The sequence below is a fragment of the Salinicoccus sp. Bachu38 genome, assembly GCF_038561955.2.
GTDB classification, from domain to species: domain Bacteria; phylum Bacillota; class Bacilli; order Staphylococcales; family Salinicoccaceae; genus Salinicoccus; species Salinicoccus bachuensis.
The window spans coordinates 287,116-517,801 of record NZ_CP138333.2 but is presented as its reverse complement, the minus strand read 5'-3'; the positions used below and the strand labels follow the sequence as shown (position 1 = coordinate 517,801).

At 49.9% G+C, this 230,686-nt stretch carries 239 protein-coding genes, 1 tRNA gene, 1 other RNA gene and 3 riboswitches (2 of these 244 running past the window's edge); of the genes, 55 read left to right on the top strand and 186 right to left on the bottom strand.

Annotated elements, in window-relative coordinates; translation table 11 throughout:
- Positions 1-212, bottom strand: partial view of a TetR/AcrR family transcriptional regulator gene (locus tag RQP18_RS02710; RefSeq protein WP_342388626.1) — the 5' portion only. Its footprint begins 376 nt before the window's first position; the window shows 212 of its 588 coding nt (coding positions 1-212); it begins with the start codon at positions 210-212; its stop codon lies beyond the left edge, outside the window.
- A gap of 134 nt (positions 213-346) precedes the next feature.
- Between RQP18_RS02710 and RQP18_RS02705 the strand changes: the two genes are divergently transcribed.
- Positions 347-3,655 carry an efflux RND transporter permease subunit gene (locus RQP18_RS02705; protein ID WP_342388625.1) on the top strand — a complete coding sequence of 1,103 codons (3,309 nt, stop codon included), beginning with the start codon at positions 347-349 and terminating at the stop codon, positions 3,653-3,655.
- 136 nt (positions 3,656-3,791) lie between these two features.
- Here RQP18_RS02705 and RQP18_RS02700 read toward each other — a convergent pair whose 3' ends face one another.
- From RQP18_RS02700 to RQP18_RS02665, 8 genes are all read right to left on the bottom strand, one after another.
- Complete coding sequence (locus RQP18_RS02700; RefSeq protein WP_342388624.1) at positions 3,792-5,036, bottom strand: Glu/Leu/Phe/Val family dehydrogenase; 1,245 nt, start codon at positions 5,034-5,036, stop codon at positions 3,792-3,794.
- Positions 5,037-5,289: 253 nt separating this feature from the next.
- The gene (locus RQP18_RS02695; protein ID WP_342388623.1) at positions 5,290-6,534 is read right to left on the bottom strand and encodes a Glu/Leu/Phe/Val family dehydrogenase; all 1,245 of its coding nucleotides are present in this window, start codon (positions 6,532-6,534) and stop codon (positions 5,290-5,292) included.
- A gap of 69 nt (positions 6,535-6,603) precedes the next feature.
- Positions 6,604-7,797: an ornithine--oxo-acid transaminase gene (locus tag RQP18_RS02690; RefSeq protein WP_342388622.1), complete on the bottom strand. Its 1,194-nt coding sequence runs from the start codon at positions 7,795-7,797 to the stop codon at positions 6,604-6,606.
- Between the two features lie 72 nt (positions 7,798-7,869).
- Positions 7,870-9,411 (bottom strand): L-glutamate gamma-semialdehyde dehydrogenase, encoded by a 1,542-nt coding sequence (gene pruA, locus RQP18_RS02685; RefSeq protein ID WP_342388621.1) that lies wholly within the window; start codon positions 9,409-9,411, stop codon positions 7,870-7,872.
- Between the two features lie 299 nt (positions 9,412-9,710).
- A complete protein-coding gene (gene ygs / locus RQP18_RS02680) occupies positions 9,711-10,091 on the bottom strand; it encodes a S1 domain-containing post-transcriptional regulator Ygs (RefSeq protein ID WP_031547377.1) in 381 nt (126 codons plus the stop codon).
- 128 nt (positions 10,092-10,219) lie between these two features.
- The gene (locus RQP18_RS02675) at positions 10,220-10,480 is read right to left on the bottom strand and encodes a DUF1871 family protein (RefSeq protein WP_342388620.1); all 261 of its coding nucleotides are present in this window, start codon (positions 10,478-10,480) and stop codon (positions 10,220-10,222) included.
- Positions 10,464-10,667, bottom strand: a complete 204-nt coding sequence (locus RQP18_RS02670; RefSeq protein ID WP_342388619.1) for a hypothetical protein — start codon at positions 10,665-10,667, stop codon at positions 10,464-10,466. Before RQP18_RS02670 ends, RQP18_RS02675 begins: the two co-directional genes overlap by 17 nt.
- 132 nt (positions 10,668-10,799) lie before the next feature.
- On the bottom strand, positions 10,800-11,390 hold the full coding sequence (locus tag RQP18_RS02665) for a peptidylprolyl isomerase (protein ID WP_342388618.1): 591 nt from the start codon (positions 11,388-11,390) through the stop codon (positions 10,800-10,802).
- Positions 11,391-11,579: 189 nt separating this feature from the next.
- Between RQP18_RS02665 and RQP18_RS02660 the strand changes: the two genes are divergently transcribed.
- The 7 genes from RQP18_RS02660 to mnhG are packed head-to-tail and all read left to right on the top strand — an operon-like array spanning position 11,580 to position 17,406.
- The gene (locus tag RQP18_RS02660) at positions 11,580-13,994 is read left to right on the top strand and encodes a Na+/H+ antiporter subunit A (protein ID WP_342388617.1); all 2,415 of its coding nucleotides are present in this window, start codon (positions 11,580-11,582) and stop codon (positions 13,992-13,994) included.
- The gene (locus RQP18_RS02655) at positions 13,963-14,430 is read left to right on the top strand and encodes a Na(+)/H(+) antiporter subunit B (RefSeq protein ID WP_342388616.1); all 468 of its coding nucleotides are present in this window, start codon (positions 13,963-13,965) and stop codon (positions 14,428-14,430) included. Before RQP18_RS02660 ends, RQP18_RS02655 begins: the two co-directional genes overlap by 32 nt.
- The gene (locus RQP18_RS02650) at positions 14,430-14,771 is read left to right on the top strand and encodes a Na(+)/H(+) antiporter subunit C (protein ID WP_342388615.1); all 342 of its coding nucleotides are present in this window, start codon (positions 14,430-14,432) and stop codon (positions 14,769-14,771) included. The genes RQP18_RS02655 and RQP18_RS02650 overlap by 1 nt, the downstream gene beginning before the upstream one ends.
- Positions 14,761-16,254, top strand: a complete 1,494-nt coding sequence (locus tag RQP18_RS02645) for a Na+/H+ antiporter subunit D (protein ID WP_342388614.1) — start codon at positions 14,761-14,763, stop codon at positions 16,252-16,254. The genes RQP18_RS02650 and RQP18_RS02645 overlap by 11 nt, the downstream gene beginning before the upstream one ends.
- Positions 16,255-16,734 carry a Na+/H+ antiporter subunit E gene (locus RQP18_RS02640; RefSeq protein WP_342388613.1) on the top strand — a complete coding sequence of 160 codons (480 nt, stop codon included), beginning with the start codon at positions 16,255-16,257 and terminating at the stop codon, positions 16,732-16,734.
- On the top strand, positions 16,731-17,030 hold the full coding sequence (locus RQP18_RS02635; RefSeq protein WP_239414758.1) for a Na(+)/H(+) antiporter subunit F1: 300 nt from the start codon (positions 16,731-16,733) through the stop codon (positions 17,028-17,030). Before RQP18_RS02640 ends, RQP18_RS02635 begins: the two co-directional genes overlap by 4 nt.
- Complete coding sequence (mnhG, locus tag RQP18_RS02630) at positions 17,008-17,406, top strand: monovalent cation/H(+) antiporter subunit G (RefSeq protein ID WP_342388612.1); 399 nt, start codon at positions 17,008-17,010, stop codon at positions 17,404-17,406. Before RQP18_RS02635 ends, mnhG begins: the two co-directional genes overlap by 23 nt.
- 43 nt (positions 17,407-17,449) lie before the next feature.
- On the opposite strand, the gene RQP18_RS02625 is transcribed toward mnhG, so the two are convergent.
- The 6 genes from RQP18_RS02625 to RQP18_RS02600 all read right to left on the bottom strand — a co-directional run bounded on the left by RQP18_RS02625 (position 17,450) and on the right by RQP18_RS02600 (position 21,719).
- On the bottom strand, positions 17,450-17,827 hold the full coding sequence (locus RQP18_RS02625; protein WP_342388611.1) for a PaaI family thioesterase: 378 nt from the start codon (positions 17,825-17,827) through the stop codon (positions 17,450-17,452).
- The gene (locus RQP18_RS02620) at positions 17,820-19,310 is read right to left on the bottom strand and encodes a leucyl aminopeptidase family protein (RefSeq protein WP_373446110.1); all 1,491 of its coding nucleotides are present in this window, start codon (positions 19,308-19,310) and stop codon (positions 17,820-17,822) included. Before RQP18_RS02620 ends, RQP18_RS02625 begins: the two co-directional genes overlap by 8 nt.
- A gap of 8 nt (positions 19,311-19,318) precedes the next feature.
- On the bottom strand, positions 19,319-19,636 hold the full coding sequence (locus tag RQP18_RS02615; RefSeq protein ID WP_342388609.1) for a YuiB family protein: 318 nt from the start codon (positions 19,634-19,636) through the stop codon (positions 19,319-19,321).
- Between the two features lie 72 nt (positions 19,637-19,708).
- Positions 19,709-20,914: an NAD(P)/FAD-dependent oxidoreductase gene (locus RQP18_RS02610; protein ID WP_342388608.1), complete on the bottom strand. Its 1,206-nt coding sequence runs from the start codon at positions 20,912-20,914 to the stop codon at positions 19,709-19,711.
- Positions 20,915-21,042: 128 nt separating this feature from the next.
- Positions 21,043-21,402, bottom strand: a complete 360-nt coding sequence (locus RQP18_RS02605) for a HesB/IscA family protein (RefSeq protein WP_342388607.1) — start codon at positions 21,400-21,402, stop codon at positions 21,043-21,045.
- Between the two features lie 53 nt (positions 21,403-21,455).
- Positions 21,456-21,719 (bottom strand): YuzB family protein, encoded by a 264-nt coding sequence (locus tag RQP18_RS02600; RefSeq protein WP_342388606.1) that lies wholly within the window; start codon positions 21,717-21,719, stop codon positions 21,456-21,458.
- 104 nt (positions 21,720-21,823) lie between these two features.
- On the opposite strand from RQP18_RS02600, the gene RQP18_RS02595 reads away from it, so the two are divergent.
- Positions 21,824-22,885, top strand: coding sequence for an NAD(P)/FAD-dependent oxidoreductase (locus RQP18_RS02595; protein WP_342388605.1), 1,062 nt, complete (start codon positions 21,824-21,826; stop codon positions 22,883-22,885).
- Positions 22,886-22,926: 41 nt separating this feature from the next.
- On the opposite strand, the gene RQP18_RS02590 is transcribed toward RQP18_RS02595, so the two are convergent.
- Positions 22,927-23,169, bottom strand: coding sequence for a NifU family protein (locus tag RQP18_RS02590; RefSeq protein WP_031547410.1), 243 nt, complete (start codon positions 23,167-23,169; stop codon positions 22,927-22,929).
- Between the two features lie 56 nt (positions 23,170-23,225).
- Between RQP18_RS02590 and RQP18_RS02585 the strand changes: the two genes are divergently transcribed.
- Positions 23,226-23,576, top strand: a complete 351-nt coding sequence (locus RQP18_RS02585) for a YuzD family protein (protein WP_373446109.1) — start codon at positions 23,226-23,228, stop codon at positions 23,574-23,576.
- A gap of 39 nt (positions 23,577-23,615) precedes the next feature.
- Here the strand turns inward: RQP18_RS02585 and RQP18_RS02580 are convergent, their stop codons facing one another.
- From RQP18_RS02580 to RQP18_RS02565, 4 genes are all read right to left on the bottom strand, one after another.
- Complete coding sequence (locus tag RQP18_RS02580; RefSeq protein WP_342388603.1) at positions 23,616-24,158, bottom strand: biotin transporter BioY; 543 nt, start codon at positions 24,156-24,158, stop codon at positions 23,616-23,618.
- A 116-nt stretch (positions 24,159-24,274) separates the two neighbouring features.
- Positions 24,275-25,231 (bottom strand): 2-hydroxyacid dehydrogenase, encoded by a 957-nt coding sequence (locus RQP18_RS02575; RefSeq protein ID WP_342388602.1) that lies wholly within the window; start codon positions 25,229-25,231, stop codon positions 24,275-24,277.
- Positions 25,232-25,996, bottom strand: coding sequence for a TIGR01457 family HAD-type hydrolase (locus RQP18_RS02570; protein ID WP_342388601.1), 765 nt, complete (start codon positions 25,994-25,996; stop codon positions 25,232-25,234).
- Positions 25,986-26,417: a DUF86 domain-containing protein gene (locus RQP18_RS02565; RefSeq protein WP_342388600.1), complete on the bottom strand. Its 432-nt coding sequence runs from the start codon at positions 26,415-26,417 to the stop codon at positions 25,986-25,988. Before RQP18_RS02565 ends, RQP18_RS02570 begins: the two co-directional genes overlap by 11 nt.
- An 88-nt stretch (positions 26,418-26,505) precedes the next feature.
- On the opposite strand from RQP18_RS02565, the gene RQP18_RS02560 reads away from it, so the two are divergent.
- The gene (locus RQP18_RS02560) at positions 26,506-26,772 is read left to right on the top strand and encodes a DUF3055 domain-containing protein (protein WP_342388599.1); all 267 of its coding nucleotides are present in this window, start codon (positions 26,506-26,508) and stop codon (positions 26,770-26,772) included.
- 60 nt (positions 26,773-26,832) lie between these two features.
- Here the strand turns inward: RQP18_RS02560 and RQP18_RS02555 are convergent, their stop codons facing one another.
- The 6 genes from RQP18_RS02555 to RQP18_RS02530 all read right to left on the bottom strand — a co-directional run bounded on the left by RQP18_RS02555 (position 26,833) and on the right by RQP18_RS02530 (position 33,265).
- Positions 26,833-27,240, bottom strand: coding sequence for a YutD family protein (locus RQP18_RS02555; protein ID WP_342388598.1), 408 nt, complete (start codon positions 27,238-27,240; stop codon positions 26,833-26,835).
- Between the two features lie 4 nt (positions 27,241-27,244).
- Positions 27,245-28,165, bottom strand: a complete 921-nt coding sequence (gene lipA / locus RQP18_RS02550) for a lipoyl synthase (protein ID WP_342388597.1) — start codon at positions 28,163-28,165, stop codon at positions 27,245-27,247.
- A gap of 143 nt (positions 28,166-28,308) precedes the next feature.
- Positions 28,309-29,901 (bottom strand): Na+/H+ antiporter NhaC family protein, encoded by a 1,593-nt coding sequence (locus RQP18_RS02545; RefSeq protein ID WP_342388596.1) that lies wholly within the window; start codon positions 29,899-29,901, stop codon positions 28,309-28,311.
- A gap of 81 nt (positions 29,902-29,982) precedes the next feature.
- Positions 29,983-30,145: riboswitch (Lysine riboswitch) on the bottom strand.
- A gap of 47 nt (positions 30,146-30,192) precedes the next feature.
- The gene (locus RQP18_RS02540) at positions 30,193-31,509 is read right to left on the bottom strand and encodes a bifunctional metallophosphatase/5'-nucleotidase (protein WP_342388595.1); all 1,317 of its coding nucleotides are present in this window, start codon (positions 31,507-31,509) and stop codon (positions 30,193-30,195) included.
- A 10-nt stretch (positions 31,510-31,519) separates the two neighbouring features.
- A complete protein-coding gene (locus RQP18_RS02535; protein WP_342388594.1) occupies positions 31,520-32,341 on the bottom strand; it encodes a sulfite exporter TauE/SafE family protein in 822 nt (273 codons plus the stop codon).
- 75 nt (positions 32,342-32,416) lie between these two features.
- Positions 32,417-33,265, bottom strand: coding sequence for a DUF72 domain-containing protein (locus RQP18_RS02530; protein WP_342388593.1), 849 nt, complete (start codon positions 33,263-33,265; stop codon positions 32,417-32,419).
- Between the two features lie 299 nt (positions 33,266-33,564).
- Here RQP18_RS02530 and RQP18_RS02525 point away from each other — a divergent pair, with 299 nt between their 5' ends.
- Complete coding sequence (locus RQP18_RS02525; RefSeq protein ID WP_342388592.1) at positions 33,565-34,269, top strand: ABC transporter ATP-binding protein; 705 nt, start codon at positions 33,565-33,567, stop codon at positions 34,267-34,269.
- Positions 34,266-35,030, top strand: a complete 765-nt coding sequence (locus RQP18_RS02520) for an ABC transporter permease (RefSeq protein WP_342388591.1) — start codon at positions 34,266-34,268, stop codon at positions 35,028-35,030. The genes RQP18_RS02525 and RQP18_RS02520 overlap by 4 nt, the downstream gene beginning before the upstream one ends.
- A 137-nt stretch (positions 35,031-35,167) precedes the next feature.
- On the opposite strand, the gene RQP18_RS02515 is transcribed toward RQP18_RS02520, so the two are convergent.
- Entirely contained in the window at positions 35,168-35,308 is a 141-nt protein-coding gene (locus tag RQP18_RS02515; RefSeq protein ID WP_342388590.1) for a hypothetical protein, read from the bottom strand.
- A gap of 22 nt (positions 35,309-35,330) precedes the next feature.
- Complete coding sequence (locus tag RQP18_RS02510) at positions 35,331-35,888, bottom strand: thioredoxin family protein (protein ID WP_342388589.1); 558 nt, start codon at positions 35,886-35,888, stop codon at positions 35,331-35,333.
- Between the two features lie 129 nt (positions 35,889-36,017).
- Here RQP18_RS02510 and RQP18_RS02505 point away from each other — a divergent pair, with 129 nt between their 5' ends.
- On the top strand, positions 36,018-36,932 hold the full coding sequence (locus tag RQP18_RS02505) for an EamA family transporter (protein ID WP_342388588.1): 915 nt from the start codon (positions 36,018-36,020) through the stop codon (positions 36,930-36,932).
- A 22-nt stretch (positions 36,933-36,954) separates the two neighbouring features.
- On the opposite strand, the gene RQP18_RS02500 is transcribed toward RQP18_RS02505, so the two are convergent.
- The 4 genes from RQP18_RS02500 to RQP18_RS02485 form a co-directional block, all read right to left on the bottom strand.
- Positions 36,955-37,887 carry a prenyltransferase gene (locus RQP18_RS02500; RefSeq protein ID WP_342388587.1) on the bottom strand — a complete coding sequence of 311 codons (933 nt, stop codon included), beginning with the start codon at positions 37,885-37,887 and terminating at the stop codon, positions 36,955-36,957.
- A 21-nt stretch (positions 37,888-37,908) separates the two neighbouring features.
- Positions 37,909-38,235, bottom strand: coding sequence for a hypothetical protein (locus tag RQP18_RS02495; protein ID WP_342388586.1), 327 nt, complete (start codon positions 38,233-38,235; stop codon positions 37,909-37,911).
- On the bottom strand, positions 38,232-39,773 hold the full coding sequence (locus tag RQP18_RS02490) for an NAD(P)H-hydrate dehydratase (protein ID WP_342388585.1): 1,542 nt from the start codon (positions 39,771-39,773) through the stop codon (positions 38,232-38,234). The genes RQP18_RS02495 and RQP18_RS02490 overlap by 4 nt, the downstream gene beginning before the upstream one ends.
- A 345-nt stretch (positions 39,774-40,118) precedes the next feature.
- Complete coding sequence (locus tag RQP18_RS02485) at positions 40,119-41,225, bottom strand: alanine racemase (protein WP_342388584.1); 1,107 nt, start codon at positions 41,223-41,225, stop codon at positions 40,119-40,121.
- Between the two features lie 223 nt (positions 41,226-41,448).
- Here RQP18_RS02485 and RQP18_RS02480 point away from each other — a divergent pair, with 223 nt between their 5' ends.
- Together RQP18_RS02480 and RQP18_RS02475 are read left to right on the top strand one after the other, a co-directional pair.
- Positions 41,449-42,024, top strand: a complete 576-nt coding sequence (locus RQP18_RS02480; RefSeq protein WP_342388583.1) for a M15 family metallopeptidase — start codon at positions 41,449-41,451, stop codon at positions 42,022-42,024.
- A 235-nt stretch (positions 42,025-42,259) separates the two neighbouring features.
- Positions 42,260-42,814 carry a M15 family metallopeptidase gene (locus RQP18_RS02475; RefSeq protein ID WP_342388582.1) on the top strand — a complete coding sequence of 185 codons (555 nt, stop codon included), beginning with the start codon at positions 42,260-42,262 and terminating at the stop codon, positions 42,812-42,814.
- An 85-nt stretch (positions 42,815-42,899) separates the two neighbouring features.
- Here the strand turns inward: RQP18_RS02475 and RQP18_RS02470 are convergent, their stop codons facing one another.
- Entirely contained in the window at positions 42,900-43,688 is a 789-nt protein-coding gene (locus tag RQP18_RS02470; RefSeq protein WP_342388581.1) for a VLRF1 family aeRF1-type release factor, read from the bottom strand.
- 111 nt (positions 43,689-43,799) lie between these two features.
- Positions 43,800-44,993, bottom strand: a complete 1,194-nt coding sequence (locus RQP18_RS02465) for an MFS transporter (RefSeq protein ID WP_342388580.1) — start codon at positions 44,991-44,993, stop codon at positions 43,800-43,802.
- Positions 44,994-45,252: 259 nt separating this feature from the next.
- Between RQP18_RS02465 and cyoE the strand changes: the two genes are divergently transcribed.
- The gene (gene cyoE / locus RQP18_RS02460; RefSeq protein ID WP_342388579.1) at positions 45,253-46,140 is read left to right on the top strand and encodes a heme o synthase; all 888 of its coding nucleotides are present in this window, start codon (positions 45,253-45,255) and stop codon (positions 46,138-46,140) included.
- Positions 46,141-46,209: 69 nt separating this feature from the next.
- Here cyoE and sufB read toward each other — a convergent pair whose 3' ends face one another.
- From sufB to RQP18_RS02395, 13 genes are all read right to left on the bottom strand, one after another.
- Positions 46,210-47,607, bottom strand: coding sequence for a Fe-S cluster assembly protein SufB (sufB, locus tag RQP18_RS02455; RefSeq protein ID WP_040105062.1), 1,398 nt, complete (start codon positions 47,605-47,607; stop codon positions 46,210-46,212).
- Positions 47,608-47,624: 17 nt separating this feature from the next.
- A complete protein-coding gene (gene sufU / locus RQP18_RS02450; RefSeq protein WP_031547463.1) occupies positions 47,625-48,062 on the bottom strand; it encodes a Fe-S cluster assembly sulfur transfer protein SufU in 438 nt (145 codons plus the stop codon).
- The gene (locus tag RQP18_RS02445) at positions 48,052-49,272 is read right to left on the bottom strand and encodes a cysteine desulfurase (RefSeq protein ID WP_342388578.1); all 1,221 of its coding nucleotides are present in this window, start codon (positions 49,270-49,272) and stop codon (positions 48,052-48,054) included. The genes sufU and RQP18_RS02445 overlap by 11 nt, the downstream gene beginning before the upstream one ends.
- 21 nt (positions 49,273-49,293) lie before the next feature.
- Positions 49,294-50,610, bottom strand: coding sequence for a Fe-S cluster assembly protein SufD (gene sufD, locus RQP18_RS02440; RefSeq protein ID WP_342388577.1), 1,317 nt, complete (start codon positions 50,608-50,610; stop codon positions 49,294-49,296).
- A 15-nt stretch (positions 50,611-50,625) separates the two neighbouring features.
- Positions 50,626-51,411, bottom strand: coding sequence for a Fe-S cluster assembly ATPase SufC (sufC, locus tag RQP18_RS02435; RefSeq protein WP_342388576.1), 786 nt, complete (start codon positions 51,409-51,411; stop codon positions 50,626-50,628).
- A gap of 214 nt (positions 51,412-51,625) precedes the next feature.
- On the bottom strand, positions 51,626-51,961 hold the full coding sequence (locus tag RQP18_RS02430) for a DUF4870 domain-containing protein (RefSeq protein ID WP_342388575.1): 336 nt from the start codon (positions 51,959-51,961) through the stop codon (positions 51,626-51,628).
- Positions 51,962-52,132: 171 nt separating this feature from the next.
- Complete coding sequence (locus RQP18_RS02425) at positions 52,133-53,017, bottom strand: MetQ/NlpA family ABC transporter substrate-binding protein (protein WP_342388574.1); 885 nt, start codon at positions 53,015-53,017, stop codon at positions 52,133-52,135.
- 39 nt (positions 53,018-53,056) lie between these two features.
- Entirely contained in the window at positions 53,057-53,749 is a 693-nt protein-coding gene (locus RQP18_RS02420; protein ID WP_342388573.1) for a methionine ABC transporter permease, read from the bottom strand.
- On the bottom strand, positions 53,746-54,765 hold the full coding sequence (locus RQP18_RS02415; protein WP_342388572.1) for a methionine ABC transporter ATP-binding protein: 1,020 nt from the start codon (positions 54,763-54,765) through the stop codon (positions 53,746-53,748). The genes RQP18_RS02420 and RQP18_RS02415 overlap by 4 nt, the downstream gene beginning before the upstream one ends.
- Positions 54,766-54,868: 103 nt before the next feature.
- A riboswitch (SAM riboswitch) is annotated at positions 54,869-54,967 on the bottom strand.
- Between the two features lie 40 nt (positions 54,968-55,007).
- Positions 55,008-55,325 (bottom strand): thioredoxin family protein, encoded by a 318-nt coding sequence (locus RQP18_RS02410; RefSeq protein ID WP_342388571.1) that lies wholly within the window; start codon positions 55,323-55,325, stop codon positions 55,008-55,010.
- A complete protein-coding gene (locus RQP18_RS02405; protein ID WP_342388570.1) occupies positions 55,276-55,689 on the bottom strand; it encodes a toprim domain-containing protein in 414 nt (137 codons plus the stop codon). The genes RQP18_RS02410 and RQP18_RS02405 overlap by 50 nt, the downstream gene beginning before the upstream one ends.
- A gap of 55 nt (positions 55,690-55,744) precedes the next feature.
- Positions 55,745-56,125, bottom strand: a complete 381-nt coding sequence (gene gcvH, locus RQP18_RS02400) for a glycine cleavage system protein GcvH (RefSeq protein WP_342388569.1) — start codon at positions 56,123-56,125, stop codon at positions 55,745-55,747.
- A gap of 63 nt (positions 56,126-56,188) precedes the next feature.
- Positions 56,189-56,551 carry a Spx/MgsR family RNA polymerase-binding regulatory protein gene (locus RQP18_RS02395; RefSeq protein ID WP_342388568.1) on the bottom strand — a complete coding sequence of 121 codons (363 nt, stop codon included), beginning with the start codon at positions 56,549-56,551 and terminating at the stop codon, positions 56,189-56,191.
- A gap of 141 nt (positions 56,552-56,692) precedes the next feature.
- Here RQP18_RS02395 and RQP18_RS02390 point away from each other — a divergent pair, with 141 nt between their 5' ends.
- Complete coding sequence (locus tag RQP18_RS02390) at positions 56,693-57,010, top strand: thioredoxin family protein (RefSeq protein ID WP_342388567.1); 318 nt, start codon at positions 56,693-56,695, stop codon at positions 57,008-57,010.
- A 45-nt stretch (positions 57,011-57,055) separates the two neighbouring features.
- Here the strand turns inward: RQP18_RS02390 and aroD are convergent, their stop codons facing one another.
- Positions 57,056-57,799 carry a type I 3-dehydroquinate dehydratase gene (aroD, locus tag RQP18_RS02385; RefSeq protein ID WP_342388566.1) on the bottom strand — a complete coding sequence of 248 codons (744 nt, stop codon included), beginning with the start codon at positions 57,797-57,799 and terminating at the stop codon, positions 57,056-57,058.
- Between the two features lie 308 nt (positions 57,800-58,107).
- Here aroD and RQP18_RS02380 point away from each other — a divergent pair, with 308 nt between their 5' ends.
- A complete protein-coding gene (locus tag RQP18_RS02380; RefSeq protein WP_342388565.1) occupies positions 58,108-58,428 on the top strand; it encodes a DUF3243 domain-containing protein in 321 nt (106 codons plus the stop codon).
- Between the two features lie 59 nt (positions 58,429-58,487).
- Here RQP18_RS02380 and RQP18_RS02375 read toward each other — a convergent pair whose 3' ends face one another.
- From RQP18_RS02375 to pgaC, 6 genes are all read right to left on the bottom strand, one after another.
- Positions 58,488-59,948: a Mur ligase family protein gene (locus tag RQP18_RS02375; RefSeq protein WP_342388564.1), complete on the bottom strand. Its 1,461-nt coding sequence runs from the start codon at positions 59,946-59,948 to the stop codon at positions 58,488-58,490.
- A gap of 104 nt (positions 59,949-60,052) precedes the next feature.
- On the bottom strand, positions 60,053-60,430 hold the full coding sequence (locus RQP18_RS02370; RefSeq protein ID WP_342388563.1) for a YbgA family protein: 378 nt from the start codon (positions 60,428-60,430) through the stop codon (positions 60,053-60,055).
- Positions 60,431-60,538: 108 nt separating this feature from the next.
- Positions 60,539-61,576: an acyltransferase family protein gene (locus tag RQP18_RS02365; protein WP_342388562.1), complete on the bottom strand. Its 1,038-nt coding sequence runs from the start codon at positions 61,574-61,576 to the stop codon at positions 60,539-60,541.
- Entirely contained in the window at positions 61,577-62,434 is an 858-nt protein-coding gene (icaB, locus tag RQP18_RS02360; protein WP_342388561.1) for an intercellular adhesin biosynthesis polysaccharide N-deacetylase, read from the bottom strand.
- A complete protein-coding gene (locus RQP18_RS02355) occupies positions 62,431-62,637 on the bottom strand; it encodes a hypothetical protein (RefSeq protein WP_342388560.1) in 207 nt (68 codons plus the stop codon). Before RQP18_RS02355 ends, icaB begins: the two co-directional genes overlap by 4 nt.
- Before the next feature lie 47 nt (positions 62,638-62,684).
- On the bottom strand, positions 62,685-63,926 hold the full coding sequence (pgaC, locus tag RQP18_RS02350) for a poly-beta-1,6-N-acetyl-D-glucosamine synthase (protein WP_342388559.1): 1,242 nt from the start codon (positions 63,924-63,926) through the stop codon (positions 62,685-62,687).
- A gap of 333 nt (positions 63,927-64,259) precedes the next feature.
- On the opposite strand from pgaC, the gene RQP18_RS02345 reads away from it, so the two are divergent.
- Positions 64,260-65,912 carry an ABC transporter substrate-binding protein gene (locus RQP18_RS02345; RefSeq protein WP_373446108.1) on the top strand — a complete coding sequence of 551 codons (1,653 nt, stop codon included), beginning with the start codon at positions 64,260-64,262 and terminating at the stop codon, positions 65,910-65,912.
- 415 nt (positions 65,913-66,327) lie between these two features.
- Positions 66,328-67,710, top strand: a complete 1,383-nt coding sequence (locus tag RQP18_RS02340; protein ID WP_342388557.1) for an ABC transporter substrate-binding protein — start codon at positions 66,328-66,330, stop codon at positions 67,708-67,710.
- A gap of 143 nt (positions 67,711-67,853) precedes the next feature.
- Here RQP18_RS02340 and RQP18_RS02335 read toward each other — a convergent pair whose 3' ends face one another.
- From RQP18_RS02335 to RQP18_RS02250, 18 genes are all read right to left on the bottom strand, one after another.
- A complete protein-coding gene (locus RQP18_RS02335) occupies positions 67,854-68,867 on the bottom strand; it encodes a phosphoribosyltransferase-like protein (protein WP_342388556.1) in 1,014 nt (337 codons plus the stop codon).
- A gap of 267 nt (positions 68,868-69,134) precedes the next feature.
- Complete coding sequence (locus tag RQP18_RS02330) at positions 69,135-69,557, bottom strand: universal stress protein (protein ID WP_342388555.1); 423 nt, start codon at positions 69,555-69,557, stop codon at positions 69,135-69,137.
- 300 nt (positions 69,558-69,857) lie between these two features.
- Positions 69,858-70,223: a transfer-messenger RNA gene (ssrA, locus tag RQP18_RS02325) on the bottom strand.
- 75 nt (positions 70,224-70,298) lie between these two features.
- The gene (gene smpB / locus RQP18_RS02320; protein ID WP_342388554.1) at positions 70,299-70,763 is read right to left on the bottom strand and encodes an SsrA-binding protein SmpB; all 465 of its coding nucleotides are present in this window, start codon (positions 70,761-70,763) and stop codon (positions 70,299-70,301) included.
- Positions 70,764-70,765: 2 nt separating this feature from the next.
- Positions 70,766-73,075 carry a ribonuclease R gene (gene rnr / locus RQP18_RS02315; RefSeq protein WP_342388553.1) on the bottom strand — a complete coding sequence of 770 codons (2,310 nt, stop codon included), beginning with the start codon at positions 73,073-73,075 and terminating at the stop codon, positions 70,766-70,768.
- Positions 73,076-73,086: 11 nt separating this feature from the next.
- Complete coding sequence (locus RQP18_RS02310; RefSeq protein WP_342388552.1) at positions 73,087-73,836, bottom strand: alpha/beta hydrolase; 750 nt, start codon at positions 73,834-73,836, stop codon at positions 73,087-73,089.
- A 96-nt stretch (positions 73,837-73,932) separates the two neighbouring features.
- On the bottom strand, positions 73,933-74,163 hold the full coding sequence (secG, locus tag RQP18_RS02305) for a preprotein translocase subunit SecG (protein ID WP_031547522.1): 231 nt from the start codon (positions 74,161-74,163) through the stop codon (positions 73,933-73,935).
- A 95-nt stretch (positions 74,164-74,258) separates the two neighbouring features.
- Positions 74,259-75,230, bottom strand: a complete 972-nt coding sequence (locus tag RQP18_RS02300; RefSeq protein WP_342388551.1) for a carbohydrate kinase family protein — start codon at positions 75,228-75,230, stop codon at positions 74,259-74,261.
- 104 nt (positions 75,231-75,334) lie between these two features.
- The gene (eno, locus tag RQP18_RS02295; RefSeq protein ID WP_342388550.1) at positions 75,335-76,636 is read right to left on the bottom strand and encodes a phosphopyruvate hydratase; all 1,302 of its coding nucleotides are present in this window, start codon (positions 76,634-76,636) and stop codon (positions 75,335-75,337) included.
- 65 nt (positions 76,637-76,701) lie between these two features.
- The gene (gpmI, locus tag RQP18_RS02290; RefSeq protein ID WP_342388549.1) at positions 76,702-78,228 is read right to left on the bottom strand and encodes a 2,3-bisphosphoglycerate-independent phosphoglycerate mutase; all 1,527 of its coding nucleotides are present in this window, start codon (positions 78,226-78,228) and stop codon (positions 76,702-76,704) included.
- Positions 78,225-78,977, bottom strand: a complete 753-nt coding sequence (gene tpiA, locus RQP18_RS02285) for a triose-phosphate isomerase (RefSeq protein ID WP_342388548.1) — start codon at positions 78,975-78,977, stop codon at positions 78,225-78,227. The genes gpmI and tpiA overlap by 4 nt, the downstream gene beginning before the upstream one ends.
- A 36-nt stretch (positions 78,978-79,013) precedes the next feature.
- The gene (locus RQP18_RS02280; RefSeq protein ID WP_342388547.1) at positions 79,014-80,201 is read right to left on the bottom strand and encodes a phosphoglycerate kinase; all 1,188 of its coding nucleotides are present in this window, start codon (positions 80,199-80,201) and stop codon (positions 79,014-79,016) included.
- 100 nt (positions 80,202-80,301) lie between these two features.
- Positions 80,302-81,309 (bottom strand): type I glyceraldehyde-3-phosphate dehydrogenase, encoded by a 1,008-nt coding sequence (gene gap / locus RQP18_RS02275; protein WP_342389358.1) that lies wholly within the window; start codon positions 81,307-81,309, stop codon positions 80,302-80,304.
- Positions 81,310-81,345: 36 nt separating this feature from the next.
- Positions 81,346-82,365 carry a sugar-binding transcriptional regulator gene (locus tag RQP18_RS02270; protein WP_342388546.1) on the bottom strand — a complete coding sequence of 340 codons (1,020 nt, stop codon included), beginning with the start codon at positions 82,363-82,365 and terminating at the stop codon, positions 81,346-81,348.
- A gap of 121 nt (positions 82,366-82,486) precedes the next feature.
- Positions 82,487-82,744, bottom strand: coding sequence for a glutaredoxin family protein (locus RQP18_RS02265; RefSeq protein WP_342388545.1), 258 nt, complete (start codon positions 82,742-82,744; stop codon positions 82,487-82,489).
- A gap of 2 nt (positions 82,745-82,746) precedes the next feature.
- Positions 82,747-83,178 (bottom strand): threonine/serine exporter family protein, encoded by a 432-nt coding sequence (locus RQP18_RS02260; protein WP_373446107.1) that lies wholly within the window; start codon positions 83,176-83,178, stop codon positions 82,747-82,749.
- Between the two features lie 32 nt (positions 83,179-83,210).
- A complete protein-coding gene (locus RQP18_RS02255) occupies positions 83,211-83,996 on the bottom strand; it encodes a threonine/serine exporter family protein (RefSeq protein WP_342388543.1) in 786 nt (261 codons plus the stop codon).
- Between the two features lie 18 nt (positions 83,997-84,014).
- Positions 84,015-84,086, bottom strand: a tRNA-Arg gene (locus RQP18_RS02250).
- 179 nt (positions 84,087-84,265) lie between these two features.
- Between RQP18_RS02250 and clpP the strand changes: the two genes are divergently transcribed.
- From clpP to RQP18_RS02235, 3 genes are all read left to right on the top strand, one after another.
- Entirely contained in the window at positions 84,266-84,859 is a 594-nt protein-coding gene (gene clpP / locus RQP18_RS02245) for an ATP-dependent Clp endopeptidase proteolytic subunit ClpP (protein WP_342388542.1), read from the top strand.
- Positions 84,860-84,972: 113 nt separating this feature from the next.
- Positions 84,973-85,911: a TIGR01777 family oxidoreductase gene (locus tag RQP18_RS02240; RefSeq protein WP_342388541.1), complete on the top strand. Its 939-nt coding sequence runs from the start codon at positions 84,973-84,975 to the stop codon at positions 85,909-85,911.
- A 71-nt stretch (positions 85,912-85,982) separates the two neighbouring features.
- The gene (locus tag RQP18_RS02235; RefSeq protein WP_342388540.1) at positions 85,983-86,231 is read left to right on the top strand and encodes a PspC domain-containing protein; all 249 of its coding nucleotides are present in this window, start codon (positions 85,983-85,985) and stop codon (positions 86,229-86,231) included.
- 43 nt (positions 86,232-86,274) lie between these two features.
- Here the strand turns inward: RQP18_RS02235 and whiA are convergent, their stop codons facing one another.
- The 22 genes from whiA to RQP18_RS02125 form a co-directional block, all read right to left on the bottom strand.
- Positions 86,275-87,222, bottom strand: a complete 948-nt coding sequence (gene whiA / locus RQP18_RS02230) for a DNA-binding protein WhiA (protein WP_342388539.1) — start codon at positions 87,220-87,222, stop codon at positions 86,275-86,277.
- Positions 87,223-87,241: 19 nt separating this feature from the next.
- On the bottom strand, positions 87,242-88,222 hold the full coding sequence (locus RQP18_RS02225) for a gluconeogenesis factor YvcK family protein (protein WP_342388538.1): 981 nt from the start codon (positions 88,220-88,222) through the stop codon (positions 87,242-87,244).
- Positions 88,209-89,093: an RNase adapter RapZ gene (gene rapZ / locus RQP18_RS02220; protein WP_342388537.1), complete on the bottom strand. Its 885-nt coding sequence runs from the start codon at positions 89,091-89,093 to the stop codon at positions 88,209-88,211. The genes RQP18_RS02225 and rapZ overlap by 14 nt, the downstream gene beginning before the upstream one ends.
- Before the next feature lie 151 nt (positions 89,094-89,244).
- On the bottom strand, positions 89,245-90,189 hold the full coding sequence (trxB, locus tag RQP18_RS02215; protein ID WP_342388536.1) for a thioredoxin-disulfide reductase: 945 nt from the start codon (positions 90,187-90,189) through the stop codon (positions 89,245-89,247).
- A gap of 66 nt (positions 90,190-90,255) precedes the next feature.
- The gene (locus RQP18_RS02210) at positions 90,256-91,674 is read right to left on the bottom strand and encodes a tetratricopeptide repeat protein (RefSeq protein WP_342388535.1); all 1,419 of its coding nucleotides are present in this window, start codon (positions 91,672-91,674) and stop codon (positions 90,256-90,258) included.
- The gene (locus RQP18_RS02205; RefSeq protein ID WP_342388534.1) at positions 91,667-92,155 is read right to left on the bottom strand and encodes an acyltransferase; all 489 of its coding nucleotides are present in this window, start codon (positions 92,153-92,155) and stop codon (positions 91,667-91,669) included. The genes RQP18_RS02210 and RQP18_RS02205 overlap by 8 nt, the downstream gene beginning before the upstream one ends.
- 3 nt (positions 92,156-92,158) lie before the next feature.
- A complete protein-coding gene (gene lgt, locus RQP18_RS02200) occupies positions 92,159-92,983 on the bottom strand; it encodes a prolipoprotein diacylglyceryl transferase (protein WP_342388533.1) in 825 nt (274 codons plus the stop codon).
- Positions 92,973-93,911 (bottom strand): HPr(Ser) kinase/phosphatase, encoded by a 939-nt coding sequence (hprK, locus tag RQP18_RS02195; RefSeq protein ID WP_342388532.1) that lies wholly within the window; start codon positions 93,909-93,911, stop codon positions 92,973-92,975. The genes lgt and hprK overlap by 11 nt, the downstream gene beginning before the upstream one ends.
- A 197-nt stretch (positions 93,912-94,108) precedes the next feature.
- On the bottom strand, positions 94,109-95,263 hold the full coding sequence (locus tag RQP18_RS02190; RefSeq protein ID WP_342388531.1) for a DUF4097 family beta strand repeat-containing protein: 1,155 nt from the start codon (positions 95,261-95,263) through the stop codon (positions 94,109-94,111).
- Position 95,264: 1 nt separating this feature from the next.
- On the bottom strand, positions 95,265-98,105 hold the full coding sequence (gene uvrA / locus RQP18_RS02185; protein ID WP_342388530.1) for an excinuclease ABC subunit UvrA: 2,841 nt from the start codon (positions 98,103-98,105) through the stop codon (positions 95,265-95,267).
- A 6-nt stretch (positions 98,106-98,111) separates the two neighbouring features.
- Positions 98,112-100,091 carry an excinuclease ABC subunit UvrB gene (gene uvrB / locus RQP18_RS02180; RefSeq protein ID WP_342388529.1) on the bottom strand — a complete coding sequence of 660 codons (1,980 nt, stop codon included), beginning with the start codon at positions 100,089-100,091 and terminating at the stop codon, positions 98,112-98,114.
- Between the two features lie 79 nt (positions 100,092-100,170).
- Entirely contained in the window at positions 100,171-100,407 is a 237-nt protein-coding gene (locus RQP18_RS02175) for a DUF2198 family protein (protein WP_342388528.1), read from the bottom strand.
- Between the two features lie 3 nt (positions 100,408-100,410).
- Entirely contained in the window at positions 100,411-101,049 is a 639-nt protein-coding gene (locus RQP18_RS02170) for a YfbR-like 5'-deoxynucleotidase (protein ID WP_342388527.1), read from the bottom strand.
- Positions 101,049-101,630, bottom strand: a complete 582-nt coding sequence (locus RQP18_RS02165; RefSeq protein ID WP_342388526.1) for a redoxin family protein — start codon at positions 101,628-101,630, stop codon at positions 101,049-101,051. The genes RQP18_RS02170 and RQP18_RS02165 overlap by 1 nt, the downstream gene beginning before the upstream one ends.
- Before the next feature lie 125 nt (positions 101,631-101,755).
- Positions 101,756-102,871 carry a LysM peptidoglycan-binding domain-containing protein gene (locus RQP18_RS02160; protein WP_342388525.1) on the bottom strand — a complete coding sequence of 372 codons (1,116 nt, stop codon included), beginning with the start codon at positions 102,869-102,871 and terminating at the stop codon, positions 101,756-101,758.
- 333 nt (positions 102,872-103,204) lie between these two features.
- Positions 103,205-103,633, bottom strand: a complete 429-nt coding sequence (locus RQP18_RS02155) for a c-type cytochrome (protein ID WP_342388524.1) — start codon at positions 103,631-103,633, stop codon at positions 103,205-103,207.
- A gap of 275 nt (positions 103,634-103,908) precedes the next feature.
- Positions 103,909-105,019, bottom strand: a protein-coding gene (gene prfB / locus RQP18_RS02150) for a peptide chain release factor 2 (protein WP_342388523.1) whose coding sequence is annotated in 2 segments (ribosomal slippage) — positions 103,909-104,946 and positions 104,948-105,019 — 1,110 coding nt in all. Because the reading frame shifts where the segments join, the coding sequence is not laid out codon by codon here.
- Between the two features lie 17 nt (positions 105,020-105,036).
- Positions 105,037-107,559 carry a preprotein translocase subunit SecA gene (secA, locus tag RQP18_RS02145; RefSeq protein ID WP_342388522.1) on the bottom strand — a complete coding sequence of 841 codons (2,523 nt, stop codon included), beginning with the start codon at positions 107,557-107,559 and terminating at the stop codon, positions 105,037-105,039.
- Between the two features lie 147 nt (positions 107,560-107,706).
- Positions 107,707-108,276, bottom strand: coding sequence for a ribosome hibernation-promoting factor, HPF/YfiA family (hpf, locus tag RQP18_RS02140; protein WP_342388521.1), 570 nt, complete (start codon positions 108,274-108,276; stop codon positions 107,707-107,709).
- 55 nt (positions 108,277-108,331) lie between these two features.
- Positions 108,332-109,000, bottom strand: coding sequence for a ComF family protein (locus RQP18_RS02135; RefSeq protein WP_342388520.1), 669 nt, complete (start codon positions 108,998-109,000; stop codon positions 108,332-108,334).
- Positions 108,997-110,247: a helicase-related protein gene (locus RQP18_RS02130; RefSeq protein ID WP_342388519.1), complete on the bottom strand. Its 1,251-nt coding sequence runs from the start codon at positions 110,245-110,247 to the stop codon at positions 108,997-108,999. Before RQP18_RS02130 ends, RQP18_RS02135 begins: the two co-directional genes overlap by 4 nt.
- A gap of 67 nt (positions 110,248-110,314) precedes the next feature.
- Complete coding sequence (locus tag RQP18_RS02125; protein ID WP_342388518.1) at positions 110,315-111,187, bottom strand: DegV family protein; 873 nt, start codon at positions 111,185-111,187, stop codon at positions 110,315-110,317.
- A gap of 116 nt (positions 111,188-111,303) precedes the next feature.
- Here RQP18_RS02125 and RQP18_RS02120 point away from each other — a divergent pair, with 116 nt between their 5' ends.
- Positions 111,304-111,936: a YigZ family protein gene (locus RQP18_RS02120; protein WP_342388517.1), complete on the top strand. Its 633-nt coding sequence runs from the start codon at positions 111,304-111,306 to the stop codon at positions 111,934-111,936.
- Here RQP18_RS02120 and RQP18_RS02115 read toward each other — a convergent pair whose 3' ends face one another.
- On the bottom strand, positions 111,937-112,989 hold the full coding sequence (locus RQP18_RS02115; protein ID WP_342388516.1) for a glycosyltransferase family 4 protein: 1,053 nt from the start codon (positions 112,987-112,989) through the stop codon (positions 111,937-111,939).
- A gap of 144 nt (positions 112,990-113,133) precedes the next feature.
- Between RQP18_RS02115 and RQP18_RS02110 the strand changes: the two genes are divergently transcribed.
- Together RQP18_RS02110 and gdpS are read left to right on the top strand one after the other, a co-directional pair.
- The gene (locus RQP18_RS02110) at positions 113,134-114,090 is read left to right on the top strand and encodes an LCP family protein (RefSeq protein WP_342388515.1); all 957 of its coding nucleotides are present in this window, start codon (positions 113,134-113,136) and stop codon (positions 114,088-114,090) included.
- A gap of 25 nt (positions 114,091-114,115) precedes the next feature.
- Positions 114,116-115,162, top strand: coding sequence for a GGDEF domain-containing protein GdpS (gene gdpS / locus RQP18_RS02105; protein WP_342388514.1), 1,047 nt, complete (start codon positions 114,116-114,118; stop codon positions 115,160-115,162).
- A gap of 31 nt (positions 115,163-115,193) precedes the next feature.
- Here gdpS and ytxJ read toward each other — a convergent pair whose 3' ends face one another.
- Complete coding sequence (gene ytxJ / locus RQP18_RS02100) at positions 115,194-115,514, bottom strand: bacillithiol system redox-active protein YtxJ (protein ID WP_342388513.1); 321 nt, start codon at positions 115,512-115,514, stop codon at positions 115,194-115,196.
- A gap of 103 nt (positions 115,515-115,617) precedes the next feature.
- Between ytxJ and RQP18_RS02095 the strand changes: the two genes are divergently transcribed.
- Positions 115,618-115,860, top strand: a complete 243-nt coding sequence (locus RQP18_RS02095; protein WP_031547308.1) for a hypothetical protein — start codon at positions 115,618-115,620, stop codon at positions 115,858-115,860.
- Between the two features lie 8 nt (positions 115,861-115,868).
- On the opposite strand, the gene RQP18_RS02090 is transcribed toward RQP18_RS02095, so the two are convergent.
- The gene (locus RQP18_RS02090; RefSeq protein WP_342388512.1) at positions 115,869-116,768 is read right to left on the bottom strand and encodes an EMYY motif lipoprotein; all 900 of its coding nucleotides are present in this window, start codon (positions 116,766-116,768) and stop codon (positions 115,869-115,871) included.
- 168 nt (positions 116,769-116,936) lie between these two features.
- Here RQP18_RS02090 and murB point away from each other — a divergent pair, with 168 nt between their 5' ends.
- The gene (gene murB, locus RQP18_RS02085; protein ID WP_342388511.1) at positions 116,937-117,878 is read left to right on the top strand and encodes a UDP-N-acetylmuramate dehydrogenase; all 942 of its coding nucleotides are present in this window, start codon (positions 116,937-116,939) and stop codon (positions 117,876-117,878) included.
- Positions 117,879-117,928: 50 nt separating this feature from the next.
- Here the strand turns inward: murB and RQP18_RS02080 are convergent, their stop codons facing one another.
- From RQP18_RS02080 to nrdI, 13 genes are all read right to left on the bottom strand, one after another.
- A complete protein-coding gene (locus RQP18_RS02080) occupies positions 117,929-118,975 on the bottom strand; it encodes a siderophore ABC transporter substrate-binding protein (RefSeq protein WP_342388510.1) in 1,047 nt (348 codons plus the stop codon).
- Between the two features lie 101 nt (positions 118,976-119,076).
- The gene (locus RQP18_RS02075; protein ID WP_342388509.1) at positions 119,077-119,886 is read right to left on the bottom strand and encodes an ABC transporter ATP-binding protein; all 810 of its coding nucleotides are present in this window, start codon (positions 119,884-119,886) and stop codon (positions 119,077-119,079) included.
- Positions 119,883-120,842: an iron chelate uptake ABC transporter family permease subunit gene (locus RQP18_RS02070; protein ID WP_342388508.1), complete on the bottom strand. Its 960-nt coding sequence runs from the start codon at positions 120,840-120,842 to the stop codon at positions 119,883-119,885. Before RQP18_RS02070 ends, RQP18_RS02075 begins: the two co-directional genes overlap by 4 nt.
- Positions 120,835-121,803, bottom strand: a complete 969-nt coding sequence (locus tag RQP18_RS02065; protein ID WP_342388507.1) for an ABC transporter permease — start codon at positions 121,801-121,803, stop codon at positions 120,835-120,837. Before RQP18_RS02065 ends, RQP18_RS02070 begins: the two co-directional genes overlap by 8 nt.
- A gap of 142 nt (positions 121,804-121,945) precedes the next feature.
- On the bottom strand, positions 121,946-122,623 hold the full coding sequence (locus tag RQP18_RS02060; RefSeq protein WP_342388506.1) for an SDR family oxidoreductase: 678 nt from the start codon (positions 122,621-122,623) through the stop codon (positions 121,946-121,948).
- A 93-nt stretch (positions 122,624-122,716) separates the two neighbouring features.
- Positions 122,717-123,127, bottom strand: a complete 411-nt coding sequence (locus tag RQP18_RS02055; protein ID WP_342388505.1) for a FixH family protein — start codon at positions 123,125-123,127, stop codon at positions 122,717-122,719.
- Between the two features lie 125 nt (positions 123,128-123,252).
- On the bottom strand, positions 123,253-123,717 hold the full coding sequence (gene ribE / locus RQP18_RS02050; RefSeq protein WP_342388504.1) for a 6,7-dimethyl-8-ribityllumazine synthase: 465 nt from the start codon (positions 123,715-123,717) through the stop codon (positions 123,253-123,255).
- A 13-nt stretch (positions 123,718-123,730) separates the two neighbouring features.
- Complete coding sequence (gene ribB / locus RQP18_RS02045; RefSeq protein WP_342388503.1) at positions 123,731-124,903, bottom strand: 3,4-dihydroxy-2-butanone-4-phosphate synthase; 1,173 nt, start codon at positions 124,901-124,903, stop codon at positions 123,731-123,733.
- The gene (locus RQP18_RS02040) at positions 124,896-125,537 is read right to left on the bottom strand and encodes a riboflavin synthase (protein WP_342388502.1); all 642 of its coding nucleotides are present in this window, start codon (positions 125,535-125,537) and stop codon (positions 124,896-124,898) included. The genes ribB and RQP18_RS02040 overlap by 8 nt, the downstream gene beginning before the upstream one ends.
- 5 nt (positions 125,538-125,542) lie before the next feature.
- The gene (gene ribD, locus RQP18_RS02035; RefSeq protein WP_342388501.1) at positions 125,543-126,577 is read right to left on the bottom strand and encodes a bifunctional diaminohydroxyphosphoribosylaminopyrimidine deaminase/5-amino-6-(5-phosphoribosylamino)uracil reductase RibD; all 1,035 of its coding nucleotides are present in this window, start codon (positions 126,575-126,577) and stop codon (positions 125,543-125,545) included.
- A 151-nt stretch (positions 126,578-126,728) separates the two neighbouring features.
- Positions 126,729-126,869, bottom strand: a riboswitch (FMN riboswitch).
- Between the two features lie 126 nt (positions 126,870-126,995).
- A complete protein-coding gene (nrdF, locus tag RQP18_RS02030; protein WP_342388500.1) occupies positions 126,996-127,970 on the bottom strand; it encodes a class 1b ribonucleoside-diphosphate reductase subunit beta in 975 nt (324 codons plus the stop codon).
- 32 nt (positions 127,971-128,002) lie between these two features.
- Complete coding sequence (nrdE, locus tag RQP18_RS02025; protein WP_342388499.1) at positions 128,003-130,108, bottom strand: class 1b ribonucleoside-diphosphate reductase subunit alpha; 2,106 nt, start codon at positions 130,106-130,108, stop codon at positions 128,003-128,005.
- Positions 130,071-130,478 (bottom strand): class Ib ribonucleoside-diphosphate reductase assembly flavoprotein NrdI, encoded by a 408-nt coding sequence (nrdI, locus tag RQP18_RS02020; RefSeq protein ID WP_342388498.1) that lies wholly within the window; start codon positions 130,476-130,478, stop codon positions 130,071-130,073. Before nrdI ends, nrdE begins: the two co-directional genes overlap by 38 nt.
- Positions 130,479-130,849: 371 nt before the next feature.
- Between nrdI and RQP18_RS02015 the strand changes: the two genes are divergently transcribed.
- A complete protein-coding gene (locus RQP18_RS02015) occupies positions 130,850-131,713 on the top strand; it encodes a DMT family transporter (RefSeq protein WP_342388497.1) in 864 nt (287 codons plus the stop codon).
- A gap of 30 nt (positions 131,714-131,743) precedes the next feature.
- Here RQP18_RS02015 and recQ read toward each other — a convergent pair whose 3' ends face one another.
- The 6 genes from recQ to RQP18_RS01985 form a co-directional block, all read right to left on the bottom strand.
- A complete protein-coding gene (recQ, locus tag RQP18_RS02010; RefSeq protein ID WP_342388496.1) occupies positions 131,744-133,534 on the bottom strand; it encodes a DNA helicase RecQ in 1,791 nt (596 codons plus the stop codon).
- A 156-nt stretch (positions 133,535-133,690) separates the two neighbouring features.
- A complete protein-coding gene (locus RQP18_RS02005; RefSeq protein ID WP_342388495.1) occupies positions 133,691-134,632 on the bottom strand; it encodes a hypothetical protein in 942 nt (313 codons plus the stop codon).
- Positions 134,629-134,886 (bottom strand): hypothetical protein, encoded by a 258-nt coding sequence (locus RQP18_RS02000; RefSeq protein WP_342388494.1) that lies wholly within the window; start codon positions 134,884-134,886, stop codon positions 134,629-134,631. The genes RQP18_RS02005 and RQP18_RS02000 overlap by 4 nt, the downstream gene beginning before the upstream one ends.
- A 25-nt stretch (positions 134,887-134,911) precedes the next feature.
- Positions 134,912-135,097 (bottom strand): hypothetical protein, encoded by a 186-nt coding sequence (locus tag RQP18_RS01995; RefSeq protein ID WP_373446157.1) that lies wholly within the window; start codon positions 135,095-135,097, stop codon positions 134,912-134,914.
- Positions 135,098-135,128: 31 nt separating this feature from the next.
- Positions 135,129-136,832: a bifunctional anthranilate synthase component I family protein/class IV aminotransferase gene (locus tag RQP18_RS01990; RefSeq protein ID WP_342388493.1), complete on the bottom strand. Its 1,704-nt coding sequence runs from the start codon at positions 136,830-136,832 to the stop codon at positions 135,129-135,131.
- Positions 136,810-137,415, bottom strand: coding sequence for an anthranilate synthase component II (locus RQP18_RS01985; RefSeq protein ID WP_342388492.1), 606 nt, complete (start codon positions 137,413-137,415; stop codon positions 136,810-136,812). Before RQP18_RS01985 ends, RQP18_RS01990 begins: the two co-directional genes overlap by 23 nt.
- 195 nt (positions 137,416-137,610) lie before the next feature.
- On the opposite strand from RQP18_RS01985, the gene RQP18_RS01980 reads away from it, so the two are divergent.
- Both RQP18_RS01980 and RQP18_RS01975 read left to right on the top strand, forming a co-directional pair.
- On the top strand, positions 137,611-138,813 hold the full coding sequence (locus RQP18_RS01980; RefSeq protein ID WP_342388491.1) for an MFS transporter: 1,203 nt from the start codon (positions 137,611-137,613) through the stop codon (positions 138,811-138,813).
- Between the two features lie 100 nt (positions 138,814-138,913).
- The gene (locus tag RQP18_RS01975) at positions 138,914-139,171 is read left to right on the top strand and encodes a GlsB/YeaQ/YmgE family stress response membrane protein (RefSeq protein ID WP_031547271.1); all 258 of its coding nucleotides are present in this window, start codon (positions 138,914-138,916) and stop codon (positions 139,169-139,171) included.
- A gap of 26 nt (positions 139,172-139,197) precedes the next feature.
- On the opposite strand, the gene RQP18_RS01970 is transcribed toward RQP18_RS01975, so the two are convergent.
- Positions 139,198-139,500 (bottom strand): hypothetical protein, encoded by a 303-nt coding sequence (locus RQP18_RS01970; RefSeq protein WP_342388490.1) that lies wholly within the window; start codon positions 139,498-139,500, stop codon positions 139,198-139,200.
- Between the two features lie 134 nt (positions 139,501-139,634).
- Between RQP18_RS01970 and RQP18_RS01965 the strand changes: the two genes are divergently transcribed.
- Complete coding sequence (locus RQP18_RS01965; protein WP_342388489.1) at positions 139,635-142,514, top strand: DEAD/DEAH box helicase; 2,880 nt, start codon at positions 139,635-139,637, stop codon at positions 142,512-142,514.
- A gap of 30 nt (positions 142,515-142,544) precedes the next feature.
- Here the strand turns inward: RQP18_RS01965 and RQP18_RS01960 are convergent, their stop codons facing one another.
- The 10 genes from RQP18_RS01960 to glp form a co-directional block, all read right to left on the bottom strand.
- Complete coding sequence (locus RQP18_RS01960) at positions 142,545-143,876, bottom strand: hemolysin family protein (RefSeq protein ID WP_342388488.1); 1,332 nt, start codon at positions 143,874-143,876, stop codon at positions 142,545-142,547.
- 327 nt (positions 143,877-144,203) lie between these two features.
- Positions 144,204-145,055, bottom strand: coding sequence for a DegV family protein (locus RQP18_RS01955; protein WP_342388487.1), 852 nt, complete (start codon positions 145,053-145,055; stop codon positions 144,204-144,206).
- 63 nt (positions 145,056-145,118) lie between these two features.
- Positions 145,119-146,738: an ATP-binding cassette domain-containing protein gene (locus tag RQP18_RS01950; protein ID WP_373446106.1), complete on the bottom strand. Its 1,620-nt coding sequence runs from the start codon at positions 146,736-146,738 to the stop codon at positions 145,119-145,121.
- Positions 146,735-148,306 (bottom strand): ATP-binding cassette domain-containing protein, encoded by a 1,572-nt coding sequence (locus RQP18_RS01945; protein ID WP_342388485.1) that lies wholly within the window; start codon positions 148,304-148,306, stop codon positions 146,735-146,737. The genes RQP18_RS01950 and RQP18_RS01945 overlap by 4 nt, the downstream gene beginning before the upstream one ends.
- A gap of 50 nt (positions 148,307-148,356) precedes the next feature.
- Positions 148,357-149,379, bottom strand: a complete 1,023-nt coding sequence (moaA, locus tag RQP18_RS01940; protein WP_342388484.1) for a GTP 3',8-cyclase MoaA — start codon at positions 149,377-149,379, stop codon at positions 148,357-148,359.
- A gap of 12 nt (positions 149,380-149,391) precedes the next feature.
- Positions 149,392-149,970 carry a molybdenum cofactor guanylyltransferase gene (mobA, locus tag RQP18_RS01935; protein ID WP_342388483.1) on the bottom strand — a complete coding sequence of 193 codons (579 nt, stop codon included), beginning with the start codon at positions 149,968-149,970 and terminating at the stop codon, positions 149,392-149,394.
- Positions 149,967-150,200: a molybdopterin converting factor subunit 1 gene (moaD, locus tag RQP18_RS01930; protein WP_342388482.1), complete on the bottom strand. Its 234-nt coding sequence runs from the start codon at positions 150,198-150,200 to the stop codon at positions 149,967-149,969. The genes mobA and moaD overlap by 4 nt, the downstream gene beginning before the upstream one ends.
- A 1-nt stretch (position 150,201) precedes the next feature.
- Positions 150,202-150,645, bottom strand: a complete 444-nt coding sequence (locus RQP18_RS01925; protein ID WP_342388481.1) for a molybdenum cofactor biosynthesis protein MoaE — start codon at positions 150,643-150,645, stop codon at positions 150,202-150,204.
- Entirely contained in the window at positions 150,632-151,099 is a 468-nt protein-coding gene (gene mobB, locus RQP18_RS01920; protein ID WP_342388480.1) for a molybdopterin-guanine dinucleotide biosynthesis protein B, read from the bottom strand. Before mobB ends, RQP18_RS01925 begins: the two co-directional genes overlap by 14 nt.
- On the bottom strand, positions 151,096-152,352 hold the full coding sequence (glp, locus tag RQP18_RS01915) for a gephyrin-like molybdotransferase Glp (RefSeq protein ID WP_342388479.1): 1,257 nt from the start codon (positions 152,350-152,352) through the stop codon (positions 151,096-151,098). Before glp ends, mobB begins: the two co-directional genes overlap by 4 nt.
- A 62-nt stretch (positions 152,353-152,414) precedes the next feature.
- Between glp and moaC the strand changes: the two genes are divergently transcribed.
- Positions 152,415-152,897 (top strand): cyclic pyranopterin monophosphate synthase MoaC, encoded by a 483-nt coding sequence (gene moaC / locus RQP18_RS01910; RefSeq protein ID WP_342388478.1) that lies wholly within the window; start codon positions 152,415-152,417, stop codon positions 152,895-152,897.
- A gap of 22 nt (positions 152,898-152,919) precedes the next feature.
- On the opposite strand, the gene RQP18_RS01905 is transcribed toward moaC, so the two are convergent.
- From RQP18_RS01905 to RQP18_RS01855, 11 genes are all read right to left on the bottom strand, one after another.
- Positions 152,920-153,420: a MogA/MoaB family molybdenum cofactor biosynthesis protein gene (locus RQP18_RS01905; RefSeq protein ID WP_342388477.1), complete on the bottom strand. Its 501-nt coding sequence runs from the start codon at positions 153,418-153,420 to the stop codon at positions 152,920-152,922.
- 10 nt (positions 153,421-153,430) lie between these two features.
- Positions 153,431-154,456: a ThiF family adenylyltransferase gene (locus RQP18_RS01900; RefSeq protein WP_373446105.1), complete on the bottom strand. Its 1,026-nt coding sequence runs from the start codon at positions 154,454-154,456 to the stop codon at positions 153,431-153,433.
- On the bottom strand, positions 154,443-155,621 hold the full coding sequence (locus RQP18_RS01895; protein ID WP_342388475.1) for a nitrate/nitrite transporter: 1,179 nt from the start codon (positions 155,619-155,621) through the stop codon (positions 154,443-154,445). The genes RQP18_RS01900 and RQP18_RS01895 overlap by 14 nt, the downstream gene beginning before the upstream one ends.
- Before the next feature lie 113 nt (positions 155,622-155,734).
- Positions 155,735-156,268, bottom strand: a complete 534-nt coding sequence (locus RQP18_RS01890; RefSeq protein ID WP_342388474.1) for a hemerythrin domain-containing protein — start codon at positions 156,266-156,268, stop codon at positions 155,735-155,737.
- Between the two features lie 15 nt (positions 156,269-156,283).
- A complete protein-coding gene (locus RQP18_RS01885) occupies positions 156,284-156,934 on the bottom strand; it encodes a response regulator transcription factor (RefSeq protein WP_342388473.1) in 651 nt (216 codons plus the stop codon).
- Between the two features lie 11 nt (positions 156,935-156,945).
- Complete coding sequence (locus RQP18_RS01880) at positions 156,946-157,977, bottom strand: sensor histidine kinase (RefSeq protein WP_342388472.1); 1,032 nt, start codon at positions 157,975-157,977, stop codon at positions 156,946-156,948.
- A complete protein-coding gene (locus tag RQP18_RS01875) occupies positions 157,970-158,431 on the bottom strand; it encodes a GAF domain-containing protein (protein WP_342388471.1) in 462 nt (153 codons plus the stop codon). Before RQP18_RS01875 ends, RQP18_RS01880 begins: the two co-directional genes overlap by 8 nt.
- A 31-nt stretch (positions 158,432-158,462) precedes the next feature.
- Positions 158,463-159,137, bottom strand: coding sequence for a respiratory nitrate reductase subunit gamma (narI, locus tag RQP18_RS01870; protein WP_342388470.1), 675 nt, complete (start codon positions 159,135-159,137; stop codon positions 158,463-158,465).
- On the bottom strand, positions 159,130-159,708 hold the full coding sequence (gene narJ / locus RQP18_RS01865) for a nitrate reductase molybdenum cofactor assembly chaperone (RefSeq protein WP_228311026.1): 579 nt from the start codon (positions 159,706-159,708) through the stop codon (positions 159,130-159,132). Before narJ ends, narI begins: the two co-directional genes overlap by 8 nt.
- Positions 159,701-161,254 carry a nitrate reductase subunit beta gene (gene narH / locus RQP18_RS01860; protein ID WP_031547239.1) on the bottom strand — a complete coding sequence of 518 codons (1,554 nt, stop codon included), beginning with the start codon at positions 161,252-161,254 and terminating at the stop codon, positions 159,701-159,703. Before narH ends, narJ begins: the two co-directional genes overlap by 8 nt.
- Positions 161,244-164,915 (bottom strand): nitrate reductase subunit alpha, encoded by a 3,672-nt coding sequence (locus RQP18_RS01855; RefSeq protein WP_342388469.1) that lies wholly within the window; start codon positions 164,913-164,915, stop codon positions 161,244-161,246. The genes narH and RQP18_RS01855 overlap by 11 nt, the downstream gene beginning before the upstream one ends.
- A gap of 223 nt (positions 164,916-165,138) precedes the next feature.
- Between RQP18_RS01855 and RQP18_RS01850 the strand changes: the two genes are divergently transcribed.
- Positions 165,139-165,837, top strand: coding sequence for a response regulator transcription factor (locus RQP18_RS01850; protein ID WP_342388468.1), 699 nt, complete (start codon positions 165,139-165,141; stop codon positions 165,835-165,837).
- Entirely contained in the window at positions 165,834-167,615 is a 1,782-nt protein-coding gene (gene pnpS, locus RQP18_RS01845) for a two-component system histidine kinase PnpS (RefSeq protein ID WP_342388467.1), read from the top strand. The genes RQP18_RS01850 and pnpS overlap by 4 nt, the downstream gene beginning before the upstream one ends.
- A 122-nt stretch (positions 167,616-167,737) precedes the next feature.
- Here pnpS and RQP18_RS01840 read toward each other — a convergent pair whose 3' ends face one another.
- Complete coding sequence (locus RQP18_RS01840; protein ID WP_342388466.1) at positions 167,738-168,427, bottom strand: DUF542 domain-containing protein; 690 nt, start codon at positions 168,425-168,427, stop codon at positions 167,738-167,740.
- 130 nt (positions 168,428-168,557) lie between these two features.
- On the opposite strand from RQP18_RS01840, the gene RQP18_RS01835 reads away from it, so the two are divergent.
- Complete coding sequence (locus tag RQP18_RS01835) at positions 168,558-169,529, top strand: hypothetical protein (protein ID WP_342388465.1); 972 nt, start codon at positions 168,558-168,560, stop codon at positions 169,527-169,529.
- A 43-nt stretch (positions 169,530-169,572) separates the two neighbouring features.
- Positions 169,573-170,163 (top strand): TIGR00730 family Rossman fold protein, encoded by a 591-nt coding sequence (locus RQP18_RS01830; protein ID WP_342388464.1) that lies wholly within the window; start codon positions 169,573-169,575, stop codon positions 170,161-170,163.
- Positions 170,164-170,175: 12 nt separating this feature from the next.
- On the opposite strand, the gene RQP18_RS01825 is transcribed toward RQP18_RS01830, so the two are convergent.
- The 6 genes from RQP18_RS01825 to RQP18_RS01800 form a co-directional block, all read right to left on the bottom strand.
- On the bottom strand, positions 170,176-170,715 hold the full coding sequence (locus tag RQP18_RS01825) for a GNAT family N-acetyltransferase (RefSeq protein ID WP_342388463.1): 540 nt from the start codon (positions 170,713-170,715) through the stop codon (positions 170,176-170,178).
- 92 nt (positions 170,716-170,807) lie between these two features.
- Complete coding sequence (locus tag RQP18_RS01820) at positions 170,808-171,149, bottom strand: hypothetical protein (RefSeq protein WP_342388462.1); 342 nt, start codon at positions 171,147-171,149, stop codon at positions 170,808-170,810.
- A 66-nt stretch (positions 171,150-171,215) separates the two neighbouring features.
- Complete coding sequence (locus RQP18_RS01815) at positions 171,216-171,476, bottom strand: hypothetical protein (RefSeq protein WP_342388461.1); 261 nt, start codon at positions 171,474-171,476, stop codon at positions 171,216-171,218.
- 99 nt (positions 171,477-171,575) lie between these two features.
- A complete protein-coding gene (locus RQP18_RS01810) occupies positions 171,576-173,291 on the bottom strand; it encodes a glutathione ABC transporter substrate-binding protein (RefSeq protein ID WP_342388460.1) in 1,716 nt (571 codons plus the stop codon).
- Between the two features lie 180 nt (positions 173,292-173,471).
- A complete protein-coding gene (locus RQP18_RS01805; protein ID WP_342388459.1) occupies positions 173,472-175,151 on the bottom strand; it encodes a glutathione ABC transporter substrate-binding protein in 1,680 nt (559 codons plus the stop codon).
- 264 nt (positions 175,152-175,415) lie between these two features.
- A complete protein-coding gene (locus RQP18_RS01800) occupies positions 175,416-177,086 on the bottom strand; it encodes a glutathione ABC transporter substrate-binding protein (RefSeq protein ID WP_342388458.1) in 1,671 nt (556 codons plus the stop codon).
- Positions 177,087-177,552: 466 nt separating this feature from the next.
- On the opposite strand from RQP18_RS01800, the gene RQP18_RS01795 reads away from it, so the two are divergent.
- From RQP18_RS01795 to RQP18_RS01780, 4 genes are read left to right on the top strand one after another with little or no spacing between them, the layout of a single operon-like run.
- On the top strand, positions 177,553-178,461 hold the full coding sequence (locus RQP18_RS01795) for an ABC transporter permease (protein WP_342388457.1): 909 nt from the start codon (positions 177,553-177,555) through the stop codon (positions 178,459-178,461).
- A gap of 10 nt (positions 178,462-178,471) precedes the next feature.
- Positions 178,472-179,392 carry an ABC transporter permease gene (locus RQP18_RS01790; protein WP_342388456.1) on the top strand — a complete coding sequence of 307 codons (921 nt, stop codon included), beginning with the start codon at positions 178,472-178,474 and terminating at the stop codon, positions 179,390-179,392.
- A 16-nt stretch (positions 179,393-179,408) separates the two neighbouring features.
- Entirely contained in the window at positions 179,409-180,425 is a 1,017-nt protein-coding gene (locus RQP18_RS01785; protein WP_342388455.1) for an ABC transporter ATP-binding protein, read from the top strand.
- Positions 180,403-181,503: an ABC transporter ATP-binding protein gene (locus RQP18_RS01780; RefSeq protein WP_342388454.1), complete on the top strand. Its 1,101-nt coding sequence runs from the start codon at positions 180,403-180,405 to the stop codon at positions 181,501-181,503. The genes RQP18_RS01785 and RQP18_RS01780 overlap by 23 nt, the downstream gene beginning before the upstream one ends.
- Positions 181,504-181,540: 37 nt before the next feature.
- Here the strand turns inward: RQP18_RS01780 and RQP18_RS01775 are convergent, their stop codons facing one another.
- From RQP18_RS01775 to RQP18_RS01765, 3 genes are read right to left on the bottom strand one after another with little or no spacing between them, the layout of a single operon-like run.
- Entirely contained in the window at positions 181,541-182,026 is a 486-nt protein-coding gene (locus tag RQP18_RS01775) for a DUF456 domain-containing protein (RefSeq protein WP_342388453.1), read from the bottom strand.
- Entirely contained in the window at positions 182,026-183,231 is a 1,206-nt protein-coding gene (locus RQP18_RS01770) for an MFS transporter (RefSeq protein ID WP_342388452.1), read from the bottom strand. Before RQP18_RS01770 ends, RQP18_RS01775 begins: the two co-directional genes overlap by 1 nt.
- 34 nt (positions 183,232-183,265) lie before the next feature.
- Entirely contained in the window at positions 183,266-184,123 is an 858-nt protein-coding gene (locus RQP18_RS01765; RefSeq protein ID WP_342388451.1) for a LysR family transcriptional regulator, read from the bottom strand.
- Positions 184,124-184,265: 142 nt separating this feature from the next.
- Here RQP18_RS01765 and RQP18_RS01760 point away from each other — a divergent pair, with 142 nt between their 5' ends.
- The gene (locus tag RQP18_RS01760) at positions 184,266-185,144 is read left to right on the top strand and encodes an SDR family oxidoreductase (RefSeq protein ID WP_342388450.1); all 879 of its coding nucleotides are present in this window, start codon (positions 184,266-184,268) and stop codon (positions 185,142-185,144) included.
- A gap of 40 nt (positions 185,145-185,184) precedes the next feature.
- On the opposite strand, the gene RQP18_RS01755 is transcribed toward RQP18_RS01760, so the two are convergent.
- The 8 genes from RQP18_RS01755 to RQP18_RS01715 form a co-directional block, all read right to left on the bottom strand.
- A complete protein-coding gene (locus tag RQP18_RS01755; RefSeq protein WP_342388449.1) occupies positions 185,185-185,715 on the bottom strand; it encodes a DUF402 domain-containing protein in 531 nt (176 codons plus the stop codon).
- 77 nt (positions 185,716-185,792) lie between these two features.
- Entirely contained in the window at positions 185,793-187,796 is a 2,004-nt protein-coding gene (locus RQP18_RS01750; RefSeq protein WP_342388448.1) for a hypothetical protein, read from the bottom strand.
- A complete protein-coding gene (locus RQP18_RS01745) occupies positions 187,768-188,673 on the bottom strand; it encodes an ABC transporter ATP-binding protein (protein WP_342388447.1) in 906 nt (301 codons plus the stop codon). The genes RQP18_RS01750 and RQP18_RS01745 overlap by 29 nt, the downstream gene beginning before the upstream one ends.
- A complete protein-coding gene (locus RQP18_RS01740) occupies positions 188,657-189,049 on the bottom strand; it encodes a GntR family transcriptional regulator (RefSeq protein WP_342388446.1) in 393 nt (130 codons plus the stop codon). The genes RQP18_RS01745 and RQP18_RS01740 overlap by 17 nt, the downstream gene beginning before the upstream one ends.
- A gap of 91 nt (positions 189,050-189,140) precedes the next feature.
- A complete protein-coding gene (locus RQP18_RS01735; protein WP_342388445.1) occupies positions 189,141-189,914 on the bottom strand; it encodes an SDR family NAD(P)-dependent oxidoreductase in 774 nt (257 codons plus the stop codon).
- 19 nt (positions 189,915-189,933) lie between these two features.
- Positions 189,934-190,653 carry a YebC/PmpR family DNA-binding transcriptional regulator gene (locus RQP18_RS01730; RefSeq protein ID WP_342388444.1) on the bottom strand — a complete coding sequence of 240 codons (720 nt, stop codon included), beginning with the start codon at positions 190,651-190,653 and terminating at the stop codon, positions 189,934-189,936.
- 55 nt (positions 190,654-190,708) lie between these two features.
- Positions 190,709-191,323, bottom strand: a complete 615-nt coding sequence (locus RQP18_RS01725) for a Bax inhibitor-1/YccA family protein (RefSeq protein ID WP_342388443.1) — start codon at positions 191,321-191,323, stop codon at positions 190,709-190,711.
- Positions 191,324-191,764: 441 nt separating this feature from the next.
- On the bottom strand, positions 191,765-191,920 hold the full coding sequence (locus tag RQP18_RS01715) for a hypothetical protein (RefSeq protein ID WP_373446172.1): 156 nt from the start codon (positions 191,918-191,920) through the stop codon (positions 191,765-191,767).
- 19 nt (positions 191,921-191,939) lie between these two features.
- Between RQP18_RS01715 and RQP18_RS01710 the strand changes: the two genes are divergently transcribed.
- On the top strand, positions 191,940-192,749 hold the full coding sequence (locus RQP18_RS01710) for a LysM peptidoglycan-binding domain-containing protein (protein WP_373446156.1): 810 nt from the start codon (positions 191,940-191,942) through the stop codon (positions 192,747-192,749).
- 56 nt (positions 192,750-192,805) lie between these two features.
- Here the strand turns inward: RQP18_RS01710 and RQP18_RS01705 are convergent, their stop codons facing one another.
- Both RQP18_RS01705 and RQP18_RS01700 read right to left on the bottom strand, forming a co-directional pair.
- The gene (locus tag RQP18_RS01705; RefSeq protein ID WP_342388441.1) at positions 192,806-193,720 is read right to left on the bottom strand and encodes a hypothetical protein; all 915 of its coding nucleotides are present in this window, start codon (positions 193,718-193,720) and stop codon (positions 192,806-192,808) included.
- Between the two features lie 30 nt (positions 193,721-193,750).
- The gene (locus tag RQP18_RS01700) at positions 193,751-194,899 is read right to left on the bottom strand and encodes an MFS transporter (protein ID WP_342388440.1); all 1,149 of its coding nucleotides are present in this window, start codon (positions 194,897-194,899) and stop codon (positions 193,751-193,753) included.
- A gap of 68 nt (positions 194,900-194,967) precedes the next feature.
- On the opposite strand from RQP18_RS01700, the gene RQP18_RS01695 reads away from it, so the two are divergent.
- The gene (locus RQP18_RS01695; protein ID WP_342388439.1) at positions 194,968-195,375 is read left to right on the top strand and encodes a potassium channel family protein; all 408 of its coding nucleotides are present in this window, start codon (positions 194,968-194,970) and stop codon (positions 195,373-195,375) included.
- A 14-nt stretch (positions 195,376-195,389) separates the two neighbouring features.
- Here the strand turns inward: RQP18_RS01695 and RQP18_RS01690 are convergent, their stop codons facing one another.
- Together RQP18_RS01690 and RQP18_RS01685 are read right to left on the bottom strand one after the other, a co-directional pair.
- Positions 195,390-196,574, bottom strand: coding sequence for a dicarboxylate/amino acid:cation symporter (locus tag RQP18_RS01690; RefSeq protein ID WP_342388438.1), 1,185 nt, complete (start codon positions 196,572-196,574; stop codon positions 195,390-195,392).
- Between the two features lie 84 nt (positions 196,575-196,658).
- The gene (locus tag RQP18_RS01685) at positions 196,659-197,174 is read right to left on the bottom strand and encodes a GNAT family N-acetyltransferase (RefSeq protein ID WP_342388437.1); all 516 of its coding nucleotides are present in this window, start codon (positions 197,172-197,174) and stop codon (positions 196,659-196,661) included.
- A gap of 104 nt (positions 197,175-197,278) precedes the next feature.
- Between RQP18_RS01685 and RQP18_RS01680 the strand changes: the two genes are divergently transcribed.
- The gene (locus RQP18_RS01680) at positions 197,279-197,563 is read left to right on the top strand and encodes a hypothetical protein (RefSeq protein ID WP_342388436.1); all 285 of its coding nucleotides are present in this window, start codon (positions 197,279-197,281) and stop codon (positions 197,561-197,563) included.
- Positions 197,564-197,602: 39 nt separating this feature from the next.
- Here RQP18_RS01680 and queF read toward each other — a convergent pair whose 3' ends face one another.
- The 5 genes from queF to queC form a co-directional block, all read right to left on the bottom strand.
- Positions 197,603-198,091, bottom strand: a complete 489-nt coding sequence (gene queF, locus RQP18_RS01675) for a preQ(1) synthase (RefSeq protein ID WP_342388435.1) — start codon at positions 198,089-198,091, stop codon at positions 197,603-197,605.
- 115 nt (positions 198,092-198,206) lie between these two features.
- Positions 198,207-198,902 (bottom strand): DsbA family oxidoreductase, encoded by a 696-nt coding sequence (locus RQP18_RS01670; RefSeq protein ID WP_342388434.1) that lies wholly within the window; start codon positions 198,900-198,902, stop codon positions 198,207-198,209.
- Positions 198,903-198,984: 82 nt separating this feature from the next.
- Complete coding sequence (gene queE, locus RQP18_RS01665; protein WP_342388433.1) at positions 198,985-199,701, bottom strand: 7-carboxy-7-deazaguanine synthase QueE; 717 nt, start codon at positions 199,699-199,701, stop codon at positions 198,985-198,987.
- A complete protein-coding gene (gene queD, locus RQP18_RS01660) occupies positions 199,701-200,123 on the bottom strand; it encodes a 6-carboxytetrahydropterin synthase QueD (protein ID WP_373446104.1) in 423 nt (140 codons plus the stop codon). Before queD ends, queE begins: the two co-directional genes overlap by 1 nt.
- Positions 200,120-200,773 carry a 7-cyano-7-deazaguanine synthase QueC gene (gene queC / locus RQP18_RS01655; protein ID WP_342388431.1) on the bottom strand — a complete coding sequence of 218 codons (654 nt, stop codon included), beginning with the start codon at positions 200,771-200,773 and terminating at the stop codon, positions 200,120-200,122. Before queC ends, queD begins: the two co-directional genes overlap by 4 nt.
- 182 nt (positions 200,774-200,955) lie before the next feature.
- On the opposite strand from queC, the gene ggt reads away from it, so the two are divergent.
- Both ggt and RQP18_RS01645 read left to right on the top strand, forming a co-directional pair.
- Positions 200,956-202,668 (top strand): gamma-glutamyltransferase, encoded by a 1,713-nt coding sequence (gene ggt / locus RQP18_RS01650; RefSeq protein ID WP_342388430.1) that lies wholly within the window; start codon positions 200,956-200,958, stop codon positions 202,666-202,668.
- Between the two features lie 150 nt (positions 202,669-202,818).
- Positions 202,819-203,775 carry a rhodanese-related sulfurtransferase gene (locus RQP18_RS01645; protein WP_342388429.1) on the top strand — a complete coding sequence of 319 codons (957 nt, stop codon included), beginning with the start codon at positions 202,819-202,821 and terminating at the stop codon, positions 203,773-203,775.
- A gap of 43 nt (positions 203,776-203,818) precedes the next feature.
- On the opposite strand, the gene RQP18_RS01640 is transcribed toward RQP18_RS01645, so the two are convergent.
- The 4 genes from RQP18_RS01640 to RQP18_RS01625 form a co-directional block, all read right to left on the bottom strand.
- Positions 203,819-204,808 (bottom strand): acryloyl-CoA reductase, encoded by a 990-nt coding sequence (locus tag RQP18_RS01640; RefSeq protein ID WP_342388428.1) that lies wholly within the window; start codon positions 204,806-204,808, stop codon positions 203,819-203,821.
- Positions 204,809-204,926: 118 nt separating this feature from the next.
- The gene (locus RQP18_RS01635) at positions 204,927-205,871 is read right to left on the bottom strand and encodes a bile acid:sodium symporter family protein (RefSeq protein ID WP_342388427.1); all 945 of its coding nucleotides are present in this window, start codon (positions 205,869-205,871) and stop codon (positions 204,927-204,929) included.
- 136 nt (positions 205,872-206,007) lie between these two features.
- Positions 206,008-206,646, bottom strand: coding sequence for an O-methyltransferase (locus RQP18_RS01630; RefSeq protein ID WP_342388426.1), 639 nt, complete (start codon positions 206,644-206,646; stop codon positions 206,008-206,010).
- A gap of 125 nt (positions 206,647-206,771) precedes the next feature.
- Positions 206,772-206,933 carry a hypothetical protein gene (locus tag RQP18_RS01625; RefSeq protein WP_342388425.1) on the bottom strand — a complete coding sequence of 54 codons (162 nt, stop codon included), beginning with the start codon at positions 206,931-206,933 and terminating at the stop codon, positions 206,772-206,774.
- Between the two features lie 113 nt (positions 206,934-207,046).
- Here RQP18_RS01625 and RQP18_RS01620 point away from each other — a divergent pair, with 113 nt between their 5' ends.
- Positions 207,047-208,522, top strand: a complete 1,476-nt coding sequence (locus RQP18_RS01620) for an MDR family MFS transporter (protein WP_342388424.1) — start codon at positions 207,047-207,049, stop codon at positions 208,520-208,522.
- Positions 208,523-208,568: 46 nt separating this feature from the next.
- Here RQP18_RS01620 and RQP18_RS01615 read toward each other — a convergent pair whose 3' ends face one another.
- Together RQP18_RS01615 and RQP18_RS01610 are read right to left on the bottom strand one after the other, a co-directional pair.
- Entirely contained in the window at positions 208,569-208,763 is a 195-nt protein-coding gene (locus tag RQP18_RS01615; protein WP_342388423.1) for a YwbE family protein, read from the bottom strand.
- Positions 208,764-208,791: 28 nt separating this feature from the next.
- Positions 208,792-209,556 (bottom strand): SDR family NAD(P)-dependent oxidoreductase, encoded by a 765-nt coding sequence (locus RQP18_RS01610; RefSeq protein ID WP_342388422.1) that lies wholly within the window; start codon positions 209,554-209,556, stop codon positions 208,792-208,794.
- Positions 209,557-209,779: 223 nt separating this feature from the next.
- Here RQP18_RS01610 and RQP18_RS01605 point away from each other — a divergent pair, with 223 nt between their 5' ends.
- The gene (locus tag RQP18_RS01605) at positions 209,780-210,265 is read left to right on the top strand and encodes a metal-dependent hydrolase (RefSeq protein WP_342388421.1); all 486 of its coding nucleotides are present in this window, start codon (positions 209,780-209,782) and stop codon (positions 210,263-210,265) included.
- Positions 210,266-210,343: 78 nt separating this feature from the next.
- Here the strand turns inward: RQP18_RS01605 and RQP18_RS01600 are convergent, their stop codons facing one another.
- From RQP18_RS01600 to RQP18_RS01570, 7 genes are all read right to left on the bottom strand, one after another.
- Positions 210,344-211,555 (bottom strand): threonine synthase, encoded by a 1,212-nt coding sequence (locus tag RQP18_RS01600; RefSeq protein WP_342388420.1) that lies wholly within the window; start codon positions 211,553-211,555, stop codon positions 210,344-210,346.
- A gap of 126 nt (positions 211,556-211,681) precedes the next feature.
- Positions 211,682-212,281, bottom strand: coding sequence for a response regulator transcription factor (locus tag RQP18_RS01595; RefSeq protein ID WP_342388419.1), 600 nt, complete (start codon positions 212,279-212,281; stop codon positions 211,682-211,684).
- Between the two features lie 2 nt (positions 212,282-212,283).
- Positions 212,284-213,405 carry a sensor histidine kinase gene (locus tag RQP18_RS01590; RefSeq protein ID WP_342388418.1) on the bottom strand — a complete coding sequence of 374 codons (1,122 nt, stop codon included), beginning with the start codon at positions 213,403-213,405 and terminating at the stop codon, positions 212,284-212,286.
- Between the two features lie 112 nt (positions 213,406-213,517).
- Positions 213,518-214,540 carry a fatty acid desaturase gene (locus RQP18_RS01585; protein ID WP_031547153.1) on the bottom strand — a complete coding sequence of 341 codons (1,023 nt, stop codon included), beginning with the start codon at positions 214,538-214,540 and terminating at the stop codon, positions 213,518-213,520.
- A gap of 110 nt (positions 214,541-214,650) precedes the next feature.
- A complete protein-coding gene (locus RQP18_RS01580) occupies positions 214,651-215,214 on the bottom strand; it encodes a DUF4256 domain-containing protein (protein WP_031547151.1) in 564 nt (187 codons plus the stop codon).
- A 117-nt stretch (positions 215,215-215,331) separates the two neighbouring features.
- The gene (locus RQP18_RS01575; protein WP_031547150.1) at positions 215,332-215,742 is read right to left on the bottom strand and encodes a GlcG/HbpS family heme-binding protein; all 411 of its coding nucleotides are present in this window, start codon (positions 215,740-215,742) and stop codon (positions 215,332-215,334) included.
- 156 nt (positions 215,743-215,898) lie between these two features.
- Positions 215,899-216,825, bottom strand: a complete 927-nt coding sequence (locus RQP18_RS01570) for a cation diffusion facilitator family transporter (RefSeq protein WP_342388417.1) — start codon at positions 216,823-216,825, stop codon at positions 215,899-215,901.
- Between the two features lie 168 nt (positions 216,826-216,993).
- Here RQP18_RS01570 and RQP18_RS01565 point away from each other — a divergent pair, with 168 nt between their 5' ends.
- The 3 genes from RQP18_RS01565 to RQP18_RS01555 all read left to right on the top strand — a co-directional run bounded on the left by RQP18_RS01565 (position 216,994) and on the right by RQP18_RS01555 (position 219,167).
- Positions 216,994-217,461, top strand: coding sequence for a DUF1801 domain-containing protein (locus RQP18_RS01565; protein WP_373446103.1), 468 nt, complete (start codon positions 216,994-216,996; stop codon positions 217,459-217,461).
- 33 nt (positions 217,462-217,494) lie between these two features.
- A complete protein-coding gene (locus tag RQP18_RS01560) occupies positions 217,495-218,031 on the top strand; it encodes a D-glycero-alpha-D-manno-heptose-1,7-bisphosphate 7-phosphatase (RefSeq protein WP_342388415.1) in 537 nt (178 codons plus the stop codon).
- A 68-nt stretch (positions 218,032-218,099) separates the two neighbouring features.
- Entirely contained in the window at positions 218,100-219,167 is a 1,068-nt protein-coding gene (locus tag RQP18_RS01555; protein WP_342388414.1) for an aldo/keto reductase, read from the top strand.
- 153 nt (positions 219,168-219,320) lie between these two features.
- On the opposite strand, the gene RQP18_RS01550 is transcribed toward RQP18_RS01555, so the two are convergent.
- From RQP18_RS01550 to RQP18_RS01525, 6 genes are all read right to left on the bottom strand, one after another.
- On the bottom strand, positions 219,321-219,926 hold the full coding sequence (locus tag RQP18_RS01550; RefSeq protein ID WP_342388413.1) for a superoxide dismutase family protein: 606 nt from the start codon (positions 219,924-219,926) through the stop codon (positions 219,321-219,323).
- A 146-nt stretch (positions 219,927-220,072) separates the two neighbouring features.
- A complete protein-coding gene (locus tag RQP18_RS01545) occupies positions 220,073-220,237 on the bottom strand; it encodes a hypothetical protein (RefSeq protein ID WP_342388412.1) in 165 nt (54 codons plus the stop codon).
- Positions 220,238-220,334: 97 nt separating this feature from the next.
- The gene (locus RQP18_RS01540; RefSeq protein WP_342388411.1) at positions 220,335-220,934 is read right to left on the bottom strand and encodes a class I SAM-dependent methyltransferase; all 600 of its coding nucleotides are present in this window, start codon (positions 220,932-220,934) and stop codon (positions 220,335-220,337) included.
- A 213-nt stretch (positions 220,935-221,147) separates the two neighbouring features.
- Positions 221,148-222,599: an aldehyde dehydrogenase gene (aldA, locus tag RQP18_RS01535; RefSeq protein ID WP_342388410.1), complete on the bottom strand. Its 1,452-nt coding sequence runs from the start codon at positions 222,597-222,599 to the stop codon at positions 221,148-221,150.
- Positions 222,600-222,730: 131 nt separating this feature from the next.
- Entirely contained in the window at positions 222,731-224,866 is a 2,136-nt protein-coding gene (locus RQP18_RS01530) for an ATP-dependent Clp protease ATP-binding subunit (RefSeq protein WP_342388409.1), read from the bottom strand.
- Positions 224,867-225,131: 265 nt separating this feature from the next.
- The gene (locus RQP18_RS01525; protein WP_342388408.1) at positions 225,132-225,500 is read right to left on the bottom strand and encodes an iron chaperone; all 369 of its coding nucleotides are present in this window, start codon (positions 225,498-225,500) and stop codon (positions 225,132-225,134) included.
- Positions 225,501-225,637: 137 nt separating this feature from the next.
- Here RQP18_RS01525 and RQP18_RS01520 point away from each other — a divergent pair, with 137 nt between their 5' ends.
- Positions 225,638-226,837 carry a cystathionine gamma-synthase family protein gene (locus RQP18_RS01520; RefSeq protein ID WP_342388407.1) on the top strand — a complete coding sequence of 400 codons (1,200 nt, stop codon included), beginning with the start codon at positions 225,638-225,640 and terminating at the stop codon, positions 226,835-226,837.
- A gap of 52 nt (positions 226,838-226,889) precedes the next feature.
- A complete protein-coding gene (locus RQP18_RS01515; RefSeq protein WP_342388406.1) occupies positions 226,890-228,062 on the top strand; it encodes a M24 family metallopeptidase in 1,173 nt (390 codons plus the stop codon).
- Between the two features lie 56 nt (positions 228,063-228,118).
- On the opposite strand, the gene RQP18_RS01510 is transcribed toward RQP18_RS01515, so the two are convergent.
- Both RQP18_RS01510 and RQP18_RS01505 read right to left on the bottom strand, forming a co-directional pair.
- Complete coding sequence (locus RQP18_RS01510) at positions 228,119-228,931, bottom strand: SurA N-terminal domain-containing protein (protein WP_342388405.1); 813 nt, start codon at positions 228,929-228,931, stop codon at positions 228,119-228,121.
- 260 nt (positions 228,932-229,191) lie between these two features.
- Positions 229,192-230,686, bottom strand: the 3' portion of a protein-coding gene (locus RQP18_RS01505) for an aryl-sulfate sulfotransferase (protein ID WP_342388404.1). 188 nt of this gene lie beyond the right edge of the window; 1,495 of the gene's 1,683 nt are visible here — the last part of the coding sequence; the start codon falls outside the window, past its right edge; the stop codon is at positions 229,192-229,194.

Below are 230,686 nucleotides of genomic sequence, written 5' to 3'. Positions count from 1 at the left end.
ATCATGTCCTCTGTCGGCATCACTGTGGCCTTCTGTATTTCCAGCACTTCGTAGACATCAGAAAAATATGTATAGAAAGTACCTCTGTTATAGCCCGCAAGGTCCGTAATCTCCTTGACGGTGATCTTTTCCAATGGCTTCTCGATGTAGAGCGACCAGAATGCTTCGAGAAGATTTTTCCTCGTCGCCTCTTTCCGACTTAATTTCGACATATTCATACTCCTTTTCAACACTTCGCAGTGGATTGTATATTGAATCACATCTATAATTTAACTATTATTGAGTATTGTACAACATGTTGTTGGATTTAAACATTCTTTTTCAAACTAAATAGGAGTGAAAATATTTGAAGCTAGCGGATTTTTCAATAAAGAGACCCAAGTTCACCATCGTAGTAATGATCATACTGATCCTGCTGGGGGCCGTTTCGCTGACCCGCCTCCCGCTCCAGCTTCTGCCGAATGTACAGCCGCCGATCGCTGCGGTGGCAACCACATATCAGGGCGCCGGACCTGAAGAGGTGATGGAGGATGTCACCGAACCGCTTGAAGCGGAGCTGTCGACCCTCAGCGGCCTGTCGAACATCTCCTCCCAGTCACAGGAGAGTTCGTCCATCATCCTGCTCGAATTCGGCTATGACATGACCATAGACGAAGTCGAAAATGAAATCACACGGACAATCGAGAATGTGAACCTGCCGGACCAGGCCGGGGACCCTTCCTTCCTTGAATTCGACATCACGATGTTCCCAAGCATGACGCTTGCCGTCACATCGGAAAATGAAAGTGTCAGCGAATTCCAGGGACAGGTCGATGACCTCATCGGGGAACTCGAAAACATCAATGGTGTCGCCTCCATCAGTGAAACCGGGAACATCACCGAAGAGATCGCCGTCACCCTGGATACGGAGGCGCTCGAGGAGTATCAGATGGGCCAGAGTGATGTTGCCGGAATCATCGAAGCCAACAACATCTCCATTCCTAACGCGACCATCGTCAATGAAGAATCCCAGGAGGCCATATCGACACGTACGGTGAGCAGCATCGACGGCGTGGAAGCCCTCCAGGAACTCGTGCTGATCGATCTCCCTGAAGACGCCGGCACCGTCACACTTGATGACGTGGCCGATGTTGCAATAAATGAACAGGACAACAACGTCATCACACGCCTGAACCAGGACGATGCGATGCAGATTGAAATGAGCCTGTCCTCCGATGCGAACGCATCGACGGTCAACAGTGAGTTCCGTTCCGTCCTTGAGGAACAGCTTGATACGGAAGAGTTTGAAAACCTGACGGTGGAGACACTGTACGATGAAGGTGAATACATTGATGTCGCCGTCAACAGCGTCTACCTGTCACTGATCAGCGGGGCCATCCTTGCGATGGTCGTACTGTTCGCCTTCCTGCGCAACCTGAAATCCCCACTGATCATCGGAATCGCAATTCCGTTTTCCGTGATTACGACATTTGCACTGCTGTACTTCACCGACATCAGCATCAACATGATGACGCTCGGCGGACTGGCGCTCGGAATCGGGATGCTTGTCGACAACGCAGTCGTCGTCATTGAAAACATATACCGCCATCTGTCCATGGGCAAAACACCGAGACAGGCGGCAAGCGATGGCGCCAAGGAAGTTGCAGCGGCCATCACCGCCTCTTCCATGACGACAGCCGCTGTGTTCCTGCCGGTCGTATTCGTCAGCGGACTGGTCGGACAGCTGTTCACACCATTTGCCATCACAGTGGTATCCAGTCTGCTCGCCTCCCTTTTCGTGGCACTGACTGTCGTACCGATGATCGCCAGCCGAATCCTCAAGGCGCCGGACGAAAACGAAGAGAGGAAGCGCCAGAACAGATCTTATATGAGAGGGCTCAGGAAGCTCTCCCGATGGACACTCGCCCACCGCATGCTCGTTCTGCTCCTGACAGCACTCATACTGGTCATCGGTGCCATCGGCATCTATATCCAGGGTATCGACCTGCTGCCGGAGAGTGACGAAGGTACATTGATGGTTGAAGTCGAAATGCCACAGGACGCCATCCTCTCCGATACTGAAGAGACGGTCGGACTGATAGAGGATAAGCTCGAGGAATACTCCGAAGTCGATATCTACATGAGCACCATCGGTTCATCGTCCACGATGAGTCCAGTCGATGAAAGCAATGTCGGAAACGTCATGGCTACCCTCGTCGACGCAGGTGAACGCAATGTAACGACCAATGAGTTCATCCGCGAAATCGAAAGCGAAATCGAAAACGTCGACCAGTCTGCAGACATCAGCGTCAATCCGATGTCACAGGCGGGTACCGGATCGAATCCGAACACATTGACCCTGAATGTGGCGGATGAGAACTCCGACCGCCTGAAGGAGTCCGAGGACATCATCATCGAAGCACTGGAAGACGACGGTGAGATTGAAGACGTCACATCCAGCCGTGAAACCATGATTGAGGAACTCCAAGTCCGCGTCGACCGTGCGGCTGCACGTGAGAACGGTCTGCAGCCAGCCGAGATCGGAACATCGATCTACGAAGCGACAAACGGTGTTTCCGCCTCCACTGTGGACGAAGGCGACGACTACCTCACGATCAACGTCAAATATCCGGAAAGCGTCCTCTCCAGTGTGGATGCCTTTCAGAATATCCAGATTGCCAACAGCCAGGGGGAATATGTCTCCGTCGGAGATGTGGCTGAACTTGAAGAAGCGGAAATGCTGCCGCTCATCAACCGTGATGACCAGCGCGAAACGAGCGAGCTTACGGTCAGCTATTCTTCTGACATGAGCCTGAACGAAGCAGGCAGCCACGTTGAATCCATCGTTGATGATGCAGACTTCAGCGATGAAACCGAGACTTCAATCGGCGGCGACCTTGAAATGCTGACGGATGCGATGCCTCAGCTCGTCCTTGCCATCGCACTCGGGATCATATTCATCTATCTCGTGATGGTGGCACAGTTCGAATCATTCAAGCACCCATTCGTCGTCATCTTCACACTGCCGCTCAGCATCATCGGTGTGATGTTCTCACTGCTCATCACAAACAACCCGCTCAGTCTCATTGCCTTTGTTGGCATCATCCTGCTGCTCGGTATCGTGGTCAACAACTCGATACTGCTCGTCGACTACATCAACCAGCAGAAGGAAAAAGGCATGCCGGTGCTGGAAGCAATCGAGAAGAGTGTCCAGGACCGTTTCCGTCCGATCGTCATTACCGCACTGACGACTGCACTCGGCATGCTGCCGCTCGCCATCGGCATCGGAGAAGGTGCAGAGCTCATCGCGCCGATGGGCATCGTCGTCATCGGCGGTCTCGTCAGCAGTACGTTCCTGACACTGTTCATCATTCCGATCATCTACAGCTACTTCGACAGTGAAACACGCAAGATGAACAAGAAGTACATGACTCCGGAAGGTGAAATCATCACCCAGAAGGAGATCGATGCACAGAAGCGTGAAGAGGAAGCGGCACAGCCCGAAAACGAATACGACTATAATTCAGACGTGACAAAATCGGAAGCGCCAGATTACGATGCGCCAAAAGTGTATGAAGATACATCCTCCGCGGAGTCCCGCGATACAGAAAGGGACTACATCGAAGAGATGGAACGCCTGATCGACAAGATGAAGAATGACAGAAGAAAAGAATAGGTTTCAAAATGAAGAGCCTGTTCTCCAAAAAACTGGAGAACAGGCTCTTTTTATTGTCTGCTGTGTGATGGGGGGCGAGGATCATGCACCCTCCCGCCTTCGTTCTGTGGGCGAGTGGAGTCTGCCGGATCCAGTACTATGCCCACCCTCTGAATCTGACGGCTTCCGAAGTCCGCTTGATGCCTACAGTGTAGGCGGCAAGCCGCATATCCATATTACGTGCTTCATGCAGGCGGTATATGGCATCGAATGCATTTTTCATTTTCTTCTCAAGCAGTTCCTGTATTTCCTCTTCTTCCCAATAGAAACCCTGCTTGTTCTGGACCCATTCAAAGTAGGAAACTGTCACCCCACCAGCGGAAGCGAGAACGTCGGGGATGATGAGTGTGCCCTTTTCAGTAAGGATACGTGTCGCCTCTTCCGTCGTCGGTCCGTTGGCTGCTTCACAGATGGTATCCGCCTTGACGCGTTCGGCATTCAGTCCGGTAATCTGGTTGGCGATCGCTGCCGGGATGAGGACGTCACAATCGACCTCAAGCAGTTCCTCATTTGTGAGGACGCTGACTGACATATGATCTGCAAGATCGACTTTTTCACGATTATTGATTACGTAATCTATATCAATCCCTTCCGGATTGTACAGGGCACGGGAAGATCTCGAGATGCCGACGATCTTTGCACCTTTGTCATAGAGCATCTTGGATATGTAGCTGCCTGCATTCCCGAATCCCTGCACGACGATGCGTGCCTCTTCGATCGGTATGCCCCTTTTTTCCATCGCCTGCTCCACACATATGACCGCTCCCATTGCGGTAGCTGTTTCACGGCCTTTCGACCCGCCTACAGCAAGCGGCTTTCCTGTAATGAACTCGAATGGATCGTCCGAATTCTTGACGCTGTATTCATCCATCATCCACGCCATCACCTGGGCATTCGTATAGACGTCAGGTGCAGGGATGTCCTTTGTCGGCCCTACAATCTGGGAGACAGCCCGTACATAGCCCCGGGCCACTCCTTCGAGCTCCCTCGTACTCATCACTCTAGGATCACAGACGACGCCGCCCTTGCCGCCTCCGTAGGGGATGTCCACAATTCCGGCTTTCAAAGTCATCCACATGGACAATGCGACCACTTCATCTTCTGTGACGTCAGGGTGGAATCTGATGCCACCCTTTGTCGGTCCTGCAGCATCATTATGTTGGGCACGGTATCCTGTGAACACTTCGATGGAACCATCATCCATTTCTACAGGTATGCGGACTTTCAATACTCTGAGCGGTTCCTTGATGAGGTCGTACATCCCTTCGTCATATCCGAGATTATCCAGTGCCTGATGGATGATGCTTTGCGTGGATGTGATAAGATTAGATTTTTCTGTCATGCTTCCCTCTCCTTTTCAGGCATCATTGCTGTCCATTGAACTGAATCTTTTATGTATATTTATACTAATATGATGTTCGATTGCCAACCATCAGATAGTATAAAGGGATTCCAATGATGCTATGATTATTATAAATTTTCAATATATTTAAACATTTATAATAATACATTAAATCTAATAAATCAATAGGATAGTGGATAAGCATACAAAAAGGACCGGACAGATGCTCTGTCCGGTCCTTGCCCAATTTATGCTACGCCCAGCCTCTGTAGCGCGCAGCTTCTGCGGTACGTTTGATGCCGATGATATAAGCCGCAAGACGCATATCGATATGTCGCTTCTCATGGAGGTCATAGATTTCATTGAATGCTTTTTTAAGCTTGATCTCAAGCTTTTCATTCACTTCTTCTTCATCCCAGTAGTAGCCCTGGTTGTTCTGGACCCATTCGAAGTAGGAAACAGTGACTCCGCCTGCGGATGCAAGAACATCCGGTACGATGAGTACACCTTTATCCGTCAGTATCCGGGTCGCTTCTTTCGTCGTCGGACCATTGGCGGCTTCACAGATGATATCGGCCTTGATGTTGTCTGCATTCTTTTCGGTGATCTGGTTGGCGATCGCTGCCGGAATCAGTACATCGCAGTCAATATCGAAGAGTTCGTCGCCTGCAAGTACATCATCGAAAAGGTTGGTCACCATGCCAAAGCTATCACGACGGTCAAGAAGATAATCGATATCGAGTCCATCCGGATCATGGAGGGCGCCGTTTGCATCTGAGATGCCGACGATCTTCGCTCCTTTATCGGACAGGATCTTGGCCAGGAAGCTTCCTGCGTTCCCGAATCCCTGGATGACTACGCGTATATCGTCCATCTTCTTATCGCGCTTTTCGAGTGCCTGTTCAAGACAAAGGATGACACCCATCGCTGTGGCACGATCCCGGCCCTGGGACCCCCCAAGAACGAGCGGTTTCCCTGTAATGAAGCCTGGGGAATTGAATTCATCAATCATGCTGTACTCATCCATCATCCATGCCATGATCTGGGAGTTGGTAAAGACATCCGGTGCCGGAATGTCCTTTGTCGGTCCAACGATCTGGGAGATTGCCCGTACATAGCCGCGGCTCAGACGCTCGACTTCAGCAATGCTCATTTCCCGTGGATCACACACGATACCACCTTTACCACCGCCATACGGCAGGTCTACAATGCCTGATTTCAAAGTCATCCACATGGATAGTGCGACAACTTCTTCTTCATTGACATCAGGGTGGAAACGCACACCACCCTTTGTCGGCCCAACAGCATCATTGTGCTGCGCACGATAGCCGGTAAACACTTTAACGGAACCGTCATCCATACGCACCGGAATGCGTACTTTTAAAAGACGCATCGGCTCTTTGATCAGTTCATACATTCCCTCATCAAACCCGAGTTTGTCCAAAGCTTCATGAATGATTGCTTGTGTGGAAGTGATAAGATTTGATTTCTCTGACATTTTATATCCGCCTCTTTTATGGAACTGTTTTCACTGTTATTGTAACATATTAATTACTATTTGAAAGCGTTATTTGGACAGTACCTGCTTCACTCTCTCAAGCGCCCAATCCAAATCTTCCTTCGAAATGACAAGAGGTGGTGCAAAGCGGATGACCGTGTCATGCGTCTCCTTGCAAAGGATGCCAAGCTCTTTCAGCTCCTCGCAATATGGACGGGCCGACTCTGTCAGATCGACTCCAATGAACAGGCCACGGCCTCTGATCTCCTTGATCAGGGGCGTATCGATCTTTTCGAGCTCGGATTTGAAGTATTCTCCAAGTTCATTTGAACGCTCCACAAGGTTTTCATCTAGGAGTACATCCAGCGCTGCTTCAGAAACTGCACAGGCAAGCGGGTTCCCTCCGAATGTGGACCCGTGGGAGCCCGGGTTGAACACGCTCAGGACCTCCGTGTCCGCAAGTATGCAGGAAATCGGGAATACTCCGCCCCCGAGCGCCTTGCCCAGAATGTACATATCCGGTTTCACATCGTCCCAGTCTGTTGCGAACATTTTACCGGAACGCCCAAGCCCAGCCTGGATTTCATCGGCAATGAAGAGGATGTTGTGTTCGTCACACAATTCCCTCACTTCCTTAAGGAATCCTTCAGGTGGAATATTGATGCCCGCTTCCCCCTGTATCGGTTCGAGCAGTATCGCTGCAGTATTTTCAGAAACGGCTTCCTTGATCTGGTCTATATCACCAAAGTCGACGAGTCTGATGCCGTCGAGCAGTGGACCATAGCCACGGCGGTATTCCGCTTCTGATGAGAGGGATACGGCAGCCAGTGTACGGCCATGGAAGTTCTGGTTCATGGCGATGATTTCAGCCTTGTCGTCCTCTACGCCCTTCACATCGTAAGCCCAGCGGCGTGCTGCTTTTATCGCCGTCTCCACAGCTTCTGCTCCTGTGTTCATCGGCAGTGCCATTTCCTTGCCGGAAAGCTTGCACACCTTTTCGTACCATGGACCCAGCCTGTCCGAGTGGAAGGCACGGGATGTCAGGGTGAGCTTATCCGCCTGATCCTTGAGTGCCTGAATGACCTTCGGGTGCCTGTGCCCCTGGTTGACTGCAGAATATGCACTGAGCATATCCATGTATTTGTTGCCTTCCGGGTCCTTGACCCATACACCCTCTGCCTCCGAGATAACAATCGGTAAAGGATTGTAGTTTGGCGCGCCATACTGTTCTGTCTGCTTGATAATTTCTTGTGATTTTGTCATTTTACATTCCTTTCTAAAAAACAGCGGGTGGATTCCCGCTGTTTTATTTGTGCTTTTTGTTTGGGGTGGAGATTAAAGCTGCTCGGAGCTTGTTTTACCTTGCATGTGGAGTGCCAGGTAATCCGGTCCACCCGCTTTGGAGTCTGTACCGGACATCTTGAATCCGCCGAATGGCTGATAGCCGACGATTGCTGCTGTACAGCCACGGTTGAAGTACAGGTTGCCGACATGGAAGTCGCGGCGTGCCTGTTCGATATGGTGACGGTTCTGTGTAATGACAGCACCTGTCAGACCGTAGTCTGTGGCATTCGCATACTCGATGGCCTGATCGAAGTCCTTCGCTGTTGCAAAGCCGACGACAGGTCCGAAGATTTCCTCCTGCATCACTACATCATCATGCTTCAGTCCCGAGAATACGGTAGGGTACACGAAGTGGCCCGTTTCATTCTCGGTATTTCCACCTACTTCAAGTTTACCTTCTTCTTTTCCAATTTCAATATACTTTTTGATTTTTTCCAATGAAGAATCATCAATGACCGGTCCGACATCAACGTTGGATTCCGGATTGCCGACTTTGAGATCTTTCGTTTTTTCAACGACTTTTTCAAGCAGTTCGTCATGGATGTCCTCAAGTGCGATGACACGGGAACAGGCTGAACATTTCTGGCCGCTGAAGCCGAATGCAGAGTAGACGATCGCCTCTGCTGCAAGTTCAAGATCCGCATCGGAATCGACGACGATTGTATCCTTGCCGCCCATTTCCGCGATGACGCGCTTCAGATGTGTCTGGCCTTCCTGGACCACCGCAGCCTTTTCAAAGATTTTCGTGCCGACATCACGGGAGCCTGTGAATGAGATGAAGCGTGTATCCTTGTGTTCGACAAGGTAGTCGCCGATATCACGGGAAGAACCTGGAATGAAGTTTACGACGCCTTTCGGCATTCCCGCTTCTTCAAGCACTTCAACAAATTTGTACGCAATGACGGATGTGCGTGAAGATGGCTTGAGTAATACCGTATTGCCCGTGACCATGGAAGCGGCTGTTGTACCTGCCATGATTGCGAATGCAAAGTTCCAGGGGGAGATGACGAGACCTACACCGAGTGGGATGTAGTGGAACTGGTTGTATTCGCCCGCACGGGATTCCACATGTTCACCATCTCTGAGCTTGAGGTGATTGCGTCCGTAGTACTCGAGGAAATCTATTGCTTCTGCTGTATCCGCATCCGCCTCTTTCCATGGCTTGCCGCCTTCTTTCACAAGCAGGGCAGTGAATTCGAATTTGCGCTTGCGGATGATCGCTGCTGCTTTGAACAGTACATCAGAACGGAATTCGAAAGGATACTTCCTCCATGACTCGAATGTCTCGAGTGCCACATCCATTGCCTTTTGGGCGTGCTCCTGATTCGCCTGGGACAGGTTGCCGATTGTTTCCTGTTTATTTGCAGGGTTGTAGGATTCCTTCTTGTCATCCGTCATGACATGCTCTCCACCGATGATCAGTGGATAATCCTGACCAAGATACCCTTTTACTGTATTCAGACCTTCTTCCAGCTTCTTACGGTTTTCCTCTTTCGAAAAATCCGTAAATGGTTCATGTTTGTACGGTATCATTCAGTAAACCTCCTTAAAATATTAAATCTCTATACATAATAATGGACTTTTTATCAGACTTTTTCAAGCTTTTTGATAAAGGCGTCAGAAGCGCTTTCATGCGGTCTGCAAACGTATTCAAACCAACGGATAACTATACGCTCATGAGTATATAAATGCCATTGGTGGCAACGTTTTCAGTTTGCTCAAATGAAAGCTGTATACAGTATACTGGCGAGGATTTTTGGAAACAAAAAATCTGCAGGAGTCCTCTCCTGCAGATCTACTTATTTCTGGCTGTGCTTCCGTAGTCTGGCCAGCTATTTTTCTTTCATGCGTCGTTTCGCCGTCTCTATCCATTCCGGCATCTTTTGTCTAAGGGACTCGAATCCATATTTTTCCGTATCTCTGATCTGATCCAGGACTGAACGCCTGTCCCGTTTTCTCTCCTCATTTTTGAAGTATTCGTTATCCTTCAAGGTGAGATTCAGTTTTCCATTCTTGTCCACGCTGAGCACTTTCGCTTTTACAATCTGCCCTTTGGATAAAAATTGATTGACGTCGTGGACATAATCGTTCATCACTTCTGAAATATGAATGAGTCCTTCTTGATTATCAGGGGTTTTGACAAAAGCACCATACGGCTGGATACCAGTTACTTTGACCTTCACAAACTGGCCTGTCCGATATTTTTTTGCCACTTGGATTACCCCACTAACTTTCAGTAGTTCATACGCATTGATTATTTTATCATAATAGGAAGTGATTATCTAATCATAGGCAGGATCGAAGAAAAAAACCGCATGGAAAGCCTTGGCTCCCCCTGCGGTCATGGTGCTTTATATAATTCCACGATTTCAAGTCCCTTTTCGGCTACCGGACGGATTTTTTCAAGCGGTATCTCCATTTCGAACGAGTGAAGGAAAATCTGCTGTATTTCCCGGCCCGCCTGTTCAGCGTCCCCGGTTCTGTGCAGGACTTCCATGCTGTCATAGATCTCGGCATCATAGTCGAAGTCCTCCGCTTCCAGTCCGAGCGGGTCCCATTCCTTGAGCAACCGATAGAGTTCGATATTACCTTCCGGATTCATGGTGCTGTTCCTGTTCAATTCTTTCCATCACCTGCTGCTCGAAACGCTTCATCTTCTCTTCCTGCTTTTCTGAATGCCTCTTTACGAACCGATAGGCGAGATAGGCAAGCAGTATGCACAGGGCGAGCATGAGGAACGCAGGGATGTACTCCGTCTTATCCTCAGGGAAATATAGAAACGGCATCATAATTAATCACTCCCCTTTACTCCATACAGTATAACAAACACCATATATGCATGAATCCTTTATTAATGACTATTTTGTGAGCATTTCTTCATATAGAAAGAGGGCACCCGGGGTGCCCTCTTCTTCTTACAGCTATTCCACGACTTCGATCGTCTCGATCTTGACATCCTCAACCGGACGGTCCTGTGCACCGGTTTTGACGTCGGCAATCTTCTCGACGACATCCATACCATCGATGACATGGCCGAATACGGTGTGGCGCTGGTCGAGCCAAGGTGTGCCGCCCTGCTTTTCGTACGCCTCTATGATTTCAGCAGGATAACCTGCGCCTTCCAGCTGGCTGAGCATCTGGGAAGGGACTTCTTTGGCCTGGACGATGAAGAACTGGCTGCCATTTGTGCCGGGCCCTGCATTCGCCATGGACAGGGCACCATACAGATTGAATGCCTCCGTGGAGAACTCATCCTCGAAGCTTCCGCCATAGATGCTTTCGCCGCCCATGCCTGTACCGGTCGGATCGCCTCCCTGGACCATGAAATCCTTGATGATGCGGTGGAAGATCTGACCATCATAGTAGCCGTTCTTTGCATGTGTCGTGAAGTTCTCGACCGTCTTTGGTGCGATGTCCTTCAACAGTTTCACCTTCACATCTCCATGGTTCGTATGGATTACGGCCTGTACTTCGTTGCTACCTACTTCTTTAGTTAACTGTGGGTAAGTCATGTTATGCCTCCTGATTTCATTTATTGCAGATTCAGTGCGTAAAATGTGAAAAATATGTGACATAAAACTGCTTTTTTCCTATTTATACTATACAGATATTTTCACTTTTTTCAAACCCTATACGTTTATTTACCCTATTGGTTACTGTATAATTGCTATATATATTGTGCAAATAAAGGAGGATACACTTTGGCACTGATACATTTAGCGATTTTACTACCTCTGATCGCCGCCATAGCAATCGGCGTCATCTACAGGTATTATAAACGCCTTCATCTGGGCTGGTTTGTTCTGCCGGTCCCACTCATTATTGTAATCTACCTGCTCACGCTCGTGCCCAGGGTGAGCAATAACCAGTTGATTTATGAATCATTGGCGATAATGCCTAGAATCGGCATGAATTTCGATGTGTACATAGATGGTCTTGGGCTTTTATTTGCCATACTTATTTCCGGTATCGGAGCACTTGTCGTCCTTTACTCCATTGGTTACCTGTCACACAAGGAAGACCTTGGAAGTTTCTATGTCTATCTTCTCATGTTCATGAGCGCCATGCTTGGTGTGGTACTGAACGATAACGTCCTCATGCTCTATCTTTTCTGGGAGCTGACGTCCATTTCCAGCTTCCTGCTCATCGCCTTCTGGTTCATGAAGGAACGGTCATTGTATGGTGCACAGAAATCCATGCTGATCACCATGGGTGGCGGATTCCTGATGCTCGGCGGATTCATACTGCTCTATATAATGACGGGCACCTTCAGCATCAGGGAAATGATCAGCCAGGTTTCAGCCATCCAGGAAAGTCCGCTGGCGCCCCTGGCTGTCGTACTCATTCTCTTTGGTGCCTTCACCAAATCCGCACAGTTCCCGTTCTACATCTGGCTGCCGGATGCGATGGAAGCGCCTACGCCGGTAAGCGCCTATCTGCACTCGGCAACCATGGTCAAGGCGGGCATCTATCTTGTGGCAAGACTGACACCCCTGTTCGCCTTCTCGGAACTGTGGGTGTGGATCATACTGCTCGGCGGGCTGATCACAATGACCTGGGCATCCTTCAATGCAATACGCAAGGATGACCTGAAGGCGGTCCTCGCCTTCTCGACGGTATCCCAGCTCGGGCTGATCATGTCACTGCTCGGCCTTGGGGCATTGAGTGTGGTGACCGGCGCAAACGAGGAATATTTCTCGATTGCCGTCGTTGCGGCCGTATTCCATCTGATCAACCATGCAACCTTCAAGGGCGCACTCTTCATGGTCACGGGCATCGTGGATCATGAAGCAGGAACAAGAAGCCTGAAGAAGCTCGGCGGTCTTCTGACGGTCATGCCGATCTCCTTCACTCTGACACTGATCACTGCGCTGTCCATGGCGGGACTGCCGCCATTCAACGGTTTCCTGTCGAAGGAGCTGTTCCTGGAAGCCATGATTGATGTCCGTGAAGCAAACTTCGGGGCACTGGCGGATGTTTCGCTCATCTTCCCGCTGCTCGCAATTCTGGGAAGCATATTCACGTTCGTCTATTCCATACTGATCGTCTACGGCATCTTCTTCGGCAAACGGACATATGATACGCCGAAAGAGCCGCACGAAGCGCCTGTACTGATGCTCATCTCCCCGGCGATACTGACTGTACTGGTCCTTGTATTCGGCTTCTTCCCTAACATACTGTCAGGGACGATCATCGACCCGGCTGCAATGAGCATCATGGCGTCCGACACACCGCTCGGCACCCATCTGTACATGTGGCATGGGTTCGCCAACCCGGCGCTATGGGCAACGATTTTCATAGTGATTACGGGAGTACTCCTATTCTACTTCAGGGACAAATGGATGTTCATCTATGACTACCATAAGGAACGCTTCACCCTGAACTACCTGTATGATCAGGGATTGATCTACAGCCGCTTTGGTTCACGGAAAATCACAGACGGGTATATGAGCGGCTTCATCCGCTCATATCTGGTATATATATTCCTGTTCTTCATCGTGATGGGCATCCTTACGCTGTTGAATACAGGCATACGCATCAGCTTCGATGATATGGCGCCGGTCCGTATACACGAAATGGCCGTCGTACTCATCATACTGGTTTCCATCGGGGTCATTCTGGCCACGAAATCACGCATGGTTTCCATCATCATGCTCGGTGCCATCGGCTTTTCCATGTCCCTGTTCTTTGTATTCTTCAGGGCAGCTGACCTGGCATTGACCCAACTCGCCATCGAAACGGTGACGACAGCACTCTTCCTGGTATGTTTCTATCATCTTCCGAAGAAGAGCAGGCACCAGGAGCGTATGCGATTTAAACTGACGAACTTCCTCGTTTCTCTCGGGGTGGCACTCATCGTCATCATCATCGGGCTTACAGCCTACTCGAACCGTCTGTTCGACCGCATCAGCGAGTTCCATATCGAGAATGTATATGAGCTTGCAGCGGGCGGCAATATGGTCAACGTCATACTTGTCGACTTCCGTGGTTTCGATACACTCTTCGAAACACTCGTATTCGGTATCGCAGGGATTGGCATATACAGCCTGATGAAACTCAGATTGAACAGAAAGGATGAGAATAGTGAAGAACACGCTGAAGAAAGCCGGATATAATAAAGTTCAGAAACAGATGAACGACGTGTTCCTGCAATTCACTGCGAAATTGGTCTTCTTCATCATCATCATGTTCTCCTTCAACCTGTTCTTTGCAGGGCACTATACGCCTGGAGGCGGATTTGTCGGCGGCCTGCTTGCCGCAGCGGCACTGATACTCCTGGTGATCGCTTATGACAGGAAGACGCTCGAGAATATGGTGCCGATCGATTTCCGGCTGGTCATCACAATCGGCCTGCTGTTTGCAGCAGGCATACCGACCCTGTCATTCCTGTTCGGCACACCGTTCTTTACACATCAGCACACATATGTGGAGATTCCAGTGTTCGGGGAAGTGGCACTCCACTCCGCCGTCCTCTTTGACATCGGCGTCTTCCTGACCGTCGCTGCCACCGCCCTGCTCATCATCGTACTTGTAGGGGAGGCGGATGAATAATGGAACTGATAACAATCATATTGAGCGGTATCCTCATCGGATCAGCCGTCTACATGATGCTGTCGAAAAGTGTGATAAGGATCATCATCGGTACCGCACTGCTCAGTCATGGGGTCCACCTGATGCTCCTTACCATGGGACAGCTGAAGCGCGGGAACATTCCCGTACTCGATGAAGAAGTATCCAACTACTCTGACCCGTTGCCCCAGGCGCTCATCCTGACCGCAATCGTCATTGCGTTTGCACTGACTGCCTATATACTGGTACTTGCCCTGAGAAGCTACAGGGAACTCGGTACAGACGACGTTGAACAGATGAAAGGAGTTCCACATGACGACTAACATATTGCCTCTATTGCCAATAATGATTCCGTTTTTCGCAGGAATCATCATGTTATTTATAGGGCGACGGCCATTGGCACATAGGGTGATTGCGACAATAAGCAGTCTGCTCATCATCATCTCTGCCGTTTGGCTGGTCGTCCTTGTCTATCAAAATGGCACGATTGCGACATTCCTTGGAAACTGGGCACCGCCTTTCGGCATCAGTGTCGTCATAGACATGGCGGCGGCACTCCTGCTTCTTACAACCGCAATCATCACACTGTTTACTGTAATCTATTCATTCCAGTCCATCGGCATCGAACGTGAGAAGTTCTACTACTATGTCATGGTAATGTTCATGATTTCAGGTGTGAACGGCGCGTTCTCCACCGGGGATATATTCAACATGTTTGTATTCTTCGAAGTCTTCCTGCTTGCTTCCTATGTGCTGATCACTTTGGGCGGCACGAAGATCCAGCTCCAGGAAGGGTTCAAATATATACTCGTCAACATGATCTCCTCGAACTTCTTCGTTCTTGGCCTTGCCTATCTCTATTCGGTGACAGGTTCACTCAATATGGCGGATATCCATGCCAAGCTTGAAGGATTTGAGGGGAACTACAGCATCATGACACTCGTCGCTGTCGTCTTCCTGTTCGTATTTGCGACGAAGGCAGGGGTATTCCCCCTCTACTTCTGGCTGCCGGGTTCCTATTATGCACCGCCGATGCCTGCACTCGTACTGTTCGGCGCACTGCTTACCAAAGTCGGCATCTATGCCATTGCGAGGACGTACAGCCTGTTCTTCATAGATAACGTCGAATTCACACATCAGATGCTGCTTCTGCTGGCTTTGGCCACCATCATCATGGGATCCATCGGTGCACTCAGCTATGCGGACATGAAACGCATCATCATCTATAACATACTGATCGCCGTCGGCATCATCCTGGTCGGTGTATCAATGATGGATGAAGCCGGAATGCTCGGTGCATTCTACTATCTGATCCATGACATGATCATCAAAGCGGCACTGTTCATGCTTGTCGGCTTTCTCATCTACCGTACAGGAGAGACGAATGCCGAAAGGCTTGGCGGCCTGATCAAGATCCATCCGGTCACCGGCTGGATGTTCTTCATTGCCACGCTGTCGCTCGCAGGAGTGCCGCCATTTCCGGGCTTCTACGGCAAGCTGTTCATCGTCCAGTCGACGTTCACGAATGACAACTACATCGCCGGCATCATCGTACTCGTTTCGAGCCTGGTCGTACTGTACTCGGTCGTCCGGATATTCATCAGTGCATTCTGGGGCGAGGATATGGATTTCAGCAGGCTGAAGCCCGTCAAAAGCGATAAGCTGATCTTCGCCTCCTTTGCGATGGTGATCGTTTCCATCGCCTTCGGCCTGGCTGCAGATGCACTCTATCCGTTGTTCGAGATGGCAGCACAATCCTTCTACGATCCTGCCTCTTACTCTAATTATCTGCCGGAGGTGGAATAGATGGCATTACAAATATTGATCAACCTGGGCCTTGCGGCCCTATGGATGTTCCTGTCCTCGAATTTCACTGTGGCTTCATTCACCGCAGGCTACCTGCTTGGAATGCTCGCTGTCTATATGCTCAGGAATTTCCTCCCGGGGTCCTTCTACTTGAGAAGGGTCAAAGCGATTATCATTCTCGTCTTCATTTTCATCTGGCAGATGATATTGGCCAACATCGATGTCGTAAGGATTGTTCTGAGACCAAAGATAGATATACGTCCCGGATTTTTTGCATACCCATGCGACCTTGAAGACGAATGGGCTGTCAGTCTGCTGTCCGCCCTGATTACATTGACTCCGGGGACCGTCGTGGTGGCCATATCCGATGACCACTCCACGCTGTATGTCCATGGACTCGACGTTGAAGATTCGGAAACGGAGATCGCCTCGATCAAGGACAGTTTTGAACAGGCGATCAAAGAGGTGAAGAAACCATGAATACTTTCCTTGATATCGTCATTATATTGAGCATCATCATTCTGGCATTCTCGATGGTCGGCATGGTGTACCGTATGGTAAAAGGTCCTTCGCTCCACGACAAGGTCATGGCCCTTGATGCCTTCGGTGTCATGCTGATGGCGATGATTGCTCTGATTGCCATGACGCTGCACACGACCTATCTGCTTGTGGTCATCCTGCTCATCGGCATACTGGCCTATATCGCCACCATCGCATTTGCCAAATATCTGGAGAAAGGCGTGATTTTTGAAAATGATAGAGATCATAGCGAGTAGCATCATCGCCTTCTTCATCCTTGCCGGAGCCTTCTTTACAGCTGTCAGTGCCATCGGGGTCATCAGGCTGCCTGATGTCTATTCCCGGATGCATGCAGCTTCGAAGAGCTCCACCCTCGGGGTGATGATGATGATGATCGGCACCTTCCTCTACTTCTGGTATATGGACGGATACATGGACAGCAAGCTTTTCCTGGCCATCCTGTTCATCTTCATCACTGCCCCGGTATCTGCCCACATGCTTTCACGCAGTGCGTTCCATACCGGCGTCACGCCGTACAAGCTCACTGTACTGAATGAACTCAGACGGGACGAGATGGGCGAATCCGACAATCCGGATGCCCACCCGATCACAATCAAGAACTATAAGAAATAAATGAAAAAATGCGATGAATCCATTAAGGATCCATCGCATTTTTTCATCTCTTCTTTTTTACCGCCATCGTGCACCGGGACAGGCAGACGAGTGCGTCTGCCTCATCCATGATCTCGATTTCCCATATCTGGGTACTCCTGCCCTGATGCCGGCATCTTGCTGTGGCCGTCAGCCTGCCCGTCTGCTTCGTCTTTATATGGTTGGCGTTGATCTCCATGCCGAAGGTGATTTCATCGTCTGCAATCAACCCTGCTGCCCCCCGGCTTGCTGCGGTTTCCGCCAGCACGACGTTCGCCCCGCCATGAAGAAAACCGTAGGGCTGCAGCACCTTCTCCGTGACCGGCATGTCCATGACCATCAGTCCAGGTTCATCACGCACGACCTCGATTTCCAGCAGTTCAATCAGGCCTCCGCTATTCATGGACGTTCCCTGTTTCGAACAATTTTACAATTGTGCGGATCATAACACCGGTGGCCCCTTTTGGACCGTATGGCGTTTCTTTATCCGATGTGCCTGTACCTGCAATATCAAAATGGATCCATGGTGTGCCATTGGCGAACTGCTTGATGAAACAGGCCGCGAATGACGCACGGCCAGGCTTTTCCACATGATTCGTCAGGTCGGCCACTTGTGATTGGCGCACATTCTTCTCTTCAATATCGGAGATAGGCAGATGCCACACCTCTTCGCCTGTATACTTCGTCATTTCGACAAGCGGGGTGAGGAATGCCGCATCCTTGTTTGTAAACACACCTGTGCGCTCTGTTCCGAGTGCTGCCACAACAGCACCTGTCAACGTTGCAAAATCCATGATCAGGCTCGGTGCGTACTGGGAAGCGTGGAAAACCGCGTCTCCAAGGACCAGGCGCCCTTCTGCGTCCGTGTTCTTTATTTCCACCGACTGGCCACTGTGGGAAACATAGACATCATCCGGACGCATGGCATTTCCATCAACCATATTTTCTGCAAGGGCTACAACACCAATCACGTGGACGGGCAGCCCCATTTCCGAAATGGCGTGGATCATGCCGACGACATTCGCTGCCCCACTCATATCATACTTCATTTCAGGCATGCCGGTCTTCGTCTTGATCGAATAGCCGCCTGTATCAAACGTGATTCCCTTGCCTACCAGGGCAATCGGCCTGTAGCCTTTCGCTTCCGGGTGCCGGTATTCGATGGTGACGAGCCGGGGCTTCGACTGGGATGCCTTGCCGACTGCAGTGATCAGTCCATAGCCCTCTTCTTCCAGTACTTCGTCATTCTTCACTTCTCCGGTGACATGGGGATGGGACCGGAATACCGCCGCAATCTTGTCCGCCATATGTTCGGGTGTCATGATGTTCGGCGGCGTCTCACTGAAATTCCTCGCCATGACGATGCCCTCGCCTACTTTTCTATACCGTGACATCCTGTCTTCGATATCCGTCCTGCTGGTGATCGAGAACACCGCCTCCTCACTGAACAGGGGCGGCTGGTTTGTCTTATATGTATTGAATTCATACACACTGACTTCCGCCATAATGGCCATCGTCTCAGCAAGCAGGTCTATATCCACCGGAAATGTATCCAGCAGTATCTGGCCACGGACTGTATCCGTGTCTTTCAGGAATTGGAACATTCTGCCCAGTGCTTCCGACAGTCTCACGGGATCAAGCGCTTCAATCTTCCCCAGCCCGACGGCAATGACTTTGCGGTAGTCCCGCTGTATGGTCACACCCGTCGTTGTCACTGTCGAAAATTCAGTTGACAGGACATCCTCCCTGATGATGTCTTCCATCTGGCCTCCCAGCAGCGTATCCACTTCTTCGTAATTCTCCATACGGGCCGGCTCATGCGGCAGCCCGATAATGATCGGTTCATCTGTTGCGACATATTTGTCGCGATATTGAAATTCCATCATTTATCCTCCTAGAACATCTGGTACCCGGCTTTGCGCAAGTAGCGGATTGTCATACCGGCAAGTATCGTCCCGACAAGCCCGCTTCCAAGCATCAGCATATCTGCCGGATGCAGATTCACGAGCCTTTCCCCAAGGGTACTGAAAGCTTCAGATGTATTTGTAAAATATTCCGCTGTTGATATGCCGTCAACGATGAGCAGGACGATGAAAGGATATACGCCCACCATCAGCCATGTCATCTTCAATATCATATTCAGTATGAAACTGATGCCATAGAATAGGACAAAGAACAACAGCATGGATATTACGAGTTGTATTATTGACATTATTGATTACCCTCCACATGAAAAAAAGGCACGGGCATTAAAGCAATACCCATGCCTGTCTTATCAGTTGTATCAGAACAGTTTTCCTTTTGAATAGGCGAGCAGTGGTCCACCGATTTTGAATATGGCCCTGGAATCGATGAGGCGCTTCATGAAGGCTGCCTTCTTGCCTTTGATCTCACGGCCCATGACGAGCCCGATGCCGTCTTTTGATCCGAGTGAGCAGACAGTACCTTTGTCATCATAGGAGAACGGCTCAAGCTTTTCGCCTTTGAGCGAAAGCTCGATGTTCTTCGCTGTATGTTCACCTAGCTGCATTGCAATCTGGGCAGTTGTCGGCCATGGGCGTTCAGTCTCCCCGTTCATCACTGCAGCGACGTCACCGATGGCATAGATGTTGTCATACCCTTCGATGCGAAGGTCCGGACGTACAATGATGCGTCCCCGTTTGACATCGTCGAAAGATTCCTCCATCAGACTGCTGCCGCGTACACCGGCTGTCCAGATGACGCTGTTCGCTTCGATCTGCTGTTTTTCATCATCCACTTCCACAACGAAGCCGTCTTCATTGGCTGCCACGATCGGCGTGTCGACCATGAATTTGACACCGCGGTCTTCCAGATACTTTACAGCATAGTCGACCAGATTTTCAGGGAACATCGGCAGCATTTTAGGCGCTGCTTCCACACAGGTAATGTTCACTTTGTTGTAGTCGATGCCATGCTTTTCACAAAGTTCCGGAACACTTTCAACCAGTTCGCCCAGATACTCTATGCCTGTAAAGCCTGCACCGCCGACCAGGATGGAAATATCCTTGGGGTCGTTGGACTTCTTGTAGTTTGCGAAGTTGCGCTCGATCTCCTCGCGCGCTTCAAGGGATGTCTGCGGGTTGACGATAGAATGGGCATGCTCCTCCATGCCATCGATGCCGAAAGTTTCACTTTCGAAACCGAGTGCGACGACAAGGATGTCATATTCGAATGTACCCTGTGTCGTTTCCACACGTTGCTCATCCTTGTGGATTGCAGTGACCTCTGCTGGAACGAAGGCGACCTTCTGTGCATCGACCACTTTGTTGATCGGGTAGACGCCTTCTTCCCAATCGATCGTTCCGGCAGCTGTTTCATGCAGCCATGTCGCTTCGTAATGGTACTCATTCTTATTGATGAGTGTAATGTCGGCATCTTGATGAGATAACAGTTTCTGAAGTTTGGATATTGTCTGCAAGCCTGCGTACCCTGCACCCAGCACCAAAATTTTCTTTCTCTCAAAGCTCATTATAACGTCACCTTTTCTCTCCATTTTTTAGATTGCACCTGAATTTAGGCATAATTAAAACCGCTAATATTAATCTCTTATAATATTAGCGATTTTCTTCACATATTTCAAGCGGTTTGGCTGATTCTTTAACAATCTTCCGGTTGTCCGGCGACCTCTTTTGTGCGGAATGAAGAGCCGCAGCCGCAGGCGAGTGTGGCGTTCGGGTTGTCTATTGTAAAACCGCCGCCCATCAGGGACTGTTTAAAATCGATTACAGTGCCATCTATGACGGGAATGTCCTTCTTGGCGACGAGTACTTTGACGCCATGGAATTCGTACACTTCATCCTTGTCCGTCTGTTCCAGTTCAGCTGCCATGCCGTATGTCAGGCCTGTGCAGCCTCCGCCCTGGACTTTGAATCTGAGGTAGCCATTCTCCATTTCGTTCTTTTCGAGCATATCCTTCACTTCATAGGCGGCACTTTCAGTTAGAGTTACATGAGACACATTATCACCCCTAATTATTTTTTATTATTTCCAATTATAGAGCAAACGGCCGTCTAACTCAAATCATCGGTCCATTCCTCCATATCTCTTTTGTTCCTGTCTATTCTTTTATATATCTTCTCAAGGAGCTTCTCCGGGGTCATGGCGCTGACAATTTCACCGTCCACAAGTACGAAGAATGCTTTGCTGCATAGCCCGCAGTTGTTCAGACAGCCATAATCCAGCACATCGATCTCCGGGTCTTCGTCCAGTGTCCGGTACACCTCCTCGGTGCCCTTCAGCATATTTGATGAACAGAACTCGACAAGGGTAAACATTGCATTCCCTCTTTCTCGGCATTATTGCCGACTTTCATTGTAGTTTATCGCGTTAAATATTATAATGTAAATAATAGAATTTCTAATACAAGGCGGTACTGACTATGAAGACTATCGTATGCCTCGGAGGCGGCTATGGGAATATGCGTTTCATTCAGCGTATCCTTCCAAAATTGCCCTCCGACTACACCATCACACTCGTGGACAAGAACCCTTTCCACGGGATGAAAACTGAATACTATGCCCTGGCTGCAGGGACGAAAAGTGAAAAGAACGTCCGTGTCGACTTCCCGGATGATGACAAGGTCAATATCGTCTTTGACACGGTTGCTGAAATCGATATCGACAACAGCAGAGTCATCCTCGAGAAGCAGACGCTGGACTATGACATGCTCGTCATCGGTCTCGGCTGTGAGGATAAATACCATGATGTGCCGGGCGCGAAGGAACATACCTACAGTATCCAATCCCTGAGGGAGTCGCGTGCCACCTACGAAAGCATCGGAGATCTCAAGCCCGGCTCCACAGTCGGCATCGTCGGTGCAGGACTGAGCGGCATCGAAGTGGCCAGCGAGCTGCGCGAAGCGCGTGAAGACCTCACCATCAAGCTGTTCGATCGTGGCGACCGTATCCTTCCAATGTATCCGGCACGTCTCAGTGCCTATGTCAAAAGGTGGTTCGATGACAATGATGTCGAAGTCATCCCGAATTCGAACATCGTGAAGGTCGAAGCCGACAAGGTCTACAACAACAATGAATCGCATGATCTGGATCTGGCCATCTGGACAGCCGGCGTGCAGCCGGTCGAAGTCGTACGCAACCTTCCGGTTGAGTTCGGCCCCGGTGGACGTGTCGTACTCAACCAGTACCATCAGGTTCCGGAATACGAAAACGTCTATGTGGTCGGCGATTCCGCAGCCCTCAAGCATGCACCATCAGCACAGGTGGCGGAAGGCCAGGCGGAACAGATTGCGGAAATCATGGAGGATATCATCAAGGGCAAGGCGCTTCCCGAAAAGATGTCCGACATCAAAATGCAGGGCATCCTCGGATCGCTCGGCTCCAAGGAAGGGTTCGCCTACCTCAAGGAACGGACGGTCACAGGCCGTATCGCACGCATGCTGAAAAGCGGTGTGCTGTGGATGTACAAACTCGGCAACAATTAATAAACAGCCCCCGCACTGCGGGGGCTGTTTATTTGGATGTATCAGAATACCTGTTCCACTTCCACAAAACCTGGTACTTCTTCAAGCAGTGCACGTTCGATTCCTGCCTTGAGTGTGATCGTTGAACTTGGGCACGTGCCACAAGCTCCGAGAAGACGCAACTTCACAATGCCGTCTTCCACATCCACAAGCTCACAGTCCCCGCCATCCCTTAGCAGAAAAGGACGCAATTTATCCAATACTTCATCGACTTGTTCAAACATCGTATCTTGTCCTGTAGTCATGAAATTCACTCCCTATTATTTCATACGCAAATGATTATATGTATATTATAATGGATATGGAAGAAAAAATCCATCATCTGAAAGGCGGATGTTACTTTATGAAGTATGCAATCAACGTATACGGCCGTGACGTCGTATGTGCAAGCTGCGTCAATGCACCAGGCTCCAAGGACACCTATGAATGGCTTGAAGCTGTACTGTCGCGAAAATACCCTGACCACGAACTGAATTTCAATTATATCGACATCGACCGCGCGGACAACCTGTCGGATTTCGACGAGAGCCTCATCGAACGCATCAATGATGACGAACTGTTCTATCCGCTCGTCACTGTAAATGATGAGATCGTACAGGACGGCCATGTGCAGCTCAAGCCCGTTCAGAAGTCAATCGAAAAGGAAGCCTGATTTTTGCCACTGGAGGTCTCCAGTGGCATTTTTTCTTCATCAGCCACTCGCCAGGCTGAACCCGCGGGTATGGAGCGTACGGGCAAACAGGCTCGTCAGCACGGCTACGACTACATCCTTCAGCACGAATGGGAGCACCGCCACCTTGAATGCCTCCACAGCACTCATCGGCGTGCCGAGCACCACGTTCATGATGAAGACGAAGTACAGGAAGCCGGCTATAAAAATGACGGCCAATGCAATGAGTGCGAAGCTGATTGCACCGGCAAGTGAAGATTTGTATGTAGCACCGAATCCCGCAAGCCAGGCGGCAGGTATATAACCGAGAATAAAGCCGAAAGTCGGTGAAACGACCGTGCCGAGTCCCCCGCCTCCGGCGAAGACTGGCAGACCGACCAGACCCATCAGCATATAGACGAGCGCACTCATTGCGCCAAGCTTCGGTCCCAGCAACAGGCCGGCAAGCAGGACCATCGGCACCTGCAATGTCACCGGCACCGGGCCGATGGGCAGACGGATCTGTGCACCGATTGCAATCAGTGCGGCAAACAGGGCAACATACACAAGATGTTTCGTTGACATCAAACCACCTCTTTCCTATTTGCCTCCCATCATACCACTATCCGGAGCCTTTGTTAACCTTTATTTATTTAAAGTTGACAATAAGGGCTGAAGGCACCCCCTGAGGGCGCCCTTCCCTATTTTACCGGTGTAATCGGCTTACCGCCATTCAATACTTCCATGATATTGTTGACGCACAGGTTCATCATGTTGTTCCGCGTATCCACCGATGCGCTGCCGATGTGCGGAAGCAGCGTCATGTTGTCGATGCCGATGAAAGGATGGTCCCTGCCGATCGGTTCGTTTTCAAAAACATCGAGGGCGGCGCCTTTTATTTCACCAGTTCTGACCGCTTCTGCGAGGTCTTCCTCCACAACGTGGGCGCCGCGGCCGATATTGACGAAGAAGGCGCTCTCCTTCATGCGGCTGAATGCCTCCCTGTCAAAACGGTGCTTCGTCTCTTCAGTGAGCGGGGCAGCACATAATACAAAGTCCGATTCAGCCAGCAGATCTTCGAATGAGACCAGTTCTGCACCCATGGACTCCCCGACTTCGGAGCGGCTGCGGTTATGATAGAGGACTTTAGAACGGAAGCCAGACAGGCGCCTGGCGAATGCCGCTCCGATCGAGCCCATGCCGAAGATGCCCACCGTCTTGCCGAAGACATCCGTACCGGCCATGTGATATGGGCTCCAGCCCGACCATTCCCCTGCCATCAGCTCGCGGTTCGCCTCCAGTACACGACGTGCGGCCGTCAGCATCAGCGTGAATGCAAGTTCGGCAGTGGTTTCGGTCAGCACATCCGGAGTGTTCGTAATGATGACATCATGCGCCCGGGCCGCTTCCAGATCGATGTTGTCAAAGCCGACAGCCAGATTGGCCACGACTTTGAGATTTTCTGCATTCTGGAGCATCTCCCGATCGACCTTGTCGCTGAGCATGGTCATTACACCATGGGCATCTTTCGTCTCTTCAAGGAAGCGTTCGCGCGGCATCGGCTTCTCGTCTTCATTCCATACGACCACTTCAAAGTCCTTCTTCAGCTTTTCAATCATGTTCGGATTGATTTTTCGGGTGATTACAATTTTCTTCACTTACTCCACACTCCATTCTTTCAGATGATCGATCATGTATTCAGGCTGTCTTGCCTGTTTCTTCACTGCCTCTCCAGATGTGACGCCCGTATTGACATGGAGCGTATCCACGCCATTATCGAGACCGGTACGGATATCGGTGTCATAGTTGTCGCCGACGAGCAGCACCCTGTCCTTCGGCAGTCCGAGCGTGGAGACGGCCGCCTCCAGTATGATGCCCTGGGGCTTTCCGATTGTGACCGGCTCCACATCCGTCGTATTCACGAGCACCGATACGAGCGCACCATTCCCCGGCACGAGCCCCGCCTCTGTCGGAAATTTCCGGTCCGGATTGGTGGAGATGAATTTTGCCCCGCCGGCAATCAGCCGGGCACCGAGCGACAGTTTTTCATAGTTGATGGCCGTATCCAGCCCCATCACCACATAATCCACATCGGAATCCGCAAGGGTGAATCCAGAATCCGCAAGGGTTGATTTCAGACTTTCGGAACCGATCACATGGACGCGTGCTCCGGGCTGCTCCGTTTCGAGGTAGGCGGCCGTTGCCATCGCTGATGTATAGAGTGTTTCCGGATGGATGTCAAACCCCATGTCGATCAGCTTCTGTGCCGCTTCCCACTGTGTTTTTGTGGCATTGTTGGTCAGGAAAACATACGGGATGCCATTTTGGTTCAACCGGTCGATGAAGTCGATGGCCCCGTCTATAACGGTGTTCCCACTGTACATCGTGCCGTCAAGGTCGATCAGGTAGCCTTCATACTTCATGCTGATCTCCCCCGAACGCAGTGATCGCCTGTCCCTCATTTTCAAAGAAGGCGAAGACATTGCCTTTGAAATCCCTGTATGCCGGCAGATGCTTCTGGAAACTCTCCTTCATCGCCCGGTGGTCCAGCTGCGTATAGTTGCGTGTCAGTTCGCTCCGCCATCTGAATGTTTCGCGGAAATGCCCGTTATCCTCCGGCGGGATCGCACCCTCATTTTCCATGATGTCCATGACATCCTGGTAGCTTCCCGGATCGCGCAGGATGAAAGCATCGATGATCATGTTGCCGACATCGACCACCGCTTCAATCAGCATATGGCATGTGCGCTCGAGCGCAAGCCCTTCCTTCCTGTCGAAATCGGCTGCAAGGTCCTCTATATAGTCCAATCGTTCAAGCAGTATATCCTTGTCTACAAAATACATCCATCGACACTCCCATAATAGTTCTTTTGTAACTCTCCCAATAATATGATAGCATAATTCCAGTACACTTGAACTGGAGGGGAACCCTTTGATCGACTTCTTTCTTTACGATGAATCAGAAGATACCTATACCCGCTATGTCAGCTTTGTGGGCGAACATGGGCGGTACGATCTGGCCATCATCCAGACGGACCGCTATTTCGGCAAAAGCCTGGTCCTGAACACACAGGGCAACCGGTTCGGCATCATCGGCCCGGATGATCTCGAAGAGGAAGGATATATCGCCCATATACTGGGGTACACCGACGAGGAAGCTTCGGAAGTGGAGGCGTTCCTCTCGGAAATCATCGTCTGAAGAAAATATGTGTGGATAAGAATGAAGCCTGCTCCCCCGAATCGGGGAGCAGGCTTTTCCTCATTCCCCGTCCACAGGCTGATGGGCGGCGAGCGTCTTGTTCTTCTGTGGTTCCGGCCCCGGGCCCTGTCCCTCGGGTGAAGTTCCGGTGCTTGTGCTTTCTTCATCCGCTTCCTGCCCCGCCTTCATTTCCGATTTCGGGATTTTGCGCAATACGAAGTAGGCACAGCCGAAGTTGCAGTACTCATAGAGGTAGTCCTGTATGGCACTGTACTTCTTGTCCCGTTCCACCTTGGATTTGCCATCCCGGTAGAAGCCGGTCAGCCTCAGCTTCTCATAGCCGATATCTCCAACGATATAATCATATTTATTGAGCACTTCGCTATACTTCTTTTTAAATTGTTCTTCATCAAAAGCATCCCGGTAATCTTCAACCAGTTCAAAATGCATATGATCTATCGTAATCATAGTACTACTCACCTTTCAATAGTTCATCACCTTTGGCCTGCCTTGCCTTGGCAGCTTCGTTCACCTGCTCATCGGCATGATAGCTTGAACGGACCATCGGCCCGGCTTCACAGTGCTTGAAGCCTTTTTCCATCGCCACTTTCCTCAGTTTGCCGAATTCAAGCGGCGTATAGTACTTCTGGACTTTGAGGTGCTTCCTTGAAGGCTGCAGGTACTGGCCGATCGTCAGTATGTCGACATCATTCGCACGAAGGTCGTCCATCGTCTGGTGGAGTTCCTCGACCGTCTCGCCAAGGCCGACCATGATGCTCGATTTGGTCGGAATATCCGGATACATCTCTTTTGAACGCCTGAGCAGTTCAAGCGTCCGATGGTATTTCGCCTTTGCACGGACTCTTGGCGTCAGGCGCTCCACCGTCTCAATGTTATGGTTCAGAATATCAGGCTTGGCATCCATCAGTGTCCTGAGGTTATCATACTCCCCACCCATGTCCGATGGCAATACTTCGATTGTCGTAAATGGATTCTCCTCGCGGACTTTCCTTACCGTCTCCGCATAAACCCTTGAGCCGCCGTCCTTCAGGTCATCCCTTGCGACTGCCGTGATGACGACATGCTTCAGGTTCATCATCTGCACAGATTCCGCCACGCGGTTCGGCTCGTCCCAATCCAGTTCATTCGGCAGTCCTGTCTTGACTGCACAGAATCTGCAGGCACGGGTGCAGATCGCACCCAGGATCATGAATGTGGCAGTGCGGCGTTCCGCCCAGCATTCGTGTATGTTCGGGCACTTTGCCTCTTCACATACTGTATGTAGGTTCTTCTCACGCATCATTTTCTTCAGGCCGGTATAGTTTTTATTGGTGTTCAGCTTGATCTTCAACCAATCAGGTTTTCTCAGGATCTCTTCATTTTTTGTAGCCACTTATAATGCCCTCCTTATGAATTGAATATCATGTTCATATTATCATAATTATTCGAATAAAGTGTCAAAAATAAAAAAATGTTCCAATATGTGGGCTATTGCATATTAAAAAGCTCCCATCCTGAGGTGGGAGCTTTTCTGCTCTATGATTCTGTACTTTCTTTGGCGATTGGAGTATAGACGACCTTGGAGACGACTACGACAATAATGATGAGCACCAGCAGTGTCAGAAGGGCGAGCAGGAGACTCGATGTCAGCCCGAGGACCAGGTAGCCGACCAGCGCAATCAGCGCAGAACCGACCGCATATGGCAGCTGGGTCATGACATGGACGATGTGGTTGCACCCCGCACCGGTGGATGACAGGATCGTCGAGTCCGAAATCGGTGAACAGTGGTCGCCGAACACTGCGCCGGCGAGTACCGCTGCGATGCTTGGCAGCAGCAGGTCCGTCGCATCGAGTGAGATCATGATTTCACCCGTGATCGGGATCAGGATGCCGAACGAACCCCAGCTTGTCCCCGTTGCCAACGCCATCAGACAGGCGACCGCAAAGACGACTGCAAGCAGCAGACCTGTCGGCATGTTCGAATTCTCGACCATCGCACCGAGCAGTTCGCCGGTGCCGAGCTGGCCGATCAGATCCCCGATCATCCATGCCAGAGTCAGCACAAGGATTGCCGGGAACATTGCCATGAAGCCGGTCTTCACACCCAGCCAGATTTCCGTCTTGCCGAAGTCGCTGTCCTTGCGTGTATATTTGAAGAAGTAGAACAGGCTCAGCACCAGGCCGACGATTCCCCCGATGACGAGGGAATGCGTAACCAGCGTATTTTCGAAGATGCTGAAGATGTCGAACGAACCGCCCGTCATTGCACCTGTGACGAACATCGCCACGATGACCGTGATGGCGAGACCCAGAATCGGCACGATGAGCGCTTTGGCAGAACCCTGCTGATGGACGGGGAGCTCCTCGTCCGTCTCGCCGGGCACTTCACGCGTGTCCCCGACGACCTGTCCCTCATTGATGGCGAGGGATTCGTGCTTGCGCATCGGTCCGATGTCGAAACGTGTCAGGATGACGATGAACATCATCGCCACCGCAGTCAGTACGTAGAAGTTCATCGGAATCATATAGACGAATGCCTGGAATGGCGTAACCGCCACCATGCCCGCTGCGGCAATCAATGGTGCCACCAGCCCCATGATGCCTGCGCCCCAGCTTGAAATCGGGGCGATGACGGAAATCGGTGATGCCGTCGTATCGATCAGATAGGCAAGCTTTGCCCGGGAGACGTTATATTTGTCCGTAAGCGGCTTTGCCACCTGGCCGACGATCAATGCACTGAAGTAATCATCAATGAAGACGATGATGCCGAGCAGTGCGGTTGCCATGTTCGCACCCCGCCGGGATTTCACCTTCGTCAGTGCCCAGGCGGTGAAGGCCCTGGCCCCGCCCGACATGTTGATGAATGCCGTCATGATGCCGAGCAGACTGAGGAAGATGAGGATGAATGCATTCCATGTATTGATGGATCCCCCATCCACGAAAATGATCGCGAAGCTGTTCCAAATCATTCCCAGCGTTTCCATTATGTCCGCGCCCGCTACGACAAACGCCGAAGTGATGATCCCGACACCAAGGCTGATGCCCACTTTGCGTGTCAGCACCACCAGCAGCAGTGTAAGAAGCGGCGGGACGAGGGAGATGTACTCCCAGTTCAGTATACTTTCCATATATATCCTCCTGAGAAACTATTTAGATCATAAAAAGACGTCACAGCAGCATTACAGATTCAGCCACCGTGACGTCCATCACCAATATGTAGCGCATCATCGTAATGACAGTACCCGGCCTCTTCGACCTGGTCCCAGAATGGCACCCCGCCGGGTGCATCCTTCGGCAACTGCCCCTTTCCAGAAGTTCAAAGCATGCCTGCTCCCTCCTGTACTCATGGCCGTTGCGACCTCTACTTTCCGTTCTTCAATTGTCATAGAATATTATAGCATAGATTGCGCACTTTTCAACTATAATTCCGTACGGTACATCTTGACGATATCCCGCAGAAACTCCGGCATCTTGTAGACTTTCTTCGAATACCTGAACTGCGGGAATATCCTGCCGAAAGTGTACATGTCCAGTGTGCCGAGCTTATAGTGCCGCCGGTCATCGATACGTTCGCCATTGATGTAGTATTCGCGCTCCGACTGGATATAGCCGATATTGTCCGTGACGAAACAGCCGAATATATCCCCTCTGAAACCGAGGCCCCGGACGATGTCATCCTTGAACTCATGCTTTGACGCCTGGTTGAAGACTTCCTTCAGTTCACGCCCGGTCAATTCAATCTGGACCGTATTGATCGCATGCGGCAGCACCTTGTGCAGGTCGTATTCCGTCAGGGCGCCGCCTTCGAAAGGCTTCGCAATGAGCCCCGTGTGGAGCAGGCTCGCATCACTGTCCGTGAACAGCCTTACCATGCGTGCCAGTGTCACGATGAACTGGCTGGTGGAATAGAGGGTCCGTCCGATCGGCGGCGCCTCATCCTTGACGACTGTCGACATCATGTCCCGGCCGATTTCATAATAATGGTCATCGCTGCTCGACAGGAGGTCGGTATCATAGATGCGCGCATGTTTCCGGATGAGGGAATGCCCTTCAAACTCCAGCGTCACTTCCCCGACGTAGTCGCCGAACCGTCCGGCAGCCGCAAGCAGGGTATCTCCGACCCACTCCCCCTCTTCGAAGTAGTGGTGGGTGTGCGAACTCAATATGACATCTATTTCAGGGAACATCATTGCGAGCGACTCGTCATCATAACGTCCGAGATGGCTCATCATGACGATGCAGTCGACCTCTGTATTGATCTCCCTTATGGCTTTCAGAATCCATTCGAAAGCATCCGACACTTCCCAGCCCAGTGCCTTGTAGAAGGGGGTGAACTCCACCGTCGCGGCGATGAAGCCGAACCTGATGCCCTCCACCTCCTTGATGACATAGGGTTTGAAGTATGGGGACGTGCTGCCCACCTCACGGAGGTTGGCACAGATGACATCGAAATCGGCGTCGTCGTACAATTCCTTCAGGTCTTCCTTCTGAAGGGTGATGCCTTCGTTGTTGCCGATTGTGGCCACCTCGCAGCCGGCCTCGTTGAGAATTTCCACGTTTCCCTTCCCGAGCGTCGCTTCCGTGTAGGGATGGGAGCGGTCTGCGTGGTCTCCGAGATCGACATACATCATATTCTGTTTGTATTGCCGCTTCTTGTTGTGGAGAAAATCTTTTATCTTCAGATAGTTATACAGATGACTGTGTATGTCATTTGTATGGAATAGCTTCACTTCCATCGAATCACCTCTAAATGATGGTCTGTAGAATCATGTATACGCCGAGCAGCAGAAGGACTGTGCGCAGCACGACAACGAGCGAATCGGAATTGAAGCGGTGGTTGGCCATTACGCCGATCTTGGCCCCAATGAAGGCGGCGGGCACGATGAAGAGTGCATACCAGAAGTCCACATTGCCCTGCAGCATATGGCCCACGGCTGCGGCCGAACCGGAAAAGAAGACCATCATCATGCTCGTGCCGATCGCTATGGTCGCCGGCATGCGGAACACAAGCAACATGAGCGGCGTCATCAGTGCGCCGCCACCGATGCCGAAAAGACCGGTGAAAAAGCCGACCACGAATGTGGATATGATGGCGATATAGGCCGGGAATCCATAGTGGTGGACCTCCCCCATATTATCCACATGGGGCTCCATATAGCGCTCGTTTTGAAAGATGGAAATGGGCTTTATCCTGTCCCTGATGATGAGCAGGGCACTTAGAAATATGAGGAAGATGCCGAAATACAGGTTGAAGCTGTCGATTGTGAAGAAGCGGCTGGCATAGGATCCGATGAAGGCACCCGGCATGATGCCGAGCAGGAACAGCCTGCCGTTCTTCCAGTCCACCTGGTTGCTTCGTCCATATGAGATCATTGCGGACAATCCGATGACAATCAGGATGATGCTTGAAGTACCGACTGCGCTCTGCGGTGTGATGCGGTCCAGAATACCCAGGTTGATGCCGAAGAATATGAGCAGCGGGACGATGATGACGCCCCCGCCGATACCGACAAGCGCTCCAAGGGCAGAAGCGGCAAGCCCGATCAATATAAGGATGATATATTCCATAAGCGTGGCTCCTTTGGAAGACCAGGAGTTCCTGGCTGTAATTATGCATCAGAAATCTTCTTCCCCCCACTCCAGCTAGAACAACTTCAGCTGTTTCGGGGAAAGCCCTTCATACCGGATATCCATCATTGCCATGAAATCCTGTGCATTGCCAGCGGCATGTCCGCCGGAATTGTTGTTGAAAACGATGTAGATGTCCTTCGTCTTATGCTTGAGGATTTCGACCTGCTTCTTCAGCCACTCAAGCTCTATTTCATTATAATCGTACAGGTACCTGACATTCCGCCACTCCTGGCTGGTACGATCCTTCTGGGTCCAGCCATGCACGTTGCGTCCATGCAGCCTGATGAATGCCGTCCGGTCCGTCACCCGGTTGACGAACGGGATGCTCCCCATCCCGGCCTGGGGCTCGTCACAGATGCTGTGGATCATGCCGTTGGCATCAAGGAATGACAGCGTCTCCTCACGGTACCGCGCCTCGAACCACGTCTGGTTCCTGAACTCGACCGCCACCTTGTATGGCTCAAGCTGTTCCTTCGCATATTTTACATAGCGTATATTCTTATGTGTACAGTCGAACCACGGGGGAAACTGCAACAGGACGAACCCGAGCTTCCCCGCCTTCTCCATCGGGCGCAGCATATCGCGGAAGGCACTGAAGACATCCCTGATGGAGTCATAGTGGTCGCGGTAGTCGCTGTGCCCCGTCATATATTGGTGGGCCTTGACGACGAATTTGAATTTATCCGGGGTTTCATTGCACCACTTCTCAACCGTTGAAGTACGCTGGATGGCATAGTACGTTGCATCCAGTTCAACAATCGGGAAATGGGAGGCATAGGCCGGCAGCTTATCCTTTTTATTTGCAAGGTCGGTATATAGATCATCATGATCCCCCCAACCTGTCAGTCCAATATAAATCATAGAAATCACCTTACTTTATTGTAACATAATTCAGGCAGCCATTTGTATAAATACAGCGCGGCAGGGAATATGTAAAATTCATTATTTTTAATAATTATAATTTATGTTATACTCTTATTTATAATAATTATAAATAGTGTTACCGCCCACTTTGCAGCTGTGGGAAAGTTCGTATAAGATGGTAACTGGGCATGCAGGAGGCAGCCATACGCTATGGAGGTGCATGACTGCATTATCATGTCAACGACCACGGGCGGGATCAGCTGTCGACCACTCTAATGTATAAGGAGCACATTTCCATGACTATAATCGAATTCAAAAATGTCAGCCATAATGGCATTCTACATAATATCACCGGTCATTTTAACGAGGGGCGCATCACAACCTTCGTCGGCCCCAGTGGTGCAGGAAAGACCACCTGCCTGAAGCATATCAACGGCCTGCTTTCGCCCGACTCCGGGGATATATTTTTCAGGGGGGAGAATATTGCCGGCATGGATATGATCGAATTGAGAAAGCGGATCGGAATGGCCTTCCAGAGTGCACCGATGATCGGCGGGACGGTCTATGACAACCTCAACCTTCCAAAGGCCATCTTCGGTGAGACGCTGGATGAGAAGCGTGCCGTGGAACTGCTGGACCGTGTCGATCTCGGCAGCATACCGCTCGATCAGAATATAAAATCACTCTCCGGGGGAGAAAAGAGCCGCATCTCCATCGCGCGTACGCTCGTCAACCAGCCAGAGGTCCTTCTGCTCGATGAAATCACCGCAAGCCTCGACTACCGGATGGTGAAGGAAGTCGAACGGCTTATCCTCCGTCTGCAGAGTGAATACAATGTCACCGTCATCTGGATCACCCATGACCTCGACCAGGCACGCCGGGTCAGTGACGACATGTGGTTCCTGAGGAGCGGGGAGCTGATCGAATTCGGCGATGCATCCTTCATCGACCATTCCGATAATCCGCTCATCCAAAAATTTGTGGAGGGGGAAGAACTTTGACCTATACACAGCTTGCGCTATCCCTGATATTCATCGCCATTCCACTCGGATTGGCACTCGTACTCAAACTCGGCCTCGAAAAGGATATCATCATCGCGACCATCCGTTCAATCATCCAGCTGCTGATCGTCGGATATATCCTGACCTTCGTTTTCGAAAGCGACAGCCCGATCTTCATCATACTGATGATTATGCTGATGATTGCTGCAGCGACACAGAACATCATCAAAAAAGGGGACGGCATCCCCGGCATCACATGGATGATCGTCCTTACACTCGTCGTTGTGGAAACAGTGACGATGGGTATCATGCTGAGTTTCGGCATCATTCCATTTACTCCGCAGGAAGTCATCCCGATCAGCGGCATGGTCATCGGCAACTGCATGGTGCTGTCCCTGCTCTTCCTGAATAAATTCAAGGACGAAGTCGATCGCAGTGACGAAACCATCGAACTCATCCTGTCCATGGGCGGCCAGCCCAAAGTCGCCATCGACAAGAGCCTGAAGTCGGCCATCCAGACCAGCATGATCCCGACAATAGAAGCACAGAAGACCATGGGACTCGTCCAGCTGCCGGGCATGATGAGCGGACTCATCATCGGTGGTGCCGATCCGATGGAAGCCGTCCTGTACCAGCTGTTGATCTTGTTCCTGCTCCTCACAACCGCAGCCATGTCATCCGTCATGGTCGGATACATGGCCTATCCAAAACTGTTTAACCAGAAGATGCAGTTTATCGGCCTGCAGTATAAATCACAATAGTTCCTCTGTCCGCTTCCTGTTGGAAGCGGCTTTTTTATTTTTACGAAGCTTAGAAGTGGCGGAATGGAGCTCCAACTTGCAGTCGTTTCGCCTGCGATTGTGAATGGAACAAAAAAGGTGCACAAAAGTGCACCCCGCTATCCGTTATCTCCTGTAACTTCTCCATATCGTACTGCGATATATGCCACGGCACCAGCGATGACACCCGTCATCACGCTTTCTGTAAAGAGGCCGAGCAGGCCTCCTGCAATCACATATGTCGTCACCCGACTTCTCATGCACTCAACTCCTCTATCCCGCCTACAGTTTCTGCTCGGTCTTCTCTTTTATGCTTTCATATGTCGCCTGCCAGAATGTCTCATCACTTTTAAAGCGGGATGTCAGCGTCTGGATGGCTTCCTTGAATGCCGCATCGTACTCCGGTGAGCCCTTCTCCGGCAATCCGGACATCAGCTGGCCGACTGCCTGCTGCACTGTTTCTGCACGGGGACCCCAGTGCGTCACTTCTTCACCATCCTCATCGATGAAAATGAAGATCGGTATGGAACGGGATTTGCCGTTTGTCAGATACTGGTCCATCAGCTCCAGGTTGCTGTCCCTCAGTAGCATGCGTACTTCGGTATGGCTCTTTTCAGCCAGATGAAGCAGTATGGGTATGTTCATCATGGCGTCACCGCACCAGTCTTCGGTGATGGCGATGACACGGAGCTTCCTGTTTTCCAGACGCCGGAAGAAGTTTTCGTCATCCGGAATCTGAAATTCATCGTACACCTTCTGCAGATTCTCTTTGTGCTTTTCCATATCTTCTATATACGTTTCTGCTGTCATCGCTTGGTCATACCAATGTTCGAGCGTCATTTTCTCTCCTCCAGTGTTGATTTCTTATCCCGATTATATCATTTCATGATATCCTCAACTAATAATTGGATATTGAATTTTTAGATATCCTGGACTATCCTTTTAATAATGGAGAAGGGAGGCACGTGTATGGAAACGGATTCGAAACATATCAGAGGACTGATATTTGTACTGCTGGGCGCGACATTATGGGGCGTCGGAGGTACGGCTTCAGACTTCATCTTCAAGAACACGCCTGTCACTGTGGAATGGTATGTGGCCTTCCGCCTGACAGTAAGTGGCATCATCCTGCTTTTTGCATACTGGCTGTTTTCACGGAAGCAGCAGCCGGTCCGGATGGACCGCCGTACCCTTGGCATGCTGATCATCTATAGTCTGCTCGGCATGACGATGGTGCAGTATTCATTCATGGCGGCAATCGGCTATGGGAATGCTGCGATTGCGACGGTACTCCAGTATACTGGACCGATCTATATCATCCTGTGGCTGATCATCCGCAAGTACTCGAAATGGACGATCGCCGACGCCTTCATCATCATCGGCATGGTTGCGGGAGTCGTGCTGCTTGCCACGGACGGCAATCTTTCGAGGCTCATCGTATCGCCACCCGCCCTCGTATGGGGTCTGATATCAGGTGTTGCACTTGCATACTATACATTGCACGCCCAGGTACTCCTGTATCGGCTGCACCCGCTTCAACTCGTCGGTGGATCGATGCTCATCGGGGGTATTGCGATGAATTTCATCCATCCCATCTGGAGGTTTGATTTCAACTTCGACTGGACGGCCGGACTCGTCGCCATCCTGCTCTTCTCCGTTCTGCTCGGGACGACGCTTGCTTTCCTTCTATACATAAGCAGCCTGAAGCATATCTCCTCGAAGGAGGCCGGGATCCTGGGTACGATGGAACCCGCCTCGGCAGTCATAAGCTCGGTTTTGTGGCTCAATATCAGCATGGGGTGGTATCAGATCATCGGCATCATCATCATCCTCGGGGTTGCCATCTATATTTCCGTCGGACGCAAGGACAAGGAGAAAAAATAAAACCACCCCCTCGGGGTGGTTTTTACATATCCGGAAACAGTCCCAGCCATATTGCTGTCGCCATCGCCAGCAGAAGTAGCACTTTTTCATAGGCCGTCACCTGTTCGACATCCCGCACCTGCATCCGGAGGACGAGATAGATGCCATAACCAAGCATGAGCAGTGTACCGATGGCGCCCACCGGACGATCCCATATCATGGACAGTGCAATCAGCCCGACGAGGCCGAGATAGATCAGGGCGGGCAGGCCCGCACGGTTCATTCCAAAACGCTTCACCGACCATACGACACTCGTCTCCTTCACCGGAGCTGCCTGTCTATCAGCCCGAATATCCGGAATATGATGGATCATGACCCATGCCATGCACCAGATTGCGTTGATCAATGCATTCTGCCATGCCCAGGCAGGAATGTGATCCAGCATGATCCATGGTGCTGCAAGGCCAAGCATCAGGAGGGAAGGAAAAAGGCTCAGCCATTCACCGAGGAAAGGGCGGTATGCAAACCTGAAAGGTTGCAGGGAATATGACGCCGCCCCCCATAGTCCGACCATGCACAGGATGGCGAGCTCCACCTGACCGAATAGGATGAACAATGCTGCAGCAATCACCAGTATCGCCGTCACGACGAGACCGATCCGCTTCAGCATGCCAAGTGTCATGGTGCCGGTCTGCAGCACCCGGCTGCCTCCCGACAGCAGTCCCGGGCTTTCCTGGTCGGTGCCCGACTTGAAATCGGTGATGTCATTGAATACGTGGGTGAGCACGCCGTGGACGAGAAGTCCTCCGATGACAAGCAGAATAAATAATAGAAAAAGATTGAATTTCGATACGTCGTAGCCGAATGCCAGGGGAAGTACCGTCGATATGATTGTTGCGATGCTCGATGTCACAACTGCAACCACCCGCATGAGCATCCCGATCCCCCTGAAACTGTATGATTCCTGTCCTGCCATAAAATATACCCCTTTCGCCCCTTATGTTGTCTGCTGTCGTGCCTTGTCCAGCGCCTTCTCAATATCACGTTTCCAGCGCTTCCTGCCATTGACTACGAAGCGCATTGCATCACCACTCTTAAGAACGATCTCCAGTCCATTCGGAACCGGAAGCAGCTTCATAATATGATGATTGATGAGGTGGACCCGGTCGACTTCTTCAAGCGCTATCTTCGATTCCTGCCTGTTCAGGTTCATTGCATGCGGAAAGTGGTATATATATTTCGAAGTCAGATGGAGCTTCCCACTCGTAGCCACGCCATTTTTGAACAGGTTGCCATTGCCGCTTCTCAAAGCCTGTTCCTTCACTTTTTCCCCTCCATTTCCTTGAGCATCTCCTTGCCTGTTTCGATGATATTCCCCGGCGTCACGCCATAGTGGGAGTATTTCTGTGCCGCCCGTTCGCCTGAAGCGGCATGGACGTATACCGCAGCCTGCATCGCTTCGGCCGCCCCGGCCCCCTGGGCGAGGAAGGAGGCGATCATGCCGGTCAGGACATCTCCGCTTCCACCTTTCGCAAGGGCATCATTGCCATGCGGGTTCACCCAGGTGCCTTCAGGGGTCGCAATGATCGTACGGTGCCCCTTCAGAACGAGGTGTACCTGATACTTCCTCGCGAAGTCCTCCGCAACAGTGATCCGGTCCGCTTCAATATCGGCGACCGTCCGTCCTGTGAGGGTGGCCATCTCGCCAGGGTGCGGAGTGAGGATGACCGCCCCTCTGTACCGGGACAGCATCTCGAGCCGATCCTTCACATGATACAGCCCGTCTGCATCGATGATGATCGGCTGGTCATCCAGATGCTCCATGATTTCTTCAATGAATGCTTCACCTGCATCAAACCGTCCCAGCCCGGGCCCGACGGCAACTGCACCCACCTTTTCAAAGAGGTCTGCTTCCACGCCTTCTCCATTGAAGTGCCCCTCAGCACCCGGCAGCGTCCGGATGAGTGCCAGCTGGTTCTGTCCGGCGATGACCGGGTATATCTCTTCAGGTATTGCCAGTGTCACGAGGCCGGCACCGGTATTGTATGCAGCGTGGGCGCTGTAGAGCGGAGCCCCGACAAATGGCTTCGATCCCCCGATGACCAGCGCATGGCCGAAAGTCCCCTTGTGCCCGAATTGCGGCCTTCCCGGAAGTGCCTGTACAGCCAACTGCTCCGTGATCAGTTCCGGCAGTTCCATGCCGAGCCTGTCGGCCAGTGTTCCGGGTACGGAAATATCCTTCACTTCCAACCGGCCGATGACCGATGGACCGTCCTGCAGGAAGAAACCGCGCTTCGGCAATGCGAATGTAAACGTCTCATCTGCCCGTATCGCCACATTTTCCACACGTCCGGTATCACAGTCGAGACCCGACGGCAGATCGACCGCGAACACATGCGCCCCGTGGCCGTTGACCATTTCGATGATGTGGTTGAACGGCTCCCTCACCGCACCCGAAATGCCGGTGCCGAGCATCGCATCGATAACCGCTTCAGACGAGGCAAGATCCTCGTCCAGGCGCGCCAGTCCCTCTTCAATGGAATGGAGGGGCAGCTGACGGGCAGTATGTATCCGGTATTGCACCAGCGCGTCCCCCTGCAGTTTTTCTGGATCCACAAGCAGCCAGGCTGCCGGGTTGTACCCTGCATCGAACAGCCGCCTGGCAATGACGAATCCATCACCGCCATTATTCCCGCTGCCGACCAGTATGGTGATCGGCAGAGACCGGTCCGGATACGACCGTATGATCTCGTCTGCAACCTGGTTGCCGGCAATCTCCATCAGGACTGCACCGGAAATGCCGATCTCCTCTATCGCAAACCGTTCGATGTTGAGCATTTCATCCCGCTTCACAATTTTCATGTTCGACCCCCATTCACCTTTTATGCCATTATACACTCAATTTTACGAAAATAAAAAAATCCACGGCAAAAATTACCATGGAAAGGTGCCTACCCGGATTTGATGCCCGCCCCACAGAGTGGAATGACGATCTTTTCTGTTTATTTGTGCGGGTCTTTGAGATAGCCGCCATAGTTGGCCACAGAAGTGATTTCTACGATGAATGCTGCAGGGTGCCCCTTATCCAGAACAAGCAGCGGGGACCGCCCTCACATGCCGGCATGTCACTCGCATAGCGCCATAGCGAATGTTCCGAATCCTCCCGCACGACGGACTGATAGCCCGCTGCTCCATTGGCTTCTTCTCCTATTGCAGTCTGCCCCTGGCATCGATCTTGATCTCTTCCTGCACTTCACCGTCCGATATGAGCCAGGCCGTATCATACAGATTCGACACCGGACAGATGTGGTTCGGTATGATCTGCACCTTCTCTCCGATTTCCACCTTCTGATTGAACGCTTCATCGTATATGATGGCATGTTCATCGAACACGCTGTCTATATGGACGCCTTCATATTCCCGGATGAGGCCAAGCCCTTCGGTGCGGGTGATGCCTTTTGTCCTTGTCTGCATGGTGATGCCTTTCGCCCCGACATCCGTAATGACACGCTCGTGTGTCGGTTTGCTGATGACGGTCGTCAGTATCGATGCGGCACAATGCGCATACGTGCCGATGACATTCGACTGGCCGGCATCCATCAGGATATAGGTGCCCGGCCGTATTTCGGTGATGCCCTCCGGAATGTCGAAGCCCAGCATGAAGGGCGGCGTGGAACCGATGCTGACCACTTCGGGGGCCATGCCCATATCCTGGGCAAGCTGTGCAAAGCCGAGTGTGCGATGGGCACTCTCTTCATAAAGCGCCCTGCAGGCTACGGTATTTTCCGCCTTATATGTATGCCCGTCATGAGAGAAGACCCCTTTGAAGTGTACATTCTGCGCTCTGCCGATGGCATCCAGCAGCTTTTTGAAATCATCCGCTTCAATGACGCCGGAACGCTTTTCGCCCACTTCAATTTCCACGCTCACCTGCGCTTTCTGGCCACTGCCCTCAAAGATACTGTCTATTTCCTCCACGTGGTGGATGCTGTCGATGCCGAATGAAATATCGACAGATCCTGAAAGCGCCCTTATGCGCTCGATCTTCCTTCGGCCGACGATCTGGTTGGCGATGAATATATCATCAATGCCCGCCTGTGCCATGACTTCCGCTTCGCCCACTTTGGCCACAGTAACGCCCCGGGCTCCCGCTTCCACCTGCCATTCTGCGAGCGCCGACATCTTATGCGTCTTTGTATGCGGGCGCAGCTTCACTCCGTTCCCATCGGCAAAACGCTGCATCCGTACAATATTGTCCCGGACCGTTTCCCTGTCGATCAGAAGTGCCGGTGTATCAAGCTCTGAATAATGCATGCATCTACCTCCCATATGATCATATCCAATCCCATTCTACCATGACTCCCACCTGTAATCAGACTTTAACATTCCCCCACTGTCCGAGGGGAATGTTACAAGACCGTTACCCTTTCTTTTCAATTCACCATGACGGGTTTAAAAGGAGGTATTAGGATGATATGATACCGGAGTGTCTTGAGGAAATTGAAATAATACATTATGAAGGAGATGGATCAGTCCCATGTTCAAACAGATAATGCCGCTATCCATGATGTTTTTCAGCCTGTGGGCAGCATCCGGGATTCTTTTCACGGACGCAGGCACCGCCGCATCCGACGATAAAGAGAAAGAAGAAAGAGAAGAACAAGAGGTGCTCGACTTTGACGAACTGCCGGAGGAAATCCATCCAGAGGTTGAAGAGAAAGCCGAGACACTCGTCGAAAAGGCTAAAGAAGAAGATATAGATATAAAAATCACTGATGATTTCCGTTCCATAAAGGAACAGGATGGACTCTTCAATAAAGGCAGGACTTTCCCCGGCCAGATCGTTACAAATGCCAAAGGTGGCGAATCCTATCATAACTATGGACTGGCGATCGACTATGCGCTGGAAGTCGACGGCAAGGTCATCTGGGATGTTGGATACGATGGCAATGACAACGGCGCGTCCGACTGGTTCGAAGTCGCAGACATCGCCAAGGACCTCGGCTTCGAGTGGGGCGGCGACTGGGACGGCTTCAAGGACTATCCTCACCTCGAAATGAACTTCGACTACTCCATCCGTGAACTGCAGAAAGAATATCGTGACCTTCCATAATGGATATGAGAACCGCAATGCATGGACATTGACGGTTCTTTTTCATGGAATAATAGCTCCTTCCAAAGTACAAGTCACATACATAATGAAATTATAAATGTTAATTATTTTAAAATAATATTACATTTGGATTACTATTGCCTTTCAATTTTTCAATATTATTGAAAAATTTAGACAGGGTGATATCGTGGATTATGTAGCATACATCTATAGACAAAGGAGCAAGATTATATTTATGAAGAAGAACATCAGATTCCTATCACTGCTGCTTTTCACTCTGCTGGCTGTGCCCGCCTTCACATTGGCAGGCTTCAACACTGCTTCGGCCGACCAGTGGAGCCAGAGTACATATGAGGATGGCCAGCCGCAGGGGCTGCATCCTGTCGTTGCCGAACGCGCAGAAATCCTGAGGCAGAGGGCCGCTGCAATCGGCATCGTCATCAGGTTCACAGATGGCTTCCGTTCTTTCGAAGAGCAGGACAGGCTCTATGCACAGGGACGCACGGAACCTGGATATATCGTTACAAACGCCCAAGGCGGACAATCCTATCATAACTACGGCCTTGCGGTCGATTATGCGCTTGAAGTGGGACCCCATGTCATCTGGGACATCGAGTATGATGGTAACGGCAACAGCAGATCCGACTGGTTCGAAGTTGCACAGATTGCCAAGGAACTCGGATTCACCTGGGGTGGCGACTGGGAAAGTTTCAGGGACTATCCCCATCTCCAGATGGATTTCGGATATTCACTGTACAACCTTCAGACCGGCAACCATTACCTATACTGATGCTTTTCTGAATTGGACGGAGAATACCCTGGCCAGCCTATGCTGACCAGGGTATTTTCATGCCTGTCCGATTATGATGGTGTCCCTATATCAAGGTGTCGTATACTTCCTTTACAATTTCATGGCTCGGCATCGGTCCAAGATTCTTCGTAATCGTTCCATTCAGATGTGCCTGGCTCATGTGCGGTTCGAGTTCAGCAACCGATTCCCTGCTGCCGACGAGATATGCACCGTTCAAGTTGCGCTCTTTTATTTCTTTTGACAGGCGCGGAACAAGGTTCTTGTACCAGCGCTGCCTGTTCTCATCAAAACGCCTTTGGAATTCATCTTTGCCTGTCGCCCTGTCCACTGGTGGGGTGGCCTTGTCATAGTCCACCCAGTCCTCCCGGTCAAGGTCCCAGCTGAAGTGTTTTTCCTCAAGTATTTCTCCGAGGGCCGTCTCTATGAAAGTCACATTCCTTTGCTGGATGACGATGATTCCCGTTTCTGGAAACTTCTGGTCAAGTGCTTCCAGTTGCCCGGTCTGCGCTTCCGTGCTCCAATGGAAAGAGGTGGTTACGGGCACCTGGAGGATTTTCTCCTCCCATAGCTTTCCATCAACCGAAGCGGTGAGGAAATAGCTTTTCTGCATGTTCAGCTGCTGCTCCTGGATGCGCGTTTCCGCCTGGTCCAGAAGTTTTTTCAGCGCCTTTTTCTCCTCCGGATTTTCACTGTCCTTCACCTGGTCCTTCAATTCCTTCATGCCATTTTTCAGGTGGATCTTCCATTCTCCGTTCTGTCGGCTTTCACTGGCGTCAGTATTCAAATACAAAGTGAGGATACCGATGTCATCCGTTTTCGCTTTAATCCTTCTGATGTCTTTTGTCATAGTCATTTACGTGCTCTCCCCTTCTTCGTAAATTCATATTTGCGAAGCGGCACACTATTTCCTATACTTTTCCACTTTCATACATTTTACCCTGAAAAATTTCAGATGAAACATCCTTCAGGACGCATTGCCACCCCTGGCAACCTCTTTATCCTTCCTCCCATGCATGAGATGATAGACGGCGATTCCGAACAGGATGACCACAACAAGCGATAGATACATCCCGCGATAGCCGGAAAGGGGGACGATATATCCGAGAATCAGCGGTCCGAGCCCAAGGCCAAGATCCAGTGCGATGAAATAGGTGGAGTTGGCGAGACCCATGCGATGATGCGGTGTCAGTTTGACCGCGAGTGCCTGGGCGATGGACTGGAAATTCCCATACCCCAGTCCCATGAAGACCGCTGCAGCGAGGAACATCCATCCTGCTCCCGCCTGGCTGAGCATCAGCATTCCGGCTGCGAATGAAACAAGCGCCGGATAAACGACGACATTGGCGCCCCTCTGGTCCATCAGGCGGCCGGTGAATGGACGTGAAAGCAGCACCGACATGCCATAGATGAGGAAGAAGAAGCTGCCCGCCTCCACCAGGTCGATTTCGGATGCATACTCGGTCACGTATGACAGTATGCCGGAATAGGCGAGTGCCAGCACGAACATTGCGATGGATATCGGAAGTGCACGCGCCTCGAAATAGTCCGTGATTCTGAAGCCTTTCCTGTCCTTTTCGGCTTCGACTTCAGGTGGCCTGAGGGTCACGGTGAGTCCAAGGCTGAGGAGGGCCATGATGAGGGAGAAGAGGAAGATACTGTTGAAGCCATACTGTGTCAGAAGCATCACCCCGATCAATGGGCCGATGGCTGTGGCCATGACCACACTCAGGCTGAAGTAACCGATGCCTTCGCCACTCCTTGAAGTCGGGATGAGCTGCGACACGATCGTGCTTGTCGCCGTCGTCGCCAGTCCAAGTGCCGCCCCGTGCAGAAATCTGAGCAGCATGAGCGGATAGATGCCGAGCGGCAGAAAATAGAGTGCCGTTGCCACTAATACGGATACCGTCCCGATCAGAAGCATCTTCCTGTTGCCGACCGTGGCAATCTGCTTTCCGCCATAGAGGCGGCCGAAGAGGGCGCCGAGGATGAAGATGCTGGAGACGAACCCTCCCATGCTGACGGAGGCACCATAGGTATCCATGGCATATGTCGCCATCGTGACGAGCAGCAGATACATCGACAGCATGAGCACCAGATTGGCTGTCGATGTGAAGATGAAGTCCTTCGTCCATAGTCTTTCCTTGTATGTATCACTCATATTGATCTCAACATCCTTATGAAAATATAGTTAGTTTGCCTAACTATTGTAGTCCTTTTTATATCCTGTGTCCATATGTACTGAAAATAAAGGATATCCGTCCACTGCGTCGATTGATATTTTTTCCGGCGGCCGGATTTCCTGATGCAATGGACAGGATGAATCCTGAACATGCTGTTATAATGGATATTGAATATTTTTATCAACAAATCTAATCGATACAATGCTTGTGAGGGAATATTTTTTGGATAATGGACAAATGCCAACTGAATCAAAACTCCTCAGCTTTCTGACCGATATGAAATACCTGCTGAAGGGCAAAGTGCTGATAGCCAATGTACTCCCCGTCTTCACTGCCTACTGGCTCGCACTCCATTTCAGCGGCGCACGCTTCATGGACCACCTGGGTCTTTTCCTGCTGACGATGGCGGGCAGCACCCTCGTCATCTCCGGTGCCCTGATGCTGAACAACTGGTATGAAAGCGACCTCGATACGAAAATGGAAAGGACACGGAACCGGCCAACGGTGACAGGCGCCTTTCCACTCCGCGCCGTCCTATGGGCAGGGAGCATCACGACGGTCATCGGCCTTTCCATCATGATGTTCACCACATACGAAGCCGCTGCCTATTCATTCCTCGGCTGGTTCTTCTATGTTGTCCTCTACACCTTCTGGTCAAAACGGAAATATACATTGAATACCATCATCGGCAGCATTTCCGGTGCGTTCACCCCCCTGATCGGGTGGGCCGTCATCACGCCCGCAGACCATATCGTGCCGGTCGCCCTGTTCTATCTGTTGTTCATCTGGCAGATACCGCATACACTGGCAATCGCAATAAAGCGGCTGGAGGACTACACACGGGCCGGCGTACCCATGCTGCCGGTGGTGAGCGGCATCGGTGTGACGATCCGGCAGATCATCGTCTACGTGATTGTACTCCTGCCCCTCCCGTTCATTCTGATTGGCCCGTTGGGTTGGATTTTCTTCACTTTTGCCCTCGCCTTGACCCTCGGCTGGACCATTCTCGTAGCAATGGGGCCGAAGACAAAGGATAAGAAGGTATGGGCGCAGATGAACGTGCGCTATTCGATCCTCTACCTGGTCCTGATACTGTTGGCAATGATCATTCTGACTGCCTTTTAGGCTGACCGGGCCATTACAGACAAAAAGCCTTATCACACTTGAAGTGTGATAAGGCTTTTCTTGAATCCATTAACCGATGGAACCTTCCATTTCGAAGGAGATCAGACGGTTCATTTCGACCGCATATTCCATTGGCAATTCTTTCGTGAATGGCTCGATGAAGCCCATTACGATCATTTCCGTCGCTTCCTCTTCTCCGATGCCGCGGCTCATGAGATAGAAGAGTTGCTCTTCTGATACTTTGGAAACTTTTGCTTCGTGTTCCAGTGAGATGTTGTCGTTCAGGATCTCATTGTAAGGAATCGTATCTGAAGTGGAGTCGTTGTCCATGATGAGCGTGTCACATTCGATGTTGGAACGTGCGCCATCCGCTTTTCTGCCGAAGTGAACCTGTCCCCTGTAGGACACTTTACCACCCTGCTTGGCGATGGACTTGGAAACAATTGTGGATGATGTGTTTGGAGCAAGGTGGATCATTTTTGCTCCGGCATCCTGCAGCTGCCCTTTGCCTGCGAGTGCGATTGACAGTGTCATGCCACGTGCACCTTCACCTTTGAGGAATACTGCCGGATATTTCATCGTGATCTTGGAACCGATATTGCCATCGACCCATTCCATCGTACCGTTCGCATCAACGAACGTACGCTTTGTGACAAGGTTGTACACGTTGTTTGCCCAGTTCTGGATCGTCGTGTAACGGCAATATGCATCCTTCTTGACGATGATTTCAACAACAGCGGAGTGCAGCGAATTCGTCGTATAGACCGGTGCAGTACAGCCCTCTACATAGTGTACGCTTGATCCTTCATCACAGATGATCAGTGTACGCTCGAACTGTCCCATGTTCTCGGAGTTGATACGGAAGTATGCCTGCAGTGGTGTATCGAGTTTCACACCTGGCGGGCAATAGATGAATGATCCGCCGGACCATACAGCCGAGTTGAGTGCAGCGAACTTGTTGTCTGTCGGTGGGATGACTGTCGCCCAGTATTCCCTGAACAGATCTTCATTTTCACGAAGTGCGGAGTCTGTATCCTTGAAGATGACACCTTTGTCTTCCAAGTCCTGCTCCATGTTGTGGTAGACCACTTCTGATTCGTACTGTGCGGAAACACCTGCGAGATATTTCTGCTCAGCTTCCGGAATGCCAAGCTTGTCGAAAGTACGCTTGATCTCTTCCGGTACTTCGTCCCAGGAGCGTTCAGACTGCTCAGAAGGTTTTACATAGTATGTGATTTCATCGAAGTTGAGTTCTGAGAGGTCGCCGCCCCATGTAGGCATAGGTGTTTTATAGAAATGTTTCAGCGCTTTGAGTCTGAAGTCGAGCATCCATTCCGGCTCTTCTTTCATTTTGGAAATTTCACGTACAATTTCTTCAGTAAGGCCGCGGTCGGAACGGAAAATGGATACGTCTTCATCGTGGAAACCATATTTGTAATCGCCGACTTCTGGTGCTTGTTTAGCCATATAAATCACTCCTTTTATTATTTGCTGTCAGCTTTGACGCCTTTTTCAAGGGCCTTCCAGGACAGTGTGGCACATTTGATGCGTGCCGGGAACTGGCTTACGCCTGACAGCGCTTCGATATCTCCCATTTCTTCGGAAATATCATAGTCTTCACCGAGCATCATCTTGCTGAATTCATCCCCCATGGAGAGTGCTTCGTTGATATTCTTCCCGGTGATGGACTCGGTCATCATGGAGGCACTGGCCATGGAGATGGAACAACCTTCGCCATCGAACTTGACGTCTTCGACGATTTCGTCGACGACATTCAAAGTAAGACGGATGCGGTCGCCGCATGTCGGGTTGTTCATGTCCACCGTCAGTGTACCATCCTCAATGACCCCTTTGTTGCGCGGATTCTTATAGTGATCCATGATGACTGAACGGTATAGCTGGTTGAGATTGTTAAAATTCATAAGAGAAAAACTCCTTCGTACGCTTGAGGCTTTCGATAAAGCTGTCAATCTCTTCTGTAGTGTTGTATATATAGAAACTTGCACGGGCTGTCGATGATACCCCCAGCCACTTCATCAGAGGCTGTGCACAGTGGTGACCGGCCCTGACGGCGACGCCTTCAGAGTCGAGGGCGGTAGCGAGGTCGTGCGGATGCACATCCGACAGGTTGAACGTAATCAGGCCTGCGCGCGACCTGGGGCCATAAATCTCAATACCCTCCACTGTTTCCATGCGTTCAAGCGCATAGTTCACAAGTTCCTGTTCATATTCCAAAATGGCTTCCGGACCGATATCTTCGATATAGTCGATGGCTGCAGCAAGGCCGATCGCTTCTGCAATCATCGGCGTTCCCGCTTCGAACTTCACAGGAAGGTCCGTCCAGGTGGATGTTCTGAGATCGACAAAGTCGATCATATCGCCACCATATTCAATCGGTTCCATATCGTCAAGCAGTTCGCTTCTTCCGTAGAGCACACCGATGCCCGTCGGCCCGAGCATCTTATGGCCGCTGAACGCATAGAAATCGACATCCAGATCCTGTACATCGACGGACATATGCGGAACAGCCTGTGCGCCATCGACCGCGATATAGGCATCATTCCTGTGTGCGACTTCGGCGATTGCCCTGATGTCGTTGATGGTGCCAAGCACGTTCGAGACGTGGGTGATGGCGACGATCTTCGTGTTCTCGCCGATTGTCGCCTCCACATTCTCCATCGTCAAAGTGCCATCCGCTTCCATCGGGATGAACTTCAGTTCCGCCTGCTTGCGCTTTGCCAACTCCTGCCATGGCACAATATTGGCATGGTGCTCCATCTCCGTCACTACAATCTCGTCGCCTGGCTCGATCACCATGTCTCCGAAACTGCGTGCCACAAGATTGATTGCTGCAGTGGTTCCCCGCGTGAATATGACTTCCTCAAATCGCTTGGCATTGATGAATGATCTCACTTTCATACGTGCCTGTTCGTAACCATCTGTCGCTTTTGTGCCGAGTGTATGCACACCGCGGTGCACATTGGAGTTGTACGCTTCATAATACGCAGTCATTGCATCTATTACAGGTGACGGTGTCTGACTCGTTGCTGATGTATCAAAGTAGATGAGGTCATTGCCATTGACCTGCTGATCAAGGATTGGGAAATCCTTTCTGATATCTTTGGCATTCATGCGGGAAAACCCCTTTAAAGCTTATTTTGAGAGAACTTTGAGTTCAATGACTTCTCTGAGCTGGTTTTTGACGGATTCAATCGGCAATGCACGCACTACCGGATCAAGGAAGCCGTGGATGACGAGCCTCTCCGCCTCTTTCTGGGAGATGCCGCGACTCATCAGATAGAACAGCTGGATCGGATCTACACGTCCGACAGAAGCTGCGTGGCCTGCTGTAACATCGTCTTCATCGATCAGAAGGATCGGGTTCGCATCGCCACGCGCCTTTTCACTCAGCATCAATACTCTGGATTCCTGCTGGGCGTCACTGCGCGTCGCACCATGCTTAATGTGCCCGACACCATTGAAGATGCTGGAGGCACTGTCCTTCATTACGCCATGTTTCAATATATGGCCTGCGGAGTCCTTGCCGTAATGGATGATCTGTGTTGTGAAGTTGAGCGTCTGTTCACCACGGCCCACAACGACCGTCTTCAGGTTGGATATGGAATTATCCCCCATGAGGTAAGTCGTATTGTCATTGATGACATTGGAGTCGTTCATCAGACCGAGTGCCCAGTCGAGTGTTGCATCACGGCCGACGACACCGCGTCGGTTGACATAGCCTGTGAATCCTTCAGACAGGAAGTCCACTGCGCCGTAGTTGACCTTCGCGTTATCTTTCGCAATGACTTCTGAAACGATGTTGAACTGTTCATTGGATTTGTCCACGTTGGAAAGGTAGTTTTCGACGTAAGTCAGTTCAGATCCTTCATCGGCAACGATCAGTACGTGGTTGAACAGTGATGCCTTCTCATCATCGTGAAGTACAACCATCTGTACCGGATCTTCAATCTGCACATTCTTTGGTACATAGACGAACAAGCCGCCGTTGAGCATCGCCGCATGGTATGCAGCAAGCTTATGCTCATCAATCTTCACACCTTCGGTCATGAAATACTTCTCCACAAGTTCCGGGTGGTTTGCACTGGCTTCGATGATGTTTTCAATCACCACGCCCTGGTCGAGCAGTTCATCGGAGACTTGCAGATATGCCGGGGTGTTGTTGTGCTGTACATAGATGTTTTTCGTGTGCTCGATATCCAAAAGACTCTTGACCGCTTCAGGCAGTTCCTCCAGGGAGCCGTATGTCGCGCTGTCCGTCACCGGCTGGGATACTGTGAAGAAATCCCATTTGTTGAGTTTCGTTTTGTCCGGCTTCGGCATATCGAGGGATTCGATGCGTTCTAGTGCTTCTTTTTTCCTGCTGATGAGAAGTTCAGATTCACCGCGTGATTCTGCACGGGAAATGACTTCATCAGCATTGATAACATATTCATTAACTTCAGTAGCCATGGTCATCCTCCTGTCCTATTCTACATCTGCAGCGATAGTTTCGTCTTCAATGCCAAGTTCTTCCTTGATCCAGTCGTAACCTTCCTCTTCAAGACGCTTGGAAAGCTCTTCGCCACCGGATTTCACTACACGGCCCTGCATCATTACGTGAACGAAGTCAGGTGTGATGTAGTTCAGAAGACGTTGGTAGTGTGTGATGATCAGCGCGCCGAAGTTTTCGCCACGAAGTTCATTGATGCCTTTGGATACCACTTTGAGTGCATCGATATCAAGACCGGAGTCGATTTCGTCCAGGATGCCGAATTTAGGTTCAAGCATCATAAGTTGCAGGATTTCGTTGCGTTTCTTCTCCCCGCCGGAGAATCCTTCGTTCAGGTAGCGTGTTGACATGTCCAGATCCATTTCCAGATAGTTCATGTTCTTGTCCAGTTTCTTGATGAACTGCATCAGGTTGATTTCGTCGCCCTCTTCACGCTGTGCATTGATTGCAGAACGGAGGAAGTCGGAGTTTGTCACACCTGAGATTTCGGATGGATACTGCATGCCGAGGAAAAGGCCGGCCTGCGCACGTTCGTCAACTTCCATTTCAAGTACGTTTTCGCCATCGAGCAGGACTTCACCCTGAGTCACTTCATATCTCGGATGTCCCATGATCGCCTGGGCAAGCGTGGATTTACCTGTACCGTTCGGTCCCATCACCGCGTGGATTTCTCCTTGCTTGAGTGTGAGATCGACACCTTTAAGAATTGCTTTGCCGTCTATTTCGACGTGCAGATCTTTGATTTCTAGAACAGAAGCCATTTATTAACCCTCCAACAGATTATTTTGTATAAGTTTCTCCATACCAGTTTATAATAATTCTAAATAATAGTCAAAGCCTGGCACGGGATTTAAATTACCACTATATTATAACGTAAATGCGCCACACTTTAAACCTTTACACTTCTTTTAACGCCAATCCGGCAATAAAATAAACCTCACGACTGATAATAGTCATGAGGTAAATGAAAACGAACTACTTGACGATGTCCAGGGTGAATGGGGGTTTGTAGACTTTCCCTTCATTCGCCCTGATGGCTCCGATGATCAGGAACACATAGAACGCGATGGTGATGATCGGGCCGATGATCAGACCGATGAGAATGAAGGATGTAAGCCATGCGACAAACATGTAGATCGTGTACGACAGACCGAAGTTGACCACGTGCCTCAACGCCTCGCCGGTGGCAGGATCGTCATCCTTTTTCAGCACCCATATGAGCAGCGGACCCAGTACTGCTGTGAAGGCGGACACGATAAAAGAGACCATCACGAGTGATTTGTCGAAAACTTGCGCATTTTCTCCGTTCATTTCTCCTCCCCCTCTACAATCAAAATGCTATACAGTATATATTTACCCTAAAAATGCATATGGTAACAGTAAAAATTAAATTCCTCCTGTCCATTTTCCCCTTCCAAATGAAAAAATGGGCCGGTTTTTTTCATTTGAAAACCCCCGGCCAGATGACCGGGGGCTGGGCCATCATTCCACCGGAATGACTGCACCTTCATAGTTATCTTCGATGAATTGCTTGATTTCCTCACCCTGCAACACTTCCATGAGCTGCTGGATGTCTTCGCGCTCCTCATCTCCAGTACGTACCGCCACAAGGTTGGCGTAAGGGGAATTGCCATCTTCAACGACGATGGAGTCCTCCGTCGGGCTCAGTCCGCCGTCCAATGCGAAGTTGGAGTTGATGATGACAGCCGGCGCTTCGTTGTTTTCATACATGCTCACAAGCAGCTCCGGTGCTGTCTGGTTGTCGAATTCGAAGTTCTTCTCGTTTGATGTGATATCATCAAAAGTCGCATCTTCAATATCGATGCCCTCTTCGATTTCGACCAGTCCTGCATCTACGAAGAAGGAAAGGAAGCGGCCTTCCTCAGCCGGGTTGTTGGACACGAGAATCGTCGATCCGTCCGGCAGTTCCTCCAATGAATCATAGTCCTGGGAATATACGGCCATCGGCTCGATATGTACATTTCCCGCACTTGTGATGTCATAGTCATGGGATTCCTTTTCCGTTTCCAGATATGGCGTGTGCTGGAAGTAGTTTGCATCCACTTCCTCGTCCGCAAGCAGACGGTTTGGCGTCGTGTAGTCATTGACGATTGCTATATCGAGTTCAATGCCTTCCTCTTCCAGGATCGTTGCCGCTTCCTCGAGGATTTCAGCGTGCGGTGCCGGGGAAGCTGCGATGGATATCGTACCACCCGCCTCTTCAGTCTCTTCATTTTCAGCTGTTTCGGATGTTTCCTCGCTTTCTTCACTATCTTCGGTTGTGGCTTCTTCCGAACCTCCGTTGCCGCATGCCACCAGAATGGCTGCGAAAATTGAAATGGCAAGCAATAAGAAAATCTTCTTCATTACACTTTCCCTCTTTCCTGATTGGTTTTATTTTTATGATTACCGTTTGTCGACTGCTTTGGCAGTCAGATCCCCCAGAATCTGGATGATGAAAACGATAACCAGTATTACTACAGTTGCGACCAGAGTGACATCGCTCTGGTTTCTTGTGAACCCGACCATGTACGCCAGGTTGCCAAGGCCTCCCGCACCGATGACGCCGGCAATCGCTGTGGAGCCGACAAGCATGATGGCGGTGACGGTGATGCCTGAAATCAAGGCGGGCAGTGATTCAGGCAACAGCACCTTCCAGATGATCGTCCATGTATTTGCACCCATGGATTCCGCCGCTTCGATCACCCCTTTGTCGATCTCCTTGAGTCCGATTTCGACCAGGCGGGCATAGAATGGTGACGCACCAATGATAAGTGCAGGCAGTGCACCCTGCGACCCCATGATCGTCCCCATCAGCACTTTCGTGAACGGGATGAGGAGGATGATCAGTATGATGAATGGAATCGCACGGAACAGGTTGACGAGGAATGCTGTGACGCCATAGATCGGTGCACTGGCTGCATGCTCGCTTTTGGATGACAGGAAAAGGATGATTCCGAGAACCAGCCCGAATATGAATGTAAACACAGTGGAAATGACGGTCATATAAAGCGTTTCGTTTGTCGCCGTAAAGACATCATCCCATTTGACATTTTCAAATGAGAACATCTCGGCGAACGCATTGATGAATTCGCTCATCCTTCCACCTCCACTGTCACAGCATGCTCAGCCAGTTCCTTCTCCAGGCTTTCAAGGTCCGCATCATCAATATCGATCGCCACATACAGGTGGCCATAGGACTCATTATTCGTCCGCTTGATGTTGCCCGAAAGGATGTTCAGGTCGAGATTGTATTTCTTGACGACCTGCGAGACGATCGGCGCTTTCGACTGTGAACCGACAAAGCCGAGCTTGAGTATTTTCGAAGTCGGGAACATCTCCCTGACCTCCTCGAATGACAGGGCCGTCTCCTCATCGTTGATGTCATCTTTGACAAAGCGTTTCGTCACGCCATGCTCCGGATTCTGGAACAGCTTTATCACCGGTCCGGTCTCCACGACCCGGCCGTTCTCCATCACTGCCGCCCGGTCGCATATCTTGCGGATGACATGCATCTCATGCGTGATGAGGACGATGGTCAGATCCATTTCATCACGTATTTTTACCAGCAGGTCGAGCACCTCATCCGTCGTTTCAGGATCGAGCGCACTCGTCGCCTCATCACAAAGGAGCACTTCGGGCCTGTTGGAGAGCGCCCTCGCAATGCCGACCCGCTGCTTCTGTCCACCCGAAAGCTGGCTTGGATAGTTGTCTTCACGCCCCGTGAGGCCGACAAGCTCCACCAGTTCCGCCACACGGCGCGCACGCTCCTTCTTCGGCACACCGGCGATCTCCAGTGGGAAGCTGATGTTGTCGGCGACGGTCCTCGACCAGAGCAGGTTGAAATGCTGGAAGATCATGGAGACCTTCTGGCGTTTCCTGAGCAGATTCGACCGAGTCATCGAACTGATGACATCTTCACCAATCACCACTTCGCCCGAGGAGGGCTGTTCCAGGCCGTTCAGCATTCTGATCAGCGTGGATTTGCCTGCTCCCGAATAGCCGATGACGCCGAATATCTCCCCTTCCCTGATATGAAGGTTGACATCATCCACGGCCTGGATGGTATTGTTCTTCGTCTTGAAAATTTTCGTTGCTTTCCTTATATCGATCATACGTTTCACCCTGACTTGTATATTGGAAAAGTCGTGCATTTTCCGCTCCGCTAAATAAAAAGCCCACTCAAAAGTTGAGCAGGCACCGGTTTTATCCATCAGCCTCTCATCTTCGATCAATCGATCAGTGAATTGGCACCTTGTCACAAAGACGGTTGCCGTGGTTTCGTCGGGCACTTCCCTCCACCACTCTTGATAAGAGTTTCATTATTAGATTGTTAATAATACTATCATCCGCATCCCTATTCGTCAACAAGGAATTCATCGAACACTTCCGTCAGATGGGGTACGGACTGGAATGCATATACTTCCCGGACCAGCTTGCCCTCCCTGAACAGTAGCAGTGCGGGCGCCGATCTGATCTCATACGTTTCTATGAGGTCCTTATGATAGTTCAAATTCATGGAAGTATATGAAACTCCCTTCATTTCCGAGACGATATCGAGCATCCTTTCCGCAATCTGGCAGTTTGCACATATCGGCGCATAGCCATAGAGTACGAACGTCTCCTCAGATTGAATACGGCTGGTAATATCGATTGTCTTTGGTTCTTTCATCATTACTGAACTTACCTTTCATGATCAGGCTTGTATCTACATAGAAATCGTGTCTCATAAGGAGGTTTGCCAAGTAGTCGCGTGGGCAGCGGCCCACTTCACCGAATTTCGGGTCAATATATATGTGAGTACTTTCACTCAGATGTTTTTTAAACCATTTCCTGATGTTTCTTCCCTCTTTGTCCGCATCGGACAGGATATAGATGTCGGAGCCATTCAGCTGGTCGAGAATCTCATCCAATTTTGAGATTCCCATTGTACCATGGGTGCATATGATCTGTACAGGTTCAATCAATACTTCTTCGATGCGCCGCTTATCCGTCTTTCCTTCGACAATGAGCACTTTATCGGAAAAATACACTGCCATCACCCCTGGTATCATATTTTAAAAAAACTCCAGACGATGTCCAGAGTTTCAGTTTTTATGCATCCACCATTTCTTCGTAGGCATCCGCATCCATCAGTTTATCAAGTTGTGATTCATCGGACAGTTCAATGACCACCATCCATGCTTCCTCATAAGGAGATTCATTGACAAGCTCAGGGCTGTCCTCGAGTCCTTCATTGATCTCGACTACTGTACCACTGAGTGGTGCATACAGTTCGGATACCGTCTTTACGGACTCCACACTGCCGAATGACTCCCCAGTAGTAATTTCATCGCCTTCAGCAGGCAGCTCCACAAATACGATATCACCGAGCTCGGATTGGGCGAATTCCGTAATACCGATTGTCGCCTTGCCATCTTCAAATTTGACCCATTCATGATCTTCTGAATACTTGAATTCTTTAGGTGTTGCCACGACAAAAACCTCCTTTTTCTTATACACTTATATAATCTCATAGTTCACACTATTTAGGCAAGGCTAATTCCGGCCGTTCACAAATTGTTTGTATTCCTCCTCCTTGAAGCCGATAACCACGCCGGAGCCATCGTAGAGAAGGGGCCGCCTGATCAGCATCCCGTCTGTCGACAGCAGTTCAATCTTCTCCTCTTCCGTCATTTCATCCAGGCGTTCCTTGAGGCCCAGTTCCTTGAACTTTTTGCCGCGTTTGTTGAAGAAGTCATCAATATTTCTGCCGGAGCGCTCCACCAGTTCGGAGAGCCTGCCTGCATCCGGCGGCTGCTTCACCATATCGATGCTCTCGAATTCCACATCATTTTCCTGCAGGAACTTCTTCCCTTTGCGGCAGGTTGTGCATTTCGGGTATTCATATAATGTAATCATCCATTACCTCCAGAAGGTTTGTTACCCATAATATACTTGCAAATAAATGCATATTGCAAGCAGAATCGGGCCGCCCGTTTCATATTCTGGCCGAAAGATGATAAAATGGATGGTAATCACACTGTTAAAGGAGCACTGATAATGGAAGCAATCAGACAATATGACGACTATAGCAAGAAAATACAGGGCGATGACAAGATCATCATCAAGTTCTTCGCCGACTGGTGCCCGGACTGCACACGCATGAACATGTTCATCGATCCGATCCTCGAGGAATACAAGCATATCGACTGGTATGAACTGAACCGTGACGAAGTGCCGGAAGCGGCAGATGAAAATGATGTCATGGGGATCCCGAGCCTGCTCGTCTTCAAAAATGGCGAAAAGCTTGCCCATCTGCACTCTGCAGATGCTAAATCTCCGGAGTCTGTAAAAGATTTCCTGCAGAATAGCATATAGGCAGCATGAAAGCGTCCAGCAATCAGCTGGACGCTTTTCTTATGGTCATTCGAATATTTTCAGATTGTCCTTGAGGACTTCGGCATGGATCTGTCCCGGTGCCGCCTTATGGGATAGATATCCGTATGTCAGGCAGGAACCGAATACACCGCCTGCCACCCGCGTGATCCTTCCGAGTTCCCCCATCGCAATTCCCACTATCTGACAGTTGAACTTCTCACGCGCATCATGGACGGCGCTGAGTACGCTGAGCACATCGCGTCCGTCTGATGGCTTGTAGGCAAGCTTCAATATATCTCCGCCCCGTTCATACATATTCCTGTACGTTGCCATCATCTCATCAAAATGCGGCGTCTCCTTGAAATCATGCTGACTCAATATGATGCCGACACCTTTCTCCTTCGCCTTCTGTACCAGGTTATCCACGATGTCCTCATATTTGAAGAATTCGATGTCGATGATGTCGATGCCACATTGTTCGAGCACAGCACCCAGCAGGGATTCGTACTCCGCTGCAGTCTTCTGCCCCTTTCCACCTTCATTCAGTGTGCGGTACGTATAGATGACCGGATAGTCCTGCATCTCCTGGACGATGTGATTGACCAGTTGGATGTGCTCCTCGTGACTCAATGCATCGAATGCATCACTTCTGATTTCGACGATGTCAAACAGACCAGGATGGGATAATGCCGCCTCTATTTCTTCTTCGATCGTTTCTTTGGAATGGTTTGTAAAAGAAACCACCACCTTCGGTTGGCCTGCTCCGATTTCTACACCTTTAATATTCATATGGATCCCTCTCATAATCTCTGTTTATTTATATACATTATAGAAAGTTTAAAGAAAATTCAATCAGCCTGATGAAATATATGTAATTTCCTATATTCTTCATTCCCTTTTTGCAAGGGGGAAAACCATGAGAACATGGATTGAACCTCCCACCCGTCAATAATGTTTAGACCGTGCACTAAACGGATATCCTAGGAATAGAGCGCACAGTACATCCAGAATTTCAATTTCCATCATGATGCTCAGGATACTCCCATCAGCATTTAGTGCATATTATTATCACTACAAAATAATAGGAGGAATGAGACATGAGTAATGACGAAATGAGAAATCCGGAAGAGAAGGCTGCGAACATGGACCAGGAGAACAAGGATCAGATTCTTGAAAGCTATAACAAGTTCCTAAATTATCTCGGAGACCAGGTCAACAAGGGCGAGAAGGTCGGCATGGACGAAGACCAGCTGGCCAAGGCTGCCAAAAGGGTCGCCGACTACCTCGCATCCAATGAAGAGCCACGCAACCGCGAAGAACAGGTGCTGAAAGAACTCTGGAAGGCAACTGACAGCAGTGACGAAAAAGATACAGTAGCAAGAGTGCTGGTCAGACTCGCACAGAAAAAAAATGGCTAGTCCATTTCATCATAGTATAAGCGGACACTTCCAAGAGGAAGTGTCTTTTTGTGTTCTCCTTATATTTTTTTCAGATATTGGAGGATGAACTGCTTGTCATCATGGGAGATTACACCCCCGCGGTAGTGCTGGGGTTCATTGATGCCGGTCAACAGTATGATCGTCTCCGGGTCAGCGTGATCAATGGCCTGGATGATGCCTTCCTGACGTGACAATGCAGGGATGGTGTTGGAATCATCATATGAAGCGGGCAGAAACTTCCGCATCATCCTGACAATCCGCTCTTCATCTTCATAGCCGACCTGTTCTGCAGCCAGCACGAGATAATACAGGCCTTCAGGCACCAGTTCCATCGTCATCCTGATCTTTCCGTATCCTCTCAGACCGATGCCGGTCACCATGACGATCAGCTTCTTCCCCACCTTTTCGGCATACTTCATTGCATTGATGATGGATTCCTTGATCGCAACTGGAGTGTGGGCGAAATCCAGTATGAAATTATACCGATCTTCCGAAAAGAGTTCGAAACGGTGGACGGGAGGGGTGATCTGCCCTGCCGCTCCGATCACTGCATCGATATCATGGCCCAGTTTCAGCAGGGCGAATATGCTCGTTGCCAGATTGATATAGTTATGTTCCCCGAGAAAACCAGGCCTTACTTCATAATGGGTCGCGCCTACATGAATATCGATATGATCGATGGCAGTCCGGTAGCGGTAGTAGGTGTCCTCATGTTCCGAAAAATGATATCGGTCTTTCGCCAGAATCCGATATTCCGGAGCATCCATATTGACGAGTATTTCATCACTTAGGCCGGCCAGGCTCAGCTTAGCCTCAAGGTATCGTTTCATCGTCCTGTGGTAGTCCAGGTGTTCCGGGCTGAAATTGTTGAATACTGCCAGATCATTGCGGAGGAAGCCCGTGCGTCCCTGATCAAGGGCAATGGAGGTTGCTTCATAGACGATATAGTCGTAATCCCGTATTGAAAAGTACTTGATGATTTCGGCAAATTCAAAATGCATCGGTGTTGTGGGTGTCGAGTGCGTAAAGCCTACCTTTTCATATTCATCATCGAACACCCCAAGCGTCCCCACCGTCGCCACTTTATAGCCCAGTTCTGAGAGCAGCCTCCCGATGAAATGGCTGGTCGTCGTCTTGCCATTGGTACCCGTCACCCCGATGTACTTCATCTTTTCGATGTACTCACCATAGAAAAGCTCCACAAGCCTGATTGATGCTTTGGTGAAATCATTGATATAGAGAATATCCACTTCATCATGGAATTCGGCAAAGGCGCCCGCCTCAAAATCCGTGATGATCAGAACAGGATGCCGTTCAATCGCCTCCCGAAGATACTTCCCTGAATTTTTTGATGCCTTCAGCATGAAGATATAGCCTTCCTCAAGGTTCTGATACATCGATGTGATACCCCGAACTCCATTCTTCTTTCGCATTCCCGCTGCCAGATGCTGAGTACATATGTTTTCCTCAATCGTTTCCAATACCGTCGTTACTTTCATCAAAGTCCCCTTTATCCTCTAGATGGTAAATTTACTCTAAAATTGGTTCTTTTACTATACAATAAATGGAGCCAGTATAATACGATATGGACAGAAATTTTATGCTACTTGTGCATTTCAATGATTGAAGACCTGAGGAGATATTGCCGCTTATATTTCTCTGCAAGGCTGCCTATGAAAGCCAGCAATGTTTCGGGCGCCGCCCGGCCCTGCAGGAATTCCTCCTTCAACCTCTTATATTCCGCCCTCTCTTCTTCATCACAGACATCCCTGAAGTAGCCCCACATATGATCGATGGCATTCATCATCGAACCTTTCGTCGGTTGGACCTCCAGCGCATCATTGACCAGCGCTTCTGCCTCTTCATATGAGGATTCACCTTTCAACGCCTCACGGATTTCATTGTAGTGTTTTTGACTGTGGAACATGACCCGGTATTTTTCACGGACCCACAGCTGCTCCGTTCTTTCCCGTTCCTTCATGATTTCCCTCCCTGGTATTCTACCCATGAAAAAAGCCTGCAACCGGAAGTTGTCAGGCTTTGATGATGGAGACGGCGGGAGACGAAACCCGCGTCTTTTGACTGCAGCTTATATTCTGTCAATCTTGTAAGGCTGTTTTCCCATCAGATATTTGAAGATCGCAAACTGCTTCAGAATGATTCCGATACCGATGCACATTCCTATGGTCAACAGCAGTGAAGTCAGAATGAAGATGATCGTCATGTCTGCAAATACCGAGGTTGTACTATAGATGCCCGGTAATATGATCGGATGGAACAGGAAGATGAAGAATGAGAAGCTTGATATCAGGGCGTATACGCTTGGTGCCAGTCCTGTCAACTGCGTTGATAGATTCAGGAGGAAAAGGAACCCTACAGTATGGAGCGGCATGAGCGCATAATCAAAGCTTGTGACGGTATAAAAATCTCCACGGTTCATGAATATCAATGCTGTATAGGAGAGGATCACCAGTAACAGGATTACGGCGATCTGATCATGAATGAATTCCAGCACTTTTTCGTAGTTTGCACCGATATAGGCACCAAAAAAGTAGAAGAAGATCCATCCGAGGATGAATGTCGTATTGCCGAACGGATAGATGTTATCCACAAGATTTGCCGTAAAGCCATGATTGTAATAGCTGTACAGGAATGCGAAATTTATGATGAATGACAGGAACAGCAGCAGTTTTGAATTCAGGATCTTCGGACTTATCCTATAGACAATCCAGTTCAGAACAAAAAACTGCATGATGACCAGGATGAAGTAGCCATACCAGTTTCCCAGCAGGACACTGTCCCAGAAGATTTCCCAGAATGTTTCTTCTCTGAAAGTATTTTCTGTAAATGCAAAAATGAGGCCGACCATCAGATAGGGTACCAGTATGAACTTGACCCGGTTCCACAAATAGTTTTCCGGCAGCCTCTCCCTGTAATTCATTGTGCTCAGCAGCACTGAGAGTATGATGAAGCCCGGTGTAGCAACAATGAAGATATTTCTGATCCAGTACAGCACTTCAATCTGATTCTCATCCGGTCCAGTGCTTACCGCGTACTGTGTAAGCAAATGGGTCAGAACGATGAATACGCTTAGTATTACACGCAGATAATTGAGCTCTGTTTTCATTTAACTCAACCCTTCCCAGTCTTCTATCAGCAGTTCAAAAGCATCTTCACTGATCAGCACTCTCGGAATATAGTATGGGTTGGAATCCGGCCTGATTTCCTTTTCTTCCAATGTAAAGCCGTAATCTATCCCATTGTCTTCAAAAACTTCTGTTGCGGTATCATTCGCCTGGCCAAATGGATATGCGATCGCGTTGATGTTCGAATCATTGAACTCCGATTCGAAATAATCCAGACTCGCTTCAGTATCGACAGCCACCTCTTCTTCATTCTTCGTCAGCAACCTTGCTGTGTTGCCGTCCAGATAGTGGAAATTATGTGTATGTGTCGAAAATTCCCAGAGTCCAGTATCTTTCATTTCATTCAGCTGTTCCTGCTCCAGCAATGAGATATTATTGAAATCTTCATTGCCGACTTCACCGGTGATTACAAACCCTGTGGCAGGGATATCATATTTTTCCAATATCGGATGGGCATTTTCGTAGATTGTCGTGTCCATATCATCAAAACTGACCCAGACACAACGCTCTGGAAAGTTGCCTTCTTCATAGTATCCAATCAGCTCTTCCATAGTGACGAAATTGGCATCCTGGTCCTTCAGGAATTTCATCTGTGATTCAAATGCATCTGTGGACACACTGTAGACGCTGAGTTCCTTGTTGCTTGACAGGAATTTGAAAACATTTTCAACGACTCCATAATCCCTGACTCTATGGTAGTTCAGCCCCACGCAGCTGTTCTCCTCATGGTCGAGGTCTTCAGGCCTGTCCATCTCGGGATATTCTGTCGGGAGATTGGCCTGATTCAAGGCCAGTGAAAGCATCAGTGCGCCGGACATCATTAATTTTAAAAACATCATTTGGAAGTCACCCTTACTAGATTGGCAAAATATGTTGCCAAAAGATAAACGAATGAAACTGCAGCGCCGATGACAACAACTGTGAATATGAACGATATATCAGCCGGATCCACGTTCAAAATGGTACGGCTGAGCTGGACGTAGTAAGTGTCTATATTAAGCAGTGTAAAAGAAATCGTCATGAGTGCCACTGTACTGTACATCCAAAGCACCAAAGAAAACGCCGAGATAAAAACTTCCCTGACTACATTCAGATTTGATTTGACTGTTGGATATCTCCTCTGTCTGGACTTTTCCATGTCGCAAATTCCCCTTTCTTACGTTTGATTGCTCTTGGCAGTGCAATGACAGCCACTACAGCATTTATCAGCCAGTAGAAAACCGGATACCAGCTTAGGAATACAATATATAGAAGATTCTTTTTCTCATACCTGCTGTCTATCAGGACAGAGATTGTAAATTGTATGATATTTACAAAGGTGAGTACGAAGGCTGACAGGAACACGAGGTTCAAGTTGAAGGCATAGAAGTAATAATCCAGGAAGTTGGTACTGAGCAGTGCGTATAGGAGGGTTCCGATGATGGAGTACACCCATATTACTGAGAAGACCTGCTCAAGGTAGAGGATCCATAATGATGGGTTTTTAACTTTAAGCATATTTTTGAAGTCCCTGATGAGTACTTCGTGGCCACCCTGTGCCCACCTTAAACGCTGTGTGAAGAGCCCTCTGAAAGTTTCAGGCACCAGCATCCAGCAGAGTGCACGCGGTTCATATTGAATCTTGTATCCGGCGAAGTGAAACTTCCATGATACTGCGATGTCTTCTGTAATCATGTCCGTATCAAAGTAGCCCACGTCTTTCAGTGCTTTCTTATCGAATAATGTAAAGACGCCTGAAATTGTATTTACAAAACCGGTCAGCAGCTGCGCACGCTTGATACAGCCGATGATGCTGGCATATTCGACCGTCTGGATTTTGGCGAGCAGTGACGATTTGTTCCTTATTCTCGGGTTGCCTGTAACAGCACCGATATTCTTATATTTTTTGAAGTTTTGCATCATGTAGTATGGTGCATCATCATCAATCAGCGTATCTGCATCGATGACCATGACATAATCATGACTGGCGTTCTCAACTGCAGTATTCAGTGCGTTCGCTTTCCCCCTATTCACTTTCAAATCGATGAACGTGAAGTCATATTCGGAATTAAGCTCGTGCAGCACCTCAGATGAGCGGTCACTGCTTCCATCATTGACGATCATGATTTCCTTTTTGGGGTATTTAAGCTGATCCAGATTCATGATTGTCTCTTTGATGGTATCCGCTTCGTTGTAGCATGGGACGATGAACGTAATTCCGTACACGTCGTCCTTATCCACTTTCCTGCTCAAACGAACTTCCCTCAATAAGAAAAACAGTATCGTGCCGATGAGCCAGAACACAGATATGACAATCGGATAAAAAAGAAGCAGATCAAGTAAAATTTGCATAATTCAGCACACTCCTAATAACATTTCCAATACCTTCTGTTGGGTACATTGACTATCGTAAGGTGATATGCATATACAGAAAAGGGACAATTTATCATGAGGTGTCCACGTTACTTTTATAGTTATCGATAAATTCAATATATTGTAAGCGATACCATTGATTAATCAGGGTATAGTTGTATAATGAAAGCGAGTATACTATCGTCATTCATAACATGGACAAGTTTTAAAATAGTGTCGCCCATTTAATTTGAAGCAGGCCGATTCACCACTTTTTAAATAAAAAGAATAGCGCATAGTGAGGTGCTTCGATTGTTTTATTCAGATAAAAAATTGTTATTGCTGTATGGATTTCTCGAAAACCACCCGTTTGATCGACAGCGCATCGCTGAACGATTGGAGGTGTCGGATAGACATTTGACAAGGCTGTTGAATATATGGCATGAAGAAGGAATGATCGAGTACAAAAAAGGCCAGGGCCGGGGCATCCATTCCGAAGTGGTGTTCAAAGTGAACCCGGAAGAACGTTTTGTCAATCAGTTTATGAGAAATATAAACAAACTTACTTTAAGCGACATCGAGGAAACTTTGAATCTCCCAATTTCAGAAGTTTCCAAGAAAGTGATAAAAGAAAAGACAGAAATACTTCTCTACCAGCGGCCAATAAAGGAAAAGGCCAGGGAGAAGAAAAATGTATTCATCGACTATGTGGACTCCCTCCCGGATAGGGTGATGGAAGAAAATCATGGACAACCACAGTCAGAGCACATCCTCTACAACACAATGTGCAGATTATATGACTTGAATGATGAAGGCACAGTCGCAAATGGACTTGTGGCTTTTGATGAATGGCACGGCAGCAGGCTGAAGATCTATGTGAGGAAAGACATCCAATTCTACAATGGAGATATCCTGTACGCGTCGGATATAGCCGAATCCTTAAACCACTATCTGAATACGGCTTCCAACGATCTGCTGGACGAAATCATCCAGTCCATTGAAGTGGTGTCGGCATTCCAATTGGAGATTGCGGCAGCCTACCGCACCGACCTGCTTAAGCCGATGCTGTCATCACTGAAAGCCGGCATCTATAAAAGTGAAGGGGACCATATTCTGACTACCGGCCCTTTTTATATAGACAAGTACGAACAAGGCAGCGTCACCCTATTAAGGAATCCATATTATATGAACCCAGCAGGAGACTTGGAAAAAATAAAACTGGTGAATGATATAAACCAGTATGTCCCATACTTGAACCAAAAGAATATGGAGACCCGTTCAATCCCACTCCGCAACCGGATTGAATACGCATTGTTGAATCCACACAGCAATTCGCTGGACTATCATCAGAGGCTCTACGTATTATCGGTGATACAGAAATTTAAAGATGCATATATAAAAGGGCCGCAGAAGATAGACCATAGGGCTTTCCAGCAATATCAGGAAAGACTGCCTCCCGGTACAGAACCCATAAAGTTCGAAAAACCTTTAAAGCTGCTTTGTATAGACAGGATGTCCTTTGGCACGGATCCATTGATTCAATTTCTGATTGAGAACGACATCCCTGTATTGACCACTTATATCACATCGGATGATTATCATAAGATGGATTTAAAATCACTTGAAATCGATATGCTGCTGGTCAGCGAGTTCATACCCAATGCGTACAGATATTTATATCTATTCAAAAATGCCAAATTCAGCGGGTGGTTTAGGGAGGAGCGACTCGCAAAGAATCTGGTTCATGTCTATAAAAATAAACATAAAGAGTATTGGACATATATGGAGAACCAGTTCAACAGCCATCTGATCGGCGGCGCGTATGTAATGCCGATCACTCATGCTTCGAAAAGGATCAATGTACCAGGATCTTTCAAAAACATATGGAGCAGTGCATTTGGTGTGATTGACTATAATCAGATAATAGTGGTCGAAAGTGGTGAAACGAAGCAGGAGGGCCTACATAATGAAGGGGGTGTTTCATAAGAATCCAATTAAGGAAATGATGCATTTTTAAGAGGGTGCATCATTTAAAGCCAATTAAGGGAGAATGATGCATTTTAAGGGGGTGCGTCATTCGAAACCAATCAAGGGATGATGCATTTTTAAGAGGGTGCATCATTTGAAGTCAAGAGGTGGTGCACTATGAAAGGGGTGCGCCAAAAGGGGTGCAATGCAAATGATGGATAAGCGTCTACTCATTTTGGAAAGGTATTTGGAAAAATATGGACAAGATTTTACACATCTAAGCGAATCATTAAATGTCTCACCCAGACAATTATCCAGGATTTTAAGGCAATGGGACAGGGAAGGATATATAGAATATATCCCTGGCCATGGCAGAGGTCTAAAGACCAGGATCAAGTTGAATATCGATGTTGAGCGGGAATTGTTCAATGAGATGAATAGATATAGAGATGAACTCTCCATTGAAGAGTTCAACAAATATTTGGAACTGCCATGGCCTGCCGAATATATCGAATCGATCCGAAAAATCATTGAATATGAACATGGACACAATGCAGGCAGTGCCGACTCGATGGCAATGATGGATTATTTATACAAGGTGCCGGAAACATTCAACCCTGCTTTAAGTATTGAGCATGCTTCTACGCTGATCGGATTGCAGGTGTTTGAAACGCTGTACAGGAGTGATGGGAACAAAAAAATCAGAGTCTATCTGCTGAGGTACGATGAGTGGAGAGGGAACGAGCTCCACCTTTTCTTGAAGGGTGGCATTCAATTTTCAGATGGAGAGATACTGGACAGTACACATGTAAAGTCAGTCTTGGAAACATTGAAAAATGAAAGTGTGTACACAGAAACTTTTCAAATGATCGGCGAGGTGAAGGTATACGACAGTCTGCACTTGTCATTGGAAGTGGAAAATGCCAGCCTTCTGATCAAGTATTATCTGGCAGAGCCGATCAGTGCTATTTTCAAGTTTGACAAGAATGGAAATACGGTGGGCACCGGACCATACAAGATCGAAAAATACAATAGCAGATCCGTCATTCTCTCTGAAAACAAGCATCATACTTTCGGTCTCCCTGATGTAAAGAGACTATACCTTATTGCCAACGAATCAAAAATAGAGAAATACCAGCAGAGTAATTTTGGGGACACATATTCCCATGAGAGCTACATGTGGAATAATTTCATTTTATTCAACCCACTGAAAAACCGATTGTCGTTCGAACAGAGAAACTATTTGAAGCGTATTTTCCTTGATGCGGTATATAACGGCCGGACGGGTGAAAATAACCTGTATCGGAAAATGTCGGATTTTACCCCAGGAAATAGAATGATCACACCTAAATTCGAGTTTCCGATCAAAGTGATGCTGGATGAATTGAATCCAACCATCTCAAAAGATATAAGAAAGAAATTGAGTGAAAGCGATGTCGAAGTTGAATACATGGAGATGGATTTGAAAACTTATATCGAAACAGATTTAAAGGATTTGGATGTGGACATGATTTTGATGAAGGAGAGCTATCACCAAAGCCATCCATGGCAGTTGATAGACCTTCTGACCCACTGCAAGTTCAGGGAATGGTATGGGGAGCTTGAAGAAATGAAAAGATTTTTAAGCATGGACCATGGCAGCGACAGAGCGGCAGGAGAGATTAGCCAGGAAATCTTAAAGCACATCAATGACAGTGTCTACATCGTCCACCTTTTCAAGAAATACCGTAGGGTGCTGTTGCCTGCCGGACTGAAGAATGTTGTTGAAATGGACTACGGTGCCGTGGATTATAGTAAGATCATTGCTACAAGGTAGATAAAAAGACATATTCTTTTATGAAGATTTCAAATTGATTATGACGTATCGGACAGGACAGACTTCAGTGAGCTCCTTCATGGCTCTTCTCCTTATGTTGCTCTGCCCAATGTAAAAGCCTGCAACCATCCGGTCGCAGGCTTTTACATTGGGTGTGGTCCTTCATATTCATTCCTTGGAAACAGTGGATACCAGCCGTCACCCTCCCACCAGAGGACAAGTGGACAATGCTCCGAGATTTTCATATATGAAACTAAGTATGAACCAAAGCCGAGGGTTCTGGAAGCATCATACCCCATGGGCTTCATGTAAACCTCCGGCTTCTTCATATGATTGGCTATTTCCACCCCCTTCTCAAGAAAGAGTCTTTCCACCAGCTTTCTGTTCATGGACCCCGTAAAGTATGCATCGGATTTGGGGTGCGCACTTTTCCGCAAGATGGGAATCTCTTTGTCCCGGGTCCGTGACTTCATCTTCACGATATGACTGATATAGTCGGTCGTCTCTTCGTTATAGCCGAGCCCTGAAGAGGGCCAATAGCCCTCGAATACTTTCTTCGCATGCTGCAGCCTGTTCTCGAACTCGATGAAGTGCCATAGGGAGATCCTGGTGTACGGCAGAATCTTTCCCATTTGTTCCGTGATGTAATCCAGATCCCTGGTATGGACGGCCAAAACGATGATATCCATTCTGGAGATGGCATGCAGATCATCGAATTCCCGCACCCATGTCCTCATCCCACTGATAAATCGATCACCCGACCAGATGGCTTCATCAATATAGATGTATGAAGCGGGTTCGCCTCTCCCGCATTCTTCAATGGAGATGCCGTGCTCTTCGGAAATGACTGCGTCAAAAAGCTGCAGAAGCTCCTTTTGGGTGCCCTTCCCCTGCTTTGGATCCATGAATCTGACTTCCCCGACGCCCTCAGGAAATATATTCCTGTCGGCTGCAATTTCACTGATCATCCGCTTCGTTTCCATTTCGGACAGATAGGCTTTATCCAAAATGTTGCCAAGTTCCGTCAATATGACCTTATGGTGTTCTTCAGGAAACTGATCAAGCCACCTCTGTACATGCTCATCATTGAAGCCCATATTCCCATAGTCCCTGACGACAGCCACAAGGGAAGATATCAAAGACGCTGTATCCTTCATCAGCACTCCCCTCCTGCAAAGTCGATCCACATACTATTAACTATATTCTACCAGTAAACGAGAATTCTATGTATTAATTTTTAGAAAATTTAAACTTTATTGGATGTGAATATTATTGCACTGATTTTAAGACGGAGTCGACAAGCCGATGAAAAGGTCATATCAAATAAAAAAGCCTGCATCCATATGGTGCAGGCCGGATAGCCGAGACTATTCATACATCGTCCAAGAGGTGCCTGAGGTTCGTTTTAATCTTGAAATCCACAATCATTTGATGATCAGGACGGGTGTGTTGACACGCTTTGCCACTTTATGTGTAACGTGTCCGAGCACATGTTTTATGTCACGTTTTGCACGCCTGTTGCTCATGACGACAATTTCATAATCATTTTCGTTGATCTCTTTCAGAAGTTCGTTGACGACACGCCCTACTTTGAAACGGGTTGTATAGTTCACTCCGAGTTCATCCAACTCTTCCATGAAGGGTTTGAGGTCTTCAATTTTGTCGTTTGTGATATCGTTAAAATGCTTACCTTGGTATTTCACGTTATCTACCTGTTCACTCTCCGGAATCACATTAAAAATCGTGATTTTCGCTTCTTCGCTGTTGTCTGTCAGTTTCGCCAATTGTTCCGGTACATTCTGGAAGGAATTTCCGAAATCATAAGGCAGCAGTATATTCTTGTACATTTTCACACACCTCTCTGTTTTATATAGTTCCTGATTCCAAAATAACACTTTTCATTATGTTACTCCAATAATTATTCTGAATTTTTCACACAGTCATCAACTATTTGCCAACCCTTTCAGAAATCTCGATAAAATCACCCGCTTCTTCGAAAATCCCCCCACTTCTTACTTTTACTGGAGTTTACCCACGGGCATATCCAACAAAACCAGAAAAAGATACTGAAGTATCTTCTTGGTAAATTCCATATAAAAAACCTCCGATTCAATAATGAATCGAAGGTCTGTATCCACCTGGTTCTAATATGGAGACGGCGGGAGTCGAACCCGCGTCCAGAGACTTTGCCACAACTCTTTCTACGTGCGTAGTCCATTTTTCAATTTCGCATGGCTGATGGTAATGAACAGACCACAGATCCATGCTAGTCTGATTGATCTCTTCACCCGGTTCTCCAGACGGAAGAACCGGATGCGTATCCTGTTAAGGTTGAATCATCCGGTCACGACGCACAGGAAACGTCATGGGATGATGCAGAGCGCTCTTAGGCAGCTACTGCGAAGTTGTCTTGTTTGCCAGTTATTATAAACTGAGTATCGTTTATGACGGAGCCGATACCTCCGGCACGCTTAAGTTGCTCAAACAGCCCCTGTCGAATCCGGAACGTCCCCGGATTGAAAGGTTACATCTCTCTCAAGACGTATACTATATAATACCAGATTCCGGAGAAAAAATCAAGATGCATGCTACTGCATGCGGTCTTTGAGTGCACGGTCCACATCGCGTTTCATCTGCTTGCGCTTCAGGTCTTCACGCTTGTCATATTTCTTCTTGCCGCGCCCTACCCCGAGCAGCACTTTGCAGAAGCCGTTCTTGATGTAGAGCTTCAATGGGATCAGTGCATAGCCGGTCTCCTGGATCTGTCCCTGCAGCTTGTCGATCTCTTTTCTTTTCAGCAGCAGCTTGCGTGTACGCAGCGGATCATGGTTATGGCGGTTGCCCTCCTCGTAGGGGGCGATGTGCATGTTGTAGACATACATCTCACCCCTGTAGACCCGGGCATAGGCATCCTTCAGGTTGGCAGAACCCCGTCTGATGGACTTTATTTCCGTCCCCCTGAGTTCGATGCCCGCTTCGATCGTATCTTCAATATGATAGTCGTGACTGGCTTTCCTGTTCTGTGCAAGGGGTTTATCATGTGTCTTTTTCATAACTATTTCTTCCTCTTACTTTTTTTGGCGCCTTTGTAGAATGGCTTCTTGTTGCCCTTTCCCTTATCGAAGTTCTTCTTGCCATCCGGCTTTCTGCCGTTGCCCTGTTTCTCTCCACCATTTTTCGGTTTGGACTTCGCCTTGATTTCGACAGGTTTGTCCCTGCGCTCCCTCGGCTGGCGTTCCGGCATGCCGACGACCTTGAAGTCGATCAGCCGCTCTTCGAGATTGACACTCAGCACCTCGACTTCGACGGGGTCCCCGATGCGGTAGACGGTGCCCGTACGGTCACCAATCAATGCCATATGACGCTCCTGATACTGGTAGTGATCGTCTGTCATATAGGAGACATGGACCAGGCCTTCGATGGTATTCGGCAGTTCGACGAACATGCCGAAGTTCATGACGCCGGATATGACGCCTTCGTATGTCTCTCCGACATGCTGGATCATGAATTCCGCCTTCTTCAGATCATCCGTGTCCCGCTCTGCTTCCTGGGCCCGCCTTTCCCTGTTCGACGTATGCTCAGCGATATCCGGCAGTTCGGCATCGACTTCATTGACCGTCTTCCGGTCGGTCTTCCCTTCAATCAGATATTTTCTGATCAGCCTGTGGACGACGAGGTCCGGATAGCGGCGGATTGGGGAGGTGAAGTGCGTGTAGTATTCAGCGGACAGTCCGAAGTGTCCGAGGTTGTCCTCGGCATAGCGTGCCTGCTGCATGGAGCGCAGCATCAGCGTGCTGATGACCATCTCTTCGGGACGGCCTTCGACCTCCTCGATGATCTCCTGGAGGGCACGCGGGTGGATTTCGTTACCCTTCCCTTTGACGATGATGCCAAAGTTGGTCACGAATTCGAAGAACTGGCGCAGCTTCTCCTCTTTCGGATCTTCGTGCACACGGTAGAGGAACGGCACCTCCATCCAATGGAAGTGCTCTGCCACCGTCTCGTTGGCGGCGAGCATGAATTCCTCAATCATGCGCTCCCCGACAGAACGTGTACGCAGTACGACATCCGCCGGTGTACCATCCGCTTCCACGACCACCTGCGCTTCGTTGAAGTCGAAATCGATGGCACCACGCCTCTCCCTTCTGCCACGCAGTATTTTGGCAAGCGCTTCCGCCTCTTGCAGCATCGGGTAGACATCCCTGTATTCTGCAATCAATGCTTCATCCCCTGAATCAAGCATCCTGTTGACTGCATCATATGTCATGCGGCGATCCGAATGGATGACACTCTGGAAAATATCGTGGTTGACGACCTTCCCTGCAGCATCGATCTCCATGCGGCAGCTCATCGTCAGACGGTCGACGTCCGGGTTCAATGAACAGATTCCATTTGACAGCCTATGCGGTATCATCGGGATGACACGGTCGACAAGGTACACACTCGTTCCCCGTTCGTATGCTTCCCCGTCCAATGCAGAACCTTCCTCCACATAATAGCTGACGTCAGCGATGCTGACGATGAGTTCATGATTGCCGTTGTCGAGCTTTTTGACAGAGATGGCGTCATCGAGGTCCTTCGCATCGGCCCCGTCTATTGTAATGGTGAACTCATCCCGCAGGTCCGTGCGGCCTTTCAGCTCCTCTTCACTGATTGTATCCGGTGCAGCCTCCGCCGCCTTCATGACTTCATCCGGGAACTCGATCTCGATGCCATGCTGGAAGATGATGGACAGTATATCTACACCAGGATCATTCTTGTGGCCGAGTATCTGGATGACGTGCCCTTCCGGATTTGATTCCTCTTCACGGTATTTCGTGATTTCGACGAGCACCTTATGTCCATCCACCGCACCCAGATTCTGGTTCTTCGGAATGAAGATGTCATCGACCACCTTCTTCGAGTCCGGTACGACAAAGCCGAAATTCTTGCTCGCACGGTACTCCCCTACGACACGCGTGGTGCCCCGGGTCAGTATGGTCGTGACCTCCCCTTCCTGGTTGTCCCCCTGTGAATGCTTCTGCACTTCCACAAGGACGATGTCCCCGTCGAACGCCCCATTGATGGCATTCGGTGGAATAAAGATATCCTCCAATTCCGTATCCTCCGGACGCAGGAAGCCGAAGCCACGCTTATGAAGGGACAGTTTGCCTTTAACGAGGTCTGTTTCGCTCATCTTCATGTATTTATCCTTCTTCGTCCTGTATACTTCTCCGGACTCCTCAAGGGCAACCATCTCTTTCACCATTTCCTTGAAGTCTTCGGAGTCATATGCAGACAGTTCCTGCTGGAACTGATCCATCGTCATCGGCCGATACGCTTCGGATCCGATAATTTCCAAAATCTTTTCTCTATAGTTACCCATGAATCTGCCTCCTATTGCTCATTCCAGTTCAACTGGTTCATAAATGCGTGTATATCTTCAAACAGTTCCTTCTTCTCTTTATCTATCGTCAGTACATGTCCGGATTCGGGGTACCACTTCAGCTGCTTCTCTTCCGCTTCCGTCGAGGACTCTTCGTATATGACGTTCGCCGAGTCCGGATTGATCATTTCATCCTTCTCGGATTGGGCGACGAAGAGTGGTACGAACACATCCGGCAGGCTGTCTTTTGAAATCTGGATCATGTCCCTGACCTCATCGAGCATGACGGTCGGTTCGAATGCCTCCATTTCACGCTCGACCTTCTCTTCCGGCTTGCCCTCCATCTTCTTGAACCCCCGTGCGTACTCAAGCACACCATCATACATCGTTTCCCGGTCCTTGAGGTACATCGGGCTGCAGATGGTGGATATGCCAATCACGTCGCGCACGGTCGCGAGGCGCAGTGCAAACACTCCGCCCAGGGAAAGGCCGGCTACGAATATCTTCTCATATCCTTTATCCACCAGAAAATCATAGGCTTCGAGGACCTGTGCCCACCAGATGTGGGGGCTTGATTGCAGCAGGTTTTCCGGCGGCTCGGCATGGCCTTCATAGTGGGGGGCATAGGAAGTGATCCCCTGCTTCTGAAGATAGCGGCCGAGCTGTCTGACATCCGACGAATTACCGGTGAACCCATGGAGCAGCAGGACTGCCTTTTCACCTTCCTCGAAGAAAAATGGTTGCGGTAACTGAATCTTCATTATTTATACCCTACTTTCAATTCATTAATTTCATTGTACTTTAAAAATCGTGCTTATAAAAATAAAAACCCCCTATGACATAGGGGGCTTCATATATTAGCTTAAATATGTGAGCAGCAGCATGATCAGGAAGAACAACAATGATAGAATGACGGTTGCCCTATGAAGTATAAGATCCATGCCACGCGCTTTCTGTTTGCCAAATAATTGCTCTGCACCGCCACCGATTGCACCTGAGAGGCCGGCGCTTTTCCCTGACTGTAGCAATACCACTGCAATTAAAGATATACAAACGATAATCAATAGCACGACGAGTAGTGTTTGCATGTGGTAATCCCTCCGAATGATATTAACATTAAGAATTCTATCAGATATGACGGGTGATTGCAAACTGGGAAAGCCATCCCTGAGCAGATCTGCAATCATCTACCTGTAGTCCCGACGAACGCTTCGACCTCCCCATGCTCCGGGATGCTCGTGATGGCACCCTTTTTCGATGTGGAGAGCGCACCGACCGCGTTCGCAAAACGGAGCACTTCAGGGCCGTTTTCCCTAAGAATTTCAAGGGCGGGTGCCGGGTCCGAGGAAAGCTTATGGAGCACTGCCCCTATGAAGGCATCGCCTGCGCCTGTCGTGTCGACGGTTTCCACTTTAAAGCCCGGATGCTCGCAACGCCCTCCTTCCCTGAACAGTATCTCACTGCCAAGAGGCCCCTTTGTATAGATGACCGCTTCTGCATCTCCTGTAAAAAGTGCACTCAGTGCGGCGCATTCGTCTTTGATTCCTGTAATGAATTCAAGCTCTTCATCCGATACCTTTATGATGTCTGCAAATCCCATGAATTCACGGACAGCTTCGCGGCACGCCTCTTCATCGTCCCATAGCGGCAAGCGGATATTCGGATCGAAGATGATGGTGCCCCCTGCTTCCTTCATCCTGTGGATTACTGCCCGGTGCGTCTCCTTCATTACGCTTTCCACAAGGTCGACCGAGCAGAAATGCAGAAGGTCCGATTTTTCGAAGTCGATCCCGCTGACTGCGGAGCCGTCATACAGGAGGTCTGCCGACGGATTCCTATAGAAGGAGAAGTCCCTGTTTCCCGTATCATCGAGGGAGACGAAAGCAAGCCCCGTGTTCGCCTCATGTGTGCGGGTGATGCAGTCCGTATGCACCCCCTTCGATTCAAGCAGTTCCAGGATCCGGTCCCCGAATGCGTCCATGCCGAGCTGTGTCAGAAGATGGGATTCCCCACCGAGTATCGCATGTGCAGCAGCAACATTTGCCGGCGCACCTCCGACCTGGGGTTCAAAACCATTGATATCCTTCAATTTCTTCCCCTTTTCTGCAGGAATAAAATCGATCAGTGCTTCTCCGATTGTATAAAGGCGTTTCAACATCACCATCTCCATTCATATCTCTATTGCCAGAATTATACCATATGACCGGTGTGCATTCCTCCATGAAAAAGAGCCTCCCCGGGGGGAGGCTCTGGCCCGGACTACTTCTTGTCCAGATTGTAGAAGGAGGAGAGTCCTTCGTATTTTGCCGTTTCGAACAGTTCGTCCTCGATTCTGAGCAGCTGGTTGTACTTCGCCACCCGGTCCGTACGGGACGGTGCACCAGTCTTGATCTGTCCGGCATTGACCGCAACTGCGATGTCCGCAATCGTCGTATCTTCCGTTTCGCCGGAACGGTGGGAGATGACGGCCGTATAGCCGGCGCGTTTCGCCATTTCGATTGCTTCGAATGTCTCTGTCAGCGTACCGATCTGGTTCACCTTGATCAGGATGGCGTTGCCGACACCCTCTTTGATCGCACGGGCAAGTTTCGTCGTATTCGTCACGAAGAGATCGTCACCGACGAGCTGGACCTTGTCGCCGAGCTTCTCAGTGAGCAGGCGTGTGCCTTCCCAGTCATTTTCATCCAGTCCATCTTCGATGGAGATGATTGGATATTTTTCGATCATTTCTGCATACCAGTTGACCATCTCTTCTGATGTGTAGGATTTGCCTTCGCCTTTGAGTTCGTATTTTCCTGTTTTCGGATCATAGAACTCGCTGGAAGCGGCATCCATTGCCAGACGGATCTGGTCACCAGGTTTGTATCCTGCCTTCTTCACCGCCTCGATGATCGTGGACAGCGCCTCTTCATTGGAACCGAGATTCGGTGCAAATCCACCTTCGTCACCGACACCGGTGTTGTAGCCCTTATCCTTCAGAACCTTCTTCAGGTTGTGGAAGATTTCAGCACCCATGCGGAGGCCTTCCTTGAATGATTCGGCTCCGACGGGCATGATCATGAATTCCTGGATGTCGACGTTGTTGTCTGCATGCTCTCCGCCATTGATGATGTTCATCATTGGTACCGGAAGCTGGACGGCATTGAATCCACCCAGATATTTATAGAGCGGCTGTCCAAGGAAGTCTGCTGCAGCTTTTGCTACGGCCATTGATACGCCAAGAATGGCATTGGCGCCAAGCTTGCCTTTGTTTTCAGTACCATCGAGTGCAATCATCATCTTATCGATGGATACCTGTTCAAGTACACTGAAGTCACCGTCTACGAGTTCAGGTCCGATGACTTCGTTGACGTTCTCAACCGCTTCTTCGACACCTTTCCCAAGGTAGCGTGTGTCATCGCCGTCACGGAGTTCGACAGCTTCGTATTCCCCTGTGGAGGCACCTGAAGGGACAAGCGCGCGTCCAAAGGCACCACTTTCCGTCAATACTTCCACCTCAACTGTCGGATTGCCCCGGGAGTCAAGAACTTCGCGTGCATAAACATCTGTAATTAATGGCATATCAATATCTCCTTTTTTGTTGATTTATATATCATTGCCCGAAAAGGAAATCTTTCCGGCAACAACTATCTGATTAGACTTTCACCTGTCATCTCTTCCGGCTGATCGACACCCATCAGGTCGAGGAGGGTCGGAGAAAGGTCAGCCAAACGGCCGCTTCCTACTTCCACACCCTCTTTGGTGACGATCACCGGAACAGGGTTTGTAGTATGCGCAGTCATCGGTTCCCCATCAATCGTCGTCACTTCATCGGAGTTCCCGTGGTCTGCAGTGATGATTGCCGTACCGCCCTGTGCGAGGATCTCATCGACGATCGGCCCCAGACACTCATCCACCGCTTCAATCGCCTTTACAGTCGGTTCCAGTTTGCCGCTGTGGCCGACCATATCAGGATTCGCGAAGTTCAGGATGATCAGATCCAGGTCTTCCTTCGCCAGTTCCTCCATGCAACGGTCCTTTACTTCATAGGCGCTCATTTCGGGCTTCATATCGTATGTCGGCACTTTCGGGGAATCGATCAGTGCTCTGCGTTCACCGTCGAATTCCTTGTGGCGTCCACCGCTCATGAAGTATGTGACATGGGGATATTTTTCCGTCTCTGCAATGCGCAATTGCTTTTTGCCCGCTTTGGAGACGGCTTCCCCGATCGTGTTGATGATATCATCCTTTTCAAAAACGACGTCCGCCACTACATTATCACTGTATTTCGTGAATGTGACAAACTTGAGGTCGGAATACTTGTTCTCGATCTCAAATCCCATGAATTCCTCATTCGTATAGACTTCCGACAGTTGCGCCGCCCTGTCCGGACGGAAGTTGTAGAAGATGACCGCATCGTCGTTCATGACGCCCCGGTCATAATCACCATCCTGGCCGAATACGATGAAGGGCTTGACGAACTCATCATATATGCCCTCTTCGTAGCTTGCCCGGATGCCCTCTTCGGCAGTATCGAACCTTTCACCGATACCATTGGACATCGCCTGGTATGCCAGCTCTTCACGATCCCATCGCTGGTCGCGGTCCATGGCATAGTACCGGCCGCTGACCGTAGCAAACTCACCGATGCCGATTTCCTCAAACTGTTTTTCTGATTCTTTGACATAGTTGATAGCCGATTCCTGGTTGACGTCACGTCCATCGAGGAATGCATGGACATAGACGTGCTTCAGCCCTTTTTCCTTCGCCATTTTAAGGATGGCGAACAGGTGCTCATAATGGGAATGTACCCCGCCGTCACTGAGCAGACCCATCACGTGCAGAGCACTATCATTTTGATTTACGTGGTCCATGGTATCAAGCAATACTTCATTGCTGAAGAATTCCCCATCTTCAATGGATTTGTTGATGCGCGTAAGACTCTGGTACACCACGCGTCCGGCACCGATGTTCAGGTGGCCGACTTCCGAATTGCCCATCTGCCCTTCCGGAAGACCGACATCCAGACCGCAGGCGCTGAGTTCATTATGCGGATATTTATTGAAAAAGCGATCGAAGTTCGGTTTTTTGGCCGCTTTGACAGCGTTTCCTTTCACTTCATCCCTGTTGGCGAAGCCATCGAGGATGATGAGACCTACTGGCTTTGTCATCACTTAGCACCTTCCAACAGTTGAACGAAGGAATCGGGTTTCAGGGAGGCGCCGCCGACCAATGCACCATCGATATGCTCCTGTGCCATATACTCCTTGATGTTTTCCGGCTTTACAGAACCGCCATACTGGATGCGGACTGCTTCTGCAGTCTCTTCGTCATACAGTGAAGCGACCGTTTCACGGATGACGCCGCACATTTCGTTGGCATCGTCGCTTGTTGCGGACTTGCCTGTACCGATCGCCCAAATCGGTTCATAGGCGATGACCGATTTTTTGACCTGTCCGGCATCCAGCCCTTCAAGTGCCTTCGTCACCTGGTCCTTGACTTTGTCCGACGCCTTGCCGGACTCGCGTTCCGCGTCTGATTCGCCACAACAGATGATGGGCACCAGACCTTTCGCATGGAGGGCATGCGCCTTTTTGTTGATGGACGCATCCGTTTCGTTGAAGTGCTCCCTGCGTTCGGAATGCCCGATGATGACATACTCTACACCCAAGTCCTCGAGCATTGATGGGGACACTTCACCCGTAAACGCACCGCTGTCTTCAAAGTGGCTGTTCTCTGCACCTATACCGAGGTCCATGCCCTTCGTCTTTTCAACGAGGGAAGGGAGGTGGATGAATGGTGCACATACTGCACTTTCGACTTCACTTTTCTTCGGGAGGTCACCGAGTTCATCGATGAATGCCTCACCTTCTGCAATCGTCTTGTTCATCTTCCAGTTGCCTGCTATAAATGGGGTTCTCATAAATCTTCCTCCTCATATTATAAAATAGGTCTACCCTTATTTGTCGTCTATGACGGTAAGTCCCGGCAGTTCCTTGCCTTCGAGGTACTCGAGCGAAGCACCGCCGCCCGTGGAAATGTGGGAGAAATCGTCAGCATATCCCAGGTCCATGGCAGCTGCTGCGGAATCCCCGCCGCCGATGATTGTCTTGGCGCCATCGAGTTCGGCGATGGCCCTGCACACACCGATCGTTCCTTTGGCGAAGTTCTCCATTTCGAATACGCCCATCGGCCCGTTCCAGACGACCGTCCTGGCGCCCTGAAGCACTTCTTTGAAATTGATTACCGTCTCCTCGCCGATATCGAGGCCTTCCATATCTGCAGGAATCTCATCTACGGAGACCGTCCTGTGCCGGGCATTGGCGTCAAACTTCTCTGCCACCACAATATCGATTGGAAGTACAATCTTATCGCCGGCTTCTTCAAGGAGGGATTTGGCAAGTTCGACCTTGTCCTCTTCTAGCAGCGAGTTGCCGATTTCCTTGCCTTGTGCCTTGAGGAAGGTATAGGCCATGCCGCCGCCGATGATCACCTTGTCCGCCTTATCCAGTACATTCTTGATGACACCAATCTTATCCGAAACTTTGGCACCACCGAGGATGGCTACGAATGGGCGCTCCGGGGAATCGATGGCGCCACCGATGAAGTCGATCTCCTTCTGCATGAGGTAGCCGGACACCGTTTCGATGTTCGAGCCGATGCCCACGTTGGAAGCATGGCTCCTGTGCGCCGTGCCGAATGCATCATTGACGAAGATGTCTCCCAGAGAAGCCCAGTATTTCCCGAGCTCGGCATCATTGCCGCTCTCCTTTTTCCCGTCCAGGTCTTCAAAGCGGGTGTTTTCAAACATTAAAAGTTCACCGTCTTCAAGCTTGCCGACCGCCTGTTCAAGGGATTCTCCACGTGTGTGTGGAACGAACGGCACATCCTTGTCGAGCAGTTCACCCAGCCTTTCGGCTACTGGCTGAAGTGTCTTGTCCTTCTTGTCCTCCTCGGTCTTCACTTTGCCGAGGTGGGAGAAGAGGATGACCCTTCCACCCTGATCAAGTACGTACTTGATTGTTGGAAGCGCCTGTACGATACGATTGTCGTTCGTAATCTCCCCATCTGACATCGGGACGTTCAAATCAGCGCGAAGCAGCACCTTCTTGCCTTTCAGTTCTACATCTTCTACAGTCTTCTTCATTGCCATGCCTCCTATACTTTTCTGTCCATCTTCATTATACCCATCTGCAAATCGGAATAAAATAAAAACGGGCGGTTCCCCGCCCGTTTATTTATCGACATTACTTATTGTTCGTCACCATGTGATTGAGTGTTCTTACAAGCTGGGCAGTATAAGACATTTCATTGTCGTACCATGCTACTGCACGTACAAGCTGTTTGCCGTCGACGTCGATGACACGTGTCTGTGTAGCATCGAACAGGGAACCTTCCTTGATGCCGATGACATCAGTAGATACTATTTCATCTTCAGTATAGCCGAATGAAGGGTTCTTGGCCGATTTCATTGCTTCGTTGATCTCTTCGGCAGATACTGTTTCATTGAGTACTGCAGTCACTTCAGTGAGGGAACCTGATTTGACAGGTACACGCTGTGCACCACCGTCGAGTTTTCCATCGAGTTCAGGAAGCACAAGGCCGATTGCTTTCGCAGCACCTGTGGAGTTTGGCACTACGTTCTCTGCTGCCGCACGGGCACGGCGGTAGTCGCCTTTCGCGTGTGGGGCATCCAGTGTGTTCTGATCGCCGGTATAAGCGTGGATCGTCGTCATCAGACCGCGCTGGATACCGTACTTGTCATTCAGCACCTTCACAACCGGAGCCAGGCAGTTTGTCGTACAGGATGCAGCTGATACAACTTCTTCAGAACCATCCAGTACATCTTCGTTGACGCCGTAAACAATCGTCTTCATGTCGCCTTTACCCGGAGCGGAGATGAGCACTTTCTTGGCTCCTGCTTCAAGGTGTTTTCTCGCATCTTCTTCATTTGTGAAGAAACCTGTACATTCCAGGACGATGTCGATATCGAGGTCGCCCCAAGGGAGTTCTGCAGGGTCTTTTCTATTGAAGGATTTGATTTCCTTGCCATTGATCTTGAACCCACCTTCAATCTGTTCCACTTCCCCTTCGAAGCGTCCTTGGGTGGAATCATATTTGAATAGGTGCGCAAGAAAATCATCATCTGTAAGGTCGTTTACTGCCACTACTTCCATATCGTCGTAGTTCAGGATTTCCCTTGCTGCCAGTCTGCCGATGCGTCCAAATCCATTAATTGCTACTCTAACCATAATTTATGGCCTCCTTGATTTCATATATATTATTATTATTTAACTGTCCAACAAAAATTCCGCGATGGTTTCATCAATAAAAAGCACGGTGTTCTTCGGTGCCATCTTCATATAGGCTCTGACCGCCTCTTTCTTGCTGCTGCCGCCTGCAACGGCCAGAATCGCCTGCTTGCTTTCCAAATCTTCGAGCTGGAGGCCAATCGTCTTGACCTTGCGGACAATGTCCCCTTCCTTATCAAAATAATAACCGAAGGTTTCTCCGACTGCCCGGCTCTCCTCCAGCCTGTCGAGCGTCTCCTGGTCCACATTGCGCCGGCGCGCCATTGTGAATGCCTCACCAATCCCATGGATGACATAGTGCGACTGCCTGTTCAATTCAGCGACTTCCTTTACGGAAGGCTCGGCCTTCAATGATTCCAGCGCACTTTCGCCGACATTGTCAGGAGCATATAGCACTTTATGATCTCCACCGGTGGCTGAAGCGAGGCGGCTCGCTATGGAATTCGCCTGGTTTCCCAGCTCCTCCCCGAGCCCTCCCCGAGCCGGAACGAACAGCAGGTGTTCATCCACAGGATTCAGGTAGTTCCCGACGTTTGCCATCGTAGAACCGCCCGTCACGGAAATGATTGCATCGTCGAAGAGCATCTTCTGAAATTCTTCAGCCATGAGTTTCGACAGTTCCTGTTGAAGTTCAGGACTTTCATCCGCATCACCACGGATGATGAAGAAATCCTGCAGGCCGTATTTGTCCCTGAGCCTGCGTGCAAGATCCGTTCTTCGATCCAATGTGGTCATGTATGGGGATAAATCCCGCAATACTTCAATACCCGATTGGGAGATGGATATGCCCTTTTTGTCGATATCAATCAGACCCAGGGAATGAAGCGAGTCCACTTCTTTCCGTAGGACTCTTTCCGTCATATTCAGTTTCCTCGAAAGCGTCCGCCGTCCAATCGGCTGATGGGATTCAATCTGCTTGAGTATGCTGGAGCGCTTCTGCAATTCCAGGACGACTTCCGGAGCGATGCGTTTCTGGATGTCCAATAATTTCTGCCACATGAGACTCAACACCTCTCGCCAAAGTGAGACGTATTATGTCCCACCAGGGACAAAAAATAATTACACAATTTAATATATCATAAATATTAAATAATGCAATTATTTCTATCGCGTTATTCTATTATTTACCCAGGATGTCCTTAAGGTAATCATAGACGTAGACAAAATCTATGATGCCCTCCTGTACGACCCGACCTTCATGCACGAGTACCGGCACCCGGATCATATACTCCTCCTGGAGCGCATCGTCCTGGTCGATATCGATGGTCCGCATCTTGACATCGCTGTATCTGAGTTCCGACAGGGCAAGCTTTATCTGCTCTTTTCCTTCATCGCATAAAGGACAGCGTTCTCTTGTATAATATGTCAGCTCAAGCACATTTATACCTCTTCTCTCTTCAATTTCTTTCTGATCGTCTGCAGGACCTGATCGGCCATCTCGGTACTGATGATGCCCATGGCGATGGCAAGCGAAATCAGGGCAGCTTCGAATCCATACTCCAAAGCGGTCATATATTCGTTCAATACTACGTGACGCATCGCGTCATACGCCAACCCGCCGGGGACCAGCGGAATGATTCCACACGTGATGAAGAGGATGATCGGCATCTTCTTGCGCCTAGAATTCAGGATGGCGATGGCAGACAGGGTGAGGGCACCCAGGAAAGAGGCGAGGACGAGATCCGTCCCACCTTCCCTGAACAGGTAGAAGACAATCCAGCCGAATGCCCCTGTCGTCCCGCAGCTGGCCAGGGCGCTCCTTGGTGCATTGAACAGCACACCGAAGCCTGCAGATGCAAAAAAACTGAACACGAATTGATAAAGATAGACCAAATGCCTCCCCCCTATACCAGCATGAACACAAGACCTACGCCTGCACCGATGGCAATTGCCGTCAATCCAGCTTCTGCACCCTTCATGATGCCTGCCATCAGATGCCCCCGGATCATTTCCCTGATTGCATTCGTGATGAGGACACCCGGGACGAGTGGCATGACGCTTGCGATGATGATCGTATCAAGCATGAGGCCATAGCCGGTTTCGACAAATGCGATCGAGATGACCGCAATGTACAGGGCAGCAAAGAACTCGGTGAAGAACTTCACCCGCGTATAGCGCTGTATGCCCTCCATCAGAAATACACCACCGGCCCCTCCGATGAAGGCGGCGGGGAAATCCCGCGCCACCCCCTCGAAAAGCAGGAGGAACATGGTGCCGATGACACCCCCTGAAAGGACGAGCAGCCACAAAGGGAAAAAGCGGGTGTTATGTATCTTTTCCATTCCTCTGATTGCCTGCTTCAGGGTCAGCCCGTCAGAGATGCTTCTGGACAGCTCATTGACGACCATCACCTTCTCCAGATTATTGGAGCGCTCTTCGATGCGGAGTGTCTGTGTCAGCGCATAATCGTTCAAAGAAAAAATAATGACCGTGGGAGTAACGAACACCTGGGCATTTTCAATACCGTAATTGGAAGCGATGCGCAGCATCGTATCCTCAATGCGGTATGTTTCCGCTCCACTCTCCAACAGCATCTTGCCACAATTGATCGCAATGTAGAATACATCGCGTACAAAATCTTCGCTAAGGACTTCATCTGGAGCTTCTATAACCTCAAGTTCGCCACTCACACGGCCCACCTCGATTGACACCCCCGGAGAGAATCGAACTCCCATCTCAAGAACCGGAATCTTACGTGTTATCCATTACACCACGGGGGTATGATAAAATCATATTCGTATTTCCTAATAAAGCATATACAAGTATAACAATAATTACAAATGAATTAAAGGCTTAATTTTACTCTTTATAGCAGATGTTTTTCTTTTGACCTTATTTGACTAATGTGGTATAAATAAATTAGTGAATGATAGCAATCATATTCCCAGGAGGTAATACAATGAATTTAATACCTACAGTTATTGAACAGACGAATCGCGGAGAACGTGCCTATGATATCTACTCAAGACTGCTGAAGGACAGGATCATCATGATCGGCACAGGCATCGATGACAACGTGGCCAACTCCGTCGTCAGCCAGCTGCTCTTCCTGCAGGCCCAGGATCCGGAAAAGGATATATTCCTCTACATCAATTCCCCGGGCGGCAGTGTTACGGCCGGCATGGCGATCTATGATACAATCCAGCACATCAAACCGGATGTACAGACGATCTGCCTCGGCATGGCGGCATCCATGGGCTCATTCCTTCTTGCTGCCGGTACCAAAGGCAAAAGGTTCGCACTTCCTAATGCCGAAGTGATGATCCACCAGCCGCTCGGTGGTGCACAGGGACAGGCGACAGAAATAGAGATTGCAGCCAAGCATATCCTGAGAACACGGGAAAAGCTCAATAAGATTCTGGCTGAACGTACCGACCAGCCACTGGATAAGATTGAAACGGATACGGACCGCGACTTCTTCATGACAGCGGAAGAAGCCAAGGAATACGGTCTTGTGGACGAAGTGATGGAGCCTGAAAAGCTTCAGGGCTGATCCCTTCATAACAGAAAGCCGGGAGAAAAATTTCCCCCGGCTTTCTTTTTTTGGTTGAAATCTGATTATGTACGCACCTTAAAGGATATAATGACACTAAGGAGCGTGATGATATGAATGTATTGATAACAGGCGGATCAGGTTTTGTCGGTTCCAGGCTTACGGATATATTGAGGCAGGAGCAGGATCACGTCTATATACTTAGCCGGAGTGAAGACGATTCAGACCATCCATTCGTCCATTATATAAAGTATGATCCGGATCGTCCGGAGGATGACTCATGGATGAAGGACATGCCGCTCAAGGTGGATGTCATCTACAATCTTGCCGGTGCCTCCCTTGAAGAGAAGTGGACCGATGAGCACAAGGAAGAGATCCTCGATTCGAGGGTGGCTGTAACACGCATGCTCAGACGCTGGGTGGAACAGGCGGACATCACCCCCAAAGTGCTCGTCAATGCAAGTGCCATCGGCTATTACCCTGTAAGCAAAAGTGTGCGCTATACGGAAGCGGACCAGTTTGCCCCACATGATTTCCTGTCCAGGGCGGTTGTGGCATGGGAAGGTGAAGCGAAGAAATTCGAGGACCTCGGTATCCGGGTCGTATGTGCACGCTTTGGTCTCATCCTGGATGCGAAAGAAGGGGCCCTCCCGAAGATGAGCATTCCCTACAGGCTCGGTGCCGGAGGTCCCCTGGGAAGTGGAGAGCAGTGGTACAGCTGGATCCATATCGACGACCTGCTCAATGCACTCCTCTATGTGGCGGTGCACTCCGAAATTTCAGGACCGGTCAATCTCACGGCACCCATGCCGCTCAGACAGAAGCAGTTCTCAAAATATTTGAGTTCTGCCCTCGGCCGTCCGGATTTCTTCAAAACACCCGCATTCCTGGTCGAGAAGATACTTGGGGAACAGTCCCTGCTGATACTGAAAGGCCAATATGTATTGCCTGAAGTGCTGATGGAAAATGATTTCAAGTTCCTCTTCCCGACGCTTGAAATCGCACTGGAGGACATATTCGACCTTGAGGATAAAAAGAAGACCGTCGGCTGACGAGTGTGCCTATTCTTTTTATTGCTCTTCCATTAAGTGTATAATTAAACTGTATAGAAAGGAGACTGTATATGAATAACAAGAAACTCGTACGCTCCTCAACCGATTCCTACCTGATGGGAGTATTCGGCGGCCTTGGCGAAAGAACCGGCATCGACTCAACGATACTGCGGATCATCTTTGTGGTACTCACAGTGGCTACCATGAACATCTTCCTCGTCGTACTGTACTTCATCGTCGGCTTCATCATGCCGACTGACAACGAAGTCGACCGCACAACCGAGCGTCCCCATGAACCATTCGATTCCGATTCATTCTGATCCGCCAAAAAATAGCGTGTACTCATTGGGAGTACACGCTATTTTATTTGAAGGTGACCTCTTCCCCGCTTCTAAGCTTATCCGCAATCCGGTCGAGCTTCCTGAGCCGGTGGTTCACACCTGACTTTGAAATGACGCCGGTGGACATCATTTCCCCTAGCTCCTTCAGGGAAACATCCTGATGTTCGACACGCAGCCTTGCTATTTCCCTCAGCCTCTCCGGCAATTCCTCAAGGCCGATCTCCTCGTCGATGAACTGGATGTTCTCGACCTGCCGCATCGCTGCACTGATCGTCTTGTTCAGATTCGCCGTTTCACAATTGACGAGCCGGTTGACCGAATTTCTCATATCCCTGACAATCCGTATATCCTCAAATTTGAGGAGGGCCTGGTAGCCGCCGATCAGGCTCAGAAATTCCGCAATCTTCTCCGCTTCCTTAAGATACGTGATATAGCCACGCTTGCGCTCGATGAATTTTGCATTGAGCTGGTATCCGTTCATCAGCTCGGTCAGGCTTTGGGCGTGTTCTTCATACAGTGAGAATATCTCCAGGTGATAGGCCGATGTTTCAGGATTGTTCACAGAGCCGCCTGCCAGGAAGGCACCCCGCAGATAGCTGCGGATGCAGCATTCCTTCTCCTTGACCGTATCGCTGATTTCATGGGAAAGCACGCCCTCCTTCATAATGTCCAGGTCCTCGAGCACCTTCCTGCTGTCCTTCTTTATGCGGGAGATGTAGACATTATTCTTCTTCAGTTTCATCTTCCTGCGTACAAGCAGCTCTATCTCCACTCCATAGAGGGTGCGGATCAGCGAGAAGATCCGTCTTGCAATGGCGGCATTTTCGGTCTGTATGTTGATGATCCATTCCCCATTGAAATGGCTGAGTGCCCCATTCATCTTGATGAGTGCGGAAAGTTCGCTTTTCATGCAGCACGTATCCACTTCGATTCTTGTCAATTCATTCTTCATCTCGGAAGCAAATGACATGCGATCACGCCCTTATCGTTTATTTCTTGTACTGTAACGTGCTGATTTCCTTGAGTGCAATATCATATATGATTTCTGCCAGCACTTTGTTGTTATGGCGCACAGCGCCCTCTTCATCGATCTGGACCAGGTGGTCGTCCGTAATCACGGTCGTCCCCATTTCCTTCAGACGGTCCCTGTCACTTTCAACGATCGTCATGTCATTCCGGTCGTAGTACTCGGATATCCGCCCTTTGATGTCCTCTTCATTCAGGATGATGAAATCAATGACACTGCTGCCCATATGCCTGTTGATCGCTTCCAAATGATCGGCTGCAGAATAGCCGAGCGTCTCCCCCACCTGTGTCATGATGTTGGATACATAGACCTTGATGCCTTTGGCATTTTCAACCGCTTCCCTCATCCCTTCCGGTAGCAGGTTCGGAATGATGCTGGTATACAGGCTTCCCGGCCCGAAGACGATGACATCCGAAGCCTTGATGGCTTTGATGGCTTCCGGTGTCGCTACCGTGTCATTCGGTATAAGATAGACCTCCTCTATCTTCTGCTTCACTTCAGGAATATAGCTTTCGCCTACGATAATCGAATTGTCCTCCATACGTGCTGCGAGCTTCGGACTGATGTTGGTGGAGGGAATCACCGTGCCCTTCACATTCAATATCTTGCTCAATTCCTTTACTGCCACGGCAAAATCACCGGTCATGTCATACATGGCAGCCAGCATCAGGTTGCCGAGCGCATGGCCGCCAAGCGCCTCCTTCTTGAAACGGTAGGCAAACAGGTTCTCGAGTTTCGTCTCCACATCACTGAGGGCGGTCAGCACATTCCTGATATCCCCCGGTGCAGGCATATCAATCTGGTCGCGTATCAGTCCCGTCGAACCCCCATCATCGGCTACGGATACTATGGCGGAAATATCCACTGGGTATTTCCTCAGTCCCCTGGCCAGTACGCTCAGGCCTGTGCCGCCCCCGACCAGCGTGATCCTAATCTTCTTCATTTTCCGTACCTTCAACCGGTGCATCCCGGTGCACCGCGCGGATGGTGAAATCAAAATCATCGCTGAGGTCCCTGACCAGTTTTTCAGCAAGCGTCACCGAACGATGCTGACCGCCTGTACATCCGATTGCGATGACAAGCTGGGACTTCCCTTCCTTCATGAACTGGGGGAGCATGTATTTGATGAGGTCATAGAACTTGGCATAGAAGGTCTTCGTTTCCTTCCACTTCATGACATAGTCGGCCACAGGCTTGTCGAGACCGGTATAGGGTCTGAGTGCATCGACATAGTGCGGGTTCGGCAGGAATCTCACATCGAATACAAGATCCGCGTCGATCGGTATGCCGTGCTTGAAGCCGAAGCTCATCACATTGACGTTGAAGACGGAGCGGTTCTCACCGGCAGACATGTCGAACACCATGCCCCTGAGCTCTTTCGGGGTCGTATGTGTCGTATCGATGAGATGGGTTGCACGCCCCTTCAGATCGTTCAGCAGTTCCCTCTCCTTGGTGATGGAATCCAGAAGGTTCGCCTCATTGTCCAGAGGATGCGCCCTTCGGGTCTCCTTATAGCGCGTGACGAGACGGTCGTCGGCAGCGTCTATGAAAATGATTTCGAGTGCCAGGTCGGGATGGTCCCTGAGCTTTTCGATTTCAGCCACGAGATGGTCGAAGAACTCTTTGCCCCTCAGGTCGATGCCAAGACCGACACGCTCCATCTGGCCATCCGTCGTCTCCATGAGTTCCACAACCTTCTGCAGGAGAATCGGCGGCAGGTTGTCAATGCAGAAATACCCCATATCCTCCAGTGCTTCGATAGCTACGGACTTACCTGCACCGCTCATTCCCGTTACAATAATCAGCTGCTTCATTGCTCCACATCCTCTTGTTATTTTCATCTCTCTTTTCCCTCAATTAAACCATGCCAGAAGCTTTGTAGCAATATTATATGATACGCTCCATAAACGGTGTTTTCAATCGAATGGCTCAAAAAAATCCCCAGGGCATCCCCTGGGGAAACTGCTATTTGCTTTCCTGCATATCTGCAAGTTTTTCAATATAGTGCTGTGCATTCTGGGCGGCGATGCTGCCATCCCCAGTTGCCGTGACAATCTGACGGAGTGTCTTGTTGCGCACATCTCCGGCTGCAAAGATGCCCGGAATGGATGTTTCCATTTCATCGTTCGTTTCCACATATCCAAGTTCATTCAGTATGCCAAGATCGCTGAATGGGGCTGTCAGCGGCTTCATGCCGACATAGACGAAGACACCGTCTGCATCATAGTCGTATTTGGAACCTGTATTCTTATCAAGCAGCGTAACGCTCTCGACTCTGCTGTCCCCATTGATGGACTGGATCTCGGTATCCCAGATGAAGTCGATCTTGTCGTTCTTGAATGCACGGTCCTGAAGGATCTTCTGTGCACGCAGCTGATCCCTTCTGTGTACAATCGTCACTTTGCTGGCGAACTTGGTCAGAAATACGCCTTCTTCGACTGCGGAATCCCCGCCGCCGATGACAACCAGTTCCTTCTCCTTGAAGAAGGCACCATCACAAACGGCACAGTAGCTGACGCCGCGTCCGCCGAGCGTATCCTCACCCTCGACACCGACCTTCTTGTATTCGGCTCCTGTCGCAATGATGATCGTACGTGTACGGATTTCTTCGCTGCCGGTCTTCAGCACTTTGATATTGCCGTCTTCCTCTACGGATTTGATGTCACCATATTTATATTCGGCTCCGAATTTCTGGGAGTGCTCGAACATTTTTGTGGAAAGTTCCGGACCAGTGATGAAATCGAATCCCGGGAAATTTTCCACCTCTTCAGTATTGGCCATCTGTCCACCCGGCATGCCGCGCTCCAGCATGACCGTTCTCAAGTTTGCACGGGACGCATAGACGGCAGCGGTCATGCCTGCCGGTCCTGCACCGATGATGACAACATCGTAGATATTTTCTTCAGTCATGAGACAAAACTCCTTTTCTTCTGTATCGACTCCCAAATATTATACAGGATATTGCACAATTTTTCATCAAATCTGCTTGACCTTATCGAGTGCCTTATTCAGACGGTAGAGGCTCGTATCGAAATCATCGACGAGCGACTTCTTGGTGATCCTCCTGCCGCGCTGATGGAAGTACAGGGTCGCTGCTGCGAACGCACCGATATCTTCCAGTTCCACCTTGTTTTCATAGAGTGCATGGAACGTCTCTATCCATGCCAGCTGGTCCTCTTCCTCTTCATACCCTGCACGGCGCATGGCTTCGAGCCCCTTGTGCATGCGGCCGAGCCTGACAAGCTTCAGTCCTTGGAAAAGGAAGGAGATATAGAGCTTTTCATAGTCTTCAAGAGACTCTATCGTCTCCCAGACTTCATGGCCCAGTATGGCATCGCGCGGCACGACGTTATAGATCTTGTATAGGCCGAGGAGCCGCATATAGGGGTCGTCATCCTTCAGGTAGAACACCTCGAGGTCCGCAATCCTCTGTGTCGCTTCATGACGCTTCCACGGGCTGTAGAGTTCATTCACCTGATGGAATGTCTGCATTCGTTCCCAGAACATCTGGGATTCCTCCAAATGACCGATATGATAGCTCGCATGACTGAGGGCATGAAGCAGCTGGAAGCTGACGAACGCCTGCTTCTTGAAGAGTGGAAAGAGCAGCTCGTAGGACCGCTCGTACTGCTGGAGGAAGTTGAGTACAAGACCGACCTTGAAACGGTCATCGTCATCGAGCGGCTGGACGACCTCAAGCTTCTTGAGGAATGTCCGGTACTTCTCCTCCTCCCCTGTATGATAGTACAGGAGGGTCATATGGCTGAGCGCATGCATGTCCGTCCGGTCTTCCTGCAGCAGCTGCTCAAGCAGTTCATGCGCCTCTTCATACCGGTTCAGGAACAGTGCCGCCATCGCTTTCTGGTTGCGGAACTCCCGCTCCTCCTGAATCGATTCGGGGATGGTGGAAAGGAAGTCCAGCGCCTCCTCTATCCGTGCATTCATGAACAAGTGCTGGAACAGGTGCTGGCCGGTGAACCGTATCGCTTCCCGTTCCACCTCATCCTCATCCTGGATGCTCACCTCGAACATCTGCTCGAGCTCTTCGTCATAACCGGAATCCGGTTCGTGCTGTACATACTGTACGCCGAAGAGGAACGCCTTGTTCGGATCGTTCATGATGATATAGAGCTGGCTTAGTATAAAATAAAATTCAGCATCATACTGATGCTGAATGAAGGCATTAATCAATATATGTTCAGCTTCTGCTCCGCGTCCATTTTCAGCAAGCAGGTATGCGTACTGGGAAAGGTATGCCAAGTTGTTCTGATCGAGCTCGAAGGCCTTGTGAAAGCTTTTCAGTGCCGCCTGCTTCTTATTCTGTTCTGTTTTTTTCAAGCCCTGATTAAAATGGAATTCTCCATTCTGATCGAAAGGGATCACTTTCCTATTCATTATTCCTACTCCTTACTATAAGCGGGTTGCCGTAGCAGATTGAATGGTCGGGAACATCTTTGGAGACCACACTTCCCGCACCGATGACTGCATGATCTCCAATCACCACACCCGGCAGAATGGTCACATTCGCCCCCACCATAGTATCATGGCCGATGCGCACGTCTCCGATCCTGTACTCATCCACCAGATATTCATGCGTCAATATTACTGTATTATACCCGATTATACTGTTTTTGCCAATGTGGATGCGTTCGGGATGCATCAGGTCCGGCATGGCCCTGAATGCCAGGGAGACATTGTCCGCAAGCTTCATTCCAAGAAAGTTCCTGTACAGCTTGTGCTTCCATTTCGTCGATGGGCAGTAGCGGCCGATTTCGATCACGATGAAATTTCTGATGATTTTGAAGCGGGAGATGGTCTGGTACATGTTCCAGAGGGGATTGACCCCGGCCGCTTTGATCTTCTTCAATCTTCTCATGATTCACCTCCCTTTATATACGCCTTCTGTATCCTTGTATTTCGGCAATCTGTATTTCATTTCACGGTATATCCATACTGCAGCCGCTGCAACAATCAGCAGGATGGAAATGAACTGTGCTGTACGCAGGCTCTCCCCGATCATCAGGCTGTCCGTCCGCATGCCTTCTATGAAGAACCGGCCGATCGAATAATAGATCAGGTAGAGCAGTATGGTCTGCCCTATCTTCAGCTTGGGACGGAGCAGGAGCAGCAGGATGAAGCCGATGATGTTCCACACGGATTCATAGAGGAATGTCGGGTGGTAGTAGGCACCGTCTATGTACATCTGGTTGATGATCCATTCCGGCAGCATCAGGGACTCCAGGAACCCTCTCGATACTTCGCCGCCATGGGCCTCCTGGTTCATGAAGTTCCCCCAGCGTCCGATCGCCTGGCCGAGTATGAGGCTCGGCGCTGCAATGTCCGCGAGCTGAAAGAAGCTGAAGCCTTTTACGCGGCAGTAGATGATGCCGGCCAGAAATCCGCCGATGAGGCCGCCGTGAATCGCCATTCCGCCTTCGTTCACCATGATGATATCAATCGGGTTCTGGCTGTAGTACTCCCATTGGAATACGACATAGTACAGCCTGGCCCCGACAATCGAGGCGATGATGATGTAGAACATCAAGTCCATGAACAGGCCTTCCGGCAGACCCTTGCGGTTCGCTTCACGGTCGGCAATGAAGTATCCGAGGAGCATGCCGGAGGCGATGATGACGCCATACCAGTAGATGCTGAGCGGGCCCAGCTCGAAAGCGACCGGGCTGAGCGGGGCATTAAAGATCATCGATCATACCTCCGTTGACCTGGATCTGGCGGTTCAGACGGTCGTTGAATTCCTGGGCAGCGTCATACCCCATGTACTGCATACGGTAGTTCATTGCTGCAACTTCTATGATTCCTGCAAGACTCCGCCCTGGACGGATTGGAATCGTCTTCTGGTCTATCTCAGCATCGAGTATGCGCATCCGCTTCTGGTCGAGTCCCAGACGTTCGTAAGTCTTTCCGGGCTCCCAAGTCTCCAGATTGACGTTCAGCATGATCCGTTTCTCCTCGAGGATGCTCCCGGCTCCGAACAGGGTCATCACATTGATGATGCCGAGCCCGCGAATCTCGAGCAGATTACGGATGAGCGGCGGCGCCGAGCCCATCAGGACATTTTTGGATACTTCCTTTATCTCAACATTGTCGTCGGCTACGAGACGATGGCCGTTCTTCACCAGTTCGAGTGCCGTCTCGCTTTTGCCGATGCCGCTTTCCCCCGTGATGAGCACACCGATGCCGTATATGTCGACCAGCACGCCATGCATGTTCGTCTCGGGCGCCAGCGCCTTTTCAAGGAAGTTCGACATGCGGCTGATGAAGTTCGTCGTATTGTCCTCCGTGATCATCAGCGGCGTATGGGTCTGGTTGCATGCTTCGATCAGTTCAAGGGGCGCACCCAGATTGCGTGTAATGATGATGCATGGGGTCTCTTTCCGGCATAGCCGTTTCGACCTGTCCTCCCTCTCCTCCTCGGTGAGCATGCGTTCGAAAAATGAGGATTCCGTCATGCCGAGCACCTGGACACGGTCGGAGGAATAGTGGGAAAAGTAGCCTGCCACTTCAAGGCCTGGACGGGATACATCGATGTTCTCGATCTCCTTGTCTATCCCTTCATTACCGGAGATGAGTTTTAAATTGAATTTATCTATTATCTTTTTTACTGTAAGCATCTTGTCACCTCGGCTGTTTATTACTTCAACTATAAAGAATCGGAAAATCATTTTCAATAAATCGGGTTATAAAGGGGGACAAAATGACCGGCGTCTTCCATTCCTTCACATGGCGGCCACATTTGAAGCATTTGGGGAGCGGTATGCAGAATGAACAAGGCCCGGCATATGGATGCCGGGCCATGAATTCATCCTATTCAGCTGCGATGCAGCGTTACGCTGCCGAACTTGGTTCCCACTTCCAGCAGGAGCGCCTTCTCTTCACTGTCATTGACGAGCATGAGCTCCTTGAAGCCGATGTCCTGCGATTTCATGAACCTGACATCAAGGTCCGGCGGGTAGTTGATCTGTCCGACGACTGTACTCAGGCGACCTTCGAGCGCGCGGTCATGCGGCACATTTATATTGATGCTGCCCATGTTCGCATTGATCGTCGCCGACTCGGTCTGACCCTGCAGGGAGATGTTTACCGAACCATTCGATGACACGGTGACATCCTGGGCATTGAGCGTTTCAGTATTGATCGTACCGACCATTGAAATCAGTTCGAGGGCACCGTGTGCACCGCCCTTGACGTTGACGTTGCCTCTGGATGTCCGTACGAAGGCACTGTTGCTGGCCGTGTTGTCCAGAGTGATGTTGCCGTTCAGCAGATCCACAGTCAGATCATTGAATTCCTGTCCCTCGATGCTGACGTTGCCGTTCGACCCGGACACGATCAACCGGTTGACGATGGATGGATTCACCTGGAGTTCGACATTCACCCGTGCCGTCCGGATATCGGAGACGATGATGAGTTCATCATTTTTGACTTCGCAGATGATGTCCTGGAAATAGTTCCTCTGTTTATCGAGTTTGCGGTAGAACGGTGTCACTTCGAATTTCGCCGTCGTCACCCTGTCCGTCGGCACCACTTTGACATTGCCGTTCGTAATGTCGAGTGAGATGTTCGAATAGCTGTCTTCGACCGTTTCAATCAGACGGTTCTTCGACCCCTGGGTGAACATGGAATCGATTGTGCTGTTCTTGACATTGTCGAACGCTTTTTCAAAGGTCTTATAGACCTGCGCCGTCTGCTTCTGGCCTTCCAGTCTGCTTTTCACCTGATTGAAGGCCTGATTCGCCTTGTCGGTGTTGACGTATCTCTGGAATTCGTTCATGAACTGCTGGAAGACGTCCTTCGAATCCTCATCTGCAGAGTCCCGGCTCTGTTTCTGGCGGGTGCTGCTGTCATGCTGCGTCGTCTCTTCCCTGTCCGGCTTGGACTCTATCGCGTCGAGAAGACGTACTGCTTCCTCGGATGTAATCTTGCCCTCTTCCAACATTTTTAGAATACGGTCTTTGTTATCCATTTCAATCCCCCTGGTGGTTTCTGTCCAACCATTTTTTTAGATGATAGCCCGTGTAGCTGCCTGTTTCGGCCATGACATCCTGAACGGATCCTTCGACGACGACTGTGCCGCCGCCATCGCCGCCTTCAGGACCCAGGTCGATGATATGGTCTGCGACTTTGATGACATCGAGATTATGCTCGATCACAATGACGGTGTCTCCATTGTCGACGAGCCTCTGTATGACGGTGATCAGTTTGCCGATGTCTTCGGAATGCAGCCCCGTCGTCGGTTCATCGAGTATATAGAGCGACTTGCCGTCGGAACGCCTGTGAAGCTCGGAGGCCAGTTTGACACGCTGGGCCTCCCCGCCGGACAGCGTCGTCGCTGGCTGGCCAAGCTTGACATAGCCGAGACCTACATCGAGCAGTGTCTTGATCTTGCGCTTGATTTTCGGGATGTTCTCAAAGAAATAGTATGATTCTTCAACTGTCATCGCGAGTACATCCGCAATGCTCTTGTCCTTGTATTTGACTTCCAGTGTCTCTCTATTATAACGCTTTCCATCACAGACTTCACATGGTACGAACACATCAGGGAGGAAATGCATTTCAATCTTGATGATGCCATCGCCTTTGCACGCCTCACAGCGGCCGCCCTTGACGTTGAAACTGAAACGCCCCTTCTGATAGCCGCGCACTTTCGCCTCGTTGGTCTGGGCGAAGACATCACGGATATTATCGAACACTCCTGTGTAGGTCGCCGGGTTGCTCCGCGGCGTCCGACCGATTGGGGACTGGTCGATATCGATGATCTTCTCTATATTTTCGGCACCTTTGATTTCCTTGTGCTTCCCTGGTATCTGCTTCGTCTTATAAAGTTTTGAATGCAGCCCCTTATACAGGATCTCATTAATCAGAGTACTCTTGCCGGAACCGGACACTCCTGTCACGACATTCATTACGGACAGCGGCACCTTTACATTGAGGTTCTTCAGGTTGTTCTCCTTGGCGCCGCGCACTTCAAGCACGCGTTTCATGTTGGGCTTGCGGTAGCTCTCAGGCAGCGGTATCTCCTTTTTGCCACTGAGATACTGTCCGGTGATGGAGTTGTCATCCTCCATCACTTCCTGTGGGGTGCCCTGGGCCATGACACGGCCGCCGTGCTCCCCCGCTCCCGGGCCGATATCGATGAGATGGTCGCTTGCAAGCATCGTATCTTCATCGTGCTCTACGACAATCAGTGTATTGCCGAGGTCCCGCATGTCCTTCAGAGTATTGATCAGCCGGTCGTTATCCCTCTGATGCAGGCCGATCGACGGTTCGTCGAGTATATACAGTACCCCGCTCAGCCTCGAGCCGATCTGGGTTGCCAGGCGGATACGCTGGGCCTCGCCGCCGGAGAGCGTACCACTGCGCCGGTTGAGTGTCAGGTAGTCGAGCCCCACATTGTAAAGGAACGTCAGCCGTTCATTGATCTCCTTCAGGATCGGAGCTGCAATCTGCCTGTTCTTAGGAGACAGTTCGAGGCCTGTAAAGAACTCCAACGCCTCCTTGACAGGCTCGTCGACCGCCGCTCCGATATGACGGTCCTCAATCCGGACAGCCAGCGCCTCTTCGTTCAGACGGTATCCCGAACATGTCTTGCATTCGATTTCTCTCATGTACGTGCTCATGATGCCCCGTGTATACTCGGAAGGGCTCTCCTTGTACCTCCGTTCGATATTGTTGATGAGACCTTCATACGGCATCCTGCGCTGGCGGACAATGCCATTGCTCTGCCTGAATTCATAGTTGACCATCTCACCTTTCGAACCATATAGAAGCAGGTTTTTTTCCTTCTTCGACAGCTCCTTGTAGGGCTTCTTCATATCGATGCCAAAATGTTCGCATGTCCGCCTGAGTAAAGTCGGATAATAGTCCGAACTGATCGGCTGCCATGGAGCGAAGGCCCCGCCTTCGAGGGTGAGGGAGTCATCAGGAATGACCAGCCGCTCATCCACGGCCATCTTCATCCCGAGCCCATCACAGTCGGGACAGGCACCATAAGGTGCATTGAATGAAAACAGCCTTGGTTCCATTTCAGATAATGTAAATCCACATTCCGGGCATGAGAAATGCTCTGAGAAGTGCATGTCATCCCCATCGATCACATTGACTGTGACGTTGCCTTCCCCTTTTACGAGCGCAGTCTGCATCGAATCACTCAGGCGCGATTCGATGCCTTCCCTCACGGCGAGGCGATCGACGACGACATCTATATCGTGCTTCTTGTTCTTTTCAAGTTCCGGCACAGATTCGATGTCATACATCTCGCCGTCGACGATGACGCGGGCATACCCTTCCTTCGCCAGCTCTTCGAAGAGCTTTTCATGCATGCCTTTGCGTCCCTTGATGACGGGGGCGAAAAGCTGGACCTTTGCCCTATCGGGCAGTTCCATGACACGGTCCACCATCTCCTGGATCGTCTGCGAAGTGATCTCTATGTTATGGATCGGACAGTATGGGGTTCCGGCACGTGCATAGAGCAGGCGCAGATAATCGTAGATTTCCGTAATCGTCGATACGGTGGAACGCGGATTGTTGCTTGTCGTCTTCTGGTCTATGGAAATCGCCGGAGACAGGCCCTCGATCGAATCGACATCCGGCTTCTCCATCTGTCCCAGGAACTGCCTGGCATATGCGCTCAACGACTCGACATATCGCCGCTGTCCTTCTGCATAGATGGTGTCGAAGGCAAGCGAAGACTTGCCGGAGCCGGACAGGCCTGTCATCACCACCAGCTGATCCCGCGGAATATCGACATTGATATCCTTGAGATTATGCTGTCTTGCACCTCTGATGCTGATATTCTTATTTTTCAAAAATGATCACCCTTCTGCTTTCAGCTCAAACAATGCATCTCTCAACTCTGAGGCAGTCTCGAAATCGAGTTCCTTGGCTGCCTTTTTCATATCTGCTTCCAACTGAGCCATTATTTTTTCTCTTTCCTTCTTCGTCAACTTGCCTTTCTTCGTCTTCTTGCCATCTTTCTTCCTGCCGTCCTCTTTCAAATCGACCTGGGCGCTGATGGTGTCGCGGATTTCCTTCTGGATGGTCTGCGGGGTGATGCCATGCTCTTCATTGTAGGCAATCTGTGTGTCGCGCCGCCGCTGTGTCTCATCCAAAGCATACCGCATGGAATCGGTGATCTTGTCGCCGTACATGATGACATGCCCATTGCTGTTACGTGCCGCACGGCCGATCGTCTGGACGAGGGAGCGGCTGGAGCGCAGAAACCCTTCCTTGTCGGCATCGAGTATCGCCACAAGGGAGACTTCCGGAATGTCCAAACCTTCCCTGAGCAGGTTGATGCCCACGAGTACATCGTAGGTACCCATGCGCAGCTCCCTTAGGATTTCTATGCGCTCCAGGGTCTTGATTTCGGAATGGAGGTACTGGACCTTGACGCCGGATTCCTTGAGGTAGTCCGTGAGGTCTTCCGACATCTTCTTTGTAAGCGTAGTGATCAGTACACGTTCATTCCGCTCCGACCGTGTGACGATCTCCTCGAGCAGATCATCGATCTGGTGCTCCGTCGGACGCACATCGATGGTAGGGTCGAGCAGCCCTGTCGGCCGGATGATCTGTTCGACCATCTTTTCCGTATGCTCTATTTCAAATGGTCCCGGCGTTGCGGAGACATAGAGCAGCTGCTGGGTCTTCTCTTCGAACTCTTCGAACTTCAGCGGGCGGTTGTCAAGTGCACTCGGCAGCCTGAAACCGTGGTCGACCAGCACTTTCTTCCTCGCCTGGTCGCCGTTGTACATGCCGCGTATCTGTGGCAGCGTGACATGGGACTCATCAATCATGACGAGAAAATCATCAAAATAGTCGAGGAGTGTATACGGGGTCGAGCCCATCGGACGGAGTGTCAGATGGACGGAATAGTTTTCAATGCCCGAGCAGAATCCCATCTCCCGCATCATTTCAAGGTCGTAGTTCGTCCGCTGTTCAAGGCGCTGAGCTTCCAGCAGTTTATTTTCCTCACGGAGGATCTGGAGCTGCTCTTCAAGCTCGCGCTCTATCCGTTCGATCGCCACTTTCATCTTCTCTTCACGCGTGACGAAGTGGGATGCCGGGAAGATGGCGAAGTGTTCCCTTTCGGCGAGCACTTCTCCTGTGAGGTAGTTCACTTCCCTGATGCGGTCGATCTCGTCTCCGAAGAATTCAACACGGATGCACTGTTCATCCCTCGAAGCCGGAAACACTTCCACTATATCTCCCCTTACCCGGAATGTCCCCCTTTTAAAATCGATGTCGTTGCGCGCATACTGCACATCGACCAGTTTGCGGAGGAATTCATTGCGGTCCATCTGCATACCGACCCGCGCACTCACAACCATATCCTTGTATTCTTCCGGATTACCGAGACCGTAGATGCAGCTGACCGAAGCGATGATGATGACGTCATCGCGCTCGAACAGGGAACTTGTCGCAGAGTGTCGCAGCTTGTCGATTTCATCATTGATCTGTGCGTCCTTCTCTATGAATGTATCCGTCTGAGGCACATAGGCCTCCGGCTGATAATAGTCATAGTAGCTGACGAAGTACTCTACCCGGTTGTTCGGGAAAAATTCCTTGAATTCGCTGTACAGCTGGCCTGCAAGCGTCTTGTTATGGGCGATGATCAGTGTCGGTTTGCCGACCTCCTGGATCACCTTGCTCATCGTATATGTCTTGCCCGTACCCGTGGCTCCGAGCAGCGTCTGGTGCCTGTTGCCGGACTTGATCTGTTCGCTTATCTCTTTTATCGCTTTTGGCTGATCGCCTGCTGGCTTGAACTTGGAAACGACTTCAAATTTTGCCATTCAACTCTTCCCCCATTTTTTACTCAAACACTATTCTACAAAATAAAAATAGAAATAACAAACATTTGTTCGGTTATTTCTATTCCTCGTCTACTTGATCTAAACTGTATATTTCCACCAGCATATAGCCGATGACTATGGAGATGGCATCGATGAAAATGACCCATTCGGAATGATAGAATCCACGGTATATCGACACGCCGAAAATGACGAATGTCAAAAGGACGGCCAGAAACTTGTTGCGTGTCAACCGTGCAAATACAACAACGGTAATTGCCGGAACGACCATTGCCATCATGTACCAGTAAAGCGCCATCCATCAGGTCTCCTTGTTCATGATGGACTCTGTAATATCCATCAGTTCGGTTTTTGGTATGAACCGCTCTTTCAGCATATCCGTCAGTATGTTCTCGAGAAAGTCCTGTACGCACATGAGATGGGAGAACTTTTTGATGGTGAGGAGGGACATCTCGTATATTTCGAAGAACAGGGGTTCCGGGTTCCGCTTCTGTATCTCCCCGAACGATTCATACAGAAGGTCGATCTTATCCGCCACTGAAAGAATCTGCCCCTCAAGGGTCCCATCCTTGCCCTCGCGGAGACGCTTGAGATAGATATCCTGATATTCAGGCGGGAATTCTTCTTCTATAAACCGTGTCGTCATGCTTTCCTCGACTTCCTTGAAGAGCATATTGAGCTCTCCGGAGGCATATTTGACAGGCGTCTTGATATCCCCCGTGAAAATTTCCGGATAATCATGGTTCAATGCTTTTTCATATAGGCTCTTCCAATCGATTTCGCTGCCATGATGCTCTTCCACCGTTCCAAGATACTGTGCAATCTTCGTCACTTTGAATGAGTGGGCAGCGACATTATGCTCCTGGTATTTGAATTTACCCGGACATCTGACCAGCTTCTCCAGATCATTCAAACTTTTAAAATACTGATGAACTCCCATTAGGATGCCTCCTTGACGTAATTGATGTAGTTATTGATCAGATTCTGCTCCACTTCGCCGACATACGCCCTGATGATTTCCCCCTCACTATCCACAAAGAAGGTGGTCGGCATGAGATGGATATTATATTCTTCAATGGACCCGGACTCGTCCGCAAATTCGAATACCGGATATGCCACTTCGAACTCCTCCAGAAAGGCATCCCTATTATCCGCCCTGTCATCGACATTGATGCCGACGATCCCAACCGGCTTCTCCTGATTGGCTGCATGGAATTCATTCAGTTCCGGCGTTTCCCTCCGGCATGGATCGCACCAGGAGGCGAAGAAGTTGATGACCGTCACCTCGTTCGACTGGATGATCGATTCCAGCGACTCCGTATCATTTCGGACGCCCTCCACCGGTTCTCCGACGATGTTCATGCCGACCGCATGATGGTTGTCACGCCCTTCCGAATCCTGGAGCGTCTGAAGCGACTGCTCCTTGAGCCCTTCCTCGGACATGTTCACCACCGCCGCAATACCTGCACCGACCAGGAAAAAGAATACTGCCAGTAACGCAATTATGATTATATTTTTCATTTTCATCATTCAACATACCTTATGATTTATTTAGATTAGTTTAACATAATAGGCGCATGCTTACATTGTTTTAAGCATGCAAAAAAGGCCAGAACAAAGTTCTGGCCTTGAAAATTTCAAATATATTAGTACCTGAAGTATCCGTCTACTGTACCGTGTACATAGCTTACAGAACGCTGGCCAACACCTTCGGAAGGGTTGAGTGCATCGATCATCTGACCGTTGCCGATGTAGATCCCAACGTGGGAACCACCGTTGAAGAATACAAGGTCCCCAGCCTGTGGGTTGGATACTTGTGTGCCTGCTGCCATCTGGGATGCAGCTGTTCTCGGGATGCTTTTGCCTTTATAGGCCTTCATGAACTGCTGAGCCAGTGCGGAGCAGTCCACTGCTGAAGCAGAGTTGCCGCCATAGACGTAGGACTTGCCTGCCGCTACGGAACGTGCAACGGATGCTGCATTGCCGCCGCCAGTGGAAACCTGCTGGGACTGTGCCTGTTGAGCCTGCTGCTGCTCAGCTTGGGCCTGCTCGGCTTCACGCTGCTGGATTCTTTCCTGACGCTCAGCTTCTGCCTGTTCTGCCGCACGCTGTTCTGCTGCAGCTTGTTCTGCCGCTCTTTGCTCTGCTGCAGCCTGTTCTGCCGCTCTTTGCTCTGCTGCTTGATTATTATTTTGCTCGGCTGCTGGTGCAGAAGGCTGGTCCTGTACAGTCTCTTCAACTGCTGGAGCTTCCTCTACAACTTCTGCCTGTTCTTCAACTGCTGGTGCTTCCTGTACTGCCGGAGCTTCTTCAACTGCTGGTGCTTCCTGTACTGCTGGAGCTTCTTCTACAGTTTCAGTAGCCGGTGCTGCACTTGCAGCTACGATCAGTGTCTTGCCTGCATAGATCAGGTCGGAGGAAAGGTTGTTCCACTCCATGATCTTTTGATAGTCTACATTGAATTTCTGGCCGATTTCAAAGAGTGTGTCGCCAGATTTGATGACGTATGTACCGTCATTTTCCTGAGTGGCTTCTTCAGAAGCTTCTGCTTCTGCATCAAGTTCAATTACATCCCCAGGGATGATGAGATCTCCGGAAAGTCCATTGACTTCCTTAAGGCTGGATACGGAAGTGCCGCTTTCATTTGCCAGGCTCCACAGTGTATCTCCGCTCTCTACCGTGTACTCTGCTGCTGATATATTATGGGATGCAATTCCTGTAAGTGCTGTTACAGTTGCGACTGATAATAGTGTCTTCTTCATTATAAGTAAATCCTCCTAGTTTCTTTTGAACCTTAATTTAGATTTTAGTGTTTATATATGTCCCCGACCGGGTAAGTTTTATAATGTTGGATTGTCTTCAGGTGTGCCCTTTTGACTACGTTGCACACTATAGCACACAAAAAATCCTTTTTGGGCGTTTGTAATTGACTTGTAATGTAAACGAAATGAGTGAAATACGCTGTAATATACAGTGTTTTGAATACCATTAACAAAACAAAACAGGCTAAGCCCCATGCTTAGCCTGTTTTCATTATGTCTATGGATATTCAATCGATCCAAATTTTCAGCCATCCAGGTGGGAATGTAATATTTTTATTCTCCTGTCTGGGAGGACAGCCACTGTACAAGTGCATCCAATTCCTCTTCATCACTTACCAGACCGGCTGGCATACCATTGCCGCCCTCTTCGATCGTCGTACGGATCTCATCTTCTGAAAGTCGGCTGCCTACATCTGTCAGTGCCGGACCGCTCGCACCTTCCAGATTTTCACCGTGACAGCTCATGCAGTTGTTCTGCTGGAAGGCTTCCTGGGCGAGTTCGGAATCTCCCGCGTCTGCGCTATCGGATTCCTCTGTACTTTCTTCAGTTGATTCCTCAGTAGTCTCCTCAGTTGCCTCTTCGGTCGTCTCCTCTGTTGTCGCTTCTTCAGTCGATTCTTCCGAATCTCCGCCGGAATCTCCCCCACAAGCGCCAAGTACAAGCACCATCGCGAAACTCATAAGTAACCAGAACTTCTTCATCAGCCTGTCTCCTTTACCAATATAATTGTTTATATTAGCACCATACCCCAGGCCAATGAGTATTCAAACACCATTCCGCAAAATTGACGCAGGATTCTGACTTTTTGCATTCATGTCCCTGCCGGCAAATCTGCAAATTCACCATTACATCTCGAGCGCAGTGCAGTTACGCCCGCACCTCCATGGCATTACACAAAAACAGTGGCAAGGCAGGCGGTCTATTCGGCATAAAAAAGCCTGTCCCCCAAGAGAGGGAACAGGCGCTCCAGTCATTATCATTCATCGTCCATTGTCATCCGGAGATAGGCATCGATGAATGGGCCGATGTCGCCATCCATGACCTTGTCGGTATTGCCGACCTCCATGTTCGTACGATGGTCCTTGACCATGGAGTAAGGGTGGAACACGTAGGAACGGATCTGGCTTCCCCATCCGATTTCCTTCTGTTCGCCCTTGATGGCATCGATTTCTGCCCGCTGCTCTTCAAGCTGTCTCTGATACAGCTTGGATTTCAGCATCGTCATCGCCTGGTCGCGGTTTTTGATCTGCGAGCGTTCATTCTGGCACGTGACGACGATGCCGGTCGGATGGTGGGTGATACGTACTGCCGAATCGGTTGTATTGACGTGCTGACCGCCGGCGCCGCTTGCACGGTAAGTATCGACGCTGATCTCTTCCGGCTTCACTTCTATCTTGATATCCTGGTTCTCGAACTGTGGTGTGACTTCACATGAAACAAAGGAAGTGTGGCGTCTGCCTGATGAATCGAATGGGGAGATGCGCACCAGACGATGGACGCCCTTCTCGGCTTTCAACAGCCCATAGCTGTTGAGACCCTTGATCAGCAGTGCGACACTTTTGACGCCGGCCTCATCCCCCGCCTGATAGTCGAGCGTCTCGACTTTGAAGCCCTGCTGGTCGGCATAACGCTGATACATCCGGAGCAGCATTTCCGCCCAGTCCTGGGATTCGGTGCCACCCGCTCCAGGGTGGAGTTCGAGGATTGCGTTCAGTTCATCATGCTCGTTGTTCAGCAGCATATTGAGTTCGAATGCCTCGATCTGCGCCCGGACCTGGGAAACATTCTCTTCCAGTGTACGGTACATATCTTCATCATTTTCCTCTTTGAGCAGTTCGTGTGAAACTTCAATATCTTCGACAGCGGCTTCGATGTTATGGAATTCATCCACCACTCTTTTAAGATTGTTGTTGCTGTCGATGACCTGCTGTGCCTCCTCCTGGTTGTCCCAGAAGCCCGGATCGGTCATCCTTTCCTCATACTCCCTGATTTGGATCTCTTTTTCCTCTAAGTCAAAGAGACCCCCTGAAGTCATCAAGTTTCCCGTGCATATCGGCAATGAAATTCCTTACTTCATACAATTCCATAAATATCCCTCTTTCATCTATTTACCGTGGCAATTTTTGTATTTCTTCCCTGAGCCGCATGGGCAGGGATCGTTGCGACCGACTTTCATTTCTTTTTTGACCGGTCCTTTCCCAACCTTTTCCTTGCTGTCTCCTGCATGCATTTCACCCTTGTCGATGACCTGCTCGCGCCTGATCTCTTCATCGGACTTCACTTCCGTCTTCATGACATACTTCGCAGTATCATCTTCAATGGATACAAGCATGTCCTCGAACATCTGAAGGCCTTCATTCTGATATTCCCGAAGCGGGTTGATCTGTCCATAGGAACGGAGGTGGATGCCTGTCCTAAGCTGGTCCATGCTGTCGATATGCTCGACCCACTTCTGGTCGATCGTCCGCAGCATCATCATGCGTTCGAACAACCTCATTTTATCAGAGCCCAGTCTTTCTTCCTTCGCTGCCAGTTCATTTTCAATCTTTTCGAGAATGAGTGCAACGATCTCCTCACTCTCCTTGCCCCTGACATCGCTGATTTCAATGGATTCCTCAGTCAGATACATATCTTCGACCGTCCTGATGAACTGCTCATAGTCCGTCAGTTCCTCATCATCCAGTATATAATAGTTGGTCGTACGTTCGACTGAAGATTCCATCATGCCCATGAGCTGCTCGCGCACATCTTCCTTGTCGATGATTTCATTTCTCTCTTCGTAGATGATCTCCCGTTGGCGTCTCAGCACATCATCATATTCAAGCAGTTTCTTCCGGGCGTCGAAGTTGTTTCCTTCGACACGCTTCTGTGCGGATTCGACCGCCCTGGCTATCATCTTGGAAGTCAGTTCCTCCTCGGCCATCCCGAGCCGCTGCATCGTATTCTGCATGCGTTCGGAACCGAAGCGCCTCATCAGATCATCTTCAAGGGACAGGTAGAATGTACTGATGCCGACATCCCCCTGGCGGCCTGCACGTCCACGGAGCTGGTCGTCTATACGTCTCGACTCATGCCGTTCGGTACCGATGACCGCGAGTCCGCCGGCATCTTTGACGCCTTCGCCGAGCTTGATGTCCGTACCACGCCCGGCCATGTTCGTGGCGATGGTCACCGCGCCCTTCTTGCCTGCATTCGCGATGATCTCCGCTTCCCTTTCATGGTTCTTCGCATTGAGTACGTTATGGCGGATGCCCTTTTTGCGCAGCATCTCTGAGATATACTCACTTGTTTCGACAGCCACCGTACCGATGAGTACCGGCTGGCCGTTGCGGTATCTTTCCGCCACTTCATCGATGACATGCTTGAATTTATATTCCTTCGTCGAATAGATCTTATCCGTACGGTCGATCCTTGCGATTGGCCTGTTCGTCGGGATGACGGTGACTTTCATGTTGTATATGTTCAGGAACTCTTCCTCTTCGGTTTTCGCTGTACCTGTCATACCCGACAGCTTATTGAACTGTCTGAAGAAGTTCTGGAATGTGATGGATGCCATCGTCTTCGACTCGTTCTGGATGTCCACACCTTCCTTGGCTTCGATTGCCTGGTGCAACCCATCCGAGAAGCGCCGTCCTTTCATCTTGCGGCCTGTGAACTGATCGACGATGACGATCTTCTCCTCTTCGACCACATAGTCGATATCGCGCTGCATGGAGAAATGCGCCTTCAACGCCTGATTGATGTGATGCAGGAGATTCACATGCTTCACATCATAGAGGTTGTCCACCTTAAACCATTTCTCCGCCTTCTCCATCCCTTCATCATTGAGCTGGATATTCTTCGTTTTGACATCGTAGGTGAAATCTTCGTCTTCCTTGAGCATTTTAACAAAGGCATTTGCCTGGATGTACTGCGTATTCGACTGGTCGGCCTTGCCTGAAATGATGAGCGGTGTACGCGCTTCGTCTATCAGGATGGAGTCGACCTCATCGATGATGGCATAGTTCAGTCCCCTGAGCACCCGGTCCTTCTTATAGGTGACCATGTTGTCCCTCAAGTAGTCGAAACCAAGTTCATTGTTGGTCGTATAGGTGATATCGGCAGCAAATGCTTCACGCTTCTCTTCGCTGCTCTTCGCATTCAGGTTCAGTCCGACACTGAGGCCAAGGAAATTATACAGAATCGACATTTCCTCCATCTGCGTTGCGGAAAGGTATTCGTTGACCGTGATGACATGGACGCCCTTCCCGGTCAGGGCATTCAGGTACACCGGCATCGTCGCCGTAAGGGTCTTGCCTTCCCCTGTCTTCATCTCGGCGATATCCCCCTTATGAAGGGTCACACCACCCATGATCTGTACAGGATAAGGTTCCAGCCCCAGTGTACGCTTCGATGCTTCCCGTACTGTTGCAAATGCTTCAGGCAGGATGTCATCCAGCATCTTCTCCTGCTGCTTCTCATCCTTGGCATCTTCGAGTCTCGCTTTGAATTCTTCCGTCTTCGTCCTGAGCTGTTCGTCGCTCATCTTGGTGAAATCCGCTTTATAGTCTTCCACTTTATCGGCAACCTTACGGAGAGATTTCAGCTCCCGTTTATTGCCGTCATAGATCTTATCCAAAATACTCATGGATTTCTCTCCCTCGCTCTATCTCACTGTTAATTCATTTCATAATAATATCACTAAATAGGGTAAAAATAAAATGAATCCAATCACAAGGAATCCCTGGCTGCACGCAGCCAGGGATTCCTTATCAATATGGATGGAAATTGTTCATCAGATTCCTTCGTTCGTTTCAATCAGGCCATATTTGCCGTCATTGCGTCTATAGACAATGCTTGTGCCTTCCGTCTCCCTATCGTTGAAGATAAAGAAGTCATGGCCGAGCATGTTCATCTGCAATACCGCCTCTTCGGAATCCATCGGCTTCAGCTGGAACTGCTTGGAACGCACGATATCGATGCCTTCATCACTCTCTTCTTCCTGCGTGCCATTCGCGCCCGCTTCCAGGGCTGCAAAGAATTCCTGTTCCGGGTTCCTTTCCCTGAATTTACGGTTGATCTTCGTCTTATGCTTTCTGATCTGCCTCTCCAGCTTGTCTATGATGAGGTCGACAGCCGCATATAGATCATCATGCCTCTCCTCGGCACGTAATGTCAGGTCTTTCATAGGGATAGTGATTTCAACTTTGCCCTTCTTGTTGCCATAAGTCTTGATGTTGACATGGGCGTGTGTGTTTGGAGCATTTGTGAAGTAACGTTCCAGCTTGCCCACTTTCTCCTCAATGTGGCTTCTGATGGCGTCCGTCACTTCGATATTTTCTCCACGAATTTCACATCTGATCATGGTGAAACCCCTCCTTAAGTACGTTATTCTTCCTATTTCCATTATACCAAACCGTTCAGGCTTTTGAAAACGTTAACACATCGATGGAGGCGGGGGAAAAGGTGTATAGTTTCTCCAATGCCTGATGCACCGTCATGCCCGTCGTATAGATGTCATCAATCACAAGAATCCGCTTGTCTGCCAGTCCCTCACGGCGGCAATTCAGATGGAACGGGTTTTCTCCTTGGGCCCGCGCCACCTTGCCGAGGCCGGACTGCCGCTGTCTTTCGTCTGTCTCGAGAAAATCGCTGTACCTTAAGCCTTTCGCATCAAGCACCATGGTGGTCTGATTGTAGCCCCGCTCCTTCATCCGGGTCCTGGAAATGGGTATTGGTATGATTACTTCATATTCCCCAAAACGCCTGTCGAGAAACATCGCGAGCACTTCAGCAAGGGCGCAGTCCCCTGTAAACTTGTAGCGGTGGAAAAGCATTTTTGCCGTCCCGTGATAGTCGAGCAGACAGGTAATGCTGTTTGGCGGTTGGAATCGCCCGGAGAGGAACAAGCAGTCCAGACACTTTGTTTCCTGCTCCTCCATCAATCTGTGGCAAAAATCGCAGCGTCTTCCTGCACGCCACCGGGAGAGTTCTCCCCGGCATTTATGGCACAGTGGCCCTTGCCTCTTGAAGAGGTTGGCGATATCCACCTCTTCCATCAATGCTTCATGGCAGAAATAACAGATCATCCCTCCACCCCCCTGCGGTTGAAATCACGGATCGTGCGGAGGGTGCGTCTGATTCCGGCACTCTGATGGTGGGCGATGAACCAGATGCTGCCGACCGGATCCGTCGTTTTCCTCCCCACCCGGCCGCACATCTGGATGAGGCTTTCAGTATTGAACCTTTCCGCATGGACGATTATGGCATCGAGCCGGTCGAAAGTGACGCCCCGCTCGAGGATCGTCGTCGTCAGCATCACTTCTATTTCCCCCGTGCGCATCCGTTCCACTTTCCCGCTTCTCTCGGGGTCGCCGCTATGAACCGATGCGGATGCCGGGAAATGGACTTTGACGAGATTGAAGAGCGCATCCATCATGGCGATTTCCGGTATGAATATGAGTGCACGCCTTTCTTCTGCCAGGATGCTCCTGATGAGTATCATCAGCTTTTTGGGGAGACGTCTGCGGCTGACATCCCGGGCGACATTATGCCAGACCAGTTTCGGCACTGCCAGGTCATGGCCATGATACCTCCTTGGCAGTGTGATGATGTTTCCTTGGCCCACCTCCCTGATCAGCTGTCTGGAAGGCGTCGCCGTCATGAATATGAAAGAAGCCCGTCCGGTGGCTGCGCGACGGATTGCATGCATGAGGAGCGGATCCTGCGGCAACGGGAATGCATCCGTTTCATCCACGATAATGCAATCGAAGTGGTCGACGAAGTTGTACAGCTGATGGACTGTACATACCGTAAAATGATGGTTGTATACTTGTTTGACACCATCGTACATCAGATCGATCTCGCTTGATTGGAACGCTCCACAAAGGCGCATATGCACTTCTTTCACCACATCGATCCTCGGGGAGACGAAGGCCACATTCAGACCCTCCCCCCGCGCCCACCTGATACTCTCAAAAGTCATTTCCGTCTTGCCAGCTCCCGTCACCGCATAGAGCAGCAGTGCCCCGCCCTTCTTTACTGTCTCCAGAATCCGCTCTGAAGCACGGGACTGCTGCCCGCTGAGCTCGAAGTCGAGTCCATAGGGGCTCGACTCCGCCAGCCTTTCAGTGTCTTTGAATTTCAGTGGTGTCATGCTGTCCGAGCGCCCCAGGCTGACGCATTTCATGCAGTACATGACCCTTGATTCATGAAATGCTGCATAGTAGGTGTAGAAATACCGTCTGTCCCTGTTCCCGCAACGGTGGCATAGCGGCTGCGCCGCATCCACGCCCGCGGATTTGTATATGATGTCCCCTCTATGGTCCAGTATCATCGATCGTCTCCTTTATATGAAAATAAAAAAGGACGCAGCAAAGATGGCTGCGTCCCTGATCCTATAATCAGTAGTCTGTATCAATTTCGTAGGTCGTATAACCGAGCCCGAGCGCACCCTCACCAAGATGCGTTGCGATTACCGGGCCGAAGTAGCTCAACCTGAATGTAATTTCCGGGTAGTCCGCCTGCAGACTTCCCATCCATTGCCTGCCCTCTTCTTCTGCATTGCTGTGGATGACGACGGCTGTCACCGGTTTGCCCTTGTGACGTTCCATCTCTTTGGCAAACACTTCCTCCACCCGGTTCATCGCCTTCTTCTTCGTCCGTATCTTTTCGAACGGCACAATCTTCCCCTCTTCGAATTCGAGTATCGGCTTGACCTTGAGCATGCTGCCGACAATCGCCTGGGCATTAGACAGACGCCCGCCCTTCTGAAGGTTTGACAGGGTGTCGACGATAAGATATGCGTTCGTATTCTTCTTGCGCTTCATCTCTTCCAGCCGCTCAAGCAACGTATCGAGTGGCAGCCTGTCCTTATTCTGTGCTGCATAGAGCGCCAGGAACCCCTCGACATAGCAGGCAATCTCAGAGTCGACTGCATGCATCTCGATTCCTTCCACACTCTGGCCTGCAGCCATCGCATTCTGGTAGGTGCCACTGAGCCGGCTTGAGAGGTGGACGCTGATCACGTCCGTAAATCCCTCGCTCCTCAAAGATTCGAGGAGCAGGATATAGTCACCGATCGACGGCTGGCTCGTTCTCGGCAGCTTGTCCATCTGGCGCATTTCTTCGAAAAATGCATCATCACCGATGTCTTCATCCTCTTTATATGACTGTTCACCCATGATGACGTTGAGCGGGATGGTACGGATATCATATTTTTCTTTCAGCCCTTTGGGCAGATAAGACGTTGAATCCACTACTACCGCTATCTTCATACTGGTTCCTCCAATTTCCATTCACACTTCAATTTCCCATTCACACTTGATATATAGTTTACTACATTCCTATGGATTCCGTCCATGTGTTACTATGTTTCTAGAGGTGAGCATATATGGAACAGCAGTATATGAACAGAATAGATACGACCGCCGAAAAGATCATCAGTAAATCGCGCTTCATTGCATACATTCAGCGGACGGATTCCGAAGAAGCGGCAAAAGCCTTCATAAATTCCGTCAAATCGCAGCACAAGGACGCCAACCACAACTGCAGTGCATACATCATCACGCCAAGCGCCCTGATCCAGAAAGCGGATGATGATGGAGAACCTTCCGGCACGGCGGGGGTCCCGATCCTTGAAGTGCTCAAACGGGAGGGGCTGTATAATGTGACCGTCGTGGTCACCAGATATTTCGGCGGCATCAAGCTCGGTGCCGGCGGGCTGATCCGGGCCTACTCCGGCGCTGCATCCGACGTTGTGAATGAAGCAGGAAAAGTGGTCGAAATCGATGTCGTCCCATACAGGATTACGATGGATTATACGTATACGAGCCGCTTTGAACACGAACTGGAAGGTTCCGACATCACCATCAGGGATACGGCCTATACAGACAAGGTCTCCTACCTGGTCCATGTCCGTGAAGACGGCCGGGAAGCATTCCTCGCCCGGGTCCAGGAAATCACAAAAGACACTGCCAGCCTGGAGGAACTGGAGATGATCCAGGCCGAAAGTGCCGTGGAGTGACTATGGGAATATGCGGTGGAACAGTCTTCTGGCAAAGTCCAGGACGGGCTTTTTGTCACTGTCGATGAGGTTGGTCGCCTCAACAATGATCTCCGTCGTAAGGATCAGCAGCAGAATGATGATGACCGATCCCGGAATTGTGGACAGATAGAGGATGATGCTTGCGCCAGAATAAAGTGCAGCGATGAAATAGATCAGCACGACACTTTCAGCGTGCGTGTATCCCAGGTTCTGCAGCCGGTGGTGGAGATGGCTGCGGTCCGCCTTTACCAGTGAGACATTGCTGCGGTAGCGCCGCAATGCAGCAAAGAACATGTCTATGAAAGGCACCGCCAGAATGATGATCGGGAAGAACAGTGAAATCAGGGTAATGTTCTTGAAGCCCATCAGGGAGACGACGCTGATGATGAAACCGAGCAGCATCGCCCCGTTGTCCCCGAGGAATATCTTGGCAGGATGGAAGTTGTACACCAGAAAGCCAAGACAGGCGCCGATGAGGATGACACATATCATCATGACAAAGATGTTGCCCTGCAGAATGGTGATAAAGCCGATGCTGGTCAACGCAATGATGGAAACGCCCGTCGCCAGCCCATCCAGTCCGTCAACCAGGTTGATGGCATTGATGATGCCCACCATCCAGAGGATCGTAATCGGGATGGCCAGTATGCCAAATTCGATTTCGATGCCGAACGGTGTGATGCGGTCGATGAGGATGCCATAGGAGACCGGCACCAGGCTGGCCGCTATCTGGCCGATGAGCTTGAGGCCCGGCCTCAGATCGTACTTGTCATCAATGATGCCCACAATGACGATGACGATCCCCCCGAGGATGATCGCTTTGTATTCAGCCTCGATCGGACGGGAGATGAGCACGCCGATCGCAAAGGAGATCAGAATTGCCACACCTCCGAGGTATGGTATAGGTTTTAAATGAACTTTTCTGCTGTTTGGATAGTCGACAAAGCCGAACTTCCGGCTTCCCCATATGAAAATCGGCATCAGAATCAAAGAAATCAAGAATGACACCGTCAATAGAAATAGAGTATACATATCATCACCGTCTTAAATATTTCCAATTCACTATATCACATTCCACTTTATTTATGGAACGCGCACCCATTTTTGCACATTTATATTTTTCAATATCATGGGTTTCGTTGTATAATTATGTCACTATGCCAAAGGAGATTTTTAATGAAAAGAACAGAAAAAAGACGGATGCATCCTGCAATAAAAGTACTGCTTGCTGTCATCCTGATATCAGTCATCGTTTTTGCGGGGCTTATCGCCTATGTTTACTTCCAGCTTAAAGGTACTGCCGGCCAGGTATTTGATGAAGATTTTTCCAATGCCACTTCGGAACTCCGGGAAACGGACGTCAGCTTCCGGAACGGAGACCCCGTCTCTGTCGTACTATTCGGCACGGATGATGATCAGGAGCGCAACGAAAGCGGGATGGGCCAGCGTTCCGACACGATAATGGTTGTCACCCTGAATCCCAATACGGACGAAGGAAGAATTGTCAGCATACCCCGGGATACACGTACAGAAATCGCAGAACGGGGCACGGTGGAGAAGATAAACCATGCATATGCCTACGGTGGTCCTGAGATGGCGAAACGCACTGTCGAGAATTTCCTGGATCTGCCCATCGACCATTTCGTGTCCATCAACATGGACGGTTTCACCACGATCATCGATGAAATCGGCGGCGTCACCATAACAAGCCAGGATACATTCCAGCAGTCGGGCTACCAGTTCACAGCAGGGGAGACCTACGAAATGGACGGAGATATGGCCCTCGCCTTCTCACGAAGCAGGAAAGCGGAAGGTGCCGGCGGCGACTCGGGCCGACAGCATAGACAGCAGCAGGTGGTCCAGGGCATTGCCCAGGAAATCATGAGCCTGCAGACGATCACCAACTTCAACTCTGTATTGAATGTATTGAGCGACAATGTAAAGACCGATATTCCATTTGGTGAGCTTAACGCACTCCGTTCGGACTACCAGGAGTCTGCACAGAATATGGAACGCCTTACACTGGAAGGTACAGACCAGAGACTGGATGATGGTCTATGGTACTTCCTTCCGAATGACGAATCATACAACCAGTTGAGAAGAGAACTGCGCGAAAACTTGGAACTGGAATAACAGATACACTGGAGGGGGGAAGTATATGCTCATTGACTTCGTACTGAATATATCAATCACCATCACCGGCATATACTTGTTCCACCGGCTCCAGTACCTGGAAGACCGGAGGTTCATCGATTCGGAATTCTTTCAGGCACTGCTGATGACCACCCTGTCCGTATTGCTGCTGATGGTGCCCATCCATATGTATGACATGGTCTTCAGCCTCTATTTCATCCCACTGCTGATTTTGGTGAAATATAGCGTGCCCTACCTGATCATCGGTTCGGTATTGATCGTCTTCATGTTCCACCACATGATCTTCAGCTTTGACTGGCAGCTCTATCTCATATTTTTCATCCTGTATATCCTGATCATGATGATATTGCCTTTCCTGAAATTTCAGAAGCTTAAGGAGCTCACTGCAGCAAGCATCATCTTCACTTCGCTGTATGTCATCAATATCCATTTCTTTGTCCAGGCACTCAATCCCTTCCAGATGCTTGTGTTCGTCCTGGCAAGCACCATCGTAATGTTCTTTGCGATGATGATGTATGAGGATATCAATATGATACTCAGGCTGCTGAAACGCTATGAGGAGGAGGAGTATAAGGATTTCCTCACCCAGCTGGGAAATGTAAAGGCCCTCGACAATGCCGTCGTCCACCTTTTGGATGACAGTGACACGCTCAGCCTTCTGCTCATCGATATCGACAATTTCAGCCTGGTCAATGATGAGCACAGCCATACTTCAGGGGATGCACTGATCAGACAGATGGCCCACCTTCTGAACAACCATGTACCGACCGGCGGCATGCTGTTCAGGAGCAGCGGAGAGGAATTCTCCATGCTCATACCGGACTTGTCCTTTGACAAGACGGTCAGGCTGGCCGAGGCGATCCGCAACAGTGTCGAACGTTCAAACTTCCATGTCAATGATACAGAAACCGTGCATCTTACAGTTTCAATCGGTGTCGGCTACCAGTTTGTAACCCCCGCTACAAAAGGCCGGCTGCTCAAAGAAGCGGATGACATGGTCCATGCAGCCAAAAAACAGGGACAGAACCGCGTCATGTTCAATCCAATATAAAAAAACCAGGATTGCATATGGCAATCCCGGTCTAGTCTTCCACTGAGGAGAGGTTCTTAAGTGTAATATTATGATGTGAGTCACTCCACTTCAGCTTTCCACCCTCAAAATAGAAAGCCTGGGGAGATTCATGTTTGATATCAAAATGTTCAGCGATATAGTCGGAAAGTTTCCGGTGGTCCTGAACTACCAGATAGTATCCATCCATATCCCGTTCATAATGGAACTTCTGGAATTCGTCGAAGGCATCGGCTGAAATCGGACATGTACTGCTATGCTTCATAAAAAAGAAATCCTTGTTATCCTGCAACAACTTTTGAAAAGCTTCAATCGATGTTGTTTTCGTTAGCATTTCATCACCTTCTCATTAAACTGTTAATAACTTATCATTTATTGCCAGATTTAGCAAATCCCCTTCCCTACTATGCTATAATGGCAAGGATTGGAGGAATGACATGAATAACAAACCACTTAAAAGATGGACGTTCCTGGATACTATCAATGCAGCCCTGCTGATCGTCGTACTGCTGTTTATGCTCGATTTCGAGAATAACAGAGCTGTATCGATCATCCTGCTTGCTGTATTTGCATTCTGGATTACGACCGTAATCCTGAGGAACCTCTTCATCTCCAAAATTGAAAAGGATCCCAACCATCCGATGCACAGACAGCAGTCGGACAAGGGAGAAGATAAATAGAGAGCGAACTATGACAGTTCGCTCTCTATTTCGTTCAGCTGCTGATAGTATTCCTTGTCCAGCTGCTGATAGGTCTCCCGCAATGGCAGTATGTTCTGGAGCTGCAGTTCCTGAAGCCGTTCATTATACTGCATCGTATTTTTGCGTTCCTGATAGTACTTTTCGAAACCGTAGTACATCTCAAGTGTCAGGCTCCGGACACGCACGCCCCTGTCTGTCTCGAGATTCATCTGGTTCAATGACTGTATATGGTCATTGATGAGGGGAAGCATGACTTCATCGATATGCTCCATCTTTTCAACCCTTGATTCATCCTGCTGCAGCACTTCGGACTCCTCTTCCAGCTCGGCACTGTTTTCATTGATCTGGGCAACGAGCGCATCTATCTCTTCCGTTTCATCCTCACTGCTGATGGAATCGATCACGGCGTCCCTTTCTTCCTGATTTTCCATGAACGTCTGGCTCAGCTGGATAAGTGCTTCATTGGAACGGACAGACATATAATATGTTTCTATATAATCATTCAGCTGCTGGACGAAACTCTGCTTCAGGTCCAGACTCTCAATGTATGAATCGTGAAGCTCCACCAACTCTTCGTTGGAAACCTCGACATCTCCCATTGCATCTTCCATTCGCGTGACAAGGGGCATGATTTCCTGATCGAGCGCTTCGCTCAGGGAAGCAAGTCTTTCCATATCAATATCCTGGTTTCTCGGAGAGAGTTCCTCCGGCAGATCACCAATCTCCAGTTGGCTCATCTTCTCATCATATTCCGAATCCAGTGCATGGACATCTTCCATGCCTGTCATATAGCTTTCAAAATCCGCACGGAACCCGGAAGTGCATCCTACCAACAGGAAGACCGACAACAATACGAATGTACTGATTGATTTTTTTGTATTATGCAAAGAAGGTCACACTTTCATATTGTTATAGTGAGGACTGCGCCTGCTCCAATTGCTAAACAAAATATAGCACACATCATAAATCATCACAACGGAATGCATATTGGATTGGCAAAGGGGCGAAGATTCCATTATAATGGTGATAAGTATTTTCTCTTGAAAGGAAACGTTATGGTGAACCATACTCAAATCGAAGAAGATTTAAGGTCCCTGTTGGACCACTCAGAAATCAAAACATACGAACCCCTAAAAAATTATACATATACCAGAACCGGGGGACCGGCGGATTTCTATATCACTGTCCATGATATTGAAGATGCCTCCCGCGTCCTCCAGTACAGTTACGAGAACCGTATTCCCGTGACATACTTGGGGAACGGCTCGAACATCATCATACGGGATGGCGGAATCCGTGGTATTGTATTGAATCTGCTCGAGTTGAATTATTTATACGAGTCGGACGATATCGTTACAGTGGGCAGCGGCCGTGCCATCATTGATGTCTCCAACTACGCGAGGGACCTGTCACTGACCGGCATGGAATTTGCCTGTGGCATCCCCGGGAGTGTCGGGGGTGCCGTATATATGAATGCGGGTGCCTATGGCGGGGAAATCAAGGACTGCCTGTTGGAAGTCACTGTTTTGGACGAAACAGGTGAAAGAATCACGCTAAGAAATGAAGAACTGGGACTCGAGTACAGGAAAAGCATGGTCCAGGAAAATGACTATGCCGTGGTGGAAGCCAAGTTCAGGCTGAAGCCAGGGAAACCGGAAGATATCCAGAAAATGATGGAGGACCTGACAGAACGCCGGTCATCCAAACAGCCTCTGGAGTATCCGTCATGCGGAAGTGTCTTTCAGAGACCGCCCGGCAATTTTGCGGGTAAGCTCATCCAGGAGGCCGGTCTTCAGGGCCACCGCATCGGTGGCGTCGAAGTCTCGAAAAAGCATGCCGGCTTCATGGTGAATGTGGACGGTGGCACAGCGGGTGATTATGAAGCATTGATCGAATACGTTCAGAAAAAAGTCTACACTCTCTTTGGCGTCACCCTCAACCGTGAAGTCCGCATCATCGGGGAACCTGTCTATAAGCGGGCGGAACGCCAAAAATGATATTCCATACAGCAAAAGACCCATCAATTTTTTGATGGGTCTTTCTTTTTCTATTGTTCCAAAGCCTGCTCGATCTCTTCCAGCTGGCCGATTGTCGTCATCACGCCTCCGGAAGCGAGGTACCAGAGTTTGGCATCGAGATCGACGATTCTGTCGTTCTTGATTGCGTCCACATCCTGGATGACATTATTATCAAGGACTGTGCTGGAGGAGGATTCTCCACCAATCGCACTGCCCCTGTCGAGGGCAAGGATGATGCCTGGGTTCCTATCATTGATATATTCGTAACTGATGGCCTGGCCATGTCTTGTAGTCGAAATCTCTTCATCTACCGGTTCAAAGCCCAGGTCGTCAAAAAGGAATCCGTAACGTCCGCCTGGTCCGTGCGCTGAAAGCTCACCTTCGTTTGCCATGACGAACAGCATTGTTTCATCAGTATCCGCCACTTTCTGCTTCACTTCTTCGATCTTGCTGTCGAAATCTGCAATCAGTGCCTCCGCTTCAGAAGACTTGTCGTAAATGTCCCCGAGCATCTGAGTGTAGTGTTTGACTTCTTCAAAATAATTTTCATTTGAAGGTGCGACATAGAGCACCTGGGCATCCGGTGCCGCTTTCTCAAACTCACTGATGATTGCGGAAGTCGCCTGACGTCCTGAAATCATGATGACTTCAGGCTGCAGTTCAGCAACTTTTTCAAAGTCCGGGTCTTTCAGTGTACCAAGGTTTGCGTACTCCTCTCCCTGAAATTCTTCAAGCTCATCAGGCAGGGTACTTGAACTCTGTCCTTTTGGCAGTCCGACAACACTATCCGATTCACCAAGCTCGTGGATTGTGGAGAGTGCCCCGTAATCGAATACTGCGACTTTCTCCGGATTTACCGGCACTCCCACCGTTTCCGAAACTTCTTCACTTGCTTCTTCGCCTTCAGCAGATTCATCAGAAATCGTGAACTGGTTCTCCACTTCGATAGTTTCACTGCCTCCAGTCTCCGCCGCTTCGCTCTCGGATTCCGCATTTTCGGATGCACTCTCGGTATTTCCACATGCTGCAAGGACCATGAGCACCATTACAGTAAACAATAAGTAAAATTTCTTCATTTCCATTCCTCTTTCCAATTAGTGTTTTCAGCCCCCACTAAAAACATCCATATATCCGATAAGTCCCCATCACCTCCTTAAATGTATATGGAGTCCGCAGACTATGCCTGCACCTGATCTTCGATGAAATCATCCACCGAAGCATCTTCATGCTCATCAAAGTACACGCATATCTGCTGTCCATAGATACATTCTATGTTGATGTCCATTTCGTAGATGTCCTCAAGGATCTCCTTCTTGATGACATCATCCTTTTTGCCGCTGATCGCCACTTTTCCGTCTTTCATTGCAACGATGTTGTCGGAATAGCAGGAAGCAAAATTGATGTCATGGATGACGATGATGATTGTCTTATTGCGTTCCCTTACAAGCCTTCTCAAAATCTGCATGATCTGTACGGAGTGCTTCATATCAAGATTGTTCAGCGGCTCGTCCAGAAAGATGTATTCCGTGTCCTGGGCGATCGTCATGGCGATATATACACGCTGCCTCTGCCCGCCGGACAGTTCATCGATGTAGCGGTCCTCGAACTCCTCGAGTTCCATATAGCTGATTGCCTCGTCGATGATCTCATGGTCCCTTTCATTCAGCCTTCCCTTTGAGTAGGGGAAGCGTCCGAAACTGATCAGTTCACGTACCGTGATCTTCAAGTCCATGTGATTGGACTGCTTCAGGATGGCAATTTTCTTGGCAAGGGCATCGCTCGGTGCCTGGAGGATGTTCTTCCCTTCAAGCAGTACATCCCCACTGTCCTGGTCGAGCAGACGCGTGATCATGGACAGCAGCGTACTCTTTCCGGCTCCGTTCGGTCCGATGAAGGATGTGACTTTCCCTTTGGCAATTGAAACGGATACGTCATTGACTACTTTCTTTTGGCCGTAAATTTTTGATATACCTTTAAGATCGATCATCTTCGACTCTCCTTAAGCATTAGTATGATGAAGTACACCCCACCGACAAGATTGATGATTACACTGATTTCAACCGCCTGGTTGAACACATACTGGGTCAGCATCTGACCGAGAAGCAATGTAATCACCGCAAGCAATGTACTCCCGAGGAGCAGGTAGCGGTGCTTGAACGTTTTGAACATTTCATGCGCCAGGTTGACGACGAGCAGGCCGAGAAACATGATGGGTCCGACGAGTGCGGTCGAGACCGATACCAGAACTGCAATGATGAGCAGAAGCTGGGAAACTTTTCTATCGTAGTTTATACCCAAGTTTATCGCATGATCCCGGCCGAGCGCAATCACATCCAGGGAATGGAAGTCCCTGAGCACTATGATCAGCATGAGGAGAACAATCGCTCCGGTGATCCAGATCAGGGAATCATTGATGGCATTGAATGATGCAAACATCGAATTCTGCAGGATCAGGAAATCATCCGGGTTGATCAGCATCTGCATGAACGTCGACAGGCTGTTGAAAAACGTTCCCAGTATGATGCCGATCAGCAGCAGCAGGAATACATGGCTGCCGGTGAGCTTGAAAAGATACTTGAAGACCAGGACGGTAAAGACGACGAGACCGAGCATGCTGACCAGATAGTTGACAAAATCATTGGTCAGCAGTGGAGAACTTGTCCCGACTATGAATACGATGATGGTCTGTATGAAGAGATAGACCGAATCGAGTCCCATGATTGATGGGGTCAGAATGCGGTTCTTGGTGATCGTCTGGAAGATGACTGTCGAAACCGCAATCGCTATGCCGACGATCAGCATGGTCACCACCCGGTTCACCCGCGAAGGAAGCTGATAGAACAATATGTCGAAATTCAACTGATAGAGGATGTAGAAGCCTGCGATGGCCAATGTTGCGATTGTCAATATGAGAAGCAGGCGGTTGTTCTTTCCATTATGCATTTGATTTCACCCTCCTGAATATCATGATCAAGAAGATGAAACTTCCTATGACACCGATCATCAGCCCGATGGAGATTTCATAGGGAAATATGATCAGACGTCCCAGAATATCACATATCATTACAAATACTGCCCCAAGTACTGCTGTCAGAAGAATCGTATTCTTCAGATGGTCTCCCCGGAATATTGAAATGATATTCGGAATGATCAGCCCAAGGAATGGCAGCATTCCCACAGTGACGACTACAAGTGCTGTAATCACTGCAGTAATAAGCAGACCTATGTTTATCACCCGTCTGTAGTTGAGCCCAAGATTTTTCGAGAAATCCTGTCCCATCCCTGCAATTGTAAATTGATTGGCATAGAGCAGAGCAACAATCAGGAATGGAATGCTTATGTATAGGACTTCGTACCGTCCTGAAATGATGATTGAAAAATCCCCCTGCAGCCAGCTGGATAGCGACTGGATCGAATTCGTCCTCAGACTGAGGAATGTCGCTACGCTGGAAACCACGTTCCCGAGCATCAGCCCGATCAGTGGGACGAAGACGACATCCTTGAACTGTACACGCTGGATGATCTGCATGAACAGCAGCGTGCCTGCCAGGCTCAATGCAGAAGCGAAAAGCAGTTTTACAAGAAGGCTTGCTGTCGGAAAAAACATCAGTGCGATCAATATGCCGAGCCGTGCCCAATCCATCGTTCCCGCAGTGGTGGGGGAAACGAATTTGTTTCGGGTCAGCTGCTGCATGATCAGACCACATACACTCAGTGACGCACCTGCGATGATGATGGCTACAGTCCTTGGAAACCGGCTCTCCATGATGATGTTCTTCTGGTTGTCACTCAAGTCGAACAGGTCGCCAGGAGAAAGGTCGACGACACCTACAAACATCGAAATGATTGATAGCACGACCAATAATAGAATCATGATGTCCAGTCTGAATAGTTTATGTATCATATTAATCCACCTTAATTGATAATGATTATCACCGATAATCACAGTTACAATTATACACTGAAAGTTTGTATTTTCAAGCAATTAAACGGTTCCAACAAAAAAATAAAGCCATCCAATGGGCATCAGATGGCGTGGGACAGTATTAGTTGATGATGATTGTATTGCCATTCGGCGCATCTTCGGAACCTGAAAGGATCGACATGACCGTACTGATTGCTTCAGAATTCGAACGTTGCGGTGATTCCTCATACTTGATGGAAGGCCTGTAGCTCAGTGCATATACATCCACGTCCTCTTTCCTCAGCTCTGCAGCGGTGGAATGCGTGAGTGCCTCAATGGCTCCGGTCACTGTATAATACAGGTTCCGTTCAAATACATCTTCGAACGACGGTTCGATGACATTGATGATCTTGGCATCTCTTTCGTCCTTGAGCATGGGCCTGAGTGTACGGATGCCCAGGTAGGTTCCCCATACGTGCTCATACATCACCTGGTTGAATTCATCAAACGACACATCATATACAGACCGGTTTTCTGTAAAAATGGTATGGACAAGTATGATTCCATTCAATGTATTGTAATCCTGCTGAATCTCCTCAACGGTAGCGACCCAGTCGATCTCTTTCGACTGCTCCAGAAGGACCACCTTATGATTGCCTTCCGAACGCTCCTGGAGCGCTTTCAGAAGATTGTCCAGCTCCACGTGTTCAAGCCCTGCAAGAATGACATTTGCACCCTGCTCTGCCAGATGCATGGACAGTTCCTTGCCGAGCGGTGTGACAGCACTCGATACGATATAAGTTTTATCCTGCAAATTCATGGTTTCCTCCTGATTTCAAGCTTCCAATCTATATATATTGTAAACCTTAAGAGGCCACTTTACAAACAGCAGTATCTGCATGAGGACCGCGGACTACTCTACAGTAATCTCGGCTTGTGGCATCGTATGCAGCTGCAGTGCGTCCACATGCGAAATGACGGTGAATGTCCCTGCTTCATCAAATGTATACTCGATCGAGTACACTCCATTTTGATCATGCTCCGCCTCTATCATCTCAAGGCTTTCCTTACCCTGCAGCACTTCGAACATGACCTTGTCTGCGTCTGTAACATTCTCACCGTTCGAATGTACGTGAGCCGTAAACTCGACGGCTTCACCGGTGCCCGCTGTCTCCGGCACTTCCAGGTCGACTTCGAGTGACCTTACCTCGTCCTCACCCGACTGGTCATGGTTCATTTCGGCTTCCATCTCCCCACCGTTCCCACAGGCGGAAAGGGCGCTCAGGGCCAGTATCATTGCAAACATCAAAAATTTCAGTTTCATGGGTATTTCTCCTTTATTCTTCTATACATGAAATGATAGCACGAATTTCCCTCATCCTGTTTTTCCATTATTGACGGTTGTATGGCAAAGAAATGACAGAAAGCCGATTTTCATCGGCTTTCTGATCATCGTATCTTTTTCATGAGGTTGGCCATTTCAATGGCGCCGGTTGCGGTTTCCGCGCCTTTGTTCCCGGCCTTGGTCCCCGCCCGTTCAATTGCCTGCTCGATATTTTCAGTGGTGACGATGCCGAACATGACGGGGACGCCTGTGGTGAGGCCTGCCTGGGAAATGCCCTTGGCCGCTTCATTACAGACATAGTCGTAATGCGTCGTACTGCCGCGGATGACACAGCCGAGTGCCACCACCGCGTCATAATTGCCCGACTCCGCCAGCGTCTTGGCAGCAAGCGGGATTTCAAATGCACCTGGAACGTAGATCAGGTCGATGTCTTCAGTATCCACATCGTGGCTGACGAGCGCCCCTTCCGCTCCACTGACAAGCTGCGATGTGATGAAGTCATTGAACCTTCCTGCCACAATGGCAATCTTAAGGTCTGTACCAATCAGTTTTGTGTCTATTCTATTCATATGTTTATGCCTCCTAGAGCAGATGTCCGAGTTTTTCTTTTTTGGTTTTCAAATAATCCTGGTTGACGACATTCGCCTGAACGATGTGGCTCTGCCGGTTCACCTTGATGCCTTCCTCTTCCAATCCCCTGATTTTTCTTGGATTGTTGCTGAGCAGTGTCACCTCATCCAGCCCGAGCTGATGGAGCATGTCTGCCGCCACATCATATTTCCTCAGGTCGGCGTCAAAGCCGAGATGCTCGTTTGCACTCACTGTATCATATCCCTGCTCGATCAGTTCATAGGCTTTGAGCTTGTTGATCAGGCCGATGCCACGGCCTTCCTGTCTCATGTACAGGATAATGCCATCCTGGTCGTTGATGATGCGCATCGCACGTTCCAGCTGTTCCCCGCAATCGCAGCGCTGGCTATGGAACACGTCTCCAGTCAGGCATTCGGAGTGGATTCTCACCGTCATATTGTTCTTCAGTTCCCCGTGGACAAGCGCAAGGTGTTCCTTGCCCGTGTCATTGTCGACGAATCCGTACATTTTGAACCTGCCATAGTCCGTCGGCAACTGGACGGTGCTTTCCAGGGTGACGCCTGTGAATTTCTGCATATACCGCTTCAGATCTTCTATCGTAATCATCTTCAGATTATGCTTCTTCCTGTAGATTTCCAGGTCATCCACACGCGCCATCGTGCCGTCATCATTCATGATTTCACATATCACTCCGACCGGCACCGCCCCCGCCAGGCGGGCGAGGTCGGTTGATGCCTCGGTATGCCCCATGCGTTCAAGCACACCGCCGTCCTTGGCGACCAGCGGGAATATATGGCCGGGCGCATTGAAATGGGCGGGTTCGACACCCTCATCCGTCAGCGCACGGATTGTGTCGTACCGTTCATGGGCGCTGATGCCGGTTGTTGTGGAGACATGGTCGATGGAAGCTGTAAAAGCCGTGCCGTGGGGATCGCTGTTGTTGTTGACCATTGGACCGAGACCTGCCTTTTCTGCAATTTCTCCGCTCACTGGTGTACAGATCAGCCCGCGTCCGTGGGTCGCCATGAAGTTCACTTCACGGGCTGTGATATATTCTGCGACACCTACCAGGTCCCCTTCATTTTCACGGTCCTCGTCATCCACAACGATGACCAGCTTCCCCTGCTTCAAATCTTCAACTGCAGCTTCAATCGTATCAAACATGGCGTTCACCCACTTCCTCGAGCGCTTCGATATTCAACGAGCCGGAAGAGTGGAGCAGATGATCCACATGCTTCATCAGCATATCCGCCTCGATATTGACGCGGGCACCCGTGCCCTTTCGTGCAAGCGTTGTACGTTCCTGTGTCTCCGGGATCAGATTGAGGATGATTTCGGACGCTTCCGGATCGACATCGAACAGTGTCAGGCTGATGCCGTCAATTGCGACAGACCCTTTCTTCACCATGTATTTCATCAGGGAGGACGGGCATGTGATATGCATCACAAGTGCACTGCCGTCGTTATGAACGGAGGCGATTTCACCCGTACTGTCCACATGACCGGAAACGATATGCCCCCCGAGCCGTGTGGCTAGTGTCAGTGCCCGCTCGAGATTGACGGACATTCCCGCTTCCACCTTGTCAAGGCTCGTTACACGCTTCGTCTCGTTGACCATCTCGACGGTGAAGCTGTCCTCATCGAGTCCGGTCACCGTCAGGCACGTCCCGTTCACACTGACCGAATCTCCAAGTTTCAAATCATCGAATGTACCCGTAAATATTTCAAATACCGTATGTTCTCCTGTATCCGCCGCTTTCTTCACTTCGCCGATCTGTTCGATTATTCCTGTAAACATTATGCTCAAGCCTTTCTGTAAGTTAATTTAAGGTCAGACCCGAGCTTTTCAACATCAACCATTTCAAGCTGAACGGCCGCTTCCATCGAAGAAGGCTGTTCCTTGTATAATGTGTGTCTCGATTCACCAAATATCTTCGGGGCAACGTATGTCAATATCCGGTCGTATAATCCCTCTTTTATGAAGGAAGTCAGGACGCGCGCGCCCCCTTCCACAAAAAGGGATGAGATGCCTTTGCCATAAAGGTCGTCCAGTATGGCTGCGGGGGACCAGTCCCCCACTTTCACTTCACATTTTCCATCATGCTTCAAGTTCGCTTCATTCGTCGTATAGATGATCGCCTGTTTCGGGTGTTCAAAAATTTTCAGGCCATCAGGCAGTTCCCGGCCTCCAGCCAGCACCACCGGCGCCGGGGACGCTCCACCGCCTTCGATTCTTGCGGTGAGCTTCGGATCATCATCGATGAGTGTGCCTCCTCCCACGAGTATCGCATCATGGACATGCCGCTCCTGATGGACATCGGCCCGTGCCGCTTCGCCGGTAATCCAAGTGCTCGTCCCGTCATCGAGTGCGAGCCTGCCATCCAGGCTCATGGCACATTTCAGGGTCACGGTCGGCTGACGCCTCTCGAGATGTGCAAAGAAAGGCGCATAGAGCCGGTCGATGGCCTCATCCGGCTGATGGACCACATTCAACCCGGCATCGGCAAGCACCTGATGGCCGCTCACCTTCGGATTCAGGTCCCTGGCTGCGTAATGGACATTGCTGATGCCCGCTTCCATAATTGCTTCAGTGCACGGGGGTGTCTTGCCATGATGGGAACACGGCTCCAGTGTGACGTAGATGTCTGCACCCGCCGGATCCTCGCTGCAGCTCGACAGTGCCTGCCGCTCTGCGTGCGGCTTGCCGTAGCCGAGGTGTGCCCCCATGCCGATCACTTTTCCTTCTTTGACAATGACGGCGCCTACTGCGGGGTTCTTCCCCGTCTGCCCCACTGTCATGCGGGCCAGATCAAACGCCATCTTCATATATCGATTCAAGTTTTTCCCTCCTGAACATAAAAAACGCCGATGAATAGAATATCCATCGGCGCTGTAAAAATGTATGCAGAAATAAGCATTGCTGACAATGCTGAATAAGCACTACCGTATGGAGGCATGAAAAATAGTCCTGTCTCCATAGTACGCTCTGCAATTCTTTCTCCCATCCAGACTCTCACTGTCGGCTCCAGACTTCCACTGGATCAGCCACATCGTCAGGGACGATGCAGGTCGCGGGCTTGCTTCAAAGCTTACCGCCGGTTGGGAATTCCACCCTGCCCCGAAAGAATGATTGTATTCAGTTGAAAAACTCTACCCTTATCATATGCCATTCATATGAATTGTCAAGACAATTGCCTATATTAAAAAAATAAAAAGGCTCCGGATCCGAAAAATCGGACCTGGAGCCTGGTGTTTTCTATTTTACCTCATCAAAGATGAAATCCTCATCCTGGATCGGCTCGACATTGAGCGCAATCACATAGCCGTCACCTTTGACGCTGAAGAAATCATGGTTCTTCGTTGTCGTATCGAGGGCATTTTCGATGATCGGGTTGAATGACTTCTCTTCGAAATAGGCATCGAAACCAAGATTTGAAAGTGCCTTGTTCGCATTGTACTGGACATAGTTCAGCACATCTTCCGTCAGACCCAGATTGTCATAGAGGGCTTTTGTATAAACTTCCTCGTTGGCGTAGAGCGCCTTGAGCAGTTCATACATCTCCTTGTCTGCATGTGCCTTCTCTTCAGCCGAGAGCTCGCCTCTGAGGGACTGTGCATCCAGGCCTGTAAACACGCCATGGATCGATTCATCCAGAAGAATTTTCCTGACGATCTCACCACTTGTCGTCATCTTGCCCTGGCCGGCAAGGTACAGCGGATAGTAGAATCCGGAATAGAATAGGAAAGACTCAAGGAATACACTGGCGACACGCGCCATGTACTGGTCATATACGGAAGCTTCCTTGCCATATAGTTTATGGTAGTATGCAACTATCTTTTCCGACTTGTACTTGAGCTGTTCATTTTCAATCACCCAGACATCCAGCAGTTCGTTCGTCTCCTTGGATGACAGGAGTGTCGTGAATATATGGGAATAGGATTTCGCATGGATCTGCTCCATCATTCCCATGAAGGAATACACTGCTTTTTTACGGAGGTCCTCCGTATGGAGCATGATGAGCGGCATGCCGTCATCGGCCTGGTGTGTATCCAGCCCCGTAAGCCCCGCAAGCACTTTTTTGAATGTGTCCTTTTCATCCTCTGTAAGGCCTGACCATGAGCTCAGGTCCTTGGAAACCTTGAATTCCGATTCCACCCACATCTGTGAGATGTTCTGACGCCAAAAGACATTCGTCATGTCGTCTTCTTTATTCCAGTTTACTGCAATCATTTTAATGGCTCCTTTATCGTCGCTCGATTATATTACACGGAACAGCTTGTGCACTCTTCTACGCTGAGCAGTTTGTTCCTTGTGTAATAGAGGGATTTCAACCCTTTATGGTGTGCGTATATATACAGTCTTGCCAGCTCTCTTGTAGAGATGTCGGAATTCACGTACAGGATCGTGCTGATTCCCTGGTCGATATGCTGCTGGATTGTCGCAATCATATCGAGCAGCTTCGTCTGATCTGTATTGAATGCGCTCTTGTAGTACCACATCGTCTCCGGAGAGAGGAAAGGCATTGGATAGAATGTTTCGGAATTGCCATAGGTCCGGCGCTCGATCGTATCCACAATCGGCATTACGGAACTTGTTGCGTTCTGTACATAGGAGATGCTCTGTGTCGGCGCAATTGCCAGGCGGTATGCGTGGAACAGTCCATTTTCCATCACTTCATCACGCAGTGCCTCCCAATCTTGCTGGCTCGGGATGTGGATGTTGGAGAACAGGCTCGCAACCTTGTCGAATTTCGGCTCCACCGCTTCTGAAATGTAGCGCTCGAAATATTTGCCTGTCGCATAGTCGGATTTCTCGAAATCCTTGAATGTCTCTCCGCGTTCCTTGGCGATCAGCATTGATTTTTCAAGGGAGTAGAAGTTGAGCAGCATGAAGAATACATTGGCAAAGTCCCTCGCCTCTTCGGATTCATAGCTGATCTTGTTCTTCGCCAGGTAGCCGTGGAGGTTCATCGCCCCGAGGCCTACGGAATGCAGTTCATCATTCGCCTTTTTGACGCCCGGCGCGTTCGCGATCGCAGTATCATCACTGACGACGGTCAATGCTTCGATGCCATCATGCACGGAGTCGCGTACCTTGCCGGAATCCATTACATTGGCGATGTTCAGCGATCCCAGGTTGCAGGAGATGTCACGGCGGATTTCATCATCCGTACCGTAGTCATTGATCGTGGATGTCTCCTGAAGCTGGAAGATCTCTGTGCAGAGGTTGCTGATTTTGATCTGTCCGATATCCTTCAATGGGTGGACCTTGTTTGCATTGTCCTTGAACATGATATACGGATAGCCGGATTGCAGCTGTGTCTGTGCAATCGTATTGAGCATCTCACGTGCATCCATCTCGCGCTTTTTCACCTTATCGTTTGCAACGAGTTCATCGTACATCTCATCGAGGTTCATATCATCCAGTGACTGGCCGTATTCACGTTCGACCGTATGCGGTGCGAACAGGTAGAACGGGTCGTTGTTCTTGGCCAGGTCGAAGAATTTGGAAGGAACGACGAGCCCGGTGGAGATCGTTGCAAGACGGATATCTTCGTCCGCGTTCACTTTCTTCGTATCCAGGAATTCCGGCAGATCATAGTGGAAGATGTTCAGATAGACTGCACCGGCACCCGGTCTCTGACCCAGCTGATCGGCATAGCCGAATCCGCCTTCCAGCGCTTTCGCCACCGGAAGTACACCTTTGGCCACGCCTTCGATGCCTTTTATCGCTTCCCCACGGGCACGCAGCTTGGACAAGTTGATTGCCACACCGCCACCAATCTTGCTCAGCTGTTTGGCTGTGGAGTCGATGTAGTTGATTGAATTCAGGCTGTCATCGACTTCAAGCAGGAAACAGGATACCATTTCGCCACGGCGGGCACGGCCCGCATTCAGGAATGTCGGTGTCGCAGGCTGATAGCGCTGCTCGATCATCGACACGATGAAGCGTTTGGCCTGCTCCTTGTTGCCCTTCGCCAGGTAGAGGCTCACAATTACCACATGCTGCTTGTAGTCCTCCAGATACTGCTTCTTATCATTTGTTTTCAATGTATAGTCCTTGAAGAACTTGCTCGCTGCCATATAGCTTTTGAACTGGAATGGAATGCTGTCTGCATAGGTGACGATGTCCATTACATCCTCATCGGAATACTCTGCGAAGAGGTCATAGTAGAAATCGTTGTCCACGAGGTAGTGCAGACGTTCGAGCTCACTGTCGAAATGGATGGTCTTGTCCTTGACCTCCTCCATGAACACCGCCAGTGCCTCCTGATCTTTATGCAGCTGGTAAAAACCTGTTTCATCGCGTTTTGTCACTTCATTATTCAGTTCAATATGGTTGTATTTTTTCTCGTCCAAGACTTTCATGCATAGCCCCTGCCTTTTCAATGAATTCTTCTCTGTCTTTCTGGTTTCCATGAAGCTCAAACTTCATCAGCAATGGTACTCCGTATTCGTCACTGATGTGCTCTCCGGCACGCGCAAAATTGTTCCCCCAGTTCCGGTTGCCGCTTGAGGCGACACCCACCATCAATTCGTGGTTCACTTCAAGAAACGCCTTCACTTCATCCGGCACCCCGCCGAATCCATAGGTTCCGGTAACGAGTATGAAGGGTTCCCGAATCTGCCCACTGCTGTTTGAAGCATTGATTTCATAGGTATCATAGTGCTCGGCCACCCCGGAGTTCCTGATGAAGCGCCTGGTATTTCCCGTCATGGAATAGAATGCAATCAGCATGCCATCGCCCCCTCATTCCTGCTCCTGCAAAATAAAATAATCGAACTCTCGTCCGAAAATCATGGGTTGCATCTATTATCTCTTTACACGCTTCTTAAAGTAAGTAAACACTATATATTGTGCCCTATGTAAAATTTACACACAATATATGTGTATTGCACGTTCTATAATGACATAATCATCCATAATTATCAATGGCATAAAAAGACATTTCATTGGGAATAATCTCACTTAAATATAGCCGAAGTCGCATCATATGTATGTTATACTGTAGCAAAAATTCCACCAAAAAATTTTCGGTAAAACTCTGTCTGCATATAACTGTGAAATAAAAATTTCATTTAAAAATTTTTTTATGGAGCTGCATTTAAATGAGCAATACAACAAAAGGCATTATTGCCCTTCTCATTTCATCATTGGGCTTCAGCCTCATGGCCCTTTTCGTAAAATACAGCGGGGATCTTCCGACGGTCCAGAAGGCATTCTTCAGGAATTTCGTTGCGATGACCGTTTCCCTCTCCCTGGCATTGTACTATAAGGAGAAGCTTTTCGGCCGCCGGGAGAACCAGGGGCTGTTGATGCTGCGTTCGACACTCGGGGTTACCGGTGTTGTACTCAACTTCTTCGCCATCGACAGGATGGTGCTGAGCGATGCGGACATACTCAACAAGCTGAGCCCCTTCTTCACCATAATACTCTGTGCCGTTTTCCTCAAGGAATACATCCGCAAATATCAGATGATTGCAATCATCGTCGCCTTCATCGGTGCCGTATTCATCATCAGGCCCTCCATGTCGAGTGAGACGCTGTATGCCGTGGTCGGGGTGCTCGGAGCCCTTTTGGCGGCAGGCGCCTATACTGTACTCAGAGCACTCGGCAGCCGGGAGAAATTCTATACAGTGGTCTTTTACTTCTCCTTCTTCTCCTCGGTCGTCCTGCTGCCTTTCTTCATCTGGCAGTATGAACCGATGACTGCGCCGCAATTCTGGATGCTCATATCCTCCGGACTGTTTGCAGCATTCGGCCAGTTCGGTCTGACCATCGCATACAGCTATGCACCGGCCCGGGAGATATCAATATTCTTCTATTCCACGATACTCTACACGGCAATCTTCAGCATCGTCTTCTTCAATGAGGTGCCGGACATGCTGTCCATCTTCGGATACATCATTATTTTTGCAGCCAGTTTCTATATGTTCATAAAGAACAGGCCGCCAAAGCATTCCACCATGTAACGACAAGAGCCGGCCATCGGCCGGCTTGAATCATTCCGTTTCAGTCATCTGCCTCTTGTATGCATTGATCGTCTCCAGGAAATCCGGGCAGTAGTGTTTCAGTTTGTAGTTCCCGACCCCCTGGATATGCACCATGTCCTGCTTGGTTTCGGGTACCTTCTTGGCAAAATCCCTGAGTACATTGTCCGTGAATATGGACGCTTCCTCCACATCATGCTTGTGCGCAAGGCGGCGCCTTGTCTCCACCAGCTTTTCATACAGTATCTCATTCGGCGAGGAAGCTGTGCTGATATCCACCTTTTCGTTGAAGTATCTTCTGAAAGGCACGGTATGGAGTGTGGCCGACCCATTCATCACTTTCCTGCTCCGGTCCACAATGTAGAGCTGCTCATCCCTCAGATGGACGTAGCCCCTGTATATGAGCTCTTCCAGGATATGGTTGACTTCGCTCGTCAGATAGCTCTCCATCGTCCCGAATGCACTCAGTGTATCCAGGTTGAATGCCAGGACGTTCTCAGCCGCCTCCCCCCGCAGTATCTGGATGGCCTGCTCCTTTGTCACCGGCATCTCGCTCTGCGCCAGAAGGTTCAGGACAAGTTTCGCTTCGAGCGTCATATCATAGGTGCGTCCGGGATTCCGGCAGTTTGAGCACTGTCCACATTCCACTACATATTCATCTGCATCAAAGTATTTGATGATGAAGCTGCTCAGGCATTTGTTCGTCCGGTTATACTGGATCATCCGATCGAGTTTTGCACGCATGTGATCCTTGTACTGTTCCGTCGAGCTTGAACGGTCGATGAAGAACTGATGGAGGTTGACGTCACGTGGACTGGACAGCAGGATGCATTCGCTGATTTTCCCATCCCGGCCGGCACGACCGATTTCCTGGTAGTAGCTCTCGAGGTCGCCCGGCAGGTTATGGTGGATGATGAAGCGGATGTCGGGCTTGTCTATCCCCATGCCGAAAGCGTTCGTCGCCACGGCGATGTCCACTTCCCCTGTAATGAACAGCCGCTGGTTGCGGTTCCTCTCCTCTTTGCCGAGGCCGCCATGATAGATGACATTTTCAATATCATGCTCTTCCAGATGGAGCGATATCTTCTCCACTTCTGCACGTGTGGCCGCATAGACGATGCCTGGAGAACCGGGACGATCTTTGATGTAGGATTCTATGAACTGTTCACGCTGGTATGTCGGATTGACGCTGAGGTGCAGGTTCTCCCGGGCCACACTTGTCGTATAGACATGCGCCTCTTTGATATCCAGCAGCTCCTGGATGTTTTCCTGGACTTCCTCTGTTGCTGTGGCAGTCAGCCCGACCGTAGTCGCCTCCGGCACGATCTCCTTCAATACAGGAATGATGTTCTGATAGCTCGGTCTGAAGTCATGGCCCCACTTTGAAATGCAGTGCGCCTCGTCGAATGCAATCAGGGAGACATCCAACCTGCTGATCAGCTGCCGGAAGTCGTCGTTATTGAACCGCTCCGGCGCCACGTAGAGAAACTGGTACCGACCCGATTCAAGACCCGACATCACAGTGTCTATTTCCTTCTTTTTCAGGGTCGAATTCAAGTAGGCTGCCGGAATGCTCTGAGCATTCAATGTTTCCACCTGATCCCTCATCAATGAGATCAGCGGGGAGATGACAAGCGTCAGGCCGTCCATTTCCAGGCCGGGCACCTGAAAACAGATCGACTTTCCGGATCCTGTCGGCAGCACACCCAGAGTATTATGGCCACCCACGACCGATTCTATGATTTCCTTCTGTTTAGGCCTGAAATTTTCAAATCCAAAATACTGTTTCAAAATTTTTTCCATATCGAAACCGATCCCACCGTTCACTGGTCATTACCAATAGTCCATTATTTCTGATACATCATTATACCTTATTTTTCGCCCCAATTGTTGCTGACGATTTAAATTTCGGTAGAAATCATCAAAAAAATTCCAGGACGGCCGCCCTGGAATCGCACTCTACATCTTCTCTTTGATAAGTTCCTTCGACAGCTTGTAGTCGATGGCCTTGAACAGGCTTTTCACCCACAGGTGATGGGCATACAGGTTCGCATGCGCATCTTCCGCCTCGATGCATTTGAAGCGTATTTTGGAGCCTGCACGCTTCTGGACGAGCTTGTGCAGATGATAGGACGGTATCGTACCGGCATGCGGTGCAGTCGTATAGTCATTGAAGTCGTTCAATGCAATTACAGGCTGGCCGTCCGCAATGTACACCCCACCCTTGATGCCCGGATGTTCAATGCCGTCGGGAGCCATGTCCACCTCGGCGCCTTCAAGATACAGGGCCGCACGGTATTTTTCATTCCTTACCGTATACTCATTGGCTTCGATGGCCCGGTAGACTTCCTCCGGCACATCCGGACGCCTGACCATGTGATATGTGTCTGAAAGATACACTTCCACGAGCGCGTAGGTGTCCACGCCCCAGTTCACTTCATTCTGCTGTTTAAGCATATTGAAAAGCTCGTCATGCTGAGCAGTATAGTCGCGGCACATGATGACCTCATCACCGGAGCGCAAAACATTCGAGCCTTCAACTTTAATGCCGCCGGCAACAGCCAGATAGACCCTGTTCCCTCTGGTGGATTCTCCGAATACAAGCTCATCTCCACGATCGAACATATATATCCTGTTGATGAAGATGTTGCGGTCTCCGGACTTCGCCTTGAATTCCGCACCTGAGAAGGCGACGATGGTGGGCTCCGTGAATTTGATGGCCCCCGGGCGCAGCGTCATTTCGATGGTCGGCTGATCGGAGCTGTTCCCTACAAGCTGGTTGGCCAGCTGGTGGGCAAGACGGTCGCATGCCCCGTTGTATTCATTGCCCCTGGCAGAATCCTCGGGGTCCAGTGTCTGCAGAAGTGTCAGCATCCCGCTGTCCTGTATGATTAGACTCATATTGAAAACTCCATTCCTGTGAGAAATTCCCCGACTTCCTCTATGACGACATCACCGGGTTCGATGGTGTTCTTCTCTTCCATCACCTTGATGGGAGAATAGTAGAAAGTGAGTGTGTGCTCGGTCGTGACCATGTCCCTCAGATAGACGTGGTCCCCATCTTCAAATGCCTGCTCCAGTTCCACCCGCTTCGTGGAATCGATCGGTTCCGGCTGCTGATATGTGACATAGCAATCCCCATTTGCAAAAATCATGACTGGTTCCTCCTAAAATGTTCTCCTAATTATCCCTGTAGAAAATATCCAATTCACCTGCAACGAAATCGGTGACGCCACTGATGATGAACTGTACGATGATGATGGCTGCGATGACTCCGACGAAAGCGAGGAGCACCCCCACGATCTTGACGTCATTTTCAATGAGGTATGTCACTACGAAGTGGGTAAACATCACAATCGCAATCACCAATATTATTAAAAAGAGAGTTAACATGCCTTCACCCCGGAATATTCAGATTGATCCGCACCCATTCTTTCAGGCTGTTGATCAGATATATTTTTATGCTGCCGTTCTCATACTTTTCAAGGAATGATTCCAGGGAATAGTCCCGTTCTTCCAAAACCCCCTGTGCCATTAGGCTCTGGCGCATCACGCCATCAAGCAGACCGCTGGTGCCGGGTGGTGTATGGAATCCCCCGTCCTCTTCAACGACCAGGTTGCCGATATTGAATTCGGTCAGTTGCTGATACTCATTATAATATAAAACGATGGGGAAATCATCGCCCACACTATGATAATGGTGCCTGACCGTCGTTTTATTCGCCAGGAACATCGGGGGCGCCTTGATCGCCCCTTCCGCGAGCCGGGCATCTGCGTGCTCCACCTCTTCAACTTCTCCATGTGAGAGCACCATCCGCCCTGTGGCATCTGCGACTGCACGGAGCCTGTAGAGGCCGCCTGCCTCATTCAGACTGTTCTTTTCGATGTACGCCATGACTTCGCGTCTGAAATCCGGCGGCGAGAAGGCAAGTGCACGTGCTGATTTCAGAATGCGCTTCTCGTGCAGTCCGAACCGTCTGACGGTGCCGGACTCAAGCCGCATCGTCTCGATCAGCTTGTATCTGCCGTCTTCGAGGAAGGCGGTCTTGGCGACCATTTCATCATACTCGTTTTCTGGTATGGAATCATAGGTAATGCCGCCGCCTGTACCATATTCATATCGTCCCCCTTCGATATACAGCGTACGGATGGGGACGTTGAATACCTGGGAACCGTCTGGATGCAAGATGCCGAGTGTACCGCAATAGAAGCCTCTGGGCGTGCGCTCAAGCCCACGGATGATGTCCATCGTCGACTGCTTCGGCGCGCCGGTGATCGAGCCGCATGGAAAGAGCGCTTCGATCACGTCCGGCAGCCCCGTGTCCGCTGCCAGTTCCGCCTCGACTGTCGAAGTCATCTGGTAGACCGTGTCATAGCGCTCGATTGTAAAGCGTTCGGGCACATTTACGCTGCCTTTTCTGGCCACTTTTGACAGATCGTTGCGCAGAAGATCGACGATCATTACGTTCTCCGCCCGATCTTTTCCCGAATGATTCAGAAAGTCGAAACTTTCCTGGTCCTTCACCGGATCGTCATACCTCCTTGCCGTACCTTTCATCGGCCGGGTCGAAATCTTTCCGGCTGCATCCACTTCGAAAAAGAGTTCCGGCGAGCAGCTCACGATGGACCTCTCCTTCCAATGGATGAACATCGTATAGTCACCATTGTTCTTTGCGATGAGCTGTTCGAACAGCGCATGGGAATCTCCCGAAAAATTGCCTTTGAGCCGGGTCGTGTAGTTGACCTGGTACGTATGGCCGTCCTTTATGCTGTTTTGGATCTTTTCGATATCCGTCATGATCTTCCCGGGTGCCTCTGTGAAGACAGGCTCCCCCATCGTGTAGACACCGTCCCCATCATAATCCTTCAGAAACGCATCCCTGTCCACCGGAGCATCAAAGACGCCGATGACAAACGGTCCACCCTCCTTCGCCTCATAGCTGAGGGCCGGGATCACATACCGTCCCCCCTCAGCATGGTTCTGGGCATTCTCCAGTGCTTCGTCCAGCGACATGTACTGTTCAGTCATCACTTCGACCGGTTTCGTAAAATAAAGTTCTTCCGTCCTGCCTGCCTTTTTAAACTTTACATGGACCTGCATTCATTTCACCTTCCTTCAGCGCACTGATGAACTGTCCCAGCTGCTCCCTGCCGTACTCGGAGAGGATCGCCTCGGGATGATACTGCAGTCCGTAGATCGGATAGTGCTCGTGGCGTATTGCCATCACAACACCGTCTGCCGTCCGGGCCGAGACGATGAATCCGCGGGGCGCTTCCCCCGAGCAGATGAGCGAATGGTACCGGGTGACTGTAAAGACATCGGGCAGCCCCCGAAACAGCCCCTGCCCATCATGGGTGATTTCCGACACGTGGCCATGAACCGGGCGCACCCCGCGTCCGACCGTTCCCCCAGCCATATGCCAGAGCATCTGATGGCCGAGGCAGATGCCGAGGACAGGATACGCGTGCCAATATCCTTCAATGAAGTCCATCACTTCCTGACGGTCTGCCGGATGGGAAGGACCCGGTGAGATGATGATGCCCGAGATGCCCTTCAGAGATGCCTCCATCAATTCGTCCGGCGTCCGGACCACAACCTCCCTCACCTCGGGGTTATCCTCCAAGTAATGGACGAGGTTATATGTAAAAGAATCGTAATTGTCTATCATGAGTATTTTCATCATTACAGGTCTATCCTTTGTTTTTGTTTCCTATTATTCTACCACATTCGGGTTTGTTTAAGAAAATATGGATATACTCTATATGACGGATGAAAAAATTATTTCAATGTTGTAGAATGAATATTATTACTTTTTTTCGAATTTCGAAATAAAATCATCTCCATAAAAAACAATCAAAAGTAAGAAGGTTGAAATTACATGTCGGATCAAAACCAGAAAATATGGACAAAAGACTTTATACTCATCGTCATCGTCAATTTCTTCATATTTACCGCGTTCCAGATGACACTGCCCACCCTGCCGCTGTTCGTCCAGGAAATCGGAGCGAGCGACCGCTGGATCGGAATCGTTGTGGGGATATTCACTTTCTCTGCACTGCTCATACGGCCGAGTGCGGGCAAGCTTCTGGACACGAAGGGCCGGGCACCGGTATTCCTGACGGGGCTCGCACTCTTCGTCGTTTCCATGTTCTCGCTTGCCGCAAGCTTCACCATCCTCATGCTGCTGATGGTGAGGATCATCCAGGGTGTCGGGTGGGGCCTCTCCAGCACCTCCGCCGGTACGATCGCCACGGACCTCGTGCCAAGAAAACGCCGCGGGGAAGGGCTCGGGTACTATGGCCTGAGCGGTAACATTGCACTTGCCTTCGGCCCGGCCCTCGGACTGTTTCTAGTCAACCACATCTCCTTTACGATGCTGTTTTCGATATGCGGTCTGCTCGGCCTCACTGCAATCATACTCGCTGCCAACATCAAATACGACAAGCCGGAGAAAGTTGCTGATACGCGCAAGAAGAAGGAGTCCTACCCGCACTTCGACATTGTGGAACGGCGCGCACTGGCACCCGCCTCACTGCTCTTCTTCATCACTGTGACGTTCGGCGGCATCGCCACATTCCTGCCGGTCTATACGTATGAAAAGGGGTTCGACTCCACATACATCCAGTTCTATTTTGTAATATATGCAGCATTCCTGATGCTCTCACGCATACTCGCCGGCAGACTGTACGACAGGCATGGCATCACCATCGTATTCATTCCAGGTTCCCTGTCCATCATCGCAGCGATGATCCTGCTCGGCTTCCTGCCGACCCCGATTTTCCTGTTCGTGGCAGCCGCACTCTATGGCTTCGGGTTCGGATGCGTACAGCCGGCACTTCAGGCCTGGGCGGTCAACCGTGTCGAAAACAACCGTCGCGGCATGGCCAACGCAACGTTCTTTTCCGCCTTCGACCTCGGTGTCGGACTCGGTGCCATCAGCTATGGATTCGTTGCCGAAGCATTCGGCTACAGCACCATCTATTTCTCCAGTGCGGTCAGTGTCACACTGGCACTCATCCTCTTCCTGTTCATCATGAGAAGGTATAGGAAAGAAGAAATGGAATCAGCAAAAATTTCATAATTTTGTTTAGAAAAGCCAATCCATGGGTATTTATTCTACTAGAACGAAGTTTTATTTCTAATGTTAAAACAGACAATCAGGACACAAGGAGGAATTATCCATGGGTTGGATTATCACATTGATCGTAGGCGGCATCATCGGATGGCTCGCCGGACTGATTATTGGTAAAGACGTACCATTCGGTATCATTGGAAACATTATCGCAGGACTTGTCGGTGCTGCCATTGCAAATGCACTCGGCCTGAGCTTCGGACCGGAAGTCGGCGGTGTAAGTATTATCGGTGGCCTGCTCGGTGCAATCATTTTAATTCTTATTGTTTCATTCATTATGAAAGCACTTGGCGGCAACAGGGCATAATACGTAAAAAGACCTCGTAATTCACTTTACGAGGTCTTTTTTTCTGTGATTTCACCTTTAGTATCCTTTATCAGCCAACGCGATTCCCTGGAATCTTTCAGACGCCGCTGCTCACTTTCTTCCTTCATGCGGTCGAGCTCCAGCTGCATATGCTTGTTCTCGAGGAGGAAATTCTCTTGCCTGAGCCGCTCCAGCTCCTTCTCCTCCTGGAGCCTCCGGATTTCAAGCTTCTCCTTCTTCTGCCTATGTCCAACGTTGATGGCGTAGAGCGGAATGGAAAAGAAAAGTGCGACAGGCACGATTGTGACAAGGAACTCAAAAATACCCATATGGACACCACCCTCGTTTGTTAGTTACAGTTTATCATACCCTCATAATCATTTTGAATATTTTTGAAAATAAACGGGAGATCTTGGAAAGTGTCCTCCACTCCCATATAATGAAGTGAAAGAGGTGTCATTATATGGAAGTGAACAGAAATAACTTATTGAATGCATACGAACGAGGTTTCCTGGACCAGGACACACACAAGATCGGCCATCATCCACCACGTATGATCATCAACTCCAAAGAGGAGAATGTACTCTCCTCCATGCTTGATGAAATGGAGGGCTGCCTTTCCTTTTCCATATCCGTCGCCTTCATTACTGAAGGCGGACTGGCAACTTTGAAGACGGCACTCTACGAACTTGCGAAAAGGAACAGGGGCGGACGGATCATCACCTCTACATATTTGAACTTCAATAGGCCCAAAGTGTTCAAAGCCCTGCTCAACATACCGAACCTTGAAATCAGGGTGGCCGATAAGGAAGGATTCCACGCGAAAGGGTATGTCTTCCAAAACGATCATTATTCCTCCATGTTCATCGGCAGTTCGAACCTTACGGATGCTGCACTGAAAAAGAACTACGAATACAATCTCAAACTGACAAGCCTTGAAAATGGCGCGATCATCCAGCATTTCAACAGCCAGTTCGAAAAGTTATGGGAAGAGTCCACGGCTGTAGACGCCGAATGGATCCGGAAGTATGAACAGACCCATGTTGAACAGCCGGAACAGCGGAAAGTACTGGAGGTCATCGAAGACCGCTCCAGATATCAGCACAAGGCACTGACCGGCCAGGCCATCCAGCCGAACCTCATGCAGAAGGAGGCGCTGATGGCGCTTGCCGACCTGCGGAAAGCCAGGAAGGATAAAGGACTTGTGGTCTCCGCCACCGGGACGGGGAAGACATACCTGGCGGCATTCGATGTACAGCAGTACAGACCCGGGCGCATGCTTTTCCTGGCGCATCGGGAGCAGATTCTGGAGAAGTCCATGAACGACTTTTCGAGTCTTCTTGATGAATCGCCGTCAGAATTCGGGATATACAGTGGCAGCACCAAGAGAGAGGATGCGAAATATCTTTTCGCCACTGTACAGACATTATCGAAAACGGCCAATCTGGAGCAGTTCAATCCGGATGACTTCGACTATATCATCGTGGACGAAGCGCACCGTTCCAGTGCGACGACATATACGAAAATCCTCAGTCATTTTACTCCTGGGTTTCTGCTTGGCATGACCGCTACACCTGAACGGACGGACGACATGGAGATATTCAGTCTGTTCGACTACAACATCGCCTATGAAATCCGCCTCCAGCAGGCACTGGAAGAGGAGATTCTGGCACCCTTCCACTACTTCGGCGTCACCGACTACGAAAAGGACGGCATAGTCATCGACGATACGACTGCACTCGGACAGCTGACGAGCAATGAACGGGTCGCACATCTGATGGAAAAGATCGAATACTACGGACATTCCGGCGAGGCACTCAAGGGGCTGATGTTCGTGTCCAACAGAAGGGAAGCTGCAGAACTCAGCCAGGCGCTGAATATGCGGGGATACAGAACGCGGGCACTGACCGGTGATGACTCCCAGCAAGTGCGCCAGCAGACGGTCAGGGAACTGGAAAATGGGCGGCTCGATTACATCATTACGGTGGACATATTCAATGAAGGCGTCGACATCCCTTCCATCAACCAGGTGGTCATGCTGCGCCAGACGCAGTCGAGCATCATCTTCATCCAGCAGCTTGGCCGGGGGCTCAGAAAGCATGATGAAAAGGAATACCTGACGGTCATCGACTTCATCGGCAACTACAGGAACAACTACATGATTCCCATCGCCCTCACAGGCGACAGATCCTACAACAAGGACAGGCTCAGGAAATCCCTGATAGACCGTAATGCAATCAGCGGCGTCTCCACCATCAACTTCGAATCGATCGCCAAAGAAAAGATATACAGCTCCATCAGTACAACGACACTCAATAACCAGAGCTTCCTGAAGGAAATGCACCTGTACCTGAAAAATAAGATCGGCAGACTTCCGGCGCTCATCGATTTTCATGATGATACGGACGTCATCGATCCACTGGTGATCCTGCATAAATACAGCCATTATCTGGAGTTTCTGGTAAAGATCAAAGAAAGGGATCTGGCCATTTCAGAGAATGACCATCAGGTTCTGACTTTCCTGTCCAAGGAAGTTGCCGATGGCAAGCGTATCCATGAAACCCTGTTGCTGCAGCAGGTCATTGAATCTCCGGTCAATATGAAAGAGTTTCAGCTGGATATGCATAGACGGGGCTATCATATGACCGATGATACGATGCATTCGGTCCTTAGCACCCTCACCCACGCCTTCCACACACAGCAGGATTTGAAGAAATATGGCGGTCCGCTCATTGAAGTTGCAGATGACTTTATCCACCCTTCCAGTACATTTTCCAGTGCACTGGAGAACCCTGTGATCAGGGAGCACATCATTCAAGTGGTGGAACTGTCCCTTGCCCTCAGCAAAACCTATGACCAGTCGAAGCCTCTGACAATCAATCGCAAATATTCCCGGAAGGATGTCTGCCGTCTCCTCAACTGGGATAGAGATGAGTCCTCCACATTGTACGGGTACAAATACAAGCACGGGACCTGCCCGATATTCATCACCTATCACAAGGACGAGGAGATTGAAGACACCATCAGATACGAGGACCAGTTCCTCGACCTGAATACGCTCAAATGGTTCACCCGCAGCAACCGTACACTCGAGTCCAAAGAGATCAAAGCCATACTCCAAGCACACAAACAGGGGGTCCCCATCCATATTTTCGTCAAGAAGGACGATGACGAGGGATCCACATTCTACTACCTTGGGGAAGGCCATATCGATTATCGGACACTTGAGGAGGCCAGAATGAATGATGGAACGGGCAAACCTGTAGTGACAATGAATATGATGATGGAAAGAGCAATCGATTATGATTTATACAAATACCTGGAATCCGGTACGCATGTATAAAAATAGAACCCCACTCTGTGGGGTTCTATTTTATTCCTCTTCTTCATCACCATTCGACTGGTTATAGCCTTTGAGCAGCGCCACCTGTTTGATCAGGTGGCTGTCCATGTCGAGTACGATCCATTTGTCTTCGTCCGTGTTGACATAGTCGTCCGTTTCGATATCGGTATTGATGCTCTGCAGCCATCCGCCGATGGTATCGATGTCATCACTGTTGTCGAATGTGATATCGAATTGCTCATTGAGGTCATCGAGCAGTACGCGTCCATTTATATGATAGATGTCATCCTCGACCTTGACGATATCAGGTTCCTCGTCCTCATCGAATTCGTCCCTGATTTCTCCGACGATCTCTTCAAGGATATCCTCCATCGTGATCATACCAGCTGTACCGCCGTACTCGTCGATGATGAGTGCGATATGCACACGCTCACGCTGCATTTTGACCAGTGCATCACTGATGCGTGAGACTTCGGTGATCATCGGTATTTCATGTATGTGATCCTCCGGAGTGACTTCCTCATCGGATACGTGGTTTGTCAGGAATTCCCTGACATTCAGGAATCCTATGATCTGGTCCTTGTCCCCACTTTCCTCCGTAACGGGATAGCGGGTATAGTTATGCTCCTTGACGTTCTCCAGTACATCCTCGATATTTACAGGGTCCGTCAGTGTGACCATCTGTGTCCTTGGCACCATGATATCCTTTGCCAGCCTTTCGTCGAAGGAAAAGATGTTCTGCATGTATGCCAGTTCTGTCTGATTTATTTCTCCACTTTGATAACTTTGTGTCATTATAATCTTAAGCTCATCTTCCGAGTGGGCCTGTTCAACGGGCACATCCTTGAATCCGACGAGTCTGACGAGGAATCTTGCTGCACCGTTCATCGTCCAGATCAGTGGTTTCATGATGACTCCGAAGAAATACAGTGGTCCTGAAAGTATCAATGCCAATTTTTCAGCATACTGGATTGCGACTGTCTTTGGTGCAAGTTCGCCGACGACAACATGGATGAAGGTGACGATGATGAATGCCAGCGCCACGGTCAATACCGTCGTCAACTGGTCGGGTATCCCCACCAGTTCAAAAAGAGGGTGCAGTACGACTTCGAAAGTCGACTCCCCGATCCAGCCGAGACCAAGGGCAGTTACAGTAATGCCCAGCTGGCATGCGGACAGGTAGTAGTCGAGTTCCAACGTCATCTTGCGCACGCGGCGCGCTTTCCTGTTTCCTTCTTCAATGAGCTGATCGATGCGGGAAAGCCTTGCTTTGACGAGTGCGAATTCAGATCCTACAAAAAGCATTGTGAGTACTATAAGAATTACAAATAAAGTTAAGTTCCATATCGTGGTTATGTCCAATTAGTTCCCTTGTCTAGAAGGGATTCACCTCCGGTAATATATGACTACAATTTTCGCGTAAAGTGCTTTCTGAAACAGGGTAACGATTATTCTTTAACATCTCAGTCGGCACATGAAATTTCAAATCCGCCTTCCCAATTGTAGTCACCTCCCAAAAGTTAATAATTATAGTCATTTTACCATAATGGCTTTTCCCCTTGCTACTCCTAATCACTTTTATTCTTACTATAATATGTAGGTTTTATGTCCAAGTGCCATCCCCGGCACTATCCGTTTACGGGCTTGAAAAGAAAAAAGCGATCCGGAACTGATTCCGAATCGCTTTTCCTATCGGCCTTTTGTAAACCCAAATCCAACTGTGCCGTGCCCCGTATGCACCCCGGCTACAGTAACCAGGGGCTCCACTACCAGATCGACCTGCGGCAATCTCTCTTCAATCTTCTGCTTCCATTCATCCACCAGGCTCGAACTGCCCGCATGTACGATGCCGAGTGTCTTCACCGATTCTTCTTTTACGTGCGCCTCGAGATTTGCAAGCACTGCATTGTATATCTTCTTTTTCGTACGCAGCTTTTCCCCGACAACAACTTTGCCATCGTCGAATTCAAGCTTCAGATGGATGTTGAGTACGGAGGCGAGCATCGATTGGGAAGCGGATATCCGTCCGCTCTTCCTCATCTGGTTGAAGCTCTGCGGGAGGAGGTAGAGCTGGGTCTGTTCAGTCATCTCCCTGATCTCCTCGACGACTTCCTCTATGTCCCTATCCGACTCCCTGGCCTCCACTGCATGTTCGACCATCTGCTTCATCGGATAGCTGCCGATGCGGGAATCAATGACATATACGGGCTTTGACATGCCTTCCGATGCACTGATCGAACTCTGGTAGGTTCCTGTAAGCTCACTCGATGCATGGATGGCTATGACTGCTTCATAGTCGTCATCCGCTTCAAGTGCTTCATATATTTCCATGAATTCACCGATTGTCGGCTGGGAGGTTTTCGCCCCTTCCCCGCTTTCCTTCAGCATGTCATAGATTTCCCCAGTTGTCGCATCAATGCCATCCCTATAGGCAACACCATTGATGATGACAGACATGGGCAGCACTTTGACATCATGCTTTTCCTTGTATGCCTGATCGACGCCAGAGGCGGAATCCGTCACCACTGCTATCTTTTTCATGTTAATCCCTTCCTTTGTGCCACGTTATGTTTCAACCAGTGTAGCATTTACTGGAATATAATACTATAAAAAGTCTTTGAAGCGCTGGACTGCCTGATATACTGCACCTTTCTGCTGCATCAGTTCTTCATATGGACCCGACTCGATGATGCGTCCCTGCTCCATGTAATGGATGAAGTCGAATGATTCGAGCCTGCTGAGATCATGGGTGCTTATGATGAGGGTCGGCTTCGACAGTATGCGGTCCCATATCTTCTGCTTCAGACGATCATCCAGCCGTGCCGTCGGCTCGTCCATGATCCACCACGGCTTGTCTTCAGCCAGCATGCGGATGAAGTGGAGCCGCTTCTGCTCACCGCCCGACAGCCTGCCGGTGAATTCGATGGCTGTCTGTGGTGCATAGTGCGCCATTCCCAATGCTTCCAGGTCGGCCCCGACTTCTGCCTGCGACCTGTCGACATGCCCGAACAGGGTGATATTATCCATCACCGTCGCATTGTAGAAATCCAGCTGCTGCGGCATGATCGACGCATCAGCCCTCAGTGCAGGGTGATCTGTTTCTTCGCCCCCATTATAGATGGTGACTGCAGGATCTGCATGGATGATGCGTTCAATCAGTGTCGTCTTGCCGGAACCGCTGCTGCCGATGATAGCGTGCTTTTCCCCTTTTCTGAATGTCACGGAAATGTCCTTCAGGACATCAAGCGATGCATTCGGATAACGGAAATTCAGGTCTGCCGCCTGGATTGCTGTCACTTCGGGATAATCCTCCACCGCATCAGCCTGCGGAACATCCGTTTCCAGTTCGGATACTGCCGTCCTCACTCTCCGGTATTGGCTTGCAGGGTTCATCACGGGCATTACCAGATCGAAATAGCTCAGGGCGATGAGCATCACCATCGGCACCCACAGCGGTGTATCTTCATGGAGCATAAGGATGATCAGGATGATGGCTGCAATCTGAACCAGCTGGGCGATGAACTGCATCGCCGCTTCATACATGGCCACCTTGTCTTCGTTCTTTCTGATGCTTTTCATATCAGGGGAGAGCCGCGCCTTTTCCTTCTCTGCCTTTTTCGTCACCCACAGGTCCGTATAGTCGTGGATGAAGTGATAGAGCCTCCTGTAGAGGTCATCATCCGTGGCCTCTCTTGCTTCGAGCGCTTGCGACATCCGGCTTTCAAAAACCTTGGGGATGGCGAAGAGCAGGATGAGGGCAATTCCCCCTGTCAGCGCCACAAAGGCCATGCCGAAGTACACCGAGAGCACCATGAGGAGCAGTGAAATCAGTACGGCAACGATGTAGGGATAGATGATGCGAATATAATAGTTCTCCACCTGCTCGAAATACTGGTTCAGTTTCTGGATGAATTTTACGCTATGCGTATTCCGACCGGTCCGGATCGTGCTTCTGAAATAGTCCAGCCTGAGCCGGCCGATCAGCTGGAAGGTCGCCTCATGGGAAAGCAGCCGTTCAATATACTTGAAGGCTCCCTTCATCATTCCGAAAAGTTTGATGACTGCAATGATCAGTATGATGACGAAGAAAGGCGGATCGAAGAAGCTCAGGCTGATCATGTATCCACTGAGACCGAAGAGTGCAATGCCGACTAGACCGCCCGAGAGGCCGAGCATGATGCTGTAGAGTATCTGCTTTCTTTCATTTTTCAAGAATTCCATCATGACTCCCCTTTCGCGAGGGTGATCTGCCTGTTGCTGAATGTGTAGTGGCGGTCTGCGATTTTCAGCAGTTTCCTGCGGTGGACCACTGCCACGATTGCCGCCTCCTGTTTGAGTTCAGCCAAGTGTTCCATGATGAGCGCCTCGGTCGTGGCATCGAGGAATTCGGTCGGCTCGTCCATCAGGATGATGCGGGGCCGACGAATCAGGACCCTCGCCATCTTCAGCCTGACGATTTCACCGCCGGAGAGGGGGATGTTGTGGTTCACTATCGGGGTGTTAATCCCTTCCTCCAGGTTGTCCAGGCTATCCATCAGCCCGAGCTGATCCAGTATACGGACGACATCTGCTTCCTCATATTCACCATCCGATACATACTCATGAATGGTGGTGTCGGAGAAGTAGACCTCGTCCGAAATGTATCCGACACCCTCCTCGGACAGGGCAACTGTGCCCGTCTCTGGCCGATGCAGGCCAAGCAGCGTGCGTATGAATGTACTTTTGCCGATGCCCGATGGTCCGGTGATGGCAACAAACCCCGTCTTCGGCAGTGCCATATCGACATTTTCCAGCAGCATGCCCTGTCCATGGCCGATGGAGACGTTCCGGAGTGCAACCGACTGCGTTGATGCATCGAATGTCCTGTAGTCGCTCCGGTCGGAAGCGGTATCGAGCCACTCCTCAATCCGTTCCAGATGCCCCTGCGAAAGCTTGCCGTTGTGGAACTCGATGCCAAGCACCTTCAGTGCATTGTAGAATTCAGGCGCAAGCAACAGGGTGAAGAAGGCCGCATAGAACGTAATGCCATCGAAGATGATGATCTGAAGCCCCACCTCAAGTGCAATCAGCCCGATGCCGAGTATCGTAATGAATTCGAGCATCAATGTGGACTGGAAGGCATACTTCAGAATATGCATGGTCTCCCTGACATAACTTTCGTTATACTGCTTGAGTTTTGCGATTACCGTATTCTCAGCCCCGGTATACTTCACCGTATTCTTCCCTCTGATGAGGTTGAGGAACAATGTTCCGAGTTCATCGAACTGAGCGGCCTGCGCCTCGGATTCGTCCTTGGTCCGGAGGCCCACCAGTACATAATAGAGTGGCACGAACGGCGCCGTGAACAGCATGATGAAGGCTGCATTCCTGTGAATCAGGAACATTGCAGCGATGATGACCGTGATTTTGACTGCCGTCTGGATGACGGTCGGAATGAACACTTTCTCGAAGGGACGATACTTCTCGAGGTGGACGAAGATCGCATTGAGCATCGATTCCGAATGCTTCCGCGTCTGGTCATCGATCCTTGACACCACCCTGTGCGTAAGCGCTTCAATCCTTCGATTCGCCACTCTCGCCCCCACCACTTTGTACAGTGCAGAAAGTAGTGCATAGAGGATGAAGAACAGGGCAATCCAGACCAGTGCATCAGCAGCCGGTGCAGCACCTTCGATGACGATATCCTCAAGCACCATGGAGAGGTAGTGTCCGAACATGATGAATGACAGCACCCCGAGTGCGGACATGAAGACGTAGAAGATCAGATATTTTATTGGCATGTTCAGCTTCATAATTTTTCCTTCCTATCGACAAAAAACGTGAAGGTATACTTCACGTTTCCTCAGCCGCCTATATAGCTCATATTGATTTTGTTTCGTTTGCGCCGGTTTTCCGCTGTAATTTCCGTTCTGAGATCCGAATAACGGTCATCCCTCTTATTCCATACACCCGTCAGTACTTCAACCAGTTCAGCGTCCGAGATGCCTGCCCGCATAATCTGCTTGATGTCGAAACCGTCCACGGCGAACAGGCAGCCATAGAACTTGCCGTCCGATGAAAGCCGTGCGCGCGTACACGTGGAACAGAAGCTTTCCGACACGCTCGTAATGAAACCGAGGTAGGATTCTGCATCCTTGTGGCGGTAGACTTTTGCGACTTCACCATAGTAGGCAGGATTCAGGGGTTCGATATCGAACTCCTCCTCCAGCATGGTGAGGATCTCCTTTTTCGTGATTACCTTATCAAAGTTCCAGCCATTATCATTACCCACATCCATGAATTCTATAAACCTCAGGGTGACGGGCATCGTCTTGAAGAACCGGGCCATCGGCAGTATCTCATGTTCGTTCAACCCTTTCTGGACGACCATGTTGATCTTTATTTCAAAGCCGAGCGACAGGGCATACTCGATCTGCTCGATGATCCTGGAGGTACCGATGCCGCGGTCATTGATCTGGCCGAACAGGTCGTCATCCATGGCGTCAAGGCTGATGTTGAGTCTTCTCAATCCGGCATCATACAACTTCTTACCATGCTTCTTGAGCAACAGTCCGTTTGTCGTCATCCCGATGTCTTCGATGCCGTCTATCCTGTCAAGTCGCTCGATCAGTTCGTGCAGGTCCCGCCTCAGGAGGGGCTCCCCGCCTGTAATCCGCAGCTTTTTGACACCGAGTGAAGCATAGATCTTTGCGATGCGCTCCAATTCTTCAAAAGACAGGAGCTCATCCTTCTTCATGAATTCGAAATCGTCCCCAAAAATCTCCTTCGGCATGCAGTAGCGGCACCTGAAGTTGCAACGGTCAGTCACTGATATCCTCAAATCCCGGATTGGTCTGCCAAATTTGTCTGTAATGCTTTCCACCATAAGTATTCCTCCTCAGTGAATGTCCGTCTTTCTGTTTATATTGATGAACGTTCCGCTGTCGATGTCATGAAGAGCTGCATCCACTTCGATCTTTTCCCTCTCTTCAAATAAAGCGCGCATGCTCAGCCGGTTTTCTTCCAGCAGCTGTCTCACGGTTTCGGAGAGGTGCCTTCCCTGGTACACCGCAATGAGCGGGTGGAGACGTTCCGCTTCCCTCGTGACGATGATTGCCTCATCGTGGTCGACCGCCCGGCCGTGCAGAATGCGGAGCCATGCCGGTGAAACATACGGGGTGTCGCATGTCACAACGAGCAGCCTGCATCCGGGAAAGGATTCCGATAGTGCATAAAGTCCCCCGAGGGGGCCCCGGTCCCGGAAATCCGGGTGGTCCACAACTGTCTGATAGTCACTGAAACATGTCTTCAGACGGTCATTCGTGCTGACGACTACGCGATCACATACGCCGGACTGCTCAAGGGCATCAGCTGCATGTTTGTACATCGGCTTGCCATCGAGTACGAAGAATGCCTTGTCCTCTCCAAAACGCGTCGAATTGCCGCCTGCCAATACGACGCCGATCGTCTCTGTCATCCGCCACTCACTGGTGGAATCAGTGCAACCTCATCGTCTTCATTTACCATCTGATCGTCCTTCACGAAGGACTCGTTGCAGGCCACCTGGAACACGTCCCCCTCGAGTGATGGGAACTGTGTGTATATCGCCTGCTTCAGTTCGCCCGCCGTCATGGCACCGGGCGTATCCAGTATGATGCGGCTTTCGCCGGTCTTTTCCTTCAGTCCTGCAAACAGCATTACTTTCATATCATTTCTCCTCCAAGCTTGGATGGTACTGGCGCTGGTCACCCATCCATTCCTCTCCGTCTTCCCATACTTCCTTCTTCCAGATGGGGACGATTTCCTTGATGCGTTCGATTGCATATTCATTGGCGCGGTAGCTGTCTTTCCTATGCGGGGCGCTGGTCACAATGACGACTGCGATATCCGAAATTTCAAGCTTGCCGACACGATGTGCAATCGTCGTCCTGACTCCCGGCCAGCGTTCACTGATCTCGTCCCCGATCTGGGCGAGCTTCTTCTCCGCCATCGGTTTGTAGGCTTCATACTCCAGGTGGACGGTGCGCGTCCCTTTCGTCCATTCCCTGACGTGGCCGGTGAACATGCAGACGGCCCCCTGCTTTTCATCTATCGTATATTCATGATACCGATTGATGTCAATCGGCGCTTCGACTACTTCAAACTGTTTCATCGTCAGAACTCCATTCGTCAAACCATTGGATAATATTACCCTCATCATACCGCATATCTGCATGCTTTAAAACATTCCGAATCCCTATTTTATCTACATTTGTGTGACCATCAGTGAAAGAATGGATCAATACAATCTTGGGGTATTCCGCACGCTTGTACCCTTCTATCAATAGTACATCTACATCTTCGGAAAGCTGCGCAATCTGCTCGTCCAGGGCCGGCTGCAAATTTTCTGTCCGCATCGTCATGTTCGGTGTATTGAGTATCGTGACATCCGCACCTTCCGAGAGGAACTTGCCGGTATCCGTATTTTCATCGATGACGCCCTGGTCCAGATGATGGTGCTTGATGACCGCCACACTTCTGCCTTTTGATTTCAGCAGTGCCACCATGTGCCGGATCAGGGTCGTCTTTCCGGTGTTCTTGAAGCCGACGACCTGCAGGACCTTCATAGCTCGAAACGTGTGGTGCCGGTCGTCATGTCGGTCATCATCACTTGGACACCGTCCCCTTTTTCGTAGCCTCTCGTCCCGCCCGGCAGCACGATGATGCCGTTGCTTCTTGCAATGGAAGTGACTGCATTCGATTTGTTGAACCCGGCCGGGCTGGCATATACCTGGCCGTCACGATAGTCAATCTCCGCCCGGACGAAGCGGGTGAAGGGGTTCGCCTTTTTGAAGTCACCGTCAAGCACCGCATCAAGGATGGGGGCATGGATACGGTCGTGCCCCATCATCTTCAGGAGGGCCGGTCTTGCAAACAGTTCGAACCCGGTGTAGCAGGCGGACGGATTCCCGCTCAGACCAAAGAGCGGCGTGCCTTCAAGCATGCTTATCGTGGTGACGCTGCCGGGCCGCATGCCGACCTTATTGAACAGCTCCACAGCCCCCAGTGCCTCGTAGAGCTTTGGAAGGTGGTCATAGTCTCCGACCGATACACCGCCGGTGGTGATGATCGCATCCACTTCCCCAAGCATCTCCTTCACCCTTGCAAGGAGGGCTTCGAAGTCATCCGCCTCGAGGGCATACATCCGCCCCTCCATATTCATCCGTTTCAGCTGGCTCAGGATCATTGGTCCGTTGGAATTCCGTATCTTCCCGGGCTCAAGCGGGGCGTCGATATCGACCAGCTCGCTGCCGGTCGCAAGTATCCCGACGACCGGCTGCCGGTATACCTTCACATGCTTGTAGCCGAATGTCGCAAGCGTCGCTACGGCACCCGGATTGATGAAGGTGCCCCGCGGCACGATGACCTCGCCCTCTTTGCATTCCTCGCCCCTGATTGCGATGTTTTCTCCAGCCTCGAATGCTTTCCTTACAGTAAATGTATTTCCCGCCTGCCGCGTCTGTTCAAACATGACCACGGCATCCGCACTCTCAGGCACCGGAGCACCCGTCATGATGCGGAATGCTTCATTCTGCTTCAATTCATAGTCGCTTGTGGATCCGGCCGGCACCTCGGCGACAACATCAAATTCGATCCTGTTTTCCCCGGACGCCCCCGCACTATCTTCAGCGCGGATGGCAAAACCGTCCATCGCGGACTTGTCGAACAGCGGCACATCCATGGTCGCCTTCAGATCTTCACCAAGAATACGGCCATAGCTTTCTGTATGGGATACCGTTTCCACCGACAGAGGTCTTATGCGGTCGACCACTCTATCCACCGCTTCCGTCACGGGGATGGGTGTACGATTCAGATTCATTTCATCACTACTTTCATCTTGTGGATTCTGTTATACTCATTGTACTAGAAAGGAAGATTCAAATGTCGGAATTCACTCATTTCAACCAGGAGGGCAGAGCCCGCATGGTCGATGTATCGGATAAGGAAGTGACGACCCGTACAGCCGTTGCCAGAAGCATCCTCGGCGTGACTGAAGAAATCCATCAGGCGATTGCCGACGGCACGGTCAAAAAGGGCGATGTCCTGTCCGTCGCACAGGTTGCCGGCATCATGGCGGCCAAAAATACACATCAGATCATTCCGATGTGCCACCCGCTGCCCCTGTCCGGTATCGACATATCATTCCATTGGGACCTTGAGGAGGGGCATTTCCTCCATATCGAGGCGACGGTCAGGACGACCGGGCGTACAGGCGTGGAGATGGAGGCACTGACTGCCGCCAGCGCTGCCGCCCTCACCGTCTATGATATGTGCAAAGCCATCGACAAGGGCATGGTCATACATGAGACGGCACTCCTGTCAAAAACCGGAGGAAAGTCCGGAAACTATCATATAGACAAATAAAGCGTGCCCCCGGGGGCACGCTTTATTTGTTGAGTTCATGTACAAAATGGTTCAGTTCAGGCACGATCAGCCGCTCCATCCCCAGTTTCACCGCTCCCGTCGAGCCGGGCAGTGCAAAGATGACCGTCCGGTCCACAGTCCCGGCGACGGCCCGGGAGAGGATGCTGCGCGAGCCGATATCTTCGGTGAAACTCAGCATCCTGAAGATTTCACCAAATCCTTCAATTTCCTTGTCGAACAGCGGACGCAGCGCCTCGATCGTGACATCCCGGCGGGCGATGCCCGTGCCCCCGGTCGTAATGATCGCATCCAGCCCGCGGTCCACCATATGCTGGATGGCCTCGGTGATTTCCCCCGCATCATCCTTTACAATCCTGTAATCCGACTCCCCGAGGACAGTGTTCAGCTGCTCCAGATGATGCATGACCTGGCGTCCGCCCTTGTCAGTATCCTTCGTCCGCGTATCACTGATTGTGATGACGCCCACCGTAATATCCCGATCAATTCTGCCGACGATGCTCATAAGTATCCTCCTAGCCAAACAGTTGATTGACGAGTGTTTTCGCCTTGTTCATTTCATCCAGTCCATGAATCAGCAGCCGTCCGTTCTTGAAGCATACGAAACGGTAGCCATCATAATGGAATTCCCTGAAGTACGGCGTGCGGTTCACATCCGTACCAAGGTGGTCCAACGCATGGTCCACCGCCGCTTCCGTAATGCGGTCATCCATCACCTGGACCGTATCCCTCCCGCACAGGCGCATCGCCACGTCGGCCTTCATGTCGAGGGCCGGATAGGCGGGGGCTTCCCCGCACGTATCACAATGCGCCTCTTTCATGCCGTCGATGCGGTATTTCATATGCTCCATATCCCACACGTTTCCGATGCGCATGTAATAGGGTGCTTCGTACTGCCCGGTCAGTATCTTCAGGGCAGTGGTGACCTGCTCGGCCACAGCCATCTGGACAGCCGGTGCAATGATGCCCGCTGTGTCACATGTCAATGTGGTGGTCGGCAGGACCGGAACGAGACAGCGGTAGCACGGTGTTGCGCCAGGTACAAAACCGCAGCTGCTGTAGGATGCTTCCACACATGCGGCATACACCCATGGCTTGCCGTACTTGTAGGCCACATCATTGATCAGAAGGCGCGTATCGAAATTGTCGGTGCCGTCCAAAAGCAGGTCCGCCTCTTCGGCGAGGCTCTCGAGAAGCGGCCCGTCGCAATGTGCGATGTGGGCATCGATTTCAAGATTCGGCCGTATTTCCAGCAGCCGTTCCCTGGCCGCGATCACTTTCGGCTTCTTTTCATCCGCATCACTTTCTGTGTACAGCGTCTGGCGCTGCAGATTGGAATGTTCCACATAATCCCGATCGATCAGTATGAGTTTTCCTATCCCTGCACGCGCCAGCAATTCGCTTGAAAGAGAACCAAGCGCCCCCGTCCCGACGATGAGTACCGTCCGGGACGCGATGAGGCGCTGTCCTTCCAATCCTATTCTGTTATAAAGTATCTGTCTGGAATAGCGTTCCATATTATCACTCTCATACCAGTTCATTTTTCTTAAGAGTACTATTCATGTAGAACATTGTAAACAGGGCGATGACACAGAAGACGGACAGGAGTATGAACCCCAGGGCGTAGCTTCCCGTCATGCTGTGCGTCTGATCGATGACGATCGGCGGGAAGAAGCCGCCCAGCCCGCCCATCATGGCCACAAAGCCATTGCTGATGCCCGCCTGTTTCGAGAAGTATGTCGGAACGAATTTGAATACGAGTCCGTTCCCGATTCCTGCGCATACCGCAGCCAGCAGACAGCCGGCTGTAAACAGGAAGATGAAGTTATACGTAAATGCCAGCAGCAGACCGGATAGGGTCAGCCCGATGAATGTGATGATCAGGGCATGCAGTGCATTGAACTTGTCCCCGATCAGTCCACCGACAGGCCTGAGCAGTGTGGCTATGACGATGAATACCGCCGTCCTGACGCCGGCGTCGAGCGTTGTCAGTCCAAACAGTGCCTCGTCTGTAAGGAATCCCGGCAGGAAGAGACCAAAGGCCACAAATGCGCCAAATGTGATGAAGTACCACAGGTTGAAGAAGTAGAACTTATAGTCCCTGATGACTTCATTGAACTGTTTCCCGAGTGGCAGATTGACCTTCTTCTCCTGCTTGTCTCCAAATATGAACTGCAGGATGGCGAAGAGTGCCAGTACGACGAGATATGTCTGCACTGCCGCCTGCCAGCCACCGAAGGCGAGGGCCAGTGCGGGTGCACCGAAGCTCGTCACCGCAGTACCGATGTTGCCCATGCCGTATACACCGTTGACGAAGCCATGCTTCTCTTTCGGATAGTATTTGGGAAGACTTGTCACGCCGATGCTGAATGTCGCACCACCGATGCCGAGGAATACGGCTGCTATCATCAGATCCATCGGTGTGGATGCAACGCTCAGATAGAATACGGGAATCAGCAGGAATATGAAACTGAACAGGAATACGATGCGTGCTCCTATCTTATTGGCAAATATGCCGAAAGGTATACGCAATATGGACCCCAGTATCACCGGCAGTGCAACGATAAGCGCCTGCTGTTCGGCAGCTTCCGGTATATCCTCTACAATTTCCGGGAATAGTGGAGCCAGCAGTGTCCATACCATGAATCCAGCCAGCAGGCTGAATGTCTGGAGGACCAGCTGTCTTTTGCCCATGTTTTCATTCATACGGACCAACCTCACTTACTTTAGATTGTGATTTATTTTACAAATGTATTATATAATCTGGATGGCAATCTCTGTAAGAAGGGAAAACCCTATATTTGAGGTGCAGCCCCCCATCATTCAGTAATCAGTGTGTTGACCTGCTCCAGAAGCACTTCCTCGTCGACTGCTTTAAGCACTTTGTCGGCCATTGTAAACAGGACAGACTCCTCTTTTACCATATGTACCATCAGCACCTCGTATGCTTCCATGACATCCTTGACCATTTCGTTCATGCTCTCGAGCGACATCTCATTCATGTCATGCATGGAATGATGGAAGAAGTGCTGGATATAGGCATCGATTTCCTGATGCTCCTCTTCTATTGAAAGGATCGGCCCCTGTTCCAGGCCGATATAGGCGCCGAGCATCGGAAAGAAGTACTGCTCCTCCTTCGCCTGGTGGCGTTTCAGGGGTTTTTCGAATGCAGTGAGCTTCTCCCTCAAGTCCTTTATGACCATCAGGCCTTCCAGACGGCTTTTGACATCATCGTGTTCAAACTTGAGCACCAGTTGGAACCAGTCATTCATCAGATACTTCAAATACCTGTGTTCGTTCTCCAATACACGCAATGCTTTCACTTTAAATTGAAACTGTTCCTGCTCTACCATTACATTCACCTACATTCAGAAATCTATCAGTTTTTTCTTCATGGCGTATTCTACAAGTTCAGGACGTGTGGACAGGCCGAGTTTCTCCATGATCCTCGCCTTGTGCGCCTCCACCGTCTTCACGGAAACAAACAGCATTTCGGCAATATCCTTGTTGCCATACCCTTTGGCGACAAGCGGCAGAATCTCAAGCTCCCGCTTGGTGAGGACGCTGAAGGGTTCACCCAATTTTCCAGGGACTTCTTCATCGTTGAGGAGCTTTTCCATATTCTCGTCCATGAGCACCGGATCGATGTACCTGTCCCCGTCATGCACCGCCCTGATCGCCCTGATCAGCTCCTCATCCGGTGAGTTCTTCAGAATATATCCTTTTGCCCCACTCTTGAAAGTATGCGTAATGTATTCCTCATCATCATACATCGTCAAAATGAGTATCTTTAAATCAGGAAATGCATCGTGGATGCGACTGGCAGCAAAAAGGCCGGATTCTCCTGGAGGCATGCTGAGATCCATCAGGAGCACATCCGGCCCGAGTTCTTTCACCTTGTCAAAAGCCTGCCTGCCGTCAGCTGCTGTGCCGACCACTTCCATATCCGGCTGATAGTTGATCAGCATGCTGAAGCCTGTACGGACAACTGCATGGTCATCAGCAATGACAATTTTCATGCTATCTCCTCCTAAACTGGAATGGAACCGAACACCCTGGTACCTTTGCCGGGTGCGCTGTCCACACTGACAGTACCGCCAACACTGCTGGCCCGCTCCGACATGCCGAAGAGGCCGAGGCCCGTACCGACCGGTGTATCCCCAGTACGGAAGCCCAGACCGGAGTCTTCTATTTCGAAACTGATGTGATGGTCCATGCCGCTGTCGACTTCCTCGAGCCTGACATCGACCATATCCACCTCGGCGTATTTGGCAGCGTTGAATATCGCTTCCTGGATGATGCGGTAAAGGACCGTCTCCACTTCCGGATTGAAGCGTTTCTGCCTGATGTCGAGTTCGCAGTTCACAGTGATGCCGTACTGCTTTTCAATCCATTTGAAATGTGTCTTGAGGGCCGCTTCTATCCCGAGATCATCGAGGCTCGCCGGGCGCAGCTCCACCGAAATGTTCCTGACATAGTCCAGCAGCCGGCTCAGGGATTCCTCCGACTTCATCATCTTCTCGTTGAGCTCACCACGGTCCTCGATATACTTGAACAGCCTCATCTCCAGAAGCACATTGAGCAGCTCCTGGGTGACGCCATCATGAAGGTCTCTCGATATCCGCTTCCGTTCCCCTTCCTGCGCATGGATGATGCGCTGCGTCAGCCTTTTCTGGTGCTCGATCTCCTGCGTTTTCAGCTGCTCAGCCAATGGGTTCAGGGTGAATACACTGATGTCGTTTTCCGGATCGATGCGCTGGAAGTTGGCGATGAAAGGCACGACATCCCCTTCCCTCGTCCGCATATAGACCTGGAAGGACACCTTTTCGTCGACATGCAGATAACAATTGTTGCACTCCACACGTCCCCCGCTTGCATACATGCCCTGGCAATGCGTGCAGATATGCTGGAACTGGCTCTTGTCATAATTGGTGTCGTCCAGGGTGGCCGCTGCATGGGCATTCATATATACGATTTCACCATCGTTATTGACGAACAGTATCATTTCTTTTGACTGGTGGAACATTGCCTCGAGCAAAGTGACCAGACTGGAATTATTCATTAACCATCAGCTCTTTCAGTATTTGTTGTCTGAGGGTCGTTTCAACATGATGCTTGATCTTTTCATACTCCGTTTCTGTAAACGCCCTTTCCCTTCTGTTACCCATCAGCAGAATGCCTATAACCTCTTCGTCGTCGTTCCATATGGGCATAGCCACAAAGCTTTTCAGCTGCTCCATCCTGAGTATGGGATAGCGGAAAAGGCTGGTCGCTATTTCCGTATCTGCAATATCTTCTATAATCATGGATTTGCCGGTCTTCATCACAGCACCCGGCACCCCTTTGCCGCTGGGAAGCGCTATTTTCTTCCACCGGGTGTTCGTGCTGCCGATGTTGTATTTCCATTTGACCATATATTGGCCGCGTCTGTTTTTGACATCCGTCAGTGCCACTATATCGAAACCGAACATTTCCTTCATGTCCATCAGGACAGATTCAATTTTCTCTACCATCATACTATTCCCCCATCCAAGGAGATCCCCTCTGCTATCTGTTCTTACGGTAGACGACATAGCTTCTGCCCACATAGTTGAAAGGCAGGCTCCATGCATGAACGAGACGTGTCGCAGGCCATAATGCAAAAATCAGGAATCCAGTTATTACATGTATTTTAAAGGTCAATGGCACATCTGTCATCAGATTCGCATCTGGTGAAAAGATCAGCAGCCCCCGCAGCCATACTGAAATTGAGGCACGGTAGTCGAAATCGGTGACGACCGCGTTTGTTACGAGCGTGGCATACACACCGATGAATGTGATGAACAGCAGGAGGAAGTTGACCATGATATCAGATGCTGAACTCAGCCTCCGTACCGACCTCTTGGTGATGCGGCGGAAAGTGAGGATGATCATGCCGAGGAGCATCACGATGCCGAAGAACCCTCCAACATAGACAGCTCCGATATGATACAGGTGCTCGGTCACACCGATGGCTTCCAGCCAGCGTGCAGGAATCAGCAGGCCGACCAGATGGCCGAAGAAGACAGGGATGACGGAAAAGTGGAACAGGATGCTCCCGATCATCAGTTGCTTCTTCTCGATGAACTCGCTTGATTTGGCGGTCCATCCAAATTGGTCAATTCTATATCGCCAGATGTGGCCGACCACAAAAACCGCTACACACAGGTATGGGAAGATCACCCATAGAAATTGGTCAATCATTTTCCACGCCCTCTTTCTCCGACACTTCCACACACGCCTTGAATGTTTCCCGCAGCCCTTTGATCAGGTTGAAATATGGGCTCTTATTCTTCTCAAGTGCCTGGATGATGTGGTAGGTGCCATCTTCAAGTACCATGATGAGCAGTGCCATGCTCTCTTTCGCCCGGTCGTCCCCACGCCAGTCTGCGGCATAGAGGAACTCGAGCATCAATGGAAGATAGTCGCTCAGCTCATTGTCCGGCATCTTCAGACCGAACATTTCATACAGCACTTTGAGCTTGGCGAGCATCTGCCCGCGCTCTTTCTGATCTTCGAATTTGAAGTACGTCATATACAGATTCGTGTGCTTGTCGAAGTCGAATGTCTGCGTATAGACCTGCTGGATGTCATCCAGTCCTATTTCATGCATATCCTCCCAATACTGCTGAACATAGGGATAGGCGGGATGACTTTCCCAGAAAGCCCCCTCGAATTCCCGTGGATGAAAATCCAGTTTTTCAGGATATGTGAGCTGGTTTGCAAAGAAACCGAATGATTCCTTGTAGTCATATAATTTTTCGAGATTAATCACGCCATATTCCCCCGTAGAAGTTCTCTTCATAGACTTCCTTACCAGATTTCGCTACTGATGCCTGCGCAAGGGACGGTCCACATCCGTCACAGTCCGATCCGCCGAAGCCGAAACCGCTGCTGCCCTGCGAACGGTATGGATCTGCATACTGCTCCCTGTGGGAACTCGGTATGACGAAGCGGTCTTCATACTTGGCGATCGCCAGCAGGCGGTACAGAGATTTTGTTACATTGGCATTCATGCCGACACGTTCCAGCCTTGTTTCATCAAAATCCTTGCCGCTTGAGATGGCCCTCATATACTGCCTCATCATGGCCATTTTCTGGAGCGCACCTTTGACAGGCTCCACATCTCCGGCAGTCAGCATGTTCGCCAGATACTGGAGTGGGATCCTCATCTCCTCAATCGCCGGGAAAATGGCGTCCGGATTCTTGATGGAGTCTTTGCCTTCGAAGTAGTTCATAATCGGGCTGAGCGGCGGGCAGTACCAGACCATCGGCATTGTACGGTATTCAGGGTGGAGCGGGAATGCAAGCTTGTATTCCACTGCCAGTTTGTATACCGGCGAACTCTGGGCCGCTTCGATCCAGTCTGCGGAGATGCCGTCACGTTCCGCCTGTTCGATTACTTCAGGATCATTCGGGTCGAGGAAGAGGTCGAGCTGTGCTTCGTACAGCGCCTGGTCGTCTTCGACGGATGCCGCTTCAAGTACACGGTCCGCATCATAGAGCATGACGCCCAGATAGCGCATTCTGCCTGTACATGTCTCTGAACATACAGTCGGCAGCCCTGCTTCTACACGCGGATAGCAGAACGTACATTTTTCAGCCTTGTTCGTCTTCCAGTTGAAGTACACCTTCTTGTAGGGGCAGCCGGTCATGCAGTAGCGCCAGCCGCGGCATGCTTCCTGGTCGACGAGTACGATACCATCCTCATCACGCTTGTACATCGCACCGGATGGACAGCTTGCCACACAACTTGGATTCAGGCAGTGTTCACAGAGTCGTGGCAGGTACATCATGAATGTCTGTTCGAAGTTGAATTTGATCTCCTCTTCGATCTTTTCGATGTTCGGGTCCTTTGGTCCCGTGATGTGGCCGCCAGCGAGGTCATCCTCCCAGTTCGGTCCCCATTCAAGGTCCATCTTTTCTCCGGAAACAACGGAGTGCGCCTTCGCTACAGGACTGTGTTCACCCTCCTCTTTCGTAATCAGGTCGTGATAGTTGTATGTCCAAGGCTCATAGTACTCTTTCATTTCAGGCATGTCCGGGTTGTAGAAGATCTTCCCGAGGGCAATCTTTGAAAGTTTCGTGCCACTTTTGAGTTCCAGACGGCCGTTCTTGAGCTTCCAGCCGCCTTTATAATGTTCCTGGTCCTCCCAGCGTTTTGGATAGCCGATCCCCGGTTTCGTCTCCACGTTATTGAACCACATGTATTCTGCACCCGGTCGGTTCGTCCATGTACTCTTGCACGTTACACTGCACGTATGGCATCCGATACACTTGTCCAGATTCATCACCATTGCTACTTGCGCTTTAATCTTCAAGCCAATTGACCTCCTTCATTTTTCTTACTGCCACATATACATCCCTCTGGTTCCCTATCGGTCCGTAGTAGTTGAAACCATAGCTTGTCTGGGCATATCCCCCGATCATCTGCGTCGGTTTCATGTGTATTCTCGTCGGCGCGTTGTGGCTGCCGCCCCTTGTATCCGTAATTTCAGAACCCGGCATCTCGATGTGCTTGTCCTGTGCGTGATACATGAACATCGTCCCTTTCGGCATCCTGTGGGAGACGACTGCCCGTGCGTTGACCACGCCGTTGCGGTTGTATACTTCAAGCCAATCATTATCATTGATGTCGTGCGCTTCTGCATCCAGTCTGGACAGCCATACTGTCGGCCCGCCCCTGAAGAGCGTCAGCATGTGCAGGTTGTCCTGGTATGTGGAGTGGATGTTCCACTTGCCGTGTGGCGTCAGGTATCTCAGTACAAGACTGTCGACGCCCCCTTTGATCTGCTTGTCCCTTGTGCCGAACACCATCGGCGGCAGTGTCGGCTTGTAGACCGGCAGCGCCTCGCCGAACTGCAGGAACATGTCATGATCCAGATAGAATGACTGGCGTCCTGTCAGTGTTCTGAAAGGCACATTGTGCTCAACATTTATCGTGAATGGGCTGTAGCGCTTGCCCGGCCTGTTGTAGCCCTGGAATACTGCTGTCGGCAGCACTTCCCGTGGCTGCGCGGTAATGTTCTTGAATGTGATCTTCTCATGTTCACGCTCGGCTGCAATATCCGCGAGCGGCATGCCTGTCTGATTCTCAAGGTTTTCATAGGACTTCCTGGACACTTCCCCATTCGAACAGGAGGCGACATGGAGGATGACATCAGCCACATTCCTTGCCGTACCCATCTTGGGCAGGCCATCCTTGATCGTGCCGTCGGTGTATACTCCAAGCATTCCCTTCAGTTCCTCATACTGGTCGCTTACATCGAATGAGACGCCATGGGCACCGATATTTGTCTTGAACTGTGGTCCGGCGGTGATGAATTTGTCATACACTTCCGTGTAGTCCCGCTCGACGATCTTCATTCCCGGCATCGTCTGGCCCGGGATGGCTTCGACTTCGCCCTTCGACCAGTCCTTCACATGACCCAGAGGCTGTGCAATTTCCTGTTTTGTATCATGGGCCAATGGCGCTGTGACCAGATCCTTATGTTTGCCCGGCAGGTGCTCTTTCGCCATGTCGGTGAATCTTTTCGACAGATCTTTGAATATATTCCAATCCGATTTTGACTCCCATAATGGGTCGACGGCAGGATTGAACGGGTGGATGAACGGGTGCATGTCAGTACTTGAGAGGTCATGCTTCTCATACCACGTTGCCGCCGGCAGGATGATATCCGCATATATCGGCGTCGCCGTCATCCTGAAATCGAGTGCGACCATGAGGTCGAGTTTCCCTTCCACGTCATCCCGCCATTCGATCTCTTCAGGGACGAATTCATCGTTCGGCGTCGCAAGAAGGCCGTTTTTGGCTCCGAGCAGATGCTTCATGAAGTATTCCTGCCCCTTTGCAGAAGATGAGATCAGGTTGGAACGCCAGACGAACAGCGTTTTTGGATGGTTCTCCTTCGCACCCGGGTCCTCAATCGCAAACCGTGTCTCCTTGTTCTTCAGCTGCTCGACGGCCAGATTGATGATGGCCTCATCGGAATCATCTCCTTTGGCAGCGGCTTCCCTGGCAAATTCAAGACTGCTCTTATTGAACTGCGGGTAGCTTGGCAGCCATCCGAGGCGTGCTGCAAGTACGTTGTAGTCCGCAGGGTGCTTGTAGTCGATCTTCTCGGCTGTCGGAGACTGCAGTGCATCCGCACCGGCCTCTTCGTATCTCCACTGCTCTGTTGCAAAGTAGAACCAGCTGGTTGCATTCTGCTGGCGCGGTGGTGCCTGCCAGTCCTTCGCAAATGCGACATGGCCCCATCCTTCATAAGGCCGCACCTTCTCCTGTCCGACGTAATGCGCCCAGCCGCCGCCATTCTTGCCCTGGCAGCCACACAGCATCACAAGGTTCAAAATCGCCCTGTAGATGGTGTCGGAGTTGAACCAGTGGTTGATGCCGGCGCCCATGATGATCATGGAGCGCCCGTCCGTATCGACTGCATTCTGTGCAAATTCACGGGCAATCTGGACGATGAGGGACTGTTTCACCCCGGTGATTTCTTCCTGCCATGCTGGTGTGTAGATGCATGAGGCATCGTCATAGCCACGCGCTTCATTTTCGGTGCCGAAGCGGTTGACGCCGTACTGGCTGGTCATCAGGTCATAGATTGTCGCCACATAGCGCTCGGTGCCGTCTGCAAGCTGCACTTTGCGCGCTGCGATCGGACGCTTGAATACGCTGTTGCCTGCGTTGTCGAAGTATGGGAAGACGATTTCGATCACTTCGGCGTCATGTCCTTCGACAGTCAATGCTGGATCGATGACGGTGCCATCCTCCCGATCGAGTGTGAGGTTCCACTGCTTGCCGTCCTCCCAGCGCTGTCCCATCGTGCCGTTCGGGGCGATCAGTTCATCCGTATTTCCGTCCAGGATGACCGGCTTCCACTCCGCATTCTTGGAGTCTATGCCGAGGTCGCTTTCTCTGAGGAACCTTCCTGCCTTCAATGTATCCTGGAAATCATCCAGCATGATCAGGAACGGCATATCGGTGAAGCGTTTCGCATAGTCGATGAACATCGGTTCCTGCCTCTGATGATAGAACTCGTCCAGGATGACGTGCGTCATACCCTGTGCGACTGCTGCATCCGTACCCGGGTTTGGAGCGAGCCAGTTATCTGCAAATTTGACGTTCTCTGCATAGTCCGGTGCTACGGAAACAATCTTCGTCCCCTTGTATCTCACTTCGGTCATGAAGTGGGCGTCCGGTGTACGGGTCAGCGGAACGTTCGATCCCCACATCATCAGATAGTTGGAGTTGTACCAGTCCGCCGATTCCGGGACATCCGTCTGTTCTCCCCATATTTGAGGCGAAGCATTCGGAAGATCCGCGTACCAGTCGTAGAAGCTGAGCATCTCCCCACCAAGCAGGGTGATGAACCTTGAGCCTGCTGCATAGCTGATCATGCTCATTGCAGGAATCGGGGTGAAGCCTGCAATGCGGTCAGGACCGTATTTTCTGATGGTGTAGATGAGCTGGGCTGCAATCAGCTGCGTTGCATCCTTCCATGTGACACGCACGTGTCCGCCCATGCCTCTGGCCTGCTTATAGGACTTCGCCTTCTCTTCATCCTCGATAATGCTTGCCCATGCCTGGACCGGGTCATTCTGCTCTTCCAGCGCCGTCCGCCAGAGTCGCCACAGCTTCCCTCTCATATATGGGAATTTGATGCGCATAGGGCTATATTCATACCATGAGAAGGACGCGCCGCGTGGGCACCCCCTCGGTTCATATTCAGGCATGTCCGTGCCGCAGGAAGGGTAGTCCGTCTGCTGGTTCTCCCATGTGATGATGCCATTCTTGACGAATACCTTCCATGAACAGGAGCCGGTACAGTTTACACCGTGGGTCGTCCTGACGACTTTGTCGTGACTCCAGCGCTGCCGATACATCTTCTCCCATTCCCTGCTCTTATCTTCCATTATTGACCAGTTGCCGTTGAACTTTTCCGTCGGTTCGAAAAATTTCAGGCCGAACAATTTCTTCATCTATGCCACTCCTATCAGAATATCTACTATGACTCTAAGATATATCCATTATCTGTCTATTTTTAAGAGAATGATATTAGGGAAATTCCTACTTTTCCTGAAAGGCCTCAAAAAGATTGTGACAAGTATGTAAAGTTTTCAAATTTTCTGTGACTCCATGGTAAAATATAACGGCTGAGATGATTAGATTTTAAAATTGAGATGTGTGAAAGGAGCTATTACTGTGCATAAGATCCTCGTGGTGGATGATGAACCATCCATTGTTACATTGATGAAATTCAACCTGGAGAAAGCCGGATACGAAGTGATGACAGCGGAGGATGGCCGGCAGGGGCTGGATCTGTCACTGACTGAAAAACCCGATCTTATTGTGCTGGACCTGATGCTGCCCGGCATGGATGGCATGGATGTCTGCAAGACACTCAGACAGGAGAAGGTGGATACGCCCATCCTCATGCTGACCGCCAAAGATGAGGAGTTCGATAAGATTCTGGGACTGGAACTCGGTGCTGATGACTATATGACAAAACCTTTCAGTCCACGGGAAGTGGTGGCACGCGTCAAGGCAATCCTGAGAAGGACACAGACACAGAAAACAGCAGACGCAACGTCTGCCATCATCCAGCTCGGCGAGCTCGAAATCCATATGGATACCTATGATGTATATGCCCGCGGAGAACAGCTCGTGCTCACCCCGAAGGAATATGAACTGCTCCTCTATCTTGCAAACCATAAGAACAAGGTCCTCAGCCGCGATCAATTGCTGAACGGGGTATGGGACTTCCATTATGATGGGGATACGCGGATCGTCGATGTGCATATCAGCCACCTGCGCGAGAAGATTGAAGCGGACCCGAAACGCCCGGCCTACATCCGGACCATCAGGGGATTCGGCTACAAGCTTGAGGTTCCAGCAGAATGAAGCGCCTATGGTTCAGGATTGCATCCGCCTTCTTCATCCTGATCCTCATTCTGATCATCGTCCTGTGGTTTTTCCTGGCAGCCCTGCTGAAAAATGCCTATACCGATATGACACGCGATCATCTGGTTGAAAATGCACAGATGGTCACCCAGCTCATCGTCGCCTCAGACAGCTACGGTGAACGGGAGCAGCTGCAGGAACTCATCCAGAACTTCGAACAACCGATACAGATGCGCTTTACGGTTGTGGACACGGAAGGTGAAGTCCTTGCCGATTCCGAAAATGATCCTGAAGAAATGAACAATCATTTCGATCGTCCTGAAATACAGAATGTGCTCCAGCAGGAGGAGGAATTCGGAGAATCGATCCGCTACAGTACCACCCAGGATTTCAATATGATGTATGTCGCCCTCCCCCTTGTTTCCCAGGGGGAAATTGTAGGGGCAGTCAGAACTTCTCTATCCCTCGAAGTCATCGATGATGCCATGAACAGGCTATGGTTCAGCCTGTCGCTCGCACTCGGCCTGATGTTCGTCATCGCCGCCATTGCGAGTACGATGCTTGCGAGAAGCATTACACGGCCGATCGACAGCATCATGGATGTCACCTCGCGTCTGAGGAGAAATGACTACAGCAGCCGGGTGAATACAGAACCAAAAGGGGAGATCGGTGACCTTTCCCGCTCCATCAATGCCCTTGCCGCCAGCCTGCAGAGACAGATGAAGGAGATAGAGGAGAATGAACAGCAGCTCACCAGCATCATCTCGAACATGGTGAGCGGCGTCATGCTCATCAACCAGGACGGCACGGTTGCACTGATGAATTCGGCGATGGAAAGGTTCCTCTCCCAGCACAAGGACAACATCATCGGCCAGCCCTATGAAAAAGTCGGTGAACGCTTTGCCCTGAGTCCGCATATACGCACTGTCTTCGAAAGCAATGAAAAGGTACACGAAGAAGTCCACTCCTACTATCCACAGGAACGCATCATGGATGCCCATCTCGCACCCTACTACGGTCAGGGGTGGCAGCAGAGGGGTGTAATCATCGTCCTCCACGATATTACAGATATAAGAAGGCTGGAGAAGATGCGCAGCGACTTTGTCGCCAACGTCTCCCATGAACTGAAGACACCCGTCACCTCCGTCAGAGGATTCTCGGAAACACTGATGAGTGGAGAGGTGACTGATGAAGAAACAACGCAGCAGTTCCTCAAGATCATACACGATGAAAGCCAGCGGCTCGACCGCCTGATCAAGGACCTTCTGAACCTCTCCAAGATAGAGAAGAAGGAGATGCCGCTGAATCTTGAGACCATCAACATGACAGCGCTCGTCCACGAAGTTTCAGTTACACTGCAGGGCGTCATCGAGGAGAAGAAGACAAGGCTTCTGCTGCCTGACCCATCAAAAGATTTGCATCTGCAGGGTGACGAAGACCGTCTCAGACAAATCATACTCAACCTGGTGGGCAATGGCATCAACTACACCGCCGAAGGCGGGACTGTCAAAGTCTCATTGAAAGAGAATGTAGACAAGGTCCGACTCATTATTCAGGATGATGGCATCGGCATTCCGGAAGAGAGCCTCCCCCGCATATTCGAACGCTTCTATCGTGTTGATCGGGCACGGTCCCGACACTCCGGCGGTACAGGTCTCGGCCTTGCCATAGTCAAGCACCTGATAGAATCGCATCACGGAAGGATAGAGGTGGAAAGCCGCGAAGGTGAGGGCACAACCTTCACCGTCACACTGCCAAAGAAGCAGGAGGATGAATAGAAGCGGACGGTCGGAGGACGCCAATTGTCATTCGTCGTCTTCTCGAGTGACCTCACCATATGAAAACAACAAAACCCCTGCTTCCTTCTTTTGGAAGCAGGGGTTCATCATTTCCTGTAATTCTATTGGTAGTGCGCCTCTCTTACCCTTTTGAAAAGAATGTTGTTCTCAAGGTGAACATGGTCCAGGGTGCCTTTTTCAAGCTTTTCCAGCCTCTGATAGACAAAGCGTATGATACCCGCATCCCCTTCTGATGGCGTATAGTCATTCGTCAGCTCCCGAATGCGCCAGAATGCTTCTGCTGCATTGCGGTGTTCATCCTCAAGCTCGGTTATATGGGGTTTGAGGGCCTCCCGTTTATCTTCGGAAGGATTGTTGAGAAATGATTCCAGCATTGGAAAGACGTTATCATCTTCATCCCTGGTATGATCGAGCAGAGCCGCCTTCAGGTTCAGGAAGATGTCTTCCACAGTCTCCAGATTTTCATCCTCCTTGACCATTTTTTCCACATATGGTTCAAGAACCGGGAGTTCATCCTTCAGGTCTTCATGATATTTTCTTTGTATATACTTGATGATACTCTCTTCGTCCATATATTTTATATCGATGCCATCCTGGTTTGCGGACCCCTCCCGATTGATTTCATATAGCAGGTTTTCCAACGGAAGCTGGTGGACAAGGGCTGCTTCCTTCAAGGTCCTGTTTCCATCATTGGCAAAATCGATTCTCTGCTTTCTTAAGATGTCCCCTGCTTTCGGAATTTCTGTTACGATGTCACCAAGTGTCATCTGTCCAGTAATTGTTTTCACCATGCATTCCTCCTCATTTACTATAACCATACCTTAATACTGCGTTATTTAAACGAATTTGTTTACAGTTTAATGAAACATCTCTACGGGTATATTATAATCATCATATACGAAGATGCTGGAGGTTAGATGAATGAATGATAAAGTGAAAATGGCAGCCACGCTGCTACCCGTTATACTCGTCCCTCTCTTTAATGAAAGAAAACGGATCAAAGAGCATCCCGACATGCAGAAAATCGGGGAGACATCGAGCACAGTCTACCATGTGGCCAAAGACAAGAGCACCAGTGCAGCGGAATCGGTAAAGAATGTAAGCACATCCACATACCAGACAGGCAGGTCGGCGGTTTCCAAGGTGGGCGATGTTGTTTCCGACAAACGTCTGCAGCATACTTACAAGAAGGATCAGAAGCAATATGAACAGAGCCTGAAGCAGGAAGAATCCCTGCTCAAGCAATTTGAGAAGGAAAAAGAGAAGCATAGGAAAGACCGGCTGCAGGAGCAGACCGAGAGCAGGATTCCTGTGCCAAAAATCCTGCAATCGGGCACAGAGTCGGATGATGAAGACAGGTCCCAATCAATGACGGTGTCCGATGACTATAAAGAGCCTGATACCGCCAGCCCCGAAACCCGGGCCGAGAAAAAATCCAATCCTGACAACTATGGAATCGCCACAGAATATGATGACGACCAATCGCACAACCGTGCAAGCCTGTCTGAAGGCGATGAGGAAAGACTGGACATCGGGATCCAGGGAGAGGTACATGATCAAAACAACGATGAACAGGAAAGGCTGGACCACATGAATCAGAACATCAACCACTGGATCGATAAAAAAGTAAAAGGTCATGAAGAGGACGAATACGAAAACGGAAAATTGTTTACAGAACACAAGAACACTCTGGATCCGAGAAATGCAGAAGCAGCGAACAAAAGGGCAGAGCAGGATGATTCACTTTTCAACCAGCACCGTTCACTCCATGAATCCCAAATGTCCTCTATCGGCAGGAAGACGGGCGAACCGGGAGCGATCAGGAAATCCAGAAAACAAAAGAAACTTGAAAAGAAAATCAACAAGCATAAAAAGAAACAATACAAGCAGTAGCATCCGACATTTTGAACCACATTAGAAAGAAAGGTGACATGGGATGAAAATCAACAATATCACCATATTCTGTGGTGCACATACAGGAAGCGATCCGGTATACGAAGAGCGTGCCTACGCGCTCGGCCAACTGTTGGCAGAAAAAGGCATCGGCCTTGTCTTTGGCGGCGGTGCTGTCGGACTGATGGGAGCTGTCGCTGATGGAGCCCTTTCGAAAGGCGGCACTGTAACAGGGGTCATACCCCAGTTTCTGGTAGACCGGGAGATGGCACACCCCAAAGTTCAGCATATGGAAGTCGTGGAGAGCATGCACGAGAGAAAGGCACGGATGGAGACGCTCGGCGATGCCATCATCACGCTGCCCGGGGGCGCCGGAACAATGGAGGAATTCTTCGAAATGTTCACCTGGGGACAGATTGGTCTGCAGAAAAAGCCGATTGGTCTGTTGGATGTCAATAATTTCTTCGATGCACTCACCCATCTTTTCGAAAAACTCATTGCAGAAGGATTTCTCGACGAGAAGTACATGGGCCAGCTTTTCATCGGGGATGATGCCAATGAAATATTGAAAAGCTTTGAAATATACGAACCGATTGAAATAAGGACATACGAGACTGAAAAACGACGTCGCTAGGACGTCGTTTTTTTATAGTTTCAGCCTATATACAACATGCCGCTTTAGAGAATGGCCATCGATAATCAGTGGATGCTCGAACTCCTCCACTCTGGTCATGCCGATTTTTTCCATGACATGAATCGAGGGCCAGTTCCTCTTCGCTGCGAGTCCATATATTTCCTTGATATCCGTATGGCGTTCTGCAAACTTAAGGACTCCGACTGCCGCTTCGGTGGCAAATCCCTGGTTCCAGTGCTTCTTCATGAGGCGCCAGCCGATTTCTATGCAAGGAAGGAATTCAAGTCTGAAAGGACCATCCTCCTCCAGCACCTGCATGCCTGTAAAGCCGATGAATTCGCCGGTATCCCGTCTTTCCACTGCAAATAATCCAAAGCCTCTATCCTCGATATCTTTCTGTGCATCGACGATGAACTGCCTCGACGCCTCGCTGGAAAGCTTTTCGGGAAAATACCTGCGTACATCGGAATCCTGATTCATTCTGATGAAAGGGGCGATATCACTCTCTTGCCAGTCACGCAATATCAACCGCTTCGTTTTGATGTATTTCATGCTTATCCTCAACCATTCTCTCATTTATATAATGACTGCGTTCCACGGCTCCACCACATAAAAATGAAAGAGAAAGAGGGCAAGCACCCTCTCTACTCCTCCACTTTCTCACTTTCATTCTCCAATGGTGCATCCATCCTCTTATAAGTAATGAGCTGCACTTTCACTTCTTCTTCATCAAAATCATAATCTTCCAGCTCTTCTTTCTGCTGGGTAGTGAATACCACATCCACAAAGTCATTGGATTCTTTGAAATCATATCTCACATTGAACGTTTCAAATTCCTGATCTGCATTGGGCTTTTTGGAAACGAACCGGGAGGCATCCCCTTCAAAGTCCCTGACTGCCATACCGGTGATCTCCTCTATTTCATAGCCCAGTGCTTCAAGTGTCATTTCTTTTCCTTCGATGATATTGAATTTGTCTTCGTGCATAAAGATCCCTCTCTCTAAAGTATTTATATCATATATTCCCTTTTGAGAGGCATTTAATCTTAGCGGCTATTCTTCTGAAGACCCTTCCCCGGTTTCTTCGTCAGACTCTGCATCACTGGACTCTTTCTGCTGAAGCTCCTCCAGTTCCTCTTCCTTCGTTTCGATATTCTCTTCCAGCTGGCTGTTTTCACTTTTGACATTCTGTATTTTATTTTCCAATGATTTATTCTCCTGTTTCACTTTCTCCAGGTCTTTTGCAGCCTGGCTTTCGCCTTCTCCACACCCGGCGAGAAGCACCACCATTGCAACAACGAACAGACGTTTCATTTGATCACCCTTTTTTCATCCTGATACAGATTATATCACTTTATGGAATTCGTGAAAGTCTAAAAAACACCCCGGAATTTTCCGGGGTGTTGATGTTGTCTATTCACTTAGAGTGACTTCATCCAGCTGATAGATACCGAGGGCATCCACTTCGAAGTTCTGTACATCTGTACGGACACCGGTCAGATAGTTCTGGTGGTGGATGTACGCCATAGGCGCGATGTCCACAAGCATTTCCTGAGCTTCAGTGTAGATTTCCTGACGGGCTTCAGGGTCGGTCTCCTGACGGCCTTCTTCAAGCAGGGCGTCCAGTTCATCATTGCTCAGGAAGGAACGGTTGCCCGGATCCCCGTGCATTTCAGAGTGGAACAGCGGATACATGCCGTAGTCCGCGTCCCCAGTTACTGTAGACCATCCAAGAACGAACATGTCATGTTCACCCTGTGCAGTCCTTTCAAGATACGCACCCCACTCAAGCTGCTCGACGTTCAACTCGATGTTGAGTTCCTGCAGGGATTCCTGCAGATATACTGCCGTATCGATACGCTGCGGGCTGTCATTTGTCCAGATTTCAAGGGAGAAGCCATCTTCGTACCCAGCTTCTGCCATGAGTTCCTTCGCACGATCCATGTCGTAGGAGATGCCTTCTACATTTTCATCATAGCCGAATACATCCGGAGCAAGTGGCCCTTCTGCCGGGATACCTACACCATCATATACTCCCTCGATGATTGCTTCCCTGTCGATGGCATAAGAGATTGCCTGACGGACCCGCGGGTCATCGAGTGGTTCCTTTTCAACATTGAAACCGATGTATGAAAGTGACAGTGACTCTGTATTGTCGAGATATGTTTCTTCGTGGGAGTCCACACGATCCATGTTGTTGGACTCAACTGCACCCGCAACGTGGCTGTCCCCAGTTTCAAGTTCAGCAATACGCGCGGCTGTTTCCGGTACCACTTTGAATGTCACTGTATCAAGTGCTACAGGGTCTTCGTGGTACTCTTCGTTCCTTTCGAGTACAACGTTCTCTCCAGCTGCACGGGACTGTACCTGGAATGGACCTGTGCCGATTGCATTTTCAGCAGCATGCTGTCCCATGTTTCCGGAAATCGCATTCGCAACTTCCTCATGCTCCTCGCCCCCGCTATCGCGAAGTTCATAGTACTCCTCAAGCGTCATTTCTTCACCTGAGTCGGACAATGCCTGCTCATAGTCTGCATCAATGACATCATTGCTCAACATGCCGCCTGCATCGTGTGCAAGGTGTGCAAGGAGCGGGGCAAATGGATATTCCGTCGTAATCTCGACAGTATACTCATCCACCGGCTCTACGTCTGTAATCATCTCGTACAGAAACATGCGTGGTGACGCCATCGCTGGGTCAGTGATGCGCTTCAGGTTCGCTTCGACGGCTTCTGCATTGAATTCAGTACCGTCATGGAACATGACACCTTCCTTGAGAGTAAATTCCCATGTATTGTCATCAAGCTGTTCCCATTCAGTCGCCAGACCAGGCTGGACTTCCATGTTTTCATCCAGAACAGTCAATGTATCATAGATATTCGAACGTACGTTACTTGATGGTACGTCATTGTTGCCGTGCGGATCCAGGCTGACAACGTCACTCATCTCGGAAATGATGAGATCTCCGCCTTCTCCACCTTCTCCGCCTTCAGTATCACCTGAAGATTCTTCTCCGCTGTCTGCAGAATCGCTTTCCGGATCGACGTTACTGTCATCCGTACAGGCAGCCAGCGCAAATGATAAAATTAAAACCAAGCTTAACATTAGAAGCAGTTTTAAATTTTTCATTTTGGACCTCCTAATAATTTTTAATTAAATGCAAGATTTAATCAACTTCATGATACAGGAATAGGGAAGCGCCTTCAAGATGAATTTTCCCACATTTTCAAATAATGGGAAGAATAAAAAACGGAAAACACAAGACGTGTTTTCCGTTTTTCAAATGAATTCAATTGCCCACAAAGTACTCTATTCGTTGATATTGACGTTTCTAAGGTCGAAAATATTGTAGGTGTCGATTTCAATGCCTTCCACATTGTTGTTGTAGGCATTGAGGTTCTCCGAGTGTCGGACGAAGATTGCCGGAGCCTCTTCCACAAGAAGCTGCTGGGCATCCTGATAAATCTGCTCCCTCACTTCCTGGTCGGATTCACGCTTTCCTTCATCCAGCAAAGCGTCGAGCTCGTCACTTTCGAAGAATGATCTGTTACCAGGATCACCGACCATGTCGGAATGGAATAATGGAGAGATGCCATTATCCGGGTCACCTGTCGAGTTGGACCAGCCAAGGATGAACATGTCATGTTCGCCGTTGCCCGTCATCTCAAGATACGCACCCCATTCAACCTGTTCGATGTTCACATTGATGTTGAGTTCAGCCAATGATTCCTGCAGCCATACAGCCATATCCACACGTTCCGGATTGTCGTCGTTGACCATCAGGTTGACATCGAATCCATCTTCATGACCAGCCTCTGCAAGCAGTTCCCTTGCCCGGTCCATGTCATATGCCGGACTTTCGAGATCCTCGCTGTGACCCAATATTCCCGGCGCAAGAGGACCGACTGCAGGCCTGCCTGAATCGTTGTAGACCCCGGAGAGCACAGCTTCCTTGTCGAATGCATGCGTAATCGCACGTCTGACTCTCGGATCATCGAACGGCTCCTTCTGGGTATGGAAACCGATATAGTCGATGGACATTGAATCGGTTCTTTCCAGTGTCACATCCTCATTGCTCTCTACACGCTCAATATTGCTGGACTCGACCTGTGCAATGAAGTCAGAGTCTCCCGTCTCTAGTTCCGCAAGCCTGGATCCAGTTTCGGAAACGACCTTGAACGTAGCCGAATCGATCGTCGGAGCACCGTTCCAATAATCTTCATATGCAGTCAACTCGGTGTTCTCACCCGGGTTCCTGCTTTCAAATTGGAGGTAGTTGGTACCAACAGGATTCTGCTCCACCACGGTGCCGATGGCGCCACCTATTGCATTGGCCGCTTCTTCGTATTCATCTCCCCCCTCTTCACGGAGTTCGTAATACTCTTCAAGTGTCATATCGAGTCCTGCTTCATCAATCGCATTCTGATAGTCCTCATCAATGAGATCTTTACTGATCATCTTGCCCGCCCCGTGCGTCAGGTTGTTCAGCAGCGGGGAGAAAGGGAACTCCGTTACAAGTTCAACGGTATAATCATCGACGACATTCACTTCCGTCACCATTTCAAGCAGGAAAGATCTCGGCGAAGCCGTTGCAGTATCCAGCAACCTGTCGAAGTTCGCCTCTACAACTTCAGCGTTGAATTCACTGCCATCGTGGAAAGTGACACCTTCCTGCAGGGTGAATTCCCATGTAGTATCGCTCGTCTGCTCCCATTCGGAAGCCAGGACCGGCACAATTTCCAAGTTTTCATCCTGGGTCACAAGACCTTCATACATTGTATCCCGTACCTGCTCGGAAGGCACGTCATTGCTGCCATGGGGGTCCATGGATACAGCATCACTCGGGAATGCCAGAACCATCTCGCCGCCCTCACTGGAGGACGACTCCCCTTCGGCACCCCCTTCAGGTTCGACCTCGCTGTCATCCGTACAGGCTGCCAGTACGAGAACAAACACACTAAGCAGCATCAACTTCCAAAAATTCTTCATCCTACTCCTCCTCTTGAAAAATCTCTCCCATCCAAATATGTAAGTTCTTTTTTGGGGTAAATCCATTTTATAACAGCAACAGTATTCTTTCAATAAGGAATATTCTGAACTTTAAAAAATCATCTAGGTCATCCAAGTATACTCATCTGTAGACGACTGCAGATGGCTTCCGGATTTTGAAACGATCCCATGGAGCAGGAAAAAGCCCCCTGGATGCCAACAGGCATCAGGGGGCTGAAGATAGGATCATAATATATTTGGCTGTTATTCTATTGTTACATTCCTGAAATCCGGCCTGTTATACGTATCGATTACAAGACCCTCCACTTCGTCCCTATAGGCGTTCATACTTTCAGCCTGACGCATGAATATTGATGGCGCTTCATCAATCAGCAATTCCTGTGCTTCCTTGTATATCTCTTCACGGGCTTCAGTATCCGTTTCACGTCGCCCTTCTTCCAAAAGATCATCAAGTGCTTCGTTTTCGAAGAAGAATCTGTTCCCCTGGTTGCCCATCATTGACGAGTGGTAGAGCGGCCATAATCCATGGTCCGGATCTCCTGTTGCATTTGGCCAGCCGAGTATGAAGATGTCATGGTCCCCGGTACTCGCCGCTTCCAGGTAAGCCCCCCATTCAAACTGATCCACTGTAGCGTCCACATTGATTTCCTGAAGAGCTTCCTGCAGGTAGACAGCCAAATCCACCCTTTCAGGGGCATCATTGGTTATGATGGAGATTTCAAAGCCATCTTCATAACCTGCTTCCGCCATCAGTTCACGTGCCCGCTCCACGTCATATCCCAGTCCTTCAATGTCTTCGTCATAGCCCAGGACTTCCGGTTGGAGCGGACCTTCCAGCGTCCTGCCGGTACCACTGTATATACCATTGATGACTTCTTCCTTATCAAAGATATGTGTGATGGCCTGTCTTACCCGTTTATCATCAAGCGGTTCTTTCTGTGTATTAAAGCCGATATATTCCATTGCGATATTGTAGAAAGTGTACATATGCGTGTCTTCATTGTTCTCAATCCTGCCCATGCTCGAAGGTTCAAACCCGCTGATCATATGCGATTCTCCGGTTTCCAGCTCTGCGATCCTTGAACCCGTTTCTGAAACAACCTTGAAAGTGACAGTGTCCAGTTTTGCCGGTTCCTGCCAATATTCGTCATACCTGGCAAGAACGGTATTTTCACCCGGGGTCCTCTCTTCAAACTGCAAATATCCCGTTCCCGTTGGTTTCTGTTCCACTACAGTATGCAGATACTCCGATATATCTTCTGCAGCATCTTCATATTCTGTACCGCCTGTGTCCCTCAGCTCATAAAACTCCTCAAGCGGCATCTCGAGCCCCGCTTCCTCCAGGGCGTTTTGGTAGTCTTCATCTATGACTTCCTTACTGATCATTCCCCCTCCATCATGTGTGAGGTGGGCCAGCAAGGGTGCAAATGGATATGATGTCACAATTTCAACCTGATATTCATCGACTACATTCACTTCCTCAACCATCTCGAAAATGTTCAGCCGTGGTGACGCAACTGCAGGATCAAGCACCCTGTCGAAATTCGCTTTAACGACTTCGGCATTGAATTCACTGCCATCATGGAACGTGACACCTTCTTCCAGGTCAAAACGCCATGTCGTATCGTCCACCTGTTCCCATTCATTGGCGAGTAATGGCGCAATTTCGAGCGCTTCATTTTGAGTAACCAGTCCTTCATATATTGTATTCCTCACCTGATCGGAATATAAGTCATTGCTTCCATGCGGGTCCAAAGAAACCACATCATTTCCCACTGATAATATGAAGTCACCTCCTGAAGCCTGACCGCCTTCATCATCAACATCACTTTCCGGATCAGCATCACTGTCGTCCGTACATGCCGTCAGAACGAGGAGCAGTACAAGCACAAATACCCCCATAAACCTTTTCATCAAATCCCGCCTTCCACCTTCTGCTTAATCCCTAGTTTACAAATAGGTTTTATATAGATAATAATATACTAGTTTAATAGGCAGTTCAATACAGTTGCTCTTTTCACTCCCATATCGCATCTATATCATTAATTTTCCATGGTAGAAAGTTAATAGCCGCATTAAATCCAATGAAATATACAGGTTTGAAGAACCATACACATACTTGAAATGATAAAATTAATTGAATATACTGAATTTTGACAGTTACACCAAATATACATATCTTTCAAACAAATTTAAACGACAAATTTGAATTAAATGATTCATTTTACACAATTTTAAGAAATTTTCTTCAAAAATGCATGAAAGCCCTTTCATTTATTTCTATAAAATATTGAAAAATTCACTTTATGACTGTATCATTATAAGAAGCAATTCAAGGATTTGTCATAAAATTCAATCAGAATTATTAGGAGGTCAATTCATGGCAGTTGCATCCAAAGAAAGAATCCGGGACACCAAACCGGTCAATCCCAGGGTCAAAAGCACGAAGGATTTCTATAAGCGCCTGAAGAAGAATAAATCGGCACTTGTCGGCTTCTATATACTTGTTTTCTTCTTCCTTGTATCGATTTTCGGTGCACTCGATGCTAACTATGGTCTTACAGGGATCAGTTCAAATGCAACCAGTCTGACAGAAAAATTGGAAGGTCCTTCAGCCGCTCACTGGTTCGGTACGGATCATCTCGGCAGGGATATCTTCATCAGAATAATCCATGGTATGTACATAACATTAGGGGTAGGGTTTGCAGCGACTTTCCTTGCCGGCCTTGTGGGTGTACCACTTGGGATTCTCGCCGGTTATTATGGCGGGTGGCTTGATACGATCATCATGAGACTCATGGATGTTCTACTCGCTTTCCCAGGCATCCTGCTTGCGCTTGCAATCGTCAGCGTACTTGGCGGCAGCACAATAAACGTCACCATTGCCATTGCAATCGGGGCCGTGCCTCAGTTTGCACGTATCGTCCGCGGTTCAACACTTACAACAAAGAAACTGGAATATGTGGATGCGATCCGCGCCCTCGGTGCACGTGATGGCAAAATCATCTTCCAACATATATTACCGAACATCATGTCACCAATCATCGTAAATACGACTTTGTTCATCGCAACTGCAATCCTTTCCGCAGCCGGTCTTTCATTCCTCGGTCTGGGCGTACAGCCGCCAACACCTGAATGGGGGGCCATGCTCAATGATGGAAGAAACTACATGTACCAGGCAGGACACATCACATTCTTCCCTGGCATGATGATCGTCATCGTTGTACTCGCATTCAACTTATTCGGAGACGGATTGAGAGATGCACTCGATCCGAAATTCAAGAAATAGGAGGCATCATATGACTACATTTATCATTCGTAGGCTGTTACAGGCCATCCCCGTTCTCATTGGGGTGACAATTCTCGTGTTCAGTCTGATGCACCTCACTCCGGGTAACCCAGCGGTTATTATGGCAGGGGAAAGTGCGCCTCAGGCAACAGTACAGGCAATTGAAGAACGTCTGGGTCTGAACGACCCGCTTCATATACAGTATTTCAACTTCCTGGGCAATGCCCTGCAACTGGATCTTGGTACATCCATCAGGGACAACATCCCGGTATTCGACCATGTCCAGTCAAGATTCCTGATCACATTGGAACTTTCCGTATACTCAATGATTTTCGCAATAGTACTTGGGCTGCTGGCGGGCATCGTTTCAGCGGTGCGCCAGTATACATTCTCTGATGTTGCCATCATGATTGTTGCCCTGTTCGGGCTGTCCATGCCGAACTTCTGGCTCGGGCTCATGCTCATCCAGTGGTTCTCCATCAACCTCGGATGGTTCTCACCAACAGGCTGGGGGGACCCCGACCAGATTGTACTGCCGGTCATCGCACTGGGTACTGCCGGTGCCGCAATCATTGCCCGTATGACAAGGAGCAGCATGCTCGATGTCATTTCGCAGGACTATATCCGTACCGCCAGAGCAAAAGGGGTCAAGGAACGCGTGGTCGTATTCAGACATGCGCTCAAGAATGCAATGATTCCAGTCGTGACTGTAATCGGTCTTCAATTCGGCTACTTCCTTGCAGGATCTGTGCTCACCGAGAGTGTATTCGCAATCAACGGCCTGGGTCGTCTGATCATCGATTCCATTCTGCAGCGTGATTTCCCGGTTGTCCAAGGTGCCATCCTGGTCATTTCCGTCACCTTCGTTCTTGTAAATCTGGCAGTCGATATTTCCTACAGGTTCCTGAACAAGCGGATCGACCTAAACTAAGTTAGGAGTGACACATGTGTCAGAAAATATTCTTGATATAAATGATCTCAGAACTTCCTTCTTTGTAGAAGGAAATGAAATAAAAGCAGTCGATGGGGTAACTTTCCAGGTGCCCAAAGGCAAGACACTCGGCATCGTCGGTGAATCCGGTTCGGGCAAGAGCATCAGTGCCCTGTCCATCCTCCAGCTCATCGAAAATCCGGGCAAGATCGTCGGCGGCAGCATCAACTTCAAGGGCGAAGAGCTCACAGAGGCCAAAAACTCCAGGATGAGGGATATCCGCGGGAATGAAATCTCCATGATCTTCCAGGAACCGATGACTTCACTCAACCCTGTATATACGATTGGCCAACAGCTCAGGGAATCCTATAAGATACACGAGGGTCTCGGCAAGAAGGAAGGGACGAAACGTGCCGTCGAAATGCTCGAGCTCGTCGGTATCCCTTCCCCCGAAAAACGCCTGACCCAGTACCCATATGAACTCTCCGGCGGGATGCGCCAGCGTGTCATGATAGCCATGGCACTGGCCTGCAAACCGGAACTGCTCATCGCAGACGAACCGACGACAGCGCTCGACGTAACCATCCAGGCGCAGATCCTCGAACTGATCAAAGCGCTCCAGGATGACATCGGCATGAGTGTTGTAATGATCACCCACGACCTTGGGGTCGTCGCTGAAACCTGTGACTATGTCGCCGTCATGTACTGCGGCAAGGTGGTTGAGTATGCAGATGTAGAAACATTGTTCGACAACCCGAAACACCCTTATACTGTAGGGCTGCTCAATTCACTGCCGCGCCATGATGTCGATCAGGATGAACTTGTTCCAATCAAAGGGAACGTCCCTGCACCGGATGAAATGCCGACGGGGTGCCGATTCGCACCGCGCTGTCCGCACGCATCCGATATATGCAGCAAGCTGCCCGGACTCGAAACCCAGGAAGACGGCAATGACGTAAGATGCTGGATCTACACTGAAGAGTGGGACGGCGAGAAGGGAGTAAAAGTCTATGACAGAGAATCCACTACTTAAAGTAGAAAACCTTAAACAATATTTCCCGATCAAAGGTGGACTTTTGGGACGCACAGTAAATAATGTCAAAGCAGTTGATGACATCTCCTTCACAATCGGCAGGGGAGAAACGGTCTCCGTAGTTGGTGAATCCGGCTGTGGCAAGTCCACTACAGGACGGGCCATCCTGAGGCTTGATGAACCGACCGAAGGTAAAATCGAGTTCGATGGCAAGAATGTGCTCGGCAAGAATGCTTCTGAGATGCGCAGTATGAGAAGCGAAATGCAGATCATCTTCCAGGATCCATACGCCTCCCTGAACCCACGCAAGACTGTCCGTCAGACGCTTAACGAAGCCATGGAAATCCATAACATCGTTCCCAAGAAGGAGCGCAACGACCGCATCATTGAACTTATGGAGACGGTCGGGCTTCAAAAGCACCAGATCGACCGCTTTCCCCACGAGTTCTCCGGTGGCCAGAGGCAGCGTATCGGCATTGCCCGTGCATTGTCGGTCAACCCAAAACTCATCATCTGTGATGAAGCGGTCAGTGCCCTTGATGTATCCATCCAGGCACAGGTATTGAACCTGCTCAAACGGCTTCAGCGTGAAATGGGACTGACATACCTCTTCATCGCCCATGACCTCGGTGTCGTGCGTCACATATCAGACCGCATCATCGTCATGTACCTGGGCAAGATCGTCGAGATCGGTGATACGAAGAGCATCTTCGAAAACCCGCAGCACCCTTATACGAAAGCGCTGCTTTCTGCGATACCGGTGCCGGATCCGAAGAAGAAATCGGAGCGGATCTTCCTGCGTGGAGACGTCCCATCCCCGATCGATCCACCGACAGGCTGCCGTTTCCACACAAGGTGTCCTTTCGCCACGGATAAATGCCGTGACGTGGTGCCGGAACTGGAAGAGAAGGATGAAATCTACAAAGGCAAGCACAGTGTGGCCTGCCACTACGCACTGGATATCCAGCAGGGCAAGCACAAGCCAAAGTACAATATGACGGACGTGCGCAAAAGCCTGGACGAAGAAGGTACGGATAACCAGAGTACGGAAAAAGAAGTGGAAAAAGCACAGAAATAAAATAAAGCTCCCTCAAATGAGGGAGCTTTATTTATGTCTAGAACACGAGTGCATCGAGCAGGAACCACGCCACCATCAATACATAGACGACTGCATTGAATACAGCACTTGATAGGAAGGCGAGCAGCGAACCGACAGATGCCTTCAGTGCCTGGTTGAAGTCCTTTGAATTGAGCGCTTCTACAATCAGTACCAGCACGAACGGAACGAAGATGATGCCGAACGGCGGGTACAGGAACATCCCGATGACCACACCGACGATTGCGGCGTATTCCCCGCGCTTGGTGCCACCATATTTTTTGACGAAATAGCTGTTTGCGATAAAGTCGCTGAAAAGGACCAGGACCGTCAGTACGAAGACGATGATCCAGAACATCCATGACAGGGTCTCGCTGTTGACTGCAAAATGGTAGACGAGAAAACCGAGCCAGAACATCAATACGGACGGAACGACCGGAAAGATCAGACCCAAAAACCCGATGACGAAGGAAGCGATGACAATGAGCCACCATATGATTTCCATTATATTTCCCCTTTCCTTATTTCACTTCTAGTAAAGAAGAACAATACGAACGCTGCAAATACGAACGCTCCCGATACGAAGAATGAATACTCCAATCCTACAACATCACTGGCCATTCCGCCAAGCAGGTTGCCCAACAGCTGGCCTATGATCATGGCGTTGGCGAAAAGAGTGGAGGCATATCCCGGGAAGTCCGGAAGAAGATCCTGGAAATAGCTGATGCCGAGACCAAGCAGTACGGCGAGGAATATCGCCAGCGGCAGCTGGCCGATCACCATCGCTGTGAAATCATTGAATATGCCAATCGACATGAAATAGAGACTGCCGAGAAAAGCGCCGAGTATCAGAAGGGATTTGGAACTGATCCTGCCTGCAATCATCCCCATGAAAATCATGAAAGGCACCTCAAGTCCGGCACACAGGCTGGACAGTATCCCCACACCCCTTTCCCCTTCTCCAAGGTGGTTCGTGACATAGAGAGGCATGTTGAGGAGATACATCCATTGTCCCACATGCAGCATCGTAAACGCTATGAATGGCAGCAGCAGGGCAGGTGTTCTGAGCAGGTTGGGCGCAATCTTCTCTTCATAGCTCTTTATATCTACGGCACTTTGCGGCACGACCTTCTTCTCCGCGGGACGGATCAGGAAAGACAGGCCGAGTACAACGATGAACATGATGACAGTACCCGTAAACAGACCGTTGAAACCATAGATGCCGATCAGCACGGAACCGATCAGCGGACCGAATAGGAAACCGAAAGAGAACATGGACCTTAGCACCGTGTTCGCAAGCACTGCGATACTCGACCTGTAGGCGTTGATCGATTCCCGTGCTGAAGCATAGAGCTGTGGCATTGCGGGCGCACCGAGTGATGCGAATATGATATAGGACAGGGCCAGAAGCCAGACATTGCCGATTATGAGGTAGCTTGAAAAGGCGATGACCATCATCACCAGGGCACCGATGATGAGATACTTGCGGTCAAAGGCCAGACGGTCGCTTTTCCTTCCGATGAAAGTGTTCATCATGAAACTGCCGACGGCAACCGTTGCCATGAACAGGCCGTATGTGGCGGTCGGCATTCCATGCGTCTCCGTCATGAAGATGACGAGGAAGGGGGCAGTGAGCGATACAGCCATGCCCAAAAGTGTCATGTTAAGCAGGAAGAGGCGGTAGTTCTGGATGTGAAAAAGTTCGCGCATTGTCTTAACCATTCTTTCTATACATTTTTAAGTTCTAGCTTGCATTGACGAACGTCCGCACCAGTGTCAGGAATGCCTTTACTTGGGGCAGTTCGAGCACGCTCCTGTCAAAGGCGATATATGTATCGCGGGTGATCGGGCGTCCTTCGTAAAGCACTTCGTCGATATTGAACTGGGCACTGTCAAAGCCCTCCACCACAATTTCAGGCAATACGGTCATGCCGATGCCTTCGAGCAGCAGGGCGCGGCAGGTTGCAATCTGGTCGACCTTGATCTGCGAATCGTATTTGCGGTTGAACCGCCGCTCGAAAAACTGCTCGATTTCACTGATATATATGGGATCCGCCTGAAACTCTATGATGGGAAGCCGCTTTTCATCATCCGTCGTTTTCGGTGTCACCAGATAATGGCGGTCTACAAACAGCAGTTCATTCTGCTTGTTCAGTATACGGTTGCCCCGCACGATGCATATATGGAAATCATTCTGTTCATTGATGATCTGCTGGGATGAACCGACCTTGATCTTGATATTCACATTCGGGTAGAGCTTCAGGTACTGGGCCAGTATTTCGGGCAGAATGGTATGACCGATCAGGGAGGAGACACCTATGGAGAGATTCCCCTGTATGGAATTCTGGTTGATGCGTATATATTCTTTGACCAGCGACTCCCGCTCCACCACACTGCGCGCATGCTCAATGATCTTCTCCCCCTCCCCCGTCACATACAATTCCTTCTTCGTCCGGACGAATATCTTTACCCCCCACTCGTCTTCAATGGATTTCAGGCGCTGACTGACAGCCGGCTGGGATATGAACAGCTTCTCTGCGGCACGGCGCAGCGTCCTAGTCTCATCAAGTGTGACGAGCAGCTTATAATCATCGACTTTCATTCATTCAACATCCTTTCATCAATAAGAAAATCTTATCATAAATAAATATTTGCACAATCCTTGATTTCAAATAAGTGTAGGAAGCCTGCGCTTTGGGTATATGCCTATTGATTAAATCATTGTAATAGGAGGCAACATTACCATGACTGAAAAGAACAAGCATGAGAAAATTGATGAAGAGGTTGAAGGGTATACCCTGGACCGCCAACCCGGTGTTGAGAAGGATATGGACCCAAAACCGATATTCGATGATGACTATTATAAAGGCAGCGGTAAATTGAAGGACAAGGTCGCCATCATCACTGGAGGCGACTCCGGCATTGGACGCGCTGTCGCGGTTGCCTATGCGAAGGAAGGCGCCAATATGGTCATCGCCTACCTCGACGAGCATGACGATGCAGATAAGACGAAGGAAGCCGTCGAGTCCTACGGTGTCAAATGTGAAACCTACGCATTCGATGTCAAAAAGAAATCGGAATGTGAGGAGCTCGTCAAATTCACCATCGACAACTTCGGCAAACTCAACGTGCTGGTCAACCATGCAGGCGTCCAGTACCCAACAGAGGACTTCCTCGATATCAGTGAAGACCAGATCAGGGAGACTTTTGAAACGAATATCTACGGCATCATCTTCATGTCCCAGGCAGCACTGCCGTACTTGGACAAAGGGGACGCAATCGTCAACACGACAAGCGTCACCGCCTATAGAGGGTCACCTGGACTCATCGAGTATTCGGCGACGAACGGAGCCATCACTTCATTTACACGTTCCCTGGCAGGCAATCTCGCCTCAAAAGGCATCCGTGTCAATGGCGTCGCTCCCGGACCGATATATACACCGCTCATTCCGGCGACATTCGATGCGGAGAAAGTGGAACAGCATGGCGGGGATACGCCACTCGGCCGTCGCGGCCAGCCAAGCGAGCTTGCCCCAAGCTATGTGATGCTCGCATCCAACGATTCAAGCTATATGACTGGCCAGGTCATCCATGTCAATGGTGGAGACTATATGACCACTTAATACAAAAGCAGTAAGGGGAAGAAGTCCCCTTACTGCTTTTCTACTGGTCGACTTTTCTTTTGCAGTGGTCTGCAAGACGCCTGAAGCGGCTGAAATCCGCTTCGATCTCCTGCATCACCTGATTCGCGACCGAATAGGCGTAGTCACGCTGTTCCTCAGTGATATGCCCTCTTCTGACCGCCCGTTTTATATCCCGTTCATCGACAAGCTCGTAGCGGCCGTCCGGCAGAGCGAGCACATCCAGATAGATATCCTTCCGCCTGGCATTGCCAAGCTCCAGTGTATGTTCGACATTGATATCAAAGTAGTACTGCAGGACATGATCATTGTCATCATACATGACAGTAATACTGTAGTTTCCATTCCTCGGCATGATCTGCAGCCATTTGTAGTGGTCATCACATACCCGGACCTTCTTATCCAGTATCGGCACCGTGAGCGGAGACCGCACTTTATGGATGTCGAGCAGTCCGACCAGCATTTCCTCACCATCATGGTGGATGATTTTTTCCTTGTAGTCAGATCGGAGGAGACGTCTCCATCCTCTCTTATCGAGATATTTGGTTTTCATCACGTTCATCTCCTTCCCCCAATTATACAAAAATCGGGGAAAGAATGTGAAGGGATAAGGGTCTTAAATGTTGTTGGCTATTCGATGCCGATTATATAGTAACCATCTGCAACAGATGCATCTTCCATTCCCATGCCGGATTCCTGCATGAATTCAGGGGCGTACAGCAGTACACGATCTCCCTCCGCATCCAACTCCCCTTCATTTATCGCATCCACGATTTCATCACGATTTTCGCCTGTAACTTCTTCCAATGCATATTCTTCATCCAGTTCACCGAATGATAGAGACTGATAATCTGCGAAGAACGCCCCTTTTTCTTCCCCGGATAGTGAGAGTGTGTACATCGTCTGGCTGTCTGCCACTCCAATAAAATTCGCTATGTCCTGGCTTTCACCCACTGCATTGAGGAGAGCTGGGTTATAGATGGAGGCCACCCCCTGATAATAGTCCGAATCAAAGTCGACCGAAACATTCACAATCGGGACATTGGCATTGCTGATCAGTATCGGAATCTGTTCATTAATCTGATGGGCCTGCCTTTGATAGTCTTCAACAAAGGAGCCGATTTCTTCATGGGCATCAAGTTGTACATAGCCGTTCACGCCTGATATATCCAGGTTCCTTATATTCGTAACATCCGTTATATTATAGACGATATCGTATGCTGTAGAGAACCTGCTGCTGTTCAAAGTTTCCAGCAATGTGCTGTACTGGTCGTTATCCAAGGTGATATTATCATATCTTCTGCTAATATGCGTACCGTCATTCATCCTGTAACTGATTTCAAGTGCCTGGCCATTATATTCATTGCTCTGGCTGTTCTCCTGCCCGATTGCTGTCTGGTGGAGGGCCAGGGTCTGATCGATGACGGTCGGATCACTGATGAACATATACTCTTCGCTCATCCCTTCCCTTTCCCCGCCATCTGCACTATACATGCTGCTCCAGTTACCATTGACGCTGACACTGCTGATTTCGCCTTCATTTGGCACATATGAAGTATACTGCTGCCAACCAAAGATAAAGATGATCCAGAACAGTACTACAGAGATTGCAGTGGTCACTATGGAACGCTTTCTGAACTGTATTTTCGCCGTCCCCTGGAAGAACATCTCCTGGATAATATATGAAAATACAGCTCCAATGATGAAGGCCAATATGAAGACGACCGTCAGCCTCGGCAAAGCGAAGGAAATGATCATACCTACAAGCAGCATCCCCGAAATCGTGATGAAAGCAACCAGTATATCCCTCACCCAGTTGTTATTGAACGTATGGTGGATATCCTCATTGCGGCTTCTGTTGTAGATGATATAGGAGAGCCCGATTAGTATGATCGCCAGGGCAGTCCATATGACTGTTTTCCATATCACCAGACCGTCAAACACCTGTTGCACAGCAAAAACCGGGAAGGTATTGCGGGTAACGATACCCATCAGTCCCCCGCTTGCCTCAGGCGAAGTGACGATTCCATCATAAAGCATATCCGCTACCGTGACAGTCAGTCCCCAGAATACCAGAGGAAGGAAGAACACGATTACGACAATCTGCATATGCACAAATATGCTGTTCACAATAAAGCCAAAGAATACCGCTACCGCGAAGACGACGAACAGTACAAACAGGGTGTAGAAGAACCATTCCACAATCTGCATGAAGGTGACTTCAAACGCCAGAAAGTACCGTTCCAATAGTAATATGATGGCTGTAATTGCAATCGGGACGGTGATATTGATTATCCCTGCAATCAGCGCATGAGTAAGCAGTCCCTTCCTTTTGACGGGAAGACTGTGCATGAAATCAAGAGAGGACTCCTTGTTCTTATAGCTGAAGAGGAACATCACCATGAATACTATATAGACCATTCCACCGGCAAGCTGGAACGCTATCATCATCTTGAGCGGGTTATCCGGCAGTGACTCCCTGCCACCCATCATCTCGAAGTTGGATGAGGCAATCCATAATGCCAAAGGCTGGATCAGTATATTCCCGATAAGAAAAAGCACTGTCAGCCAGAATATCCCTCCCATGAAATGATTGAGCAGCGTCCTATTCAACAATGATGTTGCTGATTTCATAGCCTTTTTCCCCCATTTCATAAGCGAATATCTCTTCCAGTGACAAAGGCAGGATATCGTACATCAATGGGTGATATTTCGTCACCTTCTCTTCGATGTGCTTCATATCCCCTTTGATGATGCACGTGATGACCCGTCCCTTCACTTCGCGATGGACGACGCCCATCTCCCTGTAGAAACGTTCATCCGGGAGGGTGTCAAAAGCGATCTGCAGCTTGCAGTGGGAACCTTTGACCTCATTCAGTTCACGATGGAACAAAAGCTTCCCCTGATGCATGATGGAGACGGAATCGCACAGATCCTCCATCTCCCTCAAGTTATGGCTGGAGGCGATGACCGTCATGTCATGGTTCGCTATATCCTGCATCATGATGTTCTTCACCTGGCGGCGGATGATTGGATCAAGCCCGTCAAACGGCTCATCCAGCAGCAGAACCTTCGGTCGTGCAGAGAACGCCAGGACGAACGACGCCTGCCTTTTCATTCCTTTGGAGAGCTGCGAGAGCGGCTTTTTCACATCAAGGCTGAAATGTTTTGAAAGTTGTTCAAAACGGCTGGTCGACCATCTGGGATACATCGATCTGTAGAACCGTGCCATGGACTCCAGCGTTGCACCATTGAAAAAGTAGGGGATGTCATTGATGAACAGTACATCATCCTTGATGTCAGGATTCTCGAATACAGGAGCACCATCGTACAGCACCTCTCCCGCATCCGGCTTATAGATGCCGCTGAGCAGTTTCATAAAAGTGGTCTTGCCTGCGCCATTGGAGCCGAGAAGGCCATGGATGGTACCTGAAGTGACAGTCAATGTAACAGTGTCGACCGCCTTTTGCCTGCTGAATGCCTTGTCCAGCTGCCTAGTCTCGAGATTCATCTTCCTTTCCCCTTTCCTTTTCCAATTGTTCGATCAGTTTGATGAGCTTCCCTTTGGATGCACCAAGATAGAGCAGTTCGCTGGTCACCTGTTCAAAATTACGGGTGAGCGACTCGACCTTCCGGTCGTTTTCCCGGCTCCCCACATGCCCGACAAAACTGCCCTTCCCAGGGAGGGAATATATATATCCTTCCCTTTCCAGTTCACGGTAGGCCCTCTGGATCGTGTTCGGGTTGATCGTCAATTCCTGTGCAAGACTTCTGACTGAAGGAAGCTTCTCATCCGGCTTTATGACGCCCTGTATGATGAGCTGCTTCACCCTATCGACAAGCTGTTCGTATATGGGTACACGGCTTTTCAGATCCAAATTGATCACCAGACTGCCTCCTTCACTACTGTATTAATTATAATAATACAGTTAGTATGGCTAAAAAGCAATAAAAAAACGCCCGAAGGCGTTGGAAAAATCAGAGTGCATGGCCGGCGCCACCATCTATATTGACAGCATCCCCGCTGACATATGAAGCGAGGTCGGAACAGAGGAAGGTGATGACATTTGCGGCTTCTTCCGTGTCCCCGATTCTGCCAAGCGGAATGTTATGCTTATCGAGTTTTGAATATTCATCCCATGTCAGATCAGGTTCTTCATTTTTCCATCTTTCTTCTATCTGTTCGCTTCTGATGAGCCCGATGCATACCGTGTTCACCCGGATATCGTATTTCCCGAGGTCCTTGCTCATCGCTTTCGTCATCGCCATGCCTGCAGCACGGGATACCGTCGTCGGCAGCGATGAGGCAGGCGGCGTCTTGCCAAGGACTGCAGTGAGGTTGAGTATCGCTCCGCCCTGCTTTTTCAAATGCGGCAGTGCAGCATTTGATATTCTGACCGCAGCCATCAGTTTGAGATCGAGATCCTGCTCCCAGTCGGAAATCGACACTTCCTCGAATGATCTTGCGAAGGAGCCGCCGGCATTGTTGATGAGCACATCCAGCCGGCCGAATTTTTCAACCGTCTGCCCGATGATCTGTGAGGCCGCAGCATCTTCCTTCACATCCGCGACAACATAGTCGACTTCACCGAACTGGGAAATCTCATCCCTGGCCTCTTTCAGCCCCTCTTCACCTCTTGCAACGAGCATGACTTTGGCCCCAAGCTTCACCATCTGCTCGGCCGTCTTGCGGCCGATGCCCTTGCTGCTTCCTGTAATGACTGCTACCTTTCCCTCATATCCAAAATCCATTGCTGTTATCCCCCTTTGATTATTCACCCAGGTTGACGTTATGGTAGATGTTTGAGACATCTTCAAGATCATCCAGTGCCTCAATCAACTTTTCAAACTGTTCCTGGGATTCTTCCTCCAATGATACCTCATTCTGTGCAATCATCGTCTGTTCGGCGACTTCGTAATCTTCCACGCCCATTTCATCGAGCGCTTCCTTGATTTCATGGAAGGCCTGCGGCGTACCATAGACGACTGTAAAGGTGTTCTCCTCCGTCACATCCTCCACATCCACGTCCTTCTCCATCAGATCCATCATCGTGTCTTCGGGATCGAAGCCTGTGAACACAAAGACTGATTTTGCATCGAACATATAGCTTACCGCGCCACTGACGCCCATATTGCCGCCATTCTTGCCGAAAGCGGCCCGTACATCCGAAGCGGTACGGTTCACATTGTTCGTCAGTGCATCCACGATGATCATCGAACCTTCCGGTCCGAACCCTTCATAACGCAGCTCGTCGAATGCTTCGTCATCGCTGCCCTTGGCCTTATCGATCGCCTTGTCGATGATATGCTTCGGTACAGAATAGGTCTTTGCACGGTCCAGCACCGCCTTCAGTGCCTGGTTGCTCTCGGGATTCGGTTCCCCCTTCTTGGCAGCAACGTATATCTCCCGTCCGAATTTTGCATTGACCCGGCTCGTATCCTTATCCTTCTGCGCTTTTTTCTCTTTGATATTATTCCATTTGCGTCCCATTCGTCATCTTCCTTTTTAGCTGGTTTATATCCTACAATATATCATTTTATAGCATTCATCGCCTATTGTTAATGTATTGGTACAGCCTCAACAGCCTCTTGATGATGATCAGGAGGTTGATGAAGAGATTGAAGCCCATCTCCCTTGGACTGAACTGCTTGTTCTTCATACGGTTGAAGTCATACATCGTAAAGAGTATATAGAGCACCAGGCCGACTATCGTAATCGCCAGTGTCATATACGGCAGGTTGATGAAGAAATTGATCAGGGTCGTGAAAATGAGTATGAGCAATGCGATGAACAGGTATTTTCCCCAATGGGTGATGTCCCTCAGGAAAAAGTAGCCGATGAAGCCGAAGAAGATAAATACGATGATACCGAGAAGTACAATGCGATAGAATATATCCGTCCCAAAATCCGCTATGAACGATTCAAACAGACCGAATGACACCAGCCCGACCAGAAAGGCGTAGAGATGGCTGATGATCGGTCCGCTGTGGTTGAACCCCCTCACGAAAAGCGAAATCATCAGCAAGCCGAATAGCACCATCGAAGCGGTCGGACGCCATTCTTCCGGCAGATACTGACCGAAGTATGTACCGATGCCGAAAATCACCCAGTAGTAGAGAAAATAAAGCCATACCAATCTATAGTCATGACGGTCCGCCATATAAATACCTCCATTTACATTTCATAATACAGTTTCTATACCCCGGATTGTTAAAAACAACCGAAGTAGGTTTCCGTCCCGTTACGAGAACAATCTGAATGTATTAGGAATGTTTTAATTATATTACAGTTGTATTACATCGCCCTTTTTCTGTCATTAATTTGCTAAGATATATTTTGTAAACACAGACAGCCAACTTTGAACATAACATAAATCATATATATACTTACAAACACAACTCAGGAGGATCAACTCACTTATGAAAAAAGTCATTACTGCTTTGACAGCAACAGCAGCCCTTACTACATACGGTCTTTCAGACCAAGCGGAAGCATCATCCTATAAAGTACAAAGTGGAGATACACTTTGGAAAATAGCAAATCAGAACAGCGTATCCGTATCCCAGCTCAAATCCTGGAACAACCTGTCTTCTGATATGATCTATGTAAACCAGAGCCTCAAAACCAGCGGAAGCAGTTCAAGCAGCTCTTCCAGCAGTTCTTCAAGCTCAAGCAGTTCTTCAAGTTCAAGCAGCTCTTCCAGCTCAAGCTCTGCAAGTGGTACATACACAGTCAAGTCCGGCGATACGCTGAGCAAGATTGCAAGAGCACACGGCATGAACTACAGAACACTGATGAATATCAATAATATTTCTTCACATATCATCCATCCAGGACAGAAACTGTCTGTAAGCGGAAGCTCTTCCAGTTCTTCTGACAAGCCTTCCAGCTCAAGTGCTTCAAGCAGTTCTTCCAGCTCAAGCAGCTCTTCCAGCTCAAGTGCTTCAAGCAGTTCTTCAAGCTCAAGCAGTTCTTCAAGCGCTTCAACTGGATCCTACACAGTAAAATCCGGCGACACGCTGAGCAGGATCGCTTCGGCTCATGGTACTACATACAGAAACATCATGAACCTCAATAACATGTCATCCACAGTCATCTATCCGGGACAGTCCCTGAAAGTGTCCGGTACGGCAAGCTCTTCCAACAGCTCAAATGCTACCGAGAGCAGCTCCAGCGCTTCTGAAAGCAGCAGCTCAGCAACACAGAACGTTTCTGCACCGGCACCAACGAATGTATCCTACGGCAAGAACTACTACTACTGGGGAGACTGCACATGGTATGTATTCGAACGCCGCCAGCAGCTCGGCAAACCGGTAGGCAACAACTGGGGCAATGCATACGACTGGGATAACAGAGCAAAAAGTGCAGGCTACAAAGTGAACAACTCCCCATCCGTCGGTGCAATCATGCAGGCGAATGCATGGACCAACTTCGCTTGGGGTCTTGGCCACGTAGCAGTCGTTGAAAGAATCAACTCCGATGGATCTATCCTCGTTTCCGAAATGAACTTCGGCAGCGGCAAGGGTGTTAAATCCTTCAGGACAATCAGCTCTTCCCAAGTTTCCGGCCACAACTTCATCCACTAATAAAGTTTGGGATTATAGAAGAGAGCAGCATACCATTGGTATGCTGCTCTCTTTTTCTATTTTCCGTTGAACGGCCGGTTATGTGACCCCGGTGCTTCGTTATTTATGGTCATCTCCACCTGGTATATGCGGTTCACCAGTGTATACAGCGGTGCCTGGGTGAGCAGATAGACGGACCAAGGGGATTTCGGCTCAAAGTCATGAAGCGCCATGATGAACTCCTCACGGCCCGGAAGCTCTCTGAACTCCAGACGGGGCGTCTTGTTAGACATCCGCTTTGACAGGCCGCCCCCCTGTATCCTGTAGATTTCAACGCCATTGTAACTTCTTTTTGCATCATATTCCACAATCAGTGCGGGCGCATCCATCCTGGCAAATCGTATTTTTATGAGATGCCTGTCGTATTCAACATTGATCAGGTCATAGAGGATTTCATTCAGCCATTCAAAATAGTACTTGCCGACGTCCTTGATGTGCCAACCTTCCGGAAGCGGCGCCCTCTGTACACTTCTGACATTATTGTAATCGGAAGCTTTATATGACAGGGTTTTTCCGTATCTCTTGATGGGCGTCTGAGTGACCTTGACTTCTGTGCCGTATGCACCAAGCACATCGGCTGTATATTCACTGCTGACTTCATCCGCAACAAAGATGATCTGTTCGACTTCCCTTATTTGGGAGGCACGTGCAATATTATCGGCCAGGAGTATATACAGGTCCTCGAACCTCCCCTGGGTCTGCCGGTTGAGCCTCATTATGGGATCCTCGAAGAAAATTACTGTATCGATGCCCCTCAAAGCTTCCTCGACCTCCGGCAAAATGAACAGATCCTTCTTCAGAAAGGTGATATCCATACCGGTATCATCCTGATCGGCACTTGAAAAGGCGTAGAGGTTGAAAGTGTCCTTCAGTTCCCTGTACAGGTTCTGGCCGATTCTTCCGCTCACACCCATCAATAGCACATTCTTCACTTTATCACATCCTTAGACAACTTATTTCCCCTAAAATGATTCTCTGAATCCACTTTTCTTATGAACAGTATAGATGCCACCAAGCAGTATGATAAGTATCAATCCGATGAATAGGAAAGGCGTCTCAAAATATGTGGCGAATATGCCGGAAAGGTAGGAGCCGGCAACGGATCCAAGTGAGAAAAAGGAATAGAAGATTCCGTTTGCCTTTCCTCTTTCGTGCATCTCCGTGTTCTGGCCGATGATTTTGTTCATGGATGGGAATATGAAGCTGAATCCAATCCCATATATGACCATTGCCATATAGATGAGGAACACTGTGGGCACGAAATGCAGAAAAATCATGGCCATCGCCACGATGAATATGCCTGATGCCACAAGAGCCACCGGACTATATTTCGAATAGATCCGGTTGGCCGGTGTGGCAAAGACCAGTATCGCAACAATGCCGAAAACGCTCAGCATGGCTCCTGTCGACTGGTCGGACAGCCCGACTGCCGCAACTTTCAACGGAAGGCCGAAAGCAAGGGATCCATTTGAGACCATCAGCGTAAAAGCGGATATATAGGCAACAATGAGGGATGGACGGGTGATGATCTGTCCATAGTTCGTCGCATAATGGATTTTCCGGCTCTGCTCCGTCGTGCTCTCCTTTACTGTAACGAGAATCAGCAGAATGCCAAAAACGAAGATGCCGGACATGACAAGATAGACCATCTCATAGCCTGCCTGGCTCGAGATGATGCCGCCAAGTGCAGGACCAAGAACTGCTGCTGTACCGATGGAGACTCCCGTCAGAGCCATCGAGCGGCCGATGGCTTTCTTTTTCGATATATCCGCCACCAGGCTGAATGCGGCAGGTGTCAGCAGACCGCTTGAGAACCCATGGACCACCCGGATAAGCATCAGCAGCCCGACCGATGGAACCACCGTGTAGGTGAGCAGGATGACCACCTGCAGCCCCATACCCAGGAGAAGCATGTTCTTTCGCCCGAATTTATCCGAGAAAAACCCCCCAAAAACGTTTCCGACCATGTTGAAGAGGGAATATATTGCTACTATGATGCCTGCCGTATATTCATCTGCACCCAAAGATAAAGCGAATGGTGTGATGATCGGCAGCTGGACAAACAGATCCAGAAAACATATGACGATGATGAGATATAAAAATTTGTTCATAACCAATGTCCTTTTTCTTATTTATCTTACATACCATTATAAACAACTTTTGATTTTGGGGGAATTTGATGGCTCAGGCTTTTCTAGGCATTCTTGTCGTTCTTATATTGTTCCAGTTGGGTGCATTCGCCAAAAAGAAGGGGAATATGAAGGATACCCATAAGTTTTCTCTCCAGTGGCCGCTCTATTTGTATATACTCACTGTATTGTTATCCACCATGTTCATATTCGCCATGATATATTACATTTCTTCAGTCTATACCCCCATTCTTAAAGTAGGCAACACCGGGGAACTGATTACTGACTACACATTCATGCAGATGCTCTACTACAGTGGGGTCACGCTCCTATCAATAGGATACGGAGATCTGGTACCCGTTGGAGCGATACGTTTCATCTCCATATTTGAAGGATTTCTGGGCATCGTCCTCCCCACCGTTATATTCATCAAGGAAATAACAAAAGACCGCACGTAGCGGTCTTTTTCATGTCATCTATTCAATTTCTGTTCGTACGCATCGATGATGCCGCTGACTGCACCATCTCCTGTGATGTTTGCCGCAGTACCGAAGCTGTCCTGAGCCATGTACAGGGCAATCATGAATGCAACGGCCGCTTCAGTGAAGCCAAGATTCGTCATAAGTACACCACTTGCCGCCATGATTGCGCCTCCGGGTACACCCGGTGCCGCAATCATTACAACTCCAAGCAGCATGATCGTTCCAAGCATCGTGAAGAAGCCTGGGAGTTCATAGTCCGGCAGTACCGACATGACTGCGATGGAACAGCTGACGATTGTAATCGTACTTCCCGAGAGGTGGATATTTGCACACAATGGAATGACGAAGTCTGCAATCCTGTTGCGGATACCGTTCTCCTTCGTCTGTCTCAGTGTGACAGGTATCGTTGCAGCACTGCTCATCGTACCCAGTGCTGTAAAGTAGGCGGGCATCATCGTCTTCACCATCTTTAATGGATTCTTCCCGATCAATGCACCGGCTATCGTATACTGTATGGTAATCCAGACCCAGTGGAGCAGTATCGCCACAAGGAGCACGACACCGAATACAGCAAGTGTGTCAAATACCGTCCCCTGTGACGCCATTCCTGCGAAGACACCCGCAATGTAGAATGGAAGTATCGGAATGACGACCTTTTCGATCAGGAACTCAACGATGTTCTTCCCTTCTTCGAACCATCTCTGCATGAGTTCCGACTTCGTAAGTGTAATGACAATCCCGAAAGCAAATGCCAGAACAAGCGCTGTGAGGATGTCCATGAGCGGTGCGATTTCAAATTCGAAGAACGGTTCGAGCCCTGCGCCTTCCTCAGGAACACTTCCCCCATCGGTGATGCGCGGCATGACCATCATTGCCACCAGATACGCCAGGATGCCGGCACCGAGTGTTGATATGTATGCTGTACCCAATGTTGCGCCGACCACTTTGCCGGATCCTGCTCCAATCTTCGAAATTCCGTTGGCAATGAAGAAAAGGATAATCAATGGAATCATGAAGAATATGAAGCTTCCCAGAATAGATTCCAAAGTAAGCAGCAGCCTGACCAGGAACGCCAGCACCGATTCCATTCCCCCTGATGCATCCACACCATAATACAGTGCACCGATTCCGATACCGACGACGATACCGGCAATCAGCTTGAGTAGTAGTTTCACTTAAAATTCCCCCTATTTTCATTAACTCCACTCTTCATCTTACACTATACATCCGGGGAAAAAAACCAAATTGTGAATGCGCATTCAATACCTGTTCCCAAAAACTTTTTCATAGGCGACATACCAGTCGTCCTCATTATCATCCAGATGCAATTTCCCTCTGAACGTATAGCCATTCTTCTCGAACTGTTTCTGCATTTTTTCGTTTTCAAGGGAGGTGTCCGTATGGATGCCCCTGTAGCCTTCTGCTTCAATCCTTTCTTCAACTGCCTTCATCATTTTGCGGGCAATGCCCCGTCCCTGCCGTGAAGGATCCACTGCCATGCGGTGCATCGCCCTGCTTTCTGTACGCGGGACTTCCCACTGTATCTCATCGTATGGCGCGGGGTGGTCGTCATCCACAACTACGAAGCCATCCAGCCTCCCATCCTCTTCAAATACATATAATGACCCCGCTTCCACATCCCTGCTGAAACGGTTTTGATCGGGGTATGCCTCACTCCATTGTGTATTTCCGGCACCGACCATCAGCGGAACCACCTTCTCCTTTATTTCCACTACTCTTTCCAAATCTTCATGAACAGCTTTCCTGATACCCATAAGGAACCTCCTAATTTTTCTATAATTCACCATTTTCTATTTTCTCATATTCATATTATAGTGTATAATGTGGATGAAATGAATACGAAGGGGAATTTTATAATATGTTCAAATTCGACAAATATACACTGCCTTATCACATTACGAATATGGTTTTCTATGTGTTTACACTTGCAGTGATTGGATTCATTTATGTATATGTATTCTATCCACCGCTCTCCGATGTCGCTACACAGGAATTCTTCGCCACTTTCGGGTTGCGCGAATTCGGTGGCCTGTTCTTCTTCCTGCTGCTGATCATTACACCGCTGCTGGTTCTGTATGGTGCCATCCATCATCTGTACAGGATCGTCACTTACAACCGATCCGGCCGTACTGCTTCAGAATAGAAAAGGAGCCCTCCCGGGCTCCTTTTCTTTTTCCACCAATTACCTATTGTCCACTTTTTCGGGATACATATCATGATTCATCATGCGATAGTCCGCCATCTCTTCATACTTCGTCCCCGGGCGGCCATAGTTGCAGTAAGGGTCGATGGATATGCCGCCACGCGGTGTAAACTTGCCCCATATTTCGATATACTTCGGATCCATCAGTCTGACCAGATCATCCATGATCATATTGACGCTGCTCTCATGGAATCCACCGTGGTTTCTATAGCTGAAAAGATAGAGCTTCAACGCTTTGCTTTCAACCATTTTGACGTCCGGGATGTAGCTGATATACAGCGTTGCAAAATCGGGCTGCCCTGTTATCGGGCATAGTGTAGTGAACTCCGGACAGTTGAACTTGACGAAGTAGTCCCGTCCCGGATATTTGTTGTCGAATGTCTCAAGGACATCCGGATTGTAATCAAAATCATATTTTACATTCTGGTTGCCCAGAAGACTCAGATCCTGTGTGTTTTCTTCACTCATCATTCCTGCTCCTTTTCATACATGAAAGACCATGCAGCTTCTCCGGCCACATGGTCTTTCATGTGTCCTAGTTTTTTATAGAGGGTAGCTAAGGGACCTCTATATTGAATTCTCCCTACTCACAGCCATCCCTGCCACAGGAGGCACCGTCGTCTCCACCCAGATCGACGAGCGGCTTTTCCTCCTCGTAAGCTTTTTCGACCGCTTCGAGGAAGGCTTCCGGAGGCTGTGCACCGGATACACCATATTTGCGGTTGATGACAAAGAATGGCACGCCCTGGGCGCCCAGCCGATTGGCTTCATTCTGATCTGAAATGACCGATTCCTTGTAATCATTCGAACCGAGCATCTCCTCCACTGCTATCCTGTCCATTCCTATGGCCTGTGCAATGTCCAGAATCACCTCTGTCCTGGCGACATTCCTGCCCTCTGTGAAGTATGCATGGTACAGGTGCTCCAGTGCTTCGCCATCTTTTCCTTCCGCTTCTGCCACCTTGACCAAACGGTGGGCATCCATCGTGTTGGACGGTATGACCGCATCCAGATTGAATTCGAGTCCGGCAGCCTCTGCCGCCCCACTGACCTGCCGGTTCATCTGCCTTGCTTCTTCCAGGCTCTTCCCGTACTTTTTGGCCAGCAGTTCAGCCATGCTTCCATCCGGTTCTGTGGATGCCGCCGGATCAAGACGGAAACTCTTATGGATGACACTCACCTTATCTTTTGACTCGAACCGGTCAAGTCCCGCTTCAAAGTTGTGCTTGCCTATATAGCAGAATGGACATCCGATATCCGACCAGATTTCAATTTCCATAATCCTGCCTCCTTCAATGAATATGTCTTATGCCCATTATAACAATTCAAAGGTATCCTCTCCTGTCAATTGCCTGGAGCCTTTAGACGCCCTGTTTGTTGCTCCACAGCAGCGTATGCAGCTGTGGCAGCACTTTCGCATCGTTCATGCGTGGATCGGCCATGGTCATATCGACCAGATGCTCATAGCGTTCAAGCAGTTTGAAGGTATGTCCGTCGACATTGTCACCCAGATATGGATTCCCTACCTGGAGGTAAAAATCCACACCCGGATACCTCTGGTGTACATCCGCCGCATATTCAAAATCCTTCTCGTCGAAGACGACAACCTTGAGGTTATAGTGGGCGGGTCCTTCGTCCAGGCCGGCCATCACGCGTTCGAGTTTTTCGAAGTCGGTATTCATGCCGGAACTTGGCGGTTTCGGGCTGATGGTCACATCATCGATCTCCGCAAGCCACTCCTGGAATACCGTCCCCTGCGTTTCCACGGCCAGTGCGATACCGCGCGACTTGGCCTTCTCCACAAATTCCTGCATGTTCTTGAGCAGTGCCGGATTTCCTCCGGATATGGTTACATGGTTGTAGTTGCCCGGTGCAAGGTCATCCAGCGTGCCCAATATGTCATCGGCGGTCAGCATGCGGACCTTGTCCTTCTGGCTGCCATCCCACGTGAACGCAGAATCACACCAGCTGCAGCTGTAGTCGCATCCGGCCGTTCTGACGAACATGGTCTTCTGGCCGATGACTGCGCCTTCCCCCTGGAATGTGGGACCGAAAATTTCAAGTACTGGTACTTTCATTACTTCCGACTCTCCTTGGGACGATAGATGACGTAACTTGTCGGTGTCTCCTGAAGATACACCTGCAGGCATACCGGCCGGTTATCCAGACCGCCGACAAATTCCGCCACCATCTCATATATGGTCTCCGCCAGCGTCTCGGATGTCGGCGGGCGCTCCTGGAACCGTTTGTGTTCGTTGAGCAGTGTATGGTCGAATGCATCGCTGATCAGGGATTTGAGCGATGAAAAGTTGACCAGGAATCCGAGATCATCAAGCCGATCACCGGCAATCGTGATATTGACGAAGTAGGTATGGCCGTGGACATTGCTGCATTTGCCTGCACGGTCATCGGGAATAAAGTGTGCTGCAGAGAAGTTCAGGTCCTTGTTGAGTTCATATTTATAATCATGCTCGGGTGTCTTATAGCTCATCATTGTCACTCCTTTTCGTTCAGATATGCACGCAGCCCTGCGTTTCTCAGCCTGCATGCCGGGCATTCTCCACACCCGTCCCCAATGACGCCCTCATAGCACGTCAATGTTCTATTCCTTATATAGTCGAGCTGTCCATATTCATCAGCCAGTGCCCATGTCTGTTTCTTGTCCAGCCACATCAGAGGTGTTTCGATGACGAAATTCCGGTCCATTGCAAGATTCGCAGTGACATTCATCGATTTGATGAAAATATCACGACAGTCCGGATAGCCGCTGAAATCCGTTTCGCACACACCTGTAATGATCGTCCCGGCGCCTGTCTGGTAGCCGAGGGCGGTCGCGAATGACAGGAAGAGCATGTTTCTGGCAGGCACAAATGTATTCGGCACCGTCTCGTCCTCTGCCTGGACAATATTCATCCCATGCTCGGTCAAAGCGTTCGGGCTCAGCTGTCCGAGCAGCGACATGTCAAGTACATGATGCTTGAGCCCCTGTTCCTCTGCAATGTTTTTTGCCACTTCGATCTCTTTGCTGTGGCGCTGTCCGTAATCAAATGTCACCAGTTCCACTTCACCATAGTTTGCCATGGCATGGAACATGCATGTCGTACTATCCTGTCCGCCGGAGAAAACAACGAGCGCTTTATTTCTGTCCATCCATCATCTACCTCTCCTCATTCGATATCCAATTATATGATTTTACCAATTTTCATGGTGGATTTCCACTCTTCGAGCCTTTTATTCCTCATCCTTCGGGCTGAAAATTGTGTTTAGCATTGTACTTTTTAGGTTATGAAACTATAACTCGATTTACAGAAGAAGGACAGGTGAGATTGATAATGGCGAACCTGCAAGAAATTTTTGAGGCACAGGAAAAATATTATGATACAGGCAATCAGATTAAAGGGGATACCGGCAAATATGGCATGGTGGCAAGTGCCATAAAGGAAGCCACCCACGCCGGCAACCAGATGCTGGACCAGGGCGGCAATGCATTCGATGCACTTATTGCAGTACAGCTCGCGTTGTCTGTTGTCGAAGGCATGAACACCGGCATCGGCGCAGGCGGCTTTATCGTGTGCTACGACAAGGAAAATGAGGATACGAAAGTCATCAATGCCCATTCCCGGGCACCGGCCGGACTTGAACCTGAATGCTTCCTTGATGAAGAAGGGGAGGTCGTTCCGTTCGACAAACGATCCACACACGGCACTTCCGTCGGGGTGCCGGGCATCATGAAAGGGCTCAAGCACCTGCATGAAAAGTATGCCACCCTCCCCCTTGAAAAGTTGGTTGAACCGGCCATCGAGCTGGCCGAATCGGACTTCCGTGTGAATTCCCTATGGGAACGTACACTTGATCTTTTTGACCATCGCCTCGGAGAAGAGGCACGGAAGAAATTCATGCCGGGTGGCAAACCGCTCAGGGAAGGCGATACCATCGTGCAGCCTGAACTTGCGAAAACTTTGAAGACCATCAGGGACGAAGGGTTCGATTCCGTATATGAAGGTGAGATTGCCGATGCCATCATAGAAGCTGTCCAGAACCAGGGCGGGGTCATGAACCACCAGGATCTGATCAACTACCATGTCAAGATCGAAGAACCGTTATGGAGCAACTATAAAGGGTTCGATATCGCAATGCCTGCTCCCCCAAGCGGCGGTGGCATCGCAGTGGCCCAGCAGCTGAAAATACTCGAAAACATCGATATTTCACAATATGATCCGCACTCGTCTGAAAAGTATCATCTGCTCGCCCAGACGATGCAGCTGGCCCTTGCCGACAAGAATGCCCATATCGGCGATGCAGATTTCCATGAACTCCCGATGGATGGACTGCTGAATGAGGACTATATTAAAGAACGCCTCCAGCTGATATCAGAAGAGAATGAAGCAAAAGCATATGAAGCAGGCGATCCTTGGAAATATCAGCCGGGCAGGGACGGCACGATTGAAACCGATAGGTACGTGGGCAATGAAGGAATGGAAACGACCCACTTCACTGCGGTGGACCAGTGGGGCAACGTCGTTTCCTGCACATCCTCGATAGAACGCATCTTTGGATCCGGCATCATGGTACCGGGCTACGGCTTCCTCATGAACAACGACCTGACCGACTTTGAAGCCGAGCCCGGCCAGGTCAATGAGCCGAATGGCCATAAGTATCCGACAAGCTCCAAATGTCCGACGATACTTTTCCATGAAGGGAAGCCGTTCTTCACACTCGGTTCCCCGGGTGCCCAGACGATCGTCGCCTCGGTAGCCCAGACCATCATAAACATCATAGACTACAACATGTCACTGGATGAAGCAATCAAGGATCCGAGAGTCTATGTAACACGTGATCTTGAAACCCAGTGGGAGGACGGCTTGGCAAAAGAGATGCTGGAAGCACTGGAAAAGCTGGGCTATGACTTCGACCAGTCGTTCAGAAAAGAAACGGCGGATACCCGCCTCGGGGATGTACAGGCAATCATGATCGACCAGACGAACGGACACAAGCTCTACGGTGCAGCCGACTCGCCGCGTCCGGGCGGTGCAGAAGGCCTGTAGCCCGGTTGAATTGAATAATTTTTGACAGGTGTAAAAAGTCCTTTCAAATGTATTGTTTAATTGATATAATAAACAATTGCATGAAAGGACTTTTATTCCATGCAGCTATCAGGTATATCCTGCAAATATAATTGATAGGTGGAAAAGACAATGAAATATCAAGTTTTACTCTATTACTACTACACAGACATTGAAGATCCCGAGGCATTCTCAGAGGAGCACCTTGATCTGTGCAAGGGAATGAATCTCAAAGGGCGCATTCTTGTCGCCAATGAAGGTATAAACGGTACCGTCTCCGGGACTGTGGAAGACACCGAAAAGTATATGGAATACATGAAGCGCCATCCCCTGTTCGATAGCATCGTGTTCAAGATCGACGAATCGGAAGGCCACGCCTTCAAAAAGATGCATGTACGTCCGCGGCCGGAGCTTGTCAACCTCAGCCTGGAGGATGATATCGATCCGCGCGAACTGACAGGCGAGTACCTGGAACCGAAAGATTTCTATGAACAGATGCAGGATGAAAATACGATTGTCCTGGATGCAAGAAACACTTATGAATATGATGTCGGCCATTTCCGCGGTGCCGTCCGTCCGGATGTCGAATCGTTCCGTGAACTGCCGGAATGGGTCGAGGAGAACCGCGAAATGCTTGAGGGCAAGCGCATCCTGACCTACTGCACTGGCGGCATACGCTGTGAAAAGTTCTCAGGCTGGCTGAAACGTGAAGGATTCGACGATGTCGGACAGCTCCATGGCGGCATTGCAACATACGGCAAAGACCCTGAGGTCAAAGGGCAGAACTGGGACGGCATGATGTATGTCTTCGACGAAAGGCTGACCGTGCCCGTCAACCAGGTGGAGCACAATGTCGTCGGCAGGGATCATTTCGACGGCACTCCCTGCGAACGTTATATCAACTGTGCAAATCCTGAGTGCAACGACCAGATCCTCGCTTCCGAAGAAAATGAAGCGAAGCATCTTGGCGGCTGCTCCCTGGAATGCACAAAGCATCCAAGAAACAGGTATGTCATTGAAAATGACCTCTCAGCAGACGAAGTGAATGCCCATATCAAAGTAATTGAAGAAGAGGCATACGCCAAATAAAAAAATCCCTTCATCCATAAACAGATTGGATGAAGGGATTCTTTTATTGGAATTTGACAATGATACGGCCACGGACGCGGCCTTTAAGAATATCACGCAAAATATCCGGCAGTTCTTCGAGCGATACTTCATGGGAGATATGGGTCTCCAGTGCAGAAGGTTTCATGTCCCCTGCAAGGCTTTCCCATACCTTCACCCTGCGCTCCATCGGATATTTGACGGAATCGATGCCGAGCCAGTTTATTGCCCGGGAAATGAAAGGCAGTACCGTCGTCTCCACTTCGATGCCGCCGGCCAGCCCGCACGTTGCGACTGAACCGCCATAATCGAGGCTGCTCAGGATATACTGCAGTGTTTTGCCGCCAACCGGGTCGATGGCCGCTTTCCACTGCCTCTTCCTGGTGGATTTTCCGTCCGTATCGGTCACTTCATCCCTGTGGATGACTTTGGCGGCGCCCAAGGATTTCAGGTATTCCGCTTCTTCCGTCCGTCCCGTACTTGCCACGACGTCGTAGCCCTTGTCGGAAAGCATATTGATGGCGAGGCTGCCGACACCGCCACTCGCTCCATCGACGAGCACCTTGCCCGACCCGGGTTCGAGTCCATTCTCTTCCAGCCTCTGGACGCACAATGCGGCCGTAAAACCTGCTGTGCCAAGCTCCATCGCTTCCTTCAGCGTCAGTCCTTCCGGCAGTGCGACGACCCATTCCGCGGGGATTCTCGCGACTTCACTGAAACCGCCGCTATGACGCGTACCGATATAGTAGCTGGTGGCAATCACTTCGTCCCCTTCCTTGAAACGCTCGTCTTCAGAAGAAAGTACCGTGCCTGCAAGGTCGATTCCCGGAACAAGCGGGAATGTTTCAGCGATGCTGCCCGTTACCGCCACCATGCCGTCTTTGTAGTTGACGCTTGAATAGGCAACTTTGATCGTCACTTCCCCGTCAGACAGATCGTCCATGCCGATTTCCTTAATATCCATCACCGTTTCTTCGTCCACCTGGTCGACGACCAGCGCTTTGAATCGCTCCATATGTAGCCTCCTCATAAAAATGATAAATCTTCAATATTTTCCTATACCCATTCTCACACTATTTATGTAGACACCCTTGTAAAAATTAAAGACAGTCCTCCACGCGGACTGTCTGACTTCAATAGTTTCTATACGCCTGATACCGGGTCATCGCTTTGCTCGCAAAGGAGGCGATCAGCTGCTGGAAAAGCATGCAGAACACCACCGGCATCGCGACTTTTGGAGGAAAATAGGCAGTGGCGATGACCACCCCAACCGAAATGTTCCTCATACCCACGTTGTATGTGAACGTCGTAACGATGGACGGATCCTTCAGCAGGTAGTGTCCGGTACCCAGTGCAAAGGCATACGCAGACAAGGTAACGAACAGAACAAGGAACAGTATGCCGACGATTTCCCAGGAAAACTCCTGCAGGTAGGGGGCAATGACACTGCCGTTGATCATGATGATGAGCAGCAGGCTGAATTTTGAGAAAGGCGCCAGAGAAACACCCAATGTATCCTTCACCCTGCCGCGTGTCACTTCGTTCATCAGGATGCCGGCCAGAGTCGGCAATACAATCATCCAAAGCAGTCCCATAATCAGCGTCCCGGAATTGATGGTGACGGCTGTACCTGCAACCGCTATGAGTATGAGTGGCAATATGATTGGAGCGAGCAGTGTATCCAGCAGAATGATGGAAAGTGCAAGTGGCAGATTGCCCCTGGTGATGGTCACCCATATGACCGAAGTCACCCCTGTCGGTACCGCCACTGCCAGTGTGAATCCGATGGTCAGAAGGGAATCATCCAGCAGGACCGTCGCCAGCATATATCCCCACAGGGGCATCAGGATATGCAGAAAAAGAATGCTCAGCAGTATCGCTTTCGGATACTTCACAACCATTTTGAAATCCTTGAAATCCATGCCCAGTGCCCCGGTAAAGGTCATGAAGGCAAAGAACCATGGAATCAGGAAGAGGAAGTGCGTCCCCACTTCGCCGAGCAGAACCCCTGTGATGAGGCTGAGCGGCGTGAGGAGCGCAATCCACTTTTGAATGAAAGCGTTGAAACGCGTCAGCACCGTATCCCCTTCTTTGCAATTTTATATATACTCTACCATAACAGCCGCCCGCCGGTAAGAAATGACAATAAAAAGCTCAGTATCAATCCACTTTAGTAGGTTGATACTGAGCTTTTTAATTTGTATACTTTTTCGGTTAATCCAATACTGCCATGACGAACCCGTCATGTCCTCTGCTGCCTACTGTCTGAACTGCTGTTGCATCTACACGGGGATGTTCTGTAAGTATCTGCAGGAAACGCTGCATTTTAGGGCATTTCGCCTCTTCCTCTTCAAACGATTCCATGATCTTACGTTCCGTTACGATGACCGAGCCGCTCTTGGCCATGTTGATTGCCGCTTCAAGGTAGTCCGGATAATGCTGCTGATTTGCATTGATATAGATGAAATCAAAGCGTGGATACCCTCTTTCAAGCAATTTCGGCAATGTATTTTCCGCCGGCGCCTCGATGACCTCAACCTTGTCATCCAGTTCAGCAGCCTTAATGTGCTCGAACGCTGTCTTTGCATATTCAGGGTTGGACTCGATAGTAGCCATCTTGCCATCCTCCGGCAGTGCCTTACCCAGCCATAATGTACTGTAGCCACTCAATGTACCTATTTCCAACACCGTTTTTGCACCTTTGATTCTCGCCAGTAACTGAAGAAACTTTCCTTGGCCACTCGTCGCTTCGGTTCTTTCTTCTTCGTTTTCGAGAATTCCCGTAATTACTTCATCATCAGCATTCAGCTGGGAAGTAAAGTACGCGTCCACATCATTCCAAAGTTTGGACATGTTAAATAGTTCGCCTCCGTATTTTGTATACATTTAATTTATAGTACACTTCAATATTTTCCGAATATTTAAGAAATATACTATAGTTTTGCATACTACACTAAAGCCATATGAATTGCAAACGTTCATTTGTATTTTTTCACTATTTTTTTGATTCGGCTATCAGCCCCGTATCGGCTGCTGACCATCCTGCGTGCTTCGATCTGCGACTTCGCCCGGGCCTCCTTGGTATACACATCACCGTCTTTTTCGAATGTCACAATGAAGCATTCCGTACCACATCTCATGGGCCCCGCTCCTTTTTCTGGATATTCACAAGTCGTAACCCTTGTGTAATCCCTTCATTCATAATAATATATTCAAATGCACTCATACATCAATACATACAGGAGACCTATATATGGAAAAAAACAGTACCAGCCGATATGAATATCTATCGGACAATCCCGATATCAAAACCCTCCCGATCATGCTTTCGCTCATCATCGGGGCATTTTTTGCGATTTTGAATGAAACACTGCTCAATATCGCCCTGACGACACTGATGGTTGAATTTGACATCAACCTGCCGACCGTACAATGGATGGCAACAGGCTTCATGCTCGTAATGGGGATCGTCATCCCGGTCTCGGCCCTGCTGATCCAATGGTTCACCACCCGCCAGCTCTTTTTGGGCACGATGATCATATTCACCATTGGCACGACCATCGCCGCCTCCGCGCCGACCTTCGGCATCCTTCTGACAGGCCGTCTGATACAGGCCGTCGGAACCGGAATGCTGATGCCGATCATGTTCAATGTATTCCTGTTGATGTACCCGCCCCATAAACGCGGCAGGATCATGGGAATCGTCGGTCTCGTCATCATGTTCGCACCGGCCATCGGTCCGACACTTTCCGGCATCATTGTAGAATACCTCGGATGGCGTTTTCTGTTCATTACAGTCATTCCATTTTCATTATTCTCCATAGTGTTCGCATATTTCTTCCTGGTCAATGTATCGGAAGTGACCCGGCCCAAAATCGACATTCCATCCATCGTTTTTTCCACCGTCGGTTTCGGCGCCACCATCTATGGATTCAGCTCGGTCGGAGAGAGTGAAGCCGGCTTCCTGAGTCCAGTGGTACTTCTTTCCCTCCTTTTGGGAATTTCCGGCATCTTCCTGTTTGCCTACCGGCAGCTGCGCCTGGATGAGCCCATCATGGATCTCAGAGTGTTCAAGTACCCGATGTACCGTCATGCCGTCATCATGTTCCTGATCATCATCATGACCATGTTCGCCTCGGAGATCATCCTGCCGATCTACATGCAGGGGCCTCTGGCACTGAGTGCCGCCACTGCGGGCATTCTCCTGCTTCCCGGAAGTCTGCTGAACGGTGCGCTCTCCCCTTTCATGGGGCAGCTGTTCGATAAGGTCGGTCCGAGACCGATGATGATCCCCGCAACAATTGTACTGAGCGGCACCATGTTCATGATGAGCCGGCTGGACACTGACAGTTCCGTATGGATGATCGTCATCGGCTTCCTGTTGCTCATGATCTCGGTTTCGGCCATCATGATGCCTGCCCAGACCAACGGGCTCAATCAGCTGCCGAAACGGCTCTACCCGCACGGCACCGCTGTCATATCCACCTTGCAGCCAATGGCTGGCGCCATAGGCGTTTCGGTCTTCATCAGCATTCTTAATGCAAGACAGGCCAGCTACCTCTCAAACGCAGAGACACCGGATGATCCGGCAACAATCGACCTGGCCATGGTGGCCGGTGTAGAACTCGTCTACTTCATCGCCTTCGTCGTTTCCACCATTGCGGCAGTGATGGCACTGCGTGTATACCGCGCCAGACCGGTCGACATTGCAGAAACAGAAGCCAAATAGGAAGAGCGCCCCGTCGGCATCGATGCTGATGGGGCGCTCTTCATAGCTATTCCAATATCTCCTTCACTCTGCCGACAGTGCCGTCCTCAAGCTTCACTTTGATGCCATGGGGATGTGTTGCCGAGTTGGTCAACAGTCTCGCCACGACCCCTTCGGTCAGTTCTCCCGACCGCTGATGCTGCTTCTGAACCACTTTCACTTTGACACCTGGTTTTATATATTCTCTTTTTGTTCCGTCCATGATACTCTCCTTAATGAATGATATATTCCTATTCCTTTATCGTCTGCCCACCATCTATGATCAGTTCTTCCCCAGTGATGAACTTGGCTTCATCCGACGCCAGGAACAGTGCTGCGTACGCCACATCTTCCGATTCGCCCAAATACTTGAGCGGCACAGCGGCAATCAGTGCCTCCCTGATATCTGTGTTGGATGTAAGATAATCCGTAGACGGTGTCTCAATATAGCCCGGATGGATGGAGTTCACACGTATGTGGTCTCCACCGAAGTCCCTTGCCGCCCCTTTCGTCATGGTGCGGATTGCACCTTTGGAGGCGGAATACGCAGTGAGTCCCCCAAGACCGCTGATGCCGGTCAGGGAGGAAATGTTTACGACCGACCCCTGCCCATTCCGCTTCATTGCAGGAATGGTGTGCTTCATGCCGAGGAAGTTCCCCAGTGCGTTGACATTCATGACCTTATCCCATTCTTCCACCGTCAGCTTGTTCAGGGTGAATTCCGTCATGCCCGTAATGCCGGCATTATTGATGAGGATATCGATTTTGCCGAATGCCCCCAGGGCTTCCTCCACAATCCGCTGCCAATCCGCTTCCTTCGATACATCATGCTTTAAGCCGATCACCGTCTCCGGATACTGCCGGCTGATGTCGTCCACCACCGGATTGAGATGCCCTTCATTCATATCCGTCGCTACGACCATCGCACCCTCCCGGGCGAAAAGTTCTGCTTCCATTGCCCCCTGGCCGCTGCCTGCACCAGTGATTATTGCCACTTTGCCATCCAGTCTTCCCATGACTATCCCTCCTGGTATGTCCCGGTTTCCCATCAGTTCGAATATGGCAAGATGCCATTATCGCCCAATCATTTTCCTTTGTCTCTACATTCCCTTTATGACGGGTTATAATCTTCATCTCCTGCCAATCGCATATATTCATCATCCAACTCATGAAAAATACAGAAAAAATGCATATAATATATTATAATTATACTTCGGACAAAATTAAGGAGGCGACATCATGACTGGAAAAACACATATATTGGGTGGCATCACAGCAAGCCTTGCTGTTGCCCATGCAGCGAATGAAAATCCGCTGATCATGGTAGGCGCCGGCATCGTCGGTGCACTTCTGCCGGACATCTGCCACAGTGGGAGCAGAATCGGAAGACGGTTCCCCATCCTGTCACGGATCATCAATCTGCTGTTCGGCCACCGGACATTCACCCACAGCCTCCTGTTTCTGGTAATCGTATCGTTCCTCATCGACCGGTTCTTTCCAAACGATATACTGAAATACGGGCTGCTGACAGGTATGGTGAGCCATTACATACTGGATATGGCGACAAGAAGCGGCATCAAGCTCTTCTTCCCGCTCGACCTCACCGTCCGCTTCCCCATCACCATCAGAACCGGAAGCAAGGTGGAGAACCTGATTTTCAGCATCCTTGCACTTCTATCCTTCTACTTTGGATACGAAACGCTCGGGTGGTTCAGGTTCTGGTAGTTATAAATTTATGCGCTCCTCATCAATACGATGGAAGGAGCGCATTTTTATTCATACCGGTTCCCGACTATTCCGACCTTATCTGTCGATCGTCTCTTCCTTCTCCAGCCGCTCAGGCTGGATATCGAACGTATCCGGATATTTGATGCCTGCTCCGGTGTTCAGCACGACGACCGTTTCGCCCGCTTTGATCCAGTCCGTCTCCTTCAGTCTGCGGGCGGCTGCGAAGGCGGCTGCCCCTTCCGGGCACACGAAGCTGCCTTCCAGACGGGCCAGCCGTCCCTGTTCCTCGAGCATCACTTCGTCGTCTACTGCGATGGCACAGCCGTCCGTCTCATAGAGTGCATCGAGCACCAGGAAATCACCGAGTGCTTTGGGCACATTGATGCCGAAGGCCATGGTTTCGGAGTCGTTCCAGAATTCGGATTCCCTTTTCCCTTCTTCCCATGCCTTGACGATCGGCGCACAGCCTGTCGCCTGTACGGCGACGAGCCTCGGCAGGTCGCCCTCGACCCATCCGAGCGCCTTCAGTTCCTTCAGCGCCTTATGGATGCCGATCAGACCGACGCCGCCGCCTGTAGGGTAAAGTATGACATCGGGCATTTTGAAGTCCAGCTGTTCTGCTATTTCCAGCCCCATCGTCTTCTTGCCTTCTATCCGGTACGGCTCCTTCAGGGTGGAAGCGTCATACATGCCATGTTCCTTTACCGCCTTGCCGACGATCTTCCCGGCATCGCTGATCAGTCCGTTGACGAGATAGAGGTCCGCCCCGGATATGGCGACTTCATTCCGCGTAATCTTCGGTGCGTCTTCGGGCATGACAATCGTCGACTTCATCCCTGCCCTCGCGGCATACAGGGCCCAGGCTGCCCCGGCGTTGCCATTGGTCGGCATCGCCAGTTCTTCCACGCCCAGCTCTTTTGCCTTCGATACACCAACAGCGGCCCCCCGGGCTTTGAAGGTGCCTGTCGGCACAAGACCCTCATCCTTTATGTAGAGATGATCCACAGCCATGTCACTACCCAGCCGGGACAGGGGGACCAGCGGCGTCATGCCTTCTCCGAGTGACACGACATTGCTTTCGTCTTCCACAGGAAGCAGCTCGTGGTATCTCCACAGGTCGGCCTTCCGATGCTTCAACTGCTCCGGTGTCAGGGCCTCCCTGATATCTTCCAGATCGTAATCGACAAGCAGAGGTGATCCGCATGTGCACAGCTGATGCTGCGCTTTCGTGTCAAAAGTACTGTTGCATTTTGGACAATAGAGATGCGATACATAACTATATTTCATCTGATCAGCTCCCAATCTGTGATGTATAATGCATTACGTACAGGCTGCCGCAACGTTTCCATCTCCATTATACCTACATGGGAAGTTGAAGTTAAATATTTAAATCCTATATGAAAGGTATGGAATCTATTTCAACCACCCTTTTTCCCTCGCCTTTGTGATGGCTTCAATGCGGTTGTCGACATACAGCTTATCCAGGATGATGGAGATATAGTTTCTGACCGTTCCATTCGACAGGTGCAGTTCCTTCGCGATGGCCTTCGTCGTCCTGCCCCCTTCCAGCAGCTGGATGATTTCCATCTCCCGCGGGGTGAGAGGATTGGAAGCTTCAAAAGCAATGTCTATCAGCTCGGGGGAATAGATGCGCCTGCCTCCGATAATATGCCTGATCGACTGGGCGAGTGTCTCGCTGGAGCTGTCCTTCAGCAGATAGCCGCTCACCTGTGCCTTCTTCGCCCGTTCGAAGTATCCGGGGCGTGCAAAGGTCGTCAGTATGATGACCTTGCATGGTCCATCCTTCAGACTTTCCGCAGCATCCAGCCCGGTCATCACGGGCATCTCGATATCCATCAGGCAGATATCCGGGGACTCCGCGGCAACAAGGTCCAGGGCTTCCGAGCCATTCGCCGCCTGTCCGACAACAGTCATATCCTCTTCAAGATCCAATAGCGCACCAAGCGCCCCCCTCAGCAGGTTCTGATCTTCGGCCAACACAATGCGGATCATCTTCATCCCTCCTCGATCTCTTTCAATACTTTCGGCACCGCAATATTGATTTCAAAACCACCATTGTTAGTGACGATATGGATTTCCCCATTCACGAAGGACAGGCGTTCACGCATTCCATGGATGCCATGCCCCGACTGGAAAGTCTCCTTGCTCTCTCCGTTATCCATGACCTTGAGCAGGATATCCTTGTCCGTATCAATCAGCTCGATGACACACAGATGCGCCTGGCTGTGCTTCACCACATTGGTGACCGCTTCCTTCAGGCACATGCTCAGCACATTTTCAACGAGCACGGGTATATTGTTGAAATTCCCTTCGACAGTTATATCATAACGTATCTGGGCGGCATCCATCAGTTTTTTCACGTGCTCGATTTCCCCCTCCAGATTGACATTCTTCATATCACTGATCATTTCCCGCACTTCTTTCAGCGCCTGTCTGGACGTCGACTGGATATCTGCGAGCTCGCGCTTCGCAGCATCACGGTCCTTGTCGATCAGCTTCTGTGACAGCTCGCTCTTCAGCCCGATCATCGACAGCTTCTGGCCCAGCGTATCATGCAGATCCCGGGCGATCCTGTGGCGCTCTTCCAATATCGCAAATTCCGCAATCCTCATGTTGGCATCTTCAAGCTGTGTTTCCAACTCCTCCTGCTTCAGACGGTTGTACTGGCTGATTGGAAGGAGGATGACACCGAGGACGGTCATGATCAGAAAAGGCAGGTGGCTGAGCAGCAGCGTATAATTGTAGAAGAATCCGAAAGTGATGGCGCCTACCGTTGTCACCATATGAATGACATACATTGATATGAAGCCGCCCCTGTTCCTTATGTTTCCGACATAGAATGCGGTGAAAAGCGCAAAATAGACATAGCCATAGAATATGGTCATCGCGATATTGATGCAGAATTCAATGCTCAGACCTATGTAGATCAGTGGCCCCCGTGTATTGAACGTCAGCCAGTATACTGTAAAGAACAGGATGGTCAAGACGACACCGGAGACGATCTCCCATGAATCATTGGAGCGGAATATGAAATAGAACGGCAGGATGCAGAATATGATCCATATGTACAGACTGAGTCCGGTATTCTTCGGAAATATATGATACCAGTCGCGCATGAATGACCGCCTCCTTTCTCCTTATTTGTTCCAGTGTAACAGTTTTATGGAACGATGGGCCCATGAAAAATGTATAAAAATAAATCCCCCTAATTGATTAGGGGGATTTCATCTAGTCTGTACTTGGTTGGTGCTTTTCATTCAATTGCGCCTTCATCTCGCGGAAAGTCACAAATGTCTTCTTCTTCTCATCATACAGGCGGAAGCGGATGGATTCGAGGCTCGACTTCAGAGTGATGGTCGTCGCCTGATGCAGGGGTGGCGTACTCTCATGTGCTTTTTCCAGTGAATAGTTGGGCACTCTTGGCGCCAGATGGTGCACATGGTGATAGCCGATGCTGCCTGTCATCCATTCGAGCCAGCGGGGCAGCTTGTAGTAGGAGCTGCCGTCCACTGCCGCTTTTACGTAATCCCATTCGGATTCATTTTCAAAATAGGAATCTTCGAACTGGTGCTGGACATAGAAGAGCCAGATGCCGAGCATGCCTGCCACATAGGCGATTGGAAGCTGTACGAGCAGCAGTACATGCCAGCCGAGCGTAAAGCCGATCAGGCAGTAGATCGCAACAATCAGGCCGTTGATCAGATAGGTGTTCATGCGCTCCTTCTTCTTGGCGCCCTTGCGGTTGAAGCGGTTGTCCAGCAGGAACAGTGACAATGGTCCGAGGCCGAACATGATGAGCGGATTGCGGTACAGGCGATATTTGAGCCTTTCCCATTTGCCCGCCTCCTCGTATTCCTCAACCGTCATGACCCAGATGTCACCGATGCCCCGCTTGTCCAGATTGCCGCTTGTTGCGTGGTGGATCGAGTGTTCCCGCTTCCATTTTTCATACGCAAAGTGGGTGATGACTCCGGTGATCGTGCCGAATATCGTATTCCACTTCTTGCTCTTGAAGAATGACTGGTGGGCACAGTCGTGGAAGATGATGAATGTCCGGATCATGAATCCGGCAGCTCCGATGCTGAACAGCAGACTGAGCCAGAATGAAATGCTCAGTGACTGGTACGCCAGGAACCATAGTGCAAAGAATGGCAGAATCGTATTGAACAGCTGGATGATGCTCGCCTTCGTCTGTGACTTCGCGAACGGCATGACATCTTTTCTGAGCTGTGCCTGTTTCTGTTTTGACATGTTGACCAACCTCTTTCCTGTAATCTCGTTGACTTTATTTTAATATAGGCCAATAAGATGACGTAGAGGCAGGTGTCAGCAATAACACATGACATCTGTCATATATCGCATCATACATGGAGCACGGCCCGGAATCCCCTGGCACTGTAGTAGGAGTCTGCACCGTTATGATAGATGAACATCGCGCCGTAACGGTAATCACCAAACAGTGCCCCTCCCTGCCCCCTGATATCAGCAGGTGTCCGGATCCAGCTCGATGTCTTCCTGTCGACGGTTTCAATGGTCTGGAGCTGCCGATAATGCGCCTCATCCAGAAGTTCCACCCCCATCTCCTCCGCCATGCCGACTGCACTGTGTTCCGGTTTGTTCTTCTTTCTTGCCTGGAGCGCTTCATCATCATAGCAGACTTTCCGTCTCCCCTTCGGGCTTTCCTCTGAAAAATCATAGTATACTATCAAACCATCCGCCTCACCTGCTGCATCCGGTTCGCCGCCGGTCCGCTCCATCTCCCCGAGTGACCATAGCTTCCCCGGATGGGAATCAAGACGCGCTTCAACATCCTTCCAATCCAGACGCTCATGCCGATGCATATGTGATTCAAAACGCGTTTTCAATACACTCAGCAACTGCTGTTTTTCCTCATCCGACAACCTTTGATCCTCCTGCATATTCATTCCTCCCATCGATATCTCTGTACATGTACACCGCCTCATAAGGGGCAGAAAACCTCCCTTCAGATATTCCAATCCATAGGGAGGTCTTCCGCACTTATGAAATTTAAAGACGACCGGCTACAGCGCCTTGAATGCCTCGACGCCCGCTTCAGCAACTTTCACATCGTCCGGCACGCTGCTGCCGCTGACACCGATCGCTCCGACAACCTTGCCGTCCGCTTCAAGCGGGATGCCGCCGCCGAATACGACGATACGGCCCTGATTGGTCGTGTTCAGACCAAACAGCTCTGCGTTCGGCACCGTCGCCTCCTCCAGATTGGAAGTCGGCATCTTCAATGCCACCGCTGTCCATGCCTTGTTCTGGGCAATGTCGATGCTTGCGAGCCATGCATCATCCATGCGGTGTACCGCAACCAGGTTGCCCCCTTCATCGATGACGGAGATTACCATCTGTACACCGATTTCCGACGCCTTCTGCTCTGCGCCCTCAATTATCTTCTTTGCATTTTCCAAATTGATTCTACTCATTACGCTTCCCCTTTCAAACCTTCAGTTTTGAATCGAATGTGATGCAGCGCTTATGGCTATCAATACTGCAATGTCATCGTCTCCATCATATACAAATCAAAAAATTCAGTCAAATGGGGCGGGTTATTGTCTTGACTGCGACCACCCCTATGCATTTTATTCGTGTTCCATATCATCCAGCCGGCACATCAATGCATCATCGTGTGGGTGGACTTCGCTCTCGACCTGGATGGTCACATGACCGATCCCCTCATCCTCAAGCCTCTGCTCCAGTGCGTGCAGCAGATCACCGCTCTCCCTGATGGTCATGCCGCCATCGACTGTCACATGGCATGACAGGGCATTTTGTCCACTTGTGATGCTCCACATATGGAGATCATGGATGTCGATGATCCGCTCGTCCGCATGCATGACGCTGATGATATGGTCCACATCTATATTCACAGGAGTGCCCTCCATCAGTACGTGGATGGCATCCTTCGTCACACGCCAGCCGCTGATGATGATCAGCACCGCCACGATGACACTCGCCAGCGGGTCGGCCAGACTCCATCCGAGGAACATGATTAGGAGCGCAGCCACAATGGCTCCGACCGAGCCGAGCAGGTCCCCCATCACATGGAGGAAGGCCGCCCTGATGTTCAGGTTCCCCTCCGTATCACCGCCACGCATCAGTATCCATGCGACAATGATGTTGACCATCAGTCCGATTGCAGCAATCACCAGCATCCCCGCCGATGCGACTTCGGGTGGTTCCATGAAGCGCTGGAACGCCTCATAGAAGATGTAGACGGAAATGAGTATGAGCGTCACGCCGTTGAAGATCGCCGCCAATATTTCGAACCGCTTATATCCGTACGTTTTGCTGTAGTTGGCCGTCCTCCGTCCCAGACTGAAGGCCAGGACCGCAACCCCCAATGCTATCGCATCGCTCAGCATATGTCCTGCATCCGACAGAAGGGCGAGGCTGTTCGTAAGCCAGCCGCCGACTGCTTCGACCAGCATATAGCCGGTAATGATGAAGAAGCTGGCCAGCAGAACCTTCCTGTTCGATCCATGTGCATGGTCGTGTGCCATATCCATCCCTCCTGTAGTGTCTCTTCATGTGCAATTATATCAGCATGGCCGTCTTTACACAGCGAATATGCAAAAGTCCTCTGCATGGCCGGTCCACTCCTATGATTCTGCAGCATTCATCAGAAATAAGGTATTTTTACATCCAATCATTAAACTTTGTGGTTAAATGGAGTCATGACCACTCTTAAAAATGAGGAAGGTGACCGCATGGACATTGATGCGTATATCGAAAATATCGATGACAGATGGCGGGATGCTTTTATAAAAACCTGGAGAATCATCGGTGAAAACCTCCCCGAAGGCTTCCAAGCAGAGATGCAGCACGGCATGCCGACATATATTGTTCCGAAGGAGACGTATCCGGAAGGCTACCACGTGGATGACAGCGCCCTTCCCTTTATAGGCGTCGCCGCCCAAAAAAGGCACCTTGCCGTATATCATATGGGGATATATAGCGACGATGAACTGTACGAATGGTTTACAGAAGCATATCCGAATCACATGACGACCAAGCTCAACATGGGCAAAAGCTGTATTCGATTTTCCAATCCGGACAGGGTTCCCTATGCACTGCTTGGGGAACTTGCCGGGAAATTGACAGTGGATGAATGGATTGAACTGTATGAATCCGGGAAATCTTAGTATGCAGGAAAATGGATAGAAAGGAGGAAGCTTATGCAGAAGGCAGTCTTTCTTGATCGGGATGGGGTCCTCAATGAAGTACTCAATCATCGGGTGAAGTTCGTGAACCGCCCCGAAGACCTCCACCTCCTTGAAGGTGTGGAGCAGGCCATCAGGCAGTTCAATGAGGATGGCTGGAAAGTGTTCATCGTCACCAACCAGGGCGGTGTCGGCCTTGGCTATATGACGGAGGATGAACTTGGGGAAATACACGATAGACTCGTGGATCTTCTCGAAGCATCGGGTGCCAGGGTGGATGATATCGCCTACTGTCCGCACATGCCCCATGAAGGTTGTGTCTGCAGGAAGCCGGAAGCGGGAATGATTCTGGAGCTTGCAGAAGCGCACAACATTTTCCTTGGGGAGAGCTACATGGTAGGCGACAGAGAACCGGATATCCAGGCCGGACGGAATGCAGGCACTCGGACCGTCTTCATCGCTAACAGGAAAAATAAGAAAATCGGTGCAGATTATCATTTCAAGGATCTCATCTCATTTTCCAACTGGCTGGTGAATGGAAAAGGGATGTGACATATAGACATGTTTACGTTCACCTCCAGGGGGAATTTAACTTCCAAAAGGTTTTTAAGGAGGATATCATGGATTACATCTATCTCGGAAATTCCGGTTTGAAAGTGCCAAAGTATATTCTCGGCACCATCCCTTTCAGTGGGACGAACGGGTTTGAGCCTACCGGCAACATTGATGCAGAAGCAGCGAGACGTCACGTGGACATATGTCTCGATGCAGGCATCAACATGTTCGATACGGCCAACCTTTATTCTAAAGGGGATGCAGAAAGGGTACTTGGTGAAGCGATCAAAGGCAGGCGGGACAAAGTGCTCCTGACTTCCAAAACAGGGTTTGACCTCGGAGAGGACCCCAATGCCGGAGGCGCTTCACGCATTAATATCGAAACGTCGATCGACCGGACCCTAGAACGGCTCGGTACGGATTATTTGGACATCTATTTTGTCCATCTGTGGGACGGGCATACACCGGTCGAGGAGACGATTGAAACGATGAACGACCTCATCAAGTCCGGAAAGATACGCTACTGGGGTGTTTCGAACTACAGCGGCTGGGCTCTGGCCAGAACCTATACGATTGCAGAACAGAGGGGGCTCATTCCACCGATCACCCAGCAGATCTACTATACGCCTGAAGCGCGGGAAGCGGAATATGAACTGCTTCCGGCAGGAAGTGAACTCGGGGTCGGCTCCATGATATGGAGTCCGCTCGGTGAAGGGCTGCTGAACGGCAAAATCGACCGCAATAACGAAGCCCCTTCAGGTACACGTCAGGGCGAAGGCTGGCCCGAGCCCTGGGTAAAGGATGATGAACGCCTTTATGATGTCATAGACGCACTTAAGGAAGTTGCGGAAAACCGCAATGCCACAGTGCCGCAGATTGCCCTGGCATGGATTAAGGATCGCCCGAATGTGGGACCAGTGGTCATTGCGGCAAGAAATGAAGAGCAGCTCCGTGAGAATATCGCATCATATGATATACGGCTGACACAAAAAGAGCATGACAGGATCGAATCCGTCGCCCGGCCGGAACCATACTACCCACTATGGCATCGTGCGATGAACAGCATCGATAAAGGTTCTCCGTCAGAAATCCCCTATTTGGAGGGCTATAAGAAATCAATGGAACTTGAATAGCGGCGAATAGACCAATAGAAAACTCCGGAGACCATTTTGGCTTCCGGAGTTTTCTATTGGTCTATTTTATATTTGTAAACCCGATATGAATGCGGATGACTTCACTACCTTCATGAAGCTCACCTTATCATTCTCTCCAGGCTTTCCATGCCACTATTCTCCTATTACACCACAGGCGATGCGTTCCCCTGCGTCACCGGAAGGCTGGCTCTCATAGTCATCAGCGCCTGAATGGATGACGAGTGCTGTACCACCTTCCGGATAGAGCGTAGTCTCCTGATTTTCTTCCATCGTCACCATATCTGCCGTGACTTCCGTGTTTATAGTGCCATCTTCAGCAACTTCGATGTTCTCCATGTCTCCTGCGTGGGGGCCCTCAGGATCGTCAAATCCGTGGTTGGCGTCTGTCGGGTTGTAGTGCCCGCCTGCTGACTCAAAGTCCGGCTGTTCACATGAGCCCGTCTCATGAATATGGAAACCATGTGTTCCGGCCGGGAGGTCTTGTCCGACAAGCGCAATATTCACTCCGTAATCACCCTCGCTCAGTGTAGCAGTCGCGGTCTCCTCGCCCTCACTGTTCATAAGAACGACTTCTTCTTCAGCGCGCTCATTCGTCTCCTCGGCAACATCATTCCTTTCTTCGTCAATCGTTTCATCCACTCTTTCCTGATCTTCCGCTTCCGGTTCCTCATTGCCGCCACAGGCTGCAAGCACCACACCGATCATCAGCATCAAAAATAAAAGCTTCCAGATTTTCATGACATACCCCTTTCCAACCTGTCTTATATATTCGATTCCCATATAACATGAACCTAAACTCATTTCCCATGCTGCCTATATAAGATGGAACCAAAAAAGCGGTCATATCCGACCGCTCCCTAAAAAATCAACCAATATGTAGATGTTCATTCCTGGTTGTTGCCATCATCAGATCCATCCTGGCCCTGCTGGTTCATCGTATCGTCTATTGTCTGTTGCTGATCGAACTCATCAGAATCATTGTTCATTCCACATGCTGCCATCACTGTACTCAGCATTGTCGCTGCCACCAAAAGTCTAAAGCGTTTCATATGGACTCCTTTCCATTTCTGCTACTTGCTCCATTCCCCTACTGCCACATTTTCAAACAGGACAGAAGATGTTCTCCTGTCCCGCCTTTATCATTATTTATATTTTTACCCACAGCATGTACAGGCAGCCGGCCAGATGTCTCTCCTCCTTCGTAATCTTCAAATCGGAGTGCCTTACAATGTCGGAAATATTCCTGTTCTGATGGCAGCCGAGCACCTTCATGGAAACCGGATCCAATACATTCAGAGCTCCTGCAAGCAGCCTGTTTGTACTTTCCCCGTGCTCCATCATCAATATGGTCCCTCCCGGTCTGCACCATTTTCTGAATCTGGCGAGTACACTTTCAGGGTCTCTATAGGCACAGAATGAAAGCGTCGAGACGATGGTGTCGAAACTGTCCTCCTCAAATTGAACTTCCTCAACATCCACTTCCACCAGCGTCGTTTCAAAGGGGTAATCCGCGGCCGCTGTGCGCGCCGCCTTCAGCATTTCGGGGCTGAAATCGACACCTGTCAATTCAATGTCATCATTGTAGTACGGAAAATTGCCTCCAGCACCTATGCCCACCTCCAGAACCTTTCCCCAAGCTTCCGGAATGATGCGTGCTCGATATTTGTCAGTCGGGTCACTTCCCCTTCTTTTGTCATACGTTTTTGACTGCCTGTCGAACTTCTTGATCATTGCCTGGTTTTTCATGACTTCCCTCCTCATCAATTGGGAACACATGCCCTCACTGCCACTTATGTATATGGTTTCTTTAGTGTATTATAACACTTTTATCGCAATAAATAGATTATTTTTTACCGTTGCAATTGGCCAGGCCCTAAAAACTGTGGTGAAGAATAATCTCCCTTTATATATTGAAAAGGTGCAGAACCTCTCGAGTTGCCGCACCTTTTTGACACCATTTTATTTTTTGTTTTCCTTATACTGCATATAGACGACCTGGGTCACCAGGAAGTCTTCTACGCCATACTTGCCGTCTGTACCGCCAAGACCTGACTGGCGCATGCCGGCATGATAGCCCTGGACGGCTTCAAAATTTTCACGGTTGACATAGGTTTCTCCGAACTTCATCTCATTGACGACACGCATCGCTTCGTTCAGGTCCTCAGTATAGACGGAAGAAGAAAGTCCATATACCGTATCGTTGGCTTTTTCAATAACTTCATCCAAAGTACTGAAAGTAGATATCGGAAGCACCGGCCCGAATATTTCGTCTGTCATGATATCGGATTCATGCGTAACATCCGTCAGAATGGTCGGCTTGTAGAAGAAGCCATCTTCTACCTCTGCAGCTCCCCCTCCAGTGACGACTTTGGCACCGGATGAAATGGCATTCTGAACCATCTCGTCGACCGTTTCGAGACGGTCCTGATTGACGAGTGGGCCAAGATCGGCTTCCTTGTCTTTGCGCGGATTACCGAATGTCTTTTCCTCGAATATTTTCTTAAGCTTGCCAGTCAGTTCTTCCGCCACATTTGCATGTACATAGAGACGCTCTGCATTTGTACAGGCCTGGCCGTTATTGGCAAGTCTTGAAGTTGCGATTTCCGCTGCCGCAAGATCAAGGTCTGCATTTTCAGTCACTATGGCCGGCGCCTTGCCGCCGAGCTCCAGATTCACTTTTGTAATGTTCTGGGCCGCCGCTTCCATCACTTTCGTACCGGCAGTGATACTGCCCGTCATCGTCACCATATGGACTTTTTCATGCGATGCCAGGGCATTGCCGATCTCGGATCCTGCACCTGTTACGACGTTGTATATGCCGGCAGGCACTTCCGACATCTCATCGACGATTTTCGTAAATTCCATCGCCGTATTGGGCGTATGCTGGCTCGGCTTAATTACGACAGTACATCCTGTCATCAGTGCTGTGGCTACTTTCCTCGCCAGGATGAAGACCGGGAAGTTCCACGGAATGATGCCGGCTACAACCCCGATGGGCTTCTTATAGACCAGAATGTTTTCATTCGGCCGATCGCTCGGCACGATATCGCCTTCGATTCTTCTTGCCCACTCGGACATATACTGGAAATAATCTATGGCCAGGTCCACTTCACCACTTGCCAGTTCATAATCCTTCCCCTGCTCTTCCTGAAGCAGGTCAATGAATGTCTCTCTTCTTTCAGCAATCTTCTCTCCCATCTTATGCACAATCCTGCCACGTTCAATGTTTGGCACCTGTTCCCATTCAGTTTGGGCCCGGGAAGCTGCCTCCACTGCCTTGTCGACATCTTCTGATGTACCTTTTGGTGTCCTTGATACCACTTTTTCCGTTGCTGGATTGATGATATCAATCCATTCGTCCCCGGTTGATGAAGTATATTCACCGTTTATATATAACTGATGGTCCTTCACAGTATCTCCTCCTAGAGTATTATTGGAGTTCTCTTCCCGCCTACTGCAAATATGAAACCACACCAGAAAGTGCAAAAGGCTCCCGCGCCCCTATCTGGGGCCGGAAGCCTTTCATTTTGAATATATCCGAATTAGCTTTTCACAACTGCAATCTCTTCATCTTCCATCTCTACTCTCACCTTATCCACTGTCTCTTCTTCCAGAATGAGATCGGTCAGTTGATCTTCGATCTTGTCCTGAATGACCCGGCGGAGCGGTCTTGCACCAAAACGTCTGTCATAGCCGAGTCTCGCAAGCTCACGCTTGGCTTCATCAGTGATTGAGATGCTGATATCGTTCTCCTCGACAGTCTCCTGAAGCTCGGCAAGCATCAGATCAACGATTTCAATCAGGTTCTCTTCAGTAAGTGCGTTGAAGTTGATGATGGAATCGAAACGGTTCAGGAATTCAGGCTTGAAGTAGTCGCTCAAGTTGTCCAGCGTCGATACGGATTCATGCTTGTCCGGATTGAATCCGACACTCACTGTATTTACACCCGTACCCGCGTTGCTTGTCATGATGATGACAGTATCCTTGAAGCTGACCGTACGGCCATGGGAGTCTGTCAGATGTCCATCTTCCATGATCTGCAGGAACATGTTCTGCACATCCGGATGGGCTTTTTCTATCTCATCCAGCAGAATGATGCTGTAGGGGTTACGACGGACTTTCTCCGTCAGCTGTCCCGCTTCTTCATGTCCGACATATCCCGGTGGTGAACCGATAATCTTGGACACGGTGTGCTTCTCCATATACTCGCTCATGTCGAGCCGGACCATCGCATCACGGGAGCCGAACAGCTCTTCGGCCAGTGCCTTGGTCAGCTCCGTCTTACCGACACCTGTCGGCCCGACAAAGAGGAACGAACCGATCGGACGGTGTTTCGACTTCAGCCCAGCACGGCTGCGGCGCACGGCTTTGGCCACTTTGCCGACGGCCTCCTCCTGTCCGATGACCTTTTTGGCAAGCTCGCCCTCCAGGTCACGCATCTTCTTCTGTTCATCCGCCTGCAGTTTCGTCACAGGGATGCCCGTCTTCTCTTCGACGATCAGCTGGATATCGGAAACCTCGACATCGAGTACCTGTTCTTTATCCTTGGCTTTCTCCAGCTGTTTTTCAAGCTGTATTTCCTGATACTTGAGGTTAGCCGCCCTTTCATACTCTTCACGCTCTGCCGCTTCCTCTTTTTCCTGGGCGATTTCATTCAGACGCTGCTGGATGGAGTTCGCGTCACTTTCCGCGTTGGAGAGGTTCAACCGTGAGCCGACTTCATCCATCAGATCGATTGCCTTATCCGGCAGGAAACGATCCTGGATATAGCGGTCGGACAGTGTCACAAATGCATGGACGGCCTCATCCGAGTAACGCACCTCATGGAATTTTTCGTAGCGGTCCTTGATTCCCTGAAGAATCTGTTCCGCTTCCTCCAGTGTCGGCTCTTTTACAATGATCGGCTGCAGACGGCGTTCCAGTGCAGCATCCTTTTCAATCTGACGATATTCCTTCAATGTCGTCGCACCGATGATCTGCACTTCGCCACGGGCCAGTGCCGGTTTCAGGATATTGCCCGCATCCATCTGGGAGCTTTCTGCTGTACCTGCACCGACGATCTGATGGATTTCATCGATGAAGAGGATAACATCCTTGCGTTCCTGAAGCTCAGAAATCAGCTGCTTCATTCGCTCTTCAAACTGGCCTCGTATGCCTGTATTGGCCACAAGTGATGCCACATCAAGCAGGTAGACCTCTTTATCCGTCAGTTTGGCAGGTATTGCGCCTTCTGTGATTTTGAGGGCCAGACCTTCAGCAATCGCCGTCTTACCGACACCCGGCTCACCGATCAGTACCGGATTGTTCTTGTTTCTTCGGTTCAGCGTTTCAATGACACGCTTGATTTCCGTGTCACGTCCGATGATTGGATCTATGTTGCCCGCTCTCGCTTCATCGGAAACGTTCTTGCCAAGCTGATCCAGCAGGCCATCTCCTCTGCTTCCCTGTTTCTGCCTCGTTCTCGTTCCCGTCTGGCTGCCGCCATTTCCTTGGAAATGTTTATCGTTGAAGTCTGAGTTTTCGAAAGGAGACCCGGAAAAGAAATCACTGCCGCCCATCATCTGGCCTCTGATTTCATGGAAACATTCATTACATAAGTGGACTTGCGTCTTCTGGTTATTAATGTTCATTGCCAGATTGACATTCGCATCATTGATACCACAATTTTGGCATTTCATGAATAGGTTCCTCCTTCATTTCATATATCATCATTCTATTAAGTTTGACTTTATTTGACCATAGTATAATTATAAATCCTTTAAAACGTTGTTTCAACAAAGTTGCTCACTAGGAATAGCCGGATCAAAGTTATAAATCGATTACTTATTGACTAACTTTGACCTTAACTATATTATACATTGACCTTCTTTGACTTTCAAGCATCTGATCTGATTTTCCACAAAAAAACAGGAACCAGCATCCAGTCCCTGCACTGTGTTTTGATCACCGCCAGAATGTATCCAGCCCTGCCTTATCTTCAATGTTAAAATCGATGATTTTCTTCAAGAGATCATAATCCACCTCACTGTCCCACGGTATACGGAAAATCTGACTTGTATGAGCATAACCCGCTTCTTCCAGCGCACCGCTGAATTCTGTGATCGCTTTATTCTCGGGTGCAACCGACATATGCTTCTTTGCCACACTGAAGCCGATGATGTATGTCCCGTGATCGGTGAACATCGGCTGGTTCCACTTCACCACCCTTTCCATATCCGGATATGTGTCATGCACCCATGAAAGTACCTGTTCCACTTTCTCCCTTTGCTCCCCATTGTCGATTCCATTGATGAATTCATCAAAAACTGCCATTGCCATTCCACCTCTGCTTTAAATTTTTTCTTCATTAAATAATACATTTATATTTATAAATATACCCTTTTAATGTTATAGTACACTAAACGTATATTTATGTAAGCGTTTCCATTATATTAAAGGGGTGTGTAGAAATGAAGAGAAATGTAGATCATGCAACAGAAGCTGTTTGGGCGGGAGAGAAGGCGTACAGGGTCCATGGAGCCAGCCAGGTGCCGGTTGTCAACAGCGTCGCCTATAACTATGATGACCTCGATCACTGGTATCAGGTGGCGATTGGTGAAGAAGAGGGACACATCTACGGAAGAAATACAAACCCGACCGTCGCTTCATTCGAAGACAAGGTCAGGCAGATGGAGGGCGCTGAAGCGGCGACCAGTTTTTCCACCGGTATGGCGGCCATCAGCAATACGCTCCACACATTCCTGCGCCCCGGGGACCGTGTTGTCAGCATCAAGGACACATATGGCGGAACCAACAAGATATTTACAGAATTCCTGCCGAAACTCGATATTGAAATTGAACTGTGTGAGACCGGCAATCACGAGGCGATGGAAACTGAAATCGGAAAAGGCTGCCGGCTGATCCATCTTGAGACGCCGACCAACCCAACCGTAAAAATTACCGATATCGAAAGGATTGCAGAACTTGCCAGAGAACAGAATGCCCTGCTTGTCGTGGACAATACATTCGCCACCCCGATTCTGCAGAACCCACTGTCACTCGGAGCCGACCTTGTCATCCACAGTGCCACGAAGTTTCTGGGCGGACATGCAGATGCACTTGGCGGTGTACTATGCGGAAGAAAAGATCTTGTGGAACAGGTCTTCCACTATCGTGAAATCAATGGAGCCACCATGGATCCCAATGCCGCCTACCTGATGATCAGAGGGATGAAGACATTGGATCTGAGAGTGTGGAAACAGACGGAGAATGCAGGTAGACTTGCCGAGTACCTATCCGGTCATCCTGCTGTGGTGGAAGTATTCTACCCCGGTCTTGAGAGCCACCCGAACCACGAAATCGCAAAAAAACAGATGAAAGGGTACGGCAGCATGTTCAGCTTCTCTCTGCATGGCGGCATGGAAGCCGTCAAAGAAGTATTGCCACGACTCGAATTTGCCAATAGGGCAGCCAATCTTGGTGCCGTCGAGACGACAGTCGGACCGGCGCGGACGACCAGTCATGTAGAGTCCACCCCGGAAGAGCGGGCGGAACTCGGAATCGCCGAGGGACTCGTCCGGTATTCTGCAGGTATAGAGTCGTTCGACGACTTGAAGCAGGACCTTGAAAATGCACTGCAGGCACTCAACGTCCATAATACCCCATCATAATCTTTGACACCCGGCTTTTGAGCACCATTCTACAGACAAAGGGGAGAGGCCCATGTTCTCCAAAGAGGAATATGATATCAGAATGAATAATACGAAACAGAAGATGTTGCAATACGGGGTCGAGGGGCTGATCATTTCCAACCCCTCAAACATGTACTACCTGACGGGGTATGATGCATGGAGCTTCTATGTAAATCAGGTCGTCCTCGTCTTCATCGATCAGGAAGAACCGATATGGATCGGCAGGCAAATGGACGCCAGCGGCGCGGAAATGACAACTTGGATGAAGGAATCGAGCATCCGCTTCTACCCGGATGAATATGTACAGTCGACCATCAGACATCCCATGGACTATGTCGCTGAAGTATTGGTCGAGTGCGGTCAGGACGACAAGAAGATCGGTGTCGAAATGGATTCATTCTACTATACGGCGATGTGCCATGAAAGGTTGCAGGTCGGTCTGCCCAATGCTGAATTGAAGGATACCGGAAATCTTGTCAGCTGGGTCAGGGTCATCAAGAGTGATACGGAAATCAGCTATATGCGGAATGCCGCCCAAATCGTAGAAAAAGCCATGCAGGCAGCATACGATACTGTCAATATCGGTGTCAGGGAGAATGAGGTTGCAGCCGCCATCACACACGCCCAGATCTACGGAAGTGATGATTTCGGCGGGGACTATACATCGATGGTACCCATGATCCCTTCCGGAAAACTGACAGCCAGCCCACATATCACATGGTCCGACAGAAGATATAGCGAAGGCGATATACTGACGCTTGAAATTGCCGGATGCTATAAGCGGTACCACACTCCGATGGCCAGGACCATGATCCTCGGCAAAGCACCTGGGCACGTCCAGGAGGTTGCAGACGTGATCAATGAAGGCATCAATGAAACACTCTATCATATGACTCCCGGGACTACAGCCGAGGAGGTGAATGACGTGTGGACTCGTACCATCGGCAAGCACGGTTATGTGAAGAGTGCCCGCATCGGCTACTCCATTGGTCTCAGCTACCCGCCTGACTGGGGAGAGCATACGATCAGCTTCAGGCCAGGCGACCATACCATGCTTCAGCCTGACATGACCTTCCACCTCATGCCAGGCCTATGGTTCGACAACTTCGGCGTCTCCATCACAGAGTCCGTGCATATCACAGAGAACGGCGCAGAGACATTCGCCTCATTCGACCGGAAGATTTTCGAAAAGACAGTCGAATAGCAAAACCCCCCTCCAGAAAAAAGATGCTGGAGGGGGTTAACTATTCATATTGGTAATTACAGGTGGATGGTAACATCTGCATCTTCACGCAGTTCTTCCACAAGACCTTGTGCTGCTTCTCCTTCTTTCGTCATCTTCACCTGATCTTCAAGCTGTGGTTTTACTTCTTCAAAGGAAGGGACTTCCCCTTCACCCGATTCTTCCTGCATGCTGGTCATCTCGTCATACATCGTCTGGAGTTCCTCTTCGGTCGGTTCTATATCTCCAGCCTCTTCAGCAATCAGCTTGTTGGCTTTCAATTCCGTCTCGAGCTGGGAGCGCACTTCCTCTTCGGACATTCCCTGCTCCTCCAGCGCCGCAAAGAACTCATCCTGGGACTCAAGACCATTCTGTTCGACCAGCTGGTCTATCGTTTCATTGACTTCCTCTTCAGGTACACTGATATCACTGTTTCCCGCTTCCTGGATGAGCAGTTTCTGACTGACCATACCTTCAACAACCTGTTCTTTCAGCTGATCCTGATCGACTTCCTCGCCGGCCATCTGCTGCTGCATCGCCGCCTGCTGGAACTGTGCGGTATAGACCTGTTCGAACTCTTCCTTCGTGATTTCTTCCCCATTCACTTCAGCAACGACATCCGGTACATCTTCCAGATCCGGTTCCGGCATTTCAGGGTGTCCTGCACTTTCCTCTTCTCCGGCTGCCTCTCCATTACTTTCTGAGGCCGCCTCATCACTATTGCCTGATGCCGCTTCCTCCTGTGTTTCCGGTTCTTCATTTGTATTTTCTGCAGATTCATCTCCGCCACCACATGCTGCCAGAACAGCTATGGATGTGCCGAGGGATAAACTGAATAATAATTTCTTCATTAATGTCATTTCTCCTTCTAATACATATTGTCCGTTATTTTACCACATCCCTATCAAATGTAAATTTATAAGGTGTAAAACCTGTCAGATTCATCTTAAAATGTGACTATAAATTGTCTGACTTCTGCCAACGAATCGTTGGACATACTATTTAATAGAGACCTCCTCCTGGATAGAATCGTCCAAAGGGATGCCTACTCTTTAAATCCTCTATACCACAAACAAGGGTTCTGCAGCCTTCCTAATGACCATCCAGTCCTCTACTGCTCCAAAGTGAATCTCTCTTCCCACAAGTCGTTATATATTTGATGCCTTACACCCCGGTAGGCCCAGGCGCCTGTCCGGAATCCTGTCATTTCGGCTTCAAAAACCCGTTCGGACTGCTCGTCATGGGTCACTTCCACAAATGAACTTCTTTCCCCATCATCGGCATGACCGAAGTCGATCAGTATATTATCACTTTCTTCCAGGTATCTCGCACTGCTTATGATTCTGGTGAAATAATCCTCGCCGAGCTCCTCTCCATAAGTCCAGACTATTTCCGCCCCTAGTGTCTCCTCATTGATCCTGTAATGGGTTGCGGCACTGTATTCTCCAGCCGACTCTTCATCACCCCGGGTGACGACTGTATTATTATCAAACAGCAATACATCTATCGTCGCCGGATTGCTGTCAAAGTCGGGCAGTATTCTGGCATCATGCTGGGCTGCGGGATATTTGAAATCATCACCGCCCCCTTCTACCAGATATGCCGCCATTTCTTCATTCCACCCTTCCGGATGGGCCAGAATCCAGATGATCTCTTCTGTCTCGTAGTCAATTTTCATTACGGTATCCTGATGCCTGCCCGAGATGATGATGCTGTCATCACTTTCATCATATACTACAGAGTTCTGGTGGAACCAGTCCCTCAGACCATAATCATCCCTGACTTCATATTCTTCATACACTTCACTAGGAAACAGATCCTTCAGATCGATCACTTTCAGGACTTTTCCCGTCTTCCTGTCCACTTCTATCATCATGTCTTCCATATATTCGCCCCCACCGTCATTAACAGTCATCAGGAGATTTCCGGACGGCAGTTCTGCTACGTCATGATGAATCAGAGTCGATTCCAGGTCTTCAGCCTCCTGTTCAGCCGCTTCTTCGCTGATTTCGAAAGCATTATACAGCTTGCCGATGTAGTCTATTTCAAGCAGTCGGTTATACGCACTTCCACTGTTGTCATCTTTACTCAGATAAAGCAGATTTCCGTTATCCAGTTCTTGTAGAATATGACTGTTGAATCCTGCTCCATACCAACGTACATCACCGTTGATATCAAATGCGAATGCATGCCTTGTGCTCGGCACATAGAAAGTCAGTTCATTTTCAGCGAGATGCATCTTTTCAGGCTTGGCTTCTTTAATCTCTATTGCAGGCATGCCAGACGGCAGGCGCTCTGTCACTATCGTCAATGTATTGGTCGTTGTTTCCCCAGTTTCCGTTTCAACAACGATTTCCACTGTGTTTGTATAGCTGGCATAGAGCCCGACGATGGGAAGCTCATGATGTGTCCTGTATCCTTCGATTGTACTCGAAATATCCGTTTCACTATCTTTCCCCTGGACGGTGAAGGAGACTTGGGCGCTCTCTTCGGTATCAAAGATGACAAGGGCAGATAATGGGCTCCGACCATATGGATTTAGGTTCACATATGGATCATCCAGTGTACCACCCCCGCTCTCCGCCAGAATCTTCGCTTCCAACTCC

Excerpts from the sequence above, each read along its gene's own strand:
- RQP18_RS02700 (WP_342388624.1), bottom strand. The coding sequence starts at position 5,036 with ATGACAGAAAAATCTAATCTTATCACATCCACGCAAAGCATCATCCAT.
- RQP18_RS02695 (WP_342388623.1), bottom strand. The coding sequence starts at position 6,534 with ATGTCAGAGAAATCAAATCTTATCACTTCCACACAAGCAATCATTCAT.
- RQP18_RS02690 (WP_342388622.1), bottom strand. The coding sequence starts at position 7,797 with ATGACAAAATCACAAGAAATTATCAAGCAGACAGAACAGTATGGCGCG.
- pruA (WP_342388621.1), bottom strand. The coding sequence starts at position 9,411 with ATGATACCGTACAAACATGAACCATTTACGGATTTTTCGAAAGAGGAA.
- RQP18_RS02675 (WP_342388620.1), bottom strand. The coding sequence starts at position 10,480 with ATGAATCCGGAAGGTAATATCGAACTCTATCGGTTGCTCAAGGAATGG.
- RQP18_RS02670 (WP_342388619.1), bottom strand. The coding sequence starts at position 10,667 with ATGATGCCGTTTCTATATTTCCCTGAGGATAAGACGGAGTACATCCCT.
- RQP18_RS02665 (WP_342388618.1), bottom strand. The coding sequence starts at position 11,390 with ATGACTTACCCACAGTTAACTAAAGAAGTAGGTAGCAACGAAGTACAG.
- RQP18_RS02650 (WP_342388615.1), top strand. The coding sequence starts at position 14,430 with ATGGAACTGATAACAATCATATTGAGCGGTATCCTCATCGGATCAGCC.
- RQP18_RS02645 (WP_342388614.1), top strand. The coding sequence starts at position 14,761 with ATGACGACTAACATATTGCCTCTATTGCCAATAATGATTCCGTTTTTC.
- RQP18_RS02640 (WP_342388613.1), top strand. The coding sequence starts at position 16,255 with ATGGCATTACAAATATTGATCAACCTGGGCCTTGCGGCCCTATGGATG.
- RQP18_RS02635 (WP_239414758.1), top strand. The coding sequence starts at position 16,731 with ATGAATACTTTCCTTGATATCGTCATTATATTGAGCATCATCATTCTG.
- mnhG (WP_342388612.1), top strand. The coding sequence starts at position 17,008 with ATGATAGAGATCATAGCGAGTAGCATCATCGCCTTCTTCATCCTTGCC.
- RQP18_RS02625 (WP_342388611.1), bottom strand. The coding sequence starts at position 17,827 with ATGAATAGCGGAGGCCTGATTGAACTGCTGGAAATCGAGGTCGTGCGT.
- RQP18_RS02620 (WP_373446110.1), bottom strand. The coding sequence starts at position 19,310 with ATGATGGAATTTCAATATCGCGACAAATATGTCGCAACAGATGAACCG.
- RQP18_RS02615 (WP_342388609.1), bottom strand. The coding sequence starts at position 19,636 with ATGTCAATAATACAACTCGTAATATCCATGCTGTTGTTCTTTGTCCTA.
- RQP18_RS02610 (WP_342388608.1), bottom strand. The coding sequence starts at position 20,914 with ATGAGCTTTGAGAGAAAGAAAATTTTGGTGCTGGGTGCAGGGTACGCA.
- RQP18_RS02600 (WP_342388606.1), bottom strand. The coding sequence starts at position 21,719 with ATGTTTACCCTTGTCGAGTTCTGTTCATCAAATATGCTGAAGGGCACC.
- RQP18_RS02595 (WP_342388605.1), top strand. The coding sequence starts at position 21,824 with ATGAAGACTATCGTATGCCTCGGAGGCGGCTATGGGAATATGCGTTTC.
- RQP18_RS02590 (WP_031547410.1), bottom strand. The coding sequence starts at position 23,169 with ATGACTACAGGACAAGATACGATGTTTGAACAAGTCGATGAAGTATTG.
- RQP18_RS02585 (WP_373446109.1), top strand. The coding sequence starts at position 23,226 with ATGGAAGAAAAAATCCATCATCTGAAAGGCGGATGTTACTTTATGAAG.
- RQP18_RS02580 (WP_342388603.1), bottom strand. The coding sequence starts at position 24,158 with ATGTCAACGAAACATCTTGTGTATGTTGCCCTGTTTGCCGCACTGATT.
- RQP18_RS02570 (WP_342388601.1), bottom strand. The coding sequence starts at position 25,996 with ATGAAGTATGAAGGCTACCTGATCGACCTTGACGGCACGATGTACAGT.
- RQP18_RS02565 (WP_342388600.1), bottom strand. The coding sequence starts at position 26,417 with ATGTATTTTGTAGACAAGGATATACTGCTTGAACGATTGGACTATATA.
- RQP18_RS02555 (WP_342388598.1), bottom strand. The coding sequence starts at position 27,240 with ATGATTACGATAGATCATATGCATTTTGAACTGGTTGAAGATTACCGG.
- RQP18_RS02545 (WP_342388596.1), bottom strand. The coding sequence starts at position 29,901 with ATGGAAAGTATACTGAACTGGGAGTACATCTCCCTCGTCCCGCCGCTT.
- RQP18_RS02540 (WP_342388595.1), bottom strand. The coding sequence starts at position 31,509 with ATGGAAGTGAAGCTATTCCATACAAATGACATACACAGTCATCTGTAT.
- RQP18_RS02535 (WP_342388594.1), bottom strand. The coding sequence starts at position 32,341 with ATGGAATATATCATCCTTATATTGATCGGGCTTGCCGCTTCTGCCCTT.
- RQP18_RS02530 (WP_342388593.1), bottom strand. The coding sequence starts at position 33,265 with ATGATTTATATTGGACTGACAGGTTGGGGGGATCATGATGATCTATAT.
- RQP18_RS02525 (WP_342388592.1), top strand. The coding sequence starts at position 33,565 with ATGACTATAATCGAATTCAAAAATGTCAGCCATAATGGCATTCTACAT.
- RQP18_RS02515 (WP_342388590.1), bottom strand. The coding sequence starts at position 35,308 with ATGAGAAGTCGGGTGACGACATATGTGATTGCAGGAGGCCTGCTCGGC.
- RQP18_RS02510 (WP_342388589.1), bottom strand. The coding sequence starts at position 35,888 with ATGACGCTCGAACATTGGTATGACCAAGCGATGACAGCAGAAACGTAT.
- RQP18_RS02505 (WP_342388588.1), top strand. The coding sequence starts at position 36,018 with ATGGAAACGGATTCGAAACATATCAGAGGACTGATATTTGTACTGCTG.
- RQP18_RS02500 (WP_342388587.1), bottom strand. The coding sequence starts at position 37,887 with ATGGCAGGACAGGAATCATACAGTTTCAGGGGGATCGGGATGCTCATG.
- RQP18_RS02490 (WP_342388585.1), bottom strand. The coding sequence starts at position 39,773 with ATGAAAATTGTGAAGCGGGATGAAATGCTCAACATCGAACGGTTTGCG.
- RQP18_RS02485 (WP_342388584.1), bottom strand. The coding sequence starts at position 41,225 with ATGCATTATTCAGAGCTTGATACACCGGCACTTCTGATCGACAGGGAA.
- RQP18_RS02480 (WP_342388583.1), top strand. The coding sequence starts at position 41,449 with ATGTTCAAACAGATAATGCCGCTATCCATGATGTTTTTCAGCCTGTGG.
- RQP18_RS02475 (WP_342388582.1), top strand. The coding sequence starts at position 42,260 with ATGAAGAAGAACATCAGATTCCTATCACTGCTGCTTTTCACTCTGCTG.
- RQP18_RS02470 (WP_342388581.1), bottom strand. The coding sequence starts at position 43,688 with ATGACTATGACAAAAGACATCAGAAGGATTAAAGCGAAAACGGATGAC.
- RQP18_RS02465 (WP_342388580.1), bottom strand. The coding sequence starts at position 44,993 with ATGAGTGATACATACAAGGAAAGACTATGGACGAAGGACTTCATCTTC.
- cyoE (WP_342388579.1), top strand. The coding sequence starts at position 45,253 with ATGCCAACTGAATCAAAACTCCTCAGCTTTCTGACCGATATGAAATAC.
- sufB (WP_040105062.1), bottom strand. The coding sequence starts at position 47,607 with ATGGCTAAACAAGCACCAGAAGTCGGCGATTACAAATATGGTTTCCAC.
- sufU (WP_031547463.1), bottom strand. The coding sequence starts at position 48,062 with ATGAATTTTAACAATCTCAACCAGCTATACCGTTCAGTCATCATGGAT.
- RQP18_RS02445 (WP_342388578.1), bottom strand. The coding sequence starts at position 49,272 with ATGAATGCCAAAGATATCAGAAAGGATTTCCCAATCCTTGATCAGCAG.
- sufD (WP_342388577.1), bottom strand. The coding sequence starts at position 50,610 with ATGGCTACTGAAGTTAATGAATATGTTATCAATGCTGATGAAGTCATT.
- sufC (WP_342388576.1), bottom strand. The coding sequence starts at position 51,411 with ATGGCTTCTGTTCTAGAAATCAAAGATCTGCACGTCGAAATAGACGGC.
- RQP18_RS02430 (WP_342388575.1), bottom strand. The coding sequence starts at position 51,961 with ATGAACGGAGAAAATGCGCAAGTTTTCGACAAATCACTCGTGATGGTC.
- RQP18_RS02425 (WP_342388574.1), bottom strand. The coding sequence starts at position 53,017 with ATGAAGAAGATTTTCTTATTGCTTGCCATTTCAATTTTCGCAGCCATT.
- RQP18_RS02420 (WP_342388573.1), bottom strand. The coding sequence starts at position 53,749 with ATGAGCGAATTCATCAATGCGTTCGCCGAGATGTTCTCATTTGAAAAT.
- RQP18_RS02415 (WP_342388572.1), bottom strand. The coding sequence starts at position 54,765 with ATGATCGATATAAGGAAAGCAACGAAAATTTTCAAGACGAAGAACAAT.
- RQP18_RS02410 (WP_342388571.1), bottom strand. The coding sequence starts at position 55,325 with ATGATGAAAGAACCAAAGACAATCGATATTACCAGCCGTATTCAATCT.
- RQP18_RS02405 (WP_342388570.1), bottom strand. The coding sequence starts at position 55,689 with ATGGCAGTGTATTTTTCCGATAAAGTGCTCATTGTCGAAGGAAAGACG.
- RQP18_RS02395 (WP_342388568.1), bottom strand. The coding sequence starts at position 56,551 with ATGATTACATTATATGAATACCCGAAATGCACAACCTGCCGCAAAGGG.
- RQP18_RS02390 (WP_342388567.1), top strand. The coding sequence starts at position 56,693 with ATGGAAGCAATCAGACAATATGACGACTATAGCAAGAAAATACAGGGC.
- aroD (WP_342388566.1), bottom strand. The coding sequence starts at position 57,799 with ATGAATATTAAAGGTGTAGAAATCGGAGCAGGCCAACCGAAGGTGGTG.
- RQP18_RS02380 (WP_342388565.1), top strand. The coding sequence starts at position 58,108 with ATGAGTAATGACGAAATGAGAAATCCGGAAGAGAAGGCTGCGAACATG.
- RQP18_RS02375 (WP_342388564.1), bottom strand. The coding sequence starts at position 59,948 with ATGAAAGTAACGACGGTATTGGAAACGATTGAGGAAAACATATGTACT.
- RQP18_RS02370 (WP_342388563.1), bottom strand. The coding sequence starts at position 60,430 with ATGAAGGAACGGGAAAGAACGGAGCAGCTGTGGGTCCGTGAAAAATAC.
- RQP18_RS02365 (WP_342388562.1), bottom strand. The coding sequence starts at position 61,576 with ATGAAAACAGAGCTCAATTATCTGCGTGTAATACTAAGCGTATTCATC.
- icaB (WP_342388561.1), bottom strand. The coding sequence starts at position 62,434 with ATGATGTTTTTAAAATTAATGATGTCCGGCGCACTGATGCTTTCACTG.
- RQP18_RS02355 (WP_342388560.1), bottom strand. The coding sequence starts at position 62,637 with ATGTACAGTACAGTGGCACTCATGACGATTTCTTTTACACTGCTTAAT.
- pgaC (WP_342388559.1), bottom strand. The coding sequence starts at position 63,926 with ATGCAAATTTTACTTGATCTGCTTCTTTTTTATCCGATTGTCATATCT.
- RQP18_RS02340 (WP_342388557.1), top strand. The coding sequence starts at position 66,328 with ATGAATAGATATAGAGATGAACTCTCCATTGAAGAGTTCAACAAATAT.
- RQP18_RS02335 (WP_342388556.1), bottom strand. The coding sequence starts at position 68,867 with ATGAAGGATACAGCGTCTTTGATATCTTCCCTTGTGGCTGTCGTCAGG.
- RQP18_RS02330 (WP_342388555.1), bottom strand. The coding sequence starts at position 69,557 with ATGTACAAGAATATACTGCTGCCTTATGATTTCGGAAATTCCTTCCAG.
- smpB (WP_342388554.1), bottom strand. The coding sequence starts at position 70,763 with ATGAAAAAGACACATGATAAACCCCTTGCACAGAACAGGAAAGCCAGT.
- rnr (WP_342388553.1), bottom strand. The coding sequence starts at position 73,075 with ATGGGTAACTATAGAGAAAAGATTTTGGAAATTATCGGATCCGAAGCG.
- RQP18_RS02310 (WP_342388552.1), bottom strand. The coding sequence starts at position 73,836 with ATGAAGATTCAGTTACCGCAACCATTTTTCTTCGAGGAAGGTGAAAAG.
- secG (WP_031547522.1), bottom strand. The coding sequence starts at position 74,163 with ATGCAAACACTACTCGTCGTGCTATTGATTATCGTTTGTATATCTTTA.
- eno (WP_342388550.1), bottom strand. The coding sequence starts at position 76,636 with ATGCCATTAATTACAGATGTTTATGCACGCGAAGTTCTTGACTCCCGG.
- tpiA (WP_342388548.1), bottom strand. The coding sequence starts at position 78,977 with ATGAGAACCCCATTTATAGCAGGCAACTGGAAGATGAACAAGACGATT.
- RQP18_RS02280 (WP_342388547.1), bottom strand. The coding sequence starts at position 80,201 with ATGAAGAAGACTGTAGAAGATGTAGAACTGAAAGGCAAGAAGGTGCTG.
- RQP18_RS02270 (WP_342388546.1), bottom strand. The coding sequence starts at position 82,365 with ATGTGGCAGAAATTATTGGACATCCAGAAACGCATCGCTCCGGAAGTC.
- clpP (WP_342388542.1), top strand. The coding sequence starts at position 84,266 with ATGAATTTAATACCTACAGTTATTGAACAGACGAATCGCGGAGAACGT.
- RQP18_RS02240 (WP_342388541.1), top strand. The coding sequence starts at position 84,973 with ATGAATGTATTGATAACAGGCGGATCAGGTTTTGTCGGTTCCAGGCTT.
- RQP18_RS02235 (WP_342388540.1), top strand. The coding sequence starts at position 85,983 with ATGAATAACAAGAAACTCGTACGCTCCTCAACCGATTCCTACCTGATG.
- whiA (WP_342388539.1), bottom strand. The coding sequence starts at position 87,222 with ATGTCATTTGCTTCCGAGATGAAGAATGAATTGACAAGAATCGAAGTG.
- RQP18_RS02225 (WP_342388538.1), bottom strand. The coding sequence starts at position 88,222 with ATGAAGAAGATTAGGATCACGCTGGTCGGGGGCGGCACAGGCCTGAGC.
- rapZ (WP_342388537.1), bottom strand. The coding sequence starts at position 89,093 with ATGAAGCAGCTGATTATTGTAACGGGAATGAGCGGTGCAGGTAAGTCC.
- trxB (WP_342388536.1), bottom strand. The coding sequence starts at position 90,189 with ATGACTGAAGAAAATATCTACGATGTTGTCATCATCGGTGCAGGACCG.
- RQP18_RS02210 (WP_342388535.1), bottom strand. The coding sequence starts at position 91,674 with ATGAATAGGAAAGTGATCCCTTTCGATCAGAATGGAGAATTCCATTTT.
- RQP18_RS02205 (WP_342388534.1), bottom strand. The coding sequence starts at position 92,155 with ATGAGAAGATTGAAGAAGATCAAAGCGGCCGGGGTCAATCCCCTCTGG.
- lgt (WP_342388533.1), bottom strand. The coding sequence starts at position 92,983 with ATGATCTTTAATGCCCCGCTCAGCCCGGTCGCTTTCGAGCTGGGCCCG.
- hprK (WP_342388532.1), bottom strand. The coding sequence starts at position 93,911 with ATGCTTACAGTAAAAAAGATAATAGATAAATTCAATTTAAAACTCATC.
- RQP18_RS02190 (WP_342388531.1), bottom strand. The coding sequence starts at position 95,263 with ATGGATAACAAAGACCGTATTCTAAAAATGTTGGAAGAGGGCAAGATT.
- uvrB (WP_342388529.1), bottom strand. The coding sequence starts at position 100,091 with ATGGCAAAATTTGAAGTCGTTTCCAAGTTCAAGCCAGCAGGCGATCAG.
- RQP18_RS02175 (WP_342388528.1), bottom strand. The coding sequence starts at position 100,407 with ATGGCGCTTTACTGGTACATGATGGCAATGGTCGTTCCGGCAATTACC.
- RQP18_RS02170 (WP_342388527.1), bottom strand. The coding sequence starts at position 101,049 with ATGGGAGTTCATCAGTATTTTAAAAGTTTGAATGATCTGGAGAAGCTG.
- RQP18_RS02165 (WP_342388526.1), bottom strand. The coding sequence starts at position 101,630 with ATGAAAAATATAATCATAATTGCGTTACTGGCAGTATTCTTTTTCCTG.
- RQP18_RS02160 (WP_342388525.1), bottom strand. The coding sequence starts at position 102,871 with ATGAAGAAGACACTATTATCAGTCGCAACTGTAACAGCACTTACAGGA.
- RQP18_RS02155 (WP_342388524.1), bottom strand. The coding sequence starts at position 103,633 with ATGAAGAAGTTCTGGTTACTTATGAGTTTCGCGATGGTGCTTGTACTT.
- secA (WP_342388522.1), bottom strand. The coding sequence starts at position 107,559 with ATGAGTATTTTGGATAAGATCTATGACGGCAATAAACGGGAGCTGAAA.
- hpf (WP_342388521.1), bottom strand. The coding sequence starts at position 108,276 with ATGATCAGATGTGAAATTCGTGGAGAAAATATCGAAGTGACGGACGCC.
- RQP18_RS02135 (WP_342388520.1), bottom strand. The coding sequence starts at position 109,000 with ATGATCTGTTATTTCTGCCATGAAGCATTGATGGAAGAGGTGGATATC.
- RQP18_RS02130 (WP_342388519.1), bottom strand. The coding sequence starts at position 110,247 with ATGATACTGGACCATAGAGGGGACATCATATACAAATCCGCGGGCGTG.
- RQP18_RS02125 (WP_342388518.1), bottom strand. The coding sequence starts at position 111,187 with ATGAAGATAGCGGTAGTAGTGGATTCAACGTCTTATCTGCCCAAAGGG.
- RQP18_RS02120 (WP_342388517.1), top strand. The coding sequence starts at position 111,304 with ATGGAACAGCAGTATATGAACAGAATAGATACGACCGCCGAAAAGATC.
- RQP18_RS02115 (WP_342388516.1), bottom strand. The coding sequence starts at position 112,989 with ATGTATACTCTATTTCTATTGACGGTGTCATTCTTGATTTCTTTGATT.
- RQP18_RS02110 (WP_342388515.1), top strand. The coding sequence starts at position 113,134 with ATGAAAAGAACAGAAAAAAGACGGATGCATCCTGCAATAAAAGTACTG.
- gdpS (WP_342388514.1), top strand. The coding sequence starts at position 114,116 with ATGCTCATTGACTTCGTACTGAATATATCAATCACCATCACCGGCATA.
- ytxJ (WP_342388513.1), bottom strand. The coding sequence starts at position 115,514 with ATGCTAACGAAAACAACATCGATTGAAGCTTTTCAAAAGTTGTTGCAG.
- RQP18_RS02095 (WP_031547308.1), top strand. The coding sequence starts at position 115,618 with ATGAATAACAAACCACTTAAAAGATGGACGTTCCTGGATACTATCAAT.
- murB (WP_342388511.1), top strand. The coding sequence starts at position 116,937 with ATGGTGAACCATACTCAAATCGAAGAAGATTTAAGGTCCCTGTTGGAC.
- RQP18_RS02080 (WP_342388510.1), bottom strand. The coding sequence starts at position 118,975 with ATGAAGAAATTTTACTTATTGTTTACTGTAATGGTGCTCATGGTCCTT.
- RQP18_RS02075 (WP_342388509.1), bottom strand. The coding sequence starts at position 119,886 with ATGATCGATCTTAAAGGTATATCAAAAATTTACGGCCAAAAGAAAGTA.
- RQP18_RS02070 (WP_342388508.1), bottom strand. The coding sequence starts at position 120,842 with ATGCATAATGGAAAGAACAACCGCCTGCTTCTCATATTGACAATCGCA.
- RQP18_RS02065 (WP_342388507.1), bottom strand. The coding sequence starts at position 121,803 with ATGATACATAAACTATTCAGACTGGACATCATGATTCTATTATTGGTC.
- RQP18_RS02060 (WP_342388506.1), bottom strand. The coding sequence starts at position 122,623 with ATGAATTTGCAGGATAAAACTTATATCGTATCGAGTGCTGTCACACCG.
- RQP18_RS02055 (WP_342388505.1), bottom strand. The coding sequence starts at position 123,127 with ATGAAACTGAAATTTTTGATGTTTGCAATGATACTGGCCCTGAGCGCC.
- ribE (WP_342388504.1), bottom strand. The coding sequence starts at position 123,717 with ATGAATAGAATAGACACAAAACTGATTGGTACAGACCTTAAGATTGCC.
- ribB (WP_342388503.1), bottom strand. The coding sequence starts at position 124,903 with ATGTTTGATACGATTGAAGCTGCAGTTGAAGATTTGAAGCAGGGGAAG.
- RQP18_RS02040 (WP_342388502.1), bottom strand. The coding sequence starts at position 125,537 with ATGTTTACAGGAATAATCGAACAGATCGGCGAAGTGAAGAAAGCGGCG.
- nrdF (WP_342388500.1), bottom strand. The coding sequence starts at position 127,970 with ATGATTGCAGTAAACTGGAATAAAGAAGACGACATGACGAATGTCTTT.
- nrdE (WP_342388499.1), bottom strand. The coding sequence starts at position 130,108 with ATGAAAGTCTTGGACGAGAAAAAATACAACCATATTGAACTGAATAAT.
- nrdI (WP_342388498.1), bottom strand. The coding sequence starts at position 130,478 with ATGCTGATTGCATTCTATTCCATGACGGGAAATACCAGGCGCTTCATC.
- RQP18_RS02015 (WP_342388497.1), top strand. The coding sequence starts at position 130,850 with ATGAGCAATACAACAAAAGGCATTATTGCCCTTCTCATTTCATCATTG.
- recQ (WP_342388496.1), bottom strand. The coding sequence starts at position 133,534 with ATGGAAAAAATTTTGAAACAGTATTTTGGATTTGAAAATTTCAGGCCT.
- RQP18_RS02005 (WP_342388495.1), bottom strand. The coding sequence starts at position 134,632 with ATGAGTCTAATCATACAGGACAGCGGGATGCTGACACTTCTGCAGACA.
- RQP18_RS02000 (WP_342388494.1), bottom strand. The coding sequence starts at position 134,886 with ATGATTTTTGCAAATGGGGATTGCTATGTCACATATCAGCAGCCGGAA.
- RQP18_RS01990 (WP_342388493.1), bottom strand. The coding sequence starts at position 136,832 with ATGCAGGTCCATGTAAAGTTTAAAAAGGCAGGCAGGACGGAAGAACTT.
- RQP18_RS01985 (WP_342388492.1), bottom strand. The coding sequence starts at position 137,415 with ATGATGAAAATACTCATGATAGACAATTACGATTCTTTTACATATAAC.
- RQP18_RS01980 (WP_342388491.1), top strand. The coding sequence starts at position 137,611 with ATGTCGGATCAAAACCAGAAAATATGGACAAAAGACTTTATACTCATC.
- RQP18_RS01975 (WP_031547271.1), top strand. The coding sequence starts at position 138,914 with ATGGGTTGGATTATCACATTGATCGTAGGCGGCATCATCGGATGGCTC.
- RQP18_RS01970 (WP_342388490.1), bottom strand. The coding sequence starts at position 139,500 with ATGGGTATTTTTGAGTTCCTTGTCACAATCGTGCCTGTCGCACTTTTC.
- RQP18_RS01965 (WP_342388489.1), top strand. The coding sequence starts at position 139,635 with ATGGAAGTGAACAGAAATAACTTATTGAATGCATACGAACGAGGTTTC.
- RQP18_RS01955 (WP_342388487.1), bottom strand. The coding sequence starts at position 145,055 with ATGAAAAAGATAGCAGTGGTGACGGATTCCGCCTCTGGCGTCGATCAG.
- RQP18_RS01950 (WP_373446106.1), bottom strand. The coding sequence starts at position 146,738 with ATGATGGAATTCTTGAAAAATGAAAGAAAGCAGATACTCTACAGCATC.
- RQP18_RS01945 (WP_342388485.1), bottom strand. The coding sequence starts at position 148,306 with ATGAAGCTGAACATGCCAATAAAATATCTGATCTTCTACGTCTTCATG.
- moaA (WP_342388484.1), bottom strand. The coding sequence starts at position 149,379 with ATGGTGGAAAGCATTACAGACAAATTTGGCAGACCAATCCGGGATTTG.
- mobA (WP_342388483.1), bottom strand. The coding sequence starts at position 149,970 with ATGACAGAGACGATCGGCGTCGTATTGGCAGGCGGCAATTCGACGCGT.
- moaD (WP_342388482.1), bottom strand. The coding sequence starts at position 150,200 with ATGAAAGTAATGCTGTTTGCAGGACTGAAGGAAAAGACCGGCGAAAGC.
- RQP18_RS01925 (WP_342388481.1), bottom strand. The coding sequence starts at position 150,645 with ATGAAACAGTTTGAAGTAGTCGAAGCGCCGATTGACATCAATCGGTAT.
- mobB (WP_342388480.1), bottom strand. The coding sequence starts at position 151,099 with ATGAAGGTCCTGCAGGTCGTCGGCTTCAAGAACACCGGAAAGACGACC.
- glp (WP_342388479.1), bottom strand. The coding sequence starts at position 152,352 with ATGAATCTGAATCGTACACCCATCCCCGTGACGGAAGCGGTGGATAGA.
- moaC (WP_342388478.1), top strand. The coding sequence starts at position 152,415 with ATGTCGGAATTCACTCATTTCAACCAGGAGGGCAGAGCCCGCATGGTC.
- RQP18_RS01905 (WP_342388477.1), bottom strand. The coding sequence starts at position 153,420 with ATGAGCATCGTCGGCAGAATTGATCGGGATATTACGGTGGGCGTCATC.
- RQP18_RS01900 (WP_373446105.1), bottom strand. The coding sequence starts at position 154,456 with ATGAACTGGTATGAGAGTGATAATATGGAACGCTATTCCAGACAGATA.
- RQP18_RS01895 (WP_342388475.1), bottom strand. The coding sequence starts at position 155,621 with ATGAATGAAAACATGGGCAAAAGACAGCTGGTCCTCCAGACATTCAGC.
- RQP18_RS01890 (WP_342388474.1), bottom strand. The coding sequence starts at position 156,268 with ATGGTAGAGCAGGAACAGTTTCAATTTAAAGTGAAAGCATTGCGTGTA.
- RQP18_RS01885 (WP_342388473.1), bottom strand. The coding sequence starts at position 156,934 with ATGAAAATTGTCATTGCTGATGACCATGCAGTTGTCCGTACAGGCTTC.
- RQP18_RS01880 (WP_342388472.1), bottom strand. The coding sequence starts at position 157,977 with ATGAATAATTCCAGTCTGGTCACTTTGCTCGAGGCAATGTTCCACCAG.
- RQP18_RS01875 (WP_342388471.1), bottom strand. The coding sequence starts at position 158,431 with ATGATGGTAGAGAAAATTGAATCTGTCCTGATGGACATGAAGGAAATG.
- narI (WP_342388470.1), bottom strand. The coding sequence starts at position 159,137 with ATGATTGACCAATTTCTATGGGTGATCTTCCCATACCTGTGTGTAGCG.
- RQP18_RS01855 (WP_342388469.1), bottom strand. The coding sequence starts at position 164,915 with ATGAAGAAATTGTTCGGCCTGAAATTTTTCGAACCGACGGAAAAGTTC.
- pnpS (WP_342388467.1), top strand. The coding sequence starts at position 165,834 with ATGAAGCGCCTATGGTTCAGGATTGCATCCGCCTTCTTCATCCTGATC.
- RQP18_RS01840 (WP_342388466.1), bottom strand. The coding sequence starts at position 168,427 with ATGGTGAAAACAATTACTGGACAGATGACACTTGGTGACATCGTAACA.
- RQP18_RS01835 (WP_342388465.1), top strand. The coding sequence starts at position 168,558 with ATGAATGATAAAGTGAAAATGGCAGCCACGCTGCTACCCGTTATACTC.
- RQP18_RS01830 (WP_342388464.1), top strand. The coding sequence starts at position 169,573 with ATGAAAATCAACAATATCACCATATTCTGTGGTGCACATACAGGAAGC.
- RQP18_RS01825 (WP_342388463.1), bottom strand. The coding sequence starts at position 170,715 with ATGAAATACATCAAAACGAAGCGGTTGATATTGCGTGACTGGCAAGAG.
- RQP18_RS01820 (WP_342388462.1), bottom strand. The coding sequence starts at position 171,149 with ATGCACGAAGACAAATTCAATATCATCGAAGGAAAAGAAATGACACTT.
- RQP18_RS01815 (WP_342388461.1), bottom strand. The coding sequence starts at position 171,476 with ATGAAACGTCTGTTCGTTGTTGCAATGGTGGTGCTTCTCGCCGGGTGT.
- RQP18_RS01810 (WP_342388460.1), bottom strand. The coding sequence starts at position 173,291 with ATGAAAAATTTAAAACTGCTTCTAATGTTAAGCTTGGTTTTAATTTTA.
- RQP18_RS01805 (WP_342388459.1), bottom strand. The coding sequence starts at position 175,151 with ATGAAGAATTTTTGGAAGTTGATGCTGCTTAGTGTGTTTGTTCTCGTA.
- RQP18_RS01800 (WP_342388458.1), bottom strand. The coding sequence starts at position 177,086 with ATGAAAAGGTTTATGGGGGTATTTGTGCTTGTACTGCTCCTCGTTCTG.
- RQP18_RS01795 (WP_342388457.1), top strand. The coding sequence starts at position 177,553 with ATGGCAGTTGCATCCAAAGAAAGAATCCGGGACACCAAACCGGTCAAT.
- RQP18_RS01790 (WP_342388456.1), top strand. The coding sequence starts at position 178,472 with ATGACTACATTTATCATTCGTAGGCTGTTACAGGCCATCCCCGTTCTC.
- RQP18_RS01780 (WP_342388454.1), top strand. The coding sequence starts at position 180,403 with ATGACAGAGAATCCACTACTTAAAGTAGAAAACCTTAAACAATATTTC.
- RQP18_RS01775 (WP_342388453.1), bottom strand. The coding sequence starts at position 182,026 with ATGGAAATCATATGGTGGCTCATTGTCATCGCTTCCTTCGTCATCGGG.
- RQP18_RS01770 (WP_342388452.1), bottom strand. The coding sequence starts at position 183,231 with ATGCGCGAACTTTTTCACATCCAGAACTACCGCCTCTTCCTGCTTAAC.
- RQP18_RS01765 (WP_342388451.1), bottom strand. The coding sequence starts at position 184,123 with ATGAAAGTCGATGATTATAAGCTGCTCGTCACACTTGATGAGACTAGG.
- RQP18_RS01760 (WP_342388450.1), top strand. The coding sequence starts at position 184,266 with ATGACTGAAAAGAACAAGCATGAGAAAATTGATGAAGAGGTTGAAGGG.
- RQP18_RS01755 (WP_342388449.1), bottom strand. The coding sequence starts at position 185,715 with ATGAAAACCAAATATCTCGATAAGAGAGGATGGAGACGTCTCCTCCGA.
- RQP18_RS01750 (WP_342388448.1), bottom strand. The coding sequence starts at position 187,796 with ATGAAATCAGCAACATCATTGTTGAATAGGACGCTGCTCAATCATTTC.
- RQP18_RS01745 (WP_342388447.1), bottom strand. The coding sequence starts at position 188,673 with ATGAATCTCGAGACTAGGCAGCTGGACAAGGCATTCAGCAGGCAAAAG.
- RQP18_RS01735 (WP_342388445.1), bottom strand. The coding sequence starts at position 189,914 with ATGGATTTTGGATATGAGGGAAAGGTAGCAGTCATTACAGGAAGCAGC.
- RQP18_RS01730 (WP_342388444.1), bottom strand. The coding sequence starts at position 190,653 with ATGGGACGCAAATGGAATAATATCAAAGAGAAAAAAGCGCAGAAGGAT.
- RQP18_RS01725 (WP_342388443.1), bottom strand. The coding sequence starts at position 191,323 with ATGGCGGACCGTCATGACTATAGATTGGTATGGCTTTATTTTCTCTAC.
- RQP18_RS01710 (WP_373446156.1), top strand. The coding sequence starts at position 191,940 with ATGAACTACAGAACACTGATGAATATCAATAATATTTCTTCACATATC.
- RQP18_RS01700 (WP_342388440.1), bottom strand. The coding sequence starts at position 194,899 with ATGAACAAATTTTTATATCTCATCATCGTCATATGTTTTCTGGATCTG.
- RQP18_RS01695 (WP_342388439.1), top strand. The coding sequence starts at position 194,968 with ATGGCTCAGGCTTTTCTAGGCATTCTTGTCGTTCTTATATTGTTCCAG.
- RQP18_RS01685 (WP_342388437.1), bottom strand. The coding sequence starts at position 197,174 with ATGGGTATCAGGAAAGCTGTTCATGAAGATTTGGAAAGAGTAGTGGAA.
- RQP18_RS01680 (WP_342388436.1), top strand. The coding sequence starts at position 197,279 with ATGTTCAAATTCGACAAATATACACTGCCTTATCACATTACGAATATG.
- queF (WP_342388435.1), bottom strand. The coding sequence starts at position 198,091 with ATGAGTGAAGAAAACACACAGGATCTGAGTCTTCTGGGCAACCAGAAT.
- RQP18_RS01670 (WP_342388434.1), bottom strand. The coding sequence starts at position 198,902 with ATGGAAATTGAAATCTGGTCGGATATCGGATGTCCATTCTGCTATATA.
- queE (WP_342388433.1), bottom strand. The coding sequence starts at position 199,701 with ATGAAAGTACCAGTACTTGAAATTTTCGGTCCCACATTCCAGGGGGAA.
- queC (WP_342388431.1), bottom strand. The coding sequence starts at position 200,773 with ATGGACAGAAATAAAGCGCTCGTTGTTTTCTCCGGCGGACAGGATAGT.
- ggt (WP_342388430.1), top strand. The coding sequence starts at position 200,956 with ATGGCGAACCTGCAAGAAATTTTTGAGGCACAGGAAAAATATTATGAT.
- RQP18_RS01645 (WP_342388429.1), top strand. The coding sequence starts at position 202,819 with ATGAAATATCAAGTTTTACTCTATTACTACTACACAGACATTGAAGAT.
- RQP18_RS01640 (WP_342388428.1), bottom strand. The coding sequence starts at position 204,808 with ATGGAGCGATTCAAAGCGCTGGTCGTCGACCAGGTGGACGAAGAAACG.
- RQP18_RS01630 (WP_342388426.1), bottom strand. The coding sequence starts at position 206,646 with ATGTCCAAACTTTGGAATGATGTGGACGCGTACTTTACTTCCCAGCTG.
- RQP18_RS01625 (WP_342388425.1), bottom strand. The coding sequence starts at position 206,933 with ATGAGATGTGGTACGGAATGCTTCATTGTGACATTCGAAAAAGACGGT.
- RQP18_RS01620 (WP_342388424.1), top strand. The coding sequence starts at position 207,047 with ATGGAAAAAAACAGTACCAGCCGATATGAATATCTATCGGACAATCCC.
- RQP18_RS01615 (WP_342388423.1), bottom strand. The coding sequence starts at position 208,763 with ATGGACGGAACAAAAAGAGAATATATAAAACCAGGTGTCAAAGTGAAA.
- RQP18_RS01610 (WP_342388422.1), bottom strand. The coding sequence starts at position 209,556 with ATGGGAAGACTGGATGGCAAAGTGGCAATAATCACTGGTGCAGGCAGC.
- RQP18_RS01605 (WP_342388421.1), top strand. The coding sequence starts at position 209,780 with ATGACTGGAAAAACACATATATTGGGTGGCATCACAGCAAGCCTTGCT.
- RQP18_RS01600 (WP_342388420.1), bottom strand. The coding sequence starts at position 211,555 with ATGAAATATAGTTATGTATCGCATCTCTATTGTCCAAAATGCAACAGT.
- RQP18_RS01595 (WP_342388419.1), bottom strand. The coding sequence starts at position 212,281 with ATGATCCGCATTGTGTTGGCCGAAGATCAGAACCTGCTGAGGGGGGCG.
- RQP18_RS01590 (WP_342388418.1), bottom strand. The coding sequence starts at position 213,405 with ATGCGCGACTGGTATCATATATTTCCGAAGAATACCGGACTCAGTCTG.
- RQP18_RS01585 (WP_031547153.1), bottom strand. The coding sequence starts at position 214,540 with ATGTCAAAACAGAAACAGGCACAGCTCAGAAAAGATGTCATGCCGTTC.
- RQP18_RS01580 (WP_031547151.1), bottom strand. The coding sequence starts at position 215,214 with ATGAATATGCAGGAGGATCAAAGGTTGTCGGATGAGGAAAAACAGCAG.
- RQP18_RS01575 (WP_031547150.1), bottom strand. The coding sequence starts at position 215,742 with ATGAGTAGAATCAATTTGGAAAATGCAAAGAAGATAATTGAGGGCGCA.
- RQP18_RS01570 (WP_342388417.1), bottom strand. The coding sequence starts at position 216,825 with ATGGATATGGCACACGACCATGCACATGGATCGAACAGGAAGGTTCTG.
- RQP18_RS01565 (WP_373446103.1), top strand. The coding sequence starts at position 216,994 with ATGACCACTCTTAAAAATGAGGAAGGTGACCGCATGGACATTGATGCG.
- RQP18_RS01560 (WP_342388415.1), top strand. The coding sequence starts at position 217,495 with ATGCAGAAGGCAGTCTTTCTTGATCGGGATGGGGTCCTCAATGAAGTA.
- RQP18_RS01555 (WP_342388414.1), top strand. The coding sequence starts at position 218,100 with ATGGATTACATCTATCTCGGAAATTCCGGTTTGAAAGTGCCAAAGTAT.
- RQP18_RS01550 (WP_342388413.1), bottom strand. The coding sequence starts at position 219,926 with ATGAAAATCTGGAAGCTTTTATTTTTGATGCTGATGATCGGTGTGGTG.
- RQP18_RS01545 (WP_342388412.1), bottom strand. The coding sequence starts at position 220,237 with ATGAAACGCTTTAGACTTTTGGTGGCAGCGACAATGCTGAGTACAGTG.
- RQP18_RS01540 (WP_342388411.1), bottom strand. The coding sequence starts at position 220,934 with ATGAAAAACCAGGCAATGATCAAGAAGTTCGACAGGCAGTCAAAAACG.
- RQP18_RS01530 (WP_342388409.1), bottom strand. The coding sequence starts at position 224,866 with ATGAAATGCCAAAATTGTGGTATCAATGATGCGAATGTCAATCTGGCA.
- RQP18_RS01525 (WP_342388408.1), bottom strand. The coding sequence starts at position 225,500 with ATGGCAGTTTTTGATGAATTCATCAATGGAATCGACAATGGGGAGCAA.
- RQP18_RS01520 (WP_342388407.1), top strand. The coding sequence starts at position 225,638 with ATGAAGAGAAATGTAGATCATGCAACAGAAGCTGTTTGGGCGGGAGAG.
- RQP18_RS01515 (WP_342388406.1), top strand. The coding sequence starts at position 226,890 with ATGTTCTCCAAAGAGGAATATGATATCAGAATGAATAATACGAAACAG.
- RQP18_RS01510 (WP_342388405.1), bottom strand. The coding sequence starts at position 228,931 with ATGAAGAAATTATTATTCAGTTTATCCCTCGGCACATCCATAGCTGTT.